The sequence below is a fragment of the Mesorhizobium sp. J18 genome (genome assembly GCF_007829525.1).
Taxonomy (GTDB): Bacteria; Pseudomonadota; Alphaproteobacteria; order Rhizobiales; family Rhizobiaceae; genus VLJP01.
The window spans coordinates 1-227,190 of sequence record NZ_VLJP01000012.1 but is presented as its reverse complement, the minus strand read 5'-3'; the positions used below and the strand labels follow the sequence as shown (position 1 = coordinate 227,190).

220 protein-coding genes, 2 tRNA genes, 1 other RNA gene and 1 riboswitch (1 of these 224 only partly in view) are annotated in these 227,190 nt (G+C 61.3%); of the genes, 108 read left to right on the top strand and 115 right to left on the bottom strand.

Annotated features, from left to right (window positions below):
- The 9 genes in view from L598_RS07085 to L598_RS07045 are tightly spaced (at most 59 nt apart) and all read left to right on the top strand, a layout consistent with a single transcriptional unit that may run on beyond the window.
- Positions 1–109, top strand: the end of a protein-coding gene (locus L598_RS07085; protein WP_144861269.1) for an ABC transporter permease. Its footprint begins 725 nt before the window's first position; the window shows 109 of its 834 coding nt (coding positions 726–834); its start codon lies beyond the left edge, outside the window; the stop codon is at positions 107–109.
- The gene (locus L598_RS07080; RefSeq protein WP_144861268.1) at positions 106–996 is read left to right on the top strand and encodes an ABC transporter ATP-binding protein; all 891 of its coding nucleotides are present in this window, start codon (positions 106–108) and stop codon (positions 994–996) included. The genes L598_RS07085 and L598_RS07080 overlap by 4 nt, the downstream gene beginning before the upstream one ends.
- Positions 993–1,808, top strand: a complete 816-nt coding sequence (locus L598_RS07075; protein ID WP_144861267.1) for an ATP-binding cassette domain-containing protein — start codon at positions 993–995, stop codon at positions 1,806–1,808. Before L598_RS07080 ends, L598_RS07075 begins: the two co-directional genes overlap by 4 nt.
- Complete coding sequence (locus L598_RS07070; protein ID WP_144861266.1) at positions 1,801–2,301, top strand: GAF domain-containing protein; 501 nt, start codon at positions 1,801–1,803, stop codon at positions 2,299–2,301. The genes L598_RS07075 and L598_RS07070 overlap by 8 nt, the downstream gene beginning before the upstream one ends.
- The gene (locus tag L598_RS07065) at positions 2,301–4,379 is read left to right on the top strand and encodes a hydantoinase/oxoprolinase family protein (protein WP_144861265.1); all 2,079 of its coding nucleotides are present in this window, start codon (positions 2,301–2,303) and stop codon (positions 4,377–4,379) included. Before L598_RS07070 ends, L598_RS07065 begins: the two co-directional genes overlap by 1 nt.
- A gap of 7 nt (positions 4,380–4,386) precedes the next feature.
- Positions 4,387–6,051, top strand: coding sequence for a hydantoinase B/oxoprolinase family protein (locus L598_RS07060; protein WP_144861264.1), 1,665 nt, complete (start codon positions 4,387–4,389; stop codon positions 6,049–6,051).
- Positions 6,052–6,076: 25 nt separating this feature from the next.
- On the top strand, positions 6,077–6,913 hold the full coding sequence (locus tag L598_RS07055) for an aspartate/glutamate racemase family protein (RefSeq protein WP_144861263.1): 837 nt from the start codon (positions 6,077–6,079) through the stop codon (positions 6,911–6,913).
- 59 nt (positions 6,914–6,972) lie between these two features.
- Positions 6,973–8,157 (top strand): Xaa-Pro peptidase family protein, encoded by a 1,185-nt coding sequence (locus L598_RS07050; RefSeq protein ID WP_348642739.1) that lies wholly within the window; start codon positions 6,973–6,975, stop codon positions 8,155–8,157.
- A gap of 2 nt (positions 8,158–8,159) precedes the next feature.
- Positions 8,160–9,725 (top strand): hydantoinase B/oxoprolinase family protein, encoded by a 1,566-nt coding sequence (locus L598_RS07045; protein WP_144861262.1) that lies wholly within the window; start codon positions 8,160–8,162, stop codon positions 9,723–9,725.
- Here L598_RS07045 and L598_RS07040 read toward each other — a convergent pair.
- The 8 genes from L598_RS07040 to L598_RS07005 all read right to left on the bottom strand — a co-directional run bounded on the left by L598_RS07040 (position 9,715) and on the right by L598_RS07005 (position 15,278).
- The gene (locus tag L598_RS07040; RefSeq protein WP_144861261.1) at positions 9,715–10,014 is read right to left on the bottom strand and encodes a GNAT family N-acetyltransferase; all 300 of its coding nucleotides are present in this window, start codon (positions 10,012–10,014) and stop codon (positions 9,715–9,717) included. The genes L598_RS07045 and L598_RS07040 overlap by 11 nt on opposite strands.
- Complete coding sequence (locus L598_RS07035; protein WP_144861260.1) at positions 10,004–10,648, bottom strand: alpha/beta hydrolase; 645 nt, start codon at positions 10,646–10,648, stop codon at positions 10,004–10,006. The genes L598_RS07040 and L598_RS07035 overlap by 11 nt, the downstream gene beginning before the upstream one ends.
- A 9-nt stretch (positions 10,649–10,657) precedes the next feature.
- Positions 10,658–11,590 carry a ring-cleaving dioxygenase gene (locus L598_RS07030; RefSeq protein ID WP_144861259.1) on the bottom strand — a complete coding sequence of 311 codons (933 nt, stop codon included), beginning with the start codon at positions 11,588–11,590 and terminating at the stop codon, positions 10,658–10,660.
- A gap of 211 nt (positions 11,591–11,801) precedes the next feature.
- Positions 11,802–13,022 (bottom strand): PRC-barrel domain-containing protein, encoded by a 1,221-nt coding sequence (locus L598_RS07025; protein ID WP_246658657.1) that lies wholly within the window; start codon positions 13,020–13,022, stop codon positions 11,802–11,804.
- A 568-nt stretch (positions 13,023–13,590) separates the two neighbouring features.
- Positions 13,591–14,100 (bottom strand): DNA starvation/stationary phase protection protein, encoded by a 510-nt coding sequence (locus L598_RS07020; RefSeq protein ID WP_144861257.1) that lies wholly within the window; start codon positions 14,098–14,100, stop codon positions 13,591–13,593.
- A 45-nt stretch (positions 14,101–14,145) separates the two neighbouring features.
- The gene (locus tag L598_RS07015; protein WP_144861256.1) at positions 14,146–14,358 is read right to left on the bottom strand and encodes a hypothetical protein; all 213 of its coding nucleotides are present in this window, start codon (positions 14,356–14,358) and stop codon (positions 14,146–14,148) included.
- Positions 14,359–14,476: 118 nt separating this feature from the next.
- Positions 14,477–14,929: a hypothetical protein gene (locus L598_RS07010; RefSeq protein ID WP_144861255.1), complete on the bottom strand. Its 453-nt coding sequence runs from the start codon at positions 14,927–14,929 to the stop codon at positions 14,477–14,479.
- A 10-nt stretch (positions 14,930–14,939) separates the two neighbouring features.
- Positions 14,940–15,278: a DUF883 family protein gene (locus L598_RS07005; protein WP_144861254.1), complete on the bottom strand. Its 339-nt coding sequence runs from the start codon at positions 15,276–15,278 to the stop codon at positions 14,940–14,942.
- Positions 15,279–15,433: 155 nt separating this feature from the next.
- Between L598_RS07005 and L598_RS07000 the strand changes: the two genes are divergently transcribed.
- Positions 15,434–16,564, top strand: coding sequence for an AI-2E family transporter (locus tag L598_RS07000; RefSeq protein ID WP_144861253.1), 1,131 nt, complete (start codon positions 15,434–15,436; stop codon positions 16,562–16,564).
- 210 nt (positions 16,565–16,774) lie between these two features.
- Positions 16,775–17,173, top strand: coding sequence for a response regulator (locus tag L598_RS06995; protein WP_246658656.1), 399 nt, complete (start codon positions 16,775–16,777; stop codon positions 17,171–17,173).
- Here L598_RS06995 and L598_RS06990 read toward each other — a convergent pair.
- Both L598_RS06990 and L598_RS06985 read right to left on the bottom strand, forming a co-directional pair.
- Entirely contained in the window at positions 17,156–17,707 is a 552-nt protein-coding gene (locus L598_RS06990) for a sigma-70 family RNA polymerase sigma factor (protein ID WP_144861251.1), read from the bottom strand. The two genes, L598_RS06995 and L598_RS06990, sit on opposite strands and share 18 nt — an antisense overlap.
- A gap of 5 nt (positions 17,708–17,712) precedes the next feature.
- Positions 17,713–17,919, bottom strand: a complete 207-nt coding sequence (locus L598_RS06985; RefSeq protein ID WP_144861250.1) for a NepR family anti-sigma factor — start codon at positions 17,917–17,919, stop codon at positions 17,713–17,715.
- A gap of 217 nt (positions 17,920–18,136) precedes the next feature.
- Between L598_RS06985 and L598_RS06980 the strand changes: the two genes are divergently transcribed.
- The 3 genes from L598_RS06980 to L598_RS06970 all read left to right on the top strand — a co-directional run bounded on the left by L598_RS06980 (position 18,137) and on the right by L598_RS06970 (position 19,787).
- Positions 18,137–18,931, top strand: coding sequence for a response regulator (locus L598_RS06980; RefSeq protein ID WP_144861249.1), 795 nt, complete (start codon positions 18,137–18,139; stop codon positions 18,929–18,931).
- A 111-nt stretch (positions 18,932–19,042) separates the two neighbouring features.
- Positions 19,043–19,210, top strand: coding sequence for a DUF1328 domain-containing protein (locus L598_RS06975; RefSeq protein WP_144861248.1), 168 nt, complete (start codon positions 19,043–19,045; stop codon positions 19,208–19,210).
- Positions 19,211–19,445: 235 nt separating this feature from the next.
- Positions 19,446–19,787: a hypothetical protein gene (locus L598_RS06970; RefSeq protein WP_144861247.1), complete on the top strand. Its 342-nt coding sequence runs from the start codon at positions 19,446–19,448 to the stop codon at positions 19,785–19,787.
- Between the two features lie 38 nt (positions 19,788–19,825).
- Here L598_RS06970 and L598_RS06965 read toward each other — a convergent pair whose 3' ends face one another.
- The 3 genes from L598_RS06965 to xylF all read right to left on the bottom strand — a co-directional run bounded on the left by L598_RS06965 (position 19,826) and on the right by xylF (position 23,119).
- Positions 19,826–20,620 carry an ATP-binding cassette domain-containing protein gene (locus L598_RS06965; RefSeq protein WP_144861246.1) on the bottom strand — a complete coding sequence of 265 codons (795 nt, stop codon included), beginning with the start codon at positions 20,618–20,620 and terminating at the stop codon, positions 19,826–19,828.
- A gap of 13 nt (positions 20,621–20,633) precedes the next feature.
- Entirely contained in the window at positions 20,634–21,947 is a 1,314-nt protein-coding gene (locus L598_RS06960) for a sugar ABC transporter permease (RefSeq protein ID WP_144861245.1), read from the bottom strand.
- A gap of 128 nt (positions 21,948–22,075) precedes the next feature.
- Complete coding sequence (gene xylF / locus L598_RS06955) at positions 22,076–23,119, bottom strand: D-xylose ABC transporter substrate-binding protein (RefSeq protein WP_144861244.1); 1,044 nt, start codon at positions 23,117–23,119, stop codon at positions 22,076–22,078.
- A 141-nt stretch (positions 23,120–23,260) separates the two neighbouring features.
- Here xylF and L598_RS06950 point away from each other — a divergent pair, with 141 nt between their 5' ends.
- Positions 23,261–24,502: an ROK family protein gene (locus L598_RS06950; RefSeq protein WP_144861243.1), complete on the top strand. Its 1,242-nt coding sequence runs from the start codon at positions 23,261–23,263 to the stop codon at positions 24,500–24,502.
- 56 nt (positions 24,503–24,558) lie between these two features.
- Here the strand turns inward: L598_RS06950 and phoB are convergent, their stop codons facing one another.
- The 7 genes from phoB to L598_RS06915 all read right to left on the bottom strand — a co-directional run bounded on the left by phoB (position 24,559) and on the right by L598_RS06915 (position 31,335).
- Positions 24,559–25,245, bottom strand: a complete 687-nt coding sequence (gene phoB / locus L598_RS06945) for a phosphate regulon transcriptional regulator PhoB (protein ID WP_186444949.1) — start codon at positions 25,243–25,245, stop codon at positions 24,559–24,561.
- A gap of 21 nt (positions 25,246–25,266) precedes the next feature.
- On the bottom strand, positions 25,267–25,974 hold the full coding sequence (gene phoU, locus L598_RS06940; protein ID WP_144861241.1) for a phosphate signaling complex protein PhoU: 708 nt from the start codon (positions 25,972–25,974) through the stop codon (positions 25,267–25,269).
- Between the two features lie 29 nt (positions 25,975–26,003).
- Positions 26,004–26,819: a phosphate ABC transporter ATP-binding protein PstB gene (gene pstB, locus L598_RS06935; protein ID WP_144861240.1), complete on the bottom strand. Its 816-nt coding sequence runs from the start codon at positions 26,817–26,819 to the stop codon at positions 26,004–26,006.
- 14 nt (positions 26,820–26,833) lie between these two features.
- Positions 26,834–28,150, bottom strand: coding sequence for a phosphate ABC transporter permease PstA (pstA, locus tag L598_RS06930; protein WP_144861239.1), 1,317 nt, complete (start codon positions 28,148–28,150; stop codon positions 26,834–26,836).
- Positions 28,147–29,616 carry a phosphate ABC transporter permease subunit PstC gene (pstC, locus tag L598_RS06925; protein ID WP_144861238.1) on the bottom strand — a complete coding sequence of 490 codons (1,470 nt, stop codon included), beginning with the start codon at positions 29,614–29,616 and terminating at the stop codon, positions 28,147–28,149. The genes pstA and pstC overlap by 4 nt, the downstream gene beginning before the upstream one ends.
- 89 nt (positions 29,617–29,705) lie before the next feature.
- Positions 29,706–30,743, bottom strand: a complete 1,038-nt coding sequence (locus tag L598_RS06920; protein WP_144861237.1) for a substrate-binding domain-containing protein — start codon at positions 30,741–30,743, stop codon at positions 29,706–29,708.
- A 223-nt stretch (positions 30,744–30,966) separates the two neighbouring features.
- Positions 30,967–31,335, bottom strand: coding sequence for a DUF305 domain-containing protein (locus L598_RS06915; RefSeq protein ID WP_144861236.1), 369 nt, complete (start codon positions 31,333–31,335; stop codon positions 30,967–30,969).
- 177 nt (positions 31,336–31,512) lie between these two features.
- On the opposite strand from L598_RS06915, the gene L598_RS06910 reads away from it, so the two are divergent.
- On the top strand, positions 31,513–31,722 hold the full coding sequence (locus tag L598_RS06910) for a hypothetical protein (protein WP_144861235.1): 210 nt from the start codon (positions 31,513–31,515) through the stop codon (positions 31,720–31,722).
- A 45-nt stretch (positions 31,723–31,767) separates the two neighbouring features.
- Here L598_RS06910 and L598_RS06905 read toward each other — a convergent pair whose 3' ends face one another.
- From L598_RS06905 to L598_RS06895, 3 genes are all read right to left on the bottom strand, one after another.
- A complete protein-coding gene (locus L598_RS06905; protein ID WP_144861234.1) occupies positions 31,768–33,255 on the bottom strand; it encodes a hypothetical protein in 1,488 nt (495 codons plus the stop codon).
- A gap of 352 nt (positions 33,256–33,607) precedes the next feature.
- Positions 33,608–33,683, bottom strand: a tRNA-Glu gene (locus L598_RS06900).
- Positions 33,684–33,849: 166 nt separating this feature from the next.
- Positions 33,850–34,233, bottom strand: coding sequence for a fimbrial protein (locus L598_RS06895; RefSeq protein WP_144861233.1), 384 nt, complete (start codon positions 34,231–34,233; stop codon positions 33,850–33,852).
- A 23-nt stretch (positions 34,234–34,256) separates the two neighbouring features.
- On the opposite strand from L598_RS06895, the gene L598_RS06890 reads away from it, so the two are divergent.
- Both L598_RS06890 and rpoH read left to right on the top strand, forming a co-directional pair.
- Positions 34,257–35,288, top strand: coding sequence for an RluA family pseudouridine synthase (locus tag L598_RS06890; protein ID WP_144861232.1), 1,032 nt, complete (start codon positions 34,257–34,259; stop codon positions 35,286–35,288).
- 175 nt (positions 35,289–35,463) lie between these two features.
- On the top strand, positions 35,464–36,384 hold the full coding sequence (rpoH, locus tag L598_RS06885) for an RNA polymerase sigma factor RpoH (RefSeq protein WP_144861231.1): 921 nt from the start codon (positions 35,464–35,466) through the stop codon (positions 36,382–36,384).
- Positions 36,385–36,459: 75 nt separating this feature from the next.
- Here the strand turns inward: rpoH and L598_RS06880 are convergent, their stop codons facing one another.
- A complete protein-coding gene (locus L598_RS06880; protein WP_144861230.1) occupies positions 36,460–37,923 on the bottom strand; it encodes a hypothetical protein in 1,464 nt (487 codons plus the stop codon).
- 64 nt (positions 37,924–37,987) lie between these two features.
- A complete protein-coding gene (locus tag L598_RS06875; protein WP_144861229.1) occupies positions 37,988–39,286 on the bottom strand; it encodes an adenylosuccinate synthase in 1,299 nt (432 codons plus the stop codon).
- Positions 39,287–39,471: 185 nt separating this feature from the next.
- Here L598_RS06875 and L598_RS06870 point away from each other — a divergent pair, with 185 nt between their 5' ends.
- The gene (locus tag L598_RS06870; RefSeq protein ID WP_144861228.1) at positions 39,472–40,362 is read left to right on the top strand and encodes a DMT family transporter; all 891 of its coding nucleotides are present in this window, start codon (positions 39,472–39,474) and stop codon (positions 40,360–40,362) included.
- Positions 40,363–40,397: 35 nt separating this feature from the next.
- Here the strand turns inward: L598_RS06870 and serA are convergent, their stop codons facing one another.
- The 21 genes from serA to L598_RS06765 form a co-directional block, all read right to left on the bottom strand.
- Positions 40,398–41,993 (bottom strand): phosphoglycerate dehydrogenase, encoded by a 1,596-nt coding sequence (serA, locus tag L598_RS06865; RefSeq protein ID WP_144861227.1) that lies wholly within the window; start codon positions 41,991–41,993, stop codon positions 40,398–40,400.
- 152 nt (positions 41,994–42,145) lie between these two features.
- Entirely contained in the window at positions 42,146–43,321 is a 1,176-nt protein-coding gene (locus L598_RS06860; RefSeq protein ID WP_144861226.1) for a phosphoserine transaminase, read from the bottom strand.
- Positions 43,322–43,509: 188 nt separating this feature from the next.
- Complete coding sequence (locus L598_RS06855) at positions 43,510–44,181, bottom strand: outer membrane protein (protein WP_144861225.1); 672 nt, start codon at positions 44,179–44,181, stop codon at positions 43,510–43,512.
- A gap of 305 nt (positions 44,182–44,486) precedes the next feature.
- Positions 44,487–45,842 carry a phosphoglucosamine mutase gene (gene glmM, locus L598_RS06850; protein WP_144861224.1) on the bottom strand — a complete coding sequence of 452 codons (1,356 nt, stop codon included), beginning with the start codon at positions 45,840–45,842 and terminating at the stop codon, positions 44,487–44,489.
- A gap of 263 nt (positions 45,843–46,105) precedes the next feature.
- Complete coding sequence (gene ftsH, locus L598_RS06845) at positions 46,106–48,043, bottom strand: ATP-dependent zinc metalloprotease FtsH (protein WP_144861302.1); 1,938 nt, start codon at positions 48,041–48,043, stop codon at positions 46,106–46,108.
- Between the two features lie 128 nt (positions 48,044–48,171).
- Positions 48,172–49,503: a tRNA lysidine(34) synthetase TilS gene (tilS, locus tag L598_RS06840; RefSeq protein ID WP_246658654.1), complete on the bottom strand. Its 1,332-nt coding sequence runs from the start codon at positions 49,501–49,503 to the stop codon at positions 48,172–48,174.
- Positions 49,497–50,390: a tol-pal system protein YbgF gene (gene ybgF / locus L598_RS06835; RefSeq protein ID WP_144861222.1), complete on the bottom strand. Its 894-nt coding sequence runs from the start codon at positions 50,388–50,390 to the stop codon at positions 49,497–49,499. The genes tilS and ybgF overlap by 7 nt, the downstream gene beginning before the upstream one ends.
- A 160-nt stretch (positions 50,391–50,550) precedes the next feature.
- Entirely contained in the window at positions 50,551–51,060 is a 510-nt protein-coding gene (pal, locus tag L598_RS06830) for a peptidoglycan-associated lipoprotein Pal (RefSeq protein WP_144861221.1), read from the bottom strand.
- Positions 51,061–51,239: 179 nt separating this feature from the next.
- Positions 51,240–52,553 carry a Tol-Pal system beta propeller repeat protein TolB gene (gene tolB / locus L598_RS06825; protein ID WP_144861220.1) on the bottom strand — a complete coding sequence of 438 codons (1,314 nt, stop codon included), beginning with the start codon at positions 52,551–52,553 and terminating at the stop codon, positions 51,240–51,242.
- Positions 52,554–52,593: 40 nt separating this feature from the next.
- Positions 52,594–53,655, bottom strand: coding sequence for a hypothetical protein (locus tag L598_RS06820; RefSeq protein WP_144861219.1), 1,062 nt, complete (start codon positions 53,653–53,655; stop codon positions 52,594–52,596).
- A 6-nt stretch (positions 53,656–53,661) separates the two neighbouring features.
- Positions 53,662–54,117 carry a protein TolR gene (gene tolR, locus L598_RS06815; RefSeq protein WP_144861218.1) on the bottom strand — a complete coding sequence of 152 codons (456 nt, stop codon included), beginning with the start codon at positions 54,115–54,117 and terminating at the stop codon, positions 53,662–53,664.
- A 21-nt stretch (positions 54,118–54,138) separates the two neighbouring features.
- Positions 54,139–54,849 carry a protein TolQ gene (tolQ, locus tag L598_RS06810; RefSeq protein WP_144861217.1) on the bottom strand — a complete coding sequence of 237 codons (711 nt, stop codon included), beginning with the start codon at positions 54,847–54,849 and terminating at the stop codon, positions 54,139–54,141.
- A 243-nt stretch (positions 54,850–55,092) separates the two neighbouring features.
- The gene (gene ybgC, locus L598_RS06805) at positions 55,093–55,557 is read right to left on the bottom strand and encodes a tol-pal system-associated acyl-CoA thioesterase (RefSeq protein ID WP_144861216.1); all 465 of its coding nucleotides are present in this window, start codon (positions 55,555–55,557) and stop codon (positions 55,093–55,095) included.
- A gap of 67 nt (positions 55,558–55,624) precedes the next feature.
- Positions 55,625–56,665 carry a Holliday junction branch migration DNA helicase RuvB gene (gene ruvB, locus L598_RS06800; protein ID WP_144861215.1) on the bottom strand — a complete coding sequence of 347 codons (1,041 nt, stop codon included), beginning with the start codon at positions 56,663–56,665 and terminating at the stop codon, positions 55,625–55,627.
- Positions 56,662–57,060 (bottom strand): type II toxin-antitoxin system VapC family toxin, encoded by a 399-nt coding sequence (locus tag L598_RS06795; protein WP_186444946.1) that lies wholly within the window; start codon positions 57,058–57,060, stop codon positions 56,662–56,664. Before L598_RS06795 ends, ruvB begins: the two co-directional genes overlap by 4 nt.
- Positions 57,057–57,353 carry an AbrB/MazE/SpoVT family DNA-binding domain-containing protein gene (locus L598_RS06790; protein ID WP_144861213.1) on the bottom strand — a complete coding sequence of 99 codons (297 nt, stop codon included), beginning with the start codon at positions 57,351–57,353 and terminating at the stop codon, positions 57,057–57,059. The genes L598_RS06795 and L598_RS06790 overlap by 4 nt, the downstream gene beginning before the upstream one ends.
- A 62-nt stretch (positions 57,354–57,415) precedes the next feature.
- Positions 57,416–58,036 (bottom strand): Holliday junction branch migration protein RuvA, encoded by a 621-nt coding sequence (ruvA, locus tag L598_RS06785; RefSeq protein WP_144861212.1) that lies wholly within the window; start codon positions 58,034–58,036, stop codon positions 57,416–57,418.
- A 77-nt stretch (positions 58,037–58,113) separates the two neighbouring features.
- The gene (gene ruvC / locus L598_RS06780; RefSeq protein ID WP_144861211.1) at positions 58,114–58,623 is read right to left on the bottom strand and encodes a crossover junction endodeoxyribonuclease RuvC; all 510 of its coding nucleotides are present in this window, start codon (positions 58,621–58,623) and stop codon (positions 58,114–58,116) included.
- 79 nt (positions 58,624–58,702) lie between these two features.
- The gene (locus L598_RS06775) at positions 58,703–59,230 is read right to left on the bottom strand and encodes a DUF1465 family protein (protein ID WP_144861210.1); all 528 of its coding nucleotides are present in this window, start codon (positions 59,228–59,230) and stop codon (positions 58,703–58,705) included.
- Positions 59,231–59,566: 336 nt separating this feature from the next.
- Positions 59,567–61,207, bottom strand: a complete 1,641-nt coding sequence (locus L598_RS06770; RefSeq protein ID WP_144861209.1) for an acyl-CoA synthetase — start codon at positions 61,205–61,207, stop codon at positions 59,567–59,569.
- Positions 61,208–61,256: 49 nt separating this feature from the next.
- Positions 61,257–62,030 (bottom strand): sulfite exporter TauE/SafE family protein, encoded by a 774-nt coding sequence (locus tag L598_RS06765; protein WP_144861208.1) that lies wholly within the window; start codon positions 62,028–62,030, stop codon positions 61,257–61,259.
- Between the two features lie 142 nt (positions 62,031–62,172).
- Between L598_RS06765 and L598_RS06760 the strand changes: the two genes are divergently transcribed.
- The 9 genes from L598_RS06760 (at position 62,173) to L598_RS06720 (ending at position 70,025) form a co-directional block, all read left to right on the top strand.
- A complete protein-coding gene (locus L598_RS06760; protein ID WP_144861207.1) occupies positions 62,173–62,832 on the top strand; it encodes a thiamine phosphate synthase in 660 nt (219 codons plus the stop codon).
- A 2-nt stretch (positions 62,833–62,834) separates the two neighbouring features.
- Positions 62,835–63,842 carry a tetratricopeptide repeat protein gene (locus L598_RS06755; protein WP_144861206.1) on the top strand — a complete coding sequence of 336 codons (1,008 nt, stop codon included), beginning with the start codon at positions 62,835–62,837 and terminating at the stop codon, positions 63,840–63,842.
- A 129-nt stretch (positions 63,843–63,971) separates the two neighbouring features.
- Complete coding sequence (gene efp, locus L598_RS06750; protein WP_144861205.1) at positions 63,972–64,535, top strand: elongation factor P; 564 nt, start codon at positions 63,972–63,974, stop codon at positions 64,533–64,535.
- A 37-nt stretch (positions 64,536–64,572) separates the two neighbouring features.
- Complete coding sequence (locus L598_RS06745) at positions 64,573–65,373, top strand: inositol monophosphatase family protein (protein ID WP_144861204.1); 801 nt, start codon at positions 64,573–64,575, stop codon at positions 65,371–65,373.
- A 114-nt stretch (positions 65,374–65,487) separates the two neighbouring features.
- On the top strand, positions 65,488–66,507 hold the full coding sequence (locus L598_RS06740; RefSeq protein ID WP_144861203.1) for a MotA/TolQ/ExbB proton channel family protein: 1,020 nt from the start codon (positions 65,488–65,490) through the stop codon (positions 66,505–66,507).
- 1 nt (position 66,508) lies between these two features.
- Complete coding sequence (locus tag L598_RS06735) at positions 66,509–67,540, top strand: peptidoglycan -binding protein (RefSeq protein ID WP_144861202.1); 1,032 nt, start codon at positions 66,509–66,511, stop codon at positions 67,538–67,540.
- 70 nt (positions 67,541–67,610) lie between these two features.
- Positions 67,611–69,266: an FAD-binding dehydrogenase gene (locus L598_RS06730; RefSeq protein WP_144861201.1), complete on the top strand. Its 1,656-nt coding sequence runs from the start codon at positions 67,611–67,613 to the stop codon at positions 69,264–69,266.
- Between the two features lie 52 nt (positions 69,267–69,318).
- Positions 69,319–69,594, top strand: a complete 276-nt coding sequence (locus L598_RS06725; RefSeq protein WP_144861200.1) for a hypothetical protein — start codon at positions 69,319–69,321, stop codon at positions 69,592–69,594.
- Positions 69,594–70,025, top strand: a complete 432-nt coding sequence (locus tag L598_RS06720; RefSeq protein ID WP_144861199.1) for a type II toxin-antitoxin system VapC family toxin — start codon at positions 69,594–69,596, stop codon at positions 70,023–70,025. Before L598_RS06725 ends, L598_RS06720 begins: the two co-directional genes overlap by 1 nt.
- Here L598_RS06720 and L598_RS06715 read toward each other — a convergent pair whose 3' ends face one another.
- Positions 70,026–71,831, bottom strand: a complete 1,806-nt coding sequence (locus L598_RS06715) for an ABC transporter transmembrane domain-containing protein (RefSeq protein WP_144861198.1) — start codon at positions 71,829–71,831, stop codon at positions 70,026–70,028.
- A 186-nt stretch (positions 71,832–72,017) separates the two neighbouring features.
- Here L598_RS06715 and rpmE point away from each other — a divergent pair, with 186 nt between their 5' ends.
- Positions 72,018–72,239, top strand: a complete 222-nt coding sequence (gene rpmE, locus L598_RS06710) for a 50S ribosomal protein L31 (protein ID WP_144861197.1) — start codon at positions 72,018–72,020, stop codon at positions 72,237–72,239.
- Between the two features lie 133 nt (positions 72,240–72,372).
- Here rpmE and L598_RS06705 read toward each other — a convergent pair whose 3' ends face one another.
- Both L598_RS06705 and L598_RS06700 read right to left on the bottom strand, forming a co-directional pair.
- On the bottom strand, positions 72,373–72,651 hold the full coding sequence (locus tag L598_RS06705) for a SelT/SelW/SelH family protein (protein ID WP_144861196.1): 279 nt from the start codon (positions 72,649–72,651) through the stop codon (positions 72,373–72,375).
- On the bottom strand, positions 72,648–73,397 hold the full coding sequence (locus L598_RS06700) for a YebC/PmpR family DNA-binding transcriptional regulator (protein ID WP_144861195.1): 750 nt from the start codon (positions 73,395–73,397) through the stop codon (positions 72,648–72,650). The genes L598_RS06705 and L598_RS06700 overlap by 4 nt, the downstream gene beginning before the upstream one ends.
- Positions 73,398–73,581: 184 nt before the next feature.
- On the opposite strand from L598_RS06700, the gene L598_RS06695 reads away from it, so the two are divergent.
- Positions 73,582–74,382, top strand: coding sequence for an MBL fold metallo-hydrolase (locus L598_RS06695; RefSeq protein WP_144861194.1), 801 nt, complete (start codon positions 73,582–73,584; stop codon positions 74,380–74,382).
- Positions 74,383–74,484: 102 nt separating this feature from the next.
- Here L598_RS06695 and L598_RS06690 read toward each other — a convergent pair whose 3' ends face one another.
- From L598_RS06690 to ssrS, 4 genes are all read right to left on the bottom strand, one after another.
- Positions 74,485–75,246, bottom strand: coding sequence for a TerC family protein (locus L598_RS06690; protein ID WP_144861193.1), 762 nt, complete (start codon positions 75,244–75,246; stop codon positions 74,485–74,487).
- 71 nt (positions 75,247–75,317) lie between these two features.
- On the bottom strand, positions 75,318–76,148 hold the full coding sequence (locus tag L598_RS06685; RefSeq protein WP_144861192.1) for a TIGR00282 family metallophosphoesterase: 831 nt from the start codon (positions 76,146–76,148) through the stop codon (positions 75,318–75,320).
- An 8-nt stretch (positions 76,149–76,156) separates the two neighbouring features.
- On the bottom strand, positions 76,157–76,735 hold the full coding sequence (locus tag L598_RS06680; RefSeq protein WP_144861191.1) for a 5-formyltetrahydrofolate cyclo-ligase: 579 nt from the start codon (positions 76,733–76,735) through the stop codon (positions 76,157–76,159).
- Between the two features lie 89 nt (positions 76,736–76,824).
- Positions 76,825–76,979, bottom strand: a non-coding RNA gene (gene ssrS, locus L598_RS06675) — 6S RNA.
- Between the two features lie 266 nt (positions 76,980–77,245).
- On the opposite strand from ssrS, the gene L598_RS06670 reads away from it, so the two are divergent.
- The 3 genes from L598_RS06670 (at position 77,246) to L598_RS06660 (ending at position 79,082) form a co-directional block, all read left to right on the top strand.
- Complete coding sequence (locus L598_RS06670) at positions 77,246–77,491, top strand: hypothetical protein (protein WP_144861190.1); 246 nt, start codon at positions 77,246–77,248, stop codon at positions 77,489–77,491.
- 196 nt (positions 77,492–77,687) lie between these two features.
- A complete protein-coding gene (locus tag L598_RS06665; protein ID WP_144861189.1) occupies positions 77,688–78,527 on the top strand; it encodes a MoxR family ATPase in 840 nt (279 codons plus the stop codon).
- Between the two features lie 111 nt (positions 78,528–78,638).
- Positions 78,639–79,082 carry a GNAT family N-acetyltransferase gene (locus tag L598_RS06660; RefSeq protein WP_144861188.1) on the top strand — a complete coding sequence of 148 codons (444 nt, stop codon included), beginning with the start codon at positions 78,639–78,641 and terminating at the stop codon, positions 79,080–79,082.
- A gap of 19 nt (positions 79,083–79,101) precedes the next feature.
- Here the strand turns inward: L598_RS06660 and L598_RS06655 are convergent, their stop codons facing one another.
- Complete coding sequence (locus tag L598_RS06655; protein ID WP_186444945.1) at positions 79,102–79,482, bottom strand: STAS/SEC14 domain-containing protein; 381 nt, start codon at positions 79,480–79,482, stop codon at positions 79,102–79,104.
- A gap of 136 nt (positions 79,483–79,618) precedes the next feature.
- Between L598_RS06655 and L598_RS06650 the strand changes: the two genes are divergently transcribed.
- Positions 79,619–80,809 carry a VWA domain-containing protein gene (locus tag L598_RS06650; RefSeq protein WP_144861186.1) on the top strand — a complete coding sequence of 397 codons (1,191 nt, stop codon included), beginning with the start codon at positions 79,619–79,621 and terminating at the stop codon, positions 80,807–80,809.
- Positions 80,810–80,831: 22 nt separating this feature from the next.
- On the opposite strand, the gene L598_RS06645 is transcribed toward L598_RS06650, so the two are convergent.
- The 6 genes from L598_RS06645 to hemC form a co-directional block, all read right to left on the bottom strand.
- Entirely contained in the window at positions 80,832–81,551 is a 720-nt protein-coding gene (locus tag L598_RS06645; protein WP_144861185.1) for a glutamine amidotransferase, read from the bottom strand.
- A 2-nt stretch (positions 81,552–81,553) separates the two neighbouring features.
- The gene (locus L598_RS06640; RefSeq protein WP_144861184.1) at positions 81,554–82,021 is read right to left on the bottom strand and encodes a TerB family tellurite resistance protein; all 468 of its coding nucleotides are present in this window, start codon (positions 82,019–82,021) and stop codon (positions 81,554–81,556) included.
- Between the two features lie 91 nt (positions 82,022–82,112).
- Positions 82,113–83,789 carry a heme biosynthesis protein HemY gene (locus L598_RS06635; protein ID WP_144861183.1) on the bottom strand — a complete coding sequence of 559 codons (1,677 nt, stop codon included), beginning with the start codon at positions 83,787–83,789 and terminating at the stop codon, positions 82,113–82,115.
- Positions 83,790–83,800: 11 nt separating this feature from the next.
- Positions 83,801–85,306 carry a phage tail protein gene (locus L598_RS06630; RefSeq protein WP_144861182.1) on the bottom strand — a complete coding sequence of 502 codons (1,506 nt, stop codon included), beginning with the start codon at positions 85,304–85,306 and terminating at the stop codon, positions 83,801–83,803.
- A 105-nt stretch (positions 85,307–85,411) separates the two neighbouring features.
- The gene (locus tag L598_RS06625; RefSeq protein ID WP_144861181.1) at positions 85,412–86,128 is read right to left on the bottom strand and encodes a uroporphyrinogen-III synthase; all 717 of its coding nucleotides are present in this window, start codon (positions 86,126–86,128) and stop codon (positions 85,412–85,414) included.
- Positions 86,129–87,058: a hydroxymethylbilane synthase gene (gene hemC / locus L598_RS06620; RefSeq protein WP_144861180.1), complete on the bottom strand. Its 930-nt coding sequence runs from the start codon at positions 87,056–87,058 to the stop codon at positions 86,129–86,131. It lies immediately after the preceding gene.
- Between the two features lie 89 nt (positions 87,059–87,147).
- On the opposite strand from hemC, the gene tsaD reads away from it, so the two are divergent.
- Genes tsaD through L598_RS06595 form a run of 5 tightly spaced genes read left to right on the top strand, consistent with a single transcriptional unit; the run spans position 87,148 to position 90,651 of the window.
- Positions 87,148–88,230: a tRNA (adenosine(37)-N6)-threonylcarbamoyltransferase complex transferase subunit TsaD gene (gene tsaD, locus L598_RS06615; RefSeq protein ID WP_144861179.1), complete on the top strand. Its 1,083-nt coding sequence runs from the start codon at positions 87,148–87,150 to the stop codon at positions 88,228–88,230.
- Positions 88,227–89,219, top strand: coding sequence for an NAD(P)H-dependent glycerol-3-phosphate dehydrogenase (locus L598_RS06610; RefSeq protein WP_144861178.1), 993 nt, complete (start codon positions 88,227–88,229; stop codon positions 89,217–89,219). Before tsaD ends, L598_RS06610 begins: the two co-directional genes overlap by 4 nt.
- A 12-nt stretch (positions 89,220–89,231) precedes the next feature.
- The gene (locus L598_RS06605) at positions 89,232–89,528 is read left to right on the top strand and encodes a YciI-like protein (RefSeq protein ID WP_144861177.1); all 297 of its coding nucleotides are present in this window, start codon (positions 89,232–89,234) and stop codon (positions 89,526–89,528) included.
- The gene (locus L598_RS06600) at positions 89,528–89,953 is read left to right on the top strand and encodes an EVE domain-containing protein (RefSeq protein WP_144861176.1); all 426 of its coding nucleotides are present in this window, start codon (positions 89,528–89,530) and stop codon (positions 89,951–89,953) included. Before L598_RS06605 ends, L598_RS06600 begins: the two co-directional genes overlap by 1 nt.
- Entirely contained in the window at positions 89,908–90,651 is a 744-nt protein-coding gene (locus L598_RS06595; RefSeq protein WP_144861175.1) for a methyltransferase, read from the top strand. Before L598_RS06600 ends, L598_RS06595 begins: the two co-directional genes overlap by 46 nt.
- On the opposite strand, the gene L598_RS06590 is transcribed toward L598_RS06595, so the two are convergent.
- From L598_RS06590 to L598_RS06565, 6 genes are all read right to left on the bottom strand, one after another.
- Positions 90,614–91,261, bottom strand: a complete 648-nt coding sequence (locus tag L598_RS06590; protein ID WP_144861174.1) for a septation protein A — start codon at positions 91,259–91,261, stop codon at positions 90,614–90,616. The genes L598_RS06595 and L598_RS06590 overlap by 38 nt on opposite strands.
- Positions 91,261–92,949, bottom strand: coding sequence for a signal recognition particle-docking protein FtsY (gene ftsY, locus L598_RS06585; RefSeq protein ID WP_144861173.1), 1,689 nt, complete (start codon positions 92,947–92,949; stop codon positions 91,261–91,263). Before ftsY ends, L598_RS06590 begins: the two co-directional genes overlap by 1 nt.
- A 15-nt stretch (positions 92,950–92,964) precedes the next feature.
- Positions 92,965–94,248 carry a tRNA (N(6)-L-threonylcarbamoyladenosine(37)-C(2))-methylthiotransferase MtaB gene (mtaB, locus tag L598_RS06580; protein ID WP_144861172.1) on the bottom strand — a complete coding sequence of 428 codons (1,284 nt, stop codon included), beginning with the start codon at positions 94,246–94,248 and terminating at the stop codon, positions 92,965–92,967.
- Complete coding sequence (gene dapF / locus L598_RS06575; RefSeq protein WP_144861171.1) at positions 94,248–95,129, bottom strand: diaminopimelate epimerase; 882 nt, start codon at positions 95,127–95,129, stop codon at positions 94,248–94,250. The genes mtaB and dapF overlap by 1 nt, the downstream gene beginning before the upstream one ends.
- Positions 95,130–95,202: 73 nt before the next feature.
- Entirely contained in the window at positions 95,203–95,364 is a 162-nt protein-coding gene (locus tag L598_RS06570) for a DUF1328 family protein (RefSeq protein ID WP_144861170.1), read from the bottom strand.
- Positions 95,365–95,425: 61 nt separating this feature from the next.
- Entirely contained in the window at positions 95,426–96,544 is a 1,119-nt protein-coding gene (locus L598_RS06565; protein ID WP_144861169.1) for an MBL fold metallo-hydrolase, read from the bottom strand.
- Positions 96,545–96,797: 253 nt separating this feature from the next.
- Between L598_RS06565 and L598_RS06560 the strand changes: the two genes are divergently transcribed.
- The 9 genes from L598_RS06560 (at position 96,798) to lpdA (ending at position 108,845) form a co-directional block, all read left to right on the top strand.
- Positions 96,798–97,328, top strand: coding sequence for a protease inhibitor Inh/omp19 family protein (locus tag L598_RS06560; protein WP_144861168.1), 531 nt, complete (start codon positions 96,798–96,800; stop codon positions 97,326–97,328).
- Between the two features lie 54 nt (positions 97,329–97,382).
- Positions 97,383–98,594 (top strand): cell division protein ZapE, encoded by a 1,212-nt coding sequence (zapE, locus tag L598_RS06555; RefSeq protein ID WP_144861167.1) that lies wholly within the window; start codon positions 97,383–97,385, stop codon positions 98,592–98,594.
- A 219-nt stretch (positions 98,595–98,813) separates the two neighbouring features.
- Entirely contained in the window at positions 98,814–99,779 is a 966-nt protein-coding gene (mdh, locus tag L598_RS06550; RefSeq protein WP_144861166.1) for a malate dehydrogenase, read from the top strand.
- A gap of 14 nt (positions 99,780–99,793) precedes the next feature.
- Positions 99,794–100,990, top strand: coding sequence for an ADP-forming succinate--CoA ligase subunit beta (gene sucC, locus L598_RS06545; protein ID WP_144861165.1), 1,197 nt, complete (start codon positions 99,794–99,796; stop codon positions 100,988–100,990).
- A gap of 5 nt (positions 100,991–100,995) precedes the next feature.
- Positions 100,996–101,892: a succinate--CoA ligase subunit alpha gene (sucD, locus tag L598_RS06540; protein WP_144861164.1), complete on the top strand. Its 897-nt coding sequence runs from the start codon at positions 100,996–100,998 to the stop codon at positions 101,890–101,892.
- Positions 101,893–101,990: 98 nt separating this feature from the next.
- On the top strand, positions 101,991–104,978 hold the full coding sequence (locus L598_RS06535; protein WP_144861163.1) for a 2-oxoglutarate dehydrogenase E1 component: 2,988 nt from the start codon (positions 101,991–101,993) through the stop codon (positions 104,976–104,978).
- Positions 104,979–105,011: 33 nt separating this feature from the next.
- Positions 105,012–106,631, top strand: a complete 1,620-nt coding sequence (gene odhB, locus L598_RS06530; RefSeq protein ID WP_144861162.1) for a 2-oxoglutarate dehydrogenase complex dihydrolipoyllysine-residue succinyltransferase — start codon at positions 105,012–105,014, stop codon at positions 106,629–106,631.
- A gap of 16 nt (positions 106,632–106,647) precedes the next feature.
- On the top strand, positions 106,648–107,415 hold the full coding sequence (locus L598_RS06525) for an SDR family oxidoreductase (protein ID WP_144861161.1): 768 nt from the start codon (positions 106,648–106,650) through the stop codon (positions 107,413–107,415).
- 23 nt (positions 107,416–107,438) lie between these two features.
- Complete coding sequence (lpdA, locus tag L598_RS06520) at positions 107,439–108,845, top strand: dihydrolipoyl dehydrogenase (protein WP_144861160.1); 1,407 nt, start codon at positions 107,439–107,441, stop codon at positions 108,843–108,845.
- 70 nt (positions 108,846–108,915) lie between these two features.
- On the opposite strand, the gene L598_RS06515 is transcribed toward lpdA, so the two are convergent.
- The 4 genes from L598_RS06515 to L598_RS06500 all read right to left on the bottom strand — a co-directional run bounded on the left by L598_RS06515 (position 108,916) and on the right by L598_RS06500 (position 111,918).
- Complete coding sequence (locus L598_RS06515) at positions 108,916–109,365, bottom strand: hypothetical protein (RefSeq protein ID WP_144861159.1); 450 nt, start codon at positions 109,363–109,365, stop codon at positions 108,916–108,918.
- Between the two features lie 156 nt (positions 109,366–109,521).
- Positions 109,522–109,731 carry a hypothetical protein gene (locus L598_RS06510; RefSeq protein ID WP_144861158.1) on the bottom strand — a complete coding sequence of 70 codons (210 nt, stop codon included), beginning with the start codon at positions 109,729–109,731 and terminating at the stop codon, positions 109,522–109,524.
- A 98-nt stretch (positions 109,732–109,829) separates the two neighbouring features.
- A complete protein-coding gene (locus tag L598_RS06505; RefSeq protein WP_144861157.1) occupies positions 109,830–110,897 on the bottom strand; it encodes a TraB/GumN family protein in 1,068 nt (355 codons plus the stop codon).
- 82 nt (positions 110,898–110,979) lie between these two features.
- Complete coding sequence (locus L598_RS06500; protein ID WP_144861156.1) at positions 110,980–111,918, bottom strand: tyrosine recombinase XerC; 939 nt, start codon at positions 111,916–111,918, stop codon at positions 110,980–110,982.
- Positions 111,919–112,053: 135 nt separating this feature from the next.
- Here L598_RS06500 and rimM point away from each other — a divergent pair, with 135 nt between their 5' ends.
- Together rimM and trmD are read left to right on the top strand one after the other, a co-directional pair.
- Complete coding sequence (gene rimM, locus L598_RS06495) at positions 112,054–112,671, top strand: ribosome maturation factor RimM (RefSeq protein WP_144861155.1); 618 nt, start codon at positions 112,054–112,056, stop codon at positions 112,669–112,671.
- Positions 112,668–113,372 carry a tRNA (guanosine(37)-N1)-methyltransferase TrmD gene (trmD, locus tag L598_RS06490; protein WP_144861154.1) on the top strand — a complete coding sequence of 235 codons (705 nt, stop codon included), beginning with the start codon at positions 112,668–112,670 and terminating at the stop codon, positions 113,370–113,372. The genes rimM and trmD overlap by 4 nt, the downstream gene beginning before the upstream one ends.
- Here trmD and L598_RS06485 read toward each other — a convergent pair.
- The 5 genes from L598_RS06485 to thiB all read right to left on the bottom strand — a co-directional run bounded on the left by L598_RS06485 (position 113,354) and on the right by thiB (position 119,434).
- The gene (locus L598_RS06485) at positions 113,354–114,109 is read right to left on the bottom strand and encodes a sulfite exporter TauE/SafE family protein (RefSeq protein ID WP_144861153.1); all 756 of its coding nucleotides are present in this window, start codon (positions 114,107–114,109) and stop codon (positions 113,354–113,356) included. The genes trmD and L598_RS06485 overlap by 19 nt on opposite strands.
- Before the next feature lie 260 nt (positions 114,110–114,369).
- The gene (locus tag L598_RS06480) at positions 114,370–115,767 is read right to left on the bottom strand and encodes a M48 family metalloprotease (RefSeq protein ID WP_246658664.1); all 1,398 of its coding nucleotides are present in this window, start codon (positions 115,765–115,767) and stop codon (positions 114,370–114,372) included.
- A 236-nt stretch (positions 115,768–116,003) separates the two neighbouring features.
- Complete coding sequence (gene thiQ, locus L598_RS06475; protein ID WP_281407373.1) at positions 116,004–116,780, bottom strand: thiamine ABC transporter ATP-binding protein; 777 nt, start codon at positions 116,778–116,780, stop codon at positions 116,004–116,006.
- Positions 116,777–118,387, bottom strand: a complete 1,611-nt coding sequence (gene thiP / locus L598_RS21720) for a thiamine/thiamine pyrophosphate ABC transporter permease (protein ID WP_144861151.1) — start codon at positions 118,385–118,387, stop codon at positions 116,777–116,779. The genes thiQ and thiP overlap by 4 nt, the downstream gene beginning before the upstream one ends.
- A 45-nt stretch (positions 118,388–118,432) precedes the next feature.
- The gene (gene thiB, locus L598_RS06465; RefSeq protein WP_144861150.1) at positions 118,433–119,434 is read right to left on the bottom strand and encodes a thiamine ABC transporter substrate binding subunit; all 1,002 of its coding nucleotides are present in this window, start codon (positions 119,432–119,434) and stop codon (positions 118,433–118,435) included.
- 38 nt (positions 119,435–119,472) lie between these two features.
- A riboswitch (TPP riboswitch) is annotated at positions 119,473–119,588 on the bottom strand.
- 83 nt (positions 119,589–119,671) lie between these two features.
- Here thiB and L598_RS06460 point away from each other — a divergent pair.
- Together L598_RS06460 and L598_RS06455 are read left to right on the top strand one after the other, a co-directional pair.
- The gene (locus L598_RS06460; protein ID WP_144861149.1) at positions 119,672–120,310 is read left to right on the top strand and encodes a thiamine diphosphokinase; all 639 of its coding nucleotides are present in this window, start codon (positions 119,672–119,674) and stop codon (positions 120,308–120,310) included.
- A 6-nt stretch (positions 120,311–120,316) separates the two neighbouring features.
- Positions 120,317–122,134 carry an ABC-F family ATP-binding cassette domain-containing protein gene (locus tag L598_RS06455; protein WP_144861148.1) on the top strand — a complete coding sequence of 606 codons (1,818 nt, stop codon included), beginning with the start codon at positions 120,317–120,319 and terminating at the stop codon, positions 122,132–122,134.
- A gap of 98 nt (positions 122,135–122,232) precedes the next feature.
- Here L598_RS06455 and L598_RS06450 read toward each other — a convergent pair whose 3' ends face one another.
- Together L598_RS06450 and L598_RS06445 are read right to left on the bottom strand one after the other, a co-directional pair.
- Entirely contained in the window at positions 122,233–122,607 is a 375-nt protein-coding gene (locus L598_RS06450; RefSeq protein WP_144861147.1) for a cell division protein ZapA, read from the bottom strand.
- A 9-nt stretch (positions 122,608–122,616) separates the two neighbouring features.
- Positions 122,617–122,889, bottom strand: coding sequence for a DUF4164 domain-containing protein (locus tag L598_RS06445; protein WP_144861146.1), 273 nt, complete (start codon positions 122,887–122,889; stop codon positions 122,617–122,619).
- 267 nt (positions 122,890–123,156) lie between these two features.
- Here L598_RS06445 and tkt point away from each other — a divergent pair, with 267 nt between their 5' ends.
- From tkt to L598_RS06415, 6 genes are all read left to right on the top strand, one after another.
- Positions 123,157–125,151, top strand: a complete 1,995-nt coding sequence (gene tkt, locus L598_RS06440; protein ID WP_144861145.1) for a transketolase — start codon at positions 123,157–123,159, stop codon at positions 125,149–125,151.
- A 137-nt stretch (positions 125,152–125,288) separates the two neighbouring features.
- Positions 125,289–126,299 (top strand): type I glyceraldehyde-3-phosphate dehydrogenase, encoded by a 1,011-nt coding sequence (gene gap, locus L598_RS06435; RefSeq protein ID WP_144861144.1) that lies wholly within the window; start codon positions 125,289–125,291, stop codon positions 126,297–126,299.
- 208 nt (positions 126,300–126,507) lie between these two features.
- Positions 126,508–128,379 carry a potassium/proton antiporter gene (locus L598_RS06430; protein ID WP_144861143.1) on the top strand — a complete coding sequence of 624 codons (1,872 nt, stop codon included), beginning with the start codon at positions 126,508–126,510 and terminating at the stop codon, positions 128,377–128,379.
- A gap of 74 nt (positions 128,380–128,453) precedes the next feature.
- Positions 128,454–129,650 (top strand): phosphoglycerate kinase, encoded by a 1,197-nt coding sequence (locus L598_RS06425; protein WP_144861142.1) that lies wholly within the window; start codon positions 128,454–128,456, stop codon positions 129,648–129,650.
- Positions 129,651–129,757: 107 nt separating this feature from the next.
- Entirely contained in the window at positions 129,758–130,780 is a 1,023-nt protein-coding gene (locus L598_RS06420) for a class I fructose-bisphosphate aldolase (RefSeq protein ID WP_144861141.1), read from the top strand.
- 156 nt (positions 130,781–130,936) lie between these two features.
- Entirely contained in the window at positions 130,937–132,376 is a 1,440-nt protein-coding gene (locus tag L598_RS06415) for an aldehyde dehydrogenase family protein (protein ID WP_144861140.1), read from the top strand.
- Positions 132,377–132,445: 69 nt separating this feature from the next.
- Here the strand turns inward: L598_RS06415 and L598_RS06410 are convergent, their stop codons facing one another.
- From L598_RS06410 to dctP, 5 genes are read right to left on the bottom strand one after another with little or no spacing between them, the layout of a single operon-like run.
- Positions 132,446–133,978, bottom strand: a complete 1,533-nt coding sequence (locus L598_RS06410) for a malonyl-CoA synthase (protein WP_144861139.1) — start codon at positions 133,976–133,978, stop codon at positions 132,446–132,448.
- Entirely contained in the window at positions 133,975–135,375 is a 1,401-nt protein-coding gene (locus L598_RS06405) for a malonyl-CoA decarboxylase (protein WP_144861138.1), read from the bottom strand. Before L598_RS06405 ends, L598_RS06410 begins: the two co-directional genes overlap by 4 nt.
- Positions 135,372–136,688, bottom strand: coding sequence for a TRAP transporter large permease (locus L598_RS06400; RefSeq protein ID WP_144861137.1), 1,317 nt, complete (start codon positions 136,686–136,688; stop codon positions 135,372–135,374). Before L598_RS06400 ends, L598_RS06405 begins: the two co-directional genes overlap by 4 nt.
- Positions 136,685–137,248, bottom strand: a complete 564-nt coding sequence (locus L598_RS06395; protein WP_144861136.1) for a TRAP transporter small permease — start codon at positions 137,246–137,248, stop codon at positions 136,685–136,687. Before L598_RS06395 ends, L598_RS06400 begins: the two co-directional genes overlap by 4 nt.
- Before the next feature lie 52 nt (positions 137,249–137,300).
- The gene (gene dctP, locus L598_RS06390; RefSeq protein ID WP_144861135.1) at positions 137,301–138,305 is read right to left on the bottom strand and encodes a TRAP transporter substrate-binding protein DctP; all 1,005 of its coding nucleotides are present in this window, start codon (positions 138,303–138,305) and stop codon (positions 137,301–137,303) included.
- Positions 138,306–138,427: 122 nt separating this feature from the next.
- Between dctP and L598_RS06385 the strand changes: the two genes are divergently transcribed.
- Both L598_RS06385 and L598_RS06380 read left to right on the top strand, forming a co-directional pair.
- A complete protein-coding gene (locus L598_RS06385) occupies positions 138,428–139,093 on the top strand; it encodes a GntR family transcriptional regulator (protein WP_144861134.1) in 666 nt (221 codons plus the stop codon).
- A gap of 96 nt (positions 139,094–139,189) precedes the next feature.
- Positions 139,190–140,275, top strand: coding sequence for an SMP-30/gluconolactonase/LRE family protein (locus L598_RS06380; RefSeq protein WP_144861133.1), 1,086 nt, complete (start codon positions 139,190–139,192; stop codon positions 140,273–140,275).
- 20 nt (positions 140,276–140,295) lie between these two features.
- Here L598_RS06380 and L598_RS06375 read toward each other — a convergent pair whose 3' ends face one another.
- Positions 140,296–141,330, bottom strand: coding sequence for a GntR family transcriptional regulator (locus tag L598_RS06375; RefSeq protein WP_144861132.1), 1,035 nt, complete (start codon positions 141,328–141,330; stop codon positions 140,296–140,298).
- Positions 141,331–141,532: 202 nt separating this feature from the next.
- On the opposite strand from L598_RS06375, the gene L598_RS06370 reads away from it, so the two are divergent.
- From L598_RS06370 to L598_RS06350, 5 genes are read left to right on the top strand one after another with little or no spacing between them, the layout of a single operon-like run.
- The gene (locus L598_RS06370) at positions 141,533–142,276 is read left to right on the top strand and encodes an SDR family oxidoreductase (protein ID WP_144861131.1); all 744 of its coding nucleotides are present in this window, start codon (positions 141,533–141,535) and stop codon (positions 142,274–142,276) included.
- Positions 142,273–143,352 (top strand): Ldh family oxidoreductase, encoded by a 1,080-nt coding sequence (locus tag L598_RS06365; protein WP_144861130.1) that lies wholly within the window; start codon positions 142,273–142,275, stop codon positions 143,350–143,352. The genes L598_RS06370 and L598_RS06365 overlap by 4 nt, the downstream gene beginning before the upstream one ends.
- A 60-nt stretch (positions 143,353–143,412) precedes the next feature.
- Positions 143,413–144,402: a C4-dicarboxylate TRAP transporter substrate-binding protein gene (locus tag L598_RS06360; RefSeq protein WP_144861129.1), complete on the top strand. Its 990-nt coding sequence runs from the start codon at positions 143,413–143,415 to the stop codon at positions 144,400–144,402.
- Between the two features lie 36 nt (positions 144,403–144,438).
- A complete protein-coding gene (locus L598_RS06355; RefSeq protein WP_144861128.1) occupies positions 144,439–144,936 on the top strand; it encodes a TRAP transporter small permease subunit in 498 nt (165 codons plus the stop codon).
- A gap of 7 nt (positions 144,937–144,943) precedes the next feature.
- Positions 144,944–146,224, top strand: a complete 1,281-nt coding sequence (locus tag L598_RS06350; protein ID WP_144861127.1) for a TRAP transporter large permease — start codon at positions 144,944–144,946, stop codon at positions 146,222–146,224.
- A gap of 112 nt (positions 146,225–146,336) precedes the next feature.
- Here L598_RS06350 and L598_RS06345 read toward each other — a convergent pair whose 3' ends face one another.
- Complete coding sequence (locus tag L598_RS06345) at positions 146,337–147,761, bottom strand: mannitol dehydrogenase family protein (RefSeq protein ID WP_246658663.1); 1,425 nt, start codon at positions 147,759–147,761, stop codon at positions 146,337–146,339.
- A gap of 212 nt (positions 147,762–147,973) precedes the next feature.
- On the opposite strand from L598_RS06345, the gene uxaC reads away from it, so the two are divergent.
- Positions 147,974–149,383 carry a glucuronate isomerase gene (gene uxaC / locus L598_RS06340; RefSeq protein WP_144861126.1) on the top strand — a complete coding sequence of 470 codons (1,410 nt, stop codon included), beginning with the start codon at positions 147,974–147,976 and terminating at the stop codon, positions 149,381–149,383.
- Positions 149,384–149,405: 22 nt separating this feature from the next.
- Here uxaC and L598_RS06335 read toward each other — a convergent pair whose 3' ends face one another.
- Positions 149,406–149,759, bottom strand: coding sequence for a hypothetical protein (locus L598_RS06335; protein WP_246658653.1), 354 nt, complete (start codon positions 149,757–149,759; stop codon positions 149,406–149,408).
- 394 nt (positions 149,760–150,153) lie between these two features.
- Here L598_RS06335 and L598_RS06330 point away from each other — a divergent pair, with 394 nt between their 5' ends.
- The 4 genes from L598_RS06330 to L598_RS06315 are packed head-to-tail and all read left to right on the top strand — an operon-like array spanning position 150,154 to position 154,788.
- On the top strand, positions 150,154–151,767 hold the full coding sequence (locus L598_RS06330; protein WP_246658652.1) for a lipopolysaccharide biosynthesis protein: 1,614 nt from the start codon (positions 150,154–150,156) through the stop codon (positions 151,765–151,767).
- Positions 151,764–152,672, top strand: coding sequence for a polysaccharide pyruvyl transferase family protein (locus L598_RS06325; protein WP_144861124.1), 909 nt, complete (start codon positions 151,764–151,766; stop codon positions 152,670–152,672). Before L598_RS06330 ends, L598_RS06325 begins: the two co-directional genes overlap by 4 nt.
- A complete protein-coding gene (locus L598_RS06320; protein ID WP_144861123.1) occupies positions 152,669–153,679 on the top strand; it encodes a glycosyltransferase family 2 protein in 1,011 nt (336 codons plus the stop codon). Before L598_RS06325 ends, L598_RS06320 begins: the two co-directional genes overlap by 4 nt.
- A 29-nt stretch (positions 153,680–153,708) precedes the next feature.
- Positions 153,709–154,788, top strand: a complete 1,080-nt coding sequence (locus tag L598_RS06315) for a glycosyltransferase (protein WP_186444943.1) — start codon at positions 153,709–153,711, stop codon at positions 154,786–154,788.
- Positions 154,789–154,834: 46 nt separating this feature from the next.
- Here the strand turns inward: L598_RS06315 and L598_RS06310 are convergent, their stop codons facing one another.
- From L598_RS06310 to L598_RS06295, 4 genes are all read right to left on the bottom strand, one after another.
- Positions 154,835–155,674, bottom strand: a complete 840-nt coding sequence (locus L598_RS06310) for a hypothetical protein (RefSeq protein WP_144861121.1) — start codon at positions 155,672–155,674, stop codon at positions 154,835–154,837.
- Positions 155,675–155,942: 268 nt separating this feature from the next.
- The gene (locus L598_RS06305; RefSeq protein WP_144861298.1) at positions 155,943–158,144 is read right to left on the bottom strand and encodes an amylo-alpha-1,6-glucosidase; all 2,202 of its coding nucleotides are present in this window, start codon (positions 158,142–158,144) and stop codon (positions 155,943–155,945) included.
- Between the two features lie 26 nt (positions 158,145–158,170).
- Positions 158,171–159,262, bottom strand: coding sequence for a glycosyltransferase family 4 protein (locus L598_RS06300; protein ID WP_144861120.1), 1,092 nt, complete (start codon positions 159,260–159,262; stop codon positions 158,171–158,173).
- Between the two features lie 375 nt (positions 159,263–159,637).
- Entirely contained in the window at positions 159,638–159,856 is a 219-nt protein-coding gene (locus tag L598_RS06295; protein ID WP_144861119.1) for a hypothetical protein, read from the bottom strand.
- 241 nt (positions 159,857–160,097) lie between these two features.
- On the opposite strand from L598_RS06295, the gene L598_RS06290 reads away from it, so the two are divergent.
- From L598_RS06290 to L598_RS06230, 13 genes are all read left to right on the top strand, one after another.
- Positions 160,098–160,574 (top strand): Hsp20 family protein, encoded by a 477-nt coding sequence (locus L598_RS06290; RefSeq protein ID WP_144861118.1) that lies wholly within the window; start codon positions 160,098–160,100, stop codon positions 160,572–160,574.
- A 98-nt stretch (positions 160,575–160,672) separates the two neighbouring features.
- Positions 160,673–161,182: an Hsp20/alpha crystallin family protein gene (locus L598_RS06285; RefSeq protein WP_144861117.1), complete on the top strand. Its 510-nt coding sequence runs from the start codon at positions 160,673–160,675 to the stop codon at positions 161,180–161,182.
- 75 nt (positions 161,183–161,257) lie between these two features.
- Positions 161,258–162,061, top strand: a complete 804-nt coding sequence (locus tag L598_RS06280) for an NADH dehydrogenase ubiquinone Fe-S protein 4 (RefSeq protein ID WP_144861116.1) — start codon at positions 161,258–161,260, stop codon at positions 162,059–162,061.
- Positions 162,004–162,324: a DNA-directed RNA polymerase subunit omega gene (gene rpoZ / locus L598_RS06275; RefSeq protein WP_144861115.1), complete on the top strand. Its 321-nt coding sequence runs from the start codon at positions 162,004–162,006 to the stop codon at positions 162,322–162,324. The genes L598_RS06280 and rpoZ overlap by 58 nt, the downstream gene beginning before the upstream one ends.
- A 32-nt stretch (positions 162,325–162,356) precedes the next feature.
- Positions 162,357–162,668 carry an SPW repeat protein gene (locus L598_RS06270; protein WP_144861114.1) on the top strand — a complete coding sequence of 104 codons (312 nt, stop codon included), beginning with the start codon at positions 162,357–162,359 and terminating at the stop codon, positions 162,666–162,668.
- Positions 162,669–162,837: 169 nt separating this feature from the next.
- The gene (locus tag L598_RS06265; protein WP_246658662.1) at positions 162,838–164,148 is read left to right on the top strand and encodes a DegQ family serine endoprotease; all 1,311 of its coding nucleotides are present in this window, start codon (positions 162,838–162,840) and stop codon (positions 164,146–164,148) included.
- 15 nt (positions 164,149–164,163) lie between these two features.
- A complete protein-coding gene (ftsH, locus tag L598_RS06260) occupies positions 164,164–165,999 on the top strand; it encodes an ATP-dependent zinc metalloprotease FtsH (RefSeq protein WP_144861112.1) in 1,836 nt (611 codons plus the stop codon).
- A 346-nt stretch (positions 166,000–166,345) separates the two neighbouring features.
- Complete coding sequence (locus L598_RS06255; protein WP_144861111.1) at positions 166,346–167,473, top strand: TRAP transporter substrate-binding protein; 1,128 nt, start codon at positions 166,346–166,348, stop codon at positions 167,471–167,473.
- Positions 167,474–167,563: 90 nt separating this feature from the next.
- The gene (locus L598_RS06250) at positions 167,564–168,205 is read left to right on the top strand and encodes a TRAP transporter small permease subunit (RefSeq protein ID WP_144861110.1); all 642 of its coding nucleotides are present in this window, start codon (positions 167,564–167,566) and stop codon (positions 168,203–168,205) included.
- Positions 168,202–169,623, top strand: a complete 1,422-nt coding sequence (locus L598_RS06245; protein WP_144861109.1) for a TRAP transporter large permease subunit — start codon at positions 168,202–168,204, stop codon at positions 169,621–169,623. The genes L598_RS06250 and L598_RS06245 overlap by 4 nt, the downstream gene beginning before the upstream one ends.
- A 3-nt stretch (positions 169,624–169,626) precedes the next feature.
- Positions 169,627–171,030: an amidase gene (locus L598_RS06240; protein WP_144861108.1), complete on the top strand. Its 1,404-nt coding sequence runs from the start codon at positions 169,627–169,629 to the stop codon at positions 171,028–171,030.
- Positions 171,018–171,203 carry a hypothetical protein gene (locus tag L598_RS06235; protein ID WP_144861107.1) on the top strand — a complete coding sequence of 62 codons (186 nt, stop codon included), beginning with the start codon at positions 171,018–171,020 and terminating at the stop codon, positions 171,201–171,203. The genes L598_RS06240 and L598_RS06235 overlap by 13 nt, the downstream gene beginning before the upstream one ends.
- Positions 171,204–171,269: 66 nt before the next feature.
- Positions 171,270–171,911, top strand: a complete 642-nt coding sequence (locus L598_RS06230; RefSeq protein WP_144861106.1) for a LysE family translocator — start codon at positions 171,270–171,272, stop codon at positions 171,909–171,911.
- A gap of 1 nt (position 171,912) precedes the next feature.
- Here the strand turns inward: L598_RS06230 and L598_RS06225 are convergent, their stop codons facing one another.
- From L598_RS06225 to L598_RS06200, 6 genes are all read right to left on the bottom strand, one after another.
- Positions 171,913–172,374, bottom strand: a complete 462-nt coding sequence (locus L598_RS06225; protein ID WP_144861105.1) for a hypothetical protein — start codon at positions 172,372–172,374, stop codon at positions 171,913–171,915.
- A complete protein-coding gene (gene rlmN / locus L598_RS06220) occupies positions 172,371–173,603 on the bottom strand; it encodes a 23S rRNA (adenine(2503)-C(2))-methyltransferase RlmN (RefSeq protein WP_144861104.1) in 1,233 nt (410 codons plus the stop codon). Before rlmN ends, L598_RS06225 begins: the two co-directional genes overlap by 4 nt.
- 108 nt (positions 173,604–173,711) lie before the next feature.
- Complete coding sequence (locus L598_RS06215) at positions 173,712–174,212, bottom strand: invasion associated locus B family protein (protein WP_144861103.1); 501 nt, start codon at positions 174,210–174,212, stop codon at positions 173,712–173,714.
- A 283-nt stretch (positions 174,213–174,495) separates the two neighbouring features.
- Complete coding sequence (locus L598_RS06210; protein ID WP_144861102.1) at positions 174,496–174,867, bottom strand: YkvA family protein; 372 nt, start codon at positions 174,865–174,867, stop codon at positions 174,496–174,498.
- Positions 174,868–174,978: 111 nt separating this feature from the next.
- Positions 174,979–175,578 carry an RNA 2',3'-cyclic phosphodiesterase gene (gene thpR / locus L598_RS06205; RefSeq protein ID WP_144861101.1) on the bottom strand — a complete coding sequence of 200 codons (600 nt, stop codon included), beginning with the start codon at positions 175,576–175,578 and terminating at the stop codon, positions 174,979–174,981.
- Positions 175,579–175,658: 80 nt separating this feature from the next.
- The gene (locus L598_RS06200) at positions 175,659–176,300 is read right to left on the bottom strand and encodes an arylesterase (protein WP_144861100.1); all 642 of its coding nucleotides are present in this window, start codon (positions 176,298–176,300) and stop codon (positions 175,659–175,661) included.
- A gap of 65 nt (positions 176,301–176,365) precedes the next feature.
- On the opposite strand from L598_RS06200, the gene L598_RS06195 reads away from it, so the two are divergent.
- The 4 genes from L598_RS06195 to L598_RS06180 all read left to right on the top strand — a co-directional run bounded on the left by L598_RS06195 (position 176,366) and on the right by L598_RS06180 (position 181,265).
- Entirely contained in the window at positions 176,366–177,061 is a 696-nt protein-coding gene (locus L598_RS06195; protein ID WP_144861099.1) for an ABC transporter ATP-binding protein, read from the top strand.
- Between the two features lie 49 nt (positions 177,062–177,110).
- Positions 177,111–179,660, top strand: coding sequence for an ABC transporter permease (locus L598_RS06190; protein WP_144861098.1), 2,550 nt, complete (start codon positions 177,111–177,113; stop codon positions 179,658–179,660).
- A 191-nt stretch (positions 179,661–179,851) separates the two neighbouring features.
- Positions 179,852–180,595, top strand: a complete 744-nt coding sequence (locus L598_RS06185; RefSeq protein WP_144861097.1) for a Bax inhibitor-1/YccA family protein — start codon at positions 179,852–179,854, stop codon at positions 180,593–180,595.
- 103 nt (positions 180,596–180,698) lie between these two features.
- Positions 180,699–181,265 carry a GNAT family N-acetyltransferase gene (locus tag L598_RS06180; protein ID WP_144861096.1) on the top strand — a complete coding sequence of 189 codons (567 nt, stop codon included), beginning with the start codon at positions 180,699–180,701 and terminating at the stop codon, positions 181,263–181,265.
- 30 nt (positions 181,266–181,295) lie between these two features.
- Here the strand turns inward: L598_RS06180 and L598_RS06175 are convergent, their stop codons facing one another.
- The 3 genes from L598_RS06175 to L598_RS06165 all read right to left on the bottom strand — a co-directional run bounded on the left by L598_RS06175 (position 181,296) and on the right by L598_RS06165 (position 184,133).
- The gene (locus L598_RS06175) at positions 181,296–181,682 is read right to left on the bottom strand and encodes a DUF2794 domain-containing protein (protein WP_144861095.1); all 387 of its coding nucleotides are present in this window, start codon (positions 181,680–181,682) and stop codon (positions 181,296–181,298) included.
- 376 nt (positions 181,683–182,058) lie between these two features.
- Positions 182,059–182,814 (bottom strand): thioredoxin family protein, encoded by a 756-nt coding sequence (locus L598_RS06170; RefSeq protein WP_144861094.1) that lies wholly within the window; start codon positions 182,812–182,814, stop codon positions 182,059–182,061.
- A gap of 149 nt (positions 182,815–182,963) precedes the next feature.
- Positions 182,964–184,133 carry an FAD-binding oxidoreductase gene (locus L598_RS06165; RefSeq protein WP_144861093.1) on the bottom strand — a complete coding sequence of 390 codons (1,170 nt, stop codon included), beginning with the start codon at positions 184,131–184,133 and terminating at the stop codon, positions 182,964–182,966.
- A gap of 116 nt (positions 184,134–184,249) precedes the next feature.
- On the opposite strand from L598_RS06165, the gene L598_RS06160 reads away from it, so the two are divergent.
- Together L598_RS06160 and L598_RS06155 are read left to right on the top strand one after the other, a co-directional pair.
- Positions 184,250–185,140, top strand: coding sequence for a CoA ester lyase (locus L598_RS06160; RefSeq protein ID WP_144861092.1), 891 nt, complete (start codon positions 184,250–184,252; stop codon positions 185,138–185,140).
- Complete coding sequence (locus tag L598_RS06155; protein WP_144861091.1) at positions 185,137–185,343, top strand: DUF1737 domain-containing protein; 207 nt, start codon at positions 185,137–185,139, stop codon at positions 185,341–185,343. Before L598_RS06160 ends, L598_RS06155 begins: the two co-directional genes overlap by 4 nt.
- A 9-nt stretch (positions 185,344–185,352) precedes the next feature.
- Here L598_RS06155 and L598_RS06150 read toward each other — a convergent pair whose 3' ends face one another.
- Positions 185,353–185,775, bottom strand: a complete 423-nt coding sequence (locus L598_RS06150) for a metallopeptidase family protein (protein ID WP_144861090.1) — start codon at positions 185,773–185,775, stop codon at positions 185,353–185,355.
- Positions 185,776–185,966: 191 nt separating this feature from the next.
- Between L598_RS06150 and L598_RS21715 the strand changes: the two genes are divergently transcribed.
- Genes L598_RS21715 through L598_RS06135 form a run of 3 tightly spaced genes read left to right on the top strand, consistent with a single transcriptional unit; the run spans position 185,967 to position 191,846 of the window.
- Positions 185,967–186,965, top strand: coding sequence for a hypothetical protein (locus L598_RS21715; protein WP_246658651.1), 999 nt, complete (start codon positions 185,967–185,969; stop codon positions 186,963–186,965).
- Positions 186,847–188,451, top strand: coding sequence for a DNA polymerase Y family protein (locus L598_RS06140; protein WP_246658661.1), 1,605 nt, complete (start codon positions 186,847–186,849; stop codon positions 188,449–188,451). The genes L598_RS21715 and L598_RS06140 overlap by 119 nt, the downstream gene beginning before the upstream one ends.
- Entirely contained in the window at positions 188,448–191,846 is a 3,399-nt protein-coding gene (locus tag L598_RS06135) for an error-prone DNA polymerase (protein ID WP_246658650.1), read from the top strand. The genes L598_RS06140 and L598_RS06135 overlap by 4 nt, the downstream gene beginning before the upstream one ends.
- 52 nt (positions 191,847–191,898) lie before the next feature.
- Here L598_RS06135 and L598_RS06130 read toward each other — a convergent pair whose 3' ends face one another.
- The 4 genes from L598_RS06130 to L598_RS06115 all read right to left on the bottom strand — a co-directional run bounded on the left by L598_RS06130 (position 191,899) and on the right by L598_RS06115 (position 194,468).
- Complete coding sequence (locus L598_RS06130) at positions 191,899–192,123, bottom strand: Trm112 family protein (RefSeq protein WP_144861086.1); 225 nt, start codon at positions 192,121–192,123, stop codon at positions 191,899–191,901.
- 26 nt (positions 192,124–192,149) lie between these two features.
- Positions 192,150–192,821, bottom strand: a complete 672-nt coding sequence (locus L598_RS06125; protein WP_144861297.1) for an LON peptidase substrate-binding domain-containing protein — start codon at positions 192,819–192,821, stop codon at positions 192,150–192,152.
- Positions 192,822–192,897: 76 nt separating this feature from the next.
- On the bottom strand, positions 192,898–193,887 hold the full coding sequence (gene trxA / locus L598_RS06120) for a thioredoxin (protein ID WP_144861085.1): 990 nt from the start codon (positions 193,885–193,887) through the stop codon (positions 192,898–192,900).
- 83 nt (positions 193,888–193,970) lie between these two features.
- Positions 193,971–194,468, bottom strand: coding sequence for a prolyl-tRNA synthetase associated domain-containing protein (locus tag L598_RS06115; RefSeq protein ID WP_144861084.1), 498 nt, complete (start codon positions 194,466–194,468; stop codon positions 193,971–193,973).
- 239 nt (positions 194,469–194,707) lie between these two features.
- Between L598_RS06115 and L598_RS06110 the strand changes: the two genes are divergently transcribed.
- Positions 194,708–194,782: transfer RNA gene (locus L598_RS06110), tRNA-Gly, on the top strand.
- Between the two features lie 254 nt (positions 194,783–195,036).
- Complete coding sequence (locus tag L598_RS06105) at positions 195,037–196,260, top strand: argininosuccinate synthase (RefSeq protein ID WP_144861083.1); 1,224 nt, start codon at positions 195,037–195,039, stop codon at positions 196,258–196,260.
- Between the two features lie 130 nt (positions 196,261–196,390).
- Here L598_RS06105 and L598_RS06100 read toward each other — a convergent pair whose 3' ends face one another.
- On the bottom strand, positions 196,391–197,206 hold the full coding sequence (locus tag L598_RS06100; RefSeq protein ID WP_144861082.1) for a lytic murein transglycosylase: 816 nt from the start codon (positions 197,204–197,206) through the stop codon (positions 196,391–196,393).
- Between the two features lie 208 nt (positions 197,207–197,414).
- Here L598_RS06100 and L598_RS06095 point away from each other — a divergent pair, with 208 nt between their 5' ends.
- From L598_RS06095 to rpsP, 4 genes are all read left to right on the top strand, one after another.
- Entirely contained in the window at positions 197,415–198,056 is a 642-nt protein-coding gene (locus L598_RS06095; protein WP_144861081.1) for a DUF1236 domain-containing protein, read from the top strand.
- Positions 198,057–198,341: 285 nt separating this feature from the next.
- Complete coding sequence (gene ffh / locus L598_RS06090; RefSeq protein ID WP_144861080.1) at positions 198,342–199,916, top strand: signal recognition particle protein; 1,575 nt, start codon at positions 198,342–198,344, stop codon at positions 199,914–199,916.
- Positions 199,917–199,929: 13 nt separating this feature from the next.
- Entirely contained in the window at positions 199,930–200,259 is a 330-nt protein-coding gene (locus L598_RS06085; protein WP_144861079.1) for a chorismate mutase, read from the top strand.
- A 32-nt stretch (positions 200,260–200,291) separates the two neighbouring features.
- Positions 200,292–200,720: a 30S ribosomal protein S16 gene (rpsP, locus tag L598_RS06080; RefSeq protein WP_144861078.1), complete on the top strand. Its 429-nt coding sequence runs from the start codon at positions 200,292–200,294 to the stop codon at positions 200,718–200,720.
- A 69-nt stretch (positions 200,721–200,789) separates the two neighbouring features.
- On the opposite strand, the gene L598_RS06075 is transcribed toward rpsP, so the two are convergent.
- Positions 200,790–201,017 carry a DUF1674 domain-containing protein gene (locus L598_RS06075; RefSeq protein WP_144861077.1) on the bottom strand — a complete coding sequence of 76 codons (228 nt, stop codon included), beginning with the start codon at positions 201,015–201,017 and terminating at the stop codon, positions 200,790–200,792.
- A gap of 113 nt (positions 201,018–201,130) precedes the next feature.
- Between L598_RS06075 and htpX the strand changes: the two genes are divergently transcribed.
- The 4 genes from htpX to purH all read left to right on the top strand — a co-directional run bounded on the left by htpX (position 201,131) and on the right by purH (position 207,001).
- Positions 201,131–202,114, top strand: a complete 984-nt coding sequence (gene htpX / locus L598_RS06070; RefSeq protein WP_144861076.1) for a zinc metalloprotease HtpX — start codon at positions 201,131–201,133, stop codon at positions 202,112–202,114.
- The gene (locus tag L598_RS06065; RefSeq protein ID WP_144861296.1) at positions 202,114–203,493 is read left to right on the top strand and encodes an RsmB/NOP family class I SAM-dependent RNA methyltransferase; all 1,380 of its coding nucleotides are present in this window, start codon (positions 202,114–202,116) and stop codon (positions 203,491–203,493) included. The genes htpX and L598_RS06065 overlap by 1 nt, the downstream gene beginning before the upstream one ends.
- An 83-nt stretch (positions 203,494–203,576) precedes the next feature.
- Positions 203,577–205,292 carry a heparinase II/III family protein gene (locus tag L598_RS06060; protein WP_144861075.1) on the top strand — a complete coding sequence of 572 codons (1,716 nt, stop codon included), beginning with the start codon at positions 203,577–203,579 and terminating at the stop codon, positions 205,290–205,292.
- 101 nt (positions 205,293–205,393) lie between these two features.
- On the top strand, positions 205,394–207,001 hold the full coding sequence (purH, locus tag L598_RS06055; protein WP_144861074.1) for a bifunctional phosphoribosylaminoimidazolecarboxamide formyltransferase/IMP cyclohydrolase: 1,608 nt from the start codon (positions 205,394–205,396) through the stop codon (positions 206,999–207,001).
- Here purH and L598_RS06050 read toward each other — a convergent pair whose 3' ends face one another.
- Both L598_RS06050 and L598_RS06045 read right to left on the bottom strand, forming a co-directional pair.
- Positions 207,002–208,408: an MFS transporter gene (locus L598_RS06050; protein ID WP_144861073.1), complete on the bottom strand. Its 1,407-nt coding sequence runs from the start codon at positions 208,406–208,408 to the stop codon at positions 207,002–207,004.
- 26 nt (positions 208,409–208,434) lie between these two features.
- The gene (locus tag L598_RS06045) at positions 208,435–213,195 is read right to left on the bottom strand and encodes an NAD-glutamate dehydrogenase (protein ID WP_246658649.1); all 4,761 of its coding nucleotides are present in this window, start codon (positions 213,193–213,195) and stop codon (positions 208,435–208,437) included.
- Positions 213,196–213,345: 150 nt separating this feature from the next.
- Here L598_RS06045 and L598_RS06040 point away from each other — a divergent pair, with 150 nt between their 5' ends.
- The gene (locus tag L598_RS06040; RefSeq protein ID WP_144861071.1) at positions 213,346–213,912 is read left to right on the top strand and encodes a peroxidase-related enzyme; all 567 of its coding nucleotides are present in this window, start codon (positions 213,346–213,348) and stop codon (positions 213,910–213,912) included.
- A 5-nt stretch (positions 213,913–213,917) separates the two neighbouring features.
- Here the strand turns inward: L598_RS06040 and L598_RS06035 are convergent, their stop codons facing one another.
- Complete coding sequence (locus tag L598_RS06035) at positions 213,918–214,526, bottom strand: L,D-transpeptidase (RefSeq protein WP_246658648.1); 609 nt, start codon at positions 214,524–214,526, stop codon at positions 213,918–213,920.
- Positions 214,527–214,605: 79 nt separating this feature from the next.
- Between L598_RS06035 and L598_RS06030 the strand changes: the two genes are divergently transcribed.
- Positions 214,606–215,289 carry a response regulator transcription factor gene (locus tag L598_RS06030; RefSeq protein WP_144861070.1) on the top strand — a complete coding sequence of 228 codons (684 nt, stop codon included), beginning with the start codon at positions 214,606–214,608 and terminating at the stop codon, positions 215,287–215,289.
- A gap of 53 nt (positions 215,290–215,342) precedes the next feature.
- Positions 215,343–215,792 carry a cyclic nucleotide-binding domain-containing protein gene (locus L598_RS06025; protein WP_144861069.1) on the top strand — a complete coding sequence of 150 codons (450 nt, stop codon included), beginning with the start codon at positions 215,343–215,345 and terminating at the stop codon, positions 215,790–215,792.
- Between the two features lie 12 nt (positions 215,793–215,804).
- Here L598_RS06025 and L598_RS06020 read toward each other — a convergent pair whose 3' ends face one another.
- From L598_RS06020 to tesB, 6 genes are all read right to left on the bottom strand, one after another.
- Positions 215,805–216,611, bottom strand: a complete 807-nt coding sequence (locus tag L598_RS06020) for an exodeoxyribonuclease III (protein ID WP_144861068.1) — start codon at positions 216,609–216,611, stop codon at positions 215,805–215,807.
- A gap of 132 nt (positions 216,612–216,743) precedes the next feature.
- Complete coding sequence (locus tag L598_RS06015; RefSeq protein WP_144861067.1) at positions 216,744–217,406, bottom strand: outer membrane lipoprotein carrier protein LolA; 663 nt, start codon at positions 217,404–217,406, stop codon at positions 216,744–216,746.
- 130 nt (positions 217,407–217,536) lie between these two features.
- On the bottom strand, positions 217,537–220,053 hold the full coding sequence (locus tag L598_RS06010) for a DNA translocase FtsK (RefSeq protein WP_144861066.1): 2,517 nt from the start codon (positions 220,051–220,053) through the stop codon (positions 217,537–217,539).
- Between the two features lie 259 nt (positions 220,054–220,312).
- Positions 220,313–221,665: an ammonium transporter gene (locus tag L598_RS06005; RefSeq protein ID WP_144861065.1), complete on the bottom strand. Its 1,353-nt coding sequence runs from the start codon at positions 221,663–221,665 to the stop codon at positions 220,313–220,315.
- Positions 221,666–221,688: 23 nt separating this feature from the next.
- The gene (locus tag L598_RS06000) at positions 221,689–222,027 is read right to left on the bottom strand and encodes a P-II family nitrogen regulator (protein ID WP_144861064.1); all 339 of its coding nucleotides are present in this window, start codon (positions 222,025–222,027) and stop codon (positions 221,689–221,691) included.
- A gap of 219 nt (positions 222,028–222,246) precedes the next feature.
- Positions 222,247–223,113 (bottom strand): acyl-CoA thioesterase II, encoded by an 867-nt coding sequence (gene tesB / locus L598_RS05995; protein ID WP_144861063.1) that lies wholly within the window; start codon positions 223,111–223,113, stop codon positions 222,247–222,249.
- A gap of 99 nt (positions 223,114–223,212) precedes the next feature.
- On the opposite strand from tesB, the gene L598_RS05990 reads away from it, so the two are divergent.
- The 3 genes from L598_RS05990 (at position 223,213) to L598_RS05980 (ending at position 226,243) form a co-directional block, all read left to right on the top strand.
- The gene (locus tag L598_RS05990) at positions 223,213–224,463 is read left to right on the top strand and encodes a ubiquinone biosynthesis hydroxylase (RefSeq protein WP_144861062.1); all 1,251 of its coding nucleotides are present in this window, start codon (positions 223,213–223,215) and stop codon (positions 224,461–224,463) included.
- Positions 224,464–224,530: 67 nt separating this feature from the next.
- Positions 224,531–224,968: an OsmC family protein gene (locus L598_RS05985; RefSeq protein ID WP_144861061.1), complete on the top strand. Its 438-nt coding sequence runs from the start codon at positions 224,531–224,533 to the stop codon at positions 224,966–224,968.
- Between the two features lie 153 nt (positions 224,969–225,121).
- Complete coding sequence (locus L598_RS05980) at positions 225,122–226,243, top strand: Glu/Leu/Phe/Val dehydrogenase dimerization domain-containing protein (RefSeq protein ID WP_144861060.1); 1,122 nt, start codon at positions 225,122–225,124, stop codon at positions 226,241–226,243.
- A gap of 11 nt (positions 226,244–226,254) precedes the next feature.
- On the opposite strand, the gene msrA is transcribed toward L598_RS05980, so the two are convergent.
- Positions 226,255–226,881: a peptide-methionine (S)-S-oxide reductase MsrA gene (msrA, locus tag L598_RS05975; protein WP_246658660.1), complete on the bottom strand. Its 627-nt coding sequence runs from the start codon at positions 226,879–226,881 to the stop codon at positions 226,255–226,257.
- Positions 226,882–227,190 lie beyond the last annotated feature (309 nt).

Genomic DNA, 227,190 nt, shown 5'->3' with positions numbered 1-227,190 from the left:
GGATTCCTGGTGGCTGACGGTCTTCCCCGGCCTGGCGATCCTGATCGCCGTCTTCGGCTTCAACCTGCTCGGCGATGCGCTGCGGGAAATCCTGGGGGTGGAGCAATGACGGCTCCCACCCTTCTCATCCGCGACCTGCGCCTCTCCTTCAAGGGCTATTCCGGCCTTGTGGAAGTACTGCACGGCATTTCCCTGCATATCGACAAGGGCGAGCGCGTCGCATTGGTCGGCGAGTCCGGCTCGGGTAAGTCCGTCACGGCGCGCATCATCCTCGGCCTCCTGCAGTCGATGCGCACCGCCCGCATTTCCGGCGCCCTCAATTTCGAGGGCCGCGACCTCGAAGCAATGGGACGCGGTGAACGGCACCGTTTGCGTGGGACGAAGATGTCGATGATCTTCCAGGATCCGACCTCGTCGCTCAATCCCGTCTACCGGATTTCCGAGCAGTTCCATGAGGTGCTGAAGCGCATGGTGCCCGGCATCGGGCGCGCCGAGGCCGACCGCAAGGCCGCCGCCATGCTGGCGGATGTGTCGATCACCGAGCCGGAACGCGTGCTGGCAAGCTACCCTTTCCAGCTTTCAGGCGGCATGAACCAGCGCGTCATGATCGCCATGGCGCTTGCCAACGAGCCGTCGCTCCTGATCGCCGACGAGCCGGGCACCGCCCTCGATGTGACGGTGCAGGCGCAGACGCTCAAGCTGATGCGCGATCTGGTGACCCGGCACAACACGGCCGTGCTCTTCATCTCGCATAATCTCGGCGTCGTGCGCGAATTCGCCGACCGCGTCTATGTGATCTACAAGGGCCGGATCGTGGAGCACGGCAAGGCGACCCAGCTCTTCGACAATCCCCGCCACCCATATACGCGCGCATTGATGAACGCGATCCCGCGCATCACCGGCGAGGGTATACCGGAAATACAGGACAATTCCGACGAGTATCTCGCACCTCTTGTGGTGCATGAAGGCTGCGGCGAACCGGGAGGAGTGGCATGACCCCCATTCTCTCTCTCCAGTCCGTATCAAAGACCTTCAACGTCGGCGCCCGCGAGGTGCGGGCGGTAGACGATGTCACCTTCGATGTCGCCAAGGGCGAGTGTCTGGCGGTCGTCGGCGAATCCGGTTCCGGCAAGAGCACGATCGCCAATATGATCCTCGGCATCTATCCGCCATCCGAGGGCACCATCTCCTATCGCGGTACTGTCCTCCCAAGCAGCCGCGAACTCTCCCACCGCCGCGCCATACAGCTCGTTCAGCAGAACCCGCTGTCCTCGCTCAATCCGAAACGCACGATCGGCGCATCGCTACGCCTTGCGCTCGACGTGCACGGGATCGGCGACAGATCGCGGCGGTGGGAGCGCGTGGGGAAACTTCTGGAGGAAGTGGGGTTACCCGCGGACTACCGGTCGCGTTCGCCGGCAGCGCTCTCCGGCGGCCAACGCCAGCGGGTAGCGATCGCCCGGGCGCTTGCCTGCGAGTCCGAGATCGTCGTGCTCGACGAACCGACTTCTGCGCTCGACGTGCTGGTGCAGGCGCGCACGTTGAGGCTCCTGAACGAACTGAAGGAAAGCCGCGGCCTGACCTACATTTTCATCACGCATGACCTTTCCGTAGTGCGCAACATCGCCGATCGCGTTGCGGTCTTCGAGAAAGGCAAGCTGGTCGAGCTGGACACCGTCGAGACGATCTTCAGCAACCCGACCGATCCCTATACGCGCGGCCTGATCGGCGCCGTACCCGTCGTTACGCGCGAAGAAGAAGCATTGAGAACAAGTCTGACCGAGAAAGAGAACAATGCAAATGCCTGATTATTCGACGTTCACCAAAGCGCTCGAGACTGCCGAGGGCAAGCCGGAAAACGTCTTCGACGCCCTTTACCGTCTGACCGACGAGACGATCGGCGTGAAGCTCTTCACCATGATGAGCTTCGATTTCCGCGCAGGCGTCGCTGGGCGCTTCTATTCGAACATGCCGGACGCCTATCCGGTCTCCGGCACCAAACCGGTGAACACCACCGACTGGGCGCGGCAGGTGCTGCAGGAGCGGCAGGTCTTCGTCGCCAACGATATCGAAGGTATCGCGGAGGTCTTCTACGACCATGAACTGATCAAGTCGCTCGGCTGCGAATCCGTGATCAACATTCCGGTCGTCATCGGCGGCAACGTGATCGGCACGATCAACTGCCTGCACGAGGCCGGCTACTACACCGACGACAAGGTCGCCGCCGCCGATGCCCTGAAGCTGCCCGGCGCGGTCTGCTTCCTCCTCAAAGAACGCCAGGAAACCATGGGAGCCGCATGATGGCCAACAAGACGATCCGCGTCGCGACCGATGTCGGCGGCACGTTCACCGATCTGGTCGCCTTCGAGACGGAAGAGGGAAACCCCGTTCCGCGCATCATTACGGCCAAGTCGGACACCACGCCGCCGAACTTCGAAGAGGGTGTGCTGAATGTCCTGGCCAAAGGCGGCGTCGATCCGGCATCGGTCGATTTCCTTGCCCACGGCACCACCGTCGTCATCAACGCTCTGACCGAACGCAAGGGCGTCAAGGTCGGGCTGATCACCACCGAAGGTTTCCGCGATACGCTGGAGATCGCGCGCGGCAACCGGCCCGATTTCTTCAATCTTCATTACGAGAAGCCGAAGCCCTTCGTGCCGCGCTATCTGCGCCGCGAGATTCCCGGCCGCGTGAGCTACAAGGGCGAGGAACTGCGCGCGCTTGATCTTTCCGGTCTCGGCGCCATCCTCGACGACTTCAAGGCCGACGGCGTCGAGGCGATCGCCATCAGCTTCCTGCACTCCTATGCCGATCCGTCGCACGAGCAGGCGGCGCTGGCTGAAGTGCGCAAGCTTTGGCCGGAGGTCTCGGTCGTCGCCTCGCACCAGATAACCCGTGAATGGCGCGAATATGAGCGCACGAATACCGCCGTGCTCTCGGCCTATGTTCAGCCGACCGCCGAGCGCTATCTGTCGCGGCTGGCGGGTGGTCTGAAGGAAAAAGGCTTCGGCAAGAGCCCCTATATCATGCAGTCGAACTGCGGCGTGGATTCCCTGGAGACGGTCTCACAGATCCCGATCACCATGGTGGAATCCGGCCCGGCTTCGGGCTTCTGGGGCGCTGCGGAGCTCGGCAAGCTGATCGGCGAGCCGAACGTGCTGGCGCTCGACATCGGTGGCACCACGGCCAAGTGCTCGCTGATCGAGGATGGTCAGGTCAAGATCATGACCGATTACTGGATCGAGCGCGACCGCACCACGGCCGGCTATCCGATCATGGTGCCGGTGGTCGACCTGGTCGAGATCGGCAATGGCGGTGGCTCCATCGCCTGGGTGGACGATTTCGGCAAGCKGCATGTCGGTCCGCAGTCGGCCGGCGCCAAGCCCGGTCCTGCCGCTTATGGTCGCGGCGGCACGGAAGCCACGACCACCGACGCCAATCTCTGGCTCGGCCGCATCAACCGCGACTATTTTTGCGGCGGCGAGGTCGAGGCCGACATGGAGGCGACCGAAAAGGCGATCACCGCCATCGGCCAGAAGCTCGGCGTCGATGCAAACGAGGCGGCACGCGGCATCATCCGCATAGCCAACAACAACATGGTCAACGCGCTGAAGCTGGTGTCGCTCAATCGCGGCCACGACCCGCGCGACTTCACGCTGGTCGCCTTCGGCGGCGGCGGCGCCATGCATGCGGTGGCGCTGGCGGCCGAGCTCGGCGTCAAGAAGGTCGTGGTGCCGGCGGCGGCATCCGTCTTCTCAGCCTGGGGCATGATGATGTCCGATCTCAGACGCGATTATTTCGTAACCCGCCTTGCCGACCTGAAGAAAGGCGCGGCCGAAGGCATCGAGCAGATTTTCGCCGAGACGGAAGCACGTGCGAGGAGGCAGTTCGAGGCCGAAGGCATCGCCGCCGACAAGGTGAAGTTCCTGCGTTACGGCAAGTTCCGCTACCAGAACCAGGAGCACACGACCGAAGTTCTGCTCGATGCGAGCAAGGTGACCGACGATCGCCTGTCTTCGATCGAGGCGGCCTTCCACGAGACCTATGAGCGAGAATACACCTACCGGCTCGACGCGCCGGTCGAGATGGTCGGCATCCATCTCGTCGCCTCTGCCGAGGTCGGCAAGCTGTCCATGACCAAGCGTGAGCCGACAGGCACGAAAGCCGAGGTCGCGCTCAAGGGCAGCCGCAAGGTCGATTTCGCCCTCGAAGGCATTCACGAGTCGGCCATCTATGACGGCACCAGGCTGGAACCCGGCATGACGTTCGACGGCCCGGCCGTGGTGGAGGATCCGGGTACGACGGTGGTCATCCATCCCGGCAGCCATGTCGAGATCGACGGCTACGGCAATATCCAGATCCATCTGACGGCCGAGTGAGGCGGACATGACCAACAAGTCCAACGACCCGATCACGCTGGAGATCATCCAGAACTCGCTGCAGGCAGCGGCAGACGAGATGTTCGCCGTCATGAAGAAGACGGCGATGAGTTCCATCATCTACGAGGTGCTCGACATGGGCACCGGCATCACCGATGCCAAGGGCGCGCTTGCTTCTTCGGGCGCCGGCATCCCCGCTTTCGTCGGCGTGCTCGACAAGGCCGTAAAGGTCATTGTCGGCAAGTTCGACAAGCCGGGCGATATCGAGCCGGGCGACGTATTTGCCACCAACGACCCCTACTGGGGCGGCGTCACCCATCTGAACGACATCATTGTCGCCATGCCTGTCTTTGCCGGCGGCCGCATCATCGCCTGGACGGCAAACATCGCCCACAATTCCGACGTCGGCGGAATGGCGCCCGGCTCGCTGACCGGCGAGGCGACCGAGATCTTCCAGGAGGGCCTGCGCCTTCCCGCGATCAAGATCATCTCCAGGGGCGAGCCGATCCGCTCTGTCATGGAGATCATCAAGACCAATTCGCGCATGCCGGACGTGCTGGAAGGCGATGTCTGGGCGGCCATCGCCTCGGTCCGCATCGGCGCCAAGCGCCTTGTCGAGATCGCCGAGAAATACGGTGTGGAGACCTTCGAGACCGCCATGTCCTCCTTCATGGACTATGGCGAGCAGGTTTCCCTGAAGGAACTCGCAAAGCTCCCCAAAGGCACGTTCGAGCTTTCCGAGGAACAGGACGATGGCCGCATCTTCAATGTTAAGATAACCATCTCCGACTCCGAATTTATTGTCGACCTGCGCGACAACCCGGACCAGTCGGTGAGCCCGGTAAACACCAGCCGCGATGGCGTGATGGTCTCGGCCCAGATGCTCTTCAAGTCGCTGACCGATCCATATTCGGCGGCGAACGAAGGCTCGTTCCGGCCGATCCGCCTGCTCACCCGCGAAGGCTCGGTCTTCCAGGCCAAGGAGCCGGCGCCGATCGGCTTCTATTACGAGATCGAGCTGCGGGTTTACGACCTGATGTGGCGCTGCCTCGCCCAGCATATGCCCGAGCGGCTCGCCGCCGGTCATTTCGCTTCCGTCTGCGGCACCTTCATCGGCGGCATCCACCCGGATACCGGCCGGCAGTACACGATCATCGAGCCGCAGCTCGGCGGCTGGGGCGCCAACCGCGACCGCGACGGCAACAGCGCCATCTTCTGCGGCTTCCACGGCGAGACCTACAACTGCCCGGCCGAGATCAACGAGGCGCGCAACGGGCTCTATGTCGACCGGATGGAACTCAACCTGGAGCCGGGCGGCGAAGGCAAGTTCACCGGTGGGCGGGGCATCGTCATGGACTACCGCGTGCGCGCCGACAACGGGTTCCTGACTGTCGGCTACACCCGTTCGAAGTTCCCTGCCTGGTCGCTCGACGGCGGCCGCGAAGGCTCTCCCAACTACGTGAAGGTGATCCGCAAGGACGGCTCGGAAGAGGAATATTCCTTCGTCTCCGAACTGACCACGCACACCGACGACGTCATCCGCGTCATCACCGGCAATGGCGGCGGCCTCGGCGACCCGAAAGAGCGCGATCCGAAGCTGGTCGCGGAGGACATCCGCAACGGCCTGATCACCCTCGAGCGGGCGAAAGAGGTCTACGGCTTTACCGGATGACACCAATCGCAAAGAGGAGGTACCGATGAGCGAGAAGCCGCTGAAGATCATGTATCTGAGCCCCGTCGCAGGCAGCGGGGCGCATGACGACGTGTTCGCAAAGATGGCGCGGGAGCACAAGCTCCCTGGCACCGAGGTCCATGTCGCCTCACTGCCCGAGGGTCAGGGCCGGTTCAGCCATATCGAGTTCCGCGCCTATGAGGCGATGGTGACCAGGGGCATCATCCGCGCCACGCGACAAGCAGCCCGCGAAGGCTTCGATGCGCTCGCCATCGGCTGCTTCTACGACACGGCGCTTCACGATGCGCGCGAGATCTCCGGCGACATGATCGTGACTGCACCCTGCGTGGCCTCCTGCGAGATCGCGGCCAGCATCTCCAACCGCTTCGGCGTCATCGTCGGCCGGCGCAAATGGGTGAACCAGATGAGCGCCACCGTGCGCGAACACGGCCACGAACATCGGCTCGCGGGCTTCTATCATGTCGAGCTTGGCGTCACCGATTTTCAGAAGGATCACGCCGAGACGGAACGCCGCCTGATCGAGGCCGGGCGCAAGGCGGTCGAGGAAGGCTTTGCCGAATCCCTCATCCTCGGCTGCACCATGGAGGTCGGCTTCTATCGTGATGTCGAGAAGAAGCTAGGCGTTCCGGTCATCGATCCTTCGATCGCTGCGCTGAAGCGTGCCGAGTATGCCGCCATCCTGAAGCGCCAGTGCGGCTGGAAGCCGAGTCGCAAATGGTCGAGCGAGGCGCCGCCGGAAGACGAGATCGCCTATATCGGCGGCTTCGACGATGGTGAGATCTTCGGCAATCGCATCGTCGTTGAAGCGGAAGAACCGGGGCCTGCCCGCAAGGCGGCTTGAAGCCCCTTATCCGGCCCTTCGGGCCACCTTCTCCCCGATGGGGAGAAGAGGAAGCAGCAATGGCTCCGCCCTCCTCTCGCCGTCAGGGCGAGGATGGTTCGCGCAGCGGACCGGGTGTGGGACGACAGATCAAGGAGAATGAAGGCATGACCGACACTGCAAAACGCCTCGCCGCGCTGCGCGAAAAAATGCGCGAAACAGAGACCGATCTCGTCGCGCTCGGACCGGGCTCGCACATGCAGTGGCTGCTCGGCTTCCACCCGCACGCCGACGAACGCCCGTGCCTGCTGCTCGTCTCGTCCACGGCGGAGGCCTTCCTGATGCCGGTCCTCAATGCCGAGGGCTCGCGCGAGAAGACGGACATAGCCTTCCATACCTGGAGCGACGATGAAGGTCCGGAGCGTGCCTTGGTCGAAGCGCTGGCCGCCGTCGACGCCGGCAATGCCGGCCGCGTGGTGCTTGACGAGACCATGCGCGCCGATTTCGCGCTTCTGCTGCTCGACAACCTACCCAGTGCCGGCCACGCCTTCACTTCGGAAACGGTCGGCGCATTGCGCATGCGCAAGGACGAGAGCGAATTCAAGGCACTGAAGGCGAGTGCGGGAGTTGCGGACCGCGCCATGCAGAAGGCCTTCGCCGCCATCCGTCCGGGCATGACCGAGACCGAGCTTGCCGAAGTGGTCGGCGCCTCCTTCTCTTCCGAAGGGGCCGCAGCGCTCTTCCGCATCATCGGCTCTGGCCCGAACGGCGCCTTCCCCCATCACCAGACCGGCAGTCGCAAGCTGCAGGAAGGCGATGCGGTCGTGATCGATATCGGTGCCCGTAAGGGCGGCTTCCCGAGCGACATCACCCGCATGGCCGCGGTGGGCAGGCCCCCCGAGGGCTACGGCCAGATCCACACCATCGTGGAGAAGGCCGTCCAAGCGGCATTGCAGGCTGCGCGTCCCGGCGTCAAGGCCAAGGAGGTGGACGCGGCGGCGCGCAAGGTCATTTCCGATGCCGGCTATGGCGAATATTTCGTCCACCGGACCGGCCATGGCCTCGGCATCGACGGCCACGAGCCGCCCTTCATCACGGCGACGTCCGAGACCATCCTTGAAGAGGGAATGGTGTTTTCCATCGAGCCGGGCATCTACATCCCGGGCCGCTTCGGTATCCGACTGGAGGAGATCGTCATCCTGCGGGAGGACGGGCCGGAAATCCTCTCGACGCTCCCGCGCGACCTCCACGTGGCGGCAAGCTGAACATGAAAACGCACGATCCCATCACCGCCACCGTCATCCAGGCCAGCCTGGTGGCGGCGGCCGACGAGATGTTCGCGGTGCTGAAGAAGACCGCCATGAGCCCGATCATCTATGAGGTGCTGGATGTCGGCACCGGCATCACCGATGCCGAGGGCGAACTGGTCAGCTCCGGCGCCGGCATTCCGACCTTTGTCGGCGTCCTCGACAAGGCGGTGAAACGGATCGTGGATATCCATGGCCTCGACAAGGTACGCGAAGGCGACGTCTACGTCACCAACGACCCTTATTATGGCGGCGTTACGCACCTGAACGACGTGGTGATCGCGCTTCCCGTCTTCGCTTCCGGCGGACTGGTGGCCTGGGCTGCCTCGATCGCCCACTGGAATGATGTCGGCGGCAAGACGCCGGGATCGATGGCGGTCGACGTGTCGGAGATTTTCCAGGAAGGTCTCCGCCTGCCGGCGGTTAAGCTGTTCGAGGATGGCAAGCCGATCCGCTCCGTCTTCGACATCATCTCGTCCAATTCGCGCCTGCCGGATTTCGTGACCGGCGATCTGTGGGCTCAGGTGGCGGCAAGTCGCAAAGCCGAGAGCCGCATCCGGCACATCATCGAAAACTATGGGCTGGACGCCTATCGCAGCGCCCTTGCCTCGCTTTTCGAGGAAGGCGAGAAGCGGGCTCGCGCTGGCCTCGCGACCCTGCCCGAAGGCACCTATAAAATCGAGGAGGAACAGGACGACGGCGCAGTCTGGCGGGCAGCGATCACGGTCAGCAAGGACCGTTTCCTTGTCGACCTTCGCGACAATCCGGAGCAGCGGAACGCACCCTACAATACGAGCCGCGACGGCGCGGTGATCTCGGCGCAGATGATCTTCAAGGCGCTGACCGACCCGACGCTCTTCACCAATGGCGGCTCTTTCCGCGCCCTCGAAGTCATCACCGAGCCGGGAACGGTCTTTCACGCCACCGGCACTGTACCGCACGGCTACTATTTCGAGACGCGCATTCGCCTTGCCGACATGCTCTGGCAGTGCATTGCGCGCGCCATGCCGGAACGAATGCCGGCCGGAAGCTTCGCCTCCATCTGCGGCACCGTGATCGCCGGCAATCATCCCGACACCGGACGCCGATACACCATGGTCGAGCCGCAAATGGGCGGCTGGGGCGCGACCGCCGAGCGCGACGGCCTCGATGCCATGTATTCCACCAATCACGGCGAGACCTTCAACTGCCCGGTGGAGATCTGCGAGGCTCGCTACGGCATCGATGTCGGCCACAAGCGTCTCAACGAGACCGAGGAAGGCATGGGCCTGCATTCCGGCGGAAAGGGATTGACCGTCAGCTACCGACCGCGCGGCAAGGCGATCCTTTCGGCCGGCTACAGCCGCAACCGCCAGCCCGTATGGGGCCTGAACGGAGGTAAACCGGGCGGCACCAACGGGCTGACTGTTTTCCGTAGCGACGGCAAGCGCGAGGACTACGCCTTCGTCAGCGGCCTCGTCATCGAGCCCGGTGACGAGATCCTTATCCGCACGGCAAACGGCGGCGGCTGGGGAGCTACTGTTTGAGCACGTCAGCCCATTCCGGGTGACGGCGAAACTGAGCGGCGGCAAAGGGGCAGAGCGGAATGATCTTCACTCCGGTCTTTCGCGCATCCTCCACCGCCCGCTCGACGAGCTTCAAGCCTATTCCCTGCCCGCGAAATGCGTCGGGAACTGCCGTATGATCTATAATCATCTGCGTCTCGCCAGCACGCGTGAAGGTCATCTCAGCTTCGTCGCCATCCGGTGAGGTGAAGACATAGCGGCCCTTGCTGCCGTTGTCCTCCAGCACGATACCCGTTGCGTCACTTGCCATCTGCACTCTCCGCGTTTTCCTCGCCACGATAGCGGGCGAGGAAATGATAGGCCATATCGATCTCGTTCTGGCGCAGTTCGTGCCCGCCTTCGTGCCAGGCAAGCCGCACATCCGCTCCGGCGGCCTTGAGGCAGCTTTCCAGCCTCAAGATGAGATCCGGCGGACAGATCGGATCATGCCGCCCCGCCGTTATCAGAATCTCCGTGGAACCCAACCTGTCCCCGATCTTGGGCACGAAAGGTATCAGCGGATGCATGAGGATCGCCGCGTCGAAGAGGCCGGTCCCGGCGAAAAGAACGGATGCCAGAATATTTGCGCCGTTGGAATAGCCGAGCCCGAGAACCGCCGAGGGCTTGGCCGCCTCGACATGGGCGCGCACGAAATCCGCCATCTTAGCCGTCGCGCGGGCAAGGTCCTGCATGTCGTAGACGCCCTCGCCCGTGCGCCGGAAGAAGCGCGCCGCGCCGTATTCGGAAACGTCGCCACGCGGCGCAACAATGCCTGCGCCGGGAACAAGGTGGGGGGCGAGATCCATGAACTGGTTCTCGTCGCCGCCCGTCCCGTGGAAGAGGAAGAAGAGCGGGCGGTTGTCGCCGCCCGCGACATGCTTGTGCTTATAGGCGTCGATGGACATGGGACGGCCTCAATCGCCTATCGGCGCAAGATGGGTTTCAAGATAAGGACGCAGATGCTCGTGCTGCGTCGGCAGCTTGAGGGCTTCGCCGAGATGCTCGACCGGCTCGTCCCGGTCGAAGCCGGGTTCGTTCGTGGCGACCTCGAACAGCACGCCGCCGGGCGTGCGGAAATAGATCGCGTAGAAATAGTCCCGGTCGATCACCGGCGTAACCTGCATCCCGTTTTCGGCAAGCGCCCTTTGCACTTCCAACTGACGCTGGCGATTCTCCACTGCAAAGGCGATGTGATGCACCGATCCGGCACCCTGACGTGCAGGGTTCGCGGAGGGCAATGTCTCGATATCGATGACATTTGCGCCATTGCCGTTGGGGACCGTCAGCCGGCGGATATTGCCGCTTTGGCCGGCTTCCTCATAACCCATGAACTTCAGCAGTTCCTCGGTCGGGCCGCCGTCGCGGAGGCGAAGCGAAGCCGAATGAAAGCCGCGGATCGCCTTATCTTCCGGCACGCCGTCTTCCGTCCATGGTGCCCGGCCGTCGCTTTCAACTTCGGCCAGGGCAAAGCCGTCGCCGTCCGGTCCCTCGAACAGGAGCCGGTTTTCGCCGAAACGCTCTTCCTTCTTGAGGCCGGCGACATTGTTCTGTGTCAGGCGGTCCTGCCAATAGTCGAGGGATCCCTGAAGAACCGAGAATACCGTCGTTCCGACCTCTCCCGTGCCCGGTCTGCCGCGCGCAATTCCCGGAAACGGGAAGTAGGTCATCACCGTGCCGGGAGTGCCGGTCCTGTCGGCATAGTAGAGATGGTAGACGTCCGGAGCGTCGAAATTGACGGTTTTCTTGACCCGGCGCAGGCCGAGCGTATGGGTGAAGAAACGGTTGTTCTCGTCCGCATCCTTCGCCATGGATGTGATGTGATGGATACCCTTGATCTGGCTGAGCATGACAAGCTCCTTTCGGCAGATGCCAAGCGCAACACGCGCTTTTTCAAGAGCATATTTTGGGTTGAAGGGACCATGGCGAAAAGATCATGCGGCCACGACAGTTCGTTCGGCGATATTGAACAATCTTGTTTTATCGTTCAAAAGGAACATGAAAGAAAAGCCCCACACCACTACCGGCGCGGGGCCTTTCGGTTTGCCATGAGCAGGCCGACTATTGGGCTTCGGGGGCGCTCATGCGCATCTCGTCCCGGTTCTCGGCATAGGTGCTTTCGTCATAGGATGCCTGCTGCTCGAGCTGTTCCTTGGTCAGGCCGGTATAGAGATAGAGGTTGCCGTCGGCATCCGACATGAAGTTGAGACTGTCCATGCCGATCGCGACTTCCTTCTCGCCAATGCCCAGGAAACCGCCGACATCGACCAGAATGGCGTCGACCTTGCCGTCCTCGGAAAGGAGGACATCTCCGATCTCGCCGACACTCTCCTCATTGGCGCCATAGACAGCCGTCCCGACAAGCTCTTCCGACCGGATCTCCTCCACCGGCATTTCCTGCAGGCTGGAACGATCGACCGCGCCTGTCGTGGTCTGGTCGGTTCCTTCGCCACTATCGCTGGGTGCCGCGGCCATGCTGTCATCGGTAGTCTGGGTATCTGCCGAAGAAGCGGATTCGCCCGAGGTCTGGGTGTCGTCACCCGGTGCCGCTGCCGTGGTATCGGTCTCCGTGTCATCGGCCGGGGCAGCAGCCGTGTCCGAAGCCGGATCGTCGGTGGCCGTGTCTGAAGCCGCCATATCATCCGTTTCAGAAGCGCTGTCTGCCGAGGCCGTGTCGTCGGCCGGCGCCGTACCGTCATCAGCCGGGGCGGCGGCAGTCGTATCCGAAGCCGCATCGTCGGTGGCCGAAGCCGTGTCATCGGTTGCAGCGCCGCTATCCGCCGGTGCCGAGGCTGTATCGTCGGCCGGGGCCGCGCCGTCATCGGTCGGAGCAGCGGCCATGCCTGTCGTCGACTGGTCATCCGCCGGAGCCAACGCCGAATCGTCTGCAGCCTCGCCTTCCTCAGGAACCACCGGCGCATTGGCCAGATCCTCCGCCGTGACCGGCTTGGTCTCGGACACCTCGGCATCGGCAGGCATCGGCCTATAGGCGGCGCGGTCGAATTCCTGCTGTGCCTTCAGAGCATCGGCAGTCGTTTCGACGATGAGCCATTCCTCACCGTCCCGCTCGGCCCATTGCACGAGATCGTATTGGAGCGCCACTTCCTTCTGGCCGATGCCGAGGAAGCCGCCGACACCCACCACGATCGCCTGCACGGCGCCCTGCTCATCCATGACAAGGTCGCTCACGCTGCCAATATTCTGGGCGTCGTCGCCGGTGCTGTTATAGACCCGCTTGCCGATAAGTTCGGAGGCAAGATGCCCTTTTGCATGCTTGACCATCGGCGCCGCCGATTCGGCCGGCGCGGCACTCGGCGCAGGGGACGTTGGAGTGGTTTGCGCATACGCGCCAGTAGCCAAAAGTGTAGCTATGGCGGTGGTCGCCAACAGATTGCGGATCATGTTAAACTCTCCTTGTGCAGTGTTCCTGTGCTGGCCGCGTCTTCCATTCGCACTATCCAAGGGATGAATGGAGCGCGGTCTTTTACCTTTGCACAACGCAACGCCCGTGAAGTTGTTCCCGGCGCTTTTACTTGTGCGCCAGCAGGAACAATGTCCGCGCCGCCTGCTCATGCAGTTGAGATCGCAAGTATCCGGTTGATTTTGGCGTTCCTGACCTAGAAAAGATTCTCGGCGTACCGGCCGATACGGTTGCAAAGAATTGAAAAGGCAGGCTTTTTGACTAAAATCTCGCGGAGTTTGGGCAATCCTTGCGCGAGAAATCAGCCGAGTTACGGCAACCGTACCCGTTGGTACGCCTTCATCTTCCGACAGCATGGCCATCGTTGCGGCTCGTTCCCGGATGCAGCCAATCGCAACCTGAAGGGGCCGACAGCCCTGATCTGTCTCGCTAGTCCGAAATGGTCGCCCGCAGCATCCAGAGTGCTTTCTCGTGGAAGGTAAGACGGTCGGTCAGCATATCCGCAGTGACAAGGTCGCCTTTTTCGTCGGCCATCGTCCCGATCTCACGCATCTTGCGCACCGCCTCTTCGTGATCGGCGATCAGATCCTTCACCATCTCCAGTGCCGACTGTCCTGATGCCTTCAGCTCGATGGATGTGTCGATCGATTTGCCGGCAAGCACCGGAGCATGATGGCCGAGAGCACGGATACGCTCGGCAATGATGTCGGTGGCCTCGAAAAGGGTATTGTACTGCTCTTCGGTCAAGATGTGCAGGGAATGGAACAGCGGTCCCACGACATTCCAGTGATAGATATGCGTCTTGATCAGCAGTCGATAGGTGTCCACCAATATCTCGGACAATCGGTTGGAAATCTCCTTCCGCTCGGCATCGGAGAGGCCGATATTCATCCGGTCGGCATGTATCTTGGCTTTCAGAACCTGGGCAGCTTGAGGCATGTGAGTAAGCTCCTTTCCTCCTTGAGATGCAGGCCGGAGCGGTAACTATTGCGCCGGCTGCGTGGACGGCCCGGTATCGCCGGGCGCATCCTCCGACTGTTCGAGTTCGACTGGCTGCTGCTCGTCAATTCTCTGGCCGTATATTTCCACCGCCCACCAGACCGCCGCTGCCAGCAGCAGGCCGCAGACAAGAACCAGCAAGACGGGAAAGCCGCGCCTGCCCTGTTTCGCCTTTTCCTCGGGCAAGTTTTTCGCCATGAAGTGATCTCCAACGACCGAACAGCACGCTCCCCGCACCCGTAAGGAGAATGCTTGCTGGTCGGCATGGTTCCACGCTCGGACCGAGCTTCGCAAAAAAGCTGGGAGCCCGGATAATCTATTCAGGATCCCGCTTCGGCGGCTGACCCGGCTTGCGGTTCTCGCGATAAATGGCATAGCCGAGAGCCCCCAGCAGGGGGAGGCCCAGGGCGCCGAGCGCACCCTTCCGCGCCAGCAGGGCCGGCAAGAGGGCTATCGCCGCCGTCCCGGCAAGCGCCGTCGCATCAAGACTGCGCCGCCGCGCAGCACGCTTGGCCTGGGCGCTGGAGACCAGCTTCTGGACAAGGAGGATCAGACAGGCAAGGGTGATGAACCCGATCCCGAAGCCGATGGACGCTTCGAAGGTTCCCCATCTGTCCGCAGCGGCGATAAATCCCGCACCGATCAGGAAGCCGATGCCGCAAAGCCCCGACAGCCCCGCGATGGCATAAAGGATGGCCGTCAAGCGCAGTCTTTTCAACGCATCGAGAGCTTCACCCGACGCGATGGAGGCGAGCAGAGTTGCCAGCATTCCCGGTCGCCTACCGGCGCATGATCACGGCCAGAAGAAACCCCACTCCCGCAGCAAGGGCGAGAGAGGTAATGGGCTTTTCCCGGACTGTGCTCGTGAGCTGGACTTCGAGATCCTTTGCATTGTCCCGCAGCCCTTCGATGGTTGCCTCGCCCTGAGCCCTCAGATGTTCCGCCCCTTCCGAGGCCGCCTTCCGCGCCGTCCGCAAGGAATGGTCGCCTGCGTCCTTGAGATGTTTCGTCAGAAGCGAAATATCGTCCCGCAGCTTCTGGATATCTGCCTCCAGATCCTTAACGGATGAACCGGCGGTTCCGGTCGTCCCGGCGGGCTTGCTCGAGCTTGCGGCCATGAAAGTTCTCCCTTCTTGAATATTCACGATCGAATATCCCATGCAAACGCCACAACCACGATCGGGGTTCCATTCCCGCTGCATGGAAACCGGCCACGGAACCAAGAAGCATCACAATCCGTTCTGGTGGCGGGAGTCCCAGCCGGATAATCTTGATGAACCTCATCGAAAGGAAAAGGCCGCCGGTCGTACGGCTGCCGCCGAAATCGAATCTGGAGCTGCTTTTGGCGCGCGGCTCTCAGGTGGCGATGATAGTCATTGGATTGATCGCATTCATCTTTGCCCTGCATGCGGGCAAGATGATGCTTGCTCCCTTCACCATGGCGGTCGTCGTCGGGCTCATGCTCGGTCCGATCGCAACCAGGCTGGAGGCACGGGGGGCTCCGCCGGCCCTGTCCGCCCTGGCGGTCGTATTCGTCTTCATTCTTGCCATGATCGCCTTCATGGCCGCCGTGGCGGCACCCCTATCCTACTGGACGGGGCGCATCCCTCAGATATGGAGCGAATTGCAGCTCAAGCTCATTAATCTGCAGGAGCCCCTCAACACGCTCAAATCCCTGCGCGACGAGGTCCGTTCGGTAATGGGGAATGCCGACCTGACGGTGCAGGTCGAGGAGAATTCAGCGGTCGAAAGCATGGCCGTCCTCGCGCCGGCACTGTTGGCTCAGACGCTGGTCTTCTTTGCCAGCCTCTATTTCTTCGTGGCGACCCGCCACCAGACCAGAACCGCCGTGCTCAAGCTGTGCCTGACGCGCAAACTGCGCTGGCGCACCGCCCACATCTTCCGCGACGTCGAAGCGCTCGTTTCCAAATATCTTCTGTCCATCACCTTCATAAATTTCGGATTGGGAGCCGCGGTAGGCCTGGCGCTGTGGGTCTGCGGCGTACCTTCGGCATTGCTATGGGGCGCGCTTGCAGGACTGCTGAACTTCGTCGTCTATATCGGCCCTGCCATCATGGCGCTCATCCTGTTCATGGTCGGGCTTGCCACTTACGATACGCTGCTGGGCAGCCTCGTTCCGCCGATGGTCTACCTCGTGCTCAACATGATCGAGGCGCAGTTCGTGACCCCGACCGTCATCGGCAGGACAATGACGATGAACCCCTTCATCGTCTTCCTGGCCATCGCATTCTGGCTGTGGATCTGGGGACCGATCGGCGGGTTCGTGGCCGTTCCCGCCCTGTTGATCGTCTATGCCATCTGCAGGAACATCATCCCGAGCATAGAATGGGCGCCGCCCGAGACCATGCCCATGGCCCGCGGGCAAAGGCGCCTGCCCCCCTGAGCGGTCCCCTGCCCCCTGCGGTTGCCGATAGTTTCTCCAGATCGAAAACTGGCATCATCAGTCGGCGATTGCTGGACCAGCCGCGTATCGGCTTCTCCAAAGATGCAGCTTGTCACCCCTTTGGATGTCATTTTTTAATGACAGACAATGAAGCGCCCGATTTGTAGTGCTTGGCCACGGGGTGCGAATCATTTCGAGGGGGCATTTTCTTTGACGACGCGACTGCTGGACGCTGCCCGGATCCTCCTCGTAGAGGACGAATTCCTGATCGCCATGGATGTCGAGCAGCTTTGCCGCGATCACGGTGCCGAAACGGTGCGGATTATTCCGAACCAGGCCGAACTCGATGCTTTCAGCCTTGTTTCTGAAGAGATCGACGCAGCCATTCTCGACATCAAAATCTCAGGAAACTGGACGGTCGAATTCGCCCGGATGCTGCAACGGAGCGGCATTCCGTTCATCTTCGCCACCGGCTATTCCGAAATGACTTCCGTTTTCGAGGAGTTTCCGGGGGTCCGGGTCGTAGGAAAGCCATATCCGGGAACCGAACTCGTCGAAGCCCTGGCCGCTGCGCTGGCGGATGCCGCCTCCCTACGCGACGATGTTTGAGGAAGTGACCTGGGCGGAAACGCCGTCCGGGCCGTAATCACCCTCTCCGCTTATGTGCAGGATTTCCTGGAGACGGGTCCGGGCGCGGCTGACACGGCTCTTGATCGTGCCCACCGCGCAGCCGCAGATTTCGGCAGCTTCCTCGTAGGAGAAACCGGATGCACCGATGAGGACGATCGCTTCGCGCTGATCCTCCGGCAGGAGCTCGAGCGCCTTGCGGAAGTCATCGAGATCGAGCGAACCGTCCTGGCTGGGATGGATCGACAGCCGCGCCGTGATGGAGCCGTCGCTATCCTGGACCTCGCGCCCGCGCTTGCGCATCTGGGAATAGAATTCGTTGCGCAGGATCGTGAAGAGCCATGCACGGAGATTGGTGCCCGGCTGAAAGCTCGATTGCTTGTCCCAGGCCTTGACCAGCGTTTCCTGCACAAGATCGTCGGCCCGATCGGAATTTTTCGTCAGCGAGACGGCAAAAGCTCTCAAGCTCGGTATGGCTTCCAGCAGGCTGGCTCTGAAATTCGAAGCATCTGCCATACGGATCACTCCTTTTCCGTCGCAGACTTCGACGCTTCCTTTTGTTCAAGCTGGCTCAACAAGTGCATGAACCGGTCCGGAATCTCGTCCGAGACCAGTTCATCATAATATTGCTTGAGTTTCCGCCCGATTTCGGAATTGGAGCCCAAAACCCCGTCGGCCCCCGTCCGTTTTCCCTTGTTACGCCGCCCGGCGCCTTTGTTATCCGTCATGCTTCGTCTCTTCGCGCCTTTTGCCCGAATATATATCCACTATCACCCACCATTGTCGCAGTTGCCCTACAACCACCCAGTGTCCAATTCATTTGCAAACGCTTGCGGGCGGATTTAGTTCCCACCCAGGAACTTTTCTATCTGGTGCGCGTTGATAAGGCTGTGCGCACCATCTATCTCTTTTTTTTGCTAACGTCGTTGAGGGAGACGCCATAGCATGGGTTTGTCCGCAAGAATTACCCCGCATCTGCCATATCTGCGCCGATTCGCACGGGCAGTGTCCGGCTCGCAGACCAGCGGGGATGCGCTTGTTGCCGCGACTCTGGAAACGATCATCGCCGATATCGATATCTTTCCAAAGGCTTCCAGCGACCGGGTTGCACTTTTCAAGCTGTTCACCAAGCTCTTCGACACCTTCGATATCCCCGTTCCCGAAGAGCGGCCGGCATCGGCCTGGGAGCAGCGGGCGATAACCAATCTTTCGGCGCTTGCCCCGCGCCCCCGTCAGGCATTCCTCCTGGTTGCGGTGGAAGGTTTCGACCAGTCGGAGGCCGCCGAAATCCTCGATATCGATGAGGACGGGCTGAACAGGCTCGTCAGGGAAGCGAGCGAGGAGATCTCACGGCAGGTGGCCACCGATATCATGATCATCGAGGACGAGCCTCTGATCGCCATGGATATCGAGGAGATGGTGCGCAGCCTCGGCCATCGCGTCGTCGGCACGGCAAGGACCCATGCCGAGGCAACCGCCCTGTTCAACAAGACACAGCCCAAGATGGTCCTGGCCGACATCCAGCTTGCCGACGGCAGCTCCGGCATCGATGCCGTCAACGAGATTCTGGCAACGACGCCGGTTCCGGTGATCTTCATCACGGCCTTTCCCGAACGGCTTCTGACCGGGGAGCGGCCCGAACCGGCCTTCCTGGTGACCAAGCCGTTCAGCGCCGATATGGTGAAGGCGCTCATAAGCCAGGCCCTGTTCTTCGACCGGCAGGCCAAGGCGGCTGCATAATTTGTCGTAGATTGGGCAAGAATGAAAAGCCGCCGCCAGGGCGGCTTTTCTCTCCCAGGAACCAAATACTTGCCGCAGCGTTTGTCTCCGGACTGTCGAAGGAGAGACGCTATGCTTTATTGGACGCTTGTATTCCTTGTCATTGCATTGATTGCCGGCGCATTGGGATTTGGCGGCATAGCCGGTGCATCGGCAGGCATCGCACAGATACTTTTCTTTGTTTTCCTGGTGTTGCTGGTGATTTCGCTCCTGGCCGGCTTCTTCCGCAGCGCGCGGTAGACCAAGACATTGAAGAATCCCGGAACGAGAAGGCTCCGGGAGGAAACCGAATCCCCTCAATTCGGTTTTCAGAGCCTCCGGGCCGCAACGCGACCCGGAGGTTTGCGCTTGCCCGGACGGATGCATAATATATTGAATCTGCAGGGTAATTTGGGACCGGAACGAGCGCCCAAATTCCTCTTTTTCTGGAACCCTCGAGGCCTCAAGGTCGTTTCCTGATGAAAGGAACATGACCATGGAACATATCGCTGCCCTTCTACTGATCATTGGCTGTTCCGGCAGCGCGGATTCCTGTCGCGAATTGCCGGCTCCCMCCACTGTCTTCGAAACCTCGGTCGAATGCGACGAGCAGCTGCCGGTTTCAAAACGTCAGTTCGAGGGCCGGTTCGACAAGGTGCTCGCCACCTGCATCCAGCTTGACCCCGCTCTCGAATATGAGGATGCCGAACTGGTCTGGGACATCACACCCGAAGGCGAGCTCGTCGCGTCCATTGAGCCGATGACGGATTATGTGGTTGCATCGAACGCCCACGAACGCGCGGGTGAATATGCCAACGAGCAGCATCGGGCCCGCTGATAGCGGAAACGGTGTCGGGCAATATCTGCAAGGAAAATTCAGGCCGCCGCAGGCGTCGATGAAAGGGCGCCGGGGCCAGGAATGGCGCCCGCCGGACATTTCCCCAGAATGATCATGCCGAGCACTTCGTCCTCGGTGACATCTTCCGTACGGGCGGTGCCCACCACCTGCCCGTTCTTCATGACCACCACGCGATCGGCGAGGCCGAATACGTCGTGAATATCGTGGCTTATCAGGAAAATGCCGATACCTTCGCTCTTCAGCTGCCTTACCAGTTCGGAGACCTGCTGCGTCTCCTGCGGCCCCAAGGCGGCGGTAGGCTCGTCCATGATGAGTATGCGGGCATCGAAATAGATCGCGCGGGCGATCGCCACCGACTGCCGCTGGCCGCCGGAAAGCCGCATGACCGGCTCTTTGAAGCGCTGGAAGCGCGGATTAAGCCGTCCCATCACCTTGCGGGTTTCCGATTCCATGGCGACGTCGTCGAGTGTGCCCCATCTCGTGCGCAATTCGCGGCCGAGAAAGACATTCGCCGCCGCGTCCACATTGTCGGCCAGCGCAAGCGTCTGATAGATGGTCTCGATACCGTATTTCTTGGCGTCGCGTGGATTGGAGATCTGGGCCTCCTCGCCATTGACGAAAATGGTTCCGGCGTCGCGCTTGTAGGCTCCGGACAGGATCTTGATCAGCGTCGACTTGCCGGCGCCGTTGTGGCCGAGGAGCGCAACCACCTCCCCTGCATGGAGATGAACCGAGGCGTTGTCGACGGCGTGGATCCCGCCGAAGGCGATGGAGATATTCTTCATTTCGACCAGAGGTGTCGAGGACGCCATCGTTCTGCCCCTTCTATTGCAGCCGGCTGCGATAGACCGTGTCCAGCCATACCGCGATCACGAGGACGACGCCGACGACAATGTTCTGAAGCGGCGTGTCCACGCCGAGAAGGATCATGCCGGAGGCAAGTGATTGCATGAGGATGGCACCGATCATCGCTCCGGCAATTGTTCCAACACCACCACTGAGGGAAGTGCCTCCGATGACGGCCGCGGCGATCACCAGCAATTCGTCTAGGGTGCCCTGAGCGTTCGTGGCCGCGTTGAGGCGCGCGGTCGAGATCGCTGCGCCGATTGCGGCAAGCACGCCCATCAGCATGAAAATCTTCATCAGCACCCAGCGCGTATTGATGCCGGCCAGTTCGGCCGCTTCCGGATTGCCGCCGATTGCGAAGACATAGCGACCGAACCGGGTGCGCGTGGCAATGAACGTCATCACGACGCCGACACCCACGGCGATCAGCACCGGTATGGCTATTCCGTGGGCAATGAAAAGGCCGCCTTCCGGCAGGGTGATGTTGTTCTCCTGCGCATAGCGGCGGACTATTCCGGATGGCCAGGGATAGGAATTTGCGACCGCGACCGCGGCCAGGATGATCGCGCATCCGACACTTGCGAGGAAGGCCTCGGCCCAGATCGGGCGCAGCGGGAACTTGAATCTCCTGCGCTGATTGCGGCCCGCCACAAGGAGGAGCACCAGGGCGGCACAGGCGAGGATGCCGACGATCCAGCTCCATGTGGAGCCTATCGCACCTTGCGGGCCACCACCCATCAGCCGGAACGTCTGGTCCATGGGCGCCACAGTCCGGCCGCTGGTCACCCACCATGCAGCACCGCGCCAGACCAGAAGCCCGCCCAGGGTGACGATGAAGGCCGGAACCTTGAGATAGGCGATGATATAGCCGTGCAGGCCGCCGATGAGCAGGCCGGTCAGCAGTCCGACCCCTAGCGCCAATATCCATGTCGCGGGATGTCCGAAGCCCAAGATGCCGGGCAGGAACGCGGTCTGGGTGACGCCCATGACCATGCCTACGAAGCCAAGGATCGAGCCCACGGAGAGGTCGATGTTGCGCGTCACGATGACGAGCACCATGCCCGTCGACATGATGGCGACTGAGGCGGATTGGACCGACAGGTTCCACAGATTGCGCGGCGTGAGGAAAAGCCCGCCGGAAAGTATGTCGAAGCCGATCCAGATGATGATCAGGGCCCCGATCATGCCGAGCATTCGCGTGTCGAGTTCGGTTGCCTTGAGGAAACGCGCGAATGGACCGAGCGTGCTTTCCCGGGCGCTGTCCGCCGGCGCTTGCGACGTGGCTTCAGACATCGGTGCCCTCCCCAGGACAAATCCAGCGCCGCTTCTTGTTTTCTATCGGCATCCGGTCCTGAAGCTTGAGTTTAGGAAGACGCCGCGGCTTTCGTCAAACCGCGACGTCGGGTTTTCCGGTCCTGGTTTCAGCCGCAGACTTCCACCTTGCCCGGCTCGACACCCTGGCATACGACGTCCTTGGAAACCCAACCGGCGTCGATGACCACGTCGAGATTGTCCTTGGTGATGGGCAGCGGCTTCAGGAAAATCGCATTCATCTCCACGCCGTTCGGACCATCGGACCACTTCTGCACACCCTCGACCTGATCCATCGGCGTGCCTTCGGCGAGCGCGTTGGCGATGATCGCGGCCTGCTTTCCGAGTTCGCGCGAGTCCTTCCATACCGATACCGTCTGGGTGCCAAGCGCGATCCGGTTCAGAGCCGCGTGATCGCCATCCTGACCGGAAACCGGCACGGAACCGGCAAGGCCCTGCGCCTCCAGCGCCGCGATCGCGCCACCCGCAGTCCCGTCGTTGGATGCCACGACAGCATCGATCTCGTTGTTGTTGGAAGTCAGGATCTGCTCCATGTTCCTTTGCGCATTGGCCGGCAGCCAGCCGTCAGTATAGGCCTCGCCGACATTCTTGACCTTGCCGGAATCGATGGCTTCCTTGAGGACTTCCATCTGGCCGGCGAACAGGAAATCGGCATTCGGGTCGGCAGAGGATCCCTTGATGAAGGCATAATTGCCCTCCGGCTGCACCTCGAACACGGCGCGAGCCTGCATGCGTCCGACTTCCATATTGTCGAAGGTGATATAGAACGCATCCGGATTCTCGATCAGCCGGTCATAGCCGACAACGGGAATGCCTTCATTGGCAGCCTTCTGGACGGCCGGACCGATGGCCGAAGAATCCTGCGCCAGGATGATCAGGGCATTGGCGCCCTGGGCGATAAGGGATTCGACATCGGTAAGCTGTTTGGCGGCAGAGGACTGGGCGTCGGCGGAAATATATCTGTTCCCGTCGGCTTCAATCTGTTCCTTGATGGCGGCTTCGTCGGTCTTCCAACGTTCCTCCTGGAAATTGGACCAGGAGACGCCGATCACCATGCCTTCCGCCAAAGCGGSGGTCGAAAGAGCAAACGACAAGCCAAGACCCGCCAGGATGGCGGTTGCAGCCTTTTTCATGAGTTCCTCCCTACGCAAACAGCGCTGTTAATGCGGGAAGCTCTTTTTTTCGAGCTTCGAAAAAAAGAATGACTCACCCCGCTGCCTATGTCAATATCGCTCTTCAGACGGTGCCGCCCGTCGATTGGGAGGAGATGGGGCATGTCAATCGGAATCCGCCATGATGATCTGAGGAAGCGCAATCGCGCCATGGTGATTTCCGCCGTTCGCCGCGCCGTCCAGCCGTCACGCACCGAAATCGTCCGGGCTACCGAACTCAGCCATTCGACCATCTCGGCCATAGCCGCGGATCTGATCAGCGAAGGCATTCTCGTCGAAGCCAAAGGCGAGGGAGCGTCTTCCGCACGGCGCGGCAGGCCGCAGGTCGCATTGGCGCTCAGCCCGCAGGCGGCAACGGTCGTCACGGCAGTCCTGTCATTGAACATACTATCGGTGGCACTGGTCGATTATGCGGGCAGCACGATCCGTGAAGTCACGAAACGCCTGCCGACACTGACCATGGCGAAGCAGGAATTGATCAGCACTGTGATGGCGGCCGTCTCCGAAATCATTGCCGGGCATGCGAAGCGAGGCGGACCGATCCTGCGCATATCCCTTGCCGTGCAAGGCATTACCGATTCGGAGGCGCGGACGCTGCTATGGTCTCCGATCACGCCGCATCGCAATGTCGAATTCGGCGCCGCCCTGGAAAAGGCTTTCGGCCTGCCCGTCACCGTCCACAACGACTGCAACATGATCACGGTCGCTCTCAACTGGCGCGATCCGGAGCGTTATGGCGACAATTTCATCGCCATCCTCCTGTCGCACGGCATCGGCATGGGCCTGATGCTGAAGGGCAGGCTGTTCACCGGGCCGCATTCCTCAGCCGGGGAATTCGGCCATATGATCCACAAGCCGGATGGCGCGCTCTGCCGCTGCGGCCGCAACGGCTGCATCGAAGCCTATGCCGGCAACTATGCCATTTGGCGCAAGGCGCGCGGGACAAGCGAATACGAGCCGCCGCCTTCCGATATCGATGCCTCGGCAATGGAGGAACTGGCGCAGGCCGCCCGCAGCCGCGAGGGCATAGAACGCGACGCCTTCAGGGCGGCCGGAGAAGCAATCGGGTTCGGCATCGGGGGCCTTTTCGCGCTTATCGACCCGGCACCGGTGGCAATCGTCGGACAGGGTGTTTCTGCCTTCGATATCCTCGAGCCGGTCATACGCGAGGCGATCGGCAAGACCGCAGGCGGGCAGCATTCCGCCGCCATCAGCTTCGACACGGATCTCAACGAGATGCCGCTCATCCGCGAAGGCTGCGCGATGACAGCGCTAACAAGCCTGGATCATGCGGTGTTCGGCGCGGGTGCGGCAATTTCCGTCCCGCGCCGCGACGTGGCATAGCATAGAGGGTCCCGCGGACAGGGCCGGCCTTCCTCCATCGCCTGATGCCAGCGCTGTCACGCTTCCCGGATGGCGTAACCGGCGCCCCGTATGGTGCGGATGACGTCAGGCATCTTGCCCTGGTTCACAGCCTTGCGCAGGCGTCCGACATGCACGTCCACCGTGCGCTCGTCGATATAGATCGTCTCGCCCCAGACATTGTCGAGGAGCTGCCCACGCGAGAATACGCGGCCTGGATGCTGCATCATGAATTCGAGCAGCCGGAACTCGGTCGGCCCGAGCTTGATCTCGTTCTTCTTGCGGTAGACGCGATGCGACTCGCGATCGAGCATGATGTCGCCGACCTTGAGCACGGTCGACAGAATCTCGGGCTTGGCGCGGCGCAGGAGCGCGCGCACACGCGCGATGAATTCGGGTGTCGAGAAAGGTTTGACGAGATAGTCGTCCGCGCCCGTCGAAAGACCGCGCACGCGATCGCTTTCCTCGCCGCGCGCCGTCAGCATGATGATCGGCAGCCTTTCCGTCTCCGGACGCATCCTGAGCCGGCGGCAAAGCTCGATGCCGGATACGGCCGGGACCATCCAGTCGAGCACCAGAAGATCGGGCACGTTCTCCTGCAGCCTGATCTCTGCCTCATCGCCGCGCGTGATGACCTCGACCTGATAGCCTTCCGCCTCAAGATTGTAGCGGAGCAATACGCAAAGCGGCTCCTCGTCCTCCACGACCATGATTTTTGGAGCGATCATCGGCTGGTTCTCCCGCAATCAGTTCGTCGCCACAGTCATCTGTGTCTCGTCGAGCTTCGGCCGCTGAACGGGAAGCTGTTCACCGGTCATCACGTAATAGGCATTCTCGGCGATGTTCGTCACGTGATCGCCTATGCGCTCGAGATTCTTGGCGCAAAAGAGCAGATGGGTGCAGGCCGTTATGTTGCGCGGATCTTCCATCATATAGGTGAGAAGCTCGCGGAAAACCGCCGTATACTGGATGTCGATCTTCTCGTCCTCGTCGCGCAGGCGGACCAGTTCCTCGGCCTCTCTCGCCACATAGCGGTCGATGACCGCCTTGACCTGATCCAGAACCATCATCGCCATGGTGTTGATGGAATGGGAAAGACCGCGTGGCGTGGCGCTCTGCCCGACGGCACCGACACGCTTGGCGATGTTCTTGGCAAGATCGCCGATGCGTTCAAGATCGGAGGCCATGCGGATGGCGCCGACCACGGCCCTGAGATCCTGAGCCATCGGCTGCCGCTTGGCGATCAGCGTGATGGCGCGTTCGTCCAGTTCACGCTGCTTGGCGTCCATGATGGCGTCATCCGACACGACCCGCTGGGCGAGCGCATTGTCCGAACCGAGCAGGGCCTGGGTGGATGCTGCCGTCATCGACCCCGAGAGGTCGGCCATTTCCCGGATCAGCCGGTCGACATGCTCCAGTTCCTCGTCGAAAGATGTAACCGTATGTCCGACCATGATCTTTCCTTCCGCCTGTCCGAGTGAGATCAACCGAAGCGGCCGGTAATGTAATCCTGAGTCCGCTTGTCGTCCGGATTGGTGAACATCTTCTCCGTCGGCCCTTCCTCCACCAGATTGCCCAGATGGAACATGGCCGTGCGCTGCGAGACACGCGCCGCCTGCTGCATGGAGTGGGTGACGATCACGATGGTATAGTTCTCGCGCAATTCATCGATCAGTTCTTCCACGCGGGCCGTGGCGATCGGATCGAGCGCCGAGCAAGGTTCGTCCATCAGAATCACCTCCGGCGAAACCGCAATGGCGCGGGCGATGCACAGCCGCTGCTGCTGTCCGCCGGAAAGGCCCGTTCCCGGTTCGTGCAGCCGATCCTTGACCTCGTTGAAGAGCCCGGCTCGCTGCAGGCTTGACTCCACGATCGCATCCATCTCGCTCTTGCTCCTGGCAAGCCCGTGGATGCGCGGCCCATAGGCGACATTCTCATAGATCGACTTCGGAAAGGGGTTCGGTTTCTGGAACACCATCCCGACGCGGGCGCGCAGTTCGACCACGTCGATCCTGGAGTCGTAGATATCTTCCCCGTCGAGCGTGATCTTGCCTTCGACCCGGGCGTTGTCGATGGTGTCATTCATGCGGTTGAGGCAGCGCAGGAAAGTCGACTTGCCACAGCCGGAAGGGCCGATCAGCGCTGTCACCTGGTTTGCCCGCACCTTCAGGTCGACATCAAAAAGCGCTTGCTTCTCTCCGTAGAAGACTTTCACCTTGGAGCCTTCCATCTTCAGGGCGGGTTCCTTGGGCGTGCCCTGAAGGGCCTTTTCGACTGCATGGTCCGTCAACATGTTCATTTTCCTCGGCTCCGTTACCAACGGCGTTCGACCCGACGGCGAAGAATGATCGCGGTTATGTTCATGATAGCAAGGAAGCCGAGCAGGATGATGATGGCTCCCGAGGTCCTTTCGACAAAGGCACGCTCAGCCTCTCCTGCCCACATATAGATCTGAACCGGAAGCGCCGTGGCAGGATCCATCGGCGTGGCCGGATAGTTCGCGACAAAGGCAACCATGCCGATCAGAAGCAGCGGAGCGGTTTCGCCCAGCGCCTGTGCAAGACCTATGATCGTTCCGGTCAGAATACCTGGGGCAGCGAGAGGCAGCACATGGTGGAAAACCATCTGCATCTTCGAAGCGCCAATGCCGAGCGCCGCAGAGCGTATGGAAGGAGGCACGGCTCGCAGGGCTGAGCGCGTTGCAATGATGATCGTTGGCAGCGTCATGAGTGTCAGAACCAGACCTCCGACGATGGACGCCGAGCGCGGCAGCTCCATGAAATTGATGAATACAGCCAGGCCCAGAAGGCCGAACACGATCGACGGCACGGCTGCCAGATTGTTGATGTTGACCTCGATCAGGTCAGTCCAGCGGTTCTTGGCCGCGAATTCTTCCAGGTAAATCGAGGCGGCGACGCCAATCGGCAATGACAGCACGAGCACGATCAGCATCATATAGAATGAGCCCACGAGCGCCACACCCACGCCAGCCGTCTCGGGACGGCTCGAGGCACCGAAGGTAAACAGACCGCTATTGAAGCGCTGTTCCAGATCACCGCTCTCCTCGAGTTGCCGCATCCAGGCGACCTGCTGATCGGAGACCCTGCGCCTGTCTTCGCCAATCTCTAGATTGATCTGCCCTTTTTGGGCGGAATCGATGTCGGCGGAGGCCAGCACCCAGACATTCTGCGTGGTGCCTACTACTGACGGATTCGCCATCACTACGTTCCGCAACTGGCCGCGTACACCGTCGGAGATCATTTTTCCGACATCGCGCATCTGCGCGCGGTCTTCTGGATCGATGCCCAGCTTTTGGGCCAGCGCATCGCGCGCCAGCTTCGGATAGTTGGCGGTGAACAGAATGTTCGGGTTCGTTCCGCGCTCGTTATCGGGATCTATGACGCTTTCATCGAAATTGACGGGCAGGTTGATTGAGGTCTGCCAGAAAGCTGTATAGCCGTTGGAGAAGACCGACCACAAAAGGGCGGCCAGGAAAAAAAGGCCGATCGCAATGGCGACAATGCCGTAAATCTTGAATCTCTGTTCCGCAGCGTAGCGCCGCTTCAGCCCGATATCACGCCGGGGCCTGGCAGGCTGGGAGGTGCCGGCAGGAATGATGGCATCGGTCATTCGTATTGCTCCCGGTACTTCCTGACAATGTAAAGGGCGAAGACATTCATGGCGAGGGTCAGCACAAACAGGGTCATGCCAAGTGCGAAGGCCACGAGTGTTTGAGGCGACGTGAATTCGAGGTCGCCCGTCAGCTGGTTGACGATCTTGACCGTGATCGTCGTCATGGTCTCGAAGGGATTCCAGGTGAGCCTCGCCGCCACGCCGGCCGCCATGACAACGATCATTGTCTCGCCGATGGCGCGCGAAGCCGTCAAAAGCAGCGCGCCGACAATGCCGGGCAGGGCTGCCGGCAGGATCACGCGCTTGACCGTTTCCGAGCGTGTCGCGCCGAGACCGAGCGAGCCGTCACGCATCGCCCGAGGCACGGCAGTGATGATGTCGTCGGAAAGCGACGAGACAAAAGGAATGAGCATAATGCCCATCACCAGGCCGGCCGTCAGCACGCTTTGAGCCTGAATGAAGGACGGGCCGCCAGCGATGTCCGCGCTGAGGTCGCGCAGGAAAGGCCCGACGGTCACCAGGGCGAAGAAGCCATAGACGATGGTCGGGATGCCGGCGAGCACTTCCAGCAGCGGCTTGACGACGGACCGGACACCGGGCGTCGCATATTCAGCCATGTAGACGGCGGCCATGAGACCGACAGGGACGGCGAATAGCATCGCCACGAAAGCGATATAGAGCGTGCCGGCCAAAAGCGGGATCAGGCCGAACTGGCCTTCCGCACCGCCCGAACCGGCAGCGGCGAAGCGCGGATCCCATACCGTGCCGAAGAAGAAATTCGCGGGCGAAACGGATTGGAAGAAGTGGATCGTCTCGAACAGCATCGAAAAGACGATGCCAATTGTCGTCAAAATGGCGATGGTCGAAGCGGCTACAAGCGCCAGTAGCGTGACACGTTCGACCTTGTTTCTTGCGCGAGCCCGGACCCCGATCGTCGAAAAGGCATATGCGGCTCCGGCAAGGGAGAACGCTATGGTCAACACGCTGCGAAGCAATGACGAGCGGTCCTCCATGGCGTTTCTCTGAAGCGCCAGAGGAATCATGTAGTCCTGCGTATCGGAGGCGACGGCGATGCCCCTTTCCCTGAGACGCGGCTGCAGTTCCTCGAAAGTCTGCGGAGCGTCGCTGGCATTGTCGACACCGAGAACGCGCAGTCCCCTCGCGAGATTCTGCACCATGCCGGTCGCAAGCGCACGGCTTGCAACAGCACTTTCCTGGGTCTGCTCCGGCAGAGCCGATCGCGTGGCATTGTCGATATAAGTGGTGCTCACCGCCGACCAGATGGCCATGAAGATCAAGGCGGGAAGGACGGCCGCCAGAAAGACCCACCAGCCATGATAATGGACACGCGAATGAGGCTTCTCCGAAGCTCCCGCCTGCTGCGAAACGGCGCGCTGCCTGCCGAGAACGAAACCGGCTATGCCGATCAGCAGCACGATCGATATGACGAGTGTCGGCGACACTGAGAGCCCCTCTTCGGCAAAAACGCGCTTTGATTTTATGGGGAGGTCGGGGCGTCACGGCTGCGCCATGACGCCCCGACCAAACTGACTTACATGGTCTCTCCGGCTTCGAACGCTTCGCGCTGCGCGTCGCGTTCCTCGTCGGGAGCAGGCACCAGGCCATACTCGGCGAGCGGACCATCGGGGCCGACCATCTGATCGTCCAGGAAGAAGGTTACATATTCCTTGAGGCCGGGAATGACGCCGATATGGGCCTTCTTCACATAGAACTGCAGCGGGCGCGAAACCGGATATTCGCCGGACGAGATCGTCTCGACCGACGGCGTCACGCCGCTGACGGTGGCGACCTTCAGCTTGTCGGCATTGTTCTCGTAGAAGGAAAGGCCAAACACGCCGACGCCGGTCTTGTTGGAGTCGATGCGGGCGAGGGTTTCGGTGTAGTCGCCATCGATATCGACCGCGCCGCCATCCTTGCGAACGGCCTTGCAGGCCGATGCCGCAGCATCTTCGTCGAGGCCGGCTTCAGCGGCAGCTTCCGGACCGCCAGCCTCTTCGCAGCCGGCAATCAGCAGCTTCTCTTCGAAAACTTCGCGAGTGCCGTGCTTCTCACCGGGAATGTAAGCGACGATGTCCCAGTCGGGCAGAGCGGAATTGACTTCGTTCCACTTCTTGTAGGGATTGTCGACCAGCTTGCCATCGACGACGACTTTCGCGGCCAGTGCCTTGTAAACGTCCACCGGCGTCAACTCCCAGTCGGGCCCTGCCGCATCGGTTGCGAAGACGATGCCGTCATAACCGAACTGCACTTCCTGCACCTCGGTCACGCCGTTGTCGGCACAGGCCTTCAGTTCCGACTCCTTGATCTTGCGCGAGGCGTTGGCGATGTCGATCGTATCTTCGCCCACGCCTTTGCAGAATTCCTTGAGACCTGCTGAGGAGCCGCCGGACTCGACCACAGGGGTTTTGAAATCCGGATAAGTCTCGCCGAAATTCTCGGCGACGATCTTGGCATAAGGCAGCACGGTCGACGAACCGGCAATCTGAATCTGGTCGCGCGCGGCGGCAATGCCTGCTGACATCGCCACGGCGATCGCCGCGGCCGATGCTGTGAGAAGAAGAGTCTTCATTTGGCCTACTCCTGTCGGAATTCGTATCGACGCCTGTTGGCGACGCGTGTGGCCTTAGACCCGGTATGTAACAGTTAGATGACACTTTTGTGTCGGTCCGATTAAGCTTCAGCTATTCTTCTGCCTTCTCCCCAAAGACGCGATAGAATCAGCCTCCACCGACGATCTCCGGTGTTTGAAATGATCGCCGCAAGGGGCATTTGCACTGCAAAAAATTAGCCGACTATCTTCCGTTTTTCGACAGCCACTTCTTCAGAAAACCAATCTCGCTCTCCTGTGCTTCGATGATTTCCTCGGCGAGCTTCGCTAACTCCGGATCATTCTCGCCGCTGGCGAGATAAGCCTTGGCCATATCGATCGCGCTTTGGTGGTGCGGGATCATCATCGCTGCAAAATCGGCGCCGGGCTTGCCCGTCATCTTCATCGCCCGCATTTCCTCATCCATCCTGGTCATGGCGTCCATATAGGCCTGCGAAGCATCGCTTCCGCTCCTATGGGTTCCGCCATGATCCGTCTGGGCATGCAAGCCAGTGATCAAGGCCGAAGCTGCGAAGGTCGTAAAGAGCACGGTTCTGACGATAGCAGGGAACATTGCAACCACCTTCCATTTTCAAGGACGGCCCGAACAATCGACCTTCCAGCAGGGGGAAGGTCAAGCCATCGGAAGACAACCGATGAAACGGCTTCAGAGAAAGCCGCCTCTGCCATCAGTCTGCCCGATAGCGGACATAAACGTGATGCCTGATTTGCGAATCAGGAGAAGCAACCGATGATCAAGCGAATTGGAATCTTGACCCTCGCGGCAAGCCTGGCTGCTGCCACTGCCGGCTGTTCGACAACTCAGAAGACCATCGGCGGCGCGGCCGTCGGCGGTGTTGGAGGAGCCGTGGTGGGCGACGCCATCGCTGGCACCGGAGGCGCGGTGGTAGGAGGCGTCGGCGGCGCCCTCGCCGGCGCGGCGGTCGCCCGCAGGCTTTAGAGGCTGCAGGCTCGAGCCCGCAGCCGAGCCTTTGAGGTCTTGTTCTTACGAACGCCGCCGCGTAAGCGGCAATATAGCAAGGCGGAACAAGCGCGAGCTGACCATGGCCCAGGCCGAAGCGGCCAGGATGCAAGCAGGTATGACCGCGAGGTCCGTCCCGATCCGGACCACGGCGGAAATCAGCCCTGAATTGAGCAGGAGCAGGGTCATGGTCGGCAGGGCCATGATCGCCCCGAACCTGATCCACCATTTCGTCACATCATGGGTCATCAGGTTGAACATCAGACGGTGGAGCGCTCCGACCAGAAGAAAGCCGGCGGCGAGGCCGATCCAGCCGAAATCTGCATATAGGAGCCCGGCAAAGCTCGTGACGCCATTGCGCGGTTCGCGGAAAATATAGGTGCCCAAATAATTGTTGACCCGCATGCGGACCGTGGTTCCGGGTTCGGTATCAGGTCCGCCCCAGGGCACCTGCCAGCCCCTGTAATTGTTACGCTCGGGCAGGACGTCGCTTAACCTTTCCGGCATCGTCACTTCGACACCCAGGAAGGACCTGCCATGCAGATATGGTCTCTTCTCGGGGAAGTGATGTCCGATATGGGCCATCTTTGCCACGTCCATGAAGTAGCGTCCCTCGAACAGAAGCTGCAGAAATCCGCGCGCCTGGCCCCTCCTTGCCGCATCAACCTGGGCTGCCGGGACGCTGCCGGCATTGGCAACCAGGACCGTGCCTGTATCGGCGGAAACCGAATTCCCCTCTCCGCGCAGCAAAGTGACACCGACCGCCTGTAGAGCGACGGCGCCCGCGACCGCGGCCATGACCATGTATCGCCACCTGATGCCGCTGAGCCAGATGATAAGCAACACCTGAAGCGTCAGGGTGACAAAGAACAGCCGCAGGCTGGTGAAGATCGTGAAATAGAACCCCAGGAGGAAGGACACAGCGAAAACGGCAAGAAGCCGGTAGTCGGTCGGTCGCCGCGTCCAGGCAAAGCAGACCAGACCCGCCAAAGGCAGCACCGTCAGCGACGCCTTGAAAAAATAGTAGTCGAAACGCTCGAACCTCGTGGTGGCCCCCGTCTTGTCCATGAGGAAGCGCTTGCCGGAGATATCCCAGATGTCGTGATGCCCGATCAGGACGAAAAGGACGAAACAGACGACGCAGGCCAGCCCAACCAACAGGAAGCCTTCGAGCCGTATGCCGACTTCGGCATCCCCTCTGCCGGTTAGTATCGGTGGAACCCGTCCGGCGACGCCAATATAGCCGATCGCATAGGACACGACCGCAACCGCGGCCATACCGACGCCCATCCATAGAAATGACGGATCCGTTTCAAGCGTGAATATTCGGTCCACCAGTTCCGGGCTGCGCTCGTGAAAGACGGAGATGTAGACCATCTTCGCAAAGACGGAATAGCCAACAATCGCCATCATATAGAGGGCCGGGTTGACCAGGATATGTCTTGGCTTGACCAGCAAAAGAGGCGCCAAAACCAGCACCACCAGGAATGATGCGAAAACAAGCCCGGCCATTGCCCCAAACTCCCGGCTGGAAAGGGCAGTTTTGGATTGCCGCGAAGCCGGGTGTCAACCCGTAGAAGCGAATTATGCAATCTTGGGGGGAGTCAGGTTGATATCAGTGAAAACACGGGAAGGGCAGTGGTGGCTTACTGCTTGGCCTGCGCAAGACGCGCGCAATCCTGGCAACTTACCGCGGGCGCAAAGGCTCGTGAGAGCGTCCGATCTTTGGCTGGCAAACTTGAAGAGGGCCAAAAAGGATCGCCTCTTGCGAGAAATGAAGGGCGTGAGCTTTCATTCCCGCACTTGACCCCAAGAGGGACGATCTCATGCGAAAAGCCAATGAAATCAATGTGATTTGAGAGGCTGGTACTCCCAAGGGGACTCGAACCCCTGTTTCCGCCGTGAGAGGGCGGCGTCCTAGACCGCTAGACGATGGGAGCGCTGCGAGACGGCGATATAGTCTTGATCGCCCGAGAATGCAACAGCCAGCGCGCGTTTATCCGGCGGGCTCGATCAGGCCCCGGAGATTTTCGCACAGGTCGCTGAAAACGGCGACCGTGCCGTAGCTTTCTTTCCCTGCGCGGCTGCTCCGTCGTCGGTTTCGGTTCATGTCTCCGGCGGCAGGCCGGTTATGTCGAACCGGCCGAGGATACGGCCTTGGGCCACGTCATAAAGAAAGATCGCCTGGGCGCCGCCTGCCAGCGCCACATGAAGCGCCAGGCGGCTGCCGGAAAGCGATTGCGATATGATGCGGCTTCCCGACGGCAGCGCGATCTCGCCCGATGGCAGAACGTCCAGCGCGGCGGCCGGCGTTTTATCTTCGGATTCCGAAATGCCGGACTTGTAGACAACAGCGGCGAGCACCGCCATAACGGCAGCGAACAGGATGCCGAGGTTGATTGCAACAAACCGCATCAGCTTCCGGCGTACCCGCTCGGCTGCCGGATCGAGCGGCTTCTCGTCGTCGTCATGTGATGCAGGTTGGGCCATTGCTGCCGTCTGGAAGTTAATCGATGAGCGGTTCTGATAAACAACCAGCCGGCGCATGGAAAGACCTGACCGCCGACAGCAGCGCCGAAGGCAGCCGCCTCGACCAATGGTTGGCGACCGTGCTTGCGCCGGATCTCTCCCGCAGCCGGGTACAGGCGCTGATCCGCGGCGGCGCGGTGCATTTGAATGGCGCTCCTGTCCTTGAGCCGAAGCGCAAGGTCGCCGCCGGCGAACATTATTCCATCGAACTGCCTGAGCCGGAGGCGCCTGAACCGCAGCCGGAAGCGATCCCGCTCGACATTCTCTATGAGGACGACGAACTGATCGTCATCAACAAGCCGGCAGGCCTGGTCGTCCATCCGGGCGCAGGCAACTGGACCGGAACGCTGGTCAATGCCCTGATCCACCACTGTGGCGACACGCTTTCCGGTATTGGCGGCGTCCGCCGTCCGGGGATTGTCCATCGCCTCGACAAGGATACCAGCGGCGTCCTGGTGGTGGCGAAGACCGATCGCGCCCACAGGGCTCTGTCCGAAGCCTTTGCGGATCATGGCCGGTCCGGCAACCTGGAACGGGCCTATGAAGCACTTGTCTGGGGGACGCCGGCATGCCTCACGGGCGTGATCGACGCTCCGCTGGGTCGCGCAAGTGCTGATCGTACGCGGCGCGCGGTGGTATCCGACGAGCGTGAAGATGCGAGACGCGCTGTCACCCACTACACGGTGCTGGAACGGTTCGGCGAGCGGAAGGATACGGATGCGGTCGCCGCACTCGTGGAATGCAGGCTCGAAACCGGTCGAACGCACCAGATCCGCGTCCATATGGCTCATATCGGCCATCCACTGATCGGCGACCAGACCTATGGCCGCGCCTTCCGCACCAAGGCCAATCGCCTCCCCGAGCCGTTGCGTGAAATGGTGGCGGCATTCCCGAGGCAGGCGCTGCATGCCCGCCTGCTCGCCTTCCGCCATCCGGTTTCGAAGGAGACGATGCGCTTTGAGGCGCCACCCCCTCAAGATTTATCGGAACTCGTCGCCACCTTCGCGGCTTTATGATATAAGCCCGGGAACCATTGGCGTTCACGGTAGCGTCACGCATTGTTCAATGCGACGTGACGCCTTTTGTTTTCGGAATTTGTTCCTATATGTGATATGGCGCATTCGGCCCTGAAAGCGGTTGCGCCACAAGCCCGCCTTAAAAGGGGGCAGTATCGAGAGAGGAGGGTGCTCTATGGCCCAGACATTACCCAGCATTGCATCGGGAGAGGGTGGCCTCACGCGTTATCTCGAAGAGATTCGCCGCTTTCCGATGCTCCAGCCTCAAGAAGAATACATGCTCGCGAAGCGGTATCAGGAACATGGCGATACCGATGCAGCGCATAAGCTCGTGACAAGCCATCTGCGCCTGGTGGCCAAGATCGCCATGGGCTATCGCGGTTATGGTCTTCCCATCGGGGAGGTGATCTCCGAGGGCAATGTAGGCCTGATGCAGGCCGTCAAGAAGTTCGAGCCCGAGCGCGGGTTCCGCCTCGCCACCTATGCCATGTGGTGGATCAAGGCTTCCATACAGGAATATATCCTGCGCTCATGGAGCCTCGTGAAGATGGGAACAACCGCAAACCAGAAGCGGCTGTTCTTCAACCTGCGCAAGGTGAAGGGCAAGATCCAGGCGCTCGACGATGGCGACCTGAAGCCGGAGCAGATCACAGAGATCGCAACCCGCCTGAATGTGAGCGAGGAAGAGGTGGTTTCGATGAACCGCCGGCTTTCCGGCGACGCATCGCTGAACGCGCCGATCCGCGCCACTGAAGGCGAGTCCGGCGAGTGGCAAGACTGGCTCGTGGACGAGCACGAGAACCAGGAAGAAATGCTTGCCGAGCAGGATGAGCTGGAATCCCGTCGCCGCATGCTGGAGGACGCCATGAGCGTTCTGAACGAGCGCGAGCGGCGCATTTTCGAGGCTCGGCGCCTTGCGGAAGAGCCGCTGACGCTGGAGGAACTGTCCGGCGAATTCGACATCAGCCGCGAGCGTGTGCGCCAGATCGAGGTTCGTGCCTTCGAGAAGGTCCAGAATGCCGTCAAGGCAGCCGCCAAGCGGCAGATGCAGATGGCCCGAGTCATCGACGCTGACGCACAGCGCGCATTCACCTGACACGAAAAAGCAGGCCGGAATGAAGGAGCCGCCGGAAAAACCGGCGGCTTTCTTATGTCGCTATAAAAATGCAGATCAGCCGCTTGATGCGTTTTGCCAGGCATCCAGCGCTTCGTTGAAGGCCTTCTCGCCGGGAATACCCTTTTCCATCGTTATCAGCGCGCGCCGACCGGACTTATAGACGATCGGGATATCGATCCAGTCCTGGCGGCGAAGGAGGAGAGTGTTGGTCTCTACTTCCGCCCGGGTGTCGCTCAGCGCAACCAGGAAGAAGCCATCCGCGATCTTTGCTGGAATTCCAAGCAACGGATTGCCAGTGTCCTGCTCCGAACGCTTCAGGGCTATGCGCAGGACATTGTCTATGCCCCCGCCTTCGAAATCGTCCGGCGTCAGGAAGATCATCTCAACGATATGACTCGCCGGAAGGGATTCATCGCCATTGCGCCTTATGGTGAGACGGAGCTGGATATTCTTTCCGGGGATGGTGGCCTCGCCACGGATGGCAGGTTCCGGCGGAAGATCGCCGCCGGGCGATTCCTGAACGAGCGACCAGACGATCGAACCCGTTTCAGCCGATCCCTGCGACGTGCTGGTCCGCTCCTCGTAGAAGATCGCCCGCTGCCCGACGGCAACGCCCTCCTCACCCGCCTCTCCGGTCGTGGCCTCGGGAGCCTGGCCTTCTGCCGTCGGCGCGGGTTCGTTTGCCGTAGTCGGCGACGTGGCGGCAGCGACCGAGCGTCCCTCACCCATGCCAGACGTTCCGCCGGCTGGACCTTCGTCGATCTCTTCGCCGTCAGGCGTCAATCTCTGCGTGAATTTCGATGGCTTCGTCTCTTCGGGTGGCGTTTCCGTCTCGCTGGCCGGTGCGGCGGCTATATCCTGTTCTCCGGAGGATGTCCCCGTGTCATCTCCGGAAGCATCGTCGATCACGACATCGGCTGGCGGCGGCTCGTCAAGGCCGAGCAGAGTGACGAACTCGCTGCGGTTCAACCATACTCCATATGCGACACCGCCAAGAGCCGCCAGCACGACGAGGGCTGCCACAATGCGCCCGATGCCCCTGTTCCGCCGCGGACTTTCGGACGGTATGGGTTGCTGCGCCGGCTCACGCCATTCGCCCTCGAGAGGTTCGTAGCCATCCGATCGCCGATCTTCTTCGGCTTCTACCGCAACGGCCTGGACTTCTTCGGCCTCTTCCTCGGGAAGAGCCGCAGGCTCGTCGAATGCGGGAGAAGGAGCAGCGGCCTCCCGCTTGAGAGGATAGTCATTGCTCTCGAATTCGGCGAATATCCTGTCGAAATCATTGTCTTCATCCGGTGCCGGTAAAGGCTGCGCATAGTCCGCCTCCACCGTGGAAATCGCATCCTCAAGCAGTTTTTTCTGACGCTCTATGACCGCTTGCGGAGGCGGAGGCGTAACGGCGGCGAGTTTGGCGTCGATCGTGGCGCGGGCCTTGTCATAGACCTTCTGGCGCATTTCAGGCGTGTTTTCCTTCAGCCCGTCGATCGTCTTTCTCAAAACTGCAGCGAAATCTGCCATTTCCGATGAACCCGCACTTTTCTACGGCAGCTTGTCCGCGCCGCCTTCGTTTCAACCCGCGAGGCTAGTCTTGAAACGGGTCTGTCACAAGTATCGTGTCTTCACGCTCCGGGCTGGTGGACAGGAGAGCGACCGGCGCACCGATAAGTTCCTCGACGTGACGGACATATTTGACCGCTTGCGCTGGCAGATCGTTCCAGCTTCGCGCTCCGCGCGTCGTATCCTTCCAGCCTTCGAGCGTTTCGTAGATCGGCTCGACCCGCGCCTGGGCGCCCTGGCTTGCCGGCAGATAATCGATCTCCTCGCCGTCCAGCCGATAACCGGTGCAGATCTTTATCTCGTCCAATCCGTCAAGCACATCGAGCTTGGTGAGCGCGATGCCGTCGATGCCGTTGGCGGCTACCGCCTGACGCACGAGTACCGCGTCGAACCAGCCGCAGCGGCGCTTGCGACCGGTCACCGTGCCGAATTCATGTCCTTGGGTGCCGAGAAAATCGCCGATCTCGTTATCCTGCTCCGTCGGGAAAGGTCCTTCGCCGACGCGGGTGGTGTAGGCTTTCGTGATGCCAAGCACATAGCCGATGGTGCCGGGTCCGACCCCCGAACCGGTCGCGGCCTGGCCGGCAACCGTATTCGATGAAGTGACGAACGGATAGGTGCCATGGTCGATGTCGAGCAAGGTGCCCTGGGCTCCTTCGAACAGGATGCGCTGGCCGGAGCGCCGGGCATCGTCGAGCACCTTCCAGACGCGATCCATATAGGGCAGAATCTGGTCCGCCACCGACGTCAGTTCGTCCATGAGCGCCTGATGCGCCACTTCCGGCTGGCCAAGCCCGACACGCAGCGCGTTATGATGGGTCAGGATCCGGTCAACCTTCAGGGGAAGAGTTTCCAAATCCGCCAAATCCATCACCCTGATCGCACGGCGTCCGACCTTGTCCTCATAGGCCGGGCCTATCCCTCGGCGGGTCGTGCCTATTTTCGTTCCGGAGTTGGACGCCGCATCCTCCCGAAAACCGTCCAGTTCACGATGGATGGACAAGATAAGCGCCGTGTTTTCGGCTATTTTCAGGCATTCGGGTGTGACCTCGATACCCTGATCGGCCAGACGCTTCAATTCCGCGACAAAGGCATGCGGATCAAAAACGACGCCATTCCCGATGATGGAGAGCTTGCCCCTGCGCACGACGCCGGACGGCAACAGCGAGAGCTTGTAGCTGACGCCGTCGATAACGAGCGTATGACCGGCATTGTGGCCTCCCTGGAAACGCACCACCACATCGGCGCGTTCAGAGAGCCAGTCGACAATCTTGCCCTTGCCTTCGTCGCCCCATTGCGAGCCGACGACCACCACATTGGCCATATAAATTACCTTTCCAGCGCCGACCGATCCGGCGCATGCTGAAGAACTCAGGCCTCTATACCGTCAGGATTGGCGCTATGCGACCCTTTCTTTGCTCGGAATAGTGCCAATTCCTGTGCATCGCGCGTTTACTCGCAAGGCCGTGAAGTCTATGAGACAGGTCCCGCCATCTCGACCGACATCCCATGCATCGCACCGCCTATCTCCTCCTGCTTCTGACGATGCTCTTTTGGGCCGGCAACGCCATCGCCGGCAAGCTTGCGGTGGGGCACATCTCGCCCATGCTTCTGGTGACGCTGCGCTGGCTCATGGCGGCGATCCTCGCCGCCTGGCTCGCGCGTGCAAAACTGCAACGGGATTGGCCGGCGATACGGTCGAATCTCCCTTTCCTGTTCCTTCTCGGGACAGCAGGATTCACCGGCTTCAACGCCGCCCTCTACAGCGCCTTGAATTTCACCACCGCGATAAATGTCTCGATCGAGCAGGCGGGACTGCCAATGGTGATCTTTCTGGCAAATTTCCTGCTGTTCCGCATGAAGGCGTCCTGGCTTCAGATCCTTGGCGTGCTGCTTACGATACTCGGCATCGGCCTAACGGCCAGCCATGGCGATTTTTCCCGCCTCGCCGGTCTCGATCTGAATTTGGGGGACGCTCTGATGATACTCGCCGTCCTGTCCTATGGCGGTTATTCCGTGGCGCTGCGTTTCAAGCCGGTCATTCACTGGACGACGACGATCCTCGTCCTGTCGATAGCCGCCTTCATCAGCTCCATTCCCTTCGCCGCATGGGAGTATGCCGCCGGAGGCATGATCCTTCCCGACAAGACAGGATGGGCCATCGCGCTTTTTACGGCCATATTTCCCTCCATCCTGGGCCAGGTATTCTATATCTGGGGCAACGAAATGATCGGCAGCAACCGCGCGGGCCTGTTCATCAACCTCGTGCCGATATTCGGCACGCTGCTGTCGATCCTCCTGCTCGGCGAAGCTTTCGAAGCCTTCCATGCCGTGGCCATCGTGCTGGTGCTCGGTGGCATCTGGCTTGCCGAACATAGCGGCCGCAAGCTGGCGGCATAGGCGCGCGGCAGCAACCGCGCGCCCGGTTGATCCGCTCAATTCGCTATGTCGAAGCGAAGCGGCTTGGCGGAAACGATCGCCTCATGGCTGCGCACTTCCTCGAGCACCTTCTCCGGGAAGGGTCCGTCGAGATAGAGAAGCGCGATCGCATCGCCACCAGGCCGGTTGCGGCCAAGCTGGAAATTGGCGATGTTGACGCCATTCCTGCCACAGACCGTGCCCAACAGGCCGATGATCCCCGGCGCATCTGCATTGGTGGTGTAGAGCATGTGCTCGCCCACTTCCGCGTCGAGATTGATGCCCTTGATCTGGATGAAGCGCGGCTTGCCGTCGGAGAAGCAGGTCCCCGCGATGGTGCGCGTCTTCTGCGCGGTCTTTACCGTCAGCTTGATATAGCCGTCGAAAACGCCGGACTTGTCACGCTTCACCTCGGAAAGGATGATGCCGCGCTCCTTGGCCATGATCGGCGCGGAGACCATGTTGACATCGGCGACCTGCGGGCGGATCAGCCCGGCAAGCGTGGCGCTGATAAGCGCGCGGGTGTTCATGGCCGCCGTCGATCCGTCGAACAGTATCTCGACCTCCTTGATCGGCTCGTCGGTCACCTGGCCGACGAAAGCGCCGAGAACTTCCGCCAGCTTGATGAACGGCCTCAGCAGAGGCGCTTCCTCGGCCGAAATGGACGGCATGTTGATGGCATTGGTGACGGCGCCCTTGACCAGATAATCCGACATCTGCTCGGCAATCTGCAGGGCGACATTCTCCTGCGCTTCAGTGGTCGAGGCGCCGAGATGGGGCGTGCAGACCACGTTCGGCATGTTGAATAGCGGGTTCTCCGTGGCCGGCTCGATCTCGAACACGTCGATGCCGGCGCCAGCAACCTTGCCGGATTTGAGTGCCTCGACGAGATCCGCCTCGACGATCAGCCCACCGCGCGCGCAGTTGATGATGCGCACGCCGTCCTTCATCTTGGCGAAGGCTTGCCGATCGATCATGCCGCGCGTCTTGTCGGTCATCGGAGTGTGCAGCGTGATGAAATCGGAGCGCGCGAAAAGCTCGTCCAGTTCGACCTTTTCGACGCCCAGTTCCGAAGCCCGCTTTTCCGAAAGGAAGGGGTCGAAGGCGATCACATGCATTTTCAGGCCGATGCCGCGCATTGCCACGACCGACCCGATATTTCCGCAGCCGATCACACCGAGCGTCTTGCCTGTGATCTCGACACCCATGAAGCGGTTCTTTTCCCACTTTCCGGCATGGGTGGACGTATTGGCCTCCGGTATCTGCCGGGCTACGGCGAAGAGCAGGGCTATCGCATGCTCGGCCGTGGTGATCGAATTGCCGAAGGGCGTATTCATCACGATGATGCCCTTGCGGGAAGCTGCCGGTATGTCGACATTGTCAACGCCGATGCCGGCGCGGCCTATCACCTTGAGATTGGTGGCGGCATTGATCAGCTTTTCCGTCACCTTGGTGGCGGAGCGGATGGCCAGGCCGTCATATTGGTCGATGACGGCAAGAAGCTTTTCCTTGTCCTTGCCGAGATCGGGTTGATAGTCGACCTCGACCCCACGCTGCCTGAAGATGTCTACGGCGGTGGGCGAAAGCTTGTCGGAAACGAGAACACGAGGCATTTGTGTGGTCCTTGTCATTGACCTGCCCTTCCTAAAGGCAGGGTGGTCGCGCAGTAATTGAAAACCGGGAATTGATCGGGGAGGAGAAATCGGATCTGGCCGCCTTATTCCACCCCGAAGCGTGGCGTCAGCCTTCCGAACGGAGATGCGGATCAGGCAGCGGCTTTCAGTGCAGCTTTCTGCCTTGCAAAAGCCCAGTCGAGCCAGGGCATGAGCGCCTCGAGATCCGACGCCTCGACAGTCGCGCCGGCCCAGATCCGAAGACCGGGAGGCGCGTCACGATAGGCGCCGATGTCGAAGGCAACGCCCTCCTTGTCGAGAAGCAACACCATGCCCTTTGCGAAGACGGCCTGCGCCTCCGCATCGAGAGCCTGGAATTCCGGATCGACGATCGAAAGACAGACGGAGGTGTTCGAGCGCGTCTCCGGCTGCTCGGCCAGATGCGCGGCCCAGGCACTGGCCGCAACAAAGCGGTCTATGACAGCGAAATTGGCGTCCGCGCGGGTAATGAGAGCGTCAAGTCCGCCGATCGACTTCGCCCATTCAAGCGCGTCAAGATAATCCTCGACACAGAGCAGGGAGGGCGTGTTGATCGTCTCGCCCTTGAAGATGCCTTCGATCAGCTTGCCGCCCTTGGTCATGCGGAAGATCTTCGGCAGCGGCCATGCGGGCGTGTAGGTCTCGAGCCGCTCGACCGCACGCGGTCCGAGGATCAGCATGCCATGGGCCGCCTCGCCGCCAAGCACCTTCTGCCAGGAGAAGGTGACGACATCGAGCTTTTCGAAATCGAGGCGCTGGGCGAAAGCCGCCGAGGTGGCGTCACAGATGGTGAGACCCTTGCGGTCGGCCGGAATGAAATCCGCGTTCGGCACCCGTACGCCCGAGGTTGTGCCGTTCCAGGTGAACACCACATCATGGTCGAAATCGATCTGCGAGAGATCGGGGAGCTTGCCGTATTCGGCCTCGATCTTGCGGACGTCGGGCAGCTTGAGCTGCTTGATCACATCGGTCACCCAGCCCAAGCCGAAGCTTTCCCAGGCGACCATGTCGACGCCGCGCGCGCCAAGCAGCGACCATAACGTCATCTCCACCGCACCGGTGTCGGACGCGGGCACGATGCCGATGCGATGGGTTTCGGGAACCTGCAGGACCTCGCGGGTGAGATCGATCGCGCGAGCAAGCTTCGACTTGCCGATCTTGGCACGGTGCGACCGGCCGAGAGCAGCGTCGCGAAGCGCCTCCAGTGACCAGCCGGGGCGTTTGGCACAAGGACCTGAGGAGAAATTGGGATTGGCCGGACGGAGTCCGGGTGCGTCGAGAGTCGTCATAGTGGTCTATCCTTCCAGATAGCAAGCCCCTCGGTGGGGAGGGGTGGCCCACGGACGGCGATATGCGTTTGCGCTCATGGCGTCAAGAGGAATTTCGATGCCGCTCCGAGAACAGGCGCATCATGCCGCCACGGAAACAAAACGGCGGGCCATGGGGCCCGCCGTCGGAAATCCGGTTGTAGCCGCGCCTACCAGATTTCGTAGCGCAGGCCGACCCTCACCTGATGGAAGTCGACCCCCTCTCTGACACTCAAGGTATCGGTGTCGACATATTCCGTCTGCGGCGAGTTCAGATATTGATATCCGAGGTCGACGGACAGATTTTTCGTCAGCTGGTAATTCACGCCCGCGCTGAGGCCATAGGCGAGACGATATTGATCATCGTCATAGAAACTGGTCCCGCCGATATCGACTTGCTGCTTGCTGTAGAGAAGCCCCACGCCTGCTCCGACATAGGGCGTAAAGCCGGCCACCGTGCCGAGATCCAGATAGGTGTTGAACATCCCCGTCCACATGTCGTTGGTGGCCTCGGCGGCTCCCCCGCCGAGTTCATAACGATCCCGTCCCAGAAAACCGATATTGATGTCGCTGCGCAGCAAATCGGTGAAATGATAGCCGGCACCGACCGAACCTCCGATGCGGATGTTGTCGGTCTCTTCGCCAAGGAGCATGAAGTCATAAACGGGACGGTCGACATTATAGGTAAGGTCGCCGCGCAGATACCAGCCGGATCCGACTTCCTCCGGAACATATTCCGGCATTTCATCGACGTCGATGGGCGGATCGTAGTCGGCCGCCGCCGCAAAGGCCGGCGCGAGAGCGCAAACTGCAAGAGAAATGAGAAGCCAATTGGGGCGCATGATCCGTGCTCCGATATACGCGACCGGAGTCCTTAATGCCTGCTCCGCCGCCTGCAACGCAGTGTTAACCATAGTGGTTAAGCCACGGTTAAGGATAACGATCGGTTAACAGGCATCTTCCAACAGCCGAAATATAGCCGCCCAAAGCCTGGGCACCCGGCGGCGGCCGCATCTGATGGAATTTACGAAATCAGTTGAGGCGCCGCGTATATCGGATGTGATGCCGTGAAAAATCCGATCCTCGAATCGAGGCCGTCATTCGGGCGAGACCGGACTGAAATTGCAGGCTGTATCGCCTGCGGCTTTTATGCAGCCGTTTTGGTGCTGGTGGCTATGACGCCGATAATATCCTCGACCACCCGCTCGACCAGCCCGAGATCGTCGGCCTCCGCCATGACGCGGATCAGCGGTTCCGTGCCGGACGGACGGATGACCAGCCGGCCCTTCTCTCCCAGACGGGAACGGGCATCCGCGATGATGGCCTTGACCGGCTCGCTTTCGAGTGGCTTGCCGCCGGAGAAATGAACGTTCTTCAGTACCTGCGGCACCGGCTCGAACCGCCGGCAGACTTCGCTCGCCGGGCGATTCATGCGCTTGATCGCTGCGAGGACCTGCAAGGCACAAACAAGCCCGTCGCCCGTGGTCGAAAAGTCCGACAGCACGACATGGCCGGACTGTTCACCGCCGACATTGAGGCCATGGGCGCGCATGTGTTCGACGACATAGCGGTCGCCCACCTTGGTACGATGCAGCGCCAGGCCCTGATCCCCAAGGAACCGCTCGAGTCCGAGATTGGACATGACCGTGGCAACGATGCCCCCACCGGCCAGACGACCGTTTTCGAGCCAGGTCTGGGCGATCAGCGCCATGATCTGATCGCCGTCGATGATCGTGCCATTCTCATCGACCATCACGACGCGGTCGGCATCGCCATCGAGCGCGATGCCGATATCGGCGCGGACCTCATGGACCTTCTTGGCAAGGCTCAACGGATGGGTGGACCCGCAATCCTGGTTGATATTCATGCCATTGGGTTCGGCATGTATCGTAACCACCTCGGCGCCCAGTTCCCAAAGCGCCGCCGGGGCGACCTTGTAGGCTGCGCCATTGGCACAATCGACAACCACCCTCAGGCCGGAAAGGGACATGGAGCGCGGCAATGTACGCTTGGCGAATTCGATATAACGGTCGTGCACGCCGTCAATGCGCTTGGCGCGCCCGAGCGCTTCGGCATCGGCAAGCGCCATCTCCACTTCCTGGTCGAGCATCGTTTCGATGCGCGACTCGATCTCATCGGAGAGCTTGTAGCCGTCAGGGCCGAAAAGCTTGATTCCATTGTCGTGGTAGGGGTTGTGCGAGGCTGAGATCATGACGCCGATATCGGCGCGCAGAGAGCGCACCAGCATGGCGACCGCCGGCGTCGGGATCGGGCCGAGCAGGAATACATCCATTCCCGCCGCGCAAAAACCGGAAACCAGCGCATTCTCGATCATATAACCGGAAAGGCGGGTATCCTTGCCAAGGACCACCCGGTGGCGATGACTTCCATTCTGGAAGGAAAGCCCGGCAGCCATGCCGACCTTCATCGCCACTTCGGCAGTCATCGGAAACTTGTTGGCCCGTCCCCGGATCCCGTCCGTTCCGAAATATCGTCTCGACATATTACGCTGTCGTCCCCAGCTTCGTTTGTTCTTTTTCACGCTGTAACGACCCTTCGTGCATATTTGCCATAAATTTAGGCATGGCCGATATCACATTGTGTAAGGAATCGTAACTTAACGACACGAACTTAACAATTTCTACTGATTTTCCAGAGGCAGCTATTCAACTCTTGCTGCCGCCACTCGTTGTCTTGCATCGATCCGCCAAACAAAACGCCGCGAAACCACAAGGTTCCGCAGCGTCTTGCGAACTTTGGACTCGTTCAACCTTGTGGTTGCGGCTCCATACCGGCATCAGGCTCCTCGCCACCCTTCTTGCCCGGCTTGCGGGCGCCGGCCTTCGGCACGGTCGAGCCGCGGGTCGGCGGCGTGTCGTCACCGAGATCGCGGGCCGGCTTCTCGCCCTTGACGATAGCCTTGATTTCATCGCCGGAAAGCGTCTCATATTCCAGCAGGCCTTCCGCGATCGCAACCCAGCCCTTCTTCTGCTTGGTCAGGATCTCGCGAGCCGTAGTATAAGCCTCGTCGATGAGGCGGCGCACTTCGTCGTCGATCTTCTGCTGCGTCTCTTCCGACATGTTCTGCTGGCGGGTAACGGAATGGCCGAGGAATACCTCTTCCTGGTTCTCGCCATAGGCTACCTGGCCAAGCTTGTCGGAGAAGCCCCAGCGCGTGACCATCGCACGGGCAAGCTTGGTCGCCTGCTCGATGTCGGAGGCCGCACCCGAGGTGATATTCTCCTTGCCGAATTTCAACTCTTCGGCCACACGCCCACCCATCATGATGGCAAGGCGCGAGATCATCCACTTATAGCTCATGGAGTAGCGGTCGCCCTCGGGCAGCTGCATGACCATGCCGAGCGCGCGCCCGCGCGGAATGATGGTCGCCTTGTGGACCGGATCGGCCGAGGGAACGTTGAGCGCCACGATCGCATGCCCCGCTTCGTGATAGGCGGTCAGCTCCTTCTCTTCCTGGGTCATGGCATGCGAGCGCCGCTCCGCGCCCATCATGACCTTGTCCTTGGCGTCTTCGAATTCCTGCATGGTAACGAGGCGCTTGTTGCGTCGCGCGGCCATCAGCGCGGCCTCGTTCACGAGATTGGCAAGATCGGCGCCGGAAAAGCCGGGCGTGCCCCGCGCGACGACCTTGAGATCGACATTGGGCGCCAGCGGCACGTTGCGGGCATGCACCTTGAGGATCTTCTCGCGGCCGGCGATATCCGGGTTCGGCACCACGACCTGACGGTCGAAACGTCCCGGTCGAAGAAGCGCGGGATCGAGCACGTCCGGACGGTTTGTCGCCGCGATCAGGATGATGCCTTCATTAGCCTCGAAGCCGTCCATCTCGACGAGCAACTGGTTCAGTGTCTGCTCCCGCTCGTCATTGCCGCCGCCAAGACCAGCACCACGATGACGGCCGACGGCATCGATCTCGTCGATGAAGATGATGCAGGGTGCGTTCTTCTTGGCCTGGTCGAACATGTCGCGCACGCGCGAGGCGCCGACGCCGACGAACATCTCGACGAAATCGGAACCCGAAATGGTGAAGAACGGCACATTTGCCTCGCCCGCGATCGCACGGGCAAGCAGCGTCTTGCCGGTTCCTGGAGGGCCGACGAGCAGGACGCCGCGCGGAATCTTGCCGCCAAGGCGCTGGAACTTCTGCGGATCGCGCAGGAATTCGACGATCTCTTCCAGATCCTCCTTGGCCTCATCGACGCCGGCGACGTCCTGGAAGGTGACGCGGCCATGTGCCTCCGTCAGGAGCTTGGCCTTAGACTTGCCGAAACCCATTGCGCGGCCTGACCCGGACTGCATCTGGCGCATGAAGAAAATCCACACGCCAAGAATCAGGATCATTGGCAGCCAGGAAATCAGATAGCCGAAAATGGAGTTGGAGCCATCGGTCTCAGGCCGGGCATTGATCGTCACACCGTGACTCTCGAGCCGTTCGACCAGCGATGAATCGCCGGGCGAATAGGTCTGGAAGGGCGTGCTGTTGTCGGAATAGGTTCCGGAAATCCGGCTACCCGTAATGGTCACCGAATTGACACGGCCCGAGGAGAGTTCCTGCAGGAACTGCGAATAGGGAATTTCGCGCGTGGCGCCACGCTGTTGCGGTGCCTGGAAGAGATTGAACAGCGCGATCAAAAGGACAGCGATGATCGCCCACAGCGCCAGATTGCGATAATTCGGATTCATATAGGTTCCGTAGGTGCGACAGACAGGCTCGGGCCCGTCAACGATGGTTTTGTCTAACATAGGGAGCCTGCGCACCCTTGCCAAGCGCAACACTGCCGATGGGTTAAGCAATCAGGCAGGCGTGACTTTTACCTCTCATTGTGGCTCGCAAATGGCAATACCGGCAGCGGCTCAATATCCAGAAGCGACGCCACTGCCTTCGCCGGCGCGAAATCGAAGCTTGGCAGGTAGCGCTGCCATGGTCCAAGGGCCGGCGTGACGGTCAGATCCGGCATTTCGCGCGCCAAACCCAGGTATTTCCCGCCCTTCCAAAGGGCCGGCTCGGCAGCCAAGACGCCTCGAAACACAGATGAGGGGAGATTCGCCGGCATATCGAAGGATTGTGCATTGCCGATGCCAAGCGGGCCCACGGAAATGCCGGCTGCCCCCTTGCCATACAGAAGGTATCGTCCGTCCCATACCAAGGGCGCGTCTCCAAGTGGATTGAAGGGCAGATCACGGCTCTCGCGATGGAAGTAGAACCCCTTCTTCGAAGCCCGCACGACTGTCCGCGACAAAGTGGCGCGTAGCGGGGGCTGCCTGATCTTGTCGAGCAGGGCCGCTGTTCTGGCGTCATCAGGCAAATGCTCACGACCGCCCACCACTGCAAGCAGGATGCGAAGAGCGTAACGCGTGGCATCCCGGTCGCAGGAAAGGAATCCGTCATCCAAGCGTACAAGCCCTGGTAACGGGCATTCGGCGTGACGGACAATGACTTCAGCGGCATTCCGACCCAAAAGCTCGCGATCGGCTGCTGCCCGCCGGCTGTGCTCCACGGCTTGCCGAAACCGTTCTATATCCATGGCAATACGCGTACGGGCCCGCTCGTAGCGTTCATCGCGGTTCGTCGGATCCTCGATCCATGTCACGCCCGCCTGCTTCAAATAGGCGCGAAGGGCGCTGCGTCTGATATTAAGCAGTGGCCGCGCGAACCAGATGCGGCCGTCGAACAGGGTAGCGAGCGCTATGCCGGCAGCACCCCGTCCGGAACCGCGCGAAGCGCGCATTGTAACCGTCTCGGCCTGGTCGTCCTGTGTGTGGCCGGTGAAGACCAGATCCGTTCCGGCCGCTGCAGCAGCCTCCGCCAGGAGCCGATGCCTCGCCTCGCGCGCGGCGGCGGAAATGCCTGTCGATGGCTTCGGCCCCCTCCAGACCGCGATCTGGTGGTCGATGTCACAGGCGGCGCAGAATGCGGCAACGGTTTTCGCTTCCCCGGCAGAGCCTGGACGCAAAGCATGGTCCACGGTCACGGCAAGAAGACGGGGCGACGCCGAATGCCGGCGCAGAAAGACATGGAGAAGGACAAGAAGGGCGAGAGAATCGCTACCGCCCGAAACGGCGGCTATGACGCAGTCACGTCCGGAGAGGCGGAAGTCCTGGAAGATCGCATCAGGATCGGGGAGCGAAACGTCGCTCAGCACCCGGCAAGCGCCTGTTCCTGTTTCACGCGCTCTTTGAGCGCGGACGAAGCGCTTGGATAGCGCTGGCCAAGTTCGACATAGGTCGCGCATGCAACATCGCGCTGGTTCAGCGCTGCGAGCGAGATGCCGAGTTTCAGCATCATATCCGGACCTTTCTTTGAATCGGGAAAATCCCGGCTCGCCCGCAGGAATACTTCGGCCGCATCTCTGTAGCGGTCCTGCCCGAGCAGTGCCTCTCCAAGCCAGAAATGTGCGTCCGCGACGCGATCATCGCTTGGAAAGCGCTCGATATAATCCCGGAAACCGGCTTCCGCCGTACTGTAGTCACCCGAAAGGATGAACTCATAGGAATTCCGGTAGAGCTCCTCGGGATTGTCTGTCGAAGGCAAGGCAGCGACAGTCGTGCCGTCGGCCGCAGGCTGATCGGAGCTTCCCTGCAGCAGACCGCCGGAACCGCCCCCGACGACATTGCCATTTGCATCGAAGGTGATCGTGCCGAGCTCGCGCGGCGGGACGCCCAACTGGGGCTGTTCCCCGGCCGGGGCCGATCTTGCGACGTCGTTCGTCGTCGGAGCTTCTGCTCTGGCCGGCGTCTCAGGGCTCGGCGCCTCCGTACGCGGCGATCCCCCTTCGGTCGAAGCGGGAGCCGACGCGCCGCCGCCCCCTCCGCCTTCAAGCTGCTGGAAGCGGAATTCGTTGTCCTCCTGCATCCTGCGAATCTGGTCCTGCATCTGCAGGATCTGGAAATTCAACTCCTCAACGCGCCCGTTCAACTGGCGCATCTGTTCTTCTATGCCGGTAATGCGCGGATCTTGTTGTGCAAGGGCCGGCCCGGCCAACAGGACGGACAGCGCCAGCGCGCTGCCAAGCAATCTTCGGATATTCATCCCCAAAAACTCGCTCTCGATTGTATTCCCCGGGGCCGTAACCGCCCCCTGCCTGGGTTTTTATCAGGCCGCGAGACTTCGGCCAAATTTTGATTTCCCGCAACCAAGTAAAAAAGGCGGCCCCGAGGACCGCCTTTTTTGAACCGACATGGGCCAGCACTCAGCTTCCGGCGCCGTTCAGCACAGTGACTGCACGCCTGTTCTGCGACCAGCAGGAGATATCGTCGCAAACGGCCACGGGACGCTCCTTGCCATAGGAGATCGTCCTGATGCGATTGGCGGCAACGCCTTGCGAAACCAGGAAGTCGCGCGTCGCGGCAGCACGGCGCGCGCCAAGCGCCAGGTTGTATTCGCGCGTTCCTCGTTCGTCGGCATGGCCTTCGATGGTGATAGAATAGGACGAATACTTGTTCAGCCACTGCGCCTGACGGGCAAGCGTGGCCTGAGCATCCGACCGGATAGCGGATGAGTCGGTGTCAAAGAAGATGCGATCGCCGATGCTGACGGTGAACTCCTGCTGGGAACCAGGGGCTGCCGCGCCGGCGCCGGCACCAAGGCCGAGATCGGCTGCGTTGTTCGGAACCTTCCTGGATGCACAGCCGGCGATGACCAGCGTGGTGAAAAGCGCGATGACAACCGGATTTGTGGTCAGTGATGCGATACGGCGCATTGCCGCCTCTCCTTCGCATTTGAATGGAATCGTTGAGTGATCAGTAACCATGTCGCGGTTAACAGACGCTCAACAAACTGCATTAAATTTCCTTTATCCGCTACGGTGTCCCCGATCCACGAATCTTCCGCAGCAGACGCAGGTCACCCTAGGTCCAATTGCGGCGGAAACGCGGCCTGTCACTCCAACAGGGGCGACCAGGCCGGATCGGAAGCAAAGTTCGGCGTCGGTATCTGCTGTTCATTGCGGCCCGTCAGGTCGATCGAATAGAGACGCGGCCCGCCGGCGCCTGCGGCCTGACGGAAGAACATGATCACCCTTCCATTGGGCGCCCAGGTCGGCCCTTCCTGCAGAAAGCCGGTCGACAGGATGCGCTCGCCCGAACCGTCAGTGCGCATGACCCCGATCTGGAAATCGCCTGCCGTCTGCTTGGTGAAGGCGATGAGGTCGCCGCGCGGCGACCAGACCGGCGTCGAATAGCTGCCTTCGCCAAAGGAGATGCGTTGTGGATTGGAGCCATCCGCACCCATCACATAGATCTGCGGCCGTCCGCCACGATCCGAGGTGAACACGATCTTGTTGCCATCCGGAGAAAAGGAGGGGGAGGTGTCGATGGAATTTGAGTTGGTCAGCCGCGTGGTATTGCGACTGCGCAGGTCCATGGAGAAGATGTTCGAGTTACCGTCGTCCCTGAGCAGACTCATGACGACCCTTTGCCCATCCGGCGAGAAGCGTGGCGCGAAAGTCATTCCGGGGAAATTGCCGACAAGTTCGCGCTGACCGGTCTCCAGTTGCAGGAGATAGACCTGCGGCTGGCCGCCTTCATAGGACATATAGGTGATTTCCTGCCGGGTCGGCGAGAAACGAGGCGTCATCACGATAGCCCGGCCGTCGGAAAGATACCGATGATTGGCCCCGTCCTGATCCATGATCGCCAGCCGCTTGACGCGCTGATTCTTTGCGCCGGATTCGTCGATATAGACGATGCGGGTATCGAAATAGCCCTTCTCGCCGGTCAGGCGCTCGTAGATCGTATCCGCGATGATATGTGCGATGCGCCGCCAATTGGCCTCGGTCGCGAAAAACTGTTCACCGACGAGCTGCTGGCCGGCGAATGTGTCCCAGAGACGGAATTCGGCGCGCAGCCGCCCATCCGCTTCCCGGGTGACGCGTCCTGTGACCAGCGCCTGCGCGTTGATGACTTTCCAGTCCTCGAAGCGGGGAGCGACATCTGGATTCGATATCTTCTCGATGAAGGCGCCCTTCTCGATCGGAGCAAAAAGGCCGGAGCGCCTCAGATCGGCTTCAACAACGCCTGAAATCTCCGCGCCCTTGCCATCGCCGGAGATGAAATCCGTTACCGCGATCGGCAGCGGCTCGACGATACCCTTGTTGACATCGATCTCGACGAGCGCGCGGGCCGGCAAGGTCGCGACACAAAATGCGCCGGCCAGTGCCCCGATCAGCAGAATCGCTCTCAAAATTGTCTTCATCAGCCTTTGCCTCTCGAAATTCTCAGGGAACCGATGCCCGTCAGAACATATCGCTGGGGTCGAAATGGACGATGACATCGGCCCAGGCATCGTATTTTTCGGTGGGTAGGTTGTAGGGTGCGCATTGCAGGATGGCGCGGCGGGCCGATTCCGCAGCAGCCCTTTCGACAGTAGATCCGCTGCCGCCCGCTATGATCTGCGGAGCGCCTTGAACGGCACCGCTCGGATCAAGCTTGAACTGGACGGAGACCTTGAGATTCTCCGCATCAAGGGCTCCGGCGGGAACATTCCAGCAGCGCTGGATCTGACCGCGCAACGCATCCATCTCGCTTTGTGACAGCTTCTCTCCGCTTGTGGTACGTTCGCCGCCGAGCGCAGCTTCCTCCGTCGAACGCTTCGCGCCGCCACCAGATGCCTTCTGCTTGTTGAGCAGCGCGGCCACATCGTCCAGGAGATCGTCTTTCTTTTCCGATTCCGGCCTCGCCGCGGCCTGCTTGCGCGCCGGTTCTTCCGCCTTCTTGCGCTCCGGCGCCTTGGCCGTCTGCGCCTTGGGCGGCTGCGGACGGGCCTGCGGGACAGGCGCAGTCTTCGGCAGCTTGACGCTTTCTGCCTCCGCATCTTCCGCTACGATCGTTTCGGCCGCCGGATCGGGCTCTACTTCCTGTTTCGGCTGGGGTTCGGGAGTGACCTCGGTCGCAGGTACGGGCACAGGCTCGGCTTTTGCCTCCTGCGGCTCCGGCTCGGGCCGCTCGGCCGGTTTCGGGGCAGGCTTCTCGGAAGGCGGTGGTGTCGAAGCCGTCTCCACCGGCTTCGGTTTGGCTTCGGGCGTCGGAGGTGGTTTCAGATCGACATCATTGTCGCCGACCTTGGCGGCGTTCTCGACGGGATCGGGCCTCTTGGTCGGGGTCGGAGCAGGTTTCTCGGCGGCAGGCGCCTTCTTGTCGCCCTCCTGGATCTGAGTGATGGATTCCACGGGCACGATGTCGACCGGCAATGCCTCGATATCGGCCACCTCATAGGCGCGCGGCGCCGACAGCGAGAACAGGCCGAAGCCGATCAGCGCTGCATGCAAGGTAGCCGATGCAATGAGACCGGTCTTCATTCCCGATCAGTCGTCCTGTTCCTGCAGGGTAACCAGTCCAAGATTGCGATAGCCGGCAGCAGAAATCCTCGCCATCACCCTCATTACCGTGCCGTAATCGGCCGATTTGTCGCCGCGCACATAGATGCGCTCGTCATAGCCGGAACGCGAAATCGCCTCGAGCTTCGGAACCACCTCATCGATGGGGATCTCGGTCTCCTGGAGATAGATCTGGCCGGCATTGTTGACGGAGACAGTAATCGGCTGGGTCTCGGAATTGAGCGCCTTGGCTTGCGTTTCGGGCAGGTCGATGGGCACGCCCACGGTCAACAGCGGAGCCGCCACCATGAAGATGATGAGCAGCACCAGCATCACGTCGACAAAGGGCGTGACATTGATATCCGATATCAGTCCGTGATGACGCCCGCGCCGCCTGTGACCGCGCCCGCCGCGTCCGCCGGTTGACCCGACTGCCATTCCCATGCCGCTTGCTCCTACGCCCGTTTATGCCTTGCCGGCGACCTTCTCATCGATTTGCCGCGAGAGTATGGCGGAGAACTCGTCCGCGAAGCCTTCCATGCGAAGCCCCAGCTTACCGGCGTCCGACGACAGCTTGTTGTAAGCGATGACGGCCGGGATCGCCGCGAGCAGGCCGATGGCAGTCGCCAGCAGCGCCTCCGCGATGCCGGGCGCGACAACGGCCAGATTCGTGGATTTCGAGCCGGCAATCGCCTGGAAGGACGTCATGATGCCGACCACCGTGCCGAACAGGCCGATGAAGGGCGCGGAGGAGCCGATCGAGGCCAGAAAGCCGAGCCGGCCTTCCAGCCGCTCCATCTCCCGCGTCAATGCCAGATCCATCGCCTTGTCGATGCGCGTCTGAAGGCCGATGGGCGAGCGGGCACCCTTTTCGAAGCTCTTTTTCCATTCGCGCATGGCAGCCACGAATATCGAGCCCATGCCGGTGGTCTTGCGGTCTGATAGCGTACGGTAGAGCTCTTCCAGGGATTGACCCGACCAGAATATCTGCTCGAAGCGGTTGAGCGCGGCGCGCATACGGGCATAGGCGATCAGCTTGTCTATGATGATGGCCCACGACCAGATCGAGGCCGCCAGAAGACCTATCATGACCAGCTTGACCACCCACCCGGCCTGCCAGAACAGCGCCCAGATCGACAATTCACCACCAGGAGCGGCGAGTGTTAGACTTTCCATGAATTCACGTCCTCATCGTCGGAATGGCAACACGCCGGACCGCGGCTTTCGCTCGAATGCCGTCAACTCTTGAACCGAACAGTCTCGGCAGCATTCCCCGTCACGTGCACCGCCGGCCTTTTTCCGGCGAAATTTGGTAAAAGGAAGGCGTGCGGATTCCGCCCGATTTCTCATCTCCGATGTTAATGGAGCGTTATGGTTAATTAACCGTTAGGAACAAGGCTCTTCGGCAAATTCCTGCCGTCAGTTCTTCGGGGAAAATGCTGCCACCCATTCCGCCGGAAAGCGGCGAGGCCGACCGGAGCTGCCGATGATGGCGGCCTCCACCTTCGCCTCGACGAGCAGATCTTCGCCGCGCCTGATCTCCTGCGCCATATGGATGCGAGCGCCTGAAATCTTCTCCGTTCGCGTATCGATCGTCAGGATGTCGTCAATCCTGGCCGGAGCACGGAAATCGATTTCCATGCGCTTGACCACCCAGACCAGCTTCTCACCATGGATCCCGTCGGCAAGTTCCGTGTGATGGACTCCGGCCAAACGCAGGAAATCGGAGCGGCCGCGCTCGAAGAATTCCAGGTAGCGCGCATGATAGACGACACCGGAAAAATCCGTGTCGGCGAAGTAGACGCGCGCCGTCAGCCGGTGTCCGAAGGGCGTCAGAACGCCTGCGAGGCCCGTCGTTTCGTCAGCATTTCCATTTCCGGCCATAGACTATGCCCCATCAGTTCCGCATCGGCTGCGCCGCGCATAGGCCCTTGCGATTGGCAAGGGCAGCTTATTCCTCTTCCTGGAAAAGATTGATCTGCGACTGCGCCAAATCCTTCGGCGCTTCGAGGCCCAGATGCTTCCAGGCTTTTGCGGCAAGCACGCGCCCGCGCGGCGTGCGCTGGATGAAGCCCTGCTGGATGAGATATGGCTCGATGATGTCCTCGATCGCATCGCGTGGTTCGGACAGTCCGGCGGCGATCGTTTCTATGCCGACGGGGCCGCCGCCGAAATTATGGGCGATCATGGCGAGATATCTGCGGTCGAGCTGATCGAGGCCGAGGGTATCAACCTCCAGCCGGGAAAGCGCCTGATCGGCCACTTCGCGCGATACGCTTTCGACACCGGAGACGGCTGCAAAGTCGCGCACGCGCCGCAGAAGCCTGCCGGCTATACGCGGCGTCCCCCGCGCCCGTCGGGCGATCTCCGTGGCACCATCGGGAGCGAGCGGCAGACCGAGAATGCGCGCGCCGCGCCTCACGATCGTCTCCAGTTCCTCCACCGTATAGAAGTCGAGCCGGATCGGTATGCCGAAACGGTCGCGCAATGGTGTGGTCAGAAGGCCCAGCCGGGTAGTCGCCGCCACGAGGGTGAATTTGGCAAGGTCGATCTTGACTGACCGCGCCGCCGGGCCTTCGCCTATGATGAGGTCGAGCTGGTAATCCTCCATGGCGGGATAAAGGATCTCCTCCACCGCCGGATTGAGGCGATGGATTTCATCGATAAAAAGAACGTCCCGCTCTTCGAGGTTGGTGAGAAGTGCCGCCAGATCGCCGGCCTTGGCGATGACAGGACCGGAGGTGGCACGGAAATTCACGCCGAGTTCGCGCGCCACGATCTGCGCCAGGGTCGTCTTGCCCAAACCCGGAGGACCGACGAACAGGACATGGTCGAGCGCCTCGCCGCGGCCCCGTGCCGCCTCGACGAAAACCTTGAGATTGGCGCGTGCCGCCGCCTGTCCGACAAAGTCGTCGATCGTCTGCGGGCGCATGGTGGCGTCGACATCCTCGCCACGCTTCTCGGCCGATATGATGCGCTGGGCCTCGCTCATGTGAGAAGTTCCATGGAGGGGTTTCTCTTGGCCGCTCTTTTGTCGAAAGTGACAGTCCGCTCACAGCCCGCTTTTTCGCATGACCAGGCAATCAGGTGATCGGCAATATCCGACAACGACGGATCGGCATTCTCCAGGATCTCCGCCAGCCGACCACCATGCTCAAAATTGAGCTCGGGACTGGTCATCATCCTGCGAAGAGCATCAAGCAGGGTCGACCGCGAATAGCCGAACCGTCGCCCCAGTACCCAAAGAGACTCTATCAGCACCACGGCACTCACGAATGCCGGGTCGGCACCGGTCCGTTGTGCGAAGAACTCGCCGACCGCCTGAGCCTGCCTGCCATCGTCGGCGACCAGCAATCGGACTAGCACGTTGGTATCGACACCTATCATTCGTTTCGGTCGCGCCATTCACGCATTACACGCGCATCGTCTTCGGCTGCGGCGTCAGCAGCAGCGTCATTGATAGCCTGATCGAGTTCCTCGTTTGTCAATCTCACGCCGTTGGGAGGCGGACCCAATATACCCATCAAATCGGCCGCCCTCAGATTGCGGGCCCTTACCCAGGTCCTCCCGTCCTCTTCAACAAATTCTACTCTGTCGCCGGGCTTGAGCCCGAACCGATCACGAAGCTCTTTAGGCAAAGTGATCTGACCTTTGGCGGTTATCGTCGCGATCGCGCCCATTCCTTACCTTCCTCTATACTCCTTACTTACCGATCTAGTAAGGAGTATGGCTGCTATCAAGCTCACCGCGCCAGTTCCTTCAAGCCGAGCCGGATCAGCTTGGCCGATTCCGCTCCCTCGCCTGCTTCCTTGAGCGCCGCAGCCACGGCGTTGGCGGCGACATCGCGCGAATAGCCGAGATTAACGAGCGCGGAAACCGCATCGGAAACAGGCGCCGGAGCAACGCCCTCGCCGAGTTCCTGCTTCAGTCCGATTCCAGCCGCCCCATCGCCGGCCAATGCGGGTGCCTTGTTGCGCAATTCGGTGACGATACGCTCCGCGACCTTCCTGCCGACGCCCGGCGCCCGCGCGATCATGGCTGTGTCCCTCAATGCGATGGCATTGGCGAGTTCCGGTGCGGCCAATGTGGACAATATGGCCAGCGCCACCTTCGCGCCGACGCCCTGCACATTGTTCTGAAGCAAGCGAAACCATTCCCGCTCCAGAGCCGTCTGAAAGCCATAAAGCCGGATCATGTCCTCACGAACATAGGTTTCGATGAAGAGCGTCACGGCAGTACCTATGCCGCCCAGAGCCGACAAGGTCCGCGCGGGACAATAGGCGACATAGCCCACGCCTCCGACATCGATCACGCAATAGTCCTCGCCGATCTCGTCAACCAGTCCCTTGAGCTTGCCGATCACCAGGATGCCTCATGCGCAGTTACCCGCGAATGGTGTAGGGAATTTCCGCCTCCGGAACAAGCCAAGAACAAATCCCTTCACGGCACCGCAGCCAGACGGGCATTCAAACTGCGGTCATGATGAGCATGACAAATGGCGATCGCCAGCGCATCGGCGGCATCGTCCGTATCGAAGGTAGCTTTCGGCAGCAGGACCTTGACCATCATGTTGATCTGTTTCTTGTCACCGTGCCCGACGCCGATAACCGCCTTTTTCACGGCGTTCGGGGCATATTCGGCAACTTGCAGACCGGCAAGCGCCGGCACCAGCATCGCTATGCCGCGGGCCTGGCCAAGCTTCAGCGTCGCGGCGGCGTCCCGGTTCACGAATGTAGCCTCGACAGCCGCTTCCTGCGGCATATGCAGATGAAGGACGGAGGCAAGCCCGTCGTGAAGCTGGCAGAGCCGCGAAGCAAGCGCCGCCTTGTCATCCGAGCGTATCGTGCCGGCGGCGACGAAGCGCAGGGAATTGCCGAAGCTGTCGATTATCCCCCAGCCGGTGCGCCTCAAACCGGGATCGATGCCGATGATGCGAATCGGAACACTCATGGCATCATTCTACTCTCTGACGATGCCATTGACACCGAACTGCCAGGACCAATCGACATTCAGGTTTCGGGCATGTGCCTCAACCGCGGCCAAAGGCCGTCTTCAGGAGCGTGATCTGATCAGAAACCGGATTGGTGCTGGAAAAGTCCTGGCGGGCCGCCTTCTGGTCTCCGTAGATCTCCTCGTCCATCCGTCTGACCAGCGACTGCAACCGCAACGAACGACCGACAAGGGTGCGGAAAGCCTGGGGCAATTCCTCCCAGCCAGGCACGTCCTCCTGTGCCGAGGCGGTATCCAGCCTTACTTTCGACTTCTCCGCCGCCACCTGCTCGCGGGTCATTTCGCCGGAATTCGCCGCCCGCTGAAGCAGCAGCCAGGAGGCGATCTGCATCAGCCTTGTCGTCAACCGCATGGATTCGGCTGCGTAAAGCGTGGCGGCAACGCGCGACAGATGCTTGGCGGCGATGCGCCCCTCGCCGTCGAGATATTCCGCAGCCTCCTCGACCAGCGTCATGCCGTCATTGTAGAGGGGCTTGAACAGCCGGGAAAAAACCCGGCGCTCGGCCAGCTTGATCGTTTCAGCGCTATCCGCGCCCGATTCCTTCATTCCGCTCGCCCTGCTGATCCTGTCGCCCTAGCCTGCCCTTCAGGGGGCCATTTCATATTCAGTTCGTCTGTTCCGGGGATCGGAAAATGCAACTTGTCCCAAGTTAAGGCAAGCACATGCTTAACAAAAGGTTAACGTCCTCGAAGGGCAAAAAAAGAGCCGCGAAGGCGGCTCTCAGGAGTTAACAGGGAGGCGTCAAACAGAATGGCTCCAGCCACTCGGTAAGAATCCAGATCACTGGATGAATTGGAGTAAACCCCCGTAAAGCTTAACAAGCCGTTAATCCCTGCAATGAATCTAAAACTTTATCGACGGCAGGCGGATTCGCGGCGCTTGTCATAGGTTTCTGGCCCTGTCGCGCAGGACGAATTTCTGGATCTTTCCGGTGGAGGTCTTCGGGATTTCCGCGAAAATAACCTGTTTGGGGCATTTGAAGCGGGCAAGCAGCCCGCGGCAATGCTCGATAAGCTCCGCTTCCGTCGCCGATTTGCCGGGCTTCAGTTCCACATAGGCGACGGGAGTCTCGCCCCATTTCTCGTCCTGTTTGGCCACGACAGCACAGGCTCCGATGGCCGGATGTTTGTAGAGCGCCTCCTCCACCTCGATGGAGGAAATGTTCTCTCCGCCCGATATGATGATGTCCTTGGAGCGGTCCTTGAGCTGGATGTAGCCATCCGGATGCATCACGCCGAGGTCGCCGGAATGGAACCAGCCGCCGGCAAACGCCTCGTCGGTGGCTTTTCTGTTCTTCAGGTAACCCTTCATGACGATATTGCCGCGGAACATGACCTCGCCGATGGTTTCGCCGTCCGGCGGCGTCCGCTCCATGGTCCTCGGGTCCATAACGGTGAGATCCTCGAGCGCCGCATAGCGCACGCCCTGGCGAGCCTTCTTCGTCGCCTGGCCCTCCTTGGTAAGAGCGTCCCAGTCCGCATGCCACTCATTGACGACGGCGGGACCGTAGGTTTCCGTCAGTCCGTAGAGATGCGTCACCGAGAAACCGGCATCCGCCATGCCCGAAAGCACCGTCTCCGGCGGCGGCGCAGCGGCCGTGTTGAAGGTGACGGTCTGCGGAAACTCCCGCCTATCCTCGTCGGAAGCATTGATCAGGGCCGACATGACGACGGGCGCACCACACAAATGTGTCACGCCGTGATCGGCGATCGCGTCGTATATCGCCTTGGCGCGCACCCAGCGCAGACAGACATGCGTGCCGGCCTGCAGCGCCAGCGTCCAAGGGAAGCACCAGCCGTTGCAATGAAACATCGGCAGCGTCCAAAGATAGACGCAGTGCTTGCCCAGTCCTGCATGCACCGTATTGGCATAGGCCATGAGGGCAGCGCCACGATGATGGTAGACAACCCCCTTCGGGTTGCCCGTCGTGCCGGAAGTGTAGTTCAGCGCTATGGCATCCCATTCGTCGTCCGGCATGGACCAGGCGCCGTCGGGATCGCCCTTGGCGAGAAACGCTTCATAGTCGATCGAACCGATCGCTTCCCCTTTTGGATAGGGCGCATCGACCGGATATTCGGGGTCGTCATAATCGATGACGAGCGGCCTGACCTTGGCCTGCGCGAGCGCCTCCTTCACCACGCCGGAAAATTCCCGGTCGACGATCAGCACCTTGGTATCGGCATGATCGAGCTGGAAAGCGATAATCACCGCGTCAAGTCGCGTATTGAGCGAATGCAGAACGGCCTTGGTCATCGGAACGCCGAAATGCGCCTCGAGCATGGGCGGCGTATTGGACAGCATCACCGTCACCGTATCGCCCTTGCCGATGCCCTCCCCCGTGAGCGCCGAGGCGAGCCGGCGCGCACGCCGCCAGAACTCCCTGTAGCTCACCTTCATTTCCCCGTGGATGATGGCCGCATGATCCGGATAGACCTTCGCGGCGCGCTCCAGGAAGGAGAGCGGCGAGAGCGGCTGGTAATTGGCCGTGTTCTTGTCGAGATCCTGTTCGTAAGGGTTGGTCACTGACATCCTCCAGAATTCGGCCATCTTTAAGCACAAGCCTCGGCGATCGTCACCAGCCCCAGATGTCGGATATGCCGTCCGAGATCAGTTTCAGGGAAATGACCAATATCATTGCATACATGAAAGGATAGAAGACCGTCGGCCGCATCCGCTTCACGATCCATGCACCGGCAAGGGTGGCCGCAGGAGCAATGGGGACCAGGACGAACGACGCGGTGAGATTCGCCCTGTCGAACTGCCCAAGCAGGAAATAGGGAACGAGCTTCACCGCATTGACGATCGCGAAATATATCACGCTGGTGCCGGTATAGATCTTCGGATCCTGCTTCAACAGCAAGGCATAGATCTGATAGGGCGGACCGCCGGCATGGGCGACGAAGCTCGCGAAGCCCGAAATAACGCCCCAGAAGACTCCGACGACTGGCCGGTGCGGTGTGATCTTTTCGCCTCCGCCGAATTTCTGCACGGCCCAGCGCAGGAAGAACAGGAAAGTGATGATACCAACAATGAGCCGCACCATGCCGGCCGTCACCACCGCTGCCGTCAGCCATCCGATGGCAATGCCTATCATGGCTCCAGGCAGCATGATCCGCAGCGTCCTGGCGTCGCGGTAGCCGCGCCATGCCCAGAGTGAAGCCATATCCATGACGATCAGGATCGGCAGCAGGATGGCCGCTGCCTGCACCGGCTGCACCACCAGGGAGATCAGCGGCACGCCTAGCAGCGCCATCGCACCGCCAAAACCGCCTTTGGACAGACCGACAAGAATGACGGCCGGAATTGCGGCAGCGTAGAAGAACGGATCGGTGAGCAGAGACGTCATGCGGAATATGCCTTTCGCGCACCGCTTAGCTCTTCGCGGCGGCATTGGCGAGAGGCCTTTGTGGAATCGATCCCTGTTCAAAAGGGAACCCATCGTCTATGCCCCAATAGAACCAAGATCGCTTCCTAAAGATGCCGAAGCTATGACCGAAACCATCCCCGCGGACCGCTGTCGCCTTGTTCTGATCGCTCCATCTGCACCAGATGCTGCGGATGCGGAAGAACGCGTCTCAGCGGCACTTGCCGGCGGAGATGTGGCTTCGCTGATCCTGCCAGCTTACGATCTCGACGAAGCCAGCTTTCAGCGGCGGGCGGAACGGCTGACGCCGCTTGTTCAGGAGCGTGGCGTGGCCGTCGTGATCGCCGGGGAACCTCGGATTGCCAGCAGGGTCAAGGCGGACGGCATCCATGTCGAAGCTTCGAAAGCCGAGCTTGCCAATACCATACACAAATATCAGGACCGCATGATGGTCGGATGCGGCGGGGTCAAGACCCGCGACGATGCGCTTGAACTCGGAGAGACCCAACCCGACTATATGTTTTTCGGGCGTTTCGGCTACGACACCAAACCGGAGCCGCATCCCCGCAACCTCGGGCTTGGGGCATGGTGGTCGGAGATGATCGAGCTGCCTTGCATCGTTCTTGGCGGCGCCGATATCAGTTCCGTGGAGGCCGTGGCCGCAACGGGCGCCGAATTCGTTGCCTTGTCTTCGGCGGTATTCGCCGCAGGAGTGGACCCGGCGGAAGCCGTCCGTCGCGCGAATTCGATTCTCGACGCCAAGGCTCCGCGATTTGAAGGCTGAAAATGACGAAACGACTTGCTCCCGCAGCACTCGCTTTCGCCCTATTGTTGTTCGGCAATGCCCAGGCAACCGCATGGGCAGCGGACGAACCATCCGCAACGGCCGACGGCAAGGAAGCGCGCCCCGGCAGGGACAACGGTTCGTCACCATCGGCGGAGGAGATCAATCCCTCGCGCTTCGGCAAGGTGCCTGATGCAGCCTACGGCGCTTTCCAGCGCGGCTACTATCTTACCGCTCTCAACCTGGCAAAACCCCGCGCCGAGAATGGAGATGGCGCCGCGCAGACGCTAATCGCGGAGATTTATGCCCGCGGCCTGGGTGTTGCCCGAGATGAGAAGGAAGCCGCGAAATGGTATGCCAAGGCGGCTGAGCAAGGCATACCCGAAGCCCAGTTCCAGTATGCGCTCCTGCTCATCGACGGCCGCTATGTCGAGAAGGACGAGGAAAAAGCCTATGAACTGATGAAGGCAGCAGCCGACAGGGGCAATCACCTGGCAGAATTCAACTTCGCGCAGATGGTGATGAATCGCGAATTCGGGTTTGAAAGCACCAAGAAAGCCGTCGCCTATTACGAACGGGCCGCTGAAGCCGGCCTAGCGGATGCCCAATATGCCATGTCGCAAGTCTATGCCAACGGCATCGGTGGCAAACCGGCCGACGAGGCAGAGGCGCGTCGCTGGCTGGAACTCGCAGCCCGGCAGAACTTTGACACGGCACAGCTCGATCTGGGAACCTGGCTGGTGGAGGGCCGAGGCGGCAAGGCGGATCCGGAAGCCGGTTTCGGCTGGCTCAAGCAGGCCGCCGAAGGCGGTAATGTGGCGGCACAGAACCGTCTGGCCAAGCTCTATCGTTCCGGAGTCGGCACTGAGGCGGATCCGGTTGCGGCGGCTGCCTGGTATGTGCTGGCTCGTCGCGCAGGTCTTGTGGATCCTTTCATGGAGGACTTCCTGCAAGGACTGACCGAAGACCAGCGCAAGAAGGCGATCGAGGAAGCGAACGATCTCCGCTGAACGACACAAGCCGATGCTACCAGCCGTTTTCATGCATAAGCGCCTGCAACGGCTTGCTTCCCGGCCCTTTTTATGGTCTTGGAGGCGCCAATCCGGCCCGCAGGCAAGATAATTCCAGGACTTTGAAGGATGAAGATCAACGGTAACGAAATCCGGCCCGGCAATGTCATCGAGCATGACGGCAGCCTTTGGGTGGCGGTCAAGACCAATGCTGTGAAGCCGGGCAAGGGTGGCGCCTACAATCAGGTGGAACTCAAGAACCTGATCAACGGCACCAAGCTCAACGAACGCTTCCGTTCTGCCGAAACCGTCGAAAGGATCAGGCTCGAGCAGAAGGACTTCACTTATCTCTATGAGCAGGGTGAAGCGCTCGTCTTCATGGATTCGGAAAGCTATGAGCAGCTCGAATTGCAGAAGGATTTTGTCGGCGAGCGCGCGGCTTTCCTGCAGGACGGCATGACCGTTACGGTCGAGCTCTATGAGGACAAGCCTATCGGCATCTCCCTGCCGGATCAGGTCACGCTCGAAGTTGCGGAAGCCGATCCCGTGGTCAAGGGTCAGACCGCCGCATCCTCCTACAAGCCTGCGGTACTGGAAAACGGCATCCGCGTCATGGTGCCGCCCTTCATTTCGGCCGGCGAGCGCATCGTGGTCGATACGAACGAAATCACCTATATCCGCCGCGCCGACTGAGGCGTAGCATCACAATCTTGTTTGGAAGACCATTCCGATGGCGCGTTCCGCAATCATAAATGTCATGGTTCAGGCCGCCATGAAGGCAGGCCGTTCGCTGGCGCGCGATTTCGGTGAGGTGCAGAACCTGCAGGTCTCCCTCAAGGGGCCCGGCGACTATGTGAGCCAGGCCGACCGCAAGGCCGAGGAGATCATCTATACGGAACTGAAGCGCGCCCGACCGGGCTATTCCTTTCTCATGGAAGAACGCGGCGTGGTCGAAGGCGAGGACGCGCAGCATCGGTGGATTGTCGATCCGCTCGACGGCACGACCAATTTCCTGCACGGCATCCCCATCTTTGCCGTCTCGATCGGCCTTGAGCGGCAAGGGCAACTCGTAGCCGGCGTCATCTACAATCCGGCAATGGACGAGCTCTACACCGCCGAGCGCGGCGGCGGCGCATTTCTGAACGACCGGCGCCTGCGCGTGGCCGCGCGCAGCAGGCTATACGATTGCGTGATCGGTACGGGCATCCCGCATCTCGGGCGCGGTGATCACGGCCGCGCGCTGATCGATCTTCGCAACGTCATGGGCGAGACCGCGGGCATCCGTCGCATGGGCGCGGCCGCGCTCGATCTCGCTTATGTGGCGGCTGGGCGCATCGACGGCTTCTGGGAAGACGCGCTCTCGCCCTGGGACATGGCGGCGGGCCTGCTCATGATCCGCGAGGCCGGTGGATTCGCTACCGATCGGACCGGTGGGCAGAACATCTTCGATAGCGGTACCGTGGTGGCTGGCAATGAGGCGATCCACAAAGCCCTGCTCGCAGCCCTGAAAAAGCCGGCGACGGGCCGCTAAATTGGCTTGCTGCGCCGCCAGCGCAGGGCCGGCGGCGACGATATCTTTCAATTTTGTCGCATTTCCGTTTAGAGTCACGGGCAGTCTCTATGCAGCAACGGATTCGAGGAGCCTATGGCCTTGCTGAAAGCACTGGGTTCGGATCGCCTGTCCCCCGATGAGGATTACGATCCGCGCAGCCTTTCCAGTCCGCAGGTGTTCCTGTTTTCGATGCTGATTTTCCTGGCGATCGTCGGTTTCGTCGCGGCGATACTCTACCGCCAGATATCTTCGGCATTTCAAACCAATCCTGGTCTGAACGGGCTCATTCTGGGGGTGCTCGCAGTCGGAATTCTTCTTGCTTTCGCACAGGTCGTCAGGCTTTTCCGCGAAGTGCGCTGGGTCAATTCCTTCAGGGCGGGCACGGAAGCGGGAGACCCGGTTCTTCTGGCGCCCATGAAAGCCCTTCTCGGCCGGTCGTCCAGCATGGCGCTTTCGACAAGTTCGATGCGCTCCATACTCGATTCCATCGCCACCCGCCTGGATGAGAGCCGGGACATATCCCGCTATCTCATCGGCCTTCTCGTCTTTCTGGGCCTGCTTGGCACCTTCTGGGGCCTATTGCAGACAATCGGGTCGATTGGCGACACGATCCAGTCTCTCGATCCGGGTTCGGGTGATGCCAATGACATCCTTCAATCGCTCAAATCCGGCCTTTCGGCACCGCTGCAAGGCATGGGCACGGCTTTCTCCTCGTCGCTTTTCGGCCTGTCGGGATCACTGGTCCTCGGCTTCCTCGACCTCCAGGCGGGACGAGCCCAGAACAGATTTTACACCGAACTGGAAAACTGGCTGTCGACGGTGACCGATCTCGGATCGGACCTTGCTGATGGCGGAAAGGCGAATTCCTCCGAGGAGCTGAAAATACTTTCCGAGCGCCTGCGCAGCATGCAGGAAGCCGGCGGTTCGCCCAATCCGCGTGTCGCAGCCTCCATGGCTGCTCTGGCCGACGGCATCGCTGGTCTGGTCAAGAACATGCGCCATGAGCAGCAGATGATGCGCGACTGGGTCGAATCCCAGGCCGAGGACCAGAAAGCCCTCCGTGAAACGCTGGAGAAGATCGCCGCGGCACTGAGCAAAGAGGAAAGAAGCTGACATGGCGCTTGCCCGCGGTCGCCGTCGCGAACGGGGTGTCGACTATTGGCCCGGCTTTGTTGACGCGCTTTCGACGCTGCTTCTTGCCATCATGTTCATGCTGTCGGTCTTCGTGCTGGCGCAGTATTTCCTCAGCCAGGAGATCACCGGCAAGGATGCGGTTCTCAACAGGCTCAATGACCAGATCAACGAACTGACGCAATTGCTCGCGCTGGAGCGATCCAACTCGCAGGATGCGGAGGATATCATCGCCAGTCTGCGCGCCTCTCTCTCCGATGCGGAAGCCGAGAATTCCCGTCTGGAGCAGCTTCTGACCAGCGGCGCAGGCGAAAGCCAGGCGGCTGAGGAACGCGTCGGAGAGTTGACCGATGAACTTGCCAGCGAGCGTCAGATAAGCCAGCGGGCGCTCTCCCAGGTGGAATTGCTCAACCAGCAGATTTCCGCCCTGCGCAAGCAGATCGCGGCTCTTGAAGCCGCGCTTGACGCTTCCGAGCAGCGCGACAGGGAATCCAATGCCAAGATTGCCGATCTCGGCCGCCGCCTGAATGTGGCACTGGCCCAGCGCGTCCAGGAGCTGAACCGCTATCGGTCCGACTTCTTCGGGCGCTTGCGCGAAATCCTTTCGGATCGCGAGAATATCCGTATCGTCGGTGACCGTTTCGTCTTCCAGGCGGAAGTCCTGTTTCCTTCCGGAGCCTCCGAGATCAACGATGCCGGCAAGGCCGAGATGAAAAAACTCGCCGACGCGGTGATCGACCTGCAGAAGGAGATCCCGCCCGAGATCAACTGGGTGCTGCGTGTCGACGGCCACACGGATAACATTCCCCTTTCCGGCACCGGCCGTTATCGCGATAACTGGGAATTGTCCTCGGCCCGCGCTACCGCGGTGGTCAAGTTCCTGATCGAGAACGGCGTTCCTGCGAACAGGCTCGTCGCCGCCGGCTTCGGCGAATATCAGCCGCTCGATGAAGCCGATACCATGGAAGCGCGCTCCAGGAACCGCCGCATCGAACTCAAGCTGACCGAGCGTTAGGCCAGCCACAAAACGGCGTTGCAAGCCGCTGCCCATCGCTTCTACCATGCCGCCGCAAAGGGAGGAGCGGATGGCAGAGGAGGCAGATGCGGTCATCATCGGCGGCGGACTGGCAGGGCTGGTCGCAGCGGCCGAATTGGCCGATGCGGGCAAGCGTGTAATCATCCTCGAGCAGGAAGGAGAGAATTCCCTCGGAGGCCAGGCCTTCTGGTCGCTCGGCGGGCTGTTCTTCGTCGACAGCCCGGAACAGCGCCGTATACGCATCCGGGACAGCCGCGACCTCGCCCTGCAGGACTGGATGGGCTCCGCCGGCTTCGATCGCGACGAGGACTACTGGCCGCGCAAGGTTGCAGAGGCCTTCATCGATTTCGCCGCCGGCGAGATGCGATCGTGGCTCTACGGTATGGGCATGCGCTGGTTCCCCGTCGTCGGCTGGGCCGAGCGCGGCGGCTCGCTGGCGCATGGTCACGGCAATTCCGTTCCCCGTTTCCACATCACCTGGGGAAGCGGCCCGGGCGTCACCGAGCCGTTCGAGCGACGTATACGCGAACATGTGGCCGGTGGTCTGATTGCGCTGAAATTCCGCCACCGCGCCAGCCGCCTGATCAGGTCGAAGGGCGCGGTCACCGGCGTCGCGGGCGAGGTGCTGAAACCCTCGTCGGTGGAACGCGGCCAGCAGTCGAGCCGCGAGATCGTGGGAGATTTCGAGTTCAGGGCCGGCGCGGTAATCGTTGCTTCCGGCGGCATCGGCGGCAATTTCGAGCTCGTGCGCAAGAACTGGCCGAGGGATCGCCTTGGTCCACCGCCGAAGAACATGGTCGCCGGCGTTCCCCACCATGTCGATGGCCGCATGCTGGAGATTGCCCGCAAGGCGGGCGGCGCCATCATCAATGCTGACCGCATGTGGCACTATACCGAGGGCGTAAAGAACTGGGCGCCGATCTGGCCCGACCACGGCATACGCATCCTGCCTGGTCCGTCCTCCATGTGGTTCGACGCGCTCGGCAACCGCCTGCCGCCGCCCTGCCTGCCCGGCTTCGATACGATGACGACGCTGAAGCAGATCCTTTCCACCGGCCATGACTATTCCTGGTTTATCCTGACCCAGAAGATCATCAGGAAGGAATTCGCGCTTTCCGGTTCCGAGCAGAATCCGGACTTCGCTTCCAAAAGCTGGCGCGCCGTGCTGAAAAGCCGCCGTGGCGAGGGTGCGCCCCCGCCCGTCGAAGCCTTCAAGCAGAAGGGCGAGGATTTCATCGTCCGCGACACGCTCGGCGCGCTTGTCCAGGCGATGAACGACCTCACTCGAAGCACGCTGCTCGACCGCGCGCATATCGAGGCGCAGATTGCCGCCCGCGATCGCGAAATCGACAATCCTTTTTCCAAGGACGCGCAAGTGATGGCGATCCGCGGCGCCCGCAACTATCTGGGCGACCGGCTGGTCCGCACCGCCAGGCCACACAGGATACTCGATCCGGCCAATGGCCCGCTGATTGCGGTGCGGCTGCATGTGCTCACCCGCAAGACGCTCGGCGGCCTGCATACCAATCTGGACGCTCAGGTTCTTGATAAGGATGGTGAGCCGATACCTGGCCTCTATGCGGCAGGCGAAGTCGCCGGTTTCGGAGGCGGCGGCTATCACGGCTACAACGCGCTGGAAGGAACCTTCCTCGGCGGCTGCATCTTCTCAGGCCGCAATGCCGGCAGGCATGCGGCGGGACAATAGACTGGATTTTCATACCAGATGGTATTACTTTTTGGTATGAAAGGAATCTTCCATGGCTATGCATGAACGCAAGCAGCGCGCTACATTCTCCATCGACAGTGCGGTCAAGGAAGAACTCGAAGCACGGATTCCGTCGAGCAAACGATCCGGTTTCGTGGAGCGAGCCATCGCCGAAGCCCTCAGGAAAGAGGCTATTGAGAGTCTGCGGAAGACGCTCGACAGCATGGAGGGCTATTCCAGCGATGGCGAAGATAGCGTCGAAATGCTTCGCAGATTGCGGAGCGAACGCGACACATATCTGGCCGCGCGGCATGGATCCAGGCATTGATGCTCGTGCTCGATGCTTCGATTCTGGTCAAACTCTTTCGAGATGAACCGGACAGCCCGCTGGCCAAGGCAGCCGTCATTCATTGTGCGGAACGCAGGATCGCACATCTTGCACCCGGATTAGCGCTCTACGAAGTCCTCTCCGTGGCTCTTCATTATGGCGTCCCGTTCGATATCCCAGTCAGGCTGATAGCTGCCCTCAAGAAAACCGGCTTCCGTTTCATCGAGCCCAATGCCGAGGATCTGAATAAAGCGGAGGCCATCGCGACGACCAAAACATCCGCGCATGGATTTCCAGCACTGGCGGATTCGATCTACCACGCGATGGCAATCGTGCGGAATGGTACCTTTCTAACCGCGGACAAAAGGCACTTTGACAGAACCAGGACATTTGGCGGCGTCCAGTTGCTTGCCGAGTGGCGGCCGGATTGACTACTCCGCCGCACCCCTGAACGCGTCTGCGCCTGTCTCGAACTGGAGACGCGCCAGCCGGGCATAGACCCCGTCCCTGCGCACAAGTACGGCATGCGTACCTTCCTCCACGATCCGTCCATCCTCCATGACGAGGATGCGATCGGCCCTGAGGACGGTCGCCAGGCGATGTGCGATGACTATGGTGGTCCGCTGGCGCATCAGTTGCTCCAGCGCCGTCTGCACAAGGGTTTCGCTTTCCGAATCAAGAGCTGAAGTAGCCTCGTCGAGGAGCAGGATCGGCGCGTCGCGCAATATGGCACGGGCAATAGCGATCCGCTGACGCTGGCCACCTGAAAGGGTGATGCCGCGCTCACCGACGAGTGTATCGTATCCCTGATCGAGCATGCGGATAAACTCATCGGCATGCGCCGCCTTCGCGGCCGCCTCGATCTCCTCACGCGAGACGTCCGGGCGGCCGAGGCCGATATTGTCGGCCACACTCGCCGCAAAGATCGTCACGTCCTGGGGCACGATCGCCATGCGCGAACGCAATTCGATCAGATTGGCCTGACGCAGGTCGACGCCATCAACCAGTATCTCGCCGCTTGCAGGGTCATAATAACGAAGGAGAAGGGAGAAGACGGTTGTCTTGCCTGCTCCCGAGGGGCCAACGATGGCGACTGTTTCCCCCTTCCTGACTGAAAAAGTAAGCCCCTTCAGCGCCGACTTTTCAGGTCTTGTCGGATAGGCAAAATGCACGTCGCGAAACTCGATCATTCCGCTCGCCGGCACCGGCAGCGCCTCGGGGGCCGCCGGCGAGGCGATCGTCGGCTCCTCTGCGAGCAGTTCCGTCATGCGTTCGGCCGCGCCCGCAGCCTGCGAAAGCTCGCCCCAGACTTCGGAAAGTGCACCAAGCGCTCCGGCCGCAAGCACCGAATAGAGGAGAAACTGGCCGAGCGTGCCGGGAGACATCGTCCCCGCCAGCACGTCCTGGGAGCCCACCCAAAGTACTCCGACCACGGAGGCAGAAGTGGCAAAAATGGCAAAGAAGGTCAGGATGGAGCGCGCGAAGATCGAAGAGCGCGCGGCCTGGAAGGCAGATTCGATGGCGTTGGCAAAACGATCGATCACGCGCGCCTCGCTTGTGAAGGCCTGAAGCGTGCGCATCGCGCCGATCTGCTCGCTCGCATAGGCCGAGGCATCCGCGAGCGTATCCTGAGCAAGCCGCGACTTGCGGCGCACGGACCGGCCGAAGGCGACGAGCAGGAAGACGATGGCGGGAATGGCGACGACCACCAGCAGCGACAGCCGCGGACTGGTGATGATCATCATCACCACCGCGCCCGTACCCATGATGATGTTGCGCAGCGCTGTGGAGGCGGTCGCCCCGACAGCCGATTTGATCTGTGTCGCATCGGCTGTCAGCCGAGAGACGATCTCGCCCGACTGGGAGCGGTCGAAGAAATCCGGCGAAAGCCGCGTCACATGCGAAAAGACATCGCGCCGCAGATCCGTCACGACGCGCTCGCCTAAAGTGACGACGAAGTAGTAACGGCAGGCGGATGCGGTCGCCAGCACACCGGCGATGACCACCAGCATGGAGAAATAATTGGAGATGAAAGTGGAATCGGAGCTGGAGAAGCCGTGATCGATCATGCGGCGCACGGCGATGGGCAATGTTAGCGTTGTCACGGCCGCCAGGGTAAGAAAGAATACAGCGCCTGCGACGAGGCCGCGATAACGGCGGATATAGGGAAAGAGCCGCGCGAGCGGGCCGAGCGATCGCCTTTTCTTGTCGCTTGCGGCGACGGCCGGTTCCGCCATGGTCGGTCCTTCTGCGCCTGTCCGAGAATAAGTCCGGTCGGCGGCCTTGTGCTGGCCGGTCGGCTGATGTATAGGCACGCCGAAGTTTCGGAAGCCGTAGCCTTCATTGGCCGCGGCTTCAAGTTTTCAGTGTGGGCGACTTTGCCGCAGGCTGCGCATCGCCCCCGAAACGCAGGACAGAGACCCATGAAAGCCGATATCCATCCCGATTACCACACTATCAAGGTCGTCATGACCGACGGAACCGAATTCGAGACGCGCTCGACCTGGGGCAAGGAAGGCGACACGCTCCAGCTCGATATCGATCCGACCACCCATCCGGCATGGACGGGAGGCCAGCAGACGCTGGTCGATCGCGGCGGCCGCGTTTCCAAGTTCAAGAAGCGTTACGAAGGTCTTGGCATCTGAAACTGCCCTGGATCAATCCCGAAACCCGCCCTCGAGGCGGGTTTTTTCGTTTTGGCCGTGGCTGCTGCATAATGTTCCAACGGGCAGGCCCTGCCGCCCCCGCCTGCTCGATCCTGGCGCTCGATACAGACTTCTAGCGATCGCTATGACCCAGATCGCGTTCAGGGTCGATGATGTCCCGGACACGCTGTTTCAGCACCTTGGCCTCCGGGAAACCGTCGTCCCGCTTGCGCTCCCAGATGAGTTCACCATTGCAGGTGATCTCGAAAATCCCGCCGGTGCCAGGGATAAGCGCCACTTCCCCAAGCTCGGGTCCGAAGGTGGAGAGCAGTTCCTGCGCCATCCAGGCCGCGCGCAACAGCCACTGGCATTGCGTGCAATAAGTGATGGTGATCCGGTGCGTCGAGCTCATGCGGCGCTGAGCCGTGCCATGGTCTCGTCGTCCACCTCAAAATTCGCATAAACGTTCTGCACGTCGTCGTCGTCTTCGAGAGTGGCGATTAGCCTGAGGATGGACTGCGCGCGTTCCTCGTCCACGGGCGTGCCGGTCTGCGGGCGCCACACAGTCTTGACGGATTCGGCCTCGCCCAGCGTTCCTTCCAGGGCGGACGTGACCTCGCCTATGTCTTCGAAAGCGCAGGTGATGACATGGCCGTTCTCGTCTGATTGGACGTCCTCAGCGCCGGCCTCGATGGCGGCCTCCATCACCTTTTCCGCATCGCCGGCACTCGTGGGATAGACGACCTCGCCAACACGATCGAACATGAAGGAGACAGACCCGGTTTCGCCGAGCGAACCGCCCGCCTTGGTGAAGGCGGCACGGACATTGGAAGCCGTACGGTTGCGGTTGTCGGTCAATGCCTCGACGATGATGGCGACACCGCCCGGGCCGTATCCCTCGTAGCGCACCTCTTCATAATTCTCCGCGTCGCCGCCCGAGGCCTTCTTTATGGCGCGTTCAATATTATCCTTCGGCATGGATTGCGCCTTGGCGTTCTGAACGGCGAGGCGCAGGCGCGGATTCATGTCGGGATCAGGCAGGCCGGCTTTGGCCGCGACGGTGATCTCGCGCGCCAGCTTGGAAAACATCTTCGACTTGGCCGCGTCCTGACGGCCCTTGCGGTGCATGATGTTCTTGAACTGGGAATGACCTGCCATGGGGCTCCTGCTCGGAAAATTTCGATCTGTTTCGGAATGGCGCGCTTATAGTGAAAATGCCCCCGCGCGTCCAGAAGGGCATCGGGCACATGCTCGCGAAAACGTGAACGGTGCGGTTTTGCTTTGAGCGTCACGAGGCGGACTTGTCGACTAGGATGCGGTTAGGGACACAAGGGGACTGCCCATGCACGCATTCCGCCTTTTTGCTTTCGTAACCGCTTTTTTCACAGTACCAGCCACCCTGGCTCAGGAAGAGCCTATTCCCAGCAATTGTCTTGCCATGGCCCAGACGCTGCCGGACGCTATTTTCGTCGGCCATCAACCGGTCGCTGCCGGTTCCGGCGAAGTGACGATCAGCTATGCCGGCCATTCGACCTATGTCATCGAGACGCCCGAAGGCGTGCGCATCGCCACGGATTTCAGCGGCTACTATGGTGCCGAGCCGCCGCCGCGCGTCGTCACGATGAACAAGGCGCATTCCACCCACTTCACGGAAACGCCTGATCCGCGGATCGAGCATATCTTGCGGGGCTGGAACCCGGAAGGCGGGCCGGCAAAACATGCTCTCGTCATCGACGACGTCTATATTCGCAACGTCCCGACAGACATCCGCCGCTGGGGCGAGATGGAGAAGGATGGCAATTCGATCTTCATTTTCGAAGTGGCGGGGTTGTGCATAGGCCATCTTGGCCATCTGCATCATCGATTGGAAAACGAGCATTACGCGGCAATCGGACGTCTCGACATCGTCATGGTTCCCATCGATGGTGGGCTGACAATGTCATTGTCGGGCATGACGGAGATCACGCAGCGTCTGCATTCCTCGATCGTGCTGCCCATGCATCGCCATGCCACACCGCTGGGCGAATTCACTGCGATGATGGGCGAAGGCTTCAACGTCGATTTCCGGGACGGGCGCTCGTTCACGGTCTCCATGGCAAGCCTGCCGCGACGGCCCACCATCCTGATCCTGGACGGGGTGTAAGGCTCTCCCACGCTCCGCGCCGGAGCGCATGCAAAGCATCACCCCGAGACGCCAGAACGCGTTCGAAACAATGCCTTCGCTGCAAACAGAGGAGGCAGCGCGTCAGTGCGTGCCGCCGCCTTCCTTGTCTAGCCTGCGCTTGCGGCGCGCCAGCATGTTGAGGGCCTCGACCAGCGCCGAGAAGCCCATGGCGGCGTAGATGTAGCCTTTCGGCACATGGAAGCCGAAGCCGTCCGCTATCAGCGTCATGCCGATCATCAGAAGGAAACCGAGTGCCAGCATCACGATCGTCGGATTGTTGGCGATGAAGCGCGACAATGGCTCGGCCGCCAGAAGCATGACGGTGACGGCCGCGATGACTGCAATGAACATGATGGCAATCTCGTCCGTCATGCCAACGGCCGTAATGATGGAGTCGATCGAGAAGACGAGATCGAGAAGCAGGATCTGGAAAATGGCCGCGCCCATTGAGAGCGTGACCGTGCCGACCATGTTCTCCTTGCCGTCGGCCGGATCGACGGAATGATGAATTTCCTTCGTCGCCTTCCAGACAAGGAAGAGGCCGCCGGCAATCAGTATGAGATCGCGCCATGAGAAACCGTGTCCGAAAAGTTCGAAAAGCGGCGTCGTCAACTGAACGATAAAGGAAATGGTTGCCAGGAGCGCCAGCCGCAGGATCAGTGCGGCGCTGATGCCCAGCCGCCGCGCCATCTTCTGCTGCTCCTGGGGCAGCTTGTTTGTGAGGATTGAAATGAAGATCAGATTGTCGATGCCGAGGACGATCTCCATGACGACCAGCGTCACGAGGGCGATCCATGCCTCGGGATTGGAGACGAAATCGAAATGGGAGAGAAACCAGTCCATGGCGGGGCCCGTGGAAAAAATTGCGGGTCAGCGAAGTATTCGCCGTCAGGTAGGAACGCGGGCAGCGCCCGTCAATGTCCCTGCCAGAACGACGGTATAGTTTCTTCCAGCCTCGGTCCAAGCCGAAGCGGGGCAATCTTCTCCGCAAGGCCGGTGCGATCGGATATATCGACGCCGACCCCGCAGATTGTCGCCAAGCCTGCGGCCGCCTCGAAACGGCCTTTCGGTACTTTGGAGAGAAAGCGGTTCAATGGTTCCTCCTTGTCCATGCCCAGCGACGAATCGTAGTCGCCGCACATGCCAGCATCCGAGATATAGGCCGTTCCGCCATTGAGGATCTGGTGGTCGGCCGTTGGCTGGTGAGTATGCGTTCCGACCACGAAACTGGCGCGGCCGTCGACGAAATGTGCGAAGCACATCTTCTCAGATGTCGCCTCGGCATGAAAATCGATGACGATGGCGTCGGCCTGCTCGCCAAGCCGGCAAGCCGCCAGTTCCTCCTCGACGCGCTGGAACGGATCGTCGAGTTCGGGATGCATAAAGACGCGTCCCATGATGTTGGAGACGAGCACGCGCGCGCCGTTGCGAGCCATGAAGACGCCGGAGCCGCGGCCTGGCGTGCCCTTGGGGAAATTCGCCGGGCGCAGGAAACGATCCTGGCGCGGCGCGAATTCCAGAGCTTCGCGTTGGTCCCAGACATGATTTCCGGTCGTCACCACGTCTGCCCCGGCATTCAGGGTCTCGCGGAAAATTTCCTCGGTGATGCCGAAGCCACCAGCCGCGTTCTCACCATTGACGACGACGAAGTCCAGCTTGAAATCGGAGATCAGGCCGGGAAGTCTCTGCCAAACCGCCGTTCGGCCCGAACGGCCTACCATATCGCCGAGAAAAAGTAGCCTCATTGGATCATCTACAGGGATGGTGCAAGGCGACGCAAGCCGCTTTCGGTAAGCATTTCGGGAATGATGATATCATGTCCCTCGTCAGGAACGCGCTCCACTTCCTGGCAATCGAAGGCGACGCCGACGAGCCGCGGCGCATGACCTTTCCGCCTCAGCCTCTCGATGGCCCGATCATAGTAGCCTCCGCCATAGCCGATGCGGTGCCCCCTGCCGTCAAACGCGGCAAGCGGTATAAGCATAAGGGAAGGATTCAGGATCTCGGCGCCTTCCGCCGGTCCCTTGGTTCCGAAACTCATCTCGACCATCTCCGCCCCCCGCACGAGTTCGCGGAAGACGATCGTCGTCTTGTCGATGATGGCGGGCAGGCACAGCCGGGCGCCACGGTCGCGCAGCGCGGCCATGAGCGGACGGATGTCCACCTCCGACCGCATCGGCCAGAAACCGGAGACGATCTGTCCCGGCTCAATCTCGAAGCTGTCAGCCGCTTCGGCAATCCCGAGGGAGGCTTCCACCCGCCACACCGGATCGAGAGCATCACGCCGCGAAAGCGCCTCGGCCCGCAATTGCCTCTTGAGTGCTCTGCTCATCCTGTCTCGAAGATCAATTCGCCGCGCGGCAGGGAAGCCGATGTTTGCCGGCCCGTCAAGGAAGCCGCCCAGCGCAGCGAAGAAGTGCGGAGCGATCCGCGGCAACCGATGGAGAGGTGATCCCGGGCGCCTACAAAGTAGGTGGGCGCCGTATGAAAGAACCCACGGGTCCAATCAGGGACAGCTCCCTTGGGATCAATAAGGCCCCGGGGAAAGTTTCTCCTGTCGTGAAGCGCAGACCGCCGGGGCGGAATATAGGAGCCCTGCAAGCATTCCGCCAGAGATTTAATCAGGCGGCTAATAGGTATCGCCTAAGGCCTTTCAACCTGCGGGCGGTAAAAAATCCGAGAGCGGCGACTCAACAAATTGTGCTTTGCACATAAGCCTTCAAAGGCACACCTAACCCTCGTCGAAGAACGGCATTGGAGCCGTCACGACAAGAAGGGACGCCCTTGGTTTGCTGGCGGATGCCGGGTTCCGAGGGTCCGTATTTCTAGAAGGACGAATATCATGAAAAGCTTTCTCATCGCCTCTGTCGCCGTTTTGGGACTGACCGGTATTGCTGCCGCCCAGGAGGCTCCCGTTTATGTCGGCAACTATGATGCTGCCGTCGAGCAGAGCCTCAACAACGACAATGCCCCAAGGGCCGATGGTGTCGATCTGGTGACGACCCATACGGTTCGTTCGGACCGCGGCATCGGCGCCGGTTCGTCGGTTCAGTCGAACCCGGTCCATAGCGAAAATTATGGCCGCTGAGACATAGTGGATACCGGAGCGACGATCTCAAGGTCGCCGCTCCCTAACGCCCGCGCCTCCATCCCCGGCGCGGGCGTTCTGTTTTCGGCATCAGCCGGACAGGTTTCCCTCTCTCCGGAGAAGCTCCACACCACACTTGCGCGCCGCTCCCTTGCTCCTTAGGGTCTCCGCGGATTCATTTTTCAAGGGTCAGCGGATGCGTTTTGAAGGAACGGCGGATTATGTCGCCGACAAGGATCTCATGGTCGCCGTTAACGCGGCCATCGCTCTTGAACGGCCATTGCTCGTCAAAGGCGAGCCGGGAACCGGCAAGACCGAGCTGGCGCGGCAGGTGGCCGCGGCACTCGGTCTCGAACTGATCGAGTGGCATGTCAAATCAACGACGCGGGCCCAACAGGGCCTGTATGAATATGACGCAGTATCGCGTCTTCGCGACAGCCAACTCGGAGACGAACGCTTCAACGACATCCGCAACTACATAAAGCGCGGCAAATTGTGGGAAGCCTTCGCAGCCGAAAAGCGCGTTGTGCTTCTCATCGATGAGATCGACAAGGCCGATATCGAATTTCCGAACGACCTCCTGCAGGAACTCGATCGCATGGAGTTCTTCGTCTACGAAACGGGGGAGACCGTCCGGGCGAAGCTTCGCCCGATCGTCATCATCACCTCGAACAACGAGAAGGAGTTGCCCGATGCCTTCCTGCGCCGCTGCTTCTTTCACTATATCCGGTTCCCGGACGCGGAAACGCTGGCCAGGATCGTCGAGGTGCACTATCCGGGCATCAAGCAGAATCTCGTGCGCGCGGCACTGACCCAATTCTACGAAATACGCGAAGTGCCGGGCCTCAAGAAGAAGCCTTCCACCTCCGAAGCGCTCGATTGGATCAGGCTGCTCGTTGCCGAGGACGTCGAGCCGGAAGACCTGCGCGCCGATCCGAAAAATGCCTTGCCGAAGCTGCACGGTGCCCTGCTCAAGAATGAACAGGACGTCCATCTCTTCGAGAGGCTGGCGTTCATGGCGCGGCGGCAGGGGTGAGTGCCGGCCTGGCCATAGGCCAGCCGATATCCGGCTTCTGGACCGTTGGCAAAACCATGCCCCTCGGCAAGGATGCTGCACTTTCGCAGCAGCCTGAAGGAAAGCTTGCCGATGACCGCCGTTACTGTCCGTCCTGTCGAACGATCCGATCATGCCGAATGGCGCCGCCTGTGGACTGCCTATCTGGAGTTCTACGAGACGTCCGTATCCGAAGTCGTCTACGAAACGACGTGGCGGCGGCTGTTCACTGAGGGCGAATTCGAGCCGAACGGCATGCTGGCGATCGTCGAAGGAAGCCCCGTGGGACTGGTCCACTACCTCATGCACCGCACCTGCTGGTCGGAGAAGAACAATTGCTACCTTCAGGATCTTTTCGCTGACCCGCAAATGCGCGGCAAGGGCGTTGGCCGAGCCCTCATCGAGGCGGTCTACGCGGAGGCGGACAGACTGGGTGCGGGCGCTGTCTACTGGACGACCCAGGAATTCAATCACACGGCGCGTCGGTTATATGACCGCGTGGCAAGAAAGACGCCGTTCATAAAATATCAGAGATAGGTTCCGAGCATCGCTCGGTTTATGCCGCCTCGCCTGCTTCGGCAGCAAATGCGATGGCTTGCTCCCGTTGCGCCGGTTCGAAGACGCGTATCTCCACCTGCGGCAGTACTTTGTCGAATATCTGTGCCGCGCTCTTGATGAAGCCTTCGGTGGCGATCAGCGACAATCGGGGAAACCTGTGCCACTTGCCGAGATATTTCAGCTCCGCCCGGAGATCCTCGGCCATCCCGTCCAGGGTCATGCCGTCGAGCTTGGTAACGTCGCTCACCAACCCGATCCTGTCATGACGCGCCAGTTTCTCGTCGATTTTCCGCACCACTGCCTGGATGTCGATCTTTGTCAGCTTGCCTTCCGCGCGGAAGGAAAGCACATGGTCGGTTGCAGCTTCGAATTCGATCATGGCCGCATCTCCTGTCCAAATGGCAACCCCCGGCCTATACGCCAGCCTATACAGGGAACGCAAAAGGCGCATGATGGTTCGCATCCATATGGCGTCGGCCCTTCCCGTCGCTCGGTGAAATCGCTAAGAAGCTCATATGTTCATTCCCTTCTTCCTGGAGTTGAAAGCCGCAAAAATCCCGGTTTCCCTGCGGGAATACCTGACTCTGCTCGAAGGGATGGAAGCCGATCTCGTTACCTATGACGTCGAGGGCTTCTACTACCTTGCCCGCTCTGTGCTGGTTAAGGATGAGCGCCACATAGACCGCTTCGATCAGCTCTTTTCTCACGTCTTCAACGGCGTGGAAGCGGTTTCAGGCGAAGCCGCCTTGGATGTTGCGAATCTGCCCGAGGAATGGCTGCGCCGGCTCGCGGAGAAGCATCTGACGGAGGAGGAGAAGAAGCTCGTCGAGGCACTGGGCGGTTTCGAGAAGCTGATGGAAACGCTGAAGAAGCGCCTTCAGGAGCAGAAAGGACGCCATCAGGGCGGCTCGAAATGGATTGGCACCGCCGGCACCTCGCCCTTCGGCGCCTATGGCTACAATCCCGAAGGCGTGCGCATCGGCCAGCACGAGAGCCGTCACCGCCGCGCGGTCAAGGTGTGGGACAAGCGGGAGTTCCGAAATTTCGACGACTCCGTCGAACTCGGCACGCGCAACATCAAGGTCGCCCTGAAACGGCTGCGGCGCTGGGTTCGCGAGGGCGCCGAGGAGGAATTCGACCTGCCGGGCACCATCAAGGCTACCGCCGAGCATGGTTACCTCGACGTGCAGACCCGGCCGGAGCGGCGCAACGCGGTCAAGCTGCTGATGTTCTTCGATGTGGGCGGTTCGATGGACGATCACGTCAGGATTGTGGAGGAGCTGTTCTCGGCTGCCCATGCCGAATTCCGGCACCTTGAATATTTCTATTTCCACAACTGCCTCTACGAGGGCGTATGGAAGGACAATCGGCGGCGCCATTCGGAAGTGATTCCGACCTGGGACGTCCTTCACAAATACGGGCATGACTACAAGGTGATCTTCGTCGGCGACGCCTCGATGAGCCCTTACGAGATTGCCTATCCCGGCGGTTCGGTGGAGCATTGGAACCAGGAGGCCGGTGCTGTCTGGCTGCAGCGCGTGCTCGCGCAATGGCCGAACGCGATCTGGCTCAACCCTGTCAGGGAGCAGCACTGGAGCTATACGCATTCCATCAAGATAATCCGGGAGCTCTTCGCAGGGAGAATGTACCCGCTGACGCTGGCCGGCATCGAGGAGGCCACGCGCGAACTTTCCCACCGGCATTAGAGCGAGATAACCTCAGATGGGATCATTCTGCCGATGTTTCGGCGCGGCCGAATACCATCTCCAGGAATTCGCCCAGCCACTTCTTCAGATGCATGTCCCAGACAAGGCGGCCGCCCAAGTGATCGCGGCCCTGCTGCGCGCCCGGAAGCACGAAGCGATGCGCGCCGCGAACGACCCAGCGCTGCATCATCGCCCTGGTCAGTTCGGCATGAAACTGAATGCCCCAGGCATTGCGACCATAGCGGAAAGCCTGGTTGGGATAAGTATCGGCAGTGGCAAGCAGGACTGCATCCTTCGGCAGGGAGAAGCCCTCGCGATGGAACTGATAGACCATTTCGGGCCAGTGCATCATCTGCCGCCCTTCCTCGGTCGCCTTGAGCGGATACCAGCCGATCTCGACCAGGCCGTCGTCATGGCTCTTCACCTGCCCGCCGAGATGATTGACCAGCATCTGGGCACCCAGACAAATGCCCAGGAACGGCTTGTCCTCCATGAGCGGGACTGACAGCCATTCGGTCTCCCGGCGCACGAATTCGTCATGGTCGTTGGCGCTCATCGGACCGCCGAACACGATCGCGCCACGATGCTCGGCAAGCGTGTCGGGCAGCGGATCTCCAAGCGGCGGACGCCTGATATCCAGGCTGAAGCCCTCGGCCTCCAGCATTTGCCCGACGCGACCTGGGCTGGACAGTTCCTGATGCAGGACGACCAGGATCTTCGGTTGCGTACCCCTCTTCTGCATGCTCAGGACTGCTCGCTCGCCTTCTTCTGGACCTGCTGGCGCAGCGCGATCCGCTCCCGGCTGTCGATACCGATCAGTTCCGCGACCCGCCAGACGAGATTGTCCTCCAGTTCATGAAGGTCGCCATCCGCAAGCACCACTTCCCACATGATGCGAATGAACTCGGCACGGGCATCCTCGTCCAGATGCCGTTTTATGACGCTGGTGAAGGCATAGAGATCGACGGCTTCCCGATCTGCCATCTCTCCCGCCCGCATCAGCGCATCAAGTTCACCGCCCTTGAGACCGTAGGCATTGGTAAGCGCCGTCTTGAGGCGCTTCCTCTCTTCCTCATTCCGGATTCCGTCGGCGTCCATCACATGGAAGAGAAGCGCGACAGCGGCCACGCGCGGATCATCATCGGCCGAAAGGCGCCTGTTTGCTCCATTGCCGGGAAGATTCTTGAGGAACGAAAGAAGACGGTCGAACATCCGCATCCTTGACGATGACTGGTCTGCCGCAGAGCGCAGCGGACAAGGGGCTCTCTAGGTCAGGACCTAGAGTCTTACGCGGCATCTTCGATCAGAACAACCGGAACCGGCGCTCGGTTTCCTCCGGCTTTTCTTCCTCATCCACGCCGGGATCGTCCGGAGGCCGGGGCGGTTCGGGAGCGGCTTCCCGCCGGTCGGCAGGTTTCGGCGCCGGCTCGGACATTGCCGGCTCGGCATCTGCTGCGCCATCCATGCCGGAACTTGCGTCTGTCTCGCTCTCCGAGGGAGCCGCCGGGCCTTTGTCCGCGCCATTGCTTGCCTTTGTCATGGGGGGCTTTTGCGTCGTGGCTTGCGGCTTCCCTGACGTGGCCTCTTCCACTTCGACGATATCCGGCTTGTTTTCTTCCCGGATCGCGGGCAGCGCGACGGTTTTCCCTGGAGCCGTCGCGAAATCTTCGTCCGCCTCCACCACCTGCCCAAGCCGTTCCATGGGCACGCGCCATTCGAAAGCGTCGAGACGCCCCGTCACCGGCGAGCATGGAGCCCATTTGTCCGAAACATGCCCGTCGGCGACCCAGGCGGGGTCCTGCGGAGCGCGGACCGCCTTTGCGAGCCATTGCCGTACGCGACCCTGATCGCCGGTCTCGGCCTCCTCGATATCGGCGAGCAGCAGATACGCGCCCTCCCGCGGCGAGATGCGGATTGCAGCCTCCGCCGCCACCCGGGCCAGCTGATATTCGCCCGCATCGAGAGCGGCACGCGCCACCGCCAGTTCCGATTCGGCATTGTTCGGCCTCAGGCTTTGCAGCTTTCTTGCGCGCGCCAAACGATCCAGGGCGGCATCGCCGGAGCGGGCATGAACGTAAAGATCGGCAACCTCCGGATGCGGCTCCTTTTTCCACACTGTCTCCAGAATCTTCGACCCTTTGCGCAACTCGTCCTGCCGGAAGAGCAGCTTTGCCGCGATGAGCGCGGCGGGAATGAACTCCGGTTGCAGTCTGTTTGCTTCCAGTGCAGCGACCCGTGCCGCCGCCGGATCGGTATCGGCATCCGCCATGGCCTTTGCGGTGAGCAGCACGGCGCGCTTCCTCGCCGCGGCTGCGCGATCGGCCTGCCCCGATGCCTTCTGCGCGCCGACCAGCTTCAGCGCGCCATCCCAGTCACCCTGTTCGGTTCTCGCTTCCATGGTCGCATTGACGGCCCAGCCGAGTTGCGGCGCGATCTCGGCGGCGCGGTCCGCGTAATGATGCGCTGCGCTGCGGTCGCCGAGACGTTCCGCCTCGATATAGAGACCTCGCAGGCCCAGAAGTCGCATCTCCGGATCATCGAGCATGGCCTCGAACCGCTTGCGCGCCGTATCGTGATCGCCCTCCAGAAGCGCGGCCTGCGCATCGAGCAGATGGAGCAGCGGCTCCCTGTCGGAATCGATCAGCTTCGATGCCTGGCGCCCCATGCGTCGGGCGAGCCCCCCATCACCTGCTCCCGCCGCGATCATGCCCGTGGAAAGTGCCTGATAACCGCGATCGCGACGCCGTACCCGGAAATACCGCGCCACGGCATAGGGGCTGTTCCAGAGCGAGCGCACCAGCCACCACAGGATCATGACGGTCGCGACGATCGCCGCAACGGCGACAGCGGCGACCATCAATGACACCTCGTAACGGTAGCCGCCGAAGGTCAGCACAAGATCGCCAGGCCTCTCCGCCAGCCAGGCGAAGCCGAGGCCGAGAAGAAAAACGATGATCAGATAGAACAGGATACGGAACATCGACACTATCCTCAGGCCGGCTTGAGCGCATCGGACAGCGCTTTGTCGACAACCTTGTCAGCGGCCAGCCGGGCTTTCAGCTTGTCGGCGAATTCCGCGCCAGCCGTCTTCGCATTTTCCGGCAGCTTCTCATATTCCGACAGTGCGCGCTGATAGTCGCCATCCGTCACCGCCGTTTCCATGCGCGCGACAATCGACGCGGGATCATCGCCCTCGACATTGCCGACCGGACGAACCGTGATCAGAGAGCGGGCGCTCGCCATCAGTCGGTCGACCACACCGCCGTCCTGAGTCGCCGGTCGCGTCGCGACGAGCATCTGCTTTGCGGCCTGCGAAGCCTCGGCCGAAAGTGCTGCATGGGTCGGAATGCCTTCGGCAGCAAAGGGCCGCAACGCCTCGATGCTCGGATCGTCCGTCGCGATGGCGGCATAGGTCTCGAGTTCATCCGTAAAGGATGATCCGCTCTCGACCGCCGATTTGAGCGCGGAGGCCGCCACGATGCGCGCCATGCGCGGCTGTTCGTCCTGCGCGGCCACCTGCTCGCCGAGAGCCTTCAACTCACTCTCCAGCGCCGACAGACGTTCGGCATTCATCGCTGCCGCGGAGGAGGCCGAGGAAGCAGCCTCGTTCACCGAGCCTATCTGCTGCTCGATACCGGCAATCCGCTCTGCAATCGCGGCGGCATCCGGTGCCGCGCCGTCTGTCTGGGCCAGGCCGCCCACCTTTGTTTCCAGCTCCGCAATCCGGGTTTGAAGCGCGTCAAGGCCGGCACTCTCGCCCGCCCCGCCCGACTCGACGGCAGATTGGAGCTGATCCAGATCACCGCGCAAAGTGTCTACACTGTTTTCCAATTGACCGATCCGTTCGCTGGCTTGAGCAAGTTCTTCTCCGCTCGAACCAGCGGGCGCACTCGCCAGTTCCCGGACCTCGGCGATCTGGCTCTGAGCGGCAGATAGTTCCTGTCTCAGCGAGGCCAGTTCCGCCGACGAATCCTCTGTGTTCCGCGCCGGGGTCGGCACCAGGCCTGCCCATTGCAGAGCGCCGCCCAACAACAGCGCGATCACACCGCCCGCCACGCCGGCCGCGAGTGATGCCCCCGCACCTGGTTTTTCACGCGCCGCCGGTTCGGCTTTCTGCTCCCCAGGCTTCGTTGCTCCTCCCGTTGCACTCCCTGAAAAGGCCGTGCCTGTCGCGGAGGGTTTGGCTTCCTCCTTTGCAGAAGAAGGAGATGTTCCGGTTGCAGCAGTCTTGCTCGTGGCCGTGGACGCAGTGCCGGATACGGATGCCTTCTGCTCCGGTTTGGTTTCAGGCCTGGAAGCCTCCGCCTGCGATGGCCTTGCGGCACTCGCCGGACTATCCGCCGATTCCTTTTTGGCTTCCGCGGCTTCCTTCGGATTCTTGGCCGATGTGGCCTTCTCCGCCCCTTGCGGAACGCGCTTGACGGTTTCCGGATCGAGATCGATCGTCACCGGCTCCCTTTTCGTCTTGGAATGGCGCGTCTGAGGCGTCTTGACCATCACGGAACTCCGTGCTCGTGTGATTTCAACGGGCGCCGTGACGGCGCGGCTTGGATCAGGTCTGTCGTATCATACAGACATCTGATGAAAAGGTGACCTTCCACCTCAATCGACAGACGTCAGCAATCGTAGCATCGCCTCTTCGGCGGGGCGCTCCGCAATATGAACCGGACCCTGCCCATTGCGCGCAAGCGCATCGGCAACACGCCGCGATATGCAAAAGAACCTCATCCGTGCGAAAACCGGATCCGCCTTATGCGCTGCGACCAGTTCCCTGAGCCCTAGCGCACCCGCAACCGAGTAAACAAGCGCGCCCCAGATCGGGTTCCCGTCCGTCGCCACCGAAAGAGCTTCTGACGGATAGTCGACTGGCAGAGTGTCATAAGTTTCGATCGCTTCAACCCGAAGCCCGTTCTCGCCCAATATGCGCTCGAAGGAATCGCGCCGCACGCGTCCGCAAAGATAGGCTATCCTTCCTCCGGGCTCGGCCGTGACGATGGCCTTCGCCAGCGTTTCGGCATCTCCGTGGCCGGCGACCTGGACCGCAAGTCCGGCCCGGCTCGCAGCCTCCGCCGTGCGCGTTCCGACAGCATAACATCTGCGCCCCGCCATGCTGCCGATGAGAGCCGTCCCCGCATGGTGCAGGGCATTGGCGCTGGTCACCGCCACCACGTCATAATCCGAAGGATCGGGAATCCTCTCGGGGACAATGGCCTCGATCCGCGTCAACGGCAGCTTCACCGGTTCGAAACCGGCTGCTTCAAGCCGCCGGGCAGTGTCGGAAGCTCCCGGCTCCGGGCGCGTGACCAGTATGCGGCGCATTCATCCCCAGCCTTCGAAGAAACTCGTACCGGCTTTGTCTCGAACGCGCGAGCCCGCATCGGTACCGATCCACGCCGCATCCAAGACCGGGCCTTTTGCCGCGACCTCATGCGCCTGGCTGCCGTCCGGTGTCAGGATCATGCCATGGAATTCCAGTCGGCTGCCTACGACGGCGGCATGACCGGCGATGGGCGTCCGGCACGACCCGTCCAAGGCGGCCAGGAATGCGCGCTCGCAAGCGAGCGCGATGCCGGTTTCCTCATGATGAATGGCATCGACCAGCTTCCGGATGCGCTCGTCGCCGATGCGGCTTTCGATACAGATCGCACCCTGCCCGAGCGCCGGCGGGAAGCGCTCGACCGGCAGCACTTCACTCGCCACGCTTTCCAGTTGCAGTCGCTTCAGGCCGGCAAGGGCGAGCAGCGTGCCTTCGGCCTCACCGTTTTCGAGCTTGCTCAGTCGGGTCTGCACATTGCCGCGGAACAGGCTGACATTCAGGTCCGGCCGCATCCGCAATGCGAGCGCCTGGCGGCGCAGCGACGATGTGCCGAGCTTTGCGCCTTGAGGCAGGTCTTCCAGACGCTTCGCCGCGCGGCCGATAAAGACATCGCGAACATCCTCACGCTCCAGGAAGGCGGATATCTCCAGCCGGTCCGGCAATATCGTCGGCATGTCCTTTGAGGAATGCACGGCAAGATCGATGCGGTTGTCGAAAAGCGCCTCTTCCAGTTCCTTGGTGAACAAGCCTTTGCCGCCGGCATTCGCAAGCGACCGGTCCTGAATACGATCGCCGCTGGTGGAGATCACCACGATATCGAAGGCCTCTTCAGGCAAGGCATGGGCCGTCATCAGGCGCGCGCGTGTTTCCGCGGCCTGGGCAAGCGCCAGGGCACTGCCGCGCGTCCCTATTCTAATCACATCGGTTTGCATGCTACTGCGTCCGTGATAACCCCCATTCGGGCGGGGTGCCAGCCCTAACCCGGAAATTGCGGACCATCAACAAAGGACAGTCGGACGGAATGACGCGCGTGCTCGGAATAGAGACGAGTTGCGACGAGACCGCTGCGGCGGTCGTCGATGCCGGCAGCGCACCCTCCATTCTTTCCAACGTGGTGCTCAGCCAGATCGAGGATCACGCAGCTTTTGGCGGCGTCGTGCCGGAAATCGCAGCCCGCGCTCACGTCGAGGCACTGGACGGCGTGATTGAAGCCGCATTGTCGCAGGCCGGCCTCGGGCTTTCCGACATCGACGCGGTCGCCGCCACCTCCGGACCCGGCCTGATCGGCGGCCTCATCGTCGGGCTGACGACGGCCAAGGCGATAGCTGCCGCAGCCGGCAAGCCGCTCCTGCCGATCAACCATCTGGAAGGCCATGCCCTGACCGCCCGCCTGACCGACCGGCTGGAATTTCCCTACCTGCTCCTGCTCGTTTCCGGCGGGCATACGCAGATCTTGCTCGTAACCGGTGTTGGCCGCTATGCGCGCTGGGCGACCACGATAGACGACGCGCTCGGCGAGGCTTTCGACAAAACCGCCAAGCACCTCGGCCTGCCATATCCGGGAGGGCCGAGCGTAGAGAAGGCGGCCAAGGAGGGCGATCCGACGCGCTTCGCCTTTCCCCGTCCCCTCAAGGGCGAAAGCCGCCCCGATTTTTCCTTCTCCGGCCTCAAGACCGCCGTGCGCAAGGCGGCAAGCGAACTCGAACCGCTTGATGAAAAAGCGATTGCCGATATCTGTGCCTCCTTTCAGCGTGCCGTGACAGAAACCCTGGCAGAACGTGTCGGCCGCAGCCTCGGACGCTTCCGGGACATGTTTCCTGCGATTTCCGAACCCGTTCTGGTCGTAGCCGGCGGCGTGGCTGCAAATCGTGAAATCCGGGACGCCCTGGATGGTCTTTGCGTCTCACACGGTTTCCGCCTGGTTGCTCCACCGGCCGTCCTTTGTGGCGACAACGCCGCCATGATCGCCTGGGCAGGTCTCGAACGGCTCGAAGCAGGCCTTACGGAGGACGATCCCTTTGCATTCGCGCCACGGTCTCGGTGGCCCCTCGACATGGAGGCCGAGCCCATGATCGGCTCCGGCCGGCGCGGAGCCAAGGCATGAGGACGGGAAAGACCATTGCGATTATGGGAACCGGCGCCTGGGGCACGGCCCTGGGCATGACCATGCTGCGCGCTGGCCACGATGTCCGGCTGTGGGGGCGCGACGCCGCAACGGTCGCGGCCATCAATGAACGCCATGTAAACCCGCGCTACCTGCCGGACCTCCGGCTCGACGACAGGCTGACTGCGACCCAGGATGCCGCTGCTGCCCTGCGTGGCGCCGACTGCATCCTCATGGTGACGCCGGCGCAGACCCTCCACACCGTGCTTGACGGCCTCAAGGATCGCATTCCCTCCGGCGCCCCCCTCGTGCTTTGCGCCAAGGGGATAGACCGGCAAAGCGGCAAGCTGCTGTCTGCCGTCGCGTCCGATATCCTTCCGCAAAATCCGGTCGGCGCGCTCTCCGGCCCAAGCTTTGCATCCGACGTTGCGCGCGGCCTGCCGACGGCCGTGACGGTCGCGGCTGCCAATGCGGGTCTGGCGGCCGAACTCGCCGCCCTTCTCAGCACGCCGCATTTCCGTTGCTACTCCACCGACGACCTGATCGGCGTGGAGATCGGCGGCGCCCTGAAGAATGTCATGGCCATCGCCGCCGGCGCGACTTCGGGCGCCAATCTCGGCGCCAGCGCGCAGGCGGCCATCGTCACGCGCGGCTTCGTCGAATTGAGGCGCATCGGCGCTGCCCTGGGCGCACGGCCCGAGACCCTGTTGGGTCTTTCCGGGCTCGGCGATCTGATCCTCTCCTGCAATTCGTCCCAGTCGCGCAATTTCGCCTATGGCCTTGCGCTCGGCCGCAAGGAAAATCTGGCCGGGCTGCCGCTGGCAGAGGGCGTGGCGACGGCTGGCATCGCGGCGCGCATCACGCGCGAGCGCGGGATAGATGCGCCGATCACCGACATCGTGGACCGCATATTGCGCGGCGAGATCACGGTCGATGATGCGACAAGGCTGCTATTGTCGCGGCCATTGAAGAGCGAGGACGATATTTAGGAGGGAATTGAAATGCTGTTTGCCATCATCTGCAAGGACAAGCCCGGCGGACTCCAGACACGGCTCGACACGCGACCGGACCATGTGGCTTATCTGAATGGGCTCAACGAAGAGGGAAAGCTGAAATTCGCCGGACCGTTCCTCGACGCTGAAGGCAAACCCTGCGGCAGTCTGGTGATGATCGAAGCGGACGATCATGATGCTGCGCAGGCGCTTGCCGATGCCGATCCTTATGCACGCGCAGGCCTTTTCGCATCCGTCGAGATCCATCCCTGGAACTGGGTGTTCAACAGTCCGGAGAAAGCGTGATGGCATACTGGCTCTTCAAGTCCGAGCCCTCGACCTGGTCCTGGGAGATGCAGAAGAAGAAAGGTGACGCCGGCCAGCAATGGGACGGGGTACGCAACTACCAGGCACGCAACAATATGCGTGCAATGAAGATCGGCGATCTCGGCTTCTTCTATCATTCCAACGAGGGCCTTGAAGTGGTCGGCATTGTCGAGGTCTGCGCGCTTGCCCATCGCGACACCACAACGGATGACGAGCGCTGGGAATGCGTCGACGTCCGCGCCGTGAGGGATATGCCGAAGCCCGTTACGATGAAGGACATCAAGGCCAATCCAAAGCTCAAGGAGATGGTGCTCGTCAACAATTCGCGCCTTTCGGTGCAACCGGTCACGAAGGAGGAATGGATCGAGGTCTGCCGCATGGGCGGGCTCGATCCGGCGCAGTGAACGCCCGCAGGATCACGCCCGAAGATGCCGAGGCATTCATCCTCGGCAATACCAGCCTGATGGCTCCGCCGCATGTGCCGGAAATCCGCCTGTATCTGGCGGACGAGGTCCATGATCTGTGGCACAAGACGGAAGAAGAGCTCCAGGAGATCGGCCTGCCGCCGCCCTTCTGGGCTTTCGCATGGGCAGGAGGGCAAGGTCTCGCCCGCTGCATACTGGACCACCCGAAACTTGTAGCAGGCCGCCATGTGCTCGATTTCGCCAGCGGTTCAGGGCTGGTCGCCATCGCTGCTGCAATGGCCGGTGCGCAAAGCGTCATGGCAGCCGACACCGATCCCTTCTGCGAAACGGCAGTCCGCCTCAATGCGGCCGCCAATCAGGTGGAGATCGGCTTCACCGCCGCCAACCTCATCGGTAAAAAGGGCGATTGGGATGTGCTTCTCGCCGGCGATGTCTTTTACGACAAAGTGCTGGCCGGGCACTTGGTGCCTTGGTTCGAAGAGCTGCACCGGAAAGGCGTGACCATTCTCATTGGAGATCCCGGCCGAAGCTATCTGCCGAATTCAGGTCTGGAGCGGCTCGCCGTTTATGAAGTCCCGGTAACGCGTCTACTGGAAGATTCGGAAGTCAAGCGCACCACGGTCTGGCGCCTCGCTCGACCTATTTCCCCGACGGCTCCTCAACCGTGTGGCGCATGATCAGCGGCATCTGGCTCATGGTGAAGACAAGGGTGATCGGCATGATGCCCCATACCTTGAAGGCGACCCATGCGTCTGTCGAGAAGGAGCGCCAGACGATCTCGTTGACAACGGCCAGAAACAGAAAGAACAGACCCCAACGCAATGTCAGCTTGCGCCAGCCCTCCGCATCCAGTTTGAAGGCGGAATCAAAGACATAGCCCAGCAGCGACTTGCCGAAGGCGAGCCCGCCAAGCAGCAGCGCGCCAAACAGCGTGTTGACGATGGTCGGCTTCATCTTGATGAAAGTGTCGTTGTGCAGATAAAGCGTCAGCGCGCCGAACACGAAAACGACCACGCCCGACACCAGCGGCATGATCGGCAGCGATCGCGTCAGCACCCAGGAGACGGCAAGCGCGATAGCGGTGGCGGCCATGAACAGTCCGGTGGCAAGGAAGATCGGTCCGCCGAGAGCACCGAGCGCCGGAAATTGAGCGACGATCCACTCGCCCCGCGCATTGGCGAAGAAGAAGATCAGGAGCGGCCCCAGCTCCAGGGCCAGCTTGAGCAGCGGGTTCATCTCCTTGCGCTTGGGATCGGTCGGGTCGCGCTCGAAAATGTGGTTGGCCATTATTGGACTCCTGCGATCGCCTTGGCAAAATCGCTTGCGGAAAAGGGTTCGAGATCGTCGACCTGCTCGCCGACGCCGATGAAATAGACCGGCAGCTTGTGCTTGGCGGCGATCGCAACCAGGATGCCGCCACGCGCCGTGCCGTCCAGCTTGGTCATTACCAGCCCGTTCACGCCAGCAACATTGCGGAAGATTTCGACCTGATTGAGGGCGTTCTGTCCGGTCGTCGCATCCACCGTCTGCAGCACCGTATGGGGCGCATCCGGATCGTGGCGGCCGAGCACACGGACGATCTTTTCCAGTTCGGCCATCAGCTCGGCCTTGTTCTGCAGCCGGCCGGCCGTGTCTATGATGAGCACGTCGGAGCCCGCCTCCCTGGCCTTCACATAGGCGTCCCAGGCAAGGCCCGCCGCATCGGCGCCGAGCTTCGAGGATATCACGGGCGAACCGGTCCGCTCGCCCCAGATCTTCAGCTGTTCGATCGCCGCGGCACGGAAGGTGTCGCCAGCCGCCAGCATGACCGAAAGCCCGCCCTGAGTCAGCTTGGCGGCGAGCTTGCCGATCGTCGTGGTCTTGCCCGTGCCGTTCACACCGACGACGAGGATCACATGCGGCTTGTGCGAAAGATCGAGCTCGAGCGGCAAGGCGACCGGATCGAGCACCTTCGTGATCTCCTCGGCCATCACGGCGCGCACGTCGGCCTCCGTCGTTTGTCGCCCGTAGCGGCCGGAAGCGAGCTTGTCGGTGATGCGCATTGCCGTTTCGACGCCGAGATCGGCACGGATCAGGACATCCTCCAGATCCTCCATTATCTCGTCCGTCAGACGGCCCTTGGTGAAGACGCCGGAAATGCTGTCGGCAAGCTCGCGTGAAGACCGGGAAAGCCCCTGACGCATGCGCTGCAGCCAGGACAGACGCGGCGCGGCTTGCGGCTCCGCCTGTACAGGCTCCTCACGCCGCTCGACGGTTCTCGAAACGGTGACCTTGCCCGCTGGTCGCGGCTCAGCCGGAATCGGGAGCTCGGGAATGGCGGAAGCCTCCGGGACGAGCTGTTCCTGGTCGAACACTTCTTCCTCTACCGCATCCGGGCGATCGCCTTCGACGGGTTCCTCGTCCACGGGCAGGCCTGGCGCAGGTGCCTCGGTCTCTGGCGCTTCCTGTCTGACAGGCAGCTCTTCCGGCGGCGATGGTTCCGGCTCCTCCGGCAACGGCTCGTTCTGGGGTTCCAGCTCCCGCTTGGAAGGCATTTCAGCGGACGACTCCGCCGAGGTCCCAGGCTCGCGCGCAAGGAGCTCTTCGAGATGCGACGGCTCGGGCGCAGGCTCCGGCTTCTCAATCGGGACTTCCGGCACCGGTCGCGGTTCCGGCGGCACTTCCGCAGGTCTCTCGGGCGCCGGTGTCGGGACTTCCTGTGGCACTGGCGCTGGCACCTGCTCCGGTTCTGGAGGCGGCGCGGTTTCCGGCTCTGGTGCAGGGACCGGTTCAGGTTCCTTCGGCGGTTCAGGGGTCTCCGGTTCTGCCGGTGGCGGCTCCTGCGGGCGTGGTCCCGGCGCGGGCTCGTTTCCCGGAGTTTCAGGGCGCGCGGGCTCGGACGCGGGAAGCTGGGCCGCTTCCATTCCGTCCGCGGGAACCTCTTCAATCGCCTTCTTGCCGAAGGAGAAAATCTTCTTGATGAGACCGAATGCCATCAGATCGACATAGCCTCAGGCTGCCTCTGCACGCAATGCTTCGGCCAGAAGCCGCGCCCCATCGTCACCGATGATTGCTGCTTCTACGATCTCGCCCGGGACTCCTTCTCGAACCGCTGCGAGGGTAAAGCCTTCCGTCCGGCCGAGCCCTTCCCGCTCGATCAAAATGCGTTGGCGGGTGCCTGAAAGCGCCTTCAGATGCGCCCGATAGGCACGCTCGCCTGCCTCGCGCAGGCGCGCGGCACGCTCCTTGATCAACTTGCGCGGCAGTTGTGGCATGCGCGCGGCGGGCGTTCCCTCGCGCGGGCTGAAGGGGAAGACATGCAGATGCGTCAACCCGCATTCCTCGACGATGCGCAGGGAATTTTCGAACATTTCCTCGGTTTCTGTCGGGAAACCGGCAATGATGTCGGCGCCGAAGATGACATCGGGGCGAAGCTTCCGAACATCCTCGCAGAAGCGGATGGCGTCGTCGCGCAGATGGCGGCGCTTCATGCGCTTCAGGATCATGTCATCGCCGGCCTGCAACGACAGGTGCAGATGCGGCATCAGGCGCTTCTCATCCGCGATCGCTTCCATCAGGCCCTCGTCGGCTTCGATGGAATCGATGGATGAGAGCCGCAGCCGGGCCAGTTCCGGCACTTGGTGCAGTATAGCTTGCACAAGCCGGCCAAGCCTCGGCTTTCCGGGCAGGTCTGCGCCATAGCTGGTCAGGTCGACCCCGGTCAGCACCACTTCGGCATAACCGTTTTCGACCAGCCGCCGCACCTGATCCACCACCGCGCCCATGGGTACCGAGCGCGAATTGCCTCGGCCGTAAGGGATGATGCAGAAGGTGCAGCGATGATCGCAGCCGTTCTGCACCTGCACGAAGGCGCGCGCCCTGCCTTCTATGGCGTCCACCATGTGCGATGCGGTCTCGCGCACTCCCATGATGTCGTTGACGCGCACCTTCTCGAATTGATTGACACCAAAATCGGGCAAGGCGCGATAATTGTGCGCCTTCAGCTTCTCCTCGTTGCCGAGCACGAGGTCGACTTCCTCCATCGCGCCGAAACCTTGCGGATCCGTCTGAGCGGCGCATCCGGTGACTATGATGCGTGCCTGCGGATTGTCACGCCGCGCCTTGCGGATCGCCTGCTTGGCCTGCCGCACCGCCTCGCCGGTGACGGCGCAGGTATTGATTACGACTGCGCCGCCCGTCAATTCCCCAAGCCCCGCGGCTTCGGCTTCGCGGCGCATGACTTCCGACTCGTAAGTATTGAGCCGACAGCCGAAGGTGACGACCTCGACTGCCATCAGGCGACGACCTCTTCATCGCGTTGCCACGCCCCGGTTTCGGGATCGAAGCGGCCGGAAAATTCCCATTCCGCCGGACCGGTCATGACGACGTGATCGTCCTGCCGCCATTCGATATGCAGCGGCCCGCCGGGAACGGTGACGGTAACGGAGCGGTCGGTTCTGCCCGTGCGGGCGGCCGAGACGGCGGCTGCGCAAGCAGCCGAGCCGCAGGCCTTGGTGAGCCCGGCGCCACGCTCCCATGTGCGGATCGTCAGCGCGTCACGCCCTTTGACCTGTGCAATGGTGATGTTGGCGCGCTCGGGAAAAATCGGGTGATGCTCGAGCATCGGCCCGAACCGCTCCAGGTCATAATTCCACACGTCATCCTCCACCCAGAAGATCGCGTGGGGGTTTCCCATGGAGGCGACCGATGGAGAGTCCAGCACCGGCGCGACGACGGGCCCGACCTGCAATTCGATCATGCGCGTGTCGCGGAACTCCTTCGCCAGCGGAATATCCTGCCAGCCGAAACGCGGCTTGCCCATATCGACCGAGATCAAGCCATCCGCATGTTCTTCGGCGTTCAAGATGCCGGCCATGGTTTCGAAAGTAAAAATCCTTTGGCCGGTTTCGGAAGCCAGCGCCTGCACCACACATCGCATGCCATTGCCGCAGGCCTGCGCCTGGCTGCCGTCGGAATTGATGATTTCTATGTAGTTCGCCGTGCCCTTTGTGCGCGGATCATGGATCGCCATGATCTGATCGAACCGGGTGGCCTGGTCGGCATTGAGCGCAACCGCCGCGGCGGGGCTCACACGGTCCGCACGACCGCGCATATCGGCAACAATGATCTCGTTGCCGAGCCCGTTCATCTTCGCGAACTGTACCTCAACCGCCATAGCGCACCGATCATTCCGGTTTGGCGCCTATATGGCGGATCGAAGCGGAAATTACCAGCCGGTGAATATCTGCTCAGGCGATGGCGACGATGCCCAGTATGACCAGCAGGAAGAGGACGAGCACGATCGCGATCAGTATCTTCGCACCGGTCGCAGCCACGCCAGCCAGCGAATTGAAACCGAGCAGGCTTGCTACCGCCGCAACGACAAGAAGAATGAGAATCCATTTGATCATCGGAAACGACCCTCCTTTAGAGCCGCGCAAATGCGGCTTCAGGAGAACGCTGCGGCGACGATTACGTTCCTTGTGCCCCCTGGGCCCTCGAAAAGACCGATCCGATCTCTTCGGGGACGTCCCAGACTTCGCCGGGTTGCATCGGACGGAAACGATCTTTTGACAAGCCCTCCGCATCAAGGGCGGCTAGGAGCCGCTCGCGAGGCTCTTCTATTGCCTCGTTGGTGAGCTGGAACGTTCCCCAATGATGGCCGGCGGCGAAGGCGCTGTTGGAAAGCAGCATGCCTTTCACGGCTTCCTCGGGATTCTGGTGCTGCGCCTCCATGAACCAACGCGGCTCGTAAGCACCGATCGGAAGAATGGCGAAACGAAACCCGCCATGCTTTTCGGCTGCGGCGCGATAGTTGATGCCCTGGTGAAAGCCGGTGTCGCCGACATGATAAATCCTGCCGGCGGGTGTATCGACGACAAAGGCAGCCCAGAGCGCCATGCGGCGGTCTCCCATGCCGCGCGCGGACCAGTGATGCGCCGGCTCGAAATGGATCATCGCCGGCCCGAACGAAACCTGATCACCCCAATCGCCCGTCACAATCTTCATGCCGGGAATGGAGCCTTTCACGATCGTGTCGTTCCCGAGCGGCGTCATCACGACCGGGTCATGCGCCTCCCTGAGCTGCGCCAGCGTGGCCATGTCCATATGGTCGTAGTGATTGTGGCTGAGCAGCACGAGGTCGATCCGCGGCAGGTTCTCGAAGGCAATCCCCGGCGGGTTCACGCGCCGGGGCCCGACGAAACTGAAGGGCGAGCAGCGTTCGGACCAGACTGGATCGGTCAATATGTTCAGCCCTGCAATTTGAACCAGCAGGCTTGCATGCCCGATCATGGTCACGCGCAAGCCGCCGCCATCGACACGGGCAACGGGCCTCGCCTGCGGATGCGGGCTAGGAAAGGATGCCGGCCATTTGGCGCGGGTTTCCCAGAATTGCCATTTCAGCAGATCGCCGAGCGATCGCGGCGGCACGCCTTTGGGATTGAAGAAGACTTCGCCATCGAAATGGTCGCTGACCGGGCCTTTATAATAGCGGTTGCCGGTCTTTTTCCCGCTTGTCGCGGCACTCCCGGCAACCACGGCGCCGACACTTCCCGATCCCAGCCATGCAAGCAGTTTGCGTCTGTTCATTGCTGGAGAATAGTGATTGGCCTTGCAGGTTCAAGTTCGAGCCATCTTTGCCAGCGATCCTTGCATGGACAAACCGCGCTGCTTGCGCAATTGTGCCTGTACAAGCATATCTGTCCAGTAAGCCCAGTGCTGTGCCACTTGGATGAACCTGATATTAACCACGTTGAAATCTGATCTTTTCCGCAACATCGCCATGATTCGGCTATTGAAGGGACCGCAAGCGGTGCATCGCGTGCCGCCAACGGAGGACGGGATGTCACGATCAAAAATTGCAATGGTCGCCGTATCGCTGACGACGCTTCTTGCAGCAGGCTGTCAGAGCGACCGTTTCAGTCAACCGCAAAGCGCTGGTCCGGCCCCGCTGACCCCTGCTCCGTCGGGCACCGTCCAGTCCAGCCAGCTTCCGCCTCCGTCCGGACCACTGTCCCCAACAGAGTTCCCTCAAGCGCCGCAGCAGGAACAGCAGATGGCGGCTCTCGACCCCAATGCTGCCGCCAGCGGCCCCGAAATTTCGGCGGGCAGCGTCGCAGGCGTCTGGACCGTCAATGTTGCCGGACAGAGTTGCCGGGTGGCCACGCCGCAAACGAAATTCGGCCAGGGTTATCGCGCAGGGCCGCTTCGCTGCCCGGCCCCGCTCGACGGGGTGAAGTCGTGGAACGTCGAAGGCGGCCAACTGGCCTTCTACGACGAGAGCGGCGGTGTGCTCGCCCGCCTTTCTTCCAGCGGCAACGAGCAGTTCAACGGCCAGACAAGCACCGGCCAGCCCATATCCCTCTCTCGCTGACCCTCACGGATCGTTAAATCCTTCCCGACAGCTTTTTTGGCCGGAACCTGAAACATGTCCTTGCGCGACGGCCTCGTAACGCACCCCTCCGTCACGCAGCGCTATGATCACCTCGTCGAACTCGGCGCATTGTCGCGCGATCCGGCGCAGGAAGCGGTCGCAAAGGCTCTCGACCGGCTGATCGGAGATATAGACGAACGGCGTCTGGCGCTGAAATCCAGCGCCCTTGGCTGGCTTTTCGCCAAGCGCCGCAAGGCGCGTGAAAACATCATGGGCCTTTATGTCCATGGCGGGGTCGGGCGCGGCAAGACCATGCTCATGGACATGTTCTTTGAACTTGTCCCGGTAGAAGCAAAACGGCGGGCCCATTTCAACGACTTCATGGCCGATGTCCATGACCGTATCGGACGTCATCGCGAAGCGTTCAAGGCCGGCGCTACGCGAGACCGGGACCCGATCCCGCCCGTGGCGAAAGCGCTTGCCGAACAGGCATGGGTGTTATGCTTCGACGAATTCTCGGTGACGGACATAGCCGACGCCATGATCCTGTCGCGCCTGTTCTCAGCACTTTTCGAACACGGCGTGGTTCTGGTCGCGACCTCCAATGTAGCGCCGGAGGATCTCTACAGGGACGGGCTCAATCGCGGCCTGTTCGAGCCTTTCATCGATGTCCTCAAGCAGCACGTCACGGTGATGCGGCTCGATACGGCAACCGACTACCGGCTGGAAAAGCTCCATCATCTTCCGGTCTACATGACACCCATCGGTGCAGATACGGATCGGATGATGGATGAGGCATGGAGGGCGGCGACCGAAGGACATGACATTCGTCCCGCGGAAATCTCCGTCAAAGGCCGCGAGATCGTCGTGCCGGCCGCAGCCGGACGCGCGGCGCGCTTTTCCTTTCACGACCTGTGCGGACAGCCGCATGGCGCCCGGGACTACATGGCCATCGCCGAAGCCTATGACACGATCTTCATCGATCACGTTCCGGTCATGGACGAGGCGCAGCGCAACGAGGCGAAGCGCTTCATCCTACTGATCGACACGCTCTATGACAGCCGCGCCCATCTCGTCCTGAGCGCCGAAGCGGCACCGGAGAAGCTCTATACAGGCAGGAGCGGCACGGAAGCCTTCGAATTCCAGCGAACGGCTTCCCGGCTCTTCGAAATGCAAAGCCGTGACTGGGTGGACGGTGCCGGGGCGCGTCGGGCGGGAATAGCAAGGCAGAAGGATGATGGTCCCATGGCGGCCGCGGGCGGCTGACGGCAATATCGGAGCCGGCAAATATTTACGTTTACGTAAATTCCATACTGTCTAAACGATTGAAATCATTGCGACAGAAAGAAACGGTTGAATTTCGTTGGCGATACGACTATGCCTTCCGGACTTTCGGGTGGTGGGCTAGGCCTCGTCAGACCTGCTTGGACCAAGTTGGCTGGCCGATCCACGGCTCGGCATTACGCAAGGGGATAATCAGCACACATGGCTCGCGACAAGATCGCTCTTATCGGCTCCGGCATGATCGGCGGAACGCTCGCCCACCTGGCCGGCCTCAAGGAACTTGGCGACGTTGTTCTTTTCGATATCGCCGAAGGCACACCCCAGGGCAAGGCACTGGACATCGCGCAATCCTCGCCGGTCGAGGGTTTTGACGCCAAGCTGCTCGGAGCCAACGACTATGCGGCGATCGAGGGCGCCGATGTCTGCATCGTGACGGCTGGCGTGCCCCGCAAGCCGGGCATGAGCCGCGACGATCTGCTCGGCATCAACCTCAAGGTGATGGAACAGGTTGGCGCAGGCATCCGGAAATATGCCCCCAATGCCTTCGTCATCTGCATTACCAATCCACTCGACGCCATGGTTTGGGCCCTGCAGAAATTCTCCGGCCTGCCCAAGAACATGGTGGTCGGCATGGCCGGCGTGCTCGATTCGGCGCGCTTCCGCTATTTCCTGGCCGAGGAATTCAAGGTCTCGGTCGAGGATGTCACGGCCTTCGTGCTCGGTGGCCATGGCGATTCCATGGTGCCGCTGACGCGTTATTCCACGGTTGCTGGCATCCCCATTCCCGATCTGGTCAAGATGGGCTGGACCTCCAAGGAGAAGGTGGAAAGCATCGTCCAGCGGACCCGTGACGGCGGTGCCGAGATCGTCGGCCTCCTGAAAACCGGCTCGGCCTACTATGCCCCCGCGGCTTCCGCGATCACGATGGCGGAAAGCTATCTCAAGGACAAGAAGCGCGTGCTGCCCTGCGCGGCCCATCTTTCGGGCCAGTATGGCGTCAAGAACATGTATGTCGGCGTGCCTACCGTCATCGGTGCAGGCGGCGTCGAGCGCATCATCGAGATCGACCTGAACAAGACCGAGCAAAAGATGTTCGACAAGTCGGTGGCAGCCGTGCAGGGTCTTTGCGAGGCTTGTGCCGAGATCGCGCCCAACCTGAAGAAGTAGGAGCCCCGGAGGCGATGAACATCCACGAATACCAGGCCAAGCAGCTTCTCAAGAGCTATGGCGCGCCGGTTGCCGAGGGCGTGCCGGTATTGAATGTGGCTGATGCCGAAGCAGCCGCCAAACAGCTTCCCGGCCCGCTCTATGTGGTGAAAAGCCAGATCCATGCCGGCGGGCGCGGCAAGGGCAAGTTCAAGGAGTTGGGACCTGACGCCAAGGGTGGCGTCCGTCTTGCCAAATCAGTGGACGAGGTTGTCGCCAACGTCAAGGAGATGCTCGGCAACACGCTGGTCACCAAGCAGACCGGTCCGGCCGGCAAGCAGGTCAACCGCCTCTATATCGAAGACGGCGCCGACATCGACCGCGAGCTCTACCTGTCGATCCTCGTGGACCGCTCGGCAGGCCGCGTCTCCTTCGTGGTGTCGACTGAAGGCGGCATGGATATCGAGGCCGTGGCCGAAGAAACGCCCGAGAAGATCGTCACCGTCGCCATTGATCCCGAAACGGGTGTCACGGCGGCCGATGTCGAAAAGCTCAACCAGGCTTTGAAACTGACCGGCGACGCGGCCAAGGACGGTGAAATGCTGTTCCCGACGCTCTACAAGGCTTTCGTCGAGAAGGACATGAGCCTCCTCGAGGTCAATCCGCTGATCGTCATGGAGAATGGCCGCCTGCGCGTTCTCGACGCCAAGGTGTCCTTCGACAACAACGCGCTGTTCCGCCATCCGGAAGTGATGGAGCTGCGCGACACGACCGAAGAGGACGAGAAGGAGATCGAGGCCTCCAAATACGATCTCGCCTATGTGGCGCTGGACGGCAATATCGGCTGCATGGTGAATGGAGCGGGCCTTGCCATGGCGACGATGGACATCATCAAGCTCTATGGCGCCGAACCGGCAAACTTCCTCGACGTCGGCGGCGGCGCGAGCAAGGAAAAGGTGACTGCCGCCTTCAAGATCATAACCGCCGATCCGAACGTGAAGGGCATCCTGGTCAACATCTTCGGCGGCATCATGCGCTGTGACGTGATCGCCGAAGGCGTCGTGGCCGCCGTCAGGGAAGTCGGCCTCAAGGTACCCCTAGTGGTCCGCCTCGAGGGTACCAATGTCGATCTCGGCAAGAAGATCATCAACGAAAGCGGCCTCAACGTCGTGCCCGCCGACGACCTCGACGATGCCGCCAAGAAGATCGTTGCTGCAGTGAAGGGAAGCTGAGCCGGATGTCCATTCTCGTCAACAAAGACACCAAGGTTCTCGTCCAGGGGCTCACCGGCAATACCGGCTCGTTCCATACCGAGCAGGCGCTTGCCTATTACGGCACCAAGATGGTTGGCGGCGTCCATCCGAAAAAGGGTGGAACGACCTGGGACGGAAGCGTGCCGCTGCCGATTTTCGCGACCGTCGCCGAGGGCAAGGAAAAGACCGGCGCCAATGCCTCGGTCATCTATGTGCCACCGGCAGGTGCTGCGGCTGCAATCATCGAGGCAATCGAGGCGGAGATTCCCTTGATCGTCTGCATTACCGAGGGCATTCCGGTCATGGACATGGTTAAGGTGAAGGCCAAGCTCGAAAAATCGAAATCACGCCTGATCGGCCCGAATTGCCCCGGCGTGCTGACGCCGAACGAATGCAAGATCGGCATCATGCCGGGCAACATCTTCAAGAAGGGTTCGGTGGGCGTTGTTTCGCGCTCGGGCACGCTTACATATGAAGCCGTGTTCCAGACGACGAATGAAGGGCTTGGACAAACGACTGCGGTCGGCATCGGCGGCGATCCGGTGAAAGGCACGGAGTTCATCGACGTGCTCGAAATGTTCCTCGCCGACGACGAAACCGAATCCATCATCATGATCGGCGAGATTGGCGGTTCGGCGGAAGAGGATGCCGCGCAGTTCATCAAGGACGAGGCTAGGAAAGGCCGGAAGAAGCCGATGGCGGGCTTCATTGCCGGCCGCACCGCGCCTCCGGGACGGACGATGGGACATGCCGGTGCGGTCATTTCCGGCGGCAAAGGCGGTGCCGAGGACAAGATCACGGCCATGGAATCGGCCGGCATCAAGGTATCGCCTTCCCCCGCCCGGCTGGGCAAGACACTGGTCGAGGCGATCAAGGGCTGAAGGGGCAATCGGCAGTAGGCAATAGGCAGTCGGGTGCCGACCTGCCGAAGACCGACTGCCGATCAAAAGGAGACGGAGCGGCAGGCTCCGATGAAGAGATGGCACGGCAGGATCAGGCCAACGACGAATTCTCCCTCACCTCGTTCCTCTATGGCGGCAATGCCGCCTATATCGAGGAGCTCTATTCAAAATATCAGGACGATCCGGCTTCGGTCGATGACGGCTGGCGAACCTTCTTCGGCGAATTGAAGGACAATGCCGCCGATGTGAAGAAGAGCGCAGCCGGCGCGTCCTGGAAAAAGCCGAACTGGCCAATAACCGCCAATGGCGAACTGGTTTCGGCACTGGATGGCAATTGGGGTGAGGTCGAGCGGCATTTCGACGGCAAGGTCAAGCAGAAGGCTGCCGAAGGCGGCGTCGCCCTGAGCGACCGGGAAGCGCTGCAGGCGACGCGGGATTCGGTGCGGGCCATCATGATGATCCGCGCCTACCGCATGCGCGGCCACCTCCACGCCAATCTCGACCCGCTGGGGCTGGCCAAGCCCCTAGAGGACTACAACGAGCTCTCACCGGAAGCCTATGGCTTCACGGAGGCCGATTACGATCGCAAGATTTTCATCGACAATGTGCTCGGGCTCGAATTCGCGACCATTCGCGAAATGCTCGATATCCTGAAGCGCACCTACTGCTCGACGCTCGGCGTCGAGTTCATGCATATCTCCAATCCCGAGGAAAAGGCCTGGATCCAGGAGCGCATCGAAGGTCCGGACAAGGGCGTTGCCTTCACCGATGTGGGCAAGAAGGCGATCCTGCAGAAGCTTATCGAGGCGGAAGGCTTCGAGCAGTTTCTCGATGTGAAGTACAAGGGCACGAAGCGCTTCGGCCTCGACGGCGGTGAATCGCTGATCCCCGCCCTCGAGCAGATCATCAAGCGCGGCGGCTCGCTGGGGCTCACCGAGATCGTGCTCGGCATGGCCCATCGCGGACGTCTGAACGTGCTTTCCCAGGTCATGGGCAAGCCGCACCGGGCCATTTTCCATGAATTCAAGGGCGGTTCCTTCGCGCCCGACGATGTGGAAGGCTCCGGAGACGTGAAGTACCACCTCGGTGCCTCCTCCGATCGCGAGTTCGACGGCAACAAGGTGCATCTGTCGCTGACCGCCAATCCCTCGCATCTGGAAATCGTCAATCCGGTCGTCATGGGCAAGGCCCGTGCCAAGCAGGATCAGGTCTTCGGCCGCAAGCGCGAGGAGGTCGTGCCCCAGGCGGAAAGGGCCAAGGTACTGCCCTTGCTGATCCACGGCGACGCGGCCTTTGCGGGACAGGGCGTTGTGGCGGAATGCTTCGGCCTTTCCGGCCTGCGCGGCCACCGCGTCGGCGGGACGGTCCATTTCATCATCAACAACCAGATCGGCTTCACGACGAATCCGCGCTTCTCGCGCTCCTCGCCTTACCCCTCGGATGTCGCAAAGATGATCGAGGCGCCGATCTTCCACGTCAACGGTGACGATCCCGAAGCCTGCGTCTATGCGGCCAAGGTGGCGATCGAATTCCGCATGCGCTTCCAGAAGCCTGTTGTCATCGACATGTTCTGCTATCGCCGTTTCGGCCATAACGAAGGCGACGAACCGGCATTCACGCAGCCAATCATGTATCGGACCATCAAGTCGCACAAGACGACGGTGCAGCTCTATGGGCAGAAACTGATCGACGAGGGACTGATAACCGAGCAGGAAATCGACGAGATGAGGGCCGGCTGGCGTGCCCATCTCGAAAGCGAGTTTGAAACCGGACAGTCCTACAAGCCCAACAAGGCAGACTGGCTCGACGGCGTCTGGTCCGGCCTCAGAAGCGCCGACAACGAGGACGAGCAGCGTCGGGGCAAAACCGGCGTGCCCATCAAGATGCTGAAGGAAATCGGCCGCAAGCTGACCGAGGTGCCGAAGGATTTCGAGGTTCATCGGACCGCCAAGCGTTTCCTCGACAATCGCAGAAAGATGATCGAATCCGGAGAGGATATCGACTGGGCGACCGCCGAGGCGCTGGCTTTCGGTTCCATTCTCATGGAAGGCAACCCCGTCCGCCTTTCAGGCCAGGATTCGGAGCGCGGCACTTTCTCGCAGCGTCATTCGGTGCTTTACGATCAGCGCGATGAAAGACGCTATATCCCCCTCAACAATCTCGGGCCGCAGCAAGCCAATTACGAGGTTGTCAACTCGATGCTTTCGGAAGAAGCCGTGCTCGGCTTCGAATACGGCTACTCATTGGCCGAACCCCGCGCCCTGACCTTGTGGGAAGCGCAGTTCGGGGATTTCGCCAATGGCGCCCAGGTCGTCTTTGACCAGTTCATCTCTTCGGGCGAGCGGAAGTGGCTGCGCATGTCGGGCCTCGTCTGCCTGCTTCCGCATGGCTATGAAGGCCAGGGGCCGGAGCATTCCTCCGCACGTCTGGAGCGCTTCCTGCAGATGTGCGCGGAAGACAATATGCAGGTTGCCAATTGCACGACGCCCGCGAACTATTTCCACATCCTGCGCCGGCAGTTGAAGCGTGACTTCCGCAAGCCGCTTATCTTGATGACGCCGAAGTCGCTCCTTCGCCACAAGCGGGCAGTCTCCAATCTTTCGGAAATGGCGGGGGACAGCACCTTCCATCGCCTGCTGTGGGACGACGCGCAAACCCTCAAGAACCAGGCCGTCAAGCTGGTCAGGGATTCCAAGATCCGCCGCGTCGTGCTGTGCACCGGCAAGGTCTATTACGACCTTTACGAAGAGCGCGAGAAGCGCGGCATAGATGATATCTATCTCCTGCGCATCGAGCAGCTCTACCCCTTTCCGGCCAAGGCCCTGATCAACGAATTGTCGCGCTTCAAGAATGCCGAGATGGTCTGGTGCCAGGAAGAGCCGAAGAACATGGGCGCCTGGGCATTCATCGATCCCTATCTGGAATGGGTGCTGGCGCATATCGATGCCAAGCACAAGCGCGTACGCTACACCGGACGTCCGGCGGCCGCTTCGCCGGCGACCGGTCTCATGTCGAAGCATCTCGCCCAGCTCGAAGCGTTCCTGGAAGACGCCCTCGGCAACTGACACGGCCAAGCAGAGAAGACGGAAAACAGATCAATGGCTACTGAAATCCGCGTTCCCACTCTCGGTGAATCCGTGACCGAGGCGACGATAGGCCGCTGGTTCAAGCAGGCCGGCGAGTCAATTGCCGCAGACGAACCGATCGTGGAATTGGAGACCGACAAGGTAACGATCGAAGTGCCGGCCCCCGCGGCCGGCACCCTTGACGAGATCACGGCGAAGGAAGGCGAGACCGTGGAAGTCGGCGCTCTTCTGGGAATGATCGCTGACGGAAAAAGCGGCACCGCACCATCCAAGGCCGCCAAGGCTTCCGATGCCGCCACGGCGCAACAGGAGCCTGCCCAGACCCCCGAGAAGGCATCCGCCGCAGCGGAGAAATCCGATGCCGGCAAGCTGGTTGAGGTGAAGGTGCCTTCCGCCGGGGAATCGGTAACGGAGGCTCAGGTGGGCTCCGTATACAAGAAGGTCGGCGACGCGGTGAAGACAGACGAGCCGATCCTCGAGCTGGAGACCGACAAGGCAGCGCAGGAGGTGATGTCGCCGGTTGACGGCGTGATCCGCGAGATCGTGGTCGCTAGCGGCGACGAAGTGAAGGTGGGCGCTTTGCTGGTTCGAATCGAGCAGGGTGCCGCCGCCGGCGAAAAGTCCGGGGCGATAGCTCAAGCCGCAGGGGAGGCCGGCGCCCGGGTCCAGCGTGAGGCGGAGGAGAAGACGGCTGCGGTTGGCGGCGAACCGCAGATCGAGGAGCGTCGTCCGCCGGCGCCCTCCGCAGCCAAGATGATGCAGGAGAAGGGTTTGAGTGCTTCCGATGTTACCGGCTCCGGCAAGGACGGCCAGATCCTGAAGGGCGACGTGCTCGCCGCGATCGAAAGCGGCGCGGCTCGGGGCCGTGGGGCGCCCAGCGAACCGGCCGAGTCTCCCAAGGTTGCTCGTGCGCCCTCGTCTGCCGGTGACGAAGCGCGCGAGGAACGGGTGAAAATGACCCGACTGCGCCAGACCATCGCCCGCCGGCTCAAGGATGCACAGAACACGGCCGCCATGCTCACCACCTTCAACGAGGTGGACATGACTGCCGTCATGGACCTGCGCAAGAAGTACAAGGACCTCTTCGAGAAGAAGCATGGCGTGAAGCTCGGCTTCATGGGCTTCTTCACCAAGGCCGTATGCTACGCGCTGAAGGAGATTCCTGCCGTCAATGCCGAGATCGACGGCACGGACATCATCTACAAGAACTACTGCCATATCGGCGTCGCTGTCGGCACCGACAAGGGCCTTGTCGTGCCGGTCGTGCGCGATGCGGATCGTATGGGCATCGCCGAGATCGAGAAGGAGATCGGCCGGCTCGGCGCGGCGGCGCGCGACGGCAAGCTGGCGCTCGCCGACATGCAGGGCGGCACCTTCACCATCTCCAATGGCGGCGTCTACGGCTCGCTCATGTCCACGCCCATCCTCAACGCCCCGCAATCGGGCATTCTGGGCATGCACAAGATCCAGGAGCGACCGATGGTCCTAGGCGGACAGATCGTTGTCCGCCCGATGATGTACCTGGCGCTCTCCTATGACCACCGGATCGTCGACGGCAAGGAAGCCGTGACCTTCCTCGTACGCGTCAAGGAAGTCCTCGAAGATCCCGAAAGACTGGTTCTCGACCTCTAGGCCGTATGGTGTGACGATGGCCTTGGCTGCCCCGGTCGAAACAAAGACCCTTCTCGTGACAGGGGGCTCGCGCGGAATCGGCGCGGCCACGGCCAGACTCGCTGCTGAGGCTGGCTATCGCGTCGCCCTCAGCTATGTTTCAGACGAGCRGGCGGCMARGGSGKTAGCCGCGGATATCGGATCCAAGGGAGGCGAAGCCTTGGCCATCCGCGGTGATGTCGGCAATGAAGAGGATGTTCTGGCGCTGTTCCAGGCTATAGATCAGCGCTTCGGCAGACTTGATGCCCTGGTCAACAATGCCGGCGTGGTGGATCGGAAGGCCCGCATCGATGAAATGGACCTCGCGCGCCTGGAGCGCATGATGCGCATCAATGTGATCGGGTCGCTGCTTTGCGCCCGCGAGGCTGTGCGGCGCATGTCCACGAAGAATGGAGGAAAGGGCGGCGTTATCGTCAATGTTTCCTCCATGGCCGCGATTCTGGGCGGGCCGGGCGAATATGTGGACTACGCCGCGTCGAAAGGCGCAATTGATACCTTCACCATTGGCCTGTCGCGGGAGGTCGCGGCGGAAGGCATCCGCGTCAATGCGGTGCGGCCGGGCCTCATAGAGACGGAAATCCATGCCTCCGGCGGGCAGCCCGACCGTATCGCCCGCTTGGCCGGCACCGTTCCGATGCAGCGGGCAGGCACTGCCGAAGAGGTCGCAGAAGCCATTTTATGGCTTCTTTCCGACAAGGCGTCATACGCTACGGGCGCTCTCCTGAACATCAGCGGCGGCCGCTGAGCCGCGATTTAAGAGGAAGAATGATGGCTTACGATGTGGTGGTGATCGGAACGGGCCCGGGAGGCTATGTCTGCGCCATCAAGGCTGCACAGCTTGGTCTCAAGACGGCCGTGATCGAGAAGTGGGCAACCCATGGCGGAACCTGCGTCAATGTCGGCTGCATCCCCTCGAAAGCCCTACTCCATGCCTCCGAAGCGTTTATGGAGGCCGGCCATTCCTTCGCCGAACTCGGGGTCGATGTCGGCACGCCGAAGCTCAACCTGAAGAAGATGCTGGAGCACAAGAACAGGACCGTCGAGCAGAACACCAAGGGCCTCGACTTCCTGATGAAGAAGAACAAGATCGACGTCTTCCGGGGCACCGGCAAGGTTCTCGGCCAGGGCAAGGTCGGTGTTGCCGGCGAGGATGGCAAGGTGCAGGAAATCGAGACCAAGAACATCGTCATCGCCACTGGCTCGGAGGTTGCAGGCATTCCCGGCGTCGACGTCAAGTTCGACGAAAAAGTGATCATCTCCTCGACCGGCGCCCTCGAATTGGCCAAGGTGCCCGACAGCATGATCGTGGTCGGCGGCGGCGTGATTGGATTGGAGCTTGGATCCGTATGGGCGCGACTCGGTGCCAAGGTCACCGTGGTGGAATATCTCGACACCATCCTTGGTGGCATGGACGGCGAGGTGGCCAAGCAGTTCCAGCGCCTGCTTGCCAAGCAGGGCTTTGAATTCCGGCTCGGCGCCAAGGTTACGGACGTATCCAAAGCGAAAAAGGGGGCCAAGGTGACCTTCGAGCCCGCCAAGGGCGGCGACGCGGAGACGCTTGAGGCGGATGTGGTCCTGGTCGCCACCGGCCGCAAACCCTATACGGAGGGCCTCGGTCTCCAGGAAGCTGGCATTGAGGTGGACGACCGCGGCCGTGTGAAAACGGATCACCATCTGCGCACTAACATATCCGGCATCTATGCCATCGGCGACGTGATCGCAGGGCCGATGCTGGCGCACAAGGCCGAAGAGGAAGGCGTCGCGGTAGCCGAGATCATCGCTGGCCAGGCCGGGCATGTGAACTACAATGTGATTCCGAGCGTCGTCTATACCAGCCCGGAAGTCGCATCCATAGGCAAGACGGAAGAGGAGTTGAAGAAGGCCGGCGTGGAATATGCGGTCGGCAAATTCCCCTTCACCGCCAATGGCCGCGCCCGCGCCATGCTGCATACGGACGGATTCGTGAAGATCCTGGCCGACAGGAAGACGGACCGTGTGCTCGGTGTACACATCGTCGGTTTTGGGGCCGGCGAGATGATCCACGAGGCGGCGGTGCTGATGGAGTTCGGCGGCTCGTCCGAGGACCTGGCCCGTACCTGCCATGCCCATCCGACGATGTCGGAAGCGGTGAAGGAAGCGGCGCTCGGCGCATTCGCGAAACCGATCCACATCTGACGCCCCTGCTTCCTCAAACAAAAAACGCGGCCGTGGCGGCCGCGCTTTTTCCTTCTATGATATATAGGCCTTACTGCTCCTGTGCCGGCGTGGTCGAAGTGCCCGTGTCTTCGGGAGCATCCGTGTCGGTACCAGTGCCTGCACCGGTTCCGGTAGCGCCGCCCGCCGCTCCGCTGTCGGTATCAGGCGCGGTAGTACCTGTATCCGTGCCCGAAGCGCCCGAATCCGCCGCATCGGAACCGGTGTCGCCGGGCGCTGGCGCGGCCGTGCCGCCGCTTTCAGGTGTCACGGTGGATTCGCTGCCCGTCTCCGGCGCAGTGGTCTCCGATCCGCCTAAATAAGCTCCGCCGCCAAAAGCCAGGAACAATATGACCAATATGGCCGCTATGATGGCAGCGACGATGACGCCGCTACTGCCCCCGCTCTGGACGACAGTCTGATTGGCGGGCGACCCGGGCGGCGCGGCCGCAGGGTCCGGCGCAGGCTTGTTCGGATCGCGATCTCTGTCGAATTCCGCCATAACACTCTCCCTCTGTCAGGTCTGGGTGGACCTAAACGCGTAAGAGGGATCATCAGTTCCCTGCGGAAAGCGTGCTGTGAAAGCCACGGTGCCCGATACTATCGGGCTCCGTGATTAAAACGCCTTACTTTAGTGTCGGACGCGATCCGGAGCGGTCTAGTCGGTCTGTTCCGGAGTCGTAACGGTGGTGGCTGACGAAGCTTCGGCCTTCGTCTCAGAGGTCGACATGGCCTTTTTCTCGCTGGCAACGCTCGCCACTGTGAGATCCTTGTCGACGCTGGCACTGACGCGGTGGCCAGCACATTCCGCATAAGCCCCGGTAACGGAGAGGCCGAGTGCGGCTGCAATCAGGAGCGCTCGTTTCATCCTCAATTCCTTTCCTGACGACTTTACGCAAGGAAAGGTATCAGCGATGCGGCTCGTGCACAAATCACGCTTTGTTCAGACATCCCTGCGGATCATGCTCACTCGACCGCCGTCACCCGATACCCGGCGTCTCGCAGAAGCTCTACGAGACCTTCATCGCCCGGCAGATGGAGGGCACCCACAGCTATGAAGGCTCTGCCCTTCTCGATGATCGGAACGGCCCGTTCAGCCATCAGGCGGTTTCTAGCCTTGACGATAGCCTCATCGAATTTGGCATAGGCCGATTCGTCGCCGTCCTGTGATGGAATGGCGGCATGAAACAGCGGCCAGAACATGCCGGTATCGCCTGATTTGTAGAGGACGATCATCGTCTCGATGACATCATCAATCCGATCGCCCAGTTTCAAAGTATCGACGAGCCCGCGAATATGAAGCTCCATCGGCAGCGAAGCCATCGCCGAAAGTTGCTCGGTTACGCTCTCAAGCCCCAGCAGTACCTTGCCTTTGCTCTGGGCCTCGGCGGCAAGCGTGACGTCGAGAACGGGCGCTCCCGTGCTCTTGCGGGCCAGTTCACAGGCCGGCAGCGACACCAGCGAAATCAGCATCCACGGCTTCATCTTCTGCACGCTTGCCGGGGGGATGCCGCGCTCCTTGAGAGCCTCCTCAACCACTTTCGCATCGTCCGGCGTCAGATACTCTCCCAGCGTGGAGCCATCCGTGAACATCATGAGATCAGGCCGATGGAGCATGGCGGCAGTCATCGTCTTCTGATCGAGCACATCTGTGGTCTCTATGGCCACCCTGCGGGAAACATCCAGGGCGGCCTGCGCCTCAGCCGGCAATTCCAGCACGCGCGGATCGGTCATATGCATCGTACCGAAGAGATAGGAGGGCGGGCTGCCATTCTTCTCGATCTTCCAAAGCAGTCCCTTGCCGTTTGGTGCTTTCTTCGCTTCGGCACGGACCTGGGCAAGCTTCGCCGGATCGTTTTTGGCGAGTTCGGCGGTGATGTCCTTTCCCTTGCATCGGGGCGTGTCGGCCCGGGTATCGCCTGTCACCAGCACGATCGCGGTCACCAGCGACATTAAAAACAGAATATGGATGGCAGCGCCGAGCCGAAGCGACGCTGCCGCAAGGCGATCCGAAATGGCGATCCCGAATTTCATGACAATGATGACTAGCGACGAAAGAAAGCCAAATCGTTAAGCGGCGGAAAGGTTTGGAGCTGACGACAACTCCCTTTAAAGCTCATGCGCGTGGATGCGCAGCATCGTAGATTTCGAGCAGCCGGGCGGTATCCACGGCCGTATAGATCTGCGTCGTCGAGAGGCTCGCATGTCCCAACAGTTCCTGGATGGCACGCAGATCCCCGCCACGCCCGAGAAGGTGAGTGGCAAAGGAATGACGCAACGCGTGCGGGGTCGCCGTGTCGGGCAGATTGAGGGCGGCGCGCATCTTCTTCATCTCGCGCTGAATGATGGCCGGCTGCAGTGCACCGCCGCGCGCACCGCGGAAAAGCGGCCCACCGGCCGGGAGATGAAAAGGGCAGAGCCGGCGATATTCGGCTACCGCCTTCAAGGCGACAGGAAGCACCGGCACCACGCGGATCTTGCCGCCCTTGCCCGTCACGCGCAAGGTCGTTTCGCCGTCCGAAGCCAGTTCTGCCCCGGAAAGTCCCAACGCTTCCGAGATGCGCAGCCCGGAGCCATAAAGCAGCGTGAGGACAGCCGCGTTTCTGGCCGCGATCCAGGGCTCCTCGGCAAGTTGTCCCTCACTCGAGACTGCCCGCCGTGCATCGGCCGAAGTCAGCGGCTTAGGCAGGGATTTCGGCTGCTTCGGTGCCCGTAGCGCTGCCGCTCCGGCCGCATTCGCCAAGCCGCGCCGTTCCAGGAAACGCAGGAAGGAACGGATCCCGGCCAGGCCTCGCCCGAGGGATCGGGCACCCGCCCCTGCGGATCGGCGAAAGGCTAGAAAAGCCCGCAGATCTGCCGGCCTGAGATCGGCAATGTCGGAAAGTCCGGGAGGCCCACCACAATGCCCCGTGATGAATTGCAGGAATTGCCGCGTGTCGCGCTCATAAGCCTCGACGGTCAGGGCGGAAAGGCGGCGCTCCCTGGCCAGCGCATTCAGCCATTCCTGCCTCGCATTCTGTAGATCGGTCTTTGCCGATATGAGAAATTCCTGCACGTCGGCCCTTTCGGAGGGATGCCTGGTCAAATCTATGTCTGGCACCGGTTATCATCGGGTGAAGAGCGGCGGGTTGAATTGAAAAAGCCGCAAACTGCCGATAGAGCGGCAGGAGGCGCAATGAGGACCTGATCCATGTCCAGGCATCCAAGACTGGAAAATCCTGTTCAGATGGCCGTGATAGGCGCGCCGCACGGCATTTCGGGAGAAGTGCGCGTGAAGACCTTCACCGGCGATCCGATGGCGCTCGGCGCCTACGGCCCGTTGCAGACGGAAGATGGACGCATTTTCACCGTAACCTCGGTCCGGCCCGCCAAGAATATCGTTGTCGTCCGCTTCGGGGAAGTGAAGGACCGCACCGCGGCCGAGGCGCTGACCGGCCTGGCGCTCTATGTGGACCGCTCGTCGCTGCCGACCGATCTCGAGGACGATGAATACTACCATGCGGACCTCATCGGCCTGCTGGTCATCGATGAGACCGGAGAGAAGGTGGGAAAAGTCGCTGCCGTCCATGATTTCGGAGCCGGCAGCATAATAGAGATCACGCTGCCTTCCGGTCGGTCCACAATGGTCCCCTTCACCAGGACGGCCGTTCCCGAAGTTGATCTCGCGGAAGGAATGATCCGTGTCGACAGCCTTGCCGCCGGGCTGGAAGAGGAGCCGGAAGCCGCTCATGGGTCGGACGAGGAAAGCCATCATTTCGATCCCACAAGCCGGCCCCGCGGACCGAGTGCGGCAGGAGGAAACCGGTGAGCTTCCACGCTACGGTTCTGACGCTCTATCCTGAAATGTTTCCGGGGCCACTTGGCCTTTCACTGGCCGGACGGGCCCTTGACGAAGGCATCTGGAAATTGAAGACGGTCCAGATCCGCAATTTCGCGGTGGACAGGCACCGTTCGGTAGACGACACGCCGGCCGGCGGCGGCGCCGGCATGGTCATGCGCGCCGACGTGCTGGCGAGGGCGATCGACCATTCTTTGGAAAAGGATGATCCGCGGCCGAGGCTCCTGATGAGCCCGCGCGGGAAGACCCTGACCCAGAAACGTGTCCGGGAACTGGCTGCCGGCCCCGGCGTCCTCATCCTGTGCGGACGTTTCGAAGGCGTCGACCAGCGGCTCATCGAAGCGCGAAGGCTGGAGGAGATCTCGATCGGCGACTACATACTCTCGGGCGGCGAGCCGGCAGCGCTCGTCCTTCTTGATGCGGTGATCCGCCTCCTGCCCGGCGTCATGGGCAACGAAAATTCAGGCATCACCGAGAGCTTCGAGCACGGCCTTCTGGAGCATCCGCACTATACGCGTCCGCAGGAATTCGAAGGGCGCCGCATTCCGGAAGTGCTGACTTCCGGCAACCATGCCCATATCGAAGCCTGGCGCAGGCAGGAAGCGGAGCGGCTGACGCGCGAGCGCAGGCCCGATCTGCTGCCCGAGCCGGATCAGGGCCAGACGAAGTAATAGGCCGCCAGGAAAAGACCTGTCCCGATCACGAACAGGCGCACCGCGATCTGCGGCACGCGCTTGGCCGTCCACACCCCGGCATAGCCGCCCAGCGCCACCCCCGGTATCAGAAGAAGCGCATGCAGCCATGATATGACGCCGCCGGAGACGAAAACGATGATCGCAACCGCGGCAATAACGATGGATAAAAGGTTCTTGAGCGCATTGAGGTGGTGATAGTCACCGCTTTGCGTCAGACCAAGGGTGGCGAGCATCATCACACCCATCCCGGCCCCGAAGAAGCCGCCATAGATGGCAGTCACCAATTGGACAAGGGAACCCATGATGGAGCCCCCTCCGAATATCTTCGCATCAGGCCGGGGCTTGGGCTTCAGCCAGGGACCAGCGGCAAACAAGGCCGTCGCGGCCAGAAGCAGCCAAGGTACCATGGCGCGGAAAGACGGATTGTCGAGCGCGAGAAGGATCAGGGCCCCCAGAAGCGCTCCTATGATCGAGACAGCGGCGAGCAGCAAGGCGCTGCGCCAGATGCGCCTTATGTCGCTCCAATAGGCAAGCGTCGAGGTGACGTAGCCAGGGAATTGCGAGATGGACGAGGTGGCGTTCGCCGCGATAGGCGGCACGCCAGCAAGGCTCATCGCCCCGAAAGTGATGAAGGTGCCGCCGCCGGCCACGGCGTTGACGACACCGGAGAGGAAGCCCGCGAGGAGCAGGAGGAGGATTTCGATAATATTCAAAGCCGTATCTGCCTGTCGAAAATCAGGTGAAGCCGTAGAGGCGGGAAAGACAGGATGCAAGACCGGTAGTTGACGAGGGATGCGCCTTTGGGACGCAGGCGGAAAATCCGCGTCATGCAGCGCTCGTGGACAAAGGATAGCTGTAGTTCGACTGCGGCGACAGTGGCGAAGCCGAGCAGACTTCCTTGGCAGCCGACCTTTCGCATCGCAGCGATAGGGAAGTTTTGAAGTAACGCCAGGGTCGAAGGCCGTTCCAGCCGTCAGCGGTCGGTTATGATCTTCACCCGGTCGCCTGCCGACAGCGTGGCTCCTGGCCCCAACGCATTCAGAAGCCGGAAAAGCTCGAGCTTGCGATCCACCCCCACCATTTGCGCGGCAAAGGTCGCCACATTCTGTCCGGGGCCGACGGTCAGAACGCGAACTCTCAGTGGCTTCAGCGCTTCCTTCTCTGCCTCGGTCATGACACGGAAGCTGCCGCTGACGGCACGGGCGGTCGGTTCGAGCGCGGTACTGTTGAGAGGCGCGGCCGTCAGGAGGCGGTAGACCTGCGGGCCCGCGCGGATCACCGTCACGTCGAACTGCCAGCCATCGGCGCGTGCATGCGCCGTCGCGGCCTCATTACCGTTGATGGTGGTGCCGCGGACCGTCCGCGGATCGAGGCCCGAGACCCAGCCGCTGGTGAGATAGTCGGTCAGCGCCAAGCGCTCTGACACGGACACGCCGTCAAACCGAATCGCCATATCGCCCGGACCCGCGGCAGTGACCGCGGCAGCCGAGTTGTCGATCACGAAGCCTTCAGGCACGGAGAAAGCAATGCCAAGGCGAGGGTGGAGGAAGCTCCGCCCCCGAACATAGCCCTCCTCGGGCGTGTCCCCGAACACCAGCCCGTCTATGCCGTTGAGAAACGACTCACGGTCCCGCTTGCCGATTCCGGGCGGGCCGAACTGGCGGGCATGACGCGTGGCGAGCTCGATGCGCTGGGGAGCGTTGGGATGGCTGGCAAGGAAGTCGAGGCTGGTGTCGTTAGCGCCGCTGACATTGCGGAAATCCTGGTAAGCGGCCATGGACTGAAGGAAGCGCGCCGCCGCATAGGGATCAAGCCCCGAATTGCCGACCGTGCGTATACCGATCGCATCCGCCTCCAGCTCCTGGTTGCGGGAGAACTGGGCAAGGCGCAGCTTGCCGCGAACTAGGGCCGCCTTGGCGATCTGGCTGCCGCCCAGCACCTCGGAGACGACCTGCGAGGCGAGCATCTCCTCGGCCTCTTTCTGCTGCCGCTCCAATCCGTGATTTGCTGTCACATGCGCCATTTCATGGGCGAGGACCGCCGCTACCTCGGACGAATCATTGGCCAGTGCAAGCAGGCCGCGCGTGACGTAGAGATAACCTCCCGGTAGAGCGAAGGCATTCACATTGGGAGAGTTGAGGATGGTAATGCGATAAGCTTGGTTAGGTCGTTCAGGGTCGAAAACCAGTGAACCCACAACCTTTGCCACCATGCGCTCGAGCTTGGGATCGGAATATTCGCCGCCGTAGGTGGCAAGAATGCGCGGGTGCTGCTCGCGCGCGATGCTGGCCAGTCGGTCGCCACGCGTGACCGCATCGACCGTAACCGGATTCTGAGACGGCACGAATGCGTCACCGTCCGGATTCACCATCTGGCAGGCAGACAGAATTGCCGTCGCCAGCAGGCCAGCGACAGGGTGGATTCGCCGCGGAGAGCGTGCGGCGATAGGCAACGCCATCAATTTCGACGCTTTGATGGGCAGGGTCGGAATCCTTTCAGACGACCGGGCCGGAGGGCGAATCCGGCTGCTGCGATATTGGCTAGACCCTAGCCACACTCCATCGGACAAACAAGAATCCCCGGAATCACAAGGCATATTGCCTCGAATTATGTCCGCTTCCGGGCAAGAGCGGGGTCCCGATTTGCATGCCGTTCCCCTACATAGCGCGCGAAAGCATCAGGCCCATAGCCGGACAGAAAATCTTTCGCCAGCCCGACCGCTGCCACCCGTCCCTCATCGATGAAGGCGATGATTTCTGCCACGCGATCGGCATCGGCCGGATCATGGGTCGCCATGAGAACGGTCATCCCGCGCTCCGCGTGCAGTTCGGCCAGGAGATCGAGCATCTCGTCCCTGAGGGCCGGGCCGAGCGAGGCGAAAGCTTCGTCCAGAAGGAGCACAGGACGTTCACGAACAAGGACGCGGGCGAGCGCCACCCGCTGGCGCTCGCCGCCTGAAAGCTCGTGGGGAAGCCGCATCTCCTTGCCGGCAAGACCGGTACGGGCGATTGCTTGGGTGATGTCCTGGCGATCCTCCTCTGAGAGCTTCAGGGAAGGTGAGCGACCGAGGCCGACATTCGCCGCCGTGGTGAGATGGGCGAAGAGGTTGTTCTCCTGGAACACCATGGAGACCGGCCGCTTGGCTGGCGGAAGCGCCGTTACATCCGCATCCGCGATCAGGATCCTGCCGGAGGAGGGAGGCTCGAAGCCGGCGATCAGGTTGAGCATGGTAGACTTTCCCGACCCGCTGGGACCCATGATCGCAACAATGGTGCCGGGCCCTACCGAAAGGTCGAAGATCATCGGCGGCCCGCCCGGATAAGTGAAGCGGACATTGTCCAGCCTGATGGCAGCGCCGCTTGTGCCCTTGTGATCTTTCCTCACGCCCTTGCCCTTCCAAGCCGTTCCGCCGCCATCATGAGGACGAGGCACAATATTGCGAGCATAAGCGCAAGCCCCGCGGCGTCGGCCGTGCGATAGCTGCTCATGCGTGAAAGCAGGAGATAGGGCAAGGTCTGCACATTCTCGCTGCCGAAAAGGGCTATGACGCCGAGGTCGCCGAAGGAAAGCGCCATGGCGAAGGCAAGTGCGGTAGCCCCCGGCCGACGAAGGCTCGGCCAGTCGACGAGGCGGAGCCTGTTCCAGCCGGTGACGCCGAGGGAAAGACAGAGCTTTTCGTGCCGCGCGCTGGCGGCGTCATAGGCGGGCCGGATCGCCCGCACCGCGAAAGGCATGGCCATGACGGCATTGACCGTCACCACCATGAGTGGCGCGAAGGTGAAGACGTCCCCCGCATTTTGCAACAAGATAAACCATCCGGCACCGATCACGACGGGGGGTACGACCAGCACCATCGCCACGCCGCTGTCCATGAATCTTTCGGCGGGTCCGGCAGGCATGTTTCCACGCCGAAGCTCCAGCGCGCGCCTTCCCGCCACGAGAGCAAAGGAGAGGATAACGCACAGGAGTGCTGCGCTCGCCGAAAGGATCAGGCTCGTAAGGGCAGCGGCGCGCACGCTTCTTTCGCCGGCAAGACGCACAAGATCCGCCTGCAGGCCGCCCGCAACGATGGCAAGCATCGGTCCGGCGACGAACGCCAACGCGAGCAGGACAAGCACGATATTGGCGAGCGTCTCGCCGCCGTTTCGCCAGATGCGTCTGTTCGGCGCCAGGGGAAGGCTGGCATCGCCGGTCATGGATGCCCCGAGCCGCCCGAGGAACACAACGATTGCCGCCGTCAGGAGCACCTGAACCAATGTCAGTGAAACCGCGCGAGCCGGGTCGAAGTCGAAGCGCAATGCCTGATAGATCGCCACTTCCAGCGTCGTGGCGCGCGGACCGCCGCCGAGCATGAGCACGATCGCGAAGGAAGTTGCGCAGAGCATGAAAACCAGCCCGGCCACGCCCGGTATGGCGGAGCGCAGGACCGGCCATTCGATGAAGCGGAAAGAGGCCCGCGCATTCATGCCAAGCTGGGCGGCAAGCCGCCACTGTCCGGAAGGGACGCTTTCGAGTGCGCCGAGGAAGAGACGCGTCGCGAGAGGCAGATTGAAGAATACATGAGCAACCAGGATGCCGGACAGGCCGTAAATGCCTTGCCACCGCTCGCCGAAAGTTAGCGTCAGGAGGCCGGCAAAATAACCCGCCCGTCCGTAGAGGGCCAGGACCCCGAGGGCGACGACGACTGCCGGCAGGGCGAGCGGCAGGGCAAACAGCCGAAGGATGAAGGCCCGTCCGGGAAAGGACGGGTGGCGCGCCAGGGCGCGGGCGACGAAGATCGCCGGCACGACGGAAAGCAAGGTTGAAAGCAATGCCTGCCAGAGGGTGAATTGCGCGACCCGCAAGAGATAAGCATCGAATGCCGCGGTCGCGCCGTTCCAGTTCCCCGCCGCTTCCATGAGCAGCCCTCCGAGGGCGCCCAGGACGAGAAGTGCGGTTGCCGCAAGGGCGAAGATCCCGCCGGCGATGCGACCGGAGATCATCTGGGACATGTCAGAGGCCTGCAGACCAGAGGGGGGTAAAAAGGCACTATGACTCTACCTGCTCATCACGGAGAGCCATTCGTTCACCCAGGCCTTGCGGTTTTCAGCCACCTCCTTGGATGGGAAGCTCAAGGTCTCCGCCGGCTCCACTAGTTCGTCGAAAACCGGATTCAGGGGTTTCGACATCTCGCCGGCGGGGAACATCCAGTTGGTTTCCGGAATGGCGTCCTGGAAGCTCGGCCCTGTCATGAAGGAGAGAAACTTCGTCGCGAGTTCGTTATCAGCAGCTTTCGCAGTGCGCGCCGCCACCTCGACTTGCAGGTAATGCCCCTCCTCGAAGGCAGCGGCCTTGTAGCGGTCCTTGTCTTCGGCAATGCGATGATAGGCGGGCGAGGTCGTATAGGACAGCACCATCGGCACTTCGCCACTGGTGAAGAGACCGTAGGACTCGCTCCAGCCCGGTGTGACGGTCAGGACCTTGTTCTTGAGCTTCGCCCAGGCGTCGGCCGTTTCGTCGCCGAAGACCGCTTTCATCCACAGCACCAGCCCCAGCCCCGGAGTGGAGGTACGCGGGTCCTGAATGGCGATTTTGAGGTCGGAATCGTCCTCCACCAGCGCTTTCAGGCTCTTCGGCGGATTATCCAGCGCTTCGGTATCGTAGACGAAGGCAAAATAGCCGTAGTCATAAGGAACGAAGACATCGTCCTCGAAACCACCCGGTACGTTCACCCGCGCCGTGTCGATGCCATGAGGAGCGAACAGACCCGTCTTCTCCGCCTCATGGGTGAGATTGGTGTCGAGACCGAGAACAATATCTGCCTTGGTGTTCTTTCCCTCCAGCGTCACCCTGTTGAGCAGCGCCACACCATCGGCCACTGATACGAATTCAAGGTCGCAATCGCATTCAGCCTCGAACGCCTTTTCCACGACCGGGCCGGGACCCCATTCCGCGGTGAAGCTCTCATAGGTGTAAACGGTGAGCTTTTCCTGCGCTTTTGCGGGGACGACAATCGCCGCAAGCGCCAAGATTGCACCGATGATCGATCTGAACGGCATGACGCCTCCTTTCTTCATTTTCAGGGAATTGAGGCGCCAGATAACGAGCGTCTAATCCCTCCGCCGGTATGAGCCGGATCAGGTTCTGCGGGTTAGCGAATATCCTTCGCCTCTCAGCCGAAAGCATTTGCGTCCGGCACCCCGTTAGAGCCTAAAAAACATAGGGGCCGCCAGCGGAGCGCGCAAGCATGCTCACCCCGCTTCCGCTCTGCGCCTTTACCGTGGTAAGGGCGCGCCATGAGCCGATTCACAATCCTGCTTGGCGGCGATCTTGTCCGCACCCCTGAACTGGGCGTCCAGATCACCGGCACGCGGGTGATCGCGGCCGATTCCGGAATCCGCCATGCCAGGTTGCTCGGCGTGACGCCGGAATTGTGGCTCGGCGATTTCGATTCCGTCTCCGAGGAGACATTGGCCGCGCATTCCGACGTGAAGCGCGAGGTCTTTCCACTGGAGAAGGATTTCACCGATGGCGAACTGGCCATCACCGCGGCCTTGCGAGAAGGGGCGACTGCGCTGGTGCTCGCCGGCGCATTCGGCGGCGCAAGGGCGGATCATGCCTATCTGCATCTGGCGCAGGCCCTGCGACTGGAGGAAGAAGGGATACCGGTGCTGCTCACCAGCGGCGCGCAGGAAGGCCGGCCCCTGCTCGTCGGGGAACATGAATTTGACTACGCGGACGGAACGCTTTTCAGCATCCTCGGCTTCTCCGACCTTTCGGGCCTGACGGTCGAGGGCGCGAAATGGCCGCTCGATAATGTCGAGGTTGCATTCGGTTCGTCCCTCACCATCTCCAACGAGGTGCGCGGCCGGCTTCGTATCAGCCTGGCAAAGGGCCGCGCGATTCTCGTCGTCCATCGCATCCTGGAAGTGTAGCAGACATTGGCTCCGCCTCTCCTCAAGCTCGACAATATTCATCTGACCTTCGGCGGCACACCGCTCCTCGAAGGCGCGGAACTGTCCGTGTCTGCCGGCGACCGAATTGCGCTGGTCGGACGCAACGGTTCCGGCAAGTCAACCCTGCTCAAGATCGCAGCCGGCACCGTGGAGCCGCAGGAAGGCGAGGTCTTCCGCCAGCCGACCGCTACTGTCCGCTATCTTGCCCAGGCACCGGACATGGAGGGTCATGCGACCGTGCGCTCCTATGTCGAGCAGGGGCTCGGTCCGGCGGACGACATCAATCGCGTGGCGCTGGTGCTCGACCGCCTCGGGCTGACCGGCGAGGAGGAACCATCTTCGCTATCCGGCGGCGAGGCACGGCGGGCTGCGCTCGCCCGCGTTCTGGCGCCAGAACCCGACATCCTGCTCCTGGACGAGCCGACCAACCATCTTGATCTGACGACGATCGAATGGCTGGAGGAGGAGCTTTCACGAACATCTTCCGCACTCGTGCTGATCTCCCACGACCGCCGCTTCCTTGAAAAGGTCAGCCAGATGACAGTCTGGCTCGATCGCGGGCAGACACGCAGGCTCGATCGCGGCTTTGCCCATTTCGAGGACTGGCGCGACAAGGTGCTGGAGGAAGAAGAACGCGAGCAGCACAAGCTCGGCCGCCAGATCGCCCGTGAGGAAGACTGGCTGCGCTACGGTGTGACCGCGCGACGCAAGCGCAACATGCGCCGTCTGGGCGAGTTGCAGGCCATGCGCGAACGCCACCGCACGCACCGGCGTGCCGAGGGTGTTGCGATCATGGCCGCCGGAGACGCGACCGAATCCGGCAAGCTCGTCCTCGAGGCCAACGGCCTGCAGAAAAGCTATGGCGATCTGACGGTGGTGAAGGATTTTTCCACGCGCATATTACGCGGCGACCGGATCGGCCTCGTCGGGGCGAATGGTGCGGGAAAAACGACGCTTCTGAAGCTTCTGACGGGTGAATTGAAGCCCGACGCTGGCAGCGTGCGCCTTGGCACAAATCTCGATATCGCAGTGCTCGACCAGAAACGCGCCGCGCTCGATCCGAACGAAACGCTGGCGCATTTCCTCACCGACGGCCGCGGCGACAGCGTCATCGTCAATGGCGAGGAGCGCCACGTCGTCTCCTACATGAAGGATTTTCTCTTCAAGCCGGAACAGGCGCGCACGCCGGTGCGCAATCTTTCCGGCGGCGAAAGGGCGCGGCTGGTGTTGGCGCGCATCCTGGCAAGACCAACCAATCTGCTGGTCCTTGACGAGCCGACCAACGACCTCGACATGGAAACGCTCGATCTCTTGCAGGAACTGGTAGCCGGATTTCCCGGCACTGTCATTCTCGTCAGCCATGATCGCGACTTCCTCGACCGCACCGTGACCAGCACGATCGTTCCGGAAGGCGACGGCCGTTGGACGGAATATGCCGGAGGCTATTCCGACATGCTTGCCCAGCGAGGCGGCTCGCGGTTGGGGGACCGCAAAAGGAACGCGAGATCACCTGCACGGGCCGACAGGGACAGGTCGGCGGATCGGGACAGGAAAGAAGCTTCCCGGAAACTTTCCTACAAGCAGAAATTCGCACTGGAAAACCTGCCGAAAAACATCGCCTCCGTCGCGCAGGAAATTTCGGAACTGGAAGCGAAGCTGGCCGATCCGGATTTCTACACCCGCGATCCGGCCGGCTTCGCAAAGACGGCAGCGATGCTTGACGACAAGCGCGCTGAACATGGCCGCATGGAAGAGGAGTGGCTGGAACTGGAGCTGCTGCGCGAGGAGATTGAAGGTAGTTAGGATATCGTTCCGAAAAGCAGGAACTGCCCTTTCGGAATAATCCGAATCCGCATCCAAATGCCGAGGAGCGTACGCACTTCCGGTTAGAGCGTAGGCCCCTAATCAGCCTCGCTCAGGCCGGCACTCAGCTTGGCGTTCAGGGTTTCGATCTTTTCCGCCAGTTGCAGCAGCACGCCGGTCAGCGCGGCATCATTCTTGTCTGCTTTGATGAGCGCCTCGTCACGCGTCTTGCGCAGGGTGAGGATCTCGCTTTCCATGCCGCGCACGCGCTTCTGCAGTTCCGAAAGCTCATCCATCACCATGATGCCGGACATCACTGTGATGCGCTGATCGCCGATCTCGCCGAAGGTTTCCTTCAGATGGGTGACATAGCGGTCGAACCGCTGTGCGAGATCGATGAGGTGCTCCTCCTGCCCCTCGTCGCAGGCCATCCTGTACTGCTTGTTGTCGATCGTGACCGTAACCTGCGCCATGGCGTCCGCCTATCGGTCGAGGACGGCGCGGATCGTCTCCATCGCCGCCACCAATCTGCGGGAAACTTCCTTATTGGCATCCGCCAGCCGTTCGGCCCGGGCTTCGGACTTGTCCAGCTCCTGGGCAAGCCGGGCGCGGTCGGCGTTCATCCGCTGCACTTCGGCTTCAGCCTCGCCGAAATCCTGTTCCTTCTCAAGCCGCAGTTCGACTGTGTGTTCGAGCGTGTCTATGGCCTTCCCCAGGCGGCTTATGGCTTCTCTGAGTGTGGTTTCGCCGGTCATGGTTGTCGTTCCAAGCCCGCCCAGTGCCGAATCACGCGCATTACTAACGCCTTATATGGAAAAGATTAGGCAGCGTGTTAAGCCGGCGTCAACAAAGCAGTTCACCTATCCCCCGGTATCGGATACAGCGCCTTCGACAGGGCTGTTCGAATCTCTGAATGGTCCGGCTCGCTTTGTTGACTTGGCGACCTCACCTGCTATGTGTCGCCTGCCTTTCAGGGGATTGCTCCCCGGGCAAAGTCCAGCCGCCATCGACTGCGAGCGAACATGATCCCACGCGAAAAACACGACCGGATGGCGAATGCGATCCGTTTCCTGTCCATGGATGCCGTTGAAAAGGCAAATTCCGGCCATCCCGGATTGCCCATGGGGGCCGCCGACATCGCGACGGTCCTGTTCACCCGTTTCATGACGCATGATCCGAAGAGCCCGCGCTGGGCCGATCGCGACCGCTTCGTCCTGTCCGCCGGCCACGGATCGATGCTGCTTTACTCGCTGCTCTACCTGCTCGGCTATGAAGACATCACGATCGATGAGATCAAGAATTTCCGCCAGCTAGGCTCGCGCACAGCAGGGCACCCGGAATACGGCCACGCCGCCGGCATCGAGACCACCACCGGGCCACTCGGACAGGGATTGGCCAACGGAGTGGGCATGGCGCTTGCCGAGCGTATCCTGAACGCCCGTTTCGGCGACGACCTCGTCGACCACTATACCTATGTGCTGGCCGGTGACGGCTGCCTGATGGAAGGTATAAGCCAGGAAGCGCTGTCGCTCGCCGGACATCTGAAGCTCAACAAGCTGATCGTCATGTGGGACGACAACGAAATCTCCATCGACGGTCCCGTCTCTCTTGCCGATTCGACTGACCAGCTCGCGCGCTTCGCCGCTTCCGGCTGGAATACCTTGCGGGCGGATGGGCAGGACCCGGAGGCGATCGCTTCCGCCATCGAGGCCGCACGCGCGTCACACCGCCCGACCCTGATCGCATTCAAGACAACCATCGGCTTTGGCGCTCCCACCAGGGCCGGTACGGCCAAAGCCCATGGCTCGCCGCTCGGCCCGGAGGAGATCGCCGGGGCCCGCAAGGCGCTGGGCTGGGACTCGGCTCCCTTCGTCGTGCCCTCGGATATCCTCGATGACTGGCGTCTTGCCGGTCTTCGTTCGGCGCGCGAGCGCAAGGAATGGGAGAAGCGGCTCACGGCCAGCGACGCCGAGACGCGCGGTGAATTCGAACGGCGTATGCGCGGAGACCTTCCAATCAGCCTCGATGCGGCGATCGATGAATACAAGCGGCGGCTCGTCCAGGAGAAGCCGAAGGTCGCAACCCGCAAATCGTCTGAAATGGCGCTCGAGGTCATCAATGACTGCGTGCCCGAGACCATCGGCGGATCGGCGGACCTGACCGGTTCCAACAACACAAAGACCAGCCAGACCAAGCCGATAAAGGCAGGCGACTATTCCGGCCGCTATATTCACTACGGGATCCGCGAGCACGGCATGGCGGCGGTCATGAACGGAATGACGCTGCATGGCGGGGTCATTCCCTATGGCGGCACCTTCCTCACCTTCTCGGACTATGCGAGACCCGCGATGCGGTTGGCATCGCTGATGGGCATTCGCACCATCTTCGTCATGACGCATGATTCGATCGGACTGGGCGAGGATGGACCGACACATCAGCCGGTCGAGCATCTGGCTGCCCTGCGCGCTATCCCCAACCACTACGTCTTCCGGCCGGCCGATGCGGTCGAAACCGCCGAATGCTGGCAGTTGGCCCTGAACGCCACCAAGACGCCTTCGACCCTCGCCCTGACGCGGCAGAACCTGCCGGCCGTGCGCCTCGAGCACGAGGAAGAGAATTTGTGTGCGCGCGGCGCCTATGAGCTGGCTCCGGCAAGCGACGAGGCGGAAGTGTCGATCTTCGCCACCGGTTCCGAAGTCGAGATCGCTCTTGCCGCCCGGAAACTGCTGGAAGACAGCGGCCGGCCGGCACGCGTGGTCTCCGTGCCCTGTTTCGAACTCTTCCACGAGCAGGATGAGGACTATCGCGCCGCGATCATCGGTACCGCGCCGGTGAAAGTGGCCGTCGAAGCAGGCATCCGCCAGGGTTGGGACGAGATTATCGGCAATGATGGTCTTTTCGTCGGCATGACCGGGTTCGGTGCCAGTGCGCCTGCCGAAAAGCTTTTCGAGCATTTCGGCATCACGGCCGAGGCGGTCGTAAAAGCCGTGCAGGCGAGGCTGCCAAAAGCTGCCTGACAGGCCGGACTCTCCTCTGGATCAGCAATTGGCGAGCGCAAAGTCTGGATTCTTTGCGTCGCACTCGGTATGAAGCGACCGTCCCAAGATGATAGAGCGCCGCGTGCGTGCGCCTCCGGTTCCCCAAGGAGAAGTTCATGACAGTAAAGGTCGCTATCAACGGATTTGGCCGCATCGGCCGCAACATTGTTCGCGCCATCTACGAATCCGGCCGCACCGATATCGACGTGGTCGCGATTAACGATCTCGGTCCGGTCGAAACCAATGCCCATCTCTTGCGCTACGACAGCGTCCATGGCCGCTTCCCGAGCGAGGTGAAGGTCGAGGGCGATACCATTCAGGTCGGCAAGGACAGCTTCAAGGTCCTGGCCGAACGTGATCCGTCGAAGCTTCCATGGGGCGATCTCGGCGTCGACATTGTGCTGGAATGCACCGGCATCTTCACCTCCAAGGAAAAGGCGTCCACGCATCTTCAGGCAGGCGCCAAGCGCGTCATTGTCTCCGCGCCGGCGGATGGCGCCGATCTCACCGTCGTGTACGGCGTCAACCACGATAAGCTCACCAGGGACCACGTGGTCATCTCCAACGCCTCCTGCACTACCAACTGCCTGGCCCCGGTCGCCAAGGTTCTGCATGACGCCTTCGGCATCGAGAAGGGCTTCATGACGACGATTCATGCCTATACGGGCGACCAGCCGACGCTTGATACCATGCACAAGGATCTCTATCGCGCCCGTGCGGCGGCGATGTCGATGATCCCGACTTCCACGGGCGCGGCGAAGGCTGTCGGCCTCGTGCTGCCTGAGCTCAAGGGCAAGCTCGACGGCGTGTCGATCCGTGTGCCGACGCCGAATGTCTCCGTCATCGACTTCAAGTTCGTGCCGAAAAGGAAAGTCACGGTCGAGGAGGTCAATGAGGCACTGGTCAAGGCGGCCGACGGCGAACTGAAGGGCATCCTCGCCTATACGCGGGAGCCCCTGGTCTCGATCGACATGAACCATAATCCGGCCTCCTCCACCTTCGCGCTCGACCAGACCAAGGTCATCGAGGGCGACCTCGTGCGCGTCATGTCATGGTACGATAATGAATGGGGCTTCTCCAACCGCATGGCGGACACGGCTGTCGCTCTGGGCAAGACGATCGGTTGACCTGGTTCTCAGGCCACCTGCGAAAGCCGCCCGGTCTTCTCGGCCGGGCGTTTTGCGTTCGGGTATTCCTTGTTTCGTCATCCGATATGAATAAATGTGCGTGTAATCAGATGCACGTCGATCCGGCGGACGGCGTGTATACGCCTGTCTGAGAGGTCTTCGCGTTGCCGCAGTCCAACTGATGGGCGGCCGAAGGAAAGAGAGGGGAATGGAGCAAGGCATCTATCTCGTAACGCTGGTGGTGACCGCGCTGATACTCGCAGCAGCGTTTTCGAGCCTGATCGCCTATCGCTTCGGCGCCCCTCTGCTCCTCATCTTTCTGGGGATAGGGTTGGTTGCAGGCACTGACGGGCTCGGTCTTGATTTCGACAATGCCCACCTCGCCTATTTCATCGGTTCGCTGGCACTCGCGATCATTCTTTTCGATTCCGGTTTTGGCACATCGCTCGCTTCCTTCCGCCAGGCCGCACTGCCTGCCCTGTCGCTCGCCACGCTGGGCGTCGTATTGACTGCTGGCCTGCTGGGTTTGGCAATTCATTTCCTGACCGATTTCACCTGGCTCGAATCCTTTCTTCTCGGGTCCACGGTGGCCTCGACGGATGCCGCGGCGGTATTTTTCCTGCTGCGCGCGGGCAATATCGCCGTTCGTGAACGCGTCCGCACGACGCTCGAGATCGAATCTGGCTCCAACGACCCCATCGCCATATTCCTCACGCTGTCGCTGGTCGGCGTGATAGCTGCGGGCGGACAGGTCGAAACGGCGGAACTTACTGGCGAAATCGTGCTCGGTTTCCTGAAGCAGATGGGTTTTGGCGCAGCCGCTGGCCTCGCCGGCGGTTATGTCATCGCCCGTCTCGTGGAATGGCTGAAACTTGATCAGGGCCTGTTGCCGATCTTCGTGCTGACGCTCTCGCTCCTCCTGTTCGCAGCGGCCGGGACAATAGGCGGATCCGGCTTCCTCGCCGTCTATGTGGCAGGTCTCGTGGCGGGCAATTCCGGGATGCGCTCGACCGCCAGCCTGAAGCGTTTCCTGGACGGCACGACCTGGCTGGCGCAGATCGTCATGTTTCTGGTGCTGGGCCTGTTTGCCACGCCTTCGCAATTCTTGCAGATCCTGCTGCCGGCCCTTGCCATCGGTCTGATCCTGATTTTCCTCGCTCGGCCCATCGCGGTTGCCGTCTGTCTGCTCCCGTTCCGTTTCCCGCGCGCTGAAACAGCGTTCATCTCGTGGGTGGGACTGCGCGGGGCGGTCTCCATCTTGCTCGCGATCACGCCCCTTATCGGGGGATTGGAGAACGGCCGCGCGATTTTCAACTTCGCCTTTATTACCGTGCTGACCTCCCTGGTTGTCCAGGGCTGGACCGTCGGACCGCTGGCGCGCCGCCTGGGTCTGGTCCTGCCGCCGCGCATAGGGCCTCTGGAGAAGTTCGAACTCGAACTTCCGGGATCGGCACATCATGAGCTTCTTGCCTACAGGGTGGTGGCCGGCAGTCCGGTGGAGCGCGGGCAACGCATCCCGCGCTGGGCTCGGCCTTCTCTCGTCGTGCGGGACGGCCGCTCGATGGGATATCAATATGCCGGCAGGCTCGTTGCAGGCGATCTGGTCTATATCTTTGTGCCCGATCGCTATCCGCGCCTGCTCGACCGGCTGTTTGCCAGCCGCGCGGAAGTCGATCCAGAGGATGCGGATTTCTTCGGTGCCTTCGCAGTCGAGCCGGACAGGCCCGCGACGGATATCGAGGCGGCCTATGCGCCCGGTTTGTCCGAAAGGGAACTGGGTCTCACGATCGCGGAACTGATCGGCGAGCGATTGGGAGGTCACGCGGGCTATGGCGATCGCGTGGCTCTCGGCCCGATTGAGCTGATTGTTCGCGATGTGGACGACGACGGCAATATCACGGCCGTTGGCCTGTCGCTCGAACCCATGATGTCACCGCGTCGGGTACCGGTTTTTCTCAGTGCCGGCGAGATCCTCGATCGGGTGCGCGATTTCGTCGCAAGCAGGAGAAACCGGCGATCCGGTACACAGCCTCCGGCCGCCGTAGCCGATGAAGCTCCTATGACCAAGCAGGACCATTAGTCGCTGCCGCGTGCCTTGTCTCCGCCCAGTTCGGCGGTATCTTCGCAGGCCTTGGATGACAGGGGAGACGATGGATGAGCGGGTTCAGGACACTTGACGATCTGGCGGCGGTAGCAGGCAAGCGCGTTCTGGTGCGTGTCGATCTCAACGTTCCCATGAAGAACGGAAAAGTCACCGATGCTACTCGCATCGAACGCATCGTACCGACGATCCGGGAGCTTTCCGACAAGGGCGCAAAGGTGATCCTGCTCGCTCATTTCGGCCGCCCGAAAGGCAAGCCGTCGGAAGAATTCTCCCTTGCGCCGGTTGCAGATGCCACCAGTGCGGTTGTTGGCAAGGAGGTCCGTTTCGCGGCTGACTGCATTGGAGACGCCGCCTCGAAGGCGATCGCCGCCATGTCGGACGGCAAGGTGCTTTTACTTGAAAATACCCGCTTCCATGCCGGCGAAGAGGCAAACGATCCGGAATTCACCCGTGCCCTGGCAGCCAATGGCGACATCTATGTAAACGATGCCTTTTCCGCCGCTCACCGCGCCCATGCCTCGACCGAGGGCCTGGCCCATCTGCTGCCGGCCTATGCTGGGCGCAGCATGCAGGCGGAACTGGAGGCGCTGGAAAAAGGACTCGGCAATCCGGTTCGACCAGTGCTGGCCATTGTTGGCGGCGCGAAGGTATCGACGAAGATCGATCTCCTGATGAACCTGGTGAAGAAAGTGGATGCGCTTGTGATCGGCGGCGGCATGGCCAACACCTTCCTTGCCGCGCGGGGCACTGCGGTCGGAAAATCGCTTGCCGAACACGATCTGGCGGACACAGCCAAGCAGATCATGATCGAGGCCGCCTCGAGCGGCTGCGCGATTGTCCTGCCTTCCGACTCGGTCGTGGCGCGCGAGTTCAAGTCGGGGGCCGACAATGAGACAGTCTCCGTCGACAGCGTGCCGGCCAACGCGATGATCCTCGATGTCGGCCCGGACACGGTGAAGACCGTCATCGAATGGATCGACCGCGCGAAAACCCTGGTCTGGAACGGACCGCTGGGAGCATTCGAGATCGAACCCTTCGACGACGCCACCGTGTCGGCCGCTCGCCATGCGGCCCGACGCACGCGCGAAAGCGCGCTGGTCTCGGTCGCCGGCGGCGGAGACACGGTCGCGGCCCTCAACCATGCGGGTGTGGCTGACGACTTCACTTATGTGTCAACGGCGGGCGGGGCATTTCTCGAATGGATGGAGGGAAAGCCGCTGCCCGGCGTGGACGCTCTCGCAAAATAGGCGAAAAAGCTTTCCTTTCAATCGATTAGCGATTGGAAGGGTGCATTCCGTTTTGCCCGATCATCTGCTATTCGCGGGCGGTGTAACCCGTAGGTCAGGAGTATATGATGAGCGAACGGCTTGAAGACATCGCAGCCGCCATGGTTGCAGACGGCAGGGGAATTCTGGCTGCCGACGAAAGCTCCGGCACAATCAAGAAGCGTTTCGACGCCATAGGCGTGCCCTCAACGGAGGAAACACGGCGGGATTATCGTGAGCTCTTGTTCCGCTCAACGGAGGCCATGAAGAACTACATTTCCGGCGTCATTCTCTTCGATGAGACGATCCGCCAGAAGGCCGCCGACGGCACCCCGCTCGTCGATCTGATCAAGGCCACCGGCGCCATCCCCGGCATCAAGGTCGACAAGGGCGCCAAGCCGCTGGCCGGCTTCCCGGGCGACACGATCACGGAAGGGCTGGACGGTTTGCGCGAGAGGCTTGAGGAATATTACAAGCTCGGCGCACGCTTCGCCAAATGGCGCGCGGTGATCGACATCGACGTCGCCAAAGGTGTCCCCTCGGCTACCGCGATCGGCTCCAATGTCCATGCGCTGGCGCGCTATGCCGCGCTTTGCCAGGAGGCCGGCATCGTGCCGATCGTCGAGCCGGAAGTGCTGATGGACGGCTCGCATGACATCGCAACCTGCTACGAGGTCACCAAGGCAACGCTCCTCAAGCTCTACGGGGAGCTGTATGCCGCGCGGGTGAAGCTCGAAGGCACCGTCCTGAAGCCGAACATGGTGATCGCCGGCAAGAAATCGGGCAAGGCGAACAGCCCCGAGGAGGTCGCCGAGTGGACGATCAAGCTGTTCCGGGAAGTCGTACCCGCGGCTGTACCCGGCATCGCCTTCCTGTCGGGTGGTCAGTCGGACGAGGAGGCGACAGCCAACCTCAATGCGATCAATGCCATCGGCCCGCATCCGTGGAAGCTGACCTTCTCCTATGGCCGCGCCCTGCAGGCCGCGCCGCAAAAAGCCTGGTCGGGCAAGGCCGAAAACGTTGCCGCCGCCCAAGCCGCCTTCTCGCATCGTGCGCGCATGAATGGCTTGGCGGCCAAAGGCCAGTGGAAGAACGAGCTCGAGGCGGCATAGGCAAGGCCGAACGGCCATTCCAACCACGGCAGCGGCATTCGGAAGGGTGTCGCTGGAGTTTTTGCTGTCGCATTGAATTGGCTCGCCGAGGCCTATTTTTTTGATCCGGTAAGCTACTTACATTCTTACCCGTGCAGGGGTTTTCAGGAGTTTGCGATGATTGAAAAGAGAGATTTCTATATCGACGAACGCTGGGTGAAACCTGCCACGCCAAGTGATTGTGAGGTGATAGACCCCTCCACCGAAGAGCCTTGCGCCGTCATCTCCCTTGGCGGCCAGACCGACACGGACAAGGCCGTGACGGCGGCCAAACGGGCCTTCGAGGAATGGTCCCGTACCGAACCGTCCTACCGTCTCGCCTTTGTCGAGAAGATCCTCGAAGTCTACAAGTCGCGCGCCGAGGACATGGCGCAGGCGATCAGCATGGAAATGGGCGCGCCGATCGACATGGCGCGCCAGAGCCAGGTCGGGGCCGGTACCTGGCACATATCGAACTTCATAACCGCCTTCAAATCATTCGAGTTCCTCCGGCCACTCGGAGATCATGCGCCGAACGACCGGATCGCCATGGAGCCGATCGGGGTCGTCGGATTGATCACGCCGTGGAACTGGCCCATGAACCAGGTGACGCTGAAGGTCATTCCCGCTCTGCTTGCGGGCTGCACCATGGTTCTGAAGCCGTCGGAAATTGCTCCGCTCTCTTCCATGGTCTTTGCTGAGATTGTTGATGCCGCGGGCGTGCCGCCCGGTGTCTTCAATCTCGTAAACGGGGATGGTGCCGGCGTTGGCACGCAGCTTTCATCGCATCCCGACGTGGAGATGATCAGCTTCACCGGTTCCACCCGCGCAGGCATCGCCATATCGAAAACGGCCGCCGATAGCCTGAAGCGGGTCTCTCTCGAACTGGGCGGCAAGGGCGCCAACATCATCTTTGCCGATGCGGACGAGAAGGCGGTCAAGCGCGGCACGGTGCATTGCTTCAACAATTCCGGCCAGAGCTGCAATGCGCCCACGCGCATGCTGGTGGAGCGCCCGATCTACGACAAGGCGGTCGAGATCGCGCGCGAGGTGGCCGAAGCGACCGAGGTGAAATCGGCCCACGAGGCCGGCAGGCATATCGGGCCCCTCTCTTCCGCGGCCCAGTTCGAGAAGGTCCAGCGTCTGATCCAGAAGGGGATCGATGAAGGCGCTCGCCTCGTTGCCGGCGGCCCGGGCCGGCCAGCCGGATTGAATCGCGGCTTCTTTGCGCGACCGACCGTCTTTGCCGATGTGACCAATGACATGACCATCGCGCGCGAAGAGATCTTCGGCCCGGTGCTCTCGATCATTCCGTTCGAGACCGAGGAAGAAGCGATACAGATCGCCAATGACACGCCTTACGGCCTAACCAATTATGTCCAGAGCGAGGATGGCCAGAAGCGCAACAGGGTGGCACGACGTCTGCGCTCCGGCATGGTGGAGATGAACGGTCAGCCGCGCGGGGCTGGCTCCCCCTTCGGGGGCGTCAAGGCCTCCGGCCGCGCACGCGAAGGCGGCGTCTGGGGTATCGAGGAATTCCTTGAAGTGAAAGCCATTTCCGGCTGGGCCGCGGAATAGACAGCGGCTGGACCAGTCAAGGATGCGCGGGCCGGTTAGAGTATCCGTTTTGGTCAAGGAAAGGATACTCTAGCTGCCGGCCTGCTCATTCTCCCTGAAGAGATTGGCATAGGTGTCGCGCAGCACGTTCTTCTGAACCTTGCCCATCGTGTTGCGCGGCAGCTCATCGACAAAAATGACACGCTTGGGCTGCTTGTAGCGGGCAAGCCGATCGGCCAACGAGGCGACAACCGTCTTCTCATCTATGCCGGAACCCGGCTCCCTGACCACGACCGCGGTTACGCCCTCGCCGAAATCGGGATGCGGCACGCCGATCACGGCGCTTTCGACCACGCCGGGCAGCTGATCTATCTCGACCTCCACTTCCTTGGGATAGATGTTGTAGCCGCCCGAAATAACCAGGTCCTTGCCGCGACCGACGATCGAAACATAGCCGCGGTCGTCGATCTTGCCGAGATCGCCGGTGATGAAGAAGCCGTCCTGGCGGAACTCGGCCCTGGTCTTTTCCGGCATGCGCCAATAGCCCTTGAAGACATTCGGCCCCCTCACCTCGATCATTCCGGTCTCGCCTGTAGGCAGAGGCGAACCTGTTTCAGGATCGACCACGCGCAACTCCACATCCGGAAGCGGGAAGCCGACCGTGCCGGCGATCCTCTCGCCTTCGTAAGGGTTCGACGTATTCATGTTTGTCTCGGTCATGCCGTAACGTTCCAGGATGGCGTGACCGGTGCGCTCGTGGAAGCTCCGATGCGTATCGGCCAGGAGTGGCGCCGAGCCTGACACGAAAAGCCGCATGCCTGCCGCGATTTCGCGGTTGAGGCCGGGATGCAGCAGGAGCCGCACATAGAAAGTTGGCACGCCCATCATGGTGGTCGCGCGCGGCATCAGTTCGAGAATCCTGTCGGCATCGAATTTCGGCAGGAAAAGCATGGATGCTCCCGCCATCAGGACCGTGTTCGTCGCGACAAAAAGGCCATGCGTGTGGAAGATGGGCAGAGCGTGGATCAGCCGATCCTCGGCAGTGAAACGCCAGTAGTCCTTGAGCGTCAGGGCGTTGGACAGCAGATTGTCATGCGTCAGCATGGCGCCCTTGGAACGGCCGGTCGTGCCCGATGTATAGAGGATCGCCGCAAGATCATCGGCACCGCGTACAATATCGGTGAACTCGCTCTTCGATCCTGTGGCTTTCTCCATCAGGGAGCCGTCGCCCGCTTCGCCGAGCGTCTCGACAAGAGCCCCATGTTTCCCCGCAACCGTCCGGATGCCGTCGGCTATCGAGGGCTTTGCAACCACAATTCGGGGCTCGGCATCGCCGATGAAATAGTCGAGCTCGGCAAGCGTATAGGCAGTGTTCAGCGGCAGATAGACGGCGCCTGCGCGCAAGCATGCAATATATAGGATCAGCGCCTCGACGCTTTTTTCCACCTGCACGGCTACACGGTCGCCGGGGGTGACACCGAGCGCCGCCAGCGCATTGGCGAAGCGGCCGGAGAATTCCAGCATTTCGCCATAGGTCCAGATCCGCCCTTCCATGGTTTCGATGAAGACGGCTTCTTCCGACGCGATCGCTCCGCGGATCGCATCGAACATGTGATTGGTCATGAAGTCAGCTCCTGATCGGCATCTTTTCGTTTTGCCGGCGGCAACGCTCTGGGGGCGGGGCGTTCGTTGCGCAGCAGCCGCTTGACGGCAGGGGCCGAAACCACTTCTCCATGTTCAACAAAGGCCTCATGATTGGCCTCGATGTCACCGAGCCGGTAGAGATAATTGACCATCATGCCGTGGGACTGACGCATGGCACGCGGCGAACGGTCGGCCAGAAAGTTGATTCTTTCCAGCCGGGCCCCGTTGCCGAGATGGAAACGGGCCACGGGATCCACGGGCAAGCCGCGCCGGTTGCGGGCTCTCAGCAGATAATGGGCCGTAGCCGGCAACAGAAAAGCCTCCAGCGTTGCTCTCGCCTCGGGATCATCCGGCCAACCTGGTTCATCGAGCAGCGCCAGCGCCTCCTGATCACGCACGGCAGGAGCCGGGGCGTCGGTTTCCCTTTCGGCGGCAAGCCAGGCGGCGAAGCCCGGCAGGGGCGACAAGGTGGCGAAGTTTTCAAGCCTGGGCAGTTCCCGGCGCAGTTCCTCGACAACCTGCTTGATGAGGAAATTGCCGAAGGAAATGCCGCGCAGGCCCTTCTGGCAATTGGAGATTGAATAGAAGACTGCGGTGGTCGCTTCGGCAGGGCGGATCGGCGTCCGGTCTCCGTCGAGCAGCTCGGCGATGGAACTGGATATTGATTTGGTCAGGGCAACTTCAACAAAGATCAGCGGCTCGTCCACAAGTTGCGGATGGAAAAAGGCGAAGCAGCGGCGATCCTCCGGGTCTAGCCGCCGGCGCAATTCATCCCAGTCGTGGATTTCGTGCACAGCCTCGTAGCGAATGATCTTTTCCAGGATATTGGCCGGCGTGGACCAGTCTATCGGCGTCAGCATAAGAAAGCCTCTGTTGAACCACGAGCCGAAAAGATGGGCGAAATCGGCGTCCACGGCTTCGAGATCGGGCTGTTCCGCTTTCAGGTCGAGCAGCGTTTCGCGCATACGCACCAGCGTCGCGATACCGTTCGGAGCGAGGTTGAGCCGGCGGATCAATTCCTGTCGCCGTGGTTCGGCGGCGTCGTGAAGTTCGCGCAATGTCTGGGGCGTCCGTTCAGCCCGGTAAGCCTCTATAGCCTTTTCGAGACGTTCGGAATCGGGGCCGAATTTTTCCAGGAGCATGACCATGAAAGCACGCCGTTCGTCGTCACTCGAGCGTTCCCAGCGCTGCAATATGTCCCCTGCCAGCGCCATCCCCGACGCCTCTCCGCGCCGCGAGAGCAGGTTCTCGCAGGCCTTTTCCAGGTCCTTTCGATTGTGCGGCTGCAGCGGCTGCCAGCCGGAAAAGGACAGAAGCCTCCTCCCGCGATCGGCTATCGCCTGCAGCATATCACCGAAGATCGATGACGTGTTCATAGGGCTGCTCCCAGCATCTGGTTCGGTAGCCATGTGGCTATACCGGGAAAGATGCACAAGATGACGATAGCCAGGAGCATTACCAGAACATAGGGCAAGGCACCCCAAAGGATTTCCTTTGTCGGGATATTCGGCGCGATGGCGTTGATGACGAAAAGGTTGAGCCCGATCGGCGGCGAGATCAGCCCGATTTCCATATTGATGGTCAGCACGATGGCAAACCAATACGGGTCGAAGCCGGCCTGGGTGACGATCGGAAAGAGCAGCGGCGCCGACATGACGATGATGGCAACCGGCGGCAGGAACATGCCGGCAACAAGCAAAAACAGGTTGATCACGGCCATCAGCACCCAGCGGTTCACCTCCATTCCGGCAATGGCGGCGGCGATCGTTTGGGTGATGAACAAAGATGAAAGCGCAAAGGCGAAGAGTTCTGCCGCTGCCAGGATCATCATGATCATCACGCTCTCGCGCATGGCGGTCGTGAATATGGTTGAAACCGGCCGAAACTTGAAAAGACGATAGATGACGATGATCACCGCCAAGGTCAGGAAGGCACCGGCGCCGGCGGCTTCCGAGGGCGTGGCGATGCCGCCGTAAAGTACGTAAAGCGTACCGGCGATGATGATCAGGAAGGGCAGCACCCGCGGCAGGTTCGAGAATTTTTCAACGAGGCTGTAGCGTATGGCCTGTGCGGCGAAGTCATAGCCTTTGCGCTTGCAGTCAATCAGCGCCCAGGCCATGAACATGGCCGTCAACATCAGGCCCGGAATGACACCGGCCATGAAGAGCCGGCCTATCGAGGTCTCCGTCGAGATGCCATAGACGATCAGTGTCACCGAGGGCGGAATCAGTATGCCGAGCGTGCCGCCCGCCGCGATCGACCCTGCAGCGACCGACGATGGATAGCCGCGGCTCGTCATTTCGGGGATGCCCATCTTTCCAATCGCGGCGGCGGTGGCCGGTGAGGAGCCGGTCATGCCGGCGAAAATGGCGCAGGCGCCGATGTTGGACAATACGAGCCCGCCGGGAACGCGGTTAAGCCAGCGATCGAGCGCCTGGTAGAGGTCACCTCCGGCAGGCGATGACGCGACGGCTGCCCCCATCAGCACGAACATCGGAATCGACACGAAGGCGAGATTGGCAATGCCGGCATACATGGTTTCGGACAGAACATAGAGCATACCGAAACCGCCTTGCAGGAGCAGAGCGGTGACGGCGGCCAGGCCGAGCGCGAAGGCGATCGGCATGCCGGTGCCGAGAAGGACGAAAAGACCTGCAATGAGAAGGAGGCCGGCAACGGTCGGGCTCATGAGGGGATTCCTTTGCCGGGTTCGGCGGTTTCCTTGAAGGCGGATATCTCGGCTTCCGGTTCCAGCGCAGCGGCATTTGCATCGATATGAAGGCGGAGAATCTCGGCGACGTATTGCAGGCATAGCAATGCGAAGCCTGCCGGTACGGCCGAGTAGGGAATCCACAATGGCGGACCCCACACAGACGACGTCGTCCAGTTATTCACCCAGGCTTCGTGGAAATTGATCCAGCTCGCTACCAGCATGATGACGCAGAAGACGAAGCCGAGCCAGCATCCGGCAAGGCGCAGCCTGCGGCGCGTGGCCTCGCCAACCAGATGTTCGATGACGTCGACGCCAATATGCCCCTTCTTCAGGAGCACGTAGGGTGCGCCTAGAAAGATGGAGGTCGTTGCTGCAAAGACGACGAAATCGGTCTGCCAGATCGTCGCCTGCCGTAAGATATAGCGTACGAAGATCATCTCGCAGATCACCAGCATGGCCAGTGCGAGAAGAAAGGTCGCTATGATGGCGAGCGCCCGCGAGAGATTGCTCACGGAGCGGATATAAGTTTCTATCATTGTCACATCCGGAGCCGGGTGGGCGGCCCGCGGAACGAGCCACCAGAAAGGATCACTCTACGGCGAGAGCCTTTTCGATGAGCTCGGCGCCGTTCGGAACCTTTTCCGCAAAGTTCTTGTAGGAAGACTCCCTGGCGATTGCCAGCCACGCGTTATAGTCCTCCTGGGACATCTCCACGACCTCGACGCCGGCCTTCTCGAAGGTGTCGACCATTTCCTGGTCACCCTTCTTGATCTCTTCCGAGAAATAAGCCTCGGCCTTTTCGGCGGCCGCCATGATTGCCTGCTGCTGTTCCTCGGACAGGCGATCATAGCTTCTCTTTGACATCAGGATAGGTTCATACATGAACCACAACGCATTGTCGCCGGGAGCGGTAAGGCACTTGACCTGTTCGTAAAGGCGATAGGAGACGAAGCTGGCCGACGAGGTATTGGTTGCGTCGAGCACACCGGTCTGCATGGCGGAATAAATCTCCGACGACGGCATCGAAGAGATCGACGCGCCGGCAGCAGCCAGCATTTCCTCGAAAGCCGGACCAGCGGAACGGATAACCTGACCCTTGATGGTGTCGGGTGAGGTGACGCATGTCTTCTTGGAGGCAAAGGCGCCCGACAGCCAGGCATCGGCGATGACGATGACGCCCGCTTCTTCGATGACCTTCTTGATGTCGGCCATGAATTCGGACTCGTTAAGCCGCTCCGCACGATCAAGATTGCCGACCAGGCCGGGCATCAGTGTCGCCGAAAAGATCGGATGACGGCCTGATGCATAGTCGAGAGGAAAGGACGACATGTCGAGCAGACCGCGCGTCATGGCATTCCATTGTTCGGTGGGCTTGTAGAGCGAGGAACCGGGATAGACCTGGATCTCCAGGCCGACATCGGCAGCGGCCACTTCCCTGGCAATGATCTGCACCATCTCGTCCCGGGGGTCGCCCTTGCCTCCGGGAAATTGATGCGATGCTTTGAGGACTGTCTGGGCCTGCGCTGTTCCCGCGACCACACAGCCTGCGGCGAATACAGCCGCCAGCCTCAAGATGCCGGCAAACTTCTTCATGATTTTCCTCCCTGCGTTTCCGACCTTCTTGGTCAGATCAGGTAATTGATCACCATTCTTGCGCGCAAAGTCAACGCTCTTGTATACAAGATGAGAAAGTTCGCATAAGCAGGATCAGTTCATTGGCTGCCACCACCTTCCATAAACTGCGGGACGAGATTGAAAACGGCATTGTCACGGGAACCCTTGCACCGGGTGAACGGCTCGACGAGGTGCAGCTTGCCAACCGGTTTGGCGTCTCACGCACGCCGATCCGCGAGGCATTGATCCAGTTAGGGGCTATTGGACTCGTGGAGATAAGGCCGCGGCGCGGCGCAGTCGTCGTGGATCCCGGCCCCAACCGGATCTACGAAATGTTCGAGGTCATGGCCGAACTGGAAGGGATGGCCGGCGCGCTTGCCGCCCGGCGCCATGCCGAGGAAGACCGCGCCAAGCTGCTCGCGGCCCATGAGAAATGCGAGCGCTCGGCAACCAGCGGCGATACGGACGCCTATTACTACGACAACGAGAGATTCCATAACGCAATATATGAGGCCAGTCACAGCGGCTTTCTCTACGACCAGTGCGCGGCATTGCACCGCCGCTTGCGACCCTATCGCCGTCTGCAATTGCGGGTCCGGAACCGCATGAAGGTATCTTTCAGCGAACACACCCGTATCGTAGAGGCAATACTGGCCGGAGAAGCGGAAGCTGCCCGCGACCTGCTACGAAGTCATATTGCCGTGCAGGGAGACCGCTTCAGCGACCTTATCGCGTCCTTGTCCCGCGACGAGAGGAAGGCTGTCTGAGCCCTCAGACTTGGGTCGGGACAATCAGGCTTCACCATTGCAGTTCGTCGCAAGCTGTTGAAGGATGCGGCCTCGGTGAATGTGAAGGAATCTGGCATGATGAGGCGGGTCGGCTGGTTGCTCTTGGCGCTTGCTGTCGTCCTCGCTGCCTATCTGGCATTCTGGCCGGTCCCCATCCAGCCTGTGCCCTGGACCGCTCCGCGTGATCCGGGCTATTCTGGTGTCTATGCTCCGAACAATATGCTGATTGCCATGAAGCGGCTGCCGCTGGAGGGCCGTTTCGGGCCTGAAAGCGCGGCGGTGGCGCAGAACGGCGATGTCTATGTCTCTACCCGGGGAGGCGAAATCCTTCGGCTGGACGCCGCTACCGCGCAGTTTTCTCTATTCGCCGATACCGGAGGCTCTCCGCGCGGCCTGACCTTCGGCAAAGATGGCAGGCTGTTCGTGGCTGACGCTGATCGCGGCCTGCTTGCCATTGACGGTGCCGGCAAAGTTTCAGTGCTGGCGGACGAGCTTGGAGAGGGCGATCCCATAACGAATGCGGAAGCACTGGATGTACGCTCCGACGGCACGATTTACCTGACCGAATCCACAATCCGGGATTTTGACGATAGGGAGGCCGGGCCTATCGCAACCTCTGCCGCCTTGCTCGAACATGCCGGCACCGGTCGTTTGCTCAGATATGATCCTTCCTCACGCCGTGTCGAGGTCCTGCTGGATGGGCTGCAATTCGCCGACGGAGTGGCGCTGACGCAGGACGAGACGGCACTTCTGGTGGTTGAGACGGGAAGCTACCGCGTACTCAGGCTATGGCTTCAAGGCGAGAGGTCAGGAGAAGTGGAGCCACTGATCGGCAATCTTCCCGGCCTGCCGGCAAATGCCAGCCGCGCCAATGACGGGACATTCTGGCTCGGTCTGACAAGCCCGCGCTCCTCAACCGTGGACGCCCTTTCCGGCTATCCGTTCCTGCGCAAGGTCCTGGCACGGCTGCCGCAGGCGCTGCGGCCGGTGCCCCAACCTTACGGTTTCGTTCTCCATTTCGATCAGGATGGCAATATATTGGAAACCCTGCAGGATCCGTCCGGCTCCTATGCCTCGATCACAGGTGTCGTGGAGGGGCCGGAAAGCCTTCTCATCATCACCAGCCTTACCGAGGACAGTATCGGCGTCCTCCCTCGCTGACCAGCGATTGGCGCTGCCAATCAGGACGAAACGGAGGCCGATCTGATCAGATAGGGGAGCGGATCCGGTTCGGCCCCACGCGCTATAACGTCGATGCGCGCGATGGCGCGATCACGCGACACGCGCAGATGGCGCTCAAGCGCTGTCGAGGCATCTTTGATCCGCTCAGCCAGAAGCCGGTCGATGATCCCGATATGCTCGGGCAGCAGCGGCTCTATGTCGAACAGCCGAGCCGTCCAGCGGTAGAGAAAATGATGTGCGATCAGGAGCGATTGGGGGAGCGTTATGGCCTGCATGAGCGTCTGGTTGCCGCAATAGCCAAGGAGCGTCACATGCAGGTCGTGCTCCAGCCGGTCGAGCGTGGCACCATCGATATTGTGTGCATTGGCAAGCGCATCGCCCAGCCGGTCGCGCATCGCCTGCAATAATTCTCGCGGAACGTTCGGCGCCGCCTTGCGCAGAGCGACAGGTTCAAGCAGCCAGCGCAGTTCATAGAGTTCGCCGACATGGTCCGGCGTCAGCGCCTGGGCATACCAGCGCGAGCGGTCGTCCTTGCGCAGGAGGCCCCGCTGCTGCAGCCGCCCGATGACGTCACGCGCCACAGTTCGGCTGACCCGGTAATGGCGTGCCAGTTCCGCCTCATTGACGCGCCAGGTGGCAAATGAAATACGCGCGGCAATCTCGCTTTCCACCTCGCCATAGATGCGTTCCCAGCTCGGCAATGAGACCAGCCGCACCTCGTTTGCCGCCGGTGAGGACCGGGAATTGCGCTTCCCGATACCTGCTCGGTTCCGTAGTCGGGAAACGATGAAGCCCTGCCCCTGCCGCCGCTCGACCAGACCAGCCTCGGCGAGTTCCGCCAGGGCTCGCCGCGCCGGCGCACGACTGATGCCGAATTGGGCGGCAATGCCGGTCTCCTTCAGCTCCGTACCGGCGGCCAGTTCCCCTCTCGCGATTTGTCCTGCCAGTATATCGAAGGCACGCTGGTAAAGGCGTGGAGAGGAGCCGACCGCGCCCGCCGTCTGATTCTTCGTGTTTTTGGCGCTTTCGCCCATACGGTCTTTTCTCCTGTCGCATCCGCTCTAGACGCTGCGCGGGCGCGCGGCAACGCAGTGTCCAAACGCGGCAAGGCAGGACCCCGGAGTTTGCAGCTGGCCGACAAATTTCAGCTTGCCCAACAGGCAAAAAAATGTCTAGTGTCTACATAAGACAGTACAGTGTGGACATGAGTCCGTATCTGGTTCCGGGGAGGAAGGGATGGCAGGCCGCCTGGCGGGCAAGCACGCATTGGTTACGGGTGCAGGTCAAGGTATCGGCCGTGCCGTTGCTCTTGCCTTCGCGGAGGAAGGGGCACGTGTTGTCGCCACCAGTCGCACGCTTTCGAAAATGGAGGACTTGCCGGATCTTCAGCCGGCCATAGAGCCCTTTGCGCTCGACGTGACGCAGGGCGATGAGGTGGCGCGCGTGGTCGCCGAGGCCGGGCAGGTGGATATTCTTTTCAACTGCGCCGGCTGGGTTCATACCGGCACGATCCTCGACTGCAGCGAGGAAGACTGGACCAAAAGCCTCCACCACAACGCCACATCAATGTTCTATACGATCCGCGCCGTGCTGCCGGGCATGCTGGAGCGCGGAACCGGTTCCATCATCAATGTGGCATCGGTCGCCTCCAGCCTGACCGGCGTTGCCGACCGCTTCGCCTATGGCGCCAGCAAGGCCGCGGTGATCGGCATGACCAAGGCCGTCGCACGGGACTTCATCCGCACGGGCGTGCGTTGCAATGCGCTTTGCCCAGGCACAACCCTTACGCCCTCGTTGGAGGAACGGATCCGGTCGAGCGAAAATCCAGAAGATATGCGGCAACGCTTCACGGAGCGTCAGCCGATGGGCCGGCTTGGCAAGGTGGAGGAGATGGCCGCCGCTGCCGTCTATCTCGCCAGCGACGAGTCGGCTTTCACCACCGGTACCGTCATAGTGGTCGATGGGGGACAGACCCTGTGACAGACGCGGCCGAAAAACTCGTCGAGGCGCCGGTCCAGGCACCCATCCCAAAGCTGGAGAGCTTTTGCCGGGCCGCATTGTTGGCGGTGGGAGCCGACAATGCGACATCCGACGCCGCGACCCGGGCAATGATGCATGGTTCCCGCCTCGGAATCGACAGCCATGGCGTACGCCTTCTTGATCATTATTGCTGGGTACTCGCTGGCGGACGGGTAAATGGTAAACCTCAAATGCGCGTCCTGCGGGAATTCGGCGCTGTGGCGACGATTGATGCCGATGACGGCCATGGGGCTCTTGCCGCCTATACCGCCATGGATCACGCGGTGGGTCTTGCCGAACGCAACGGCATTGGAGCTGTTGCCGTCGCCAATTCCTCGCATTTCGGCCCGGCTGGCGCTTTCGCCATTGAGGCTGCCAAAGCCGGTCTCGTCGGCCTTGCCTTCTGCAATTCCGACAGTTTTGTGCGACTGCATGGCGGCGCTGCCCGGTTTCACGGCACCAATCCCATCGCCTGTGCCGTGCCGGTTCCCGATCAGCGGCCGTGGCTGCTCGACATGGCGACCAGCGCCGTCCCCTACAACCGGGTCCAACTCTACCGATCGCTGCGTCTCAGGCTGCCGGAGGGCGTTGCTTCGGGCACAGACGGGTTCGATACGGACGATCCGGAATTGGTCGAAATGCTTGCTCCGCTTGGCGGTGCCTTTGGATTCAAGGGAGCCGGGCTTGCCGGTATGGTGGAGATATTCAGCGCCATCTTCACCGGCATGCGGCTCAGCACGGATATCTTGCCGATGAGCGGGCCAGATATGGCGACGCCACGCAAACTCGGCGCTTTTGTCATGGCGCTCAAACCGGAAGCATTCGTGGACCGCGCCGTCTTCGACGATGGCATGGACCGCTATCTGGCCAGTCTGCGCAGTTCGCAGCCGAGAGCGGGCGAAGCCGTCATGGCGCCGGGCGATCGAGAATGGGCGGAAGCCGACCGCCGCGCCCGCGAGGGCGTCCCGATCGATCCGCAAACGGAAGAAGCGTTCAGGAAGCTCGCCGAGCGCTTCGGGCTCGCCATGCCTTTTTGATGAGGAAGCCGCGGCCCGACAAGCCGCGGGAAGGAATAGAGGAAAAGACAGGAGGAGAAGATGAAAATGTTCAACAGACTGGCGCTGGCAACAGCGGCTCTGGGCATTGTGTCGGCGCTGAGCGCGCCTGCCATAGCCCAGGAACAGAACACGCTGCGCTTCAACCATGTGCTTGGACCCGGCGAGCCCTTCCATCAAGGTTTTGTGGAATGGGCGAAGCGCGTCGAAGAACGCACCAATGGCGGTCTCAAGATAGAGGTCTTCCACAGCGCCCAGCTCGGCGTGGAGGAGGACATCATCGAGCAAATTCGCCAGGGGGCGAACATCGGCCAGAATACGGACGCCGCGCGCCTCGGCAATTATGTGCCGGGCATCGCCGTGGTCAATGGGCCCTATTTCGTTGAGTCTCTGGAGGAAGTCTCCTCCCTCGCCGACTCGCCGACCATGATCGAATGGCAGAATGAACTGGCGGACCAGCATGGGCTCAAGGTGGTCTGCTTCGACTGGATCCAGGGCTTCCGGCATTTCTTCACGAACAAGGAAATCCGCACACCCGAGGATCTGGCAGGTCTGCGCATCCGCACGCCGCCGGCGCCGATCTGGCAGGAATCCATCCGCGCGCTTGGAGCCGAACCGACGGCGATGAATTTCGGCGATGTCTATCCGGGACTGCAGCAGCAGGCGATTGATGGAGCCGAGCTGGTCTATCCCAACATCACGGCCGGCAAGCTTCACGAAGTGCTGAAATATGCCAACGAGACCGCGCATATCCTGCTGGTCAATTTTCAGGTCGTTAGCTCGCAATGGTTCAACGGCCTGCCGGAAGACCAGCAGACGGCGCTGGTCGAGGAATGCCGCGCCGTCGGGCAGGAGACTTCCGCGACCGTCGCCAAGGCTGTCGAGGAGGCAAAGGCCAAAGTGCAGGAAGAGGGCATGACTGTTGTCAGCGACGTCGACATGGATGCCTTCCGCGCTGCCGGGGAGAAGGCTTACGAAGCGCTTGATCTGGCCGAGGCCAAGAACAAGGTGCACGAAGAGATCGGCAAGTAAGCCGGCAGGGAAGAAAATCAGAAGGCGAGGATCGCCATGCGCGCGCTCTACTCATATCTCCTGAGGATCGAGGCAATCCTCGCCGGTATTTTCCTGCTCCTTATGGTGGGACTGATCTTCACCGGCGGAGTAGCAAGGCTGATGCGCAACCCGCTGAACTGGACCATCGACCTTGCCACCTGCTTCTTTGCCTGGGCGTGCTTCCTCTGTGCCGACATCGCCTGGCGCAATAATTCTCTGATGTCGATCAACCTTGTGGCCGAACGGGCGCCCGAGCGGATGCGGCAGGCGCTTGCTTATCTGAATTATCTGATCATCTCGATCTTCCTCGTTTATCTCATCTATTCCGGCCTGCTTTTGTCGTGGGTCAGCCGTGCACGCAGCTTCAACGGCATTCCGGGTGTCAGCTATTCCTGGGTGACGATGAGTCTGCCGGTCGGAGCCACGCTCCTGCTGATCACCACGATCCTGAAGGTCCGCCAAGCCATGCTCGATGACGGCTTGCTGCGGCGACCAGCGGTCAGCACCGAATGAGGCCGAAATGCTGATCGTCTCTGTCGCCTTCGTCATCCTCCTGCTCATGGGCATGCCGGTAGCCTTCGCCATCGGCATTTCCGGAGCGCTGTTCTTTGTCCAGCACTCCGAATTGCCATTCACCATTCCGGTTCAGGTAACGGTGTCGCAAACGCAGAACTTCGCCCTGCTGGCGGTGCCGCTTTTCATCATGGCCGGCAATTTCATGAACCACTCCGGCATCACCGAAAAGCTGCTTAATCTGGCTTCGGTGCTGACCGGAAGGCTGAAGGGCGGGCTGGCGCAAGTCTCGCTGGCCCTGTCTGCCTTGATGGGCGGGGTCTCCGGCTCGGCAATCGCCGACGCAGCCATGCAGTCGCGCATGTTGGGACAGGAGATGGTGCGTCGAGGCCTCTCGCGGGGTTTTGCCGCTGGTGTGCTGTCTTTCGGCGCGGTGCTGACGCCCACCATACCGCCCGGCATCGGGATGATCATTTACGGTACGATCGGGCAGGTTTCCATCGGACGGCTTTTCGCGGCAGGCTTTGTACCCGCTTTCCTGCTCTGGATCGCACTCGGCATCGCCGTCTGGCTGACGGCCAAACGGCGTGGTTATCCGCCGGAGCGCAACACACGGCCTAACGCAAGCGAGGTTGGCCAGGCGTTCCGAGGCGGCATCTGGGCGTTGCTGTTTCCGGTCTTCCTGCTCCTGGGCTTGCGCCTGGGAGTCTTCACGCCCTCCGAGATCGGTGCTTTCGCCGTTCTCTACGCCGTCTTTATTGGCGTCATCGTCTACCGCAAGATGAAACGACAGGGTTTCCTGGCCGCGCTGGAAGGCAGCCTCTCCGATGTCGGCTCCGTGATGTTCCTTATCGCGCTGTCAGCCATCTTCAGCTATGGCATTGTCCTTGAGCATATTCCCGAAATCGTCTCCGGCTGGATACTCGGCATTACCGACAATCTCTCCGGCGTCATGGTGCTGATTGTCATCTTCACGCTGATAGCAGGCTTCTTTGTCGACGCCACGGTGCTCATCATCATGCTGACGCCGATCTTCCTGCCGCTTGTCGCGGGGCTCGATGGCGATCCAGTGCATTTCGGCCTGGTCTTCATCGTCGCGGCCACAATCGGCAATTTCACCCCGCCGGTGGGCGCGGCCATGTACACGGTCTGCTCGATCATGCGCTGCCCGATTGGGGAATATACGCGTGAATCACTCCCCCTGATGGCAGCAATCACATTGGTCACGCTGGTCCTGATCTTCATCCCGGAGGCGGTTCTCTTCGTCCCCGACCTCCTGTTCAACTGATATTGTCGTCCCACACGCGCCGGCCGGTTCCGGCCGAGCGCCCTAGCCGAGACGCCGTAAGCCGGATCGAGTCGTCGAACCGGTGCGGAGGCCTGGTTTATTCCGCAGTCCCTTACGCGTTGGCCATTCGCATTGCAGCGAGTGCCCCGCCATTTCTGATCGCATCGAGATGAACGGCTACCCTTCGTGCTATCTCGCCGCTTTCGTCGATTGATGTGAAGCCGGCAACCTGGAAGACTTGCGCTACCAATTCGCTCACCGACAACATTCCGGAAAAGAGGTCGGCAAGCCTGTCATCGAGCGGATCAGCGAAGTGTCCCGCCGGCAGTGTCCTGCCGCGCGCCTCACAACAGGCAATCCATGCCGCGACGACGGTGAGCAGATGGCCGGTCGGGGCACCATCGCGCAGTCGCGTCGCCGCAGCGGCAAGGATACGCTGCGGGAGCTTCTGGCTACCGTCCATGGCGATCTGGGCGGTGCGATGGACCAGCGCCGGATTGCTGAAACGCTCGGCGAGTGCAGCGGTATATTTGTCCGGCTCCAGTCCCGCTTCGCGGGGCAGCGTGGGGATCGCCTCCTCCCAGAGGCCATTGATAAAAGTGCGGATATCAGGATCGTTGAAAGCCTCTGCCACGCTTGCGCGACCGACAAGCAGACCGAGATAGGCCATTGCCGAATGAGCACCGTTCAGGAGCCTGAGTTTCATCTCCTCGAATGGCCGTACATCCTCGACCATCGTGACTCCGAAGCGCTCCCATCGGGGACGGCCCAGCGGGAACTGATCCTCGATGACCCATTGCATGAAAGGCTCGGTCTTGACCGGCCAAGCGTCCGTCACGCCGATCTTCCCGGATATCCGGCTGCGATCCTCGTCGGTCGTGGCGGGGACAATGCGATCTACCATGGTCGAAGGGAAAGCCACATCCGCCATGGCTTCCGCATATTGGGAGCCGCGTGCCGTCACATATTCGAGAAACAGCTGGCGCACGGTTTCACCATTGGCCGGAAGATTGTCGCAGCAAAGGACAGTGAAGGCCGGTAACCCGGAGGCGAATCGATTTTCGAGGCCGGCGGACAGAAAGCCGTAGACGGTGCGAGGGCGCTGCGGGTTCGAAAGATCCCAGGCGATATCGGGATGATCGAGATCGAGCTTGCCGTCGCCACGACGCAGATAGGCTTTTTCGGTCACCGTCAGCGTGACGATGCGCGTAGCCTTATCGGCCAGATACGCCACCAAAGCCTGCGGGTCTTCCGGTGCGACGAGCAGTTTCGCAATCGAGCCTATCACCCGCAGCCTCTCGCCGGCCTTGTCCTGTACGGCCAGCGTATAAAGGCCATCCTGAGGGCCAAGAGCATCACGCGTATCCGGGCTGCGCAACGAGGCGCCTACGATCCCCCAATCACCTTCGCCGGCCGCCAGGCAATCGTCGACATAGACGGCCTGATGGGCGCGATGGAAGGCGCCTGTGCCGATATGCACGATGCCGGTGCTGATGCCGTTACGATCATAGGCGGGTGTTTCGACCTCACGATTTATTTTGCCGAGATTGCCGTCACAAAGCCGGGTGGACCGATCCTGTTGCACGCATTTCTTCCCTTGTCGCACGAGCGATGTTCCTCCTGCGGGTATAACGGCTCACGCGCCTGCTGCAATCGAGTCATCAAGCAAACCATTCATTTTGTTGGTATGTTGACATTGTCTTCGGCGCACAGCCATAACGCCGCCGAGAGGAAGGAGCGCCACCGCATATGAACGCACTTGTCGATCGGAATCTCCTTTTTCCGGCGGAAGCAACGACACGCTCGCTGGCTCGCGCGCTCTACGAGACAGTAGCGGACTTGCCGATCATTGGCCCTCATGGACATACTGATCCACGCTGGTATGCGCTCAACGAGCCGTTCCCCGATCCGGCGCAGCTTCTTGTCGTGCCGGATCACTACATATTCCGAATGCTGTTCAGCCAGGGCATCCGGCTCGAGGATCTCGGCGTGCCAAGACTCGACGGGGCGCCGGTCGAGACGGATGGGCGGGCAATCTGGCGGTTGTTTGCGAGCAATTATCACCTGTTCCGCGGCACGCCGACACGGCTTTGGATGGACTATGTCCTGTCGTCGCTGTTCGGGCTGGAGGAGCGGCCAAGCGCGGCCAATGCCGACCGGCAATATGACCGGATTTCCGAGCGCCTGGCCGAGTCTCAATTCCGGCCACGCGCTCTTTTCGAGCGCTTCAATATCGAGGTGATCGCTACCACCGAAGGTGCGCTGGACGATCTGAAATGGCACCGCATGATCCGCGACAGCGGCTGGAAGGGACGAGTCGTTACCGCCTATCGCCCTGATGCAGTCGTGGACCCGGATTTCGAAGGCTTTTCCGCCAATCTCGACAGGCTGGGTGAAATCACCGGTGAGGATACCGGTTCGTGGAGCGGATATTTGGAGGCTCATCGCAAGCGGCGGGCCTACTTCAAATCCTTCGGCGCGACGTCGTCCGACCATGGTCATCCCAGCGCCGACACGGCGAACCTTCCCAGTGCCGAGGCCGCCTTGCTTTTCGACCGTATTCGGACCGGCAAGGCCGATGCAGACGAACGCGGGCTGTTCCGGGCGCAGATGCTGACCGAGATGGCCAAGATGAGCTTGAGCGACGGGCTGGTGTTGCAGATACATCCCGGCTCCTGGCGCAACCATTCCGATGCCATGATGGCGCGTTTCGGGCGCGACAAGGGCTTCGATATACCGACCCGGACGGACTATGTCGGTGCGCTGAAGCCGATGCTCGATGCGGTAGGCTTGGAGCGGGATCTGACGATCGTTGTCTTCACGATCGACGAGTCGACCTATTCACGCGAGCTCGCTCCGCTTGCCGGCGTCTATCCGGCGCTCAGACTTGGCCCCGCATGGTGGTTCTATGACAGCCCGGAAGGCATGCGCCGCTTCCGCGAATTCACGACCGAGACTGCCGGCTTCTACAACACCGTCGGGTTCAACGACGATACGAGAGCGTTTCCCTCCATTCCCGCACGCCACGATCTGGCACGCCGGGTGGACTGCGCCTTCCTCGCGCGGCTTGTCGCCGAGCACAGGCTCGACGAGAATGAAGCCTTCGAGGTGGCGAGGGACCTGGCCTATACGCTGGCGAAAAAGGCATATCGGCTCTGATGGGAGGGGCTGGCCTCCACTCCTAATTTTGTGACGATACGGAGGCCAGACAGGGATCGAGCATAACCTGCTGGTCGCCCACCCTTTTGTAGCCGCCGCCGAAGAGGACCACATTGCCGGGCTGCATGCCATTGGTGCTGTAGGTCACGCACATCACCTGCACGCCGGGCTGTTCACACATCACCAGATAGGCCAGAGTGCCATCGAACTCGACCGCCGACAAAGGACCGACGATGGAAAGCGTGATCCTGGCGTCCGTCTGTGGCGCCCGGTCAACCCATGTACCGATCGTCTCGCATGTCGCCGGTTCGTCAGCATAGCCTTCACCGGGCCTGAAAGGCCCAGTCGGATCGCAGCAGCTCTGTTCCTGAGCCACGCCCCCATTCGGCATCAGAAGGATGCCCGCGAGAAACGGAACGAACCAATAGCGAGGAAGCAAGGACGAAAGCCAGATTTTGAGAATAGCGGCTCGCAAGCTGGCCGCTTCTGGTGGCGATTCCAAGGCAGAGCGCACCATCGCGAATGGTAGGCACATCACTCACAGTTTATGCAGGCGCTACATAAAAGTTGCTCGAAATTAGCCAGTCCATGTGATGCGGCCATCGGCAAACGCCAACAAGCTACCACGATCGCCCACCAATGAACTCTCCGGTTGTTTAACCACCCGTCCGGTGGCATCGTATGTTGCGGTGCAGCATCAAGGCGTCGAGACACACACCGTTTTGAGAAAGTGAGTGAATGATGGCTGGCTGTAGAAGAGTGGACACATATTGGGCGCACGCAGCCTGCCTGCAGCGCCCTGTGACTTCCGCCACGGCCGCTGTGTCGGCATGCGGGCTGCCGATGCGGGCAGCGAGCTACTGAAAGGGACAGAGGGCTTGCTGGATCGCAGCGAAAAGAGTCTCGACCAGGAAGAACAGGTCGTTTACGGCCGTCTGCGCAGCGGGCGGACACGCGCAGCCGTTCACGGCGTCTTCTGGTCGGCCCTGAGCGGCTTTGCGCCGGCAGCGGTTGCCGCCGGCGTATTCACCGTCACCTCGCGCTTCCTCACGCCGGCCGAGTTCGGCCTGGTGGCGCTGGCAGCAAGCGTTGCCCTGCTGGCGAGCGCCGTCGCCCCGGCGGGCTTCGGCCAGGCGCTCATTCAGCGCGACGATCTCGGACGGCGGCATCTCGACTCGGTATTCTGGCTCTGTGTGCTCGTCGCGCTGGCCATCTACATAGTACTCGTTTTGGCTGCCCCTTTGCTCGCACACTTCATGGGGGAACCTGGCCTGGCGATGCTCCTGCCTGTTATCGGCTTGYKTKTCCTCTTCGATCTTGCCGTCGTCGTGCCGAATGCCCTTCTTTCGCGTGCCATGGCATTCAGCAAGATGACGGTGCGGACGTTGATCGCCTCGCTCGTTTCAGCGGCCGTCTGTCTTGTCTTGCTGGTTCTGGGATACGGACTTTGGGCATTGGCGCTGTCGCAGCTCGCCTCGTCGGTTGCCATATGCATAGGTACGCTGCTGTCGGTCAACTGGCGACCCGGCCTGCGCTTCGAATTGCGTGCACTGCGCGAGCTTGCCCATTACGGCATGTTCGCATCGGGCCACAGGATATTGGGCATGATCAGGCTGGATCAAATCCTGGTCGGCATGTTTTTGGGCACGACGGCGCTCGGCATATTCAGCTTCGCGCGGCGGATATTCCAGCTCCTCAACGATTTCATTGCCGGTGCGCTGAACGCTGTTTCCTATTCGCTGCTCGCCTCGCTGCAGAGCGAGCATGAGAAGCTGAAAGAGGCGTTTCTTTTCGCGACCTTCGCCTCCGCGGCTCTCTCGTTCCCGGTGTTCGTCGGACTGGCCATCGTCGCAGGCGATCTCATCCCGGTGCTTTTCGGCGCCCATTGGGTTGACGCCATCCCCGCCCTTCGCAGTTTCTGCGTCATCGGATTGTTGAGCTGTATCGGCATCCTTCAGGCATCGTTGATTAACAGCCAGGGCAATGCCAACTGGTGGTTCTACTACATGGCAGCCAAGCAGGCGACGACGGTGCTGGTGATCGTGGTCTTCTATCGGTTTGGCGTTTCCCTGCTGGTTTTCGCCCTTGCCGTACACACCTTCCTCATGTGGCCGATTGCCGTCTGGATGGTCCTGAAGATATTGAAGATCGGTCCCTGGACCTATCTTCGGCCATTTCTCTCACCCGCCTTTGCCAGCCTGGCGATGCTGGTCGGCGTTCTTGCCCTGCGGCAATACATGATTGAGGATTCGGCATCGCTGCGCCTCATCAGCGAGGTCCTGTTCGGTGCAATGGTCTATTGTATCGTGCTTGGCGCTCTCGACAGCCGCCGAATTTTCCGGATACGCGACGTTGTGCTGAAGCGAGGAGCAGTTTCGGTATGAAACTCACCTATTTCAGGGGCAACGTGCCCAATTTCGGAGACGAGCTGAACACCTATATGTGGCCGCGGCTGTTGCCACAGGACTTCCTCGACGAGGACGACAGCGAATTGTTTCTCGGCATCGGTTCGATACTCTGGGAACATCATCCGAAGGAAGCCCACAAACATGTGTTCGGATCGGGATATGGGGGATATGCAGCGCCTCCCGATGTCCACAACGGCACATGGGACGTGATATTCGTGCGCGGCCCCCGGACGGCGGCGCGGCTCGACCTGCCACCGTCCAAGGCCATTTGCGACAGCGCGATTCTCTTGCGCAAGCTCGACCTGCCGCCGGCGGCTGAAGACCTCGGCATTGCGTTTATGCCGCATTATCACAGCTTCTCAAGAGGCCATTGGCCGGAAGCCTGCGCAAAGGCGGGCATTCGCCTTATCGATCCCCGCAACGATGTCGAAAAGATCCTGATCGAGATTCGCGGGGCGCGCATGCTGATTACCGAAGCCATGCACGGCGCCATCGTCGCCGATGCCCTGAGAACTCCATGGCTTGCGGTGCGCCCGATACATGCCGAGAATGCCGCCAAATGGTTTGATTGGGCCGAATCCCTCGGATTGGACCTGAGCCAGCACCCGCTCCAACCGTCGAGCCTGTTCGAGCTCTATGTAAGTGCGACAAAAGGCCGGCGTTACTACGAAGGTCGCGCGAGGAGATTAGGCACGAGCGCGCTTGCGGCGCCAGCGGACCGGGTTCTGATTTCCCTCGCCGCGCGTCATCTCACAGAATTGAGCCGGCGTGAGCCGCAACTGAGCCGCGACGATCGTATCAACGATGCTTCCGACCGTGCATTGCAGGCCGTCGAGGAATTCGTCCGGTCGCGCGCTCCCGTCATGGAGCGGCGGCCATGAATACCACGATCGCTGTCGTCATTCCCTATTTCCAGAGGGAACCGGGCATCTTGCGCAAGGCTATCGATTCGGTTGTTGCCCAGGAACTGGCCGACGGCGTCGATGTGAAAATTATCATCGTCGACGACGAATCGCCCCTTCCCCCGCAGCCGGAGCTTAGCGGTCTCAATCCACCTTCTTCATACAGCCTCGTCGTGCTGAACCGAGGCAATGGTGGCCCTGGCGCTGCGCGGAACACGGCGCTCGATCATCTGGATCCGGCGGAAACGGATTATGTGGCCTTTCTGGATTCGGATGATGTTTGGTACCCCGGCCATCTCCGTCAGGCAGTCGCCATGCTTGCCGATGGAACGGATTTTTATTTCGCCAACAGCATGCACGATGGCGTCACGTCGTTCTCCTATTTCGAATACATGACAAGAAACCACGACGTCAGCGTGGGTGCGGAACCCGAGACACGATCGATATCGGGGCAGCAGGCATTCAACGAGTTTCTGGTTCGCTGCATCCCGCACACCTCCAATGTCGTATACAGGTTTCCGCCCCATCGCGATGTGCGCTTCGATCCCAGATTGCGCCGGACCGGTGAGGATCAGCTCTTCTGGATCACACTCGCAAAGCAATCCGACAAGGTCAGTTATTCCACTGCCGTCATGGGGTCGCGCGGACGGGGGGTGTCGGTTTATCGGGAAGCTCTTGCATGGGACTCGGTCAACGCGCCCGATCGCCTGATCGACGGGCTTGTCTTCAGGGACAAGCTTGTCACCATCTTCGATCTGGATCCGACGCAAAGAGGGTTAAGCGAACAGGAAGCCCAGGAAACGCGCGACCATCTGGTATTTCTGTGTCTCAGAAACCTGCGTTACAGGCCGCTCGTCACTCTGCGCGCAGCTTTAAGAATCACACGGGAACTGCCCTCGTTCTGGTTTCATTTTCCAAGGACCTGCCTTCGCGTTCCAGCCCATCACCGCACATTCAAGACCCAGGCAGCCAGTCCGCAACCCTGACCCGGCGAGCGAATAATAGGACGACCGTTTTGAATATCGTTTTCGCGAGCGCACACCCTTATCTTCCGCAGATTGCCGGCGGCAGCCAATCGAACACCCATGAAATGACGCGGGAGCTTCTGGCGCGCGGACATGAGGTTAGCGTCCTAGCCGGGCTGACGCTCGACGGCTGGATCGGCACGCGCAGTCGAGTGTTGATGAAGCTGTCGCGGCGCAAAGCCATCTGCGACCGCAGCCAGGGCTATCCCGTCTTCCGTTCCTGGTTCGCCTGGGAGGGGGCGGCCGATGTGGTGCGTTCGGTGGCGCCGGACGTCATTGTGGCACAATCCGGCAAGATCCTGCGCGTAGCCAAGGCCTTCCGGGATTTGGGCCTGCCGACCGTCATTTATCTTCACAATGTGGAGTTTGAGGATCACGGGGAGCCGATCGAAGATTTCCGGGATGCCATCTTCCTTGCCAACTCGCAGTTCACCGCTGACCGCTACCAGGATGCCTGCGGAATTCGCTCGACGGTCATAAATCCGCTTTTCCAGCCTGAACGCTACAAAGTCGCTTCGCGCCGCGAACGGGTCCTGTTCGTAAACCCCCATCCGCTGAAAGGGGTCGATCTCGCCATCGCGCTTGCGCGGGCATGTCCTGATATCCCCTTCGATTTCGTGGAAAGCTGGACATTGTCGAACGACCAGCGATCGTCACTTCAGCAAGGCATGGCCGGGCTTGGCAATGTAACACTGCATCCGCGGACGGACGACATGCGCGAGCACTACCGTCGAGCCCGTATCGTTCTGGTCCCCAGCCGGTGGGAGGAAACCTGGGGGCGCATTGCTTCCGAAGCGCATTACAGCGGAATCCCTGTTCTTGGTACGCGGATCGGCGGATTGACCGAGGCCGTCGGGCCCGGTGGCATTCTCCTCCCACCGCAGGCAGAACTGTCGGAATGGGTAGAGGCTTTGCGCTCCCTTTGGGAAGATTCAACCCTCTATGAAACCCTTTCCCAGGTTGCGATGCGTTACGCAGAACGTCCGGAGCTCGATCGTACGCGCCAGATCGACCAGATGGAGGAGATATTGGCCAAGGCTGCCAATAGTCGTGCAGTCGAGGCCGCATGAGGCTGGCCAGCCGGCCGCAAACCGTCCGCCAGGAACCGCAGTCCCTTCATGCGTTCTCGAGCATCCATCGATAAGGCGTATCCCCGATCATTTCACGCAGTTCGTCATAGTTCTCGATCGTCTCTTCAAGCGGATCAGGATTGGTCTTGCGCAGAAGGATGTCCGGCTTTTCGGGCTTCAGCCCCATAAATTCTATTGCCTTGCGATAAGCGACGAATGGATCGTCGCTGATATGCTCTTCGTAATTCAATTGGCAGACCTGCTTACCCGCCAAGAGACTGTCGAGACGCGCATGGCCCTCTTCGATCATGCGGATTGCATCGATCAGATCGAGATGTCTGGCGCCGATCGGTATCCTGTGCACATCGAGATGGAAGCGTCTCTTCTGCCGTTTCTGGCCGGCGCGGATATGAAACTGGCCGGTTTCGCGCAGGACGGCGCCGGAAATCAGCCGGCGCAGGATGTTCTTCCTCTTGAGCACGACGAAGCGCTCGAACCCGAGCTCGGACAGCGTGTCCACATATCGCTCAAGATCAAGGCCGATCACTTTGAGATGATGCTCGTCAAGAAACTTGGTCTCGAAACCGAACATCCGGTTGCGCGCCTCGCGCATTTCAGCCCGCAGCTCCTTCAGCGGATCTTTCGGAAGAGAATAGCTGCCTTCAGCAGCTTTCATGTAGCGGTCATGTTCCCTCTGAAACACCTCGCCCGCCCAATAGATGCGTCGATGCTGCTGCAGCATTCCCACCAGCACGGTGCTGCCGACGCGGCCGACATGAAACATGGCAACGTTTCCCGGACGGAGCATGCCAAGCAGCGGGTTCAACACGGCCTTGGCATATTTGCGGGTCTGACGGCTGATCGAGGGTTGGAGAAGTTCCGACATGGAAGCACCTTCCTGCATTCGGCATGGAGACGGTGAGCGAACTGCGGCTCGGCCCCCTCCCGCCGGGCGCAGGCGGCAACAACCCCTCCGGCCTGCACCAGGCTCGTCCCGAGCATCTAACGGGATCGGCGATCGAGCGCGGCCCATGTTGGAACGTCCGGAAAGGCCATTATAATCGGGGTGGCGGAAATTGCATCCGCCTTGTCGACATCAAGCTAGCCTGCCGGTCCCCGCCGCCAGAGAGACGTAAGCACCGGAAAACCTTGTCTCACGCAGTGGTTACCACACGGACAGGCCCACGACGATCGAGAACATCGACAACCACCTGGGACCCGGAGCGGCGCAGTGTAATGTCGGCGGAACCTCCGTCGAGCACAAGATTGCGAATGGTGACGTCTCCGAGAAACTCCGGCAGCATCGGTTCATCGAAGGTGATTTGAACCGGGCTCGGATCGAATCCGAGACCGAGACAGGACTGCAGCATGTACAAAGGCGCCCCCGCTGCCCAGGCCTGTGGCGCACATGCGACCGGGTAGAAAGTCGGGCCCCGCGTATGCTGCCGCGCGAAGCCGCAAAAAAGCTCGGGAAGACGGCGAAGGTCTATATAGGTGGAAGCAGCAAAAAGCCCTTCGAAAATGCGTGCCGCCTCGCGCTTGAAGCCATAGCGGGCGAGACCGGCGGCAATCAATGCATTGTCGTGCGGCCATACGGAGCCGTTGTGATAGCTCATCGGATTGTAGCGCGCCTCCGTGGTGGCCAAGGTACGCACGCCCCAGCCGGAAAAGGAAGTGGACGCCATGAGCACCTTGGCCAGCACCGCAGCGCGATCGGGATGCGCAATACCCGTCAGCAGGGTGTGACCGGCATTCGAAGCCCGGACGCGGCAAGGCTTTTTCTCCCCGTCAAGGGCAAGGACATAGGTGCCCAATTGCTCATCGAAGAATGCTTCGTCGAAAGCGGCACGCAGCACCCGAGCGCGATTCTCGAAACCGGCAACCCTATCCGTCAGACCAAGGGCGCGCGCAATTGCGGCAGCGGCACGCCAGGCGCCATAGGCATAAGCCTGCACCTCGGCCAGCGCGATCGGACCTTTCGCCAATGTGCCGTCTGCATGGAAAACGGAATCGTGGCTGTCCTTCCAACCTTGATTGATCAATCCATCGTCCGTTTGCCGGCCATATTCCAGGAAGCCATCCCCATCACGATCGCCAAATCGCTCGATCCAATCGAGCGCCGCCTCGATGCTCGGCCAAAGACGCCGCAAAGTAACGATGTCACCGGTGCGATCCAGATAGGCGCCCGCCAGCATGACAAACAAGGGTGTGGAGTCGATGCTGCCGTAGTAGCAGCGAAAGGGAACTTCCCTCAGTTCCGCCATCTCGCCGTAACGCACCTCGTGCAGGATCTTGCCCGGCTCGGCATCGGTGGCCGGATCGATATCGGTCGCCTGTTTTGAGGCGAGATGCGAAAGTACGCCGCGTGCGATGGCGGGATGCAGCCAGAGCGTTTCGAGCGCGGTAATCAAGGCATCCCGCCCGAAGACGGTGCTGAACCAGGGAATGCCGGCATAGGGATAGGGCCCTTCCGGCTTGTCCGTGATCAGCATGTAAAGATCGGAAATGGAGCGGCGTACCGCCTCATTGAAAATCTCGTTGGATGTCTCGATCCCGGCCGCCCGTGCGGACGACGAGCGCAAAGCCTGACGTGCTTTCCTGAGTGCGGCGCCAAAGCTGCGCCGCAGCGGTCCCGCGGTCACCCTGTCACAGGCAATCTCGATCACGACGATCCGGGCTTGGCGCGGCTCGAGATCGAATAGGAATGTTGCATGATCTGCAGAAATCTCATGTGGGATGGGATCGAAGCGCAGCGTCGTTGCCCGGCGGCGGCCATCCAGGCCGACATAGGCAAGCACTATATGGTCGCTCCCGATTTCGGGCGTCTGCATGTCTCCGCGGCGCTCCCGATGCATGCCGCGCACCTCGAACAGGTCCGCGAAATCCGCCGCAAAGGAAATCTCAACCTTCACCTGTCGCCGGTGCTCGTCGAAATTGCGGACCGCCAGCCGCTCATGGCACACTCCATCCCAGAGAAAGCGCGAGCGGCGAAGATGCAGCAGGTCGTGCTCGACAACCAGTTGGCCGCCGCTGTCGAACAGATCAGGATTGGTGAGATCACAAGTCAGCGTCGCGTTGTCGTCGCGCAGCGTCGAGGAAAGAAGAAGAGGTCGTTGACCGTCGATCGTAAGATAGAGATGTGAAAGATAGCGCGTATCGCGATGAAACAGTCCTTCCGGACTGCCCGGGCCTGAGATCGCATCTCCATTGTGATCGAACACGGCGAAGGTATCGCCATGCTTGAGCGTGCGGGGCCGCCGCTCCTGGAGAGAAGCGGCGGCCGGAATGAAGAACTGGGTGGGAGTCCTGCCCTGTCCGGCCGATACGGGATGACGGACAGGAGCGCCGATATCCATGTACGTCATTGATTGTATCTCCCGCGTTAAGCAGCGACCCGGCCTTCCGTGCCTTTGCCATCATAGACTGCGATAGGCAATGTATGCTCCACACCTGCCAGTTCGCGGTAGATTGCCAGATAGTCTAGCGCCATCCGTTCGATCGTAAATCGCTCCTCGAAAACGGACCGCACGGCGCTCCGCTCAAGGCTGTCGACTTTGGAAACCGCAGCCACCGCATCGTCGAGATTATCGACGATGAAGCCTGTGAGGCCGTCGTCGATAACTTCCGGCACCGAACCATTGCGGAACGCGATGACAGGTGTGCCGCAGGCGATCGCCTCGATCATCACCAGACCAAAGGGCTCCGGCCAGTCGATGGGAAAGAGCAGCGCACGAGCGTTGCCGAGGAAATCGGCCTTCTGATGCTCGTTGATCTCACCGATGAATTCGACGTTGGGATGGTTTGCGACCATCGGAGCGATGATCTCATCCCAATAGGTCTGGTCAGCCTTGTCTATCTTCGCAGCAATCTTGAGTTTCATGCCGGCACGCGCGGCAATCTCGATGGCGCGATCAGGACGCTTTTCCGGCGAAATGCGGCCGAGAAAAGCAAGATAGTCACCGTCCGGCACTTCGGTAAATGGCAGCAGATCCTTTGGCAAGCCATGATAAACAGTACCGGCCCAATTGACTCTCGGCATAGGGCGGCGCTGATCGTCCGAGATCGATATGAGAGGGTAATGCGGAAATACCGAATAAAAAGGCTTAATGTCCGGAAGGTCGAGCCGACCGTGCAGCGTCGTCACCATCTTGTTGGAGAACGACGCCGCCATCGGATAGTGCAGATAATCGATGTGGAAATGCAGGATATCGAACTCGGCGGCGCGGCGGCGTACCTGTTCAAGCATGACTGAATGGTAGGGGAGAGGGTCCCTGACGGTCGGATTGAGCCGCAATGCCATGTCGCAGCAGGGCACCAGTTCCGCATTTGTTATGGAGTCCCCACTTGCGAACAGCGTAACCTCATGCCCCTGGCGCACCAGTTCTTCCGTCAGATAGGATACGATACGTTCCGTACCCCCGTAGAGCCTGGGTGGACAACGTTCGGCAAGCGGGGCGATCTGGGCGATCTTCATCGGCAAAACCTCCTCGGTTGAGCAAAGTGTTGCAATGAGCGCATCGGACAGGTCAGCCACCCCTACGGGGCGTGGCATGGCCTCATTCAGTGTTCAGCAAGGACTGCCTGCCGTCATCTCGTCTGACGGGAATCGGATTTCCGCATCACCCGTCCTGTCCGCCGATGCCACGGGGACTGCAAACGAGAGAAGCAGGGCCTGACGGGACCCTCCTTCTGCAAATGATTGATATTGTAACTGGTCGCCCGCAGGAGCCACACCTGCAGACGATGTTCGAGTTAGGAATCACGCCGGCTCAGTTCAAGAGGACCTCGCCAAGCCAGATTCCGCCGGGTGAGCAGGGTCCCCTTCTCATCGGTCAGAGCATTCTGATGCTTACTCATCTGCATCCAATTCAGAGGCTTCAAGCAAGGCAACCAGCTCCGCAACCCGGCCGGAAGGCAGAGGCCGACCATCATTGATCAAGGCTTCGTCGGCATTCAACCACGCCCATGCCTGGGCGAGTTCTTCCGTGGATGCTCCCGTCTTGTTGATCTCCGCGACCAACTCTTCGTCGAGAGGGCCCAAAATGGCAGTGATCTCTTCCATTCGCATGCCGCCATCTCCTCTGTCCTGGCGTCGATTTCGGTTCTTGTTACGATGTGTCCGCATCCTCCCAGATAAGCGCCCACCGCCCGGAGGAAAGGGCAATTCCACGGTGACTTGAAAGCTTTGTCGTTTATCCTAAATCATTGGATGTTCCGGGGGCTCCTTGGAGACCCGGCAAGCCGGTCGGATGCGAGAGCAACCGACGGCAACGATCTTGTATCCATGTTGCTCAAAGGAGGATGTGGCTATGAGAACCACTTTCGATTTTACTCCACTGTTCCGGTCGAGCGTGGGTTTCGACCGAATGCTGAACGCGCTCGAGGCCGCAAGCCGCGTCGAGCAGATCGATAACTGGCCTCCCTACGATATAGCCAAGACCAGTGAGGACGACTACCGCATCACCATGGCGGTGGCGGGCTTCTCTCAGGACGAACTGGCCATCACTCAGGAGCAGAACATGCTCATTGTGTCTGGCCAGAAGACGGGTGAGGACAACAGCCAGTATCTGCATCGCGGCATTGCCGGGCGGGCCTTCCAGCGCCGTTTCGAACTGGCCGACCACGTCAAGGTGGTGGGCGCCAGCCTCGTCAACGGTCTGCTGACCATCGACCTGAAGCGCGAGCTTCCCGAAGAAATGAAGCCGCGTCGGATCGAGATAGCGACCGGGGAGGCATTGCCCAAGGTCGAAACGAGGAAGATCGAGGCAGAGAAAAAGGCCGCCTGAGGTCTTTCCGCGAGAGAACATCAGCGGCGGCGCTGGGCAATCTGCCCGGCGCCGGCGGGAGGGTTGTGTCCCGTGCAAGAACAGAAAGGAGAAAATCAATGAGTGTACGTGATCTGATCCCTTGGAGCCGGAACAATGGCAACCAGGTTCCCAGCCTCTTTCGTGATGGCGACCGCGATCCATTCCTGTCACTGCATCGCGAGGTGAACAGGCTTTTCGATGACGTCTTCCGCTCCTTCGACAGCCGATTGCCGTCTTTTGGCAGAAGATTCTCTTTCGGCGAAGGCTGGCCAAGCGTCGAAATCTCCGACAACGAAAAGGAGATCAAGGTAACAGCCGAGGTGCCCGGTCTGGAGGAGAAGGACATCGAAGTCCTGCTTGATGATGGAGTGTTGACGCTCAAGGGCGAGAAGCGCTCCGAGACCGAGGACAAGGACAGGCAGTTCTCCGAGCGCTTCTACGGCCGCTTCGAGCGCCGCATTCCGCTTGGGGTCGAGGTCCAGGAGGACAAGGTCGACGCCCGCTTCAAAAACGGTGTGCTGACCGTGACCTTGCCGAAAAGCGAAAAGGCGCAGTCGCAGGTCAAGCGGATCGCCATCAGGAGTTGACGCATGGCAGGCGCCGGCGGCGGGCCATCTGGCCGTCGCCGGCAGCATCCTTCGCCAGAGAGGGAGGGATGAACGATGGAGAAGACGAGACAGGTCAACAGATCAACCACAACACCGATCGCGCAGGGGTGGCCGTCGAACGACAACCGGCACAAACCCCTCTCGATGGGACGCTCGATCTTCCCGGCCGACGCGGTCGCGCGCATCTACAAGCCGTCCCGCGCGATGACGACGTCCGGCACCGCGCGCACAAAGGGCTGGCGTCTCGTGTTCGAGCGGCGCACCGCGCCCTTCATCGAGCCACTGATGGGCTATACGGGCGGCGACGACACCCTGATCCAGATCGAGCTGAGCTTTCCGACGCTCCAATCGGCTGTCCGCTACGCCGAACGGCAAGGCTTGACCTTTGTGGTCGAGGGCGTGGCTGAGCAGATACGTCCGAAAGAGCTGCGCGCAGCAACCACGGCACATTCCTTCTCCGATGCGACCTTGGAGAAGCTCGGCCTGAAAGCCTTTAAGGAAAGCTACGGCAGGGCCTTGGCGGGTGCCGTGAATCAGAACGATCCCTTGGGCTCTGGAACATGGGCATCACCGATGGACGTCGTCGCTGACACAAGGCTGTCGCTCGATGCCAAACGCTCAATCCTCATGAACTGGGCCTGGTCCGAATACCTTATCGATCAGGCGACCAATGAAGGCATGCCGGAGAACAACCGGCCATCGCGTCTGGATGAGGTTGAGCAGGCGTTGCTTGCACTCGAGTGCAAAGACCTGGCTGGCCAGGCCCATCCAAAGCCACGGAAAGCGGATGAGGTGCAGTCATGGATCCACTCGTCGTCTTTGAATGTCAGAAGATCCTGCCGAACAGGTTTGCTCTGACATTGGCGGCAGCAGCACGCAGCCGCGCACTCAACAGAGGACGCGCTCCGCGGCTCGACCAGCCGGCGGCCGGCACGGTTGATCTTGCGTTGCATGAGATCGCGGCGGGCGTGTTCACGCAGCAGGAACTCGCGCCGTTCCTGTCGGATCGGACCGGTAGCGCGTTGCTCCTGCCACCCGCAACACAATACGAGCTTCGCGACAGCGGCCCCTCGAAGGCCGCTGCCGCACCCGTCTCCCGTCCGCGGGAGACGGTTCATTGATGGCGAAACCAGTCGACAAGGAGAAATGAACGATGCTGAAGTCTCTGTCTTTCGACAACCGTACGGCTTTCGATATCGTCAATATCGTTGCCGGCCTTGGGCTTGCCCTGTCTCCCTGGTATCTCGGCTATGCGGCTGAGAGCCATGCCGCATGGAATGCCTGGGTTGCGGGCGCCGCAATCGCCTTGATCGCGACGGTTGCGCTATTCGCGTTCCATCAGGCTGAGGAATGGATCAATCTTGCTCTCGGCATTTGGACCGTGATCGCGCCCTGGGTCCTCGGCTTCTCCGCCCTCACGGGCAGCCTCTGGCTTAGGACCAACCGTCCGTACTCCACCGCGTGACGACACAAATCGGCCCGGCATGATGCCGGGCCATTTCTCCCTGTCTGACTCAGGCGGAAAGGGGAGATCGCCAGCCATCAGGCCCGAGGGAGATTCGCTCGTGTTCAGAAACGTCACAACCCCATGCCGCGCCGTTTTCTTCTGTATTGTTCTTGCATTTGCGACCGGGCTGCCTTCTTCGGCCTTGGGACAACCCGTTCCAGGCATTGCAGGGCGACTTCCCACCCTCGCGCCCGTGCTCGAGCGGGTGACGCCCGCAGTCGTCAACATCTCGGTCGTCTCTGAGACGGCGTCAGCGTCGAATCCGCTTTACAACGATCCATTCTTCCGGCGCTTCTTCGATCTCCCTGATGCCCCGCCGCCGCGACAGCGGATGAGCGCCGGGTCCGGCGTGATCATCGATGCCGCCCGAGGCCATGTGCTTACCAATCATCACGTGGTGGCGAATGCGCGGGAAATCACCGTCACGCTGAAAGATGGGCGGCGGCTGAATGCCGAACTCGTAGGCTCGGATCAGGCAACGGACATCGCCCTTCTCAAGGTCGAGGGCAGCAACCTTGCAGCTCTGGAAATCGGCGATTCCGACCGCCTCCGGGTAGGAGACTATGTCGTCGCCATCGGCAATCCCTTCGGACTCGGGCAGACAGTCACCTCCGGCATTGTCAGCGCCCTTGGCCGCAGCGGTCTCAGCAATGAGGGGTATGAGGATTTCATCCAGACCGACGCTTCGATCAACCCGGGCAATTCCGGCGGCGCTCTCGTCACGCTGGATGGCAGGCTTGTTGGCATCAACAGCGCGATCCTGAGTCCGGCCGGTGGCAATATCGGCATCGGTTTCGCCGTTCCCAGCAACATGGCCGTGGCCGTCATGAACCAGTTGATCGAACATGGCGAGGTGCGGCGCGGCCGGATCGGCATCGGAATTCAGGACGTGACCCCCGATCTGGCCGAAGCGCTCGGGCTGGGCGGCCTGCGTGGCGCAGTGATCGCCAATGTCGAGCCCGGCTCGCCGGCTCAGCGCGCCGGTTTGCAGGTCGGGGATATTGTCACTGCGGTGGACGGACGTGATATTCACAGCTCCACGGATCTGCGCAATCGGATCGGCCTCACGCCTGTCGGAACGAAGGTCAAGCTGACGATAGTGCGCAAAGACGGAGAGCGCGAGATTAGCGTCCCGATCGAAAGAGGCGGAAGCCCCTTCTCGCAGCTTGCCGGAACTGTATTCGAGGGCGCGGGCTTGCGGAACGCATCTGCAGAGGAAGCTCAGGCAGCCGGGACAGGCGGCGTGATCGTGGAGAGTGTCGCAACGGCAAGCCGCGCCGAGCGCGCCGGTTTCCGGCCGGGTGACATGATCGTCGCGATCAATCGCATTCCTGTGACATCGATCAGGGATATCCGTCGCTGGACATCCGATCATCCGGCCACGCTCGCCGTGGAGATCGTGCGGGACGGAACGTCCCTGCTTTTGGTTGTCAGGTAATCGGAGAAAGCGGCCATGGGTATCAACAAGAAAACACAGTTCAATATCTGGTACTGGATAGCCGCCTTCTTCATCCTGATGGCGTTTCAGTACCTGTTCACGACCGCCACGCAGGTGGCGCAGATTCCGTACAGCCAGTTCGAGACCTATCTGCGCGATGGCATGATCGCAGAGGTGGCGGTGTCCGACCGTTTCATTCAGGGAACCTTCAAGCAGCCGATCGACGGGCGGCCGATGTTCATCACGACCCGGGTCGAGCCCGACCTTGCCCGTCAATTGCAGGAGCATGGGGTCGTCGTTACCGGACAGATCGAGAGTACCTTTCTGCGCGACCTGCTTTCCTGGGTTCTGCCTGTCGTGCTCTTCATAGGTATCTGGATCTTCGTTCTGAAACGCATGGGCAGCGGCATCGGTGGCGGACTGATGCAGATCGGCAAGTCAAAGGCCAAGGTCTATGTGGAGAAGGACACCGGCGTTACCTTCGAGGATGTCGCTGGTGTTGACGAGGCGAAGGACGAACTTAAGGAAATCGTCGATTTTCTGAAAGATCCAACGGAATATGGCCGGCTCGGCGGACGCATGCCGAAGGGCGTACTTCTTGTCGGTCCGCCCGGCACCGGCAAGACGTTGCTGGCCAAGGCCGTCGCGGGCGAGGCGGGCGTGCCGTTCTTCTCGATCTCCGGGTCGGAGTTTGTCGAGATGTTCGTCGGTGTTGGTGCGGCACGTGTACGCGACCTGTTCGAGCAGGCCCGCGCCAAGGCGCCGGCCATCATCTTCATCGACGAACTCGATGCGCTCGGTCGTGCCCGCGGCATGGGGCCCATGGCCGGTGGCCATGACGAGAAGGAACAGACGTTGAACCAGTTGCTGGTCGAGCTCGACGGGTTTGACTCTTCGACCGGCCTTGTGCTGCTAGCCGCTACCAATCGGCCCGAGATTCTCGACCCGGCGCTGCTGCGCGCCGGCCGCTTCGACCGTCAGGTACTGGTCGACCGGCCTGACAAGGCAGGGCGCGTCCAGATCCTCCATGTGCACCTGAAAAAGGCCAAGCTCGCGCCCGATGTCGAACCGGAGAAAATCGCGGCGCTCACGCCTGGCTTCACCGGTGCGGACCTTGCCAATCTGGTCAACGAGGCTACGCTGCTTGCCACGCGCCGCAGGGCCGATGCCGTTACCATGGAGGACTTCAACAATGCCGTCGAACGCATCGTGGCTGGGCTGGAGAAGCGCAACCGGCTTCTAAATCCCAAGGAGCGCGAGATCGTCGCCTATCATGAGACAGGCCATGTACTGGTCGCCATGGCGCTTCCCGGCGTCGATCCCGTGCATAAGGTCTCGATCATTCCGCGCGGCATTGGCGCGCTCGGCTATACGATCCAGCGTCCCACCGAGGACCGTTTCCTGATGACCCGGGAGGAACTGGAAAACAAGATGGCAGTGCTTCTGGGAGGCCGCGCCGCCGAATGGATCGTCTTTGGTCATCTGTCGACCGGAGCGGCGGATGACCTCACCAAGGTGACCGATATAGCGCGGGCCATTGTAACCCGCTATGGCATGACCGAGGAGCTTGGCCATGTGGCCCTTGAGAAGGACCGACGCTCATTCCTCGGAATGGAACAGCCCTACTACGGACCGCAGGAGCGCACCTATTCGGAGGAGACCGCGTCCGCCATCGACAGGGAGGTAAAGCGCATTGTGGGTGACACGTTCGAAAAGACCGTCAACCTTCTACACGAGCACAGGGACGCCTTGGAGCGGATCGCCCGCGAGCTCCTGGAAAAGGAAACTCTCGACGAGAAGGAAATCGCCAGGCTTTCCAGAATGAAACCTGTTGCTGCGGCTGAGGCGTAATCCGGAGCAGTCGCGGAGATCAAGACCTTGTCTCGATGCTGTGCTTGATCGACTCCTGCGAAACTACCTCGTGGCCTGGATGCCTTTTATCCACGGGCACTACTTTAGTCTAATAAAGCCCGAAAGACTGTTTCCCGCTGGAATCCAGAAGCTACAATCCTCTTTCATTCGAGGGAGGATCGTCAAGTAGCATGTAACAATGCCATCGGCGCAGCAGGCGCGGATGGTAGCCGGCAGACAGCCGACCGGCATTTCAGAGCGTCAGTACTATTCACAAGGGAACGTCCGCCATCTCGCCAACGGATGGGGAGTGGCGACTTGGAAGTGAAACAGGAGGAGACGACGCATGACCCAGGAAAATAAGAAACGCGGCATTGGCCGCCGCAAATTCCTTACCGGCGCTGCCCTTGCCGGAGCGGGCACTTTGGCCATGCCGCAGATATCGCGGGCCCAGACCACAAAGTTGACGATGCAGAGTTCGTGGCCAGTGTCCGACATCTTCCAGGAGATGGCGCAGCAATATGCCGACCGTGTCAGCGAGATGTCCGGCGGCAGGCTGGAGATCGACCTGCAGCCCGCCGGAGCGATCGTGGCCGCCTTCTCGGTGCAGGATGCCTGCCACGACGGCGTTCTGGATGCCGCCCATACCGTTTCCGCCTATTGGTACGGCAAGAACAAGGCCGCTTCCCTGTTCGGCACGGGGCCGGTCTTCGGGATCGACGGCGCGCAGATCATCGCCTGGTTCCAGTATGGCGGCGGCCAGGAACTCTACAACGAACTGGTCCAGGAAGTGCTTGGGCTGAACGTCGTCGGCTTCTATGCCTTCGCCATGCCGACACAGCCCTTCGGATGGTTTTCAAGGGAGCCGACCTCCATCGAGGATATTCAGGGCCTCAAATACCGGACCGTCGGCCTATCGGCCGATCTCAACCAGGCGATGGGGCTTGCCGTAACACAGCTTCCCGGCGGCGAGATCGTCCCGGCGATGGAGCGTGGGGTCATCGATGCCTTCGAATACAATAACCCGACCTCCGACCGACGCTTCGGCGCCCAGGATGTCGTCAAGAACTACATGCTCGGCTCCTACCACCAGGCATGCGAAGCCTTCGAACTGATCTTCAACAAGGATCGTTTTGATTCACTGGAGCCGGAATTGCAGGCGATCCTGCGCTATGCCGCTGAGGCAGCCAACACCGCCAATTACGGCCTGGCGATGGACAACTATTCGAAGGACCTCCAGGCTCTCATCGATGATGCGGGCGTCAATGTGAAGCGCACGCCGCAGTCCATCATGGAGGCGCAACTCGAGGCCTGGGACAAGGTCATCGAGCCCTTGATGGAGGACGACCTGTTCAAGCGTATCGTCGAGAGCCAGAAGGCGTGGGCCGAGCGCGTCGGATTCTACAGCCTGATGAATTCGGCCGACTACAAGGCCGCCTACGACCACTATTTCCCGGGCAAGCTGACTTACTGACGCTCTTCCTGAGCACGCAACGAGCAATCAGGGGCGCGGCGCTGCCGGCGTCGCACCCGCTCCCGAGAGCATGTGAGGGGACCGCGCAGGATGCTTAACACCATATTTTTCATCGACAAGGTGTCGAGCTGGTTCGGCAAGGCCTTTGCCTGGCTGATTCTGGCGATGACGCTCGGCGTCAGCTACGAGGTCTTCATGCGCTATGTGATGCGCCACCCGACGAGCTGGGCCTTCGACGTCACATATATCATGTATGGCGGGCTATTCATGATGGCCGGAGCCTACACGCTGTCGCGGGACGGACATGTGCGGGCGGATTTCCTCTACCGGCTCTGGCGACCGCAAACCCAGGCCACGGTGGAACTTGTTCTCTATTTCCTCTTCTTCTTTCCTGGCGTGCTTGCATTGATCTTCGCCGGCTGGCGTTATGCTTCCCGATCCTGGCGATATCTCGAAGTAAGCACCTTCAGCCCGGCCAATATCCCGATCTACCAGTTCAAGACGATCATTGTTGCCGCGGGCGCCATCCTGTTCCTGCAAGGCATAGCACAGGTCATGCGCTGCATCGTCTGTATCCGCACCGGCGCATGGCCGAGGCATCTGGCCGACGTGGAGGAGCTTGAGGAAGTGCTGATACGCGAGCATGAACAGGGCGTGCTCGGGCATGGCTCGGAAGCCGACGACCTTATCGATCCCGGTAATGTACAATCTGGAAAGGACGGCGGACGATGACCGATCCCCAAGTCGCCCTGCTGATGCTGGGTTCGTTCATCTTCCTGATCATGCTCGGCTTTCCAATCGCTTTTACCCTGATGGGGATGGCGGTCGCCTTTGGCTACTATGCGTATTTCGACTGGGCGCGGATAGGCCGAACCGTCGAACGGCTGGCAGGGGAAAGTCCTGGAGCCTTGGACACCCTGCTGGCCTGGATTCAAGGCCTGGGCACCAATCGCATATTCGACCTTCTCGTGAACCAGACTTTTTCCGTCATGGCGAATGACGCCCTGACTGCGGTGCCGCTGTTTCTTTTCATGGGTTATATCGTCGAGCGGTCGAACATCATCGGGCGCCTCTTCTCCACCCTCAACATCGCCACCCGTCATCTACCTGGCTCCATGGCGGTAGCCGCCTTGATCACCTGCGCCCTCTTCGCCACGGCGACCGGTATAGTCGGGGCAGTCGTCACCTTGATGGGGCTGCTGGCCTATCCGGCGATGCTGAAGGCGCGCTACGATATCCCGTTGGCCTCGGGCGTCATCTGCGCTGGCGGCTGCCTTGGCATCCTGATCCCGCCTTCCATCATGCTGATCGTCTATGCCGCAACGTCCGGGGTGTCGGTGGTTCAGCTCTATGCGGCGGCGTTCGTTCCCGGTTTCATGCTGGCTGGATTCTACGTCATCTATGTTATCGGGCGGGCCTGGTTGAATCCGTCTCTCGCGCCAAAGCCGAGCCGCGAGGAAATAGGCGATGTTTCGTTCATGAACGTCGCGTGGATGCTGCTCACGTCCTTCGCCCCATTGGCGGTCCTGATCATGGCCGTGCTCGGCGCCATTGTCTTCGGCCTGGCCACGCCTTCCGAAGCAGCGGCCATTGGCGCGCTTGGCGGCCTCCTACTGGCCGCGGCTTATGGAGCCTTGACCTGGGAGCGATTGAAGGAATCCGTCTATCTGACCGTCCGTACCTCGGCGATGGTCTGCTGGCTTTTCGTCGGCTCCTGGACCTTCGCCTCGGTCTTCTCCTATCTCGGCGGCGAAGATCTGATAGCGGAATTCGTCGTCGGGCTAGAGCTTTCGCCACTGACCTTCCTGCTTCTGGCGCAGCTCATCATCTTCCTGCTCGGCTGGCCGCTCGAATGGAGCGAGATCATCATCATCTTCGTTCCGATCTTTCTGCCCTTATTGAGCGTCTACGACATCGATCCGCTGTTTTTCGGCATCCTGATCGCACTCAACCTGCAGACCTCGTTCATGTCGCCGCCAATGGCCATGGCCGCCTACTATCTCAAGGGCATTGCACCGCCGCATGTAACCCTGGTGCAGATATTCACCGGAGTGATGCCCTATCTTGTGATGGTCCTGCTCACCATGGTGGTCGTTTATAATTTCGACAGTGCAATCTACTGGCTACCGAACCTGATCTACGGCAGGTAGGAAATGACCATCAGGAAGCCTGACCGGAAATTCACGGAGCTTGGCGCCACGGCGCTCGCCGATATGGTTGGGCGCGGCGCCGTGAAGGCGGAGGCGGTCACGCAAGCCTTCCTCGACCGCATCGCCGATGAGGATGAGGCACTGGGCGCCTGGGCGCATGTCGACGCTGACTATGCTCTCAGGCAGGCGCGGGCGCTCGATCTGCATCGCTCGACCGGGCGCGCGGTCGGTCCGCTGCATGGAGTCCCGATCGGCATCAAGGACATCATCGACGTGCGCGGGCTGCCTTGCGAGAATGGCACAATGCTTGATGCCGGCCGGATGCCAGGAACGGACGCTTTCATCGTCTCCCGCCTGCGTCAGGCCGGAGCGGTGATTCTTGGCAAGACGGTGACGACCGAGCTGGCGGTCTATCATCCGGGCAAGACCCGCAACCCGCACGATCCGGGCCGTACGCCAGGCGGCTCATCATCGGGTTCGGCTGCGGCGGTGGCGGCACATCTGGCACCACTTGCGGTGGGAACGCAAACCAACGGCTCCATCATCCGCCCAGCCTCCTATTGCGGCATCGTCGGCTACAAGCCCTCGCGCGGACTCGTTTCACGCAGCGGCATCCTGTCGCAATCACCGACGCTGGACACGGTAGGGCTCTTTGCGCGCAATGTCGAAGACGCCGTTCTCCTTGGCGACGTGCTGGCCGATTTCGACCCGCAGGACAGAGCAATGCAACCATCGGCTCCGCCGCGGCTGGCCGCAATTGCCAATTCGCCGCCGCCGCTGCGGCCCAATCTGGCGCTGGTGCGTACCTCGGTGTGGGACGAAGCCGACGAGGATGTGAAGGCGGGCTTCGAGGAGCTGTCCGCGGCCCTTGGTAACGCGATGGACAGCGTCGACCTGCCCGAACCCTTCGCGCGGGCGCATGACATGCATAAAGCCATCATGCTGGCCGACATCGCAAAGAGTTTTGCAAGCTACTACGAATATGGGCGGGAGCAACTGAGCACGACGCTAGCCGGCATGATCGCAGAAGGCCGGCGCGTGCTGGCTGTCGATTATGCGCTGGCGCATGACTGGATCGAGGTTCTGAATGCGGCCCTCGATCGCCTGTTCGAACGGTTCGACGCGATTGTTACGCCGGCGGCGACGGGAGAAGCCCCAATCGGCCTGGAGACGACCGGCAGCCCTGTCTTCGCAACGCTATGGACATTTTGCGGCGTACCCGCCGTTACGCTCCCGCTTTTAAGCGGCAGCAGCGGATTGCCGATCGGCGTCCAACTGGTAGGCCGGCGCGGTGACGATGCCCGGCTCCTGCGCACCGCACGGTGGCTTGTCGGCACACTCAGACAGGAAGCGGCAGGCACGGTGCCGCATGAGGAACCTAGGGAACAACAACAATGGTCGATGTAATTCTGGCCGTGATTGCCCTGTTGGGGTTGGCCGCGTATTTCATACCCCTCATCCAGAAAGTGCCGGACGCTGCCCTGATCACGGTGCTTTGCATCGTGATTCTGATGGCGGCTTTCGATTTCGCTCTGGAACTGCGCTTCAACCGCAAGAACGGAAACGGACGATCGCAGTGACGTTGCGACGGCTTGGCTGAAGGTCCGGTCTATAGTAGTTTCCCAAAGCATTTCACGGAAGCTACCATGCCATTCATTCCCGACCTCGCCACGCTGCTGCAATTTGCTGTCGCGACCTTCGTGCTCTCGATCACACCGGGGCCTGACATGACGCTTTTCGTGGGCCGCGCGCTGAGCCAGGGACGTGCCGCGGGCTTTGCCTGCATGTTCGGCGCCATGACCGGGATACTCGTCCACACCACGATGGTTGCGCTTGGCCTCTCCGCCCTCATCGTCGCTTCGCCGGAAGCCTTTCTCGTGCTCAAGGTCGCGGGCGCAGGCTATCTCATCTGGCTTGCCTGGCAGGCCCTGCGCCACGGTTCGGCATTCTCGCCGGAAAAACAGGCCGGGGGCGGGCACTCGCTTTTCCGCAACTGGGCCAAAGGTCTCGGCATCAACCTGCTCAACCCGAAGATCATCCTCTTCTTCATGACCTTCCTGCCGCAATTCGTCTCGCCCACTGATCCATATGCGCCGCAGAAGCTGTTTTTCCTCGGGCTGCTGTTCATCCCGCTGGCACTGCCGATCACAGCGCCCATGGTCATCGCTGCGGACGGCTTTGCCCGCCTTCTGCGTAAGAGCCCGAAGGTGACGAGGATCGTCGACTATCTGTTCGCGGGTATCTTCTCCGCCTTTGCGCTGAAAATCCTTACAGCACAGGCGCGCTGATTCATTCTTCCGACGTCGGAGATCTTTGCAGCCATCTGCCGGCCGAGCGACCAGCAACCATCCAGTAGGCGATGCCGCCGACCATGCCGGCGGCAATCAGAGCAAGGATAAGAGCCGCGTCGGAAAACGCGTTTTCCTGAGGCTCCAGCCAGAAGTAACCTGACACGACGAGCCCGACCACCCCGCCGCCGAGCGCATGGAAGAGCCAGTCGCGCCTGGCGAAGATCTCCAGCGCGACGATAACGGCCGCAGCCGGCCAGAAGGCAAGATAGCCAACGAAGACCGCAAGCAAGGGAACCCCGACATAGAGGCCGCCGGCAAGCGCGTCCGGCAGTTGCTCGGCATCGAATCGAAAGGCCGAGATGACGAGAAGATTGATGAACAGGCTTGCTGACAGTATCGCGGCAAGGAAGCCGAACACGATCATGAAGAACCGGCCGAGACAGGCGAGAAGATCGCTCAAGCCTCGCCGTGCCCCGCAATCATCATCGCTTCAAGCGCCAGCCGCTCCGATTTCTTGAGACGCTCCGATTCCGACTTGAGCTGACCGCAGGCCGCCAGGATGTCGCGACCGCGCGGGGTGCGGATCGGCGATGCGTAGCCCGCCTGATTCACATAGTCGGCAAACTTCTCTATCGTCTCCCAATCCGAGCACTGGTAGTTCGATCCGGGCCAAGGATTGAACGGTATCAGATTGATCTTGGCCGGGATGCCTTTGAGCAGGCGTACGAGTTCCTTGGCGTCCTCAGGGGAGTCGTTAACGTCCTTCAGCATCACATATTCGAAAGTGATGCGCTTGGCGTTCGACAGGCCCGGATAGGCGCGGCAGGCGTCAAGCAGTTCCTTGAGCGGATATTTCTTGTTGATCGGCACCAACATGTCACGCAGATCGTCGCGTACCGCGTGAAGCGAGATAGCCAGCATGACGCCGATCTCCTCACCAGTGCGGTAGATTTCCGGCACGACGCCCGAGGTCGACAAAGTGATGCGGCGCTTCGACAGCGACAGGCCCTCGCCATCCGAGGCGATCAGCAGCGCCTTCTTCACATTCTCGAAATTGTAGAGCGGCTCGCCCATCCCCATCATGACGATGTTGGTGATCTTGCGACCTTCCGCGGGCACGATGGCGCCATCCGGCGTGGCGGCGTCGGGAAAGTCTCCCAGCCGCTCGCGCGCGGTGAGCAACTGGTCGAGGATTTCGCCTGCCGTCAGATTGCGTACCAGCTTCTGCGTTCCCGTATGACAGAAGGAACAGGTCAGCGTGCAGCCGACCTGGCTCGAAATGCAGAGCGTGCCGCGTCCCTCCTCGGGAATGTAGACCGTCTCGATTTCTACGGGGCGCCCGGCGCCACGCGGAGGAAAGCGGAAGAGCCATTTGCGCGTGCCGTCATTGGAGACCTGCTCCTCGACGATCTCAGGCCGCGCGATGGTAAAATTCGCGTCGAGTTCAGCCCGCAGATCTTTGGAAATATTGAACATCAGGCTGAAATCGGCGACACCGCGCACATAGAGCCAATGCCAAAGCTGCTGGACCCGCATCCGCACCTGCCGTTCCGGCACGCCGATCGACGCCAGCGCCTCGCCGAGTTCCTCACGCGACAGGCCGATCAACGGGCGCTTTTCGGCCGCCGCAGCGGCCGGACGCAGACGCGTACGCGTCGCCGGATCCGTTATGTCGAACGAAAGGCTCATCTTCTGCTGGTTCTTTCAAAGCGGTTCGGGCGGCAAACGCCGCCCGGAATCCTCGACCATCAATATCACGGGCGGATAGCGCGGTCACGCCCGGTTGGTTCACGTCAGCTATTTGCAGCTCGCAATGGAATCAAGAGCTGCGGTGAGGCCGAGCAGAGAAAAAGTGTAATTCGTGCTGTTTCCGCGCCCCGAAACGGCCGCGACCTTCATGTCGGAGCCGGACTTCATAGCGGTGACGAGTTGTGGTTCCTCGGCTGCATTCTCCAGCCATGCCGATTTGCCTTGCGTGAACATGGAGAAGTTACGACCGCCGACGCTGACCGTCACCTTCGAATTGGCCTGGAAATCATAGGAAGCGATGAACTGCGGCTCATAGGCGATATTCTGGCCGGGCTTCTGACTGACGAAAAAGAAGATGTCGCCATGGTCCAGACTCGACGGCTCCTTCTGCTTCGGAACGCTCATGACATAGCATACCTTGCCGTTGTTGCTCTGGTAGCTGTAGGTTCCCCAGTCGCGGTACTGGCCTACCGCCGTGGCCTGCGCGAATACCGGCGTCGCCGCCGCAACCGCAAAGAAAAGGGATATGGTCTTAATCAGTCCACGCATCGTTCTGACCGTTCTGCTTGGTGTCATGTGAAACCCGCGGGCGACCGCCTGCGGACGCGATCGCTTCATTTTTATTTAATTTGGGTTATCAAAGGGTGAAGCTTGAAGACAAGACTACCCTGTAACCCATGGACGACCCGATGCGCGGACACCCCACCCGCAGATCGCCTGAAGGGTTGAAAGCGGACGAAAAAGGCAAGAATTTGACTTGGGCGCCGTTTGATTTTGGCGTGCTGGGTACGGCCAGCCGCGGACCGCTTCAGGTGCTGGTAACAGGCCAGCTTCAGTCCTCGCTCTCCAAAGCCTGTTTTGCTGCCAAGCGGTGCGCCGGCGTGATGTGAGCCCGAACCGCTGCCAGCGCTGCCATCAGGACAGCCATGTCGTCGGTAAAGCCAATGCCGGCGAAAAGATCGGGTATGGTGTCGATGGGCAGCACGAAATAGGCCAATGCGGCAAGCAGCATGCCCCGGACGCGGAATGGCGTGTCGCGATCAAGGGCGCAGTAATAACCGGCGACGACATCCTCCATGAAAGGGATCTGCCGTGCGGCCCGCTTGGCGGTGCTCCAGAACTTACGGCGCACGCGTTGTTCGCGGCTCTCATTTTCCTCTTTGCCAACGGGTTCGAGGATTTCGCCGATCTTGACGTCTTCCATGGGCATGTCGCTCCTTGCCCGGAAAATGTGGGGGGAACTTTGCGGCTTTGCAAGGATTGCAACCGCAAACCACGCAGATCCATCCACGAATGCGGCGAGCCTCTGGCGCTCTTAGCGCAAATACGGAAAGGCCTGCGGCCAGGTGGCTGCAAAGCCGCCATGCCGGACATTCCCCGATCCTGCGAGCGGCCAGGCTTCCTCGATAATGTAAGGTCCGCCACCGACGGAATCCTTCGACGACATGAGCACGAAACGGCCGACTCCGAAGGGAGCCGCCGAGAAATTGCCGCGCGCGGACAGATAGTTCGCCACGTCGGCAGGGCTGCTGTTGCGAAGCCGGGCCAATGTGACATGGGGGATGAACTTGCGCGGGTCGGCGGGCAGGCCGAGGCGCTGGCAGATGCGCTCGATTTCCGCCTGCAATGCGTTCAGATCAGGCGAGGTCGCCACGCCGGCCCAGACGGCATGCGGCTTCTTCTGCCCGAAGGCTCCGACGCCGGAAAGCTCGAGCTGGAAAGACGGCCGCCGCACCCGGTCGAGCGCATTGGCGATCTCGTCGGCCACATGGCCTTCGACATCGCCTATGAAGCGCAGGGTGAGATGATAGTTCTCGACATCGATCCAGCGGGCGCCGGGAAGGCCGCCACGCAGGAGCGAGAGAGAAAGAGCGGCGTCGCGGGGAATCTCGAGGGCGGTGAAAAGTCGCGGCATGGCTACCTCCTCGAATCGGGACGTTGTCCTCAGCGAATCACCGATTGCCTTCAAGGGCAAGCGGTTTGTGGGGAATGGGATCAGGCGTCTGTCTTTTCCTTCGAAAGCATCTCCTCCATCACCGGAAGGATTCTCTCGACCATAATGTTCACGCCTTCTGCGTTGGGATGCATCCCGTCCTGGAGTTGCATGGCCGCGTTGGCGGCAACGCCGTCGAGAAAGAATGGATGCAGCGGGACATCATATTTTTCAGCCAGTCGCGGATAGATGGCATTGAAGGCTTCGGCATAATCGGCCCCGAGATTGGGGGCGGCCATCATACCGACGAGCAGGATGCGAATCCCGCGCGCCTGCAATTTCTCGATCATCTCGGCAAGGTTTTCTTCGACCACCTTCGGAGAAACGCCGCGCAGCATGTCGTTGGCGCCCAGTTCCAGGATTACGACATCCGTGCCATCCGGGACGGACCAGTCGAGCCGCGAAAGACCGCCGCTCGTGGTGTCGCCCGAAACGCCCGCATTGGCGACCTCGATGTCGTATCCCTTCTCATGCAGCGCTTCCTGAAGCTTTTCCGGAAAGGATTCTCCAGGCGCGAGTTGGTATCCCGCCATCAGGCTATCGCCGAAGCCGACGATACGCACTGGCTCGGCAAAGGCTGCGAAGACGGAGAGAAATGTCAGGGTCGTGGCGAAGAACAGGCGTGCAAGATGTTTGAAAGCCATTAATCTCAACCCATATTGGCGGAATTGCCGCCCCTTCTTTTGTACTCATATAGGGTATGCTCTCCGTGACAGAAGCCGTCATCGAACTGCACGATGTTTCCCTCACATTGGGCGAAGGAGCTTCCTCTGTCCATGTCCTGAAGGGAGTGAGCCTTCAGGTTGCGCGCGGCGAATCGACTGCGGTGGTCGGACCTTCGGGCTCAGGAAAATCGACGCTTTTAATGGTGATTGCGGGGCTGGAGCGCGTTGACCGGGGCACGGTCAAGATAGCCGGAGAGGTCATCAATGAGCGCAGCGAGGATGAGATCGCCGCCTTCCGCGGACGAAGCGTCGGCATTGTCTTCCAGTCATTTCACCTCATCCCCAATATGACGGCGCTGGAAAACGTCGCCGTGCCGCTCGAACTTGCAGGTCATCCCGATCCCTTTCGTATTGCGGAAAAGGAATTGTCCGCCGTCGGCCTCCAGGAGCGGCTGACGCATTATCCCGGCGAACTTTCCGGCGGCGAACAGCAGCGTGTGGCGATTGCCCGCGCACTGGCGCCGCAGCCTGCGATCCTGATTGCCGACGAACCGACCGGCAATCTCGACCAGCTGACAGGAAGGCAGATCGCCGACATGCTCTTCGCCAAGGCTGCCGAACGCGGCACTACTTTGATGCTCGTTACCCACGACCCGGCGCTTGCTGCGCGCTGCGACCGGCAGGTGGCCATGCGCTCCGGGCGGATAGAACAGCCTGCCGCATTTGCGGCAACGGCCTGATCGCGATGCAAACGTTTCCGATGGCAAGCCCGCAATTCGAGTGGCTGCGATGAGCGGCCTCATACGAACGTTCCGACTCACCCTACGCTTTTCCCTGCGTGAAATGCGCGGAGGACTCAAAGGTTTTATCGTCTTCCTGGCCTGCATCGCGCTGGGCGTCGCCGCCATCGGCGGGGTCAATTCCGTCGCACGGGCGATCGGGACGGGTGTCGCCGGCCAGGGACAGGAACTGCTCGGCGGCGATATCCGCTTCCAGCTCAACCAACGCGAGGCCTCCGAAGCCGAGCTGGCTTTCCTGGAGGGCCTCGGCACCCTTGCTGTTAGCGCTAACATGCGTTCCATGGCCCGGCTCGAGGACGGGTCCGACCAGGCGCTTGTAGAGGTGAAGGCCGTCGATGCGGCCTATCCGCTCTACGGCGCGTTGGTGACGGAACCCGCGCTTCCCCATGACAAGCTATTCGGCGAGAGGGGCGGTGCGCATGGCGCGGTCGCTCCGGCCCTCCTTCTCGAACGTCTCGGCCTCCAGATCGGCGACAGGTTGATGCTGGGCAGCGGAAGCTTCGAACTTCGCGCCATGCTCCTTACCGAACCCGACGCGATCTCCGACGGATTCGGTTTCGCGCCGCGGCTCATGGTCTCGCTGGATGGATTGCGCGCCTCGGGTCTTGTCCAGCCCGGCAGCCTGGTCGAGTACAATTACAAGCTCCAGCTTGCCGAGGCGGGAGAGGCGGAGATTTCCGACATCCGCAACCGTGCCGCAGAAGAGCTTCCCGAAGCAGGTTGGAGCATCCGCAGCCGGTTGAACGCCGCCCCTGCCCTGTCCTCCAATATCGAGCGTTTTTCGCAGTTCCTGACCCTTGTCGGGCTGACGGCCCTGGTCGTCGGCGGAGTAGGGGTGGCGAATGCCGTACGCGCCTATCTGGACGGCAAGCGCGCCGTGATCGCCACCTTCAAGAGCCTCGGCGCATCCGGCGGCTTCGTCTTCACCGTCTATCTGGTGCAGATCCTGATTATCGCTCTGATAGGCATCGCCATCGGCCTCGTGCTTGGCGCAACCATGCCTTTTGCCGCCAGCGCCGCCCTCGCCTCCGTTCTTCCCGTGCCGGCGCAGGGCGGCATCTATCCGGGAGCCCTCGGCATCGCAGCCTTGTTCGGCATCCTTGTCACGCTCGCCTTTGCGCTGCTTCCGCTCGGCCGTGCGCGGGATGTTCCGGCCACCGCGCTCTTCCGCGAGATGGGCGTCGATGCCCGCGGCTGGCCACGCCCCGTTTATCTCGCTGCCGCCATTGCCATTGCGGCGATACTGGCCCTGCTGGCCATCTGGTTCTCCGACGAGCGGCGCGTCGCCGCCATCTTCGTCGGCGCGGCCATCTTCGCCTTCGCTGTGCTGAGAGGCGTTGGCTCTCTCGTTCAATGGCTTGCGCGACAAAGTCCGAGGGTGCGCTCTACTCCGCTGCGGCTTGCGCTGGGCAACATTTACCGGCCGGGCGCATTGACGCCATCCGTGGTGCTTTCATTGGGCCTCGGCCTCACCTTGCTGGTGACGCTGGCTCTGATTGACGGCAATCTGCGTCGGCAGATCACAGGCAATCTGCCGGAACAGGCGCCGAATTTCTTCTTCGTCGACATCCAGAGCGCCCAGGTGGACGATTTCGCGGCCTTGATCGAACGCCAAGCGCCGGGAGGCAAACTGGTGCGCGTGCCGATGTTGCGCGGCCGCATCACGGCGCTAAACGGCACCGACGTGCGGCAAATCAAGGTTCCGCCGGAAGGCGCCTGGGTCCTGCGGGGTGATCGCGGCATAACCTATGCGAAGAATCCGCCGGAAAATTCCACCCTGACCGAAGGTGAATGGTGGCCCGAAGACTATGACGGCGAGCCGCTCGTCTCCTTCTCGGAAGAGGAAGGACGCGAGATCGGGCTGAAAATAGGCGACACGATCACCGTCAACGTGCTCGGTCGCAACATCATGGCGCGCATCGCCAATTTCCGGCAGGTCCAGTGGGAATCGCTGGGCATCAATTTCGTCATGGTCTTCTCGCCCACCAGTTTCGCAGGCGCCCCTCATTCCTGGCTGGCGACTCTTCTCGACGAACAGGCGAGCAGCACCGACGAATCACGTCTCTTGAACGCGGTCACGCGCGCCTTCCCGTCGGTCACCACGGTCAGGGTGAAGGATGCCCTCGACGTGGTGAACCGCCTTGTTGGCCAGCTCGCCACGGCGATCCGGGTCGCGGCGGCCGTCGCGCTCGTCGCTTCCGTGCTCGTGCTTTCGGGGGCGCTTGCGGCAGGAAACCGCGCTCGCATTCATGATGCCGTGGTCTTGAAGACGCTCGGCGCGACGCGGCGAACCCTGATCGCGGCCTTCTCCCTCGAATATATGCTGATCGGCCTAGCGACTGCCATTTTCGCGCTGGCAGCAGGCACTGCCGCTGCCTGGTTCGTGGTCTCTCAGATCATGAACCTGCCCGTGGTTTTCCTGCCGGATGTGGCGGTCTTCACTATTCTGGCAGCCCTTGTCCTGACGGTCGGTTTCGGTCTGATCGGCACATGGCGCGTTCTCGGCCACAAGGCCGCTCCGGTCCTGCGCAATCTTTGACAGAGGCTAGCAGTTGCACGATTCAGCCGGAAACAGGACAAAATGCCGCTTTCACGCTAAATTTCCCAGCGCAATAGTCTTGTCGTAATCCGAAATTATCCTCATATTTCCCGTCAGGCATGCTGGAGTTCCGCCAGCGGCGCCTGGGCGTGTGCCCGACACCCGACGGAACAGAAGCAGTAGAGGAAATCATGGCTGAACCCCTTCGCAATTATCAGGCTCGTATCGCGACCGCCGGTTACGCAGACGCTGCCATAGACGAAGGCCTTCGCGCCTATATGATCAGGGTCTATAACCTGATGGCGCTCGGTCTCGTAATCACCGGCGTGGCCGCTTGGGGCGCATTCAACTTCGCCGTCGCCGACGGCCAGCTTACGGCATTCGGCCAGCTTATCTATGCCAGCGCCTTCCGCTGGGTGGTCATACTGGCCCCGCTCGCACTCGTATTCTTCCTGAGCTTCCGCATCCATAGGATGAGCGTTCCAGCGGCGCAGACGACTTTCTGGGTCTACTCGGCCCTTGTCGGCCTGTCCCTTTCGACGATCTTCCTCGTCTATACGGGTCAGAGCATCGTCCGCACCTTCTTCATCACGGCGGCCTCCTTCGGCGCATTGTCGCTCTGGGGCTATACGACGAAGCGTGATCTCACGGGCATGGGGTCGTTCCTGTTCATGGGACTGATCGGCCTCATCCTGGCCTCGCTCGTCAACATCTTCCTGGCCTCTTCCGCCCTGCAGTTCGCCATCTCGGCGATCGGCGTGCTGGTCTTCGCCGGCCTGACGGCCTACGACACCCAGCAGATCAAGGAGATGTATTACGAGGGTGACGACACGCTCGTCGCCGGCCGCAAGGCGATCATGGGCGCCCTGAGGCTCTATCTCGACTTCATCAACATGTTCATGTTCCTGCTGCAATTCCTCGGCAATCGCGAGTAAGCCGGGCGGAGCAATGAATTAAGAGCGGGCGGCCTTTTGGTCGCCCTTTTCTTTTGGGCCTCTTCCTGCCATCAAATGTCGTCCTGGGCACAGAAATCCATCCATGGGTGAAATCTCGATCCGAGCCGCCACTCCGGCGGATATAGCTGCAATCACCGCGATCTACGGCCATGCCGTGGCTCATGGCACCGCAAGCTATGAGCTCGAACCGCCGAGCCGGGAAGACATGGCGGAGCGGCATGAGGCGCTCGTCTCCAAAGGCTATCCTTATCTCGTCGCCGAGCAGAATGGACGGATACTGGGCTATGCCTATGCAGGCCCGTTCCGCCCGCGCCGTGCCTATCGGTTCATCGTAGAGGATTCCGTATATATCGCTCCGGCGGCACAGGGCAGAGGCCTTGGCCGGAAATTACTGGATGCCCTTATTGCCGAAAGCACGCAACTTGGCTTCCGCCAGATGATCGCCGTCATCGGCGACGGCGCGAATCATCGCGCCTCGGTGCGCTTGCACGAGGCGGCAGGTTTCCGCCACGCAGGCAACCTTGTCGGATCCGGCTATAAATTCGGCCGCTGGCTAGATACGGTATTCATGCAGCTCGAGATGAACGGTGGCACAGCCACTCCGCCGGATCCCGAATCTCTCCCGGAGAAGATGTTCCGCCAGGCTTGAGATTGGCCCCCTCGCCGGAAAACGCCTGCTTTATGCCCGCACGAGCTTCAATGTCTTGTCGAAGAAGCTAAGCACACGCGCGAGCTCGTGGCCGCGCTTCATGATTGCACCGCTCGCCGCCACCACGCAGTAGGCGCCCTGTTTGCGGGCAAGTTTCGGGATCTTCACGACCTGGAACAGCGGAACCTCGCTGCTGCGCCGGAAGACCGAGAAAACCGCGCGATCCTTCAGATGGTCGATCGCATAGTCGCGCCACTCTCCGGCGGCCACCATGCGGCCATAGACGCGGAGAATCGCATCAAGCTCGCGGCGCTCGAAGGTAACAGGCAGATCGAGCCTTGCTCGCCTCACCTCGTGGAGTGGGATCAATATCCCGGAATCTTCCCTATCCTCCGCTCCACTGCCACGATCCACCATCTATCTGCCCTTTTGTGACACCGTGGCGACAAGGTTCGCGCGTTGAAAGATGAAATGCAAGTCCCCGGCTGAAACAACCAGAACGTGCGCAGGCAGTCATGGCTCCTCACGAAACAGAACACAGTGTCGGAATTGGTGATGTTCTGCCACATTCTTGCCGTAAATTATCCAAGCTAACGCCCCAATGTCCCGCAACGATCCACTCGTTGCCTGAGACGGTTCGGTCCGGACACCGGCTCCGTAAACCCCAAGCCCCCCGCCCACGGGGTCATGGCCGGATCGAACCAACTCCGGGTATCCCCGGAGGCTTAGAAGTGCGACGATCCCAAAGCAATCATGACCGGTATTGGCCAATGCCAATGCCGGTTTTTTCGTTTCAGGATTGAGGCGGCCTGATCATTGCCGCGCCGAGGACCGGGCCGGGCTTCGCGCCGTCCTCCACGCTCTGCAGCAGGACCGCGCAACCCCCGTCCTGCTTTTCCACCTCGCTGCGCGGCAGCTCGAAGCGCGTCGCCTTGCCATGCCACATCCCGATCGTCTGCAGATCGGTAACGGCATTCCAATATTCGACCAGTTTGCCGTCATTTTCGCCGCGTTTTATCTCCACCGCCTGCCGCGTGGTGAAATAGACGAGGACGACATGAGCCTTTGTCCTTTGCGGGACGTCGCCGGTCTCGATGATCACGCTGTCTGCCGTTTCGGAAACGTTAACATCCACCGTCAGTCCCTCCGGCGTACCGTCCATGGTCTTCAGCGCATCCTCGATTTCCTCACCGCGCCAGCCGGGAAGATGGACACGGCCGTTTATGACCACTTGCGGCGTATAGACTGGGCTTTCGAGCATCTGTGCATAATCGCGCTGCCGCTTGGTGTTCTCTTTGGTGGCAAGCGTATCCTTCCAGCCGAGATAGTCCCAGTAATCCACGTGATAGGCCAAAGCCACGGCATTACCATTACGGACTATGCTGCTGAATACGTGGTCGGCGGGCGGGCAGGAGCTGCATCCCTGGCTCGTAAACAGCTCGACGACACCCAGCGGCTTCTGCGTGCGTTGTTGAGCCTGTACGGCGCCGGAAAAGATGACCGCGAAAAGGGTAAGCGTTACTTTGAGGAGAAAAGCATGTCCTGCCATAGGTGAGAAAATTCCGCTCCTGACGGCCCCTTTTTTGTGCTTTTGCAGGCAATTTAGGCAGACCACCCCTCAAGAAGAAGTCACGTTGCGGTGAAACCGCACGTGCGGCAGGATCCGCATGATCCTGTCGTCGGACTTTGCCGGGAAAATCAGATTACATTGAGCTCTCGAAAGGGCCGGTTTTCGGTAATGCGCTCATAGCCGAAGGCCGAGCAGTCGATGGTGCGGTAGCGCCCATGAACGACAAGCTCGGCGATGGCCTTGCCGGCCGCGGGAGCCTGCTGCAGGCCATGGCCCGAAAATCCATTGCAGAAGAGGAAATTCTCCACTTCCGGATGCGGCCCGATGACGGCGTTCTGATCCAGGGTGTTGTAGTCGTAATGGCCCGCCCATCCGCCCGTCTGCTTGATGGCCTCGAAGGCCGGGATGCGCTCGGCAAGCACCGGCCAGATAACCTCCTCGAAGAGCGGCCAATCGGGATCGAAGTCTTCCGGATCCGCCGCCTTGTCGGTCTCGTGCGCTTCGGCACCGCCTGTTATGTAGACGCTGCCCTCGGGGCGCACATAGATACCGGAGGGATCGACCAGAAGCGGCATGTCGTCGAAATGCTCCCGCGCCTCGAAAACGAAAACCGAACGTTTTCGCGGCTCCACCGGCAGATAAAGTCCCGCCATGGCTGCGACCCGGCCAGCCCCTGTGCCGGCGGCATTCACGACAGTGCCGGCCTCGATTGTCTCACCATTTGCGAGCTCGACCGCGGTCACGCGGCTGCCCTCGAGCCTAATTCCCGTTACCGCACCGGATATGAAATCGATGTTCCGGGTCTTCAGGCCCTTGCGGAAAAGGGAGAGCAGGGCATGGGCGTCGAACCAGCCCTCGCCGCTGCATCCATAGGCGCCGGCGGCGATACCCTCCGTCGAGATCCACGAAAAGCGGTTCTTCAATGCGGTCGGGTCTTCCAGAAGGATGTCGGCGCCTTCCGCTTCCTGTATCGCATGATTGGCCTTGAGCACCGGCAGCCCCGCCTCGCTGGCGAGGATGAGATAGCCTTTCTCACGGAAGGCGATATCGGCATCTTCCCCGAAGCGGGAGCGCAACTCGCGGAACAGGCCCAGGGTAAATTGTGAAAGCCTGATATTCTCGGGAATCGAAAATTGCTGACGGATCGAGGCGCATGACAATGTGGTGGCGGAACGGGCGAAGCTTGGATCGCGCTCTATCAGTGCGATCGAACCGGCATACTTCTCCTCGCGCAAATACCATGCGATCGAACTGCCCACGATCGCACCGCCGATGATCACGATGTCGTAACGTGCCATGCCTGCCTCGTTGTTGTTGTCCCGGCGGGAAGGAACCAGCTTCCCGCGGGCGCTGCAAGCGGAGTCTTTTGGGAGCAGCCTCTTGCGCGCCTTTCTGCACTGCGTCATGTAGAAGCATGCAGCTCAGACAGTCTCGCCCCCGCCGTTCCGTCCTCTATGTTCCGGCCAGTAGTGAGAAGGCGTTGGCCAAGATCGGTTCGCTTGCCTGCGATGCCGTGATTATCGATCTTGAGGATGCCGTCGCGCCGGAACAGAAGGAAGAGGCCCGGGAAAGGCTCCGTTCCATCCTTGCCGAGAAGAGCCGCCCACGCTGCGAGACGATCATCCGCATCAATGCGCTTTCTAGCGAATGGGGAACGGAAGACTTGCTTGCAGCACGCGCCTGCAAGCCCGACGCAATCCTCTTGCCGAAGATCGACGGCCCGGGCGATATCCACGATGCGGATGATGCGCTGGATGAAACGGATGCGCCCGCATCCTTGCGCCTGTGGGCGATGATCGAGACGCCGCGCGCTGTGCTCAATATCGGAGCGATCGCCGAACTCGGGCGCGACATGGCCTCGAGGCTGGATTGTTTCGTGGCCGGAACAAACGATCTCGTCAAGGATACGGGCGTGGCGGCCACACCGGATCGGCGCTATCTGATGTCGTGGCTTATGCAGATCGTACTGGCGGCAAGGGCTGGCGGCCTTGACGTGCTCGACGGGGTTTCGAACGATTTCCGCGATCTCGAAGCCTTTCGCAAGGAATGCCGGGAAGCCGCTTCCATGGGCTTCGATGGCAAGACCCTGATCCACCCGGCCCAGATCGATATCGCCAACGCGGTTTTCGCCCCGACTGCGGAAGCGCGTGCCGAAGCCTTGGCGATTTTGGAAGCCTTTGCCCGGCCTGAAAACGCCGGCAAGGGCGTCATAGCCCTTGATGGCCGCATGGTGGAGCGCCTGCATCTCGCCCAGGCCGAAAAACTGCTCGCCAAGGCGAGGGAAATCGAGGAAACCGGATCATGAGACTTTACCGATTTCTGACGGGACCCGACGATTCAAGCTTCTGTCACAAGGTGACGGCCGCCCTGAACAAGGGATGGCTGCTGCATGGCTCGCCGACTTATGCCTTCGATGCCGAAACGAAAACCATGCGTTGCGGACAGGCTGTCTACAAGGAGATCGACGGCATCGAATATGATCCCGGTATGAAGCTCGGCGAGTACTGACGCCGGAAGCTATTCCCCCGCCGCCTCGATCCGCTCCATGTCGTCGTCCGAAAGGCCGAAATGGTGGCCGATTTCATGGATCAGGACATGGGCGACGATGTCGCCCAAGGTTTCCTCGTTTTCGGCCCAATAGTCGAGGATAGCGCGTCGATAGAGCGTGATGCGGTTCGGCCCTTCGCCGGTCGCCGGGTTCCAGCGTTCGGCAATGCCGCGTCCTTCGAAAAGCCCGAGGAGGTCAAACGGCGTTTCCAGGGCCAGATCGTCCATGATTTCCTCGGTCGGAAACTCGGCGATCTGGATCACGATCTCGCCGGTAAGCGCGCGAAAATCTTCCGGCAGATTGGCATAGGTTTCGAGCGCCAGAAGCTCGAACTCCTGCATCGAGGGTGAAAGTTGGTCGCGCCAGGCGCGGGTCTGATAGATGCGAGCCATATTTGTTCCTTTGGGCGGGCATATAGCGGTTTACGCCCTGCCTTTCGAGGCATTTGAGAAAATCCGCAGCGACAAGGGCATTACCCAAAGCTCAAAAGGAATAAATTCTTCTTCGCAAGTATGCTTGACTCTTCCCGACAGCTCTGGAATCTATGAGAACATAACAGGAACATATATGCTGGAGTGTCGGCATGGCGAAGCTCGCCGTGACGCGGGAGACTGTTTTTGCCCTGCGCCGGGAAATCGCCCGTATCGAAGGCATCCTCCCCGAGCGTTTCGAGACACCGGACGGCAGGGATGCCACCGTGATCCGGCGCGGCGGCATGGCGGTCGATCCCCTGCTGCGCAGCGGGATCAGACGCCTCGATGAGACCTTGGGCGGCGGACTGCCGAAAGCGGCCTTGACGGAGATTCACGGCGGCCAGACCCGTGATGCGGGATGTGTCGCAGGTTTCGCGCTTGCTCTCCTCAGTCTCCTTCTGAAGACATCGCCGCCGGAAGCGCCGGTGCTGTGGGCCGGCACCTCTGAAATCTTCAGCGAGGCCGGCTTTCCTTATGCGGGAGGCTTGCGCGCCTTTTTCGGCATTGATCCAGAAGCCCTTCTCTTTTCCGAGGTGCCGAAAATCCAGGATGCCTTGTGGGTTGCCGAAGAAGCCGCTCGGCTGAAGGCCCTGTCGGCCGTCGTCCTGGAAATCCGCGGCAACCCGGAACGTCTGGACCTCACCGCCACCCGCCGCCTGCATCACCGGGCGCAGGATAGCGGGCGGCCGGTTTTCCTGCTGCGCCAGGCAGCATTGGCCGAACCGACGGCCGCGCCCTGTCGTCTTGTCGTGTCTCCTGCTTCGGCGGCAGCGCGTCAAACCATCATCGGGCCTCTCGCCGGCTCGATCGGCCGCCCCGCCTTCACTGTCGCGGTCAGCAAGAGCCGTACCGCCCTGCCCGGACAATTCACATTGGAGTGGAATCCCGATGAACGCGCATTCGAAGAAAGAAGAAGCGAAGAACGAACCGGGGAGAAACAAAGGACAGAGAATCCTGTCACTTTGGTTCCCGCATCTTTCGGCCGAGCGGATCCTGCGGCAGCGACTGGGACGGTGCTGGCGTTCCAGACCGGCCCGGCACAAGCCCCTCGTCATCAGCCATCGCGACAGGAACGCCCTACGCATCGCCGCTCTCGACGAACAGGCTGAGGCGCTTTCCTTGAAGCGCGGAATGGGGATAGCCGATGCACGTGCCATGCATCCCACGATTGAGGTCGTGGAAGCCGATCCCGACGCCGACCGGCGCCTGCTCGAAAGCCTTGCGGACTGGTGCGACCGTTACACACCTCTGGTTGCCCTCGACGGCCTCGATGGCCTGTTTCTCGACATAACCGGTTGCGCCCATCTCTTCGGTGGCGAAAAGCCCATGCTGGAGGATATGCTGTCGCGTTTCTTCCATCAGGGCTTCGGCGTACGCGCCGGCATTGCCTCGACGGCAGGCGCGGCATGGGCGGCGGCACGGTTTTCCGGCAACCATATTGTCGCTCCCGGCAAAGAAGAGGCCTTTCTTGGCCCTTTGCCCCTGTCGGCGCTGCGCATCGAGCAGGAGAACCGGACCCGTCTCGAAAGTGTCGGCCTGCGCACCGCGGGAGCCGTCATGGCCGCACCCCGCTCGCCGCTCGTCCGCCGTTTCGGCGCGGCGCTGCTTTTGCGTCTCGATCAGGCCCTTGGCCGGCTCGATGAAGCCATATCTCCGCGCCTGCCCGCTGCCCCTCTCTCGGTCGAACGGCAGTTGGCCGAACCCATAACCCAGATCGAGCATGTCCAACTGGTGACGGAATCGCTCGCAACGACGCTCAAGAGTCAGCTTGAGCAGCGCGGCGAGGGCGCAAGGAGGCTTGCCCTCATACTCTTCCGGACCGATGGCGCCGTCAGCCGCATTGCCGTCGGCACCTCGCGTCCCCTGCGGGAGCCGCCGGTAATCCAAAAGCTCTTCCATGAGAAGCTTTCCGCGATCGGACAGGATTTCGATGTCGGCTTCGGTTTCGACCTCATCCGTCTTGCCGTGCTTTCCACCGCTCCGTTCGAGATCCGGCAAGCCGACCTTGTCGGCGAGGCGAATGACGACGATGCCGATATCGCGCTTTTTGCCGATCGCATACGCGCCCGCCTCGGCGAAGAAGCAATCCTGAAGCCCGTCACCGTCGAGAGCCACCTGCCGGAGCGCGCCGTCCTGACGGTGCCTTTTGCCCGTGAGGTGAAGCTGGAAAACAGCGCCGCGAAAAAACCGGGCAAGGCAAGAGATCCGGTCCCACTGTCCGTCTCCCGGCCTGAGCATCCCATCCGCCTCTTCCACTCGCCCGAACCGATCGAGGTGCCTGCAACCGAAGTGCCGGAGGGTCCGCCGCTCCACTTCCGCTGGCGGCGCGCCTTGCATCGCGTCGTGCGCGCCGAAGGCCCGGAGCGCATCGCGGCGGAATGGTGGCGGGAAACCATCCCCAAAATCAAGGTGAAGGATGGCGAGGATCCGGAAGTAGTCCGGAACAGAGTTGCCGCGATGGAAGCGGCGCGCCTTACCCGGGATTATTTTCGGGTCGAGGATACCGAAGGGCGGCGATATTGGCTCTACCGGCAAGGTCTTTACGGAATGTCCGATAAAGCTCCGCGCTGGTTCCTGCACGGGCTGTTCGCGTGAGCGATCAGCTTCCGCCCCGCAGCGAGCCAACCGAGCCCGCCTATATCGAATTCGGCGTCCAGTCGAATTTTTCCTTCCTGCGCGGAGCATCGAGGCCCGAGGAACTGGTCGTGACCGCCTGCCTCCTCGGTCATGCGGGAATGGGGCTTGCCGATCGCAATACGGTCGCCGGCGTCGTGCGCGCGTGGAGCCAGTCGAAATTCATTCACATCGAGAACAAGGGCGAGCCGGAAAAATCTGTCGGACCGGTATACCTGCCCTACCATCCGGGCTGCCGGCTGGTCTTTGCCGACAGCACGCCGGACATTCTCGCCTACCCGCAGGACCGGAAAGGATGGGGGCATCTCTGCCGCATGCTCACCCAGGCGAATATGCGCGAGGAAAGTGAGAAGGGCGCGCCGTTTCTATATCTGGAGGACCTTTTCGAGTGGGGCGACCTGATGTCACTCGCGGTCCTTCCGGCACTGACGGAGCACCCGGAAGACGAACTCGCATTTGTTCGTCGGTTGAAGGACCGCTTTGGCAAAGCCCTGCGGCTTGCCGTCGCCCCGGATTATCGCGGCCATGACCAGTTCCGGATCGAGCAGGCGGCGTGTATGGCCATGGCAGCAGGCGTGCCGCTGATGGCGACCAATGATGTCCTCTACCATGCATCCGGGCGGCGTCCGCTGCAGGACGTGCTGACGGCGATCCGGCTCAATACTCCTGTTTCCGAGGCCGGCTTTGCGCTTGCGGCCAATGCCGAACGCCACATGAAGCCGTCCGCCGAGATGGCTCGCCTTTTCCACCGCTATCCGGAAGCGCTGGCGGAAACGGTGTGCTTTGCGAAGGAACTGAAGTTTTCCCTAAGCGAGCTGAAACACAACTATCCGGACGAGACCACGGAAGAAGGCGTGGACCCGCAAACGGAACTGGAAAAGCTGACCTGGGAAGGCGCCCGAAACCGTTATCCCGACGGAATCCCGCAAAAGGTAGCAGGCCTGATCCGCCACGAGCTTGGGATCGTCGGAGAGAAGAAATACGCGCGGTATTTTCTGACCGTGCACGACATCATCCGCTACGCCCGTTCGGAGGAAGTCGGCATACTGTGCCAGGGACGCGGCTCCGCCGCCAATTCGGTAATCTGCTACTGCCTCGGCATCACCGAGGTCGATCCCAATCTGACGGAAGTTCTCTTCGAGCGCTTCGTCTCGACGGAACGCGACGAGCCGCCGGATATCGATGTCGATTTCGAGCATGAGCGGCGCGATGAGATCATCAGATACATCTATGAGAAATACAGCGAGAAGCGCACCGCTCTCGCGGCCGCCGTGGTCAGCTATCGCGGCCGCTCAGCCCTCCGAGAGGTGGCCAAGGCCATGGGCCTGTCCGAGGATGTAAGGGCCGCCCTTTCCGGATCGATCTGGGGATGGTCGTCGGAGAAACTGGGAGAAAGAGAAGCGAAGGTAGGCGGCATCTCCGGAGACGACCTGATGAAGGCTCACGTCATCAATCTCGCCAACGAACTCATGAAGACGGAGTGCCCTCGCCACCTGTCCCAGCATGTCGGCGGCTTTGTCATCACCAAGGACCGGCTCGACGAGATCGTCCCCATCGTCAAGACGGCCATGGACGAGCGCAAGATGGTCGAATGGGACAAGGACGATCTCGACGCCGTCAGCATTCTGAAGGTCGATGTGCTGGCGCTTGGCATGCTCTCCTGCCTGAAGCGCGCCTTCGATCTACTCGGCGCACATTACGATGCTCGCAATGAGCGAGGTCGGCCAATCGTCGATCTGGATACGATCCCCAAGGAGGATTCCCGTGTCTATGATATGATCTGCCGCGCCGACACGATCGGTGTCTTTCAAGTGGAAAGCCGGGCGCAGATGTCCATGCTGCCGCGGCTAAGGCCCCGTGAATTCTACGATCTGGTCATTGAGGTTGCCATCGTGCGGCCGGGGCCGATCCAGGGCGACATGGTGCATCCTTACCTTCGGCGAAGAATGGGGAAGGAGAAAGTCGAATATCCCGGCCCTGTCCTTGAAAAGATCCTCGAAAGAACACTGGGAGTGCCTCTGTTCCAGGAACAGGCGATGAGTATTGCCATCGAAGCTGCTGGCTTCTCGGCGGACAAAGCCGACAGATTGCGCCGTGCCATGGCCACTTTCCGCCGGATGGGGACCATCGACAAGCTGCGCGAGGAATTTATCGAAGGCATGGTGGGTAATGAATATCCACGCGATTTCGCCGAGCGCTGCTTCAGGCAGATCGAGGGCTTCGGCGACTACGGCTTTCCTGAAAGCCATGCCGCCTCCTTCGCACTCCTGGTCTATGCTTCTTCCTGGTTCAAGACCTTCTATCCGGACGTCTTTTGCGTGGCGATCCTCAATTCCCAGCCCATGGGGTTTTACGCACCGGCCCAACTCGTACGCGACGCGCAGGAGCACGGCGTCGAAATCCGCGATGTCGACATCAACCATTCCGTCTGGGATTGTACGCTGGAGGAAGCACCCTTCGACCCGGAGCGCATCATCGCGCGTCATGCCGAAATGCGGGACGTGATCCTCACAAGGCATGCGGTGAGGCTCGGTTTCCGGCGGATAAAGGGCCTGTCGGAAGACAGGATGGAGGAATTCGTGAGGCGTCGCGGCGACGGTTACGATTCTGTCCGTGATGTCTGGCTTCGTTCCGGCCTCGACATCGATGAGATAGAGAGACTGGCGCAAGCGGACGCCTTCCGCTCCCTCCGCATCGACCGCCGCGCCGCCCTGTGGGCCGTGCGCGCGCTCGACGGGAAGAGCGCCGCCGAAAAACTTCCCCTTTTCGACCGGCCTTCACTGCGCTTGCGCGAACTGGAGCCAGAAACGAAGCTCCCTTCGATGCCACTCGGGGAACATGTGATCCACGACTATCGCGCGCTCGGCCTGTCGCTCAAGGCGCATCCGGTAAGCTTCCTGCGTCCGCGCCTCGACCGCTCGGGGGTCATTCCGAACGCGTTCCTCTCTTCCATGCCGGACGGCAGGCGCGTGACCGTCGCCGGGCTTGTCCTCGTGCGGCAGCGGCCAGGCAACGGCAATGCCATTTTTCTTACGCTGGAGGATGAGAAAGCCATCGCCAACATCATTTTCTGGAAAAGAACCTTCGAACGCTACCGGTCCGTCATCATGGGTGCGCGTTTCGTCCGTGTGACCGGCAAGCTGCAATCGGAATCGGGCGTGATCCATATTGTCGCCGAGAAGATCGAGGACCTGACGGCCTGGCTGGCGGTGCTGCTCGAAGAGGCTGCCGATAGCAACCATGCCGGCGGAGATTCCGCCAGCCGGCAAAAGCAGCCCCCATCGACCGGCCGGGACCTGGCGACGCTGTCGCAAAAGGTTGGAAGCGTCATGCCGAAGGGACGCAATTTCCAGTAGAGTGGGTAAGCTGCTGTCTCGCCCCTCGCCACTGGCCAGGCAGATGCCGCGCTCACGGCTGCGGGCGCGCGGGTGACTCATCCTCGATCTGCCGCGCTTCGGATACCAGCATGATCGGTATGCCGTCCCGGATGGGATATGCAAGACGCGCTGCCTTGGACACGAGCTCCCCCCGCTCTTTGTCAAACCGTAACGGACTCTTGGTCAAAGGGCAGACGAGCAGTTCCAGGAGCTTCGGATCCGTAAGCCCATATGCGCTGCGGCTTTCCTTCACCATTGCTCACCCCGCCGATCTTTAGAGCTTCACTGCAGCTTGTGCGCGAAATCATCGTCGCCGCGCGCCAACACTATTTCAGCAATCGCGATCAGGGTCTCGGCGCGCGCCTTGAGATCTGCCGCCTCCAGAAGCGCCTGCTTCTCCGCCGCCCCGAAAGGAGCCATCATGGAAAGGGCATTGACCAATATTGCATTCTCCGCCCGGCTGACGCTGTCCCAATCCGCCTCGAGATCATTTGCTTCCAGATAGGCTCGGAAAGCCCTCAGAAGAGCCGGACGATCAATATCGACGGGAGCGGAATCCTCATGCAGATCGGTCTCAAAAGGCACCACCCGACATTGCCTGTATGGCGTGCGGACCTTCAATTCCTCGATAACCCGGAAGCGGCAAATCCCGTTAAGCGAAATCAGGTAGCGTCCGTCGCCGGTTTCGGCCAGGGAGACTATGCGGCCCGCGCAACCCACCTCGCAAATCTCCGGCTCGCCGTTCGGCAACCGGCTGTCGTCCAGCCGGGGCTGGATCATGCCAATGACGCGGGACCCCGCCAGGGCTTTGTCGATCATTTCCAGATAGCGCGGCTCGAAAATATTGAGCGGCATGCGGCCGCCGGGAAGCAGAATTGCTTCCGACAAAGGGAAAACAGGTATGGTCTCGGGTAAATCCGCCGCTCGCCTGTAATGGGCATTGCCTGCCTGCACTGCGCCTGCCTCCGTCCTCACCTCATCCTATAGGTGGCGCAGTCCTCCGAAAACTCAATCGCCCGAAGGATCGCGGTCAGGAAAACAATATAGAGGACAGTTTTCGGCGTGCCGCCAGGGTTGCTTCGTCCGCCTGTCCCCAGGCATCGAAGAATTTAAGGAGCTGGGTTCGCGCAGCATCGTCCTGCCAGGCTCGATCCGCCTTTATGATGGCAAGCAGATTGTCCGCCGCCTCTTCGCGCATTCCACGGGCGTTCTGGATCAGGGCGAGATCGAAGCGAGCCTGGTGGTCTTTCGAATTGGCTGCGAGCCGCGCTTCAAGTTCCTTCGCATCGCCCAGGCCGGCCACCTGTTCCGCCAGCGCCAGTTTGGCCCTGACGGCCGCTATCGGGGCGGCATCCCTTCCGGCCTCCGGAGCCCTATCGAGAATTTCGCGGGCGCGGTCCGCCTGGCCGGCCTCGAAAAGAATGTCGGCAAGCCCGGCCAGAGCATCGACATTGTCGGGTGCCTGCTGGAGAATAGCCGAATAGATCTGGGCCGCCGTCTGGTCATCGCCCTCCTGGCGAGCCTGTGCTGCCGCCGCGATCGCCTCGGCGATTTCGTCCTTGCCACTGTCGCCGGCCACCCGGTTGACGAATTCGCGGATCTGGCTCTCGGGAATGGCGCCCATGAAGCCGTCGACGGGCTGCCCGTTCTTGAAGGCGATGACGGCCGGGATTGATTGTATCCCCAGCTGGCCGGCAATAGCCGGATGATCATCGATGTTCATCTTGACGAGCCTGACCCTGCCGCCGGCCTCGGCGACCACCTTCTCCAGCGCCGGCGCCAATTGCTTGCATGGTCCGCACCAGGGTGCCCAGAAATCGACCAGGACCGGCTGCTTGCGCGATTCCTCGATAACGTCGGCGGCAAAGCTCGCTGTGGTCGTGTCCTTGATCGGAGCAGGTGCGGCGGCAGCTTCCGCACCGCCCAGCGAGAAGCCGGCCGTCGCCGGCTTTCCGCCGGTTTCGGCGCTCGCAACATATTGGCCGCCGCCGATCGCATAGGGGTTGTCCTGGTTGCTCATATTCTTCTCTTCCGAATGTGCCGGCTGCCGGGGTCTGGCGCCATGGATTCCCCGACGCCCGCTAAAAGACCAGAATGTGGCCATTATGACGACAGTTTCAAGATCATCGGATGGTGTCCGGTCGCCTCCAGAAAGCGCAGGAGATCGTCTCTTGCAATGGTCGTCGTCGCCTCATTGGTAAGCGGATGGGCATTGATCAGATCATGCTGCATGAGCTTTTCGTCCAATATAATCTTCACCCGTTTTTCGTGATCGTTGATGGCTCCGAGGACCGTTACGGAGCCCGGCGCCACACCGAGAAGCTCCGCCAGCCTTTCGGGCTTGCCGAAGGAGACGCGGCCAGCGGCTCCTATAAGGTTGTGGATCGACTTCAGGTCGACCACTGCGTCCTCCTCCACGGTGACAAGGAAGAAATTGTCTTTCTTGTCCTTCAGGAACAGGTTCTTGGTGTGGCCGCCATCGATCTCGCCGCGCAGAGCCTGGGAATCGGCTACTGTGAAGAGAGGCGGATGGTTGACGGTCTTCACCGTTATGCCGAGATCGGCAAGAAAGGCGAACAGTTCGTCTGGGGATTTCGGCATGGATTCCGTGCAATAGTGAGAAGAATGTTTTTATCCCGTCTAATTGCCGCGACAGGGGATTTGCAAGCCCGGCAAGAATTTTTCAGGCCCGAACGCCCGATTGCCGGCGGCTGCCATCCGCGCACCCTGGCAATCGATTGGCGCTGTCTCAAAACGGAAACCGCAAGAGAATATTTCCCTGTTGCATTCGCCCGCCAGTTCGGCCATATAAGCGCCGCTTGCGGTCGATGGCCGCGCGAGCGGGTGTAGCTCAGGGGTAGAGCACAACCTTGCCAAGGTTGGGGTCGAGGGTTCGAATCCCTTCGCCCGCTCCAGTTTCCAATGTACGGCCCGGAGACATGGGTAACAGATTGTCCCTAAGACATGGGTGACAACCTGGTGCCGAACGGGTCGTCGATGGTCTGCAAGGTTCCCTGCTCCAGATATATCCCAGATCGTGTGCATCACGCTGACGCGCCGAATACCGTCTAAGCGGGGGCACTGCCCTTGCCCGCTTCGGCATTCCTGCTAAAAGTGCCGCCCGAAACGCCGCCTGCGGAGGCGGTGCAAGCTTTACGCGGATCAGCAAATGTCGAAATGGAAAGACGTCAAGAAGGTCGTTCTCGCCTATTCGGGCGGCCTCGATACCTCGATCATCCTGAAATGGCTGCAGACGGAACTCGGTGCAGAGGTCGTCACTTTTACCGCCGATCTCGGCCAGGGCGATGAACTCGAGCCTGCACGACGCAAGGCCGAACAGCTGGGCATCAAGGAAATCTATATCGAGGATCTTCGTGAGGAGTTCATCCGCGATTTCGTCTTCCCGATGTTCCGTGCCAATGCGCTTTACGAGGGTACCTATCTGCTCGGCACTTCCATTGCGCGGCCGCTGATATCGAAGCGGCTGGTCGAAATCGCCGCCGAAACGGGAGCCGACGCCATCGCCCATGGAGCGACCGGCAAAGGCAATGATCAGGTGCGGTTCGAGCTTTCGGCCTATGCGCTCAATCCCGATATCAAGGTGATCGCGCCATGGCGCGACTGGTCGTTCAAGTCACGCACCGATCTCATCAATTTTGCCGAACAGCATCAGATCCAGGTGACGAAGGACAAGAAGGGCGAAGCGCCCTTCTCGGTCGACGCGAACCTGCTTCACTCCTCCTCGGAGGGCAAAGTGCTTGAGGATCCTTGGCAGGAACCTCCTGAATATGTCCATCAGCGCACCATTTCGCCGATGGAGGCGCCCGACGCGGTGACGGAAATCGCCATCACCTTTAGGAAGGGGGACCCGGTCGCGCTGGATGGCAAGGAAATGTCGCCCGCCACGCTTTTCAAGAAGCTTAACGATCTCGGTCGCGACAACGGTATCGGCCGCATCGATCTTGTCGAAAACCGCTTCGTCGGCATGAAGTCCCGGGGCGTCTACGAGACCCCGGGCGGCACGATACTCATCGCGGCGCATCGCGCTATGGAATCGATCACGCTCGACCGTGGGGCCGCGCATCTCAAGGACGAGCTTATGCCGCGCTATGCGGAGCTGATCTATAACGGCTTCTGGTTCTCGCCGGAGCGCGAGATGCTGCAGGCGCTGATCGACAAGAGCCAGGAGGATGTCGAAGGCGAAGTACGTCTGAAACTCTACAAGGGCAATGTCATCGTGACGGGCCGCCGCTCCGACAAGTCTCTCTATTCCGACGCGCTTGTCACCTTCGAGGACGATCGCGGAGCCTATGACCAGAAAGACGCCGAAGGCTTCATCCGCCTGAACGCGCTTCGGCTGCGCACGCTCGCCGCGCGTAAGCGTAAGGACTGAACGACGCACTGCGGCTCCAGCGGGCAGACGACAGGAACAACCTCCGCTCCTTCGCGCAGAAGGCCCTGTTTCGAGGCCAACGCCAGGTTTTTGCGGCGCATCCTGGCTGCCAAGGCGTGCCGAGAGTGCCTCAGCCGTCGATCTCCGCCCCGATGATGGCAATCGCCTGCTGATAGACGCTGGCCGCGTTCCAGCCCTGGAGAGCTCTGAAATTCGGCTCTCCCGGCTGGTAGCCGGCACCGGGACGCCATCCGTGGGCGCGCAGGAAATTGGCAGTGGAGGCGAGCGCATCCGCTTTCGAACGGATCATGTCGACGCGGCCGTCGCCGTCGCCATCCACGCCATATTTCAGGGCATTGCCCGGCAGGAACTGGGTCTGGCCGATTTCGCCATGCGCCGCACCGATCGCCGACGGGCTGAGCGATCCCCGCTCTATCAGAGCCAGAGCGGAATAGAGATGTTCGGTGAAGAATTCGCTTCGCCGGCAGTCATAAGCGAGCGTGGCCACCGCCGACAGGATGTTCTGGTTGCCCATGAAGCCGCCGAATGCGGTTTCCATGCCCCAGATGGCGATCAGCGGTCCAGCCGGAACGCCATAGCGGCGCTCGATTCCTTCAAAAAGTGACGCATATTGCTTCTTCATGCTTTTGCCGCGCGACGTGATCGCATTGGCGCCGCGCTTCTGCATGAATTGGGAAAGCGAGAGCTTGAAGCTTTTCTGGCCGCGGTCGGCGGCGATCGTTTTGCTTGCATAGCGCGTTTCTGCCAGCGCGCTCAGCGCCCTTTCGCCTACGCCCCGGCTGGCGGCCTGCTGGATGAAGGCCGCTTTCCAGTTCTCGAACCCGGCGGAGTTGTTGCCGCATTGCGGTGCCGCCAAGGCGGAAGGTGCCAGAAACAATGATATAATTGATGCGGCCAGGAGCGATGCCTTGAATCGCACTGCCATGCTGCTCTCCACGATAGCTCGATATCTTCGGATCATACCGTCAAAACCTTAAGATTTCTCCCGGCGGATTGTACTTTTCAACCGATACAACCTCTGCGGCCGGTCCGCGATCTCTTTCTCCCGGACCATCTGTCCCGTCGTCTTGCTCGGAACGAAAGCCATCCGGTCCCGTTTTAGCTGCCGAAGGGCATTCAGATGGAGAACATCCATGACAACGCATTTCCTCAAAGCCACAGCCGCTGCGGCGGCGCTTATGGCCCTGACCGGTGCGGCCTCCGCTCAGACGGCCGTAACCGCAACGGCAGATCTCAATATCCGCTCTGGTCCGGGCCCGCAATATCCGGTCGTCGGCGTCATCGGCGCCTCGGGAGAGGCCACGCTGGACGGCTGCATCGAAGGCAGCAAATGGTGCCGGGTCAATGCCGGCGGCGTGGAAGGCTGGGCCTATTCCGACTATCTGACCGCCACATTCGACAGCCGGCAGGTCATCGTCACCGAGCGGCCTGCCGAGGCGGTTCCGCTTGTCACTTATGAATCGACCTCCTCGACCGGCGACGTCCTGGTCGGCCGGGCCGATGGCTCGGTGGCTTCCGGCACGCTGATCGGCCGTTCTTCGGACGTCATGGTGGAACCGGTTGCGGCACCACCGCCGGAGGTTCGCACCTATATAACGTCCAACGAGGTGGATCCCGTCTATCTCGATGGTGAGGTGGTGGTCGGCGCCAGCGTACCGGAAACGGTCGTCATGCGCGAAATCCCCGACTACCAGTACCGTTACTCCTATGTGAACGGTCAGCCGGTTCTGATCGAGCCCCAGTCGCGCCGCATCGTCTATGTGGTCCGGCAATAACAAGCTGGCAATCATCGGCTTGCTCCCGTCGGGCTCACCTCCCGTCCGACGGGGCAAGGTTGACTTCTTCCTGCTTTTCCTGTTTATCCAGCCCGAAATTCAGCGACGAGTTTGAGACTCCGAGCCGCCGACCGGGACGCTTCTCGCCAAGGAGGAGGACGATCCCGGAGGTCAACACCCGGCAGCGCGATGCGCCCCCGGGTGCTTTTTGGTTTTGGCGATTGCTTGGATCGCTGGTCGCAGGGCACTACCTCTCGGGTCGAGACTCGGGAAAGAGGAAGCGGAATGTTTGAATCACTGCAGGAGCGCCTTGGCTCCATCCTGAACGGGCTGACCGGGCGCGGCGCACTTTCGGAGGCCGATGTCTCGGCCGCGCTGCGCGAGGTGCGCCGGGCCTTGATCGAGGCCGACGTGGCGTTGGAGGTGGTGCGCTCCTTCACCGACCGCGTGCGGGAGAAAGCCATCGGAGCGGCGCTTCTCAAATCTGTCAAGCCCGGCCAGATGGTCGTCAAGATCGTTCATGACGAGCTTGTCGAGATGCTGGGCAGCGAGGGCGAGACCATCGACCTCAATGCGCTGGCTCCGGTCGTGATCATGATGGTCGGCCTGCAGGGATCGGGCAAGACGACCACCACGGGCAAGATCGCCAGGCGGCTTTCGGAGCGCCAGGGCAAGAAGGTCCTGATGGCCTCGCTCGACACGCGCCGTCCCGCCGCGCAGGAGCAGCTTCGACAGATCGGCGAACAGGTTTCCATTGCCACGCTGCCGATCGTCCCGAACCAGGGCCCGGTCGATATCGCCCGCCGCGCCGTGCAGGCGGCGAAGCTCGGCGGTCATGACGTCGTCATCCTCGATACGGCCGGCCGCACCCATATCGACGAGCCGCTGATGGCCGAGATGGCCGACATCAAGCGCTCCTCGAACCCGCACGAGATCCTGCTGGTCGCCGATTCGCTGACCGGCCAGGACGCGGTGAACCTCGCCAAGAGCTTCGACGAGCGCGTCGGTATCACCGGCCTCGTATTGACCCGCATGGACGGCGACGGCCGCGGCGGTGCGGCCCTTTCCATGCGCGCCGTCACGGGCAAGCCGATCAAGCTCATCGGTACCGGCGAGAAGATGGATGCGCTGGAGGAGTTCCATCCCAAGCGGATCGCCGACCGCATCCTCGGCATGGGCGACATTGTCAGCCTGGTGGAGAAGGCGGCCGAGACCATCGACGCGGAGAAGGCCGCGGCGATGGCGAAAAAGATGCAGGCCGGCAAGTTCGACCTCGACGACCTCGCCGATCAGCTCCGCCAGATGCAGAAGATGGGGGGCATGGGCGGCATCATGGGCCTGATGCCCGGCATGGCAAAGATGAAGGATCAGATCGCCGCTGCCGGCCTGGACGACAAGATGTTCGCTCGCCAGCTCGCCATCATCTCTTCCATGACGAAGCAGGAACGGGCCAATCCCGACATCCTCAAGCACAGCCGCAAAAAGCGTATCGCCGCTGGCTCCGGCACCGACGCAGCGCAGATCAACAAGCTCCTGAAGATGCACCGCCAGATGGCCGACATGATGAAGGCGATGGGCGGCAAGGGCAAAGGCGGCGGCATGATGCGCAGCCTCATGGGCGGCATGGCGCAGAAGATGGGATTGGGTGGACTCGGAGGCCCGGGGGGCATGATGGGTGGCCTGCCGGATCTGTCGAAAATGGACCCCAAGCAGCTCGAAGCCCTGCAGAAACAGGCGCAGGCGGCGGGTCTCGGCCAGGGCATGAAGGGCCTGCCGGGCGGCTTGCCGGGGCTTCCCGGTCCGGGTGCCGGCTTGCCCGGTCTCGGCGGCGGTTTGCCTGGTCTGCCTAAGAAGAAGTGAGCGGGAGGACGGAATGCAGGATGTGACCGACGCAGGGAATGCGAAACAGGTATTATCGGAACTGCGGGCATCGATAGACAATATCGACGCCGCCCTCATCCATATGCTCGCCGAACGTTTCCGCTGCACCAAGGCCGTCGGTCATCTCAAGGCGACCTACGGACTGCCGCCGGCCGATCCGGCCCGCGAGCAGCACCAGATCGCCCGGCTTCGCCGCCTCGCCAACGAAGCAAATCTCGACCCCGATTTCGCGGAGAAGTTCCTGAACTTCGTGATCCGCGAGGTCATCCGCCATCACGAACAGATCGCCGCCGAAAACGGCGGTTCCGACAACAAAGACTGAATCTCAACGGATTTCACGAACAGGAGAAAGAAATGGCACTGAAAATCCGTCTGGCCCGCGCGGGCTCCAAGAAGCGTCCCTATTACCATATCGTCGTGGCCGATGTCCGCGCGCCGCGCGACGGCCGCTTCATCGAGCAGCTGGGCTCCTGGAACCCGATGCTGCCCAAGGACGCCGAGCGCGTGAAGCTGAACGAAGAACGCATCCAGCACTGGCTGTCGAATGGCGCGCTGCCGACCGACCGCGTGCTGCGCTTCCTCGATCAGGCCGGCATCGCCAAGCGCGATACCCGCAACAATCCCAAGAAGGCCGAGCCCGGCAAGAAGGCACAGGAGCGTATCGCCGCCGCCAGGCAGGCCGAGGAAGAAGCAGCCGCGAAGAAGGCCGAGGAGGAAGCGGCGGCCGCCAATGCTCCAAGCGAAGAGCCTGCAGAGCCTGCGGCCGAGGAAGCCGCTTCCTGAGCGGATCGACCAATATCCGGCAAAAAGGCAGGCTCACGCGCCTGCCTTTTTCTTTGCAGGCGCAGCATCTCAGAAATCGGTAGCGATGCCTTTCACTTCCCAGTCGCCGTAACGCGCCGGCTCGGTGCCCTTGCGTCCGCCGACCTCCTTCGGCAGAGCTGCGACCCGGTTCTCATATGTCTTGCGCCGGGCTTCCGCCTCCTTGAGGGCGCGTTGAGCCGGCGGCGGCAGATCCTCGAACCGCCGCTGCGGAGCTGACGCATCAATACCTGGTTCTTCGGCGAGGTTTTTTGTCACGGATGTCGCCCATGCTGATCATTGAAAGATTCTTCGCTCTTTCCCATCATATAAGCGATCGTTTCGCGCAGATCGACCGATGTTTCCGAGGCGCGAGAGAGCGGAGTTGAAAAATGAACCTTGTTCGCACGGCAATGCTTCTCGCCTTCCTGACGGCGCTTTTCATGGCCGTCGGCTATCTGATCGGCGGGTCCGGCGGGATGATGATCGCCTTCGTCATGGCCGCCGCCATGAACCTTTTCAGCTACTGGAACGCCGACAAGATGGTGCTGAGGATGCACCATGCGGTCGAGGTGGACGAGCGCACGGCACCGGAATTCTACGGCATTGTCGCTGCACTAGCCAAACGGGCGGGCCTGCCCATGCCGAAGGTCTACCTCATCCAGAATCCGCAGCCGAACGCGTTTGCCACCGGGCGCAACCCGCAGAATGCTGCCGTGGCGGCAACCACGGGCCTTCTGGAGCGGCTCACCCATGAGGAGGTTGCCGGCGTCATGGCCCATGAGCTCGCTCATGTGCAGAACCGCGACACGCTCACCATGACCATCACCGCGACGCTGGCCGGCGCAATCTCCATGCTCGGCAATTTCGCTTTCTTCTTCGGCGGCAATCGCGACAATAACAATCCGCTCGGCTTCATCGGCATTCTCGTCGCCATGATCGTCGCGCCGCTGGCTGCGATGATGGTGCAGATGGCGATCAGCCGTACCCGCGAATACGCCGCCGACCGGCGCGGTGCCGAGATATGCGACAACCCCATGTGGCTGGCCTCGGCGCTCAACAAGATCGCCCGCAGCGCCAAGCAGATCGTCAATCCGGATGCCGAGCGCAATCCGGCGACGGCGCATATGTTCATCATCAATCCGCTTTCCGGCCAGCGCATGGACAACCTCTTCTCGACCCATCCGGACACCGCTAACCGGATCGCCGCCTTGCAGGCCATGGCGGCCGAAATAGGCGGCCAGCCGGCTGCGTCGACACAGTTCAACGAGTCTCCCTCCGAGCGGCCCGGAACAGGCCCGTGGGATCACGGCGCGTCGTCCGCTTCTGGCCCGTGGGGCGTCAATGCCGGGAAGCCGAAAGGTCCGTGGTCGTGATAAAGCCTGCATCCCGGCAGGCAGGACCGCACAGATCAAGCAGACCATCTCGCCCTGAAACGAAAGACGTTGCCGGCCTCGCCGCACGAAAGACGGCCGTCCGGCTTCTGGCGGCCGTGATCGACGCGAAGACGCCGCTCGATGCCCTCACCGACGGCGAGCACGGGCATCCGCAGTTCATGGAGCTCGACCCACGGGACCGCGCGCTTGTGCGGGCTATCCTGGTCACGGCCCTGCGGTATCGCATGACCATCGAAAAGCTGATCGCAAGGCGGCTTGATCGCCCGCTGCCGCCGAACGCCCATGCGCTCGCGCATGTGTTGCATGTCGGGGCGGCGCAGATCCTGTTCCTCGACATTCCCGACAGTGCGGCGGTGGACCTCGCTGTCACCCACGCCAAGAGCGACCCGCGCACGAGCCGGTTCGCCAATCTGGTCAATGCCGTGCTGCGGGGGATTGCGCGGACCAAGGAGAGGCAACTGGCGTCCATGCTGGCGAACACGCGGGATGCGCCGGGCTGGTTCGTTGAGCGGCTGCAGGCCGCCTACGGTGCGAAGGCGGACGCCATTCTTGCCGCCCATCGCGTCGAGCCGCCGGTCGATTTCACCGTGAAGAGCGAGCCGCAGCAATGGGCCGAGCGGCTTGGCGGTATCGTGCTGCCGACCGGCTCGGTGCGGGTGGGGAGGCTAGCGGCGCCGGTAAGGGAGTTGCCCGGCTTCACGGAAGGCGCGTGGTGGGTTCAGGACACCGCCGCAAGCTTCCCGGCGCGGCTGCTCGGCCCGGTCAAGGGCTTGCGCGTGGCCGATCTTTGCGCCGCGCCCGGCGGCAAGACGGCGCAGCTCGCTTATGCCGGAGCCGAGGTGACTGCCATCGATATCTCCGGCAGCCGGCTGAAACGACTTTCGGAGAACCTCTCGCGGCTTGGGCTATCGGCCGAGATCGTGGAAGCCGATCTGAGGAAGTATGAACCTCCGGCCCTGTTCGATGCCGTGCTTCTCGATGCGCCGTGCTCGTCCACCGGCACGGTCCGTCGTCATCCGGACGTGCCCTGGACCAAATCGCCCGCCGATATAGAGAAGCTTGCGGCTTTACAGCGCAGCCTTCTCGACCGCGCGATGACGTTCGTCAGGCCGGGTGGGCTGGTGGTCTTTTCCAACTGCTCACTCGACCCTTCCGAAGGCGAGGAGCTGATCGCCGACTTCCTTGCCGAAAAAGACAGCACTACGCTTGATCCTATAGTGGCAGACGAAATGCCTGGCCTCGCGGAATTCGTCACGCCGCTCGGCACTTTGCGCACCACGCCGGCAGGTCTGCCGGCGGCCGATCCCAGGATGGCTGGCCTCGACGGCTTCTTTGCCGCACGGCTGCGCCGCAGGTGAGCCTAATTCCCCTTCGCACAAGCTTTTGAATCATCTAGAATCTTCGCCGTGGGAAAGGGGCGTGTGAGGGAAAAGGGATCGCATTGGCGAATGCGAGGGGCTATGCCCCGTATCTTTGGGGACTGGTTGCCCAACAGCTTTGGCGAAAGGTCCGGCGCAGGCTGCGCGCGGGCCCGGTCTTTCGCTGGCGTTATTCCGGCCGCACGCCGGAACGTGTCCTCATTGCGCCGCCGGACCTGCGCCTGGCCGATCCGCAGATCGCCTTCGAGATCTATCACGGGCGCTTTCCCTTCGCCGGTCATCTGGTCGAGACGGGCGGCCAGTCGCCCTTCCAGATGCAGGTCGGCAACCGCGCCTGGCTGGAGACGCTGCACGGCTTCCGCTGGCTGCGCCATATGCATGCGGCGGAGACGGATCTGGCGGCGGCCAATGCCCGCGCCCTCGTTTCCGACTGGATCGCCGCGCATGGCAAGCGTATCAGCGGCCTTCCCTGGGACCCGGCCGTCACGGCGCGTCGCGTCATCGCCTGGCTGCAGCATTCCGCCGTGGTTCTGCAAGGCGCGGATTTCGCGTTCTATCGGCAGTATCTGAAGTCGCTTGCCGTGCAGGTGCGCTATCTGCGCTCGATGGCGGCGGAAATGCCGGACGGGGAGGAGAAGCTGCGGGCACGCATTGCCCTTGCTTTTGCCGCCCTGTCGCTGCCGGCTCCGGTTTCCGCCCTGCGCAGCGCCACCAGAAACCTTGCCATGGAGCTCGACAGGCAGATCCTGCCCGACGGCGGCCATATCTCACGCAATCCGCGGGCGGTGATGGAACTTCTGACCGATCTGTTGCCGCTCAGACAGACCTATGCCAATCAGGCGGAAGCGCCGCCTGCCGAGCTCATGGGTGCGGTGGAGCGGATGCTGCCGGCGCTGCGCTTCTTCCGCCACCGCGACGGCAGTCTCGCGCGCTTCAACGGCATGGGCGTGACGATCCACGACCGGGTGGCGGCAATCCTGCGCCATGACGATACGGCCGGCGCACCACTCCTGCATGCGCCCCATTCCGGATATGAGCGGCTTTCCCTTGGCCGGACAACGGTCATTGCCGATACCGGCCCGGCACCGAGCGGCGATCTTTCCCATTGGGCCCATGCCGGCTGCCTTTCCTTCGAGCTTTCTTCCGGACGCCACCAGTTCATCGTGAATTGCGGGGTAGACAGTTACGGCGCGGAGGATTTCCGGCCGCTCGCGCGCGCGACTGCGGCCCATTCCACCGCAACCCTCAACGATACCTCGCAGGCACACTTCACCCTGTCGACGGGCATGAACAGTTGGGTTGGCACGCCATTGGTCGGCGGTCCTCGCCAAGTCTATTGCGAACGCACGGACTCGAGCGGCATCCAGGGCTTCATTGCAGGCCATGACGCCTATGTCGCCCGCTTCGGCATCTATCACCAGCGGGATCTGCGTCTGTCGGCCAATGGCGACATGCTCGAAGGCACGGACAGATTCCGGCGCGCAGGGGGCGAGCACCGGGCCGGCAAGGGCGGTGACAGCGTCGCCCTGCGCTTCCATATCCATCCCGATATCGAACTTTTCCGCGACGAAGCGGGCCGTCTCGTGCTCCTTGGCACCGGGACCGACACATGGACCTTCTCATGCCAGGACGTCGAACCGGTGGTGGAGGAATCGATCTTCTTCGCCGGCCTGAGCGGACCGCGTCGAAGCCGGCAGATCGTGCTTCATTTCAATGCTTCCGAGCTGCCGGAAGTATATTGGCGGCTGGTCTGCACACGCACAGGCTCCGCTGACTGACAGGGAAGCCCAAAACCCGGAAGCCAGTGGCTTGATTCAAGCCGGGACTGTGCTAGGCCCCTGATCTTCTCGTTGAGATCCGCCGCCGGAGATTCCCGCCAATGACCGTTATTTCGAAGAAAGTGCCCGTTCCGGAGTTCGTGGCCGTACGCCGCGCGCTGCTTTCGGTTTCCGACAAGACCGGCATCACCGCCTTTGCAGGCGCGCTTTCGCAAATGGGGGTGGAGATCGTCTCGACGGGCGGCACCGCTTCGGCGATTGCCGAGGCGGGTGTGAGCGTGCGGGACGTATCGGAACTGACCGGCTTTCCCGAGATCATGGACGGGCGGGTGAAGACGCTCCATCCGGCCGTGCACGGCGCGCTCCTCGGCATCCGCGACGACGCCGAGCACAAAGCGGCCATGGAAGAGCATTCCATCCAGCCGATCGATCTTGTCGTCATCAATCTCTATCCCTTCGAGACGGTTCGCTTCGGCGGCGGCGACTATCCTTCGACGGTTGAGAATATCGATATTGGCGGGCCGGCCATGCTGCGCGCGGCCGCAAAGAACCACGCCTATGTGACGGTGGTCACCGATCCGGCGGATTACGACCAGGTGCTGGAAGCCCTGCGGCAGAACCAAGGCAAGATTCCCTACCGCCTGCGCCAGGAACTGGCCGCCAAGGCTTTCTCGCGCACGGCCGCCTATGACGCGGCGATCTCGAGCTGGTTTGCCGAGAGCCTGGAGCTGGAAAATCCAGAATGGCGCGCCTTAGGCGGACGGCTTGCCGAGGTCATGCGTTATGGCGAAAACCCGCATCAAAGCGCAGGCTTCTACGTGACCGGCGACCGGCGGCCCGGCGTGGCGACGGCCCGGCAGCTTCAAGGCAAGCAGCTTTCCTACAACAATATCAACGACACCGATGCGGCCTTCGAGCTCGTCTCGGAATTCGATCCCGAGCGGACCGCCGCCGTTGCCATCATCAAGCACGCCAACCCTTGCGGGGTAGCGGAGGGAACAACCCTGCTCGACGCCTATCGCAAGGCGCTGGCTTGCGACCCCGTGTCGGCCTTCGGCGGCATCGTCGCGCTCAACCGCCTGCTCGATGCTGCGGCGGCGGAAGAGATCGTGAAGACCTTCACCGAGGTCATCATTGCGCCCGATGCGACGGAAGAGGCTCAGGCCCTGATCGCGGCGAAAAAGAATCTCCGCCTCCTGGTGACGGGAGGCGTGGCCGATCCGCGGGCCGGCGGCCTGACCGCGAAAACCGTGTCGGGCGGCCTCCTGGTGCAGTCACGCGACAATGGTGTCGTTGATGATCTGGAGCTTAGAATCGTCACCAAACGCGCACCGAGCGAAGCGGAGATGGCGGACCTGCGCTTCGCCTTCCGTGTCGCCAAGCATGTGAAGTCGAACGCCATCGTCTATGCCAGGGACCTGGCGACCGTCGGCATCGGCGCCGGCCAGATGAGTCGTGTCGATTCCGCCCGTATCGCCGCCCGCAAGGCCGAGGACGCGGCAGCCAATGCCGAGCCGCTGACGAAAGGGTCCGTCGTGGCGTCGGATGCTTTCTTCCCCTTTGCGGATGGGCTGCTTTCGGCCGTCGAAGCGGGCGCGACGGCGGTCATCCAGCCCGGCGGCTCCATGCGCGACGACGAGGTGATCGCGGCCGCCGACAAGCATGGCATTGCCATGGTCTTCACCGGCATGCGTCATTTCCGGCATTGATCAGATACGGCTCGCGGCAAGCGAATCCTGATAGCGGCTCCTGACCAGGGGCAGCAGAGCGAGGCCGATAAGGAAAAGGACAATGATCGGGGTCACGCCGAGGCGTTGCGCATCCTGCGCGGAGAGCCCCATGGCTTCGTCGGCGAAATATCCGGTGGCGAAGGCGATCGAAAGCGGGCCGATAAATGTCGTCGCCTTGCCGGAAAGGGCATAGAGACCGAAAGCTTCCGTCACCCTGTCCCGTTCCACCTGATCGACCAGGAGCGTCCGCGACGAGGCCTGGATGGACCCGCCCGCGGCCCCGATCAGTCCTCCGGCGACATAAAAAATGACATCGGGCAGAGAGGATGCGCCGGCCGTATCAGTAACGGTGACGAACAGGACTTCCGTCTGCGTGGTGGAGATCACCATGATGCAGCAGACGATCAGGATCAGGATAGAACCGACCACCACGGACTTGGACCCGAAAGCCTGATCTGTGCGGCCTCCCAGCCAGGCGCCGATGGCACCGGTGATATTGGCCAATATGCCGAATAAGCCGATCTGCACGATGCTCCATTGCAGGACGCCGGCGGCATAGATGCCGCCGAAAGCATAGAGCGCGTTGAGCGCGTCTCGATAGAACATGCTGGAAAGCAGATAGGAAAAATAGCTGCGCTCGGAGGGCAGTCGCCTCAAGGTGCCGCCCAGTTCCGCCAGGCCGCGGCGCAGAGCGCCGCTTGGGGCCGCGCGGCGCGCGATGTCGGGCGTGAACAGGAACATGGGCAGGATGAATATGGCATACCAGATCGCCGTCAGTGGACCGGCAACCCGATCCCCTTGACGGGTCGCGGGATCGAGCCCGAGGATCGGCTGGAAGCCGAGCAGGGTGCGGCCGGTATCCGGCTGGCCGGCCATGAAGCCCAACACCAGCACGAGCGAGATCAACCCGCCGACATAGCCGAGACCCCAGGCAGAACCGGAGAGCCGCCCGAGCTCCGAGCGGGGCACGAGGTCCGGCATCATCGCATTGTTGAATACGGCGGCGAATTCCATGCCGAAAACGGCGAGCGCGACCGCGATCAGCACGAATAACAGATCCTCCATGCCCGGCATTGCGAACCAGAGGGCACAGCAGGCTGCCATGCCAATGACCGAGAAAGCGAGAATCCATGGCTTGCGCGGCCCGGAAGCGTCGGCAATGGCGCCGAACACCGGGGATGTTAGCGCTATCACGAGCCCGCCAATCCCCGTTGCAAGACCCCATAGCTCCTGGCCGCGCGCCGCATCGGGAGCGACCGAGGCGGCGAAATAGGGCGCAAAGACGAAAGTGATGATCAGTGTGTGAAAAGGCTGCTGCGCCCAATCGAACAGCATCCATCCCCAGATGCCGCGCTTGGGAACGGATGCCCGAACCACTTCCATCATATCCCGCTCCCGTCGGGCTTCCGAGCCTACGCGCTGAGATCGCTCATCAAGCCCGACGCCACGGTCAAGCGGGAGACGGTAAGGTCGCCGGCTTCGGTCAAGGCCTGCAGCCTTTCGCGCACGCGCACCACACGCTCCCCGCCGGCTTCGATCCAGGCGGCTGCCGGATCGTCGGAACCCGGATATGCCTTCAGGGCAGCGATCGTCATGCTGCGGCGGGCCTGGTCGATCATGTCCCTGGCGCGGGAAAGCGCGAGCCCGTCATAGTAATCTGCGGGGCTGATCGCATTGGCGGCTTCCTCGATGCGGGCCATGCGGAAAGCCTCGGTGATGGCGAAGAATGTTTTCGCCGCCTTGGGCAGATCGGCCTTCACGGACCCGGCCACCTTCGAGATGTCCGGAACCAGTTGCGAAATGCCCAGGAAGGCAAGGCGCTCGGCCAGCTTTTCCGGGGTCCCATTGGCTTGCAGCCTCCGGCTGTGTTCGGACAGACGATCCCGGATGAGGGCCGGCATGATCGATGAAAGCTCGGGCTCGAGCGCCTTGCGCGCTCCGTGAAGCGCGGCAATGCGCTCGGCCACCGTGAGGGAACCGTCGTCGTTCTTCAGATACCAGGAGGTGGATGAAAGGAGGAGACGCCAGAGGATCTGGTAAAGCTCGAGCTGGATGTCGCCGTCGATCCTGTTGTCGAGCCCATCGATCTCCCGATAGAGCGCCGGCAGGTCGAATCCGTCACGCACGACGGAATAGGCGGCAATGATGTCATGCGCAGGCCTGCCGGAGAAATCCTGCAGTCGGGTAACGAAAGTCGGTCCGCCGCGATTGATGACGTCATTGGCAAGCTGCGTGGCGATGATCTCCCGGCGCAGCCTGTGCCCCTCGATCTCCGAGCGGTATTTTTTCGCCATGCGGTCCGGGAAATAGCTGACAAGATCGGCATCGTAATGGGGCTCGTCCGGGATCGGGCTTGCCACGAGCTCGTCGAAGAGCACGATCTTGGCATAGGCGAGGAGCACGCCGATCTCGGCCCGCGTCAGAGGTTCGGCCCGGCTTTCCCGATCGGCCAAGGCCTGCGGGCCGGGCAGGGTCTCGATCTCGCGGTCGAGCAGGCCGCGGCTCTCGAACAGCGTCATCAGACGGCTCTGATGCGGCAGTTCGGAAAGGCCGCGCTTGCGCACCAGCGAAATCGCCAGCGTCTGTTCGTAATTGTTGGCCAGCACCAGCCGGGCGACCTCTTCCGTCATTTCAGCCAGCAGCTTGTTGCGTGCCGGCCGTGTCAGGCTTCCGTTGCGCATGGCGGCGGCCAGGGCGATCTTGATGTTGACTTCGACGTCGGACGAATTCACGCCTGCGGAATTGTCTATGGCGTCCGAGTTGCAGCGGCCGCCGCGCAGGCTGAATTCGATGCGCGCGCGCTGCGTCGCGCCCAGATTGGCGCCTTCCCCCATGACCTTGGCGCGGAGTTCGGCCGCCGTGATGCGGATGGCGTCATTGGTGCGGTCGCCGACATCCTCGTTGGATTCCGATGAGCCGCGAACATAGGTGCCGATGCCGCCGAACCAGATGAGATCCACCGGCGCTTTCAGGATCGCGCTCATGATCTCGGACGGCGAGCCGGTGGTCCAGCTGAAGCCGATCGCATCCGCCGCCTCGCGGCTCAGCGTGATCGACTTCTGCGAGCGCGAGACTATAAGGCCCCCTTTCGACAGCTTCGAGCGGTCATAGTCCTGCCAGCTTGACCGCGGCAGCTTGAAGAGCCGCTCCCGCTCGGCGAAGGAGACCGCCGGATCCGGGTCGGGGTCGATGAAGATGTCGCGGTGGTCGAACGCGGCGATCAGCCGCGTATGCTTCGACAGGAGCATGCCATTGCCGAACACATCGCCCGACATGTCGCCGACGCCGACGACACTGAACGGCTCGTTCTGGATGTCGCGGTTCATCTCGCGGAAATGGCGCTTGACCGCTTCCCAGGCGCCGCGCGCGGTGATGCCCATCTTCTTGTGGTCGTAGCCGGCCGAGCCGCCCGAAGCGAAGGCATCGTCGAGCCAGAAGTCATGCGCTTGGCTGATGCCGTTGGCGATATCTGAGAAGGTCGCAGTGCCCTTGTCGGCGGCGACGACGAAATAGGGATCGTCAATATCGTGACGCACGACCCCTTTGGGCGGCACGACCTTGTCGCCATCGATATTGTCGGTGATGGAAAGCATGCTGGAAATGAAATTCACATAGGCTGCCTTGCCCGCTTCGAAGACAGCCTCCCGGCTGCCGCCGGTGGGGAGCCGTTTCGGATAAAAGCCGCCCTTGGCGCCGACCGGCACGATGACCGCATTCTTGACCTGCTGGGCCTTGACGAGACCGAGCACCTCGGTGCGGTAGTCCTGGGCGCGGTCCGACCAGCGGATGCCGCCGCGCGCGATCGGGCCGAAGCGCAGATGCACGCCTTCGACTTCCGGGCCATAGACAAATATCTCGCGCCAGGGCCGCGGCTGCGGCAGGCCGGTAATGCTGTTGGAATCGAGCTTCAAGGCCAGCGAGCGCCCGCCCTGATAGGTTTCGGCTACGAAATGATTGGTGCGTAGTGTCGATCTTATGAGGTTGAGGAGACGGCGTATGATCGTGTCGTCATCGAGGCTCGGCACGTTCTCGAGATCCGCCTCGATCTTTTCCTCGAGACGGCGGGTCTTTTCTCCGCTTTCGTCAATCTTCGCACTGGCCGGATCGAAGCGCATGGCGAAAAGGTCGTAAAGCTTTTGCGCGATTGCCGGATAACGGCTCAGCACCGCAGCGATGAAGCCTTGGCTCTGCGGAATGCCTGCCTGCTGCAGGTAACGGCTATAGGCACGCAGGACCGAAATCTGGCTGGCCCGCAGGCCGGCGGTCTGCGCAAGCGCATTCAGGTTGTCGTTGTCGCTTTCACCGCGCCAGACGGACAGGAACAGCTCCTCGAAAAGGGCGCCGCCGTCAGAAATATCGATCGGGCCCGGGAACGCATTTGCAAGCTCCATGTCGTGAAGAAAAACGCGATCCTCGTCGTTCCTGCCGATCTCGAAAGTCCGTTCGCTGATGACGCGGAATCCCATGTTTTCCAGCAGGGGCACGCGACGGGAAAGGGCGACAGGGGTTCCGTGGTGATAGATCTTGAGAGAGGCCTCTTCGGGAAGCTGATTCTCGTCGCGATAGAAATCTATCGCTATCGGGTTGTCCGGAGAAAGGCCGGCAATGCATTCCGCATCCACAAGTGCGGTCGCGGGAGGGAAGCTGTTGCGGTAATTTTCGGGGAAATTCGCGGCAATGCGAGCGACGTGGTCCTTGGTGCCGCTGTCCCCGACGGCCTCCCGAAGGACGTCATCCCATGTGCGAACAATGGCGCGGATATCGGCTTCCAGTTTTCCGGGATCGACTTTCGGCGTCTTGCCGCCGGAGCGGCCGATGATGAAATGCACGCGCGCCAGAACACCTTCAGGAAAGGCGGGATAGTAGGCCGAAAGACGCCCCTTGAAGGCCGTCTTCAGATAGGAGCCGATTTCCTCGCGTACTCGCGAATCGTAGCGGTCGCGGGGAACGAAGACGATCACGGAAACGAAGCGGTCGAATTGGTCGACGCGGTAGAGGACACGCACGCGGGGCCGTTCGCCGAGCGCCAGGATCGCCTCGGCATGCTTGCGCAGGATCGGCACCCCGATCTGGAAAAGTTCGTCGCGCGGATAGGATTCCAGCACATTGATCAGCGCCTTGCCCGAATGATCTGTCGGGGCGAATCCCGAGCGCGAGATTACCGCGGCTGCCTTTGACCGGAGATAGGGAATCTTCATTACCGAGCGCGTGTAGGCAGTCGAAGTGAAGAGGCCGACAATGCGCAGCTCGCCTGTCAGCTTCCCCTTTGAGCTGAAGGTCTTGACACCAATATAGTCGAGATAGCCTCGCCGATGGACGACGGATTTTGCATTGGCCTTGGTGACGATCAGCGGCTCGGGCCCGTGCAGGAATGCGCGTATTTCCGGTGTGGTGGTCGCAGGCTCGTTGCCGCGCCTGAGCACGCGGACATCCGGGTCGGCGAGGATGCCCAAACCCGGCTCGTCGGAACGATCGAGCGTGCCGCTCTCCTCCCCGCCGGTGTAGCGGAATTCCCGCATGCCGAGGAAAGTGAAATTGTCGTCGCGCAGCCACTCCAGAAAGGCGATCGCCTCGGCCACGTCGTCCTTGTCGAGCGGCACCGGCGCATAGCGCAGCTCGGTGATCTCCTGATCGAGCCGGGCCAGCATCGGCTTCCAGTCGGTCACGGCCGCGCGCACCTGCTTGAGGATATGCTCCAGCCGGCCATGCAGGGCATGGCACTGCTCGGCAGAAAGACGCGGCACATGGATATGGATCAGGCTGAGCTTGTCCGCCGCGGCCGCCGATTTCTGCCTCGGAGCATCGCCTATGATCTCGCAGACACCCTTGGTGTCATGCCTGACATATAGAACCGGATGAAGGACGAGCGTGGGCTCGCCCGCCGATTCGCCCACCTCGCCGAGAATGGAATCGAAGAGGAAGGGCATATTGTCGTTGACGACGGTGATTGCGGTGACCGTGCGTCCCTCGCGCTCGATCCCTGCATCGCTCTCTATTCTGATGATGCTCTGGCCGGGCTTGTGGGCCCTCAACGCATCAGCAGCCAGCTCGGCCGCCCTGGTGATCGCTGGGGGATCATAGGCCGCCAGATCCTCCGCTGCGGCGCGGCTGTTGAAAAAATCGCGGAGATACTCGAAGGGGTCCTTGCTGGCTTTGGTGATTTTCTTCTGCATTTTCCTGGATTTCGCCTTGGCCACCATCGCGGTTCCGCCCCTCCCGGCACAATTTTGGGATATACCCTATCAGACGACACATTTTTGACGACCCGTCTTGCGGGTCCGTCGCAATGGATAATCACAGTTTGAGCGAAAGGTATGACAGTTATGGAAAGCAGGGTCACTTCTCTTGATCTCAAGCCTGCGGAAGACTTGAGCGAGGCTACGCGCGCCTATTTCGCGAAATGCGAGGAAAAGCTCGGACTCATACCTAACGTGCTTCTCGCCTATGCCTTCGACGAGAAGAAGCTGCGTGCCTTCACCGACATGTATAACGACCTCATGCTCGCCGATTCGGCGCTGTCGAAGCTTGAGCGAGAGATGATCGCCGTTGCCGTCTCCAGCGTGAATCACTGCTACTACTGCCTGACGGCCCATGGCGCGGCCGTGCGGCAGCTTTCGGGCGACCCGAAGCTGGGCGAGATGATGGTGATGAATTACCGCGCCGCCGACCTCACCCCGCGCCAGAAGGCAATGCTCGATTTCGCCGTGAAGCTGACGGTGACGCCGGACAGGATCGAGGAGGCCGATCGCGAAGCACTGCGCAAGGCCGGCTTCACCGATCGGGACATCTGGGACATCGCGGCGGTCGCGGCCTTCTTCAACATGTCGAACCGTGTCGCCGCTGCCGTCGATATGCGGCCGAACGACGAATATCACGCAATGGCGCGATAGCATCCTCAGCACAGGACGCGAAGCACCGTCCTGCGCGACAGATATGGCAGCAGCCGCGCCATGACGCGCGGAGCGACCGCCACACAGCCTTCCGTCGGCGAAAAGCCGGGCTTGGCGATATGCATGAAGATGGCGCTGCCGGCCTTTCGGCGGCGGGGACGGATGTTCCAGTCGAGCACGATGCAGACATCATAGATGCGGTCATCGCGCATCATGCGTTCATGGCCTGCCGGATAGGGCAGCTTTACGGGGCGATTGTAGTTTCTGTCGGSGGGCGCGTCGCACCAGCCGTCATCAGGACGAATGCGCCGGAGAGGAAGCCGCGACCGCAGTCCGGCATGCGACAGGAGACCCTCATGCCTGTAATAGGCGCCGAGAAGACGCATCGACGCCAGGGGCGTGGCACCGTCGCCTTCGCGCTTGAAGGCACTTATTCCTCCACGTCCGAGGGCGCAGACGAAGACCCCGTGACCGGTATCGAGCAGTCCCTGGGAGATGGTTCCGGGACGCCGCCTGACAGTAATGATGCGACGCCGGCTGTCATTTTTCTTGGACGCCCCATTGCGCTCACTATTTTTAGGGTATGATCTCACGGTGGAACAAATCGCCGTCATCTTCTTTCCCGGCGGTCAGCTTCCGCATAAACCATGGCCGGTCAAGCGGTATTCCTTTTTTGAAACAATGGATTGAAAGATGACGTCACGCACCATTCTGATTGTCGACGACGATGAGGACCTGCGTGCCACGCTAGTGGAGCAACTATCCCTTTATGAAGAATTCGACGTTCTTCAGGAGCCGAATGCGACAAAAGGCGTTCAGACCGCCCGCAATTCCATGGTGGATCTTCTCATCATGGATGTCGGCCTGCCGGACATGGACGGGCGCGAGGCCGTCAAGCTCCTGCGCAAGGGCGGCTACCGGGCGCCCATCATCATGCTGACGGCACAGGATACCGATTCGGATACGATCCTCGGTCTGGAAGCGGGCGCGAACGACTATGTCACCAAGCCGTTCCGCTTCGCCGTCTTGCTGGCCCGCATACGCGCCCAGCTTCGCCAGCACGAGCAGAGCGAGGATGCCACCTTCAATGTCGGGCCTTATACGTTCAAGCCGAGCCAGAAGCTGCTGATCGACCAGAAAGGCGGCAAGATCCGCCTTACCGAGAAGGAAGCCTCGATCATCAAATATCTCTACCGCGCCGACCAGAAGGTCGTCACGAGGGATGTACTTCTGGAAGAGGTGTGGGGCTACAATTCCGGGGTAACGACCCATACGCTCGAGACGCATGTCTATCGGCTGAGACAGAAGATAGAGCGCGATCCTTCCAAAGCGGAAATTCTTGTGACAGAAAGCGGCGGATACAAGCTCGTTCCCTGAACCGCGGCGCGGTGGGGGCCGCGTACGCAAGGAGGGGGATCGGGGACGGTTGAATGTCGCTGGATGACGATATCCGCATATTGTCCGGTGTGGATCTCTTCGAGGGATTCACGCCTGAACAATTGCGCCTTATGGCCTTCGGAGCCGAAAGCATTTCCCTGCGCAAGGGCCGGACCCTCTATTGGGAAGGCGGAAACGCCGATTGTGCCTTCGTCGTCGCTTCGGGCAGCATTGCGCTTTACCATGAAACCGATGGAGAGCGTCATATCCTCGAAATAATGGAAGCCGGGTCCATACTCGGCGAATTCGCGCTGATCGCGGAGGGAAGACGGCTGACAAGTGCCGCGGCCGAAACCGATTCGCAGCTTCTGCGCCTCAACCGCACGATGTTCCGCCGGATCCTGGAAGAATATCCGGAGACGGCGCTCGATTTGCATCAGCGCATCGCCGCAAATCTTCGGGCGATGATCGCAAGGATCGAGAGGGTGATGTCCCGCTTCTAGAGCAGGATGAGCCTACTCGAAGGCGAAGCGCGCAATGACCGGCACATGGTCCGACGGCCGGTCCCAGCCGCGCGCGTCGCGCAGCACCTCGATACCGCTCAGGCTCTCCACGAGATTCTCCGACGACCAGACGTGATCCAGCCGGCGGCCGCGGTCGGAAATGTTCCAGTCGCGCGCCCGGTAGCTCCACCAGGTATAGAGCTTCTGCTCCGCCGGCACGTGCTTGCGCATGAGATCGGCCCATCCGCCGTTGCAGCGAACGGATTCCAGCCCTTCCGTTTCGACCGGAGTGTGGCTGACGATCTTCAGCATCTGCTTATGCGACCAGACATCGTTCTCCAGCGGAGCGATGTTGAGGTCGCCGACAAGGATCGTAGCCGAATGACCATCATATTCGGCGCGAACCGCGTGCATTTCTTCGAGAAAATTCAGCTTGTGCCGGAATTTCCAGTTGGCCTCCGGGTCCGGCTCGTCGCCCCCGGCAGGAACGTAGAAATTGTGCAGAAGCAGCCGATGGCCGCCCGCCTCCACGGTCGTGGAGATATGCCGGCTGTCGCCCATCTTGCAGAATTCGCGTTTCTCGACGATCTCGACGGGCCGCCGGGCAATGGTGGCGACGCCGTGATAACCCTTCTGGCCGTGTATCGCGATGTGGTTGTAGCCGAGCTTGCGGAACCCCGCGATCGGGAACTGGTCATCCGGGCACTTCGTTTCCTGAAGGCACAGCACATCTGGTCGGTATTCTTCCAGGAAGCGCTGCACGATCGGCATGCGCAGGCGCACCGAATTGATGTTCCAGGTGGCGACGGTGAAGGGCATGGAAATTTATACCGGCAATTCCTCGAGAAAGCCGGAAAATGCCCATCCATTCACTTGAATACAAGTTCCCGGAGGCGTTTGGCCGCAGGCTGGCGAGCTTTCCACAACAAAGCCCGCCTGCATGATTTAAGATCAGCGTCGGTTCTGCGGCGTATTCATTTCGTTGACGCGGCGGTAGTCGATCTTGAAGACGCTTGGATCGAAGCTCACGCCCTGCTGGACATTGAAGATCATCACGGTCGTGTCCTTGCCCTGGGCATCCGTGATCGTCCATTGGCGCAGTTCATAGGAATTGGGATCGAACATCATGGCGATGGTCGAGTTGCCGAAAAGGGATTTGTCGGCAAGCCTGATCGTGGTCAGGTCGGAATCTTCCTTCACGCTCTGCACCTTGCTGCCGGAAAGGTCGATCCGCTCGTCCAGGAGAAGCTTCAGCGGGGTCTTGGAAAGCGGATAGAGATCGGCGGTACGCATCTTGTCGTTATGTATGACCACCGACTGGCCGTCCGAGACGACGCGGAAGCCCGAAGGCTCCTCGTAATTGAAGCGGATCTTGCCCGGCCGCTGGATATAGAACTTGCCGCCGGTCTGTTCGCCGCCGGGGCCGAACTGCACGAATTCCCCGGTCATCGTCTTAACCTGGGAGAAGTGGTCTGCTATGCGCTGGGCAACATCCGAAGCCGCCTGTGCCGCACCGGAAGCCATGGTGATGGCTGCGGAAAGGCCGATCACCGTCAGGCCGCGAAGTGCTCTCTTCGCCAATCGAAGCGTTCCGGGAATTGTTCTTTCGCTCATGGTCTTCACTCGTCTGGTTCGCCTTCGCAAATAGGCAGCCAGTAGGGCCGAAATTTGTTCGCGCAGTGCCGGATCAATGGCCGACATGCGCGTTCGTTCCATCCTGGCGAGCACGGCGTTCACATTCGCGTCAGAAGTCTTCCTCCTCGGTCGGAACGAGTATTTCGCGCTTGCCCGCATGATTGGCCGGACCGACGATGCCTTCCTGCTCCATGCGCTCTATGATGGATGCGGCACGGTTGTAGCCAATGCCGAGGCGGCGCTGGATATAGCTGGTCGAAGCCTTGCCGTCCCGCAGGACAACCGCCACGGCCTGATCATAGGGATCGTCCGATTCCCCCATATTGCCGGCGCCACGTCCGGAGCCGCCACCAGAGGAATCCTCGTCGCCGTCATCCTCTGTGATGGCGTCGAGATATTCCGGAACACCCTGCTGCTTCAGATGCGCCACCACCTGCTCCACTTCGTTATCCGAGACGAAGGGGCCGTGGACGCGCTGGATGCGGCCGCCGCCGGCCATGTAGAGCATGTCGCCCATGCCGAGGAGCTGTTCGGCACCCTGTTCGCCGAGAATCGTGCGGCTGTCGATCTTCGAGGTCACCTGGAAGGAGATGCGGGTCGGGAAATTCGCCTTGATCGTGCCGGTGATGACATCGACCGAGGGGCGCTGCGTAGCCATGATGACATGGATGCCCGCGGCGCGCGCCATCTGCGCCAGACGCTGGACCGCGCCTTCGATATCCTTGCCGGCGACCATCATCAGGTCTGCCATTTCGTCGATGATGACGACAATGTAGGGCATCGGCTCGAGGTCGAGATTCTCGGTCTCGTAGATCGCCTCGCCGGTCTCGCGGTCGAAGCCGGTCTGCACCGTGCGGGTGAGGCTCTCGCCCTTCTTGCTGGCGGCCGTCACGCGCTGGTTGAAGCCATCTATGTTGCGGACGCCGAGCTTCGACATCTTGCGATAACGATCCTCCATCTCCCGCACCGTCCATTTGAGCGCGACCACCGCCTTTTTCGGATGGGTGACGACAGGCGTCAGCAGATGGGGGATGCCGTCATAGACGGAGAGTTCGAGCATCTTCGGGTCGATCATGATCAGGCGGCACTGCTCCGGCGTCATGCGATAGAGCAGGGAGAGGATCATGGTGTTGATGGCGACCGACTTGCCCGAGCCGGTGGTGCCGGCGACCAGGAGGTGCGGCATCTTGGCGATGTCGACGGTTACGGCTTCGCCATTGATCGACTTGCCGAGCGCCAGTGCCAGCTTCGCCTTGGTCTGCTCGAAATCCCGACTCGCCAGGATCTCGCGCAGATAGACGGTTTCACGGGACGAATTCGGCAATTCGATACCGATGGCGTTGCGGCCCGGCACCACCGCGACGCGGCAGGCGATCGCGCTCATGGAACGTGCGATATCATCGGCAAGTCCGATGACACGCGACGACTTGATGCCCGGCGCGGGCTCCAGTTCGTAAAGGGTGACGACCGGGCCGGGGCGGACATGGATGATCTCGCCCTTGACGCCGAAATCCTCCAGCACGCCTTCGAGCAGGCGCGCATTCTGCTCCAGCGCGTCCTTGGAAAGGCTGGGGTTCTTCCCGGAGGACTTGGGCTCGGCGAGGAAATGCAACGACGGCATCTCGAACTCCCCCGTCCGGATCAGGGAGGGTTGCGCCTCGCGACGGACGCGCGAACCCTGCGCGGGACGAGGGGCGGGATTTTCGACACGGGCGGCAGGGGCTGCCCGTGGCTGCGCCGGCTGCGGGTCGAAATCCTCGTCATCGGCATCAGGATCGAAGCCGTCGCTGAAATCTTCGTCGAAGCCGGGTTCGACTCGCCCCCGAGCCACTGAGGGCATGTCGAAATCGTCCCGCTCACGGTGCTTGGCAGGCAATGCCTCCAGCGATTCGTCCTCCTGCAGCCGGGCGAAGTTGCGGCGCAGGAACGCGCGAGCCGAAAGCCACCAGTGCGCGATGATGCCGAAGGCCACAAAGCCGCCATCGCTCTCGTCCTCATCGGCCTCCTCGTCGATCATCCCATCTTCCTCTACGGAGTCGGGGCGGATGTTCTGACGGCGGAGCACACCGGCACCGAAAAAGGTGAGCCATGCGGCGGGAAAGGCCAGAACGACAGCGACCAGGATGCCGATCGCGCCTTGCGGATAGCTGCCCGTCACCAGCGAGGGCAGTTTCAGGACGATGTCACCGAAGACGCCGCCGAGCCCGGTCGGCAGGGGCCAGGTCTCTGGTGCGGGCAGGCATCCGGCGATGCCGGCGGCAAGGACAGCGCCACCGAACCAGGCAAGCGCGCGCCGTGCCGGCCGGTCAAGACCGCGCGCTGTGGCCAGATAAATGCCCCAGAAAGCCGCCGGAACGAGCCCCGCCACTGACGCAAGGCCGAAGAACTGCATCGCCAGATCGGAAAAGACCGCACCCGGATAGCCCATGGCATTGGTGACGGGATTGGATGTCGCGTGGCTGAAGCTCGGATCCGCCACATTCCATGTCGCAAGGCTCGCCAGACAGAAACTGACAGCCGCCAGTATGGCGATGCCAATGCCGCGCTTCGTCTGCCGGCGCACAAACCCCTGCAATCCGTAGCTGCCGTGATCGAAATCCAGTGTTGCCGAAGACCCGGAACGCATGCCCTTTTCCCCGTCCGTGCGTGATGGCGGCGCCACGAGACGCCTTTCGGAATCATTGCGGGCAGACTATCGGCGGGAAGGTTAAGGCCGCATTAACCATGGGGCGATGGACCACGAGAGCGATGGCCTTGGCCGCCTGATACGGCCCCATGGGCTTTCATAAAAAGGGGGCCCGGCGAACCGGGCCCCAGTTGCACTGCAAGCAGGATGCCTTTCGGCAAGGAAGTCCGGCCGGGCATGTTCTGCCCGGCCGCATGGTTCAGGAGTGGTAAGCCACTTCGCCGTGCGAGGTGATGTCGAGCCCGGTGCTCTCGGCTTCCTTCGTCGGGCGGAGCCCCATGATGGCGTCGACGACCTTGTAGAGTATCGCCGAGACGACGGCGCACCAGACAATGGTGACGACCACGGCCATGATCTGGGTCCAGACCTGCCCCCCCATGGTGACGCCTTCGGCATAGCCGACACCGCCCAGCGTGCTGGAAGCGAAGAAGCCGGTGCCGATGGCGCCGACAATGCCGCCGATGCCGTGGATGCCGAAGACATCGAGAGCATCGTCGTAGCCGGCCTTCACCTTGACGACGGAGACGAAGTAGTAGCAGACCGCGCCGGCGATGAGGCCGAGGACGATCGCGCCGACCGGGCCTACGAAGCCGGCCGCCGGCGTGACCGCGACCAGGCCGGCAACGATGCCGGATGCTGCGCCAAGCATGGAAGCCTTGCCGCGCGCCATCTTCTCGACCAGGCACCAGCCGACGACAGCACCAGCGGTGGCGGTGAAGGTGTTGATCATGGCCAGCGCGGCGGTGCCATTGGCCGCAAGCGCCGAACCGGCATTAAAGCCGAACCAGCCGACGAACAGGATCGAGGCGCCGATCAGCGTCAGCGGCAGCGAATGCGGAGCCATATTATCCTTGCCGTAGCCGGTCCGCTTGCCGATCAGGATGGCGCCGACCAGAGCGGCAATGCCGGAATTGATGTGAACGACAGTGCCGCCGGCGAAGTCCATCGCACCCCAGCCGAAGAAGAGTCCGTTGGCATCCCAGGCCATATGGGCGATCGGGAAGTAGACGAAGGAAACCCAGAGAATGACGAACAGCACCACCGAGCCGAACTTCACGCGCTCGGCGAAGGCGCCGATGATCAGCGCCGGCGTAATACAGGCGAAGGTCATCTGGAAGCAGATGAAGACCAGTTCGGGAATGCTGCCCGACTCCGATTCCGGCGTGACGCCGGAGAGGAAGACCTTGCCGAAGCCGCCCCAGAAGGCACTCTCGCTGCCGCCGAAGGCGAAAGAGTAGCCCCACAGCACCCATACGATGATGACGGCGGCTGTGATCATGGTGCACTGCATGAGCACCGACAGGATGTTCTTTGCGCGGACGAGGCCCCCGTAGAACAGCGCGAGACCCGGCAGGATCATGAACAGGACAAGGATGGTGGAGACCAGCATCCAGGCGGTGTCGCCGGTGTCCAGAGCCGAGGCAGCGGTTTCCGCCGCTTCTGCGGCCTCTTCGGCAGCTTCCTGTGCAAATGCCGGCAAGACCGACAGGGCGGTTGCCATCGTCCCCCAGATGGCCAGGCGCCCAGCCTTTGTAAGTTCCGAAATCTTCATTTCACTCTCCATGTAAATACGGCTCAAAGCGCGTCGGTATCAGTCTCGCCCGTGCGGATGCGCACCGCCTGATCGAGCGGATAGACGAAGATCTTCCCATCGCCGATCTGGCCCGTCTTGGCGGCCGTGCCGATGGCATCGACCACCTTGTCGACGAGGTCGGTGCTGACAGCGATCTCGATCTTGATCTTGGGCAGGAAGCTGACGGCATATTCCGCGCCTCGGTAGATTTCGGTGTGCCCCTTTTGCCGACCGTAGCCTTTGACCTCGGTGACAGTCAGGCCTTGGATGCCGACTGCGGTGAGCGCCTCGCGCACCTCGTCGAGCTTGAACGGCTTGATGATTGCCATGACGATTTTCATTCGCTTTCACCCTTGCGTTTTGGGTCCCCACGACTTGCCTGTTATCGCCGGACGCCCGTGCGGCCGGTGAATGGCAAAGGGAGAATCAAACGCCGTGCCAATTGGGGGAAAAGCGGATTAACCGTTTGAAAGGAAATGGAATTAAGGCCCGTCGCGAAACCAGCCCTTGATTAAGGACAAAACAATTTGGCTAATTAATATGCAATTTTTGAAAAATGCCTATTTTGTGCGCAGTCGCATGAGGCCTTCTTGAGCCACTGAAGCGATCAGGGTGCCGTCGCGTGCATAGAGGAAGCCGCGCGAGAAGCCCCGCGCCCCGCGCGCGGAGGGACTGTCTTGGGTGTAGAGAAGCCAGTCGTCGAGCGGATTGGGGCGATGGAACCACATGGCATGGTCCAGGCTCGCCATCTGGACGTCGGGATCGAAGCCCGAGCGGCCATGGGCGAAAGTCGCGGTATCGAGCAGTGTCATGTCGGACAGATAGGCGAGGATCGCGGCCTGGAGGGCACGATCCGCGGGCACTGGTCCGGTTGTGCGCAGCCATACGTCCTGGCGCGGCGGCAGCTTGTCGCGTGTGGTATAATGGGCGACATGCACCGGACGCACGTCCAGCGGCCTTTCGCGCGCCCAGAAGCGGCGGATGTTTTCCGGAACCCGGTCGCCGAATTCGTCGATGAGCTGGCGCTGGCTCCTGAGCGTTTCCGGCTGGGGCACATCCGACGGCATTGGAATCTGATGATCAAGCCCCTCTTCCTCGACCTGGAATGATGCCTCCAGCGAAAAGATCGCGCGGCCATGCTGGATGGCGACCACGCGCCGGGTCGTGAAGCTGCCGCCGTCCCGGATGCGATCGACGTCATAGATGATGGGCACCGCCGGATCGCCCGGAAGCATGAAATAGCAATGGAGCGAATGCACGTGGCGGTCCGCCGAGACTGTCCGTTGCGCGGCAGTCAACGCCTGGCCGATCACCTGGCCGCCGAAGACGCGCTGCCAGCCCACCTTGTGGCTGCGGCCACGGAAAAGGTTGTGTTCGAGCCTCTCCAGGTCGAGTATGGAAAGAAGCTCTTGCATGGCTGACGACATGTCGCGGGTTCCCTCCAGCGGCAATTGAGCACAAACGGTTTCCAACCCGAAGCAAAGACCTAAGTCAAGCAAGAGGATACCGGAACAAGGACAAGCACGATGGCCGATTCGACAGTATCAGAGGCGGGTTCGGGCAAGCGTTTCGACATGGTGATTGCGGGCGCGGGCTATGTCGGGCTGGCCACAGCGGTATCGATCCGGCAAGCGCGGCCGAACCTCTCCGTGGCGATCGTCGATGCTGCTCCTGCCGGGGTGTGGGAGCGCGATGGACGCGCCTCGGCCATCGCGGCCGCTGCATGCCGAATGCTCGGCCGCCTCGATTGCTGGGAAGAGATCGCACCTGAAGCGCAGCCGATCACCGAAATGATCATTACAGATTCCCGCACCTCCGATCCGGTGCGGCCGGTTTTCCTGACCTTTGGCGGCGAGGCGGCACCCGGTGAGCCTTTTGCTCATATGGTGCTGAACCGGGTCCTGAACGGTGCCTTGCGGCGGCGGGCAACCGAACTCGGGATCGACATGATCGAAGGGGTGGCGGTGGAGAGCTTCGAGACCGGCTCTGGTTTCGCCACAGTCCATCTCGCCGACGGCATAAGCCTGGAGACGCGCCTGCTGGTGGCCGCCGACGGCGTGAGATCCCGCCTCCGGGACATGGCCGGCATCAAGACGCTTCACTGGGATTACGGCCAATCCGGCATTGTCTGCACCGTTGCCCATGAGCGGCCGCATAACGGGCGCGCCGAAGAGCATTTCCTGCCGGCAGGGCCGTTTGCCATCCTTCCGCTGAAGGGTAATCGTTCCTCGATCGTGTGGACCGAGCGCACGGCGGACGCGGAAAGGCTGGTGGCCGAGGACGAGATCGTCTTCGAGCATGAACTCGAGCTCCGCTTTGGCCTGAAGCTCGGCGAGATCCGCGTCGAAGGCCCCCGCAGGGCCTGGCCGCTCGGGCTGACGCTGGCGCGCGACTATGTGGCGCCGCGATTCGCACTCGCGGGCGATGCGGCGCATGGCATACACCCGATCGCGGGACAGGGGCTCAATCTCGGCTTCAAGGATGCGGCTGCCCTCGCCCAGGTGGTGGTCGAGGCGGACCGGTTGGGCGAGGAGATCGGCGCGCTTGATGTCTTGAGGCGTTACGAGCGCTGGCGCCGCTTCGATACCGTCCAGATGGGCGTCACCACCGACGTGCTGAACCGGATGTTCTCGAACGATTTCGGCCCCATGCGCGCCATCCGCGATATCGGCCTCGGCCTGGTCGATCGCCTGCCGTCGATGAAAGGCTATTTCATCAAGCAGGCCTCCGGACTCGGCGGTCCGACGCCGCGGCTCTTGCAGGGCGACGCGATCTAGGCTCGCCAAGCAAGGCGGGGCGCTCCATATCCATTCCATTCTGAACCAACCGGCAAAGGAGAAGGCCATGAAGCGTCGCGCGAATGCATTATGGAAAGGATCGCTCAGCGAAGGGAAAGGGCAACTCACCACGCAAAGCGGAGCCTTTGAAAGTGTCCCCTATTCCTTCAAGGGGCGGTTCCAGGACGAGAGCGGCCAGTCGGGGACCAATCCCGAAGAACTTCTCGCGGCCGCCCATGCCGGTTGCTTTGCCATGCAGCTTTCGCATTTCCTGGCCGAAAACGGCACCACGGCCGATACGCTCGAAGTCCAGTCCGAGGTCACCTACGGCCCGGCGGCGGGCGGCGGGTTCGAGATTACCGAGAGCGCCCTGACCCTGACCGCCAAGGTTCCCGGCATAGATGAGGCGAAGTTCAAGGAATTGGCCGAGAAGGCCAAGGCGGGCTGCCCCGTCTCCAAGGCGCTCGGCGCCATCGGGATCACGCTGGAGGCAAGGCTCGCCTGATCCTGTCAGACCGGAATCCGCCCGCGACATATTGCTTATGTCGCGGGCTTTTTTGCGCAATGGATGGTCTTCCCTGCAGTCGCATTCGCAACCAAAAACCGCGCATCTCCGTTTAGAATCCATTCCTGAAGACATTCGTTCGGGAGGAATGAGATGCTTCATTCTGGCGAAGCGCGGAAACTGAAATATCCGCGTGAATCCACCCTTTCCCTTACTGAAATAACAGCCGATGCTGCGCGGTCCGAGGCCTTCGACGGCCATGAATGCATCTGGCTCGGACGCGATGACAAGCGCGGGCTGACAGCGATCGTGGCAATCCACAATACCGCGCTCGGACCGGCGCTTGGCGGCACGCGCATATGGCCGCATGAGAGCTTCGATGCGGCATTGACGGATGTGTTGCGGCTTTCCAGAGGCATGACATACAAGTCTGCCGTGGTCGGCCTGCCCTTCGGCGGCGGCAAGGCTGTTATCATTGCAGATCCGAAGACAGGCAAGACGCCCGAATTGCTCGAAGCCTACGCCGAAATGCTCGCCGCCCTCGAAGGGCAGTTCTTCACCGGCGAGGATGTCGGCCTGACCGTTGCCGATGCCGATTTCCTGCGCGCGCGCACCCCGAATGTCACCGGCACCACCCGTGGCGGAAGCGGCAACCCGTCGCCTGTGACGGCCGAAGGCGTCTTCCTGGGCATCAAGGCGGCGCTCAGGCATCGGCTCGGAACGGACAGGCTCGACGGCATGGTGATCGCGGTGCAGGGGCTTGGTTCGGTCGGCTGGTCCCTGTGCGAAAAGCTGCATGGGGAAGGCGCAAGGCTCATCGTCTCCGATATCGACGCCGCCCGCGTTAAGAAAGCACGCTCGGCATTTTCGGCCGAAGCGGTTCCCGCCGACGCGATCGGCAGCGTCGAGGCGGATGTGTTCTCCCCTTGCGCACTTGGCGGGGTCCTTTCTCAGGAAACGATCCCCGGCCTGAAGGCGCGGATCGTTGCGGGTTCGGCCAACAATCAGCTTGCCCGACACGAAGATGCACGGCTCCTGATGGAACGTGGCGTGCTCTATGCACCCGATTACGTCATCAATGCCGGCGGCCTGATCAATGTGGCGGCAGAACTCGCGCCCGGCGGTTACGACCGGGCGGCGGCGATGGCCAGGGTGGCCGGGATTCCCGTCACCTTGCTCGACATATTCGAGCGCGCGGAAAAACAGAACCTTCCCACGAACGACATTGCCGCCGAGATCGCGATGGAGCGTATCAGGGCAGCCCGGCGGTCCTGAAAGGGTCTTGTTCAGTCGGCTTGCGCGGCCTGCTTGTGGATTCCCCGGAGGGCGGCCGCGCCCCAGACCTGCTCAAGCCGGGCGTCGCGTCCGCATCCTTCCCTGTAACCTTTGTAGGCCTCGGCCTTGGTCACATAGCCGAAGCGGGTAAGGATGCGCTCGTCGCTCCGATAGTAGTTCTGGTGGTAGGCCTCGGCCGGCCAGAAGGCGGAGGCCGGTTCGATCGGGGTGACGATCGCGCGTCCGAGTTCCTCTTCCGCTGCCTTCTTGGCCGCCTGCGCTTCCATCGCCTGCTTGTCATTCAACGCGTAGATGGCGGTCGTATAGCTCGCCCCCCGATCGCAGAACTGGCCGCCGGCATCTGTCGGATCGACGGAATGGAAGAAAACGTCCAGCAATTCAGCATAGGATACCCGGGCGGCGTCATATTCGATCCTGACTGCCTCCCGATGCCCGCCGGACGCATAGTTCCTGTAGGTCGGATTCTCGATCGTGCCTCCCGTATAGCCGGAAACCGTCGAGGTCACGCCGGGCACATGATCGAAATCCGCCTCGACGCACCAGAAGCAGCCGCCGGCGAAAATTGCTGTATCCGCCGCGGCTCTGCCATGCTCGCCCGCGAGGGCTGTGAGAGACATCAAGACAATAAGTGCCGATCTGCGGACCATCTTCGCTCGCTCCCTTTTTCGGCAAGCTCGTATCCGGACAATGGAAAGTTTCAAATCAAAAGGGAACAAGCCTGCGTGATTATGTCTGGCAGTCGCTGTGCAGCCTGGTGCGGAATGCGAATTATAGTTCAGTCTGTCGCCAGCGCTCGTTATCTACCGTCGAAATCTTTCTGTCCCCGGGAACGTCATTGGTAAGCCGAGGACACACCTTCTTGTTGCCACGCCCCGTTGCCGGTCTGGCCATTGAGAGAATGAGGGCAGTCGGGAAGCGGGGCGCGA

Coding starts and splice junctions, on each gene's coding strand:
- L598_RS06590 (WP_144861174.1), bottom strand. CDS start 91,261: ATGGCCAACCACATTTTCGAGCGCGACCCGACCGATCCCAAGCGCAAG.
- L598_RS06635 (WP_144861183.1), bottom strand. CDS start 83,789: ATGTTCCGTATCCTGTTCTATCTGATCATCGTTTTTCTTCTCGGCCTC.
- L598_RS06890 (WP_144861232.1), top strand. CDS start 34,257: ATGAGCGGTTCTGATAAACAACCAGCCGGCGCATGGAAAGACCTGACC.
- L598_RS07020 (WP_144861257.1), bottom strand. CDS start 14,100: ATGCCTCAAGCTGCCCAGGTTCTGAAAGCCAAGATACATGCCGACCGG.
- L598_RS06705 (WP_144861196.1), bottom strand. CDS start 72,651: ATGAGCTCGACGCACCGGATCACCATCACTTATTGCACGCAATGCCAG.
- ruvC (WP_144861211.1), bottom strand. CDS start 58,623: ATGAGTGTTCCGATTCGCATCATCGGCATCGATCCCGGTTTGAGGCGC.
- L598_RS06200 (WP_144861100.1), bottom strand. CDS start 176,300: ATGGCTTTCAAACATCTTGCACGCCTGTTCTTCGCCACGACCCTGACA.
- L598_RS07050 (WP_348642739.1), top strand. CDS start 6,973: ATGGCTCCGCCCTCCTCTCGCCGTCAGGGCGAGGATGGTTCGCGCAGC.
- uxaC (WP_144861126.1), top strand. CDS start 147,974: ATGAACGCACTTGTCGATCGGAATCTCCTTTTTCCGGCGGAAGCAACG.
- ftsY (WP_144861173.1), bottom strand. CDS start 92,949: ATGGCATTCGGTCTCATCAAGAAGATTTTCTCCTTCGGCAAGAAGGCG.
- L598_RS06625 (WP_144861181.1), bottom strand. CDS start 86,128: ATGCGCCGCATACTGGTCACGCGCCCGGAGCCGGGAGCTTCCGACACT.
- L598_RS06445 (WP_144861146.1), bottom strand. CDS start 122,889: ATGACCGGCGAAACCACACTCAGAGAAGCCATAAGCCGCCTGGGGAAG.
- L598_RS06240 (WP_144861108.1), top strand. CDS start 169,627: ATGACCATCAGGAAGCCTGACCGGAAATTCACGGAGCTTGGCGCCACG.
- L598_RS06170 (WP_144861094.1), bottom strand. CDS start 182,814: ATGGCAGGACATGCTTTTCTCCTCAAAGTAACGCTTACCCTTTTCGCG.
- L598_RS06105 (WP_144861083.1), top strand. CDS start 195,037: ATGTCGAAATGGAAAGACGTCAAGAAGGTCGTTCTCGCCTATTCGGGC.
- L598_RS06100 (WP_144861082.1), bottom strand. CDS start 197,206: ATGGCAGTGCGATTCAAGGCATCGCTCCTGGCCGCATCAATTATATCA.
- L598_RS06775 (WP_144861210.1), bottom strand. CDS start 59,230: ATGAAGGAATCGGGCGCGGATAGCGCTGAAACGATCAAGCTGGCCGAG.
- zapE (WP_144861167.1), top strand. CDS start 97,383: ATGTCCTTGCGCGACGGCCTCGTAACGCACCCCTCCGTCACGCAGCGC.
- L598_RS06480 (WP_246658664.1), bottom strand. CDS start 115,767: ATGGTGAATCCGGACGGTGACGCATTCGTGCCGTCTCAGAATCCGGTT.
- sucC (WP_144861165.1), top strand. CDS start 99,794: ATGAACATCCACGAATACCAGGCCAAGCAGCTTCTCAAGAGCTATGGC.
- hemC (WP_144861180.1), bottom strand. CDS start 87,058: ATGCAAACCGATGTGATTAGAATAGGGACGCGCGGCAGTGCCCTGGCG.
- thpR (WP_144861101.1), bottom strand. CDS start 175,578: ATGCCGCGACTTTTCACCGCCCTCGAGATTCCCCGCGACGCCGCTCTT.
- L598_RS07030 (WP_144861259.1), bottom strand. CDS start 11,590: ATGCTCAGCCAGATCAAGGGTATCCATCACATCACATCCATGGCGAAG.
- trxA (WP_144861085.1), bottom strand. CDS start 193,887: ATGAGCAACCAGGACAACCCCTATGCGATCGGCGGCGGCCAATATGTT.
- L598_RS06375 (WP_144861132.1), bottom strand. CDS start 141,330: ATGGGCGAAAGCGCCAAAAACACGAAGAATCAGACGGCGGGCGCGGTC.
- tesB (WP_144861063.1), bottom strand. CDS start 223,113: ATGTCGTCAGCCATGCAAGAGCTTCTTTCCATACTCGACCTGGAGAGG.
- L598_RS06640 (WP_144861184.1), bottom strand. CDS start 82,021: ATGTTCGACCGTCTTCTTTCGTTCCTCAAGAATCTTCCCGGCAATGGA.
- L598_RS07005 (WP_144861254.1), bottom strand. CDS start 15,278: ATGGCCGCAAGCTCGAGCAAGCCCGCCGGGACGACCGGAACCGCCGGT.
- L598_RS06680 (WP_144861191.1), bottom strand. CDS start 76,735: ATGAGCAGAGCACTCAAGAGGCAATTGCGGGCCGAGGCGCTTTCGCGG.
- L598_RS06905 (WP_144861234.1), bottom strand. CDS start 33,255: ATGGCCGGGCTTGTTTTCGCATCATTCCTGGTGGTGCTGGTTTTGGCG.
- L598_RS06765 (WP_144861208.1), bottom strand. CDS start 62,030: ATGACGTCTCTGCTCACCGATCCGTTCTTCTACGCTGCCGCAATTCCG.
- L598_RS06730 (WP_144861201.1), top strand. CDS start 67,611: ATGGCAGAGGAGGCAGATGCGGTCATCATCGGCGGCGGACTGGCAGGG.
- L598_RS06165 (WP_144861093.1), bottom strand. CDS start 184,133: ATGGCACGTTACGACATCGTGATCATCGGCGGTGCGATCGTGGGCAGT.
- L598_RS06030 (WP_144861070.1), top strand. CDS start 214,606: ATGACGTCACGCACCATTCTGATTGTCGACGACGATGAGGACCTGCGT.
- L598_RS06460 (WP_144861149.1), top strand. CDS start 119,672: ATGAGCCGATTCACAATCCTGCTTGGCGGCGATCTTGTCCGCACCCCT.
- ruvB (WP_144861215.1), bottom strand. CDS start 56,665: ATGAGCGAGGCCCAGCGCATCATATCGGCCGAGAAGCGTGGCGAGGAT.
- L598_RS06665 (WP_144861189.1), top strand. CDS start 77,688: ATGCGTTTTGAAGGAACGGCGGATTATGTCGCCGACAAGGATCTCATG.
- L598_RS06880 (WP_144861230.1), bottom strand. CDS start 37,923: ATGGCAGATTTCGCTGCAGTTTTGAGAAAGACGATCGACGGGCTGAAG.
- purH (WP_144861074.1), top strand. CDS start 205,394: ATGACCGTTATTTCGAAGAAAGTGCCCGTTCCGGAGTTCGTGGCCGTA.
- L598_RS06725 (WP_144861200.1), top strand. CDS start 69,319: ATGGCTATGCATGAACGCAAGCAGCGCGCTACATTCTCCATCGACAGT.
- L598_RS06795 (WP_186444946.1), bottom strand. CDS start 57,060: ATGATAGGTGTCGATACCAACGTGCTAGTCCGATTGCTGGTCGCCGAC.
- L598_RS06280 (WP_144861116.1), top strand. CDS start 161,258: ATGGAGAAGACGAGACAGGTCAACAGATCAACCACAACACCGATCGCG.
- L598_RS06565 (WP_144861169.1), bottom strand. CDS start 96,544: ATGAACAGACGCAAACTGCTTGCATGGCTGGGATCGGGAAGTGTCGGC.
- L598_RS06285 (WP_144861117.1), top strand. CDS start 160,673: ATGAGTGTACGTGATCTGATCCCTTGGAGCCGGAACAATGGCAACCAG.
- L598_RS07035 (WP_144861260.1), bottom strand. CDS start 10,648: ATGTCCATCGACGCCTATAAGCACAAGCATGTCGCGGGCGGCGACAAC.
- L598_RS06910 (WP_144861235.1), top strand. CDS start 31,513: ATGATCAAGCGAATTGGAATCTTGACCCTCGCGGCAAGCCTGGCTGCT.
- rpoZ (WP_144861115.1), top strand. CDS start 162,004: ATGGATCCACTCGTCGTCTTTGAATGTCAGAAGATCCTGCCGAACAGG.
- glmM (WP_144861224.1), bottom strand. CDS start 45,842: ATGTCGAGACGATATTTCGGAACGGACGGGATCCGGGGACGGGCCAAC.
- L598_RS06305 (WP_144861298.1), bottom strand. CDS start 158,144: ATGGATATCGGCGCTCCTGTCCGTCATCCCGTATCGGCCGGACAGGGC.
- L598_RS06605 (WP_144861177.1), top strand. CDS start 89,232: ATGCTGTTTGCCATCATCTGCAAGGACAAGCCCGGCGGACTCCAGACA.
- phoU (WP_144861241.1), bottom strand. CDS start 25,974: ATGGTCGGACATACGGTTACATCTTTCGACGAGGAACTGGAGCATGTC.
- pal (WP_144861221.1), bottom strand. CDS start 51,060: ATGCGCCGTATCGCATCACTGACCACAAATCCGGTTGTCATCGCGCTT.
- L598_RS06320 (WP_144861123.1), top strand. CDS start 152,669: ATGAATACCACGATCGCTGTCGTCATTCCCTATTTCCAGAGGGAACCG.
- efp (WP_144861205.1), top strand. CDS start 63,972: ATGAAGATCAACGGTAACGAAATCCGGCCCGGCAATGTCATCGAGCAT.
- L598_RS07070 (WP_144861266.1), top strand. CDS start 1,801: ATGCCTGATTATTCGACGTTCACCAAAGCGCTCGAGACTGCCGAGGGC.
- L598_RS06820 (WP_144861219.1), bottom strand. CDS start 53,655: ATGAAGACCGGTCTCATTGCATCGGCTACCTTGCATGCAGCGCTGATC.
- L598_RS06155 (WP_144861091.1), top strand. CDS start 185,137: ATGAGACTTTACCGATTTCTGACGGGACCCGACGATTCAAGCTTCTGT.
- L598_RS06515 (WP_144861159.1), bottom strand. CDS start 109,365: ATGGCGGAATTCGACAGAGATCGCGATCCGAACAAGCCTGCGCCGGAC.
- L598_RS06450 (WP_144861147.1), bottom strand. CDS start 122,607: ATGGCGCAGGTTACGGTCACGATCGACAACAAGCAGTACAGGATGGCC.
- L598_RS06250 (WP_144861110.1), top strand. CDS start 167,564: ATGCTTAACACCATATTTTTCATCGACAAGGTGTCGAGCTGGTTCGGC.
- L598_RS07040 (WP_144861261.1), bottom strand. CDS start 10,014: ATGGCAAGTGACGCAACGGGTATCGTGCTGGAGGACAACGGCAGCAAG.
- L598_RS06410 (WP_144861139.1), bottom strand. CDS start 133,978: ATGACCAATCACATGTTCGATGCGATCCGCGGAGCGATCGCGTCGGAA.
- L598_RS06430 (WP_144861143.1), top strand. CDS start 126,508: ATGGAGCAAGGCATCTATCTCGTAACGCTGGTGGTGACCGCGCTGATA.
- L598_RS06535 (WP_144861163.1), top strand. CDS start 101,991: ATGGCACGGCAGGATCAGGCCAACGACGAATTCTCCCTCACCTCGTTC.
- tsaD (WP_144861179.1), top strand. CDS start 87,148: ATGACGCGCGTGCTCGGAATAGAGACGAGTTGCGACGAGACCGCTGCG.
- L598_RS06425 (WP_144861142.1), top strand. CDS start 128,454: ATGAGCGGGTTCAGGACACTTGACGATCTGGCGGCGGTAGCAGGCAAG.
- ybgF (WP_144861222.1), bottom strand. CDS start 50,390: ATGAATATCCGAAGATTGCTTGGCAGCGCGCTGGCGCTGTCCGTCCTG.
- ftsH (WP_144861112.1), top strand. CDS start 164,164: ATGGGTATCAACAAGAAAACACAGTTCAATATCTGGTACTGGATAGCC.
- L598_RS06020 (WP_144861068.1), bottom strand. CDS start 216,611: ATGCCCTTCACCGTCGCCACCTGGAACATCAATTCGGTGCGCCTGCGC.
- L598_RS06005 (WP_144861065.1), bottom strand. CDS start 221,665: ATGAAGATTTCGGAACTTACAAAGGCTGGGCGCCTGGCCATCTGGGGG.
- L598_RS06360 (WP_144861129.1), top strand. CDS start 143,413: ATGAAAATGTTCAACAGACTGGCGCTGGCAACAGCGGCTCTGGGCATT.
- L598_RS05980 (WP_144861060.1), top strand. CDS start 225,122: ATGCTTCATTCTGGCGAAGCGCGGAAACTGAAATATCCGCGTGAATCC.
- L598_RS06700 (WP_144861195.1), bottom strand. CDS start 73,397: ATGGCAGGTCATTCCCAGTTCAAGAACATCATGCACCGCAAGGGCCGT.
- ftsH (WP_144861302.1), bottom strand. CDS start 48,043: ATGAATCCGAATTATCGCAATCTGGCGCTGTGGGCGATCATCGCTGTC.
- L598_RS06290 (WP_144861118.1), top strand. CDS start 160,098: ATGAGAACCACTTTCGATTTTACTCCACTGTTCCGGTCGAGCGTGGGT.
- pstA (WP_144861239.1), bottom strand. CDS start 28,150: ATGACCGATGCCATCATTCCTGCCGGCACCTCCCAGCCTGCCAGGCCC.
- L598_RS06760 (WP_144861207.1), top strand. CDS start 62,173: ATGACCGAAACCATCCCCGCGGACCGCTGTCGCCTTGTTCTGATCGCT.
- pstB (WP_144861240.1), bottom strand. CDS start 26,819: ATGAACATGTTGACGGACCATGCAGTCGAAAAGGCCCTTCAGGGCACG.
- L598_RS06300 (WP_144861120.1), bottom strand. CDS start 159,262: ATGAAGATCGCCCAGATCGCCCCGCTTGCCGAACGTTGTCCACCCAGG.
- L598_RS06415 (WP_144861140.1), top strand. CDS start 130,937: ATGATTGAAAAGAGAGATTTCTATATCGACGAACGCTGGGTGAAACCT.
- L598_RS06420 (WP_144861141.1), top strand. CDS start 129,758: ATGAGCGAACGGCTTGAAGACATCGCAGCCGCCATGGTTGCAGACGGC.
- L598_RS06245 (WP_144861109.1), top strand. CDS start 168,202: ATGACCGATCCCCAAGTCGCCCTGCTGATGCTGGGTTCGTTCATCTTC.
- L598_RS06595 (WP_144861175.1), top strand. CDS start 89,908: ATGGATCGAGGTCTGCCGCATGGGCGGGCTCGATCCGGCGCAGTGAAC.
- thiP (WP_144861151.1), bottom strand. CDS start 118,387: ATGTCCCAGATGATCTCCGGTCGCATCGCCGGCGGGATCTTCGCCCTT.
- L598_RS06310 (WP_144861121.1), bottom strand. CDS start 155,674: ATGTCGGAACTTCTCCAACCCTCGATCAGCCGTCAGACCCGCAAATAT.
- L598_RS06295 (WP_144861119.1), bottom strand. CDS start 159,856: ATGCGAATGGAAGAGATCACTGCCATTTTGGGCCCTCTCGACGAAGAG.
- tolR (WP_144861218.1), bottom strand. CDS start 54,117: ATGGGAATGGCAGTCGGGTCAACCGGCGGACGCGGCGGGCGCGGTCAC.
- L598_RS06210 (WP_144861102.1), bottom strand. CDS start 174,867: ATGGAAGACGTCAAGATCGGCGAAATCCTCGAACCCGTTGGCAAAGAG.
- L598_RS06355 (WP_144861128.1), top strand. CDS start 144,439: ATGCGCGCGCTCTACTCATATCTCCTGAGGATCGAGGCAATCCTCGCC.
- L598_RS06400 (WP_144861137.1), bottom strand. CDS start 136,688: ATGAGCCCGACCGTTGCCGGCCTCCTTCTCATTGCAGGTCTTTTCGTC.
- tkt (WP_144861145.1), top strand. CDS start 123,157: ATGATCCCACGCGAAAAACACGACCGGATGGCGAATGCGATCCGTTTC.
- L598_RS06685 (WP_144861192.1), bottom strand. CDS start 76,148: ATGAGGCTACTTTTTCTCGGCGATATGGTAGGCCGTTCGGGCCGAACG.
- L598_RS06870 (WP_144861228.1), top strand. CDS start 39,472: ATGCATCGCACCGCCTATCTCCTCCTGCTTCTGACGATGCTCTTTTGG.
- L598_RS06990 (WP_144861251.1), bottom strand. CDS start 17,707: ATGGCAGATGCTTCGAATTTCAGAGCCAGCCTGCTGGAAGCCATACCG.
- L598_RS06380 (WP_144861133.1), top strand. CDS start 139,190: ATGATGAGGCGGGTCGGCTGGTTGCTCTTGGCGCTTGCTGTCGTCCTC.
- mdh (WP_144861166.1), top strand. CDS start 98,814: ATGGCTCGCGACAAGATCGCTCTTATCGGCTCCGGCATGATCGGCGGA.
- L598_RS06015 (WP_144861067.1), bottom strand. CDS start 217,406: ATGAGCGAAAGAACAATTCCCGGAACGCTTCGATTGGCGAAGAGAGCA.
- thiB (WP_144861150.1), bottom strand. CDS start 119,434: ATGCCGTTCAGATCGATCATCGGTGCAATCTTGGCGCTTGCGGCGATT.
- L598_RS07045 (WP_144861262.1), top strand. CDS start 8,160: ATGAAAACGCACGATCCCATCACCGCCACCGTCATCCAGGCCAGCCTG.
- L598_RS07010 (WP_144861255.1), bottom strand. CDS start 14,929: ATGCTGGCAACTCTGCTCGCCTCCATCGCGTCGGGTGAAGCTCTCGAT.
- L598_RS06650 (WP_144861186.1), top strand. CDS start 79,619: ATGTTCATTCCCTTCTTCCTGGAGTTGAAAGCCGCAAAAATCCCGGTT.
- L598_RS06745 (WP_144861204.1), top strand. CDS start 64,573: ATGGCGCGTTCCGCAATCATAAATGTCATGGTTCAGGCCGCCATGAAG.
- L598_RS06610 (WP_144861178.1), top strand. CDS start 88,227: ATGAGGACGGGAAAGACCATTGCGATTATGGGAACCGGCGCCTGGGGC.
- L598_RS06130 (WP_144861086.1), bottom strand. CDS start 192,123: ATGGTGAAGGAAAGCCGCAGCGCATATGGGCTTACGGATCCGAAGCTC.
- L598_RS07080 (WP_144861268.1), top strand. CDS start 106: ATGACGGCTCCCACCCTTCTCATCCGCGACCTGCGCCTCTCCTTCAAG.
- dctP (WP_144861135.1), bottom strand. CDS start 138,305: ATGAAGAAGTTTGCCGGCATCTTGAGGCTGGCGGCTGTATTCGCCGCA.
- L598_RS06045 (WP_246658649.1), bottom strand. CDS start 213,195: ATGCAGAAGAAAATCACCAAAGCCAGCAAGGACCCCTTCGAGTATCTC.
- L598_RS06510 (WP_144861158.1), bottom strand. CDS start 109,731: ATGAAACGAGCGCTCCTGATTGCAGCCGCACTCGGCCTCTCCGTTACC.
- L598_RS06740 (WP_144861203.1), top strand. CDS start 65,488: ATGGCCTTGCTGAAAGCACTGGGTTCGGATCGCCTGTCCCCCGATGAG.
- L598_RS06185 (WP_144861097.1), top strand. CDS start 179,852: ATGGCTGAACCCCTTCGCAATTATCAGGCTCGTATCGCGACCGCCGGT.
- htpX (WP_144861076.1), top strand. CDS start 201,131: ATGAACCTTGTTCGCACGGCAATGCTTCTCGCCTTCCTGACGGCGCTT.
- L598_RS06370 (WP_144861131.1), top strand. CDS start 141,533: ATGGCAGGCCGCCTGGCGGGCAAGCACGCATTGGTTACGGGTGCAGGT.
- L598_RS06980 (WP_144861249.1), top strand. CDS start 18,137: ATGGGTTTGTCCGCAAGAATTACCCCGCATCTGCCATATCTGCGCCGA.
- L598_RS06570 (WP_144861170.1), bottom strand. CDS start 95,364: ATGATCAAATGGATTCTCATTCTTCTTGTCGTTGCGGCGGTAGCAAGC.
- L598_RS06660 (WP_144861188.1), top strand. CDS start 78,639: ATGACCGCCGTTACTGTCCGTCCTGTCGAACGATCCGATCATGCCGAA.
- L598_RS06715 (WP_144861198.1), bottom strand. CDS start 71,831: ATGGCGGAACCGGCCGTCGCCGCAAGCGACAAGAAAAGGCGATCGCTC.
- L598_RS06560 (WP_144861168.1), top strand. CDS start 96,798: ATGTCACGATCAAAAATTGCAATGGTCGCCGTATCGCTGACGACGCTT.
- sucD (WP_144861164.1), top strand. CDS start 100,996: ATGTCCATTCTCGTCAACAAAGACACCAAGGTTCTCGTCCAGGGGCTC.
- L598_RS06655 (WP_186444945.1), bottom strand. CDS start 79,482: ATGATCGAATTCGAAGCTGCAACCGACCATGTGCTTTCCTTCCGCGCG.
- L598_RS06695 (WP_144861194.1), top strand. CDS start 73,582: ATGCACGCATTCCGCCTTTTTGCTTTCGTAACCGCTTTTTTCACAGTA.
- L598_RS06405 (WP_144861138.1), bottom strand. CDS start 135,375: ATGAACACGTCATCGATCTTCGGTGATATGCTGCAGGCGATAGCCGAT.
- L598_RS06790 (WP_144861213.1), bottom strand. CDS start 57,353: ATGGGCGCGATCGCGACGATAACCGCCAAAGGTCAGATCACTTTGCCT.
- L598_RS06735 (WP_144861202.1), top strand. CDS start 66,509: ATGGCGCTTGCCCGCGGTCGCCGTCGCGAACGGGGTGTCGACTATTGG.
- tolB (WP_144861220.1), bottom strand. CDS start 52,553: ATGAAGACAATTTTGAGAGCGATTCTGCTGATCGGGGCACTGGCCGGC.
- L598_RS06235 (WP_144861107.1), top strand. CDS start 171,018: ATGGTCGATGTAATTCTGGCCGTGATTGCCCTGTTGGGGTTGGCCGCG.
- rpmE (WP_144861197.1), top strand. CDS start 72,018: ATGAAAGCCGATATCCATCCCGATTACCACACTATCAAGGTCGTCATG.
- L598_RS06050 (WP_144861073.1), bottom strand. CDS start 208,408: ATGATGGAAGTGGTTCGGGCATCCGTTCCCAAGCGCGGCATCTGGGGA.
- L598_RS06720 (WP_144861199.1), top strand. CDS start 69,594: ATGCTCGTGCTCGATGCTTCGATTCTGGTCAAACTCTTTCGAGATGAA.
- L598_RS06160 (WP_144861092.1), top strand. CDS start 184,250: ATGCAGCTCAGACAGTCTCGCCCCCGCCGTTCCGTCCTCTATGTTCCG.
- rimM (WP_144861155.1), top strand. CDS start 112,054: ATGTCCAGGCATCCAAGACTGGAAAATCCTGTTCAGATGGCCGTGATA.
- L598_RS06025 (WP_144861069.1), top strand. CDS start 215,343: ATGTCGCTGGATGACGATATCCGCATATTGTCCGGTGTGGATCTCTTC.
- L598_RS06965 (WP_144861246.1), bottom strand. CDS start 20,620: ATGGCGTCCTCGACACCTCTGGTCGAAATGAAGAATATCTCCATCGCC.
- L598_RS06215 (WP_144861103.1), bottom strand. CDS start 174,212: ATGCGTGGACTGATTAAGACCATATCCCTTTTCTTTGCGGTTGCGGCG.
- L598_RS06395 (WP_144861136.1), bottom strand. CDS start 137,248: ATGATAGAAACTTATATCCGCTCCGTGAGCAATCTCTCGCGGGCGCTC.
- ybgC (WP_144861216.1), bottom strand. CDS start 55,557: ATGGCCGGAAATGGAAATGCTGACGAAACGACGGGCCTCGCAGGCGTT.
- L598_RS06985 (WP_144861250.1), bottom strand. CDS start 17,919: ATGACGGATAACAAAGGCGCCGGGCGGCGTAACAAGGGAAAACGGACG.
- gap (WP_144861144.1), top strand. CDS start 125,289: ATGACAGTAAAGGTCGCTATCAACGGATTTGGCCGCATCGGCCGCAAC.
- L598_RS06270 (WP_144861114.1), top strand. CDS start 162,357: ATGCTGAAGTCTCTGTCTTTCGACAACCGTACGGCTTTCGATATCGTC.
- L598_RS06875 (WP_144861229.1), bottom strand. CDS start 39,286: ATGGCCAATGTGGTGGTCGTCGGCTCGCAATGGGGCGACGAAGGCAAG.
- L598_RS06915 (WP_144861236.1), bottom strand. CDS start 31,335: ATGTTCCCTGCTATCGTCAGAACCGTGCTCTTTACGACCTTCGCAGCT.
- L598_RS05985 (WP_144861061.1), top strand. CDS start 224,531: ATGAAGCGTCGCGCGAATGCATTATGGAAAGGATCGCTCAGCGAAGGG.
- L598_RS07075 (WP_144861267.1), top strand. CDS start 993: ATGACCCCCATTCTCTCTCTCCAGTCCGTATCAAAGACCTTCAACGTC.
- tolQ (WP_144861217.1), bottom strand. CDS start 54,849: ATGGAAAGTCTAACACTCGCCGCTCCTGGTGGTGAATTGTCGATCTGG.
- L598_RS07055 (WP_144861263.1), top strand. CDS start 6,077: ATGAGCGAGAAGCCGCTGAAGATCATGTATCTGAGCCCCGTCGCAGGC.
- L598_RS06255 (WP_144861111.1), top strand. CDS start 166,346: ATGACCCAGGAAAATAAGAAACGCGGCATTGGCCGCCGCAAATTCCTT.
- L598_RS07025 (WP_246658657.1), bottom strand. CDS start 13,022: ATGGTCAAGCATGCAAAAGGGCATCTTGCCTCCGAACTTATCGGCAAG.
- L598_RS06960 (WP_144861245.1), bottom strand. CDS start 21,947: ATGTCTGAAGCCACGTCGCAAGCGCCGGCGGACAGCGCCCGGGAAAGC.
- L598_RS06855 (WP_144861225.1), bottom strand. CDS start 44,181: ATGCGCCCCAATTGGCTTCTCATTTCTCTTGCAGTTTGCGCTCTCGCG.
- odhB (WP_144861162.1), top strand. CDS start 105,012: ATGGCTACTGAAATCCGCGTTCCCACTCTCGGTGAATCCGTGACCGAG.
- rpsP (WP_144861078.1), top strand. CDS start 200,292: ATGGCACTGAAAATCCGTCTGGCCCGCGCGGGCTCCAAGAAGCGTCCC.
- L598_RS06115 (WP_144861084.1), bottom strand. CDS start 194,468: ATGCCGAAATCCCCAGACGAACTGTTCGCCTTTCTTGCCGATCTCGGC.
- L598_RS06950 (WP_144861243.1), top strand. CDS start 23,261: ATGTCAATCGGAATCCGCCATGATGATCTGAGGAAGCGCAATCGCGCC.
- rpoH (WP_144861231.1), top strand. CDS start 35,464: ATGGCCCAGACATTACCCAGCATTGCATCGGGAGAGGGTGGCCTCACG.
- L598_RS07015 (WP_144861256.1), bottom strand. CDS start 14,358: ATGGCGAAAAACTTGCCCGAGGAAAAGGCGAAACAGGGCAGGCGCGGC.
- L598_RS06600 (WP_144861176.1), top strand. CDS start 89,528: ATGGCATACTGGCTCTTCAAGTCCGAGCCCTCGACCTGGTCCTGGGAG.
- L598_RS06190 (WP_144861098.1), top strand. CDS start 177,111: ATGAGCGGCCTCATACGAACGTTCCGACTCACCCTACGCTTTTCCCTG.
- L598_RS06010 (WP_144861066.1), bottom strand. CDS start 220,053: ATGCGTTCCGGGTCTTCGGCAACACTGGATTTCGATCACGGCAGCTAC.
- L598_RS07000 (WP_144861253.1), top strand. CDS start 15,434: ATGAACCTCATCGAAAGGAAAAGGCCGCCGGTCGTACGGCTGCCGCCG.
- L598_RS05990 (WP_144861062.1), top strand. CDS start 223,213: ATGGCCGATTCGACAGTATCAGAGGCGGGTTCGGGCAAGCGTTTCGAC.
- msrA (WP_246658660.1), bottom strand. CDS start 226,881: ATGTCTCTCACAGCCCTCGCGGGCGAGCATGGCAGAGCCGCGGCGGAT.
- rlmN (WP_144861104.1), bottom strand. CDS start 173,603: ATGAGCCTTTCGTTCGACATAACGGATCCGGCGACGCGTACGCGTCTG.
- L598_RS06895 (WP_144861233.1), bottom strand. CDS start 34,233: ATGGCCCAACCTGCATCACATGACGACGACGAGAAGCCGCTCGATCCG.
- L598_RS06860 (WP_144861226.1), bottom strand. CDS start 43,321: ATGACGACTCTCGACGCACCCGGACTCCGTCCGGCCAATCCCAATTTC.
- L598_RS06000 (WP_144861064.1), bottom strand. CDS start 222,027: ATGAAAATCGTCATGGCAATCATCAAGCCGTTCAAGCTCGACGAGGTG.
- L598_RS06755 (WP_144861206.1), top strand. CDS start 62,835: ATGACGAAACGACTTGCTCCCGCAGCACTCGCTTTCGCCCTATTGTTG.
- L598_RS21715 (WP_246658651.1), top strand. CDS start 185,967: ATGGCGAAGCTCGCCGTGACGCGGGAGACTGTTTTTGCCCTGCGCCGG.
- L598_RS06350 (WP_144861127.1), top strand. CDS start 144,944: ATGCTGATCGTCTCTGTCGCCTTCGTCATCCTCCTGCTCATGGGCATG.
- L598_RS06150 (WP_144861090.1), bottom strand. CDS start 185,775: ATGGCTCGCATCTATCAGACCCGCGCCTGGCGCGACCAACTTTCACCC.
- L598_RS06325 (WP_144861124.1), top strand. CDS start 151,764: ATGAAACTCACCTATTTCAGGGGCAACGTGCCCAATTTCGGAGACGAG.
- L598_RS06095 (WP_144861081.1), top strand. CDS start 197,415: ATGACAACGCATTTCCTCAAAGCCACAGCCGCTGCGGCGGCGCTTATG.
- mtaB (WP_144861172.1), bottom strand. CDS start 94,248: ATGGCAGTCGAGGTCGTCACCTTCGGCTGTCGGCTCAATACTTACGAG.
- lpdA (WP_144861160.1), top strand. CDS start 107,439: ATGGCTTACGATGTGGTGGTGATCGGAACGGGCCCGGGAGGCTATGTC.
- L598_RS06040 (WP_144861071.1), top strand. CDS start 213,346: ATGGAAAGCAGGGTCACTTCTCTTGATCTCAAGCCTGCGGAAGACTTG.
- L598_RS06230 (WP_144861106.1), top strand. CDS start 171,270: ATGCCATTCATTCCCGACCTCGCCACGCTGCTGCAATTTGCTGTCGCG.
- dapF (WP_144861171.1), bottom strand. CDS start 95,129: ATGGCGGTTGAGGTACAGTTCGCGAAGATGAACGGGCTCGGCAACGAG.
- L598_RS06670 (WP_144861190.1), top strand. CDS start 77,246: ATGAAAAGCTTTCTCATCGCCTCTGTCGCCGTTTTGGGACTGACCGGT.
- L598_RS06645 (WP_144861185.1), bottom strand. CDS start 81,551: ATGCAGAAGAGGGGTACGCAACCGAAGATCCTGGTCGTCCTGCATCAG.
- L598_RS06505 (WP_144861157.1), bottom strand. CDS start 110,897: ATGAAATTCGGGATCGCCATTTCGGATCGCCTTGCGGCAGCGTCGCTT.
- L598_RS07060 (WP_144861264.1), top strand. CDS start 4,387: ATGACCAACAAGTCCAACGACCCGATCACGCTGGAGATCATCCAGAAC.
- L598_RS06975 (WP_144861248.1), top strand. CDS start 19,043: ATGCTTTATTGGACGCTTGTATTCCTTGTCATTGCATTGATTGCCGGC.
- L598_RS06920 (WP_144861237.1), bottom strand. CDS start 30,743: ATGAAGACTCTTCTTCTCACAGCATCGGCCGCGGCGATCGCCGTGGCG.
- L598_RS06630 (WP_144861182.1), bottom strand. CDS start 85,306: ATGGTCAAGACGCCTCAGACGCGCCATTCCAAGACGAAAAGGGAGCCG.
- serA (WP_144861227.1), bottom strand. CDS start 41,993: ATGCCTCGTGTTCTCGTTTCCGACAAGCTTTCGCCCACCGCCGTAGAC.
- L598_RS06690 (WP_144861193.1), bottom strand. CDS start 75,246: ATGGACTGGTTTCTCTCCCATTTCGATTTCGTCTCCAATCCCGAGGCA.
- L598_RS06180 (WP_144861096.1), top strand. CDS start 180,699: ATGGGTGAAATCTCGATCCGAGCCGCCACTCCGGCGGATATAGCTGCA.
- L598_RS06175 (WP_144861095.1), bottom strand. CDS start 181,682: ATGGTGGATCGTGGCAGTGGAGCGGAGGATAGGGAAGATTCCGGGATA.
- ffh (WP_144861080.1), top strand. CDS start 198,342: ATGTTTGAATCACTGCAGGAGCGCCTTGGCTCCATCCTGAACGGGCTG.
- L598_RS06085 (WP_144861079.1), top strand. CDS start 199,930: ATGCAGGATGTGACCGACGCAGGGAATGCGAAACAGGTATTATCGGAA.